The organism is Marinoscillum sp., from assembly GCF_040222955.1.
Lineage (GTDB): Bacteria > Bacteroidota > Bacteroidia > Cytophagales > Cyclobacteriaceae > Marinoscillum.
Genome location: NZ_JAVKCA010000020.1, coordinates 115,343 through 296,395 on the forward strand (window position 1 = coordinate 115,343; position 181,053 = coordinate 296,395).

Annotated in this window: 174 protein-coding genes and 1 other RNA gene (1 of these 175 running past the window's edge); 71 read left to right on the forward strand and 104 right to left on the reverse strand. The window is 46.2% G+C overall.

Going from position 1 to position 181,053, the window contains the following annotated elements:
* The 3 genes from RIH33_RS16950 to RIH33_RS16960 form a co-directional block, all read left to right on the forward strand.
* Window positions 1-209 carry the end of an ATP-binding protein gene (locus RIH33_RS16950; RefSeq protein WP_406655075.1) on the forward strand. 1,501 nt of this gene lie to the left of the window's left edge, so only the last 209 of its 1,710 coding nucleotides appear in the window; its start codon lies off the left edge, out of view; it ends in the stop codon at window positions 207-209.
* The gene (locus RIH33_RS16955; protein WP_406655076.1) at window positions 206-835 is read left to right on the forward strand and encodes a response regulator; all 630 of its coding nucleotides are present in this window, start codon (window positions 206-208) and stop codon (window positions 833-835) included. Before RIH33_RS16950 ends, RIH33_RS16955 begins: the two co-directional genes overlap by 4 nt.
* A 106-nt stretch (window positions 836-941) precedes the next feature.
* Window positions 942-1,238: a hypothetical protein gene (locus tag RIH33_RS16960; protein WP_406655077.1), complete on the forward strand. Its 297-nt coding sequence runs from the start codon at window positions 942-944 to the stop codon at window positions 1,236-1,238.
* A 687-nt stretch (window positions 1,239-1,925) separates the two neighbouring features.
* Here the strand turns inward: RIH33_RS16960 and RIH33_RS16965 are convergent.
* Together RIH33_RS16965 and RIH33_RS16970 are read right to left on the reverse strand one after the other, a co-directional pair.
* Entirely contained in the window at window positions 1,926-4,517 is a 2,592-nt protein-coding gene (locus RIH33_RS16965) for an ABC transporter permease (protein WP_406655078.1), read from the reverse strand.
* Window positions 4,514-4,840 (reverse strand): PadR family transcriptional regulator, encoded by a 327-nt coding sequence (locus RIH33_RS16970; RefSeq protein WP_406655079.1) that lies wholly within the window; start codon window positions 4,838-4,840, stop codon window positions 4,514-4,516. Before RIH33_RS16970 ends, RIH33_RS16965 begins: the two co-directional genes overlap by 4 nt.
* A 150-nt stretch (window positions 4,841-4,990) precedes the next feature.
* Here RIH33_RS16970 and RIH33_RS16975 point away from each other — a divergent pair, with 150 nt between their 5' ends.
* Window positions 4,991-5,860, forward strand: a complete 870-nt coding sequence (locus RIH33_RS16975; RefSeq protein ID WP_406655080.1) for a pirin family protein — start codon at window positions 4,991-4,993, stop codon at window positions 5,858-5,860.
* Here the strand turns inward: RIH33_RS16975 and RIH33_RS16980 are convergent.
* Genes RIH33_RS16980 through RIH33_RS16995 form a run of 4 tightly spaced genes read right to left on the reverse strand, consistent with a single transcriptional unit; the run spans window position 5,850 to window position 7,987 of the window.
* A complete protein-coding gene (locus RIH33_RS16980) occupies window positions 5,850-6,794 on the reverse strand; it encodes an EamA family transporter (RefSeq protein ID WP_406655081.1) in 945 nt (314 codons plus the stop codon). The genes RIH33_RS16975 and RIH33_RS16980 overlap by 11 nt on opposite strands.
* 4 nt (window positions 6,795-6,798) lie before the next feature.
* The gene (locus tag RIH33_RS16985; protein ID WP_406655082.1) at window positions 6,799-7,026 is read right to left on the reverse strand and encodes a hypothetical protein; all 228 of its coding nucleotides are present in this window, start codon (window positions 7,024-7,026) and stop codon (window positions 6,799-6,801) included.
* The gene (locus RIH33_RS16990; protein WP_406655083.1) at window positions 7,023-7,505 is read right to left on the reverse strand and encodes a GNAT family N-acetyltransferase; all 483 of its coding nucleotides are present in this window, start codon (window positions 7,503-7,505) and stop codon (window positions 7,023-7,025) included. Before RIH33_RS16990 ends, RIH33_RS16985 begins: the two co-directional genes overlap by 4 nt.
* Window positions 7,502-7,987, reverse strand: coding sequence for a MarR family winged helix-turn-helix transcriptional regulator (locus RIH33_RS16995; RefSeq protein WP_406655084.1), 486 nt, complete (start codon window positions 7,985-7,987; stop codon window positions 7,502-7,504). Before RIH33_RS16995 ends, RIH33_RS16990 begins: the two co-directional genes overlap by 4 nt.
* 165 nt (window positions 7,988-8,152) lie before the next feature.
* Here RIH33_RS16995 and RIH33_RS17000 point away from each other — a divergent pair, with 165 nt between their 5' ends.
* The 4 genes from RIH33_RS17000 to RIH33_RS17015 all read left to right on the forward strand — a co-directional run bounded on the left by RIH33_RS17000 (window position 8,153) and on the right by RIH33_RS17015 (window position 12,910).
* On the forward strand, window positions 8,153-10,249 hold the full coding sequence (locus tag RIH33_RS17000) for an OmpA family protein (RefSeq protein ID WP_406655085.1): 2,097 nt from the start codon (window positions 8,153-8,155) through the stop codon (window positions 10,247-10,249).
* 52 nt (window positions 10,250-10,301) lie between these two features.
* Entirely contained in the window at window positions 10,302-10,994 is a 693-nt protein-coding gene (locus RIH33_RS17005; RefSeq protein ID WP_406655086.1) for a class I SAM-dependent methyltransferase, read from the forward strand.
* Between the two features lie 180 nt (window positions 10,995-11,174).
* Complete coding sequence (locus tag RIH33_RS17010) at window positions 11,175-12,704, forward strand: SulP family inorganic anion transporter (protein ID WP_406655087.1); 1,530 nt, start codon at window positions 11,175-11,177, stop codon at window positions 12,702-12,704.
* Window positions 12,705-12,724: 20 nt separating this feature from the next.
* Window positions 12,725-12,910, forward strand: a complete 186-nt coding sequence (locus RIH33_RS17015) for a hypothetical protein (protein WP_406655088.1) — start codon at window positions 12,725-12,727, stop codon at window positions 12,908-12,910.
* A gap of 9 nt (window positions 12,911-12,919) precedes the next feature.
* On the opposite strand, the gene RIH33_RS17020 is transcribed toward RIH33_RS17015, so the two are convergent.
* The 13 genes from RIH33_RS17020 to RIH33_RS17080 all read right to left on the reverse strand — a co-directional run bounded on the left by RIH33_RS17020 (window position 12,920) and on the right by RIH33_RS17080 (window position 25,149).
* Window positions 12,920-13,261 (reverse strand): MmcQ/YjbR family DNA-binding protein, encoded by a 342-nt coding sequence (locus RIH33_RS17020; RefSeq protein ID WP_406655089.1) that lies wholly within the window; start codon window positions 13,259-13,261, stop codon window positions 12,920-12,922.
* A gap of 58 nt (window positions 13,262-13,319) precedes the next feature.
* Window positions 13,320-14,474 carry an MFS transporter gene (locus RIH33_RS17025; protein ID WP_406655090.1) on the reverse strand — a complete coding sequence of 385 codons (1,155 nt, stop codon included), beginning with the start codon at window positions 14,472-14,474 and terminating at the stop codon, window positions 13,320-13,322.
* Window positions 14,475-14,636: 162 nt separating this feature from the next.
* Window positions 14,637-15,356 (reverse strand): DUF3307 domain-containing protein, encoded by a 720-nt coding sequence (locus RIH33_RS17030; protein ID WP_406655091.1) that lies wholly within the window; start codon window positions 15,354-15,356, stop codon window positions 14,637-14,639.
* A complete protein-coding gene (locus RIH33_RS17035; RefSeq protein ID WP_406655092.1) occupies window positions 15,353-15,955 on the reverse strand; it encodes a winged helix-turn-helix transcriptional regulator in 603 nt (200 codons plus the stop codon). The genes RIH33_RS17030 and RIH33_RS17035 overlap by 4 nt, the downstream gene beginning before the upstream one ends.
* 113 nt (window positions 15,956-16,068) lie before the next feature.
* Window positions 16,069-16,545: a DUF1456 family protein gene (locus RIH33_RS17040; protein WP_406655093.1), complete on the reverse strand. Its 477-nt coding sequence runs from the start codon at window positions 16,543-16,545 to the stop codon at window positions 16,069-16,071.
* A gap of 33 nt (window positions 16,546-16,578) precedes the next feature.
* Window positions 16,579-17,583, reverse strand: a complete 1,005-nt coding sequence (locus RIH33_RS17045) for an LLM class flavin-dependent oxidoreductase (RefSeq protein WP_406655094.1) — start codon at window positions 17,581-17,583, stop codon at window positions 16,579-16,581.
* Window positions 17,584-17,655: 72 nt separating this feature from the next.
* The gene (locus RIH33_RS17050; protein ID WP_406655095.1) at window positions 17,656-18,498 is read right to left on the reverse strand and encodes an acyl-CoA thioester hydrolase/BAAT C-terminal domain-containing protein; all 843 of its coding nucleotides are present in this window, start codon (window positions 18,496-18,498) and stop codon (window positions 17,656-17,658) included.
* A gap of 73 nt (window positions 18,499-18,571) precedes the next feature.
* On the reverse strand, window positions 18,572-19,738 hold the full coding sequence (locus tag RIH33_RS17055; protein ID WP_406655096.1) for a helix-turn-helix domain-containing protein: 1,167 nt from the start codon (window positions 19,736-19,738) through the stop codon (window positions 18,572-18,574).
* 101 nt (window positions 19,739-19,839) lie between these two features.
* Window positions 19,840-21,429 carry an ABC-F family ATP-binding cassette domain-containing protein gene (locus RIH33_RS17060; RefSeq protein ID WP_406655097.1) on the reverse strand — a complete coding sequence of 530 codons (1,590 nt, stop codon included), beginning with the start codon at window positions 21,427-21,429 and terminating at the stop codon, window positions 19,840-19,842.
* Window positions 21,430-21,601: 172 nt separating this feature from the next.
* The gene (locus tag RIH33_RS17065; protein WP_406655098.1) at window positions 21,602-22,651 is read right to left on the reverse strand and encodes a hypothetical protein; all 1,050 of its coding nucleotides are present in this window, start codon (window positions 22,649-22,651) and stop codon (window positions 21,602-21,604) included.
* Window positions 22,652-22,792: 141 nt separating this feature from the next.
* On the reverse strand, window positions 22,793-23,833 hold the full coding sequence (locus RIH33_RS17070; RefSeq protein ID WP_406655099.1) for an agmatine/peptidylarginine deiminase: 1,041 nt from the start codon (window positions 23,831-23,833) through the stop codon (window positions 22,793-22,795).
* On the reverse strand, window positions 23,830-24,705 hold the full coding sequence (locus RIH33_RS17075; RefSeq protein ID WP_406655100.1) for a carbon-nitrogen hydrolase: 876 nt from the start codon (window positions 24,703-24,705) through the stop codon (window positions 23,830-23,832). Before RIH33_RS17075 ends, RIH33_RS17070 begins: the two co-directional genes overlap by 4 nt.
* Window positions 24,706-24,777: 72 nt before the next feature.
* Complete coding sequence (locus RIH33_RS17080; RefSeq protein ID WP_406655101.1) at window positions 24,778-25,149, reverse strand: hypothetical protein; 372 nt, start codon at window positions 25,147-25,149, stop codon at window positions 24,778-24,780.
* A 345-nt stretch (window positions 25,150-25,494) separates the two neighbouring features.
* Between RIH33_RS17080 and RIH33_RS17085 the strand changes: the two genes are divergently transcribed.
* Window positions 25,495-26,598 carry a glycoside hydrolase family 43 protein gene (locus RIH33_RS17085; RefSeq protein WP_406655102.1) on the forward strand — a complete coding sequence of 368 codons (1,104 nt, stop codon included), beginning with the start codon at window positions 25,495-25,497 and terminating at the stop codon, window positions 26,596-26,598.
* Window positions 26,599-26,658: 60 nt separating this feature from the next.
* Here RIH33_RS17085 and RIH33_RS17090 read toward each other — a convergent pair whose 3' ends face one another.
* The 3 genes from RIH33_RS17090 to RIH33_RS17100 form a co-directional block, all read right to left on the reverse strand.
* A complete protein-coding gene (locus RIH33_RS17090) occupies window positions 26,659-27,393 on the reverse strand; it encodes a class I SAM-dependent methyltransferase (protein ID WP_406655103.1) in 735 nt (244 codons plus the stop codon).
* On the reverse strand, window positions 27,393-27,773 hold the full coding sequence (locus RIH33_RS17095) for a DUF3703 domain-containing protein (protein WP_406655104.1): 381 nt from the start codon (window positions 27,771-27,773) through the stop codon (window positions 27,393-27,395). The genes RIH33_RS17090 and RIH33_RS17095 overlap by 1 nt, the downstream gene beginning before the upstream one ends.
* A gap of 91 nt (window positions 27,774-27,864) precedes the next feature.
* Entirely contained in the window at window positions 27,865-29,082 is a 1,218-nt protein-coding gene (locus tag RIH33_RS17100; protein WP_406655105.1) for a DEAD/DEAH box helicase, read from the reverse strand.
* A gap of 280 nt (window positions 29,083-29,362) precedes the next feature.
* Between RIH33_RS17100 and RIH33_RS17105 the strand changes: the two genes are divergently transcribed.
* Window positions 29,363-31,777 (forward strand): family 16 glycosylhydrolase, encoded by a 2,415-nt coding sequence (locus RIH33_RS17105; RefSeq protein WP_406655106.1) that lies wholly within the window; start codon window positions 29,363-29,365, stop codon window positions 31,775-31,777.
* Between the two features lie 83 nt (window positions 31,778-31,860).
* On the opposite strand, the gene RIH33_RS17110 is transcribed toward RIH33_RS17105, so the two are convergent.
* The 4 genes from RIH33_RS17110 to RIH33_RS17125 all read right to left on the reverse strand — a co-directional run bounded on the left by RIH33_RS17110 (window position 31,861) and on the right by RIH33_RS17125 (window position 35,881).
* Window positions 31,861-33,504, reverse strand: coding sequence for a dipeptidyl-peptidase 3 family protein (locus RIH33_RS17110; RefSeq protein WP_406655107.1), 1,644 nt, complete (start codon window positions 33,502-33,504; stop codon window positions 31,861-31,863).
* 203 nt (window positions 33,505-33,707) lie between these two features.
* Window positions 33,708-34,346, reverse strand: coding sequence for a hypothetical protein (locus RIH33_RS17115; RefSeq protein WP_406655108.1), 639 nt, complete (start codon window positions 34,344-34,346; stop codon window positions 33,708-33,710).
* Window positions 34,347-34,487: 141 nt separating this feature from the next.
* Window positions 34,488-35,330, reverse strand: coding sequence for a hypothetical protein (locus RIH33_RS17120; protein WP_406655109.1), 843 nt, complete (start codon window positions 35,328-35,330; stop codon window positions 34,488-34,490).
* Between the two features lie 158 nt (window positions 35,331-35,488).
* Window positions 35,489-35,881, reverse strand: a complete 393-nt coding sequence (locus RIH33_RS17125; RefSeq protein ID WP_406655110.1) for a DUF3592 domain-containing protein — start codon at window positions 35,879-35,881, stop codon at window positions 35,489-35,491.
* Window positions 35,882-35,901: 20 nt separating this feature from the next.
* On the opposite strand from RIH33_RS17125, the gene RIH33_RS17130 reads away from it, so the two are divergent.
* The 9 genes from RIH33_RS17130 (at window position 35,902) to RIH33_RS17170 (ending at window position 43,405) form a co-directional block, all read left to right on the forward strand.
* Complete coding sequence (locus RIH33_RS17130; protein WP_406655111.1) at window positions 35,902-36,132, forward strand: hypothetical protein; 231 nt, start codon at window positions 35,902-35,904, stop codon at window positions 36,130-36,132.
* Window positions 36,133-36,202: 70 nt separating this feature from the next.
* Window positions 36,203-37,105, forward strand: coding sequence for a sterol desaturase family protein (locus RIH33_RS17135; protein WP_406655112.1), 903 nt, complete (start codon window positions 36,203-36,205; stop codon window positions 37,103-37,105).
* Window positions 37,106-37,147: 42 nt separating this feature from the next.
* Window positions 37,148-37,309, forward strand: coding sequence for a hypothetical protein (locus RIH33_RS17140; protein WP_406655113.1), 162 nt, complete (start codon window positions 37,148-37,150; stop codon window positions 37,307-37,309).
* A 44-nt stretch (window positions 37,310-37,353) separates the two neighbouring features.
* Window positions 37,354-37,878, forward strand: a complete 525-nt coding sequence (locus tag RIH33_RS17145; RefSeq protein ID WP_406655114.1) for a DsrE family protein — start codon at window positions 37,354-37,356, stop codon at window positions 37,876-37,878.
* A 29-nt stretch (window positions 37,879-37,907) separates the two neighbouring features.
* Window positions 37,908-38,549 (forward strand): Crp/Fnr family transcriptional regulator, encoded by a 642-nt coding sequence (locus RIH33_RS17150; RefSeq protein WP_406655115.1) that lies wholly within the window; start codon window positions 37,908-37,910, stop codon window positions 38,547-38,549.
* Between the two features lie 69 nt (window positions 38,550-38,618).
* Complete coding sequence (locus RIH33_RS17155; protein WP_406655116.1) at window positions 38,619-40,346, forward strand: SulP family inorganic anion transporter; 1,728 nt, start codon at window positions 38,619-38,621, stop codon at window positions 40,344-40,346.
* A gap of 4 nt (window positions 40,347-40,350) precedes the next feature.
* Window positions 40,351-40,617 carry a DUF202 domain-containing protein gene (locus RIH33_RS17160; RefSeq protein ID WP_406655117.1) on the forward strand — a complete coding sequence of 89 codons (267 nt, stop codon included), beginning with the start codon at window positions 40,351-40,353 and terminating at the stop codon, window positions 40,615-40,617.
* A 100-nt stretch (window positions 40,618-40,717) separates the two neighbouring features.
* A complete protein-coding gene (locus RIH33_RS17165) occupies window positions 40,718-42,127 on the forward strand; it encodes a rhodanese-like domain-containing protein (RefSeq protein ID WP_406655118.1) in 1,410 nt (469 codons plus the stop codon).
* 72 nt (window positions 42,128-42,199) lie between these two features.
* The gene (locus RIH33_RS17170) at window positions 42,200-43,405 is read left to right on the forward strand and encodes an MFS transporter (RefSeq protein ID WP_406655119.1); all 1,206 of its coding nucleotides are present in this window, start codon (window positions 42,200-42,202) and stop codon (window positions 43,403-43,405) included.
* A 53-nt stretch (window positions 43,406-43,458) separates the two neighbouring features.
* Here RIH33_RS17170 and cydB read toward each other — a convergent pair whose 3' ends face one another.
* Window positions 43,459-44,493, reverse strand: a complete 1,035-nt coding sequence (gene cydB / locus RIH33_RS17175) for a cytochrome d ubiquinol oxidase subunit II (RefSeq protein WP_406655120.1) — start codon at window positions 44,491-44,493, stop codon at window positions 43,459-43,461.
* A gap of 11 nt (window positions 44,494-44,504) precedes the next feature.
* A complete protein-coding gene (locus RIH33_RS17180; RefSeq protein WP_406655121.1) occupies window positions 44,505-45,881 on the reverse strand; it encodes a cytochrome ubiquinol oxidase subunit I in 1,377 nt (458 codons plus the stop codon).
* A gap of 184 nt (window positions 45,882-46,065) precedes the next feature.
* On the opposite strand from RIH33_RS17180, the gene RIH33_RS17185 reads away from it, so the two are divergent.
* From RIH33_RS17185 to RIH33_RS17215, 7 genes are all read left to right on the forward strand, one after another.
* Window positions 46,066-46,641 carry a YeeE/YedE family protein gene (locus RIH33_RS17185; RefSeq protein WP_406655122.1) on the forward strand — a complete coding sequence of 192 codons (576 nt, stop codon included), beginning with the start codon at window positions 46,066-46,068 and terminating at the stop codon, window positions 46,639-46,641.
* Between the two features lie 10 nt (window positions 46,642-46,651).
* On the forward strand, window positions 46,652-47,065 hold the full coding sequence (locus RIH33_RS17190; protein ID WP_406655123.1) for a DUF6691 family protein: 414 nt from the start codon (window positions 46,652-46,654) through the stop codon (window positions 47,063-47,065).
* 7 nt (window positions 47,066-47,072) lie between these two features.
* Entirely contained in the window at window positions 47,073-48,101 is a 1,029-nt protein-coding gene (locus RIH33_RS17195) for a c-type cytochrome (RefSeq protein ID WP_406655124.1), read from the forward strand.
* The gene (locus RIH33_RS17200; protein WP_406655125.1) at window positions 48,102-49,436 is read left to right on the forward strand and encodes a hypothetical protein; all 1,335 of its coding nucleotides are present in this window, start codon (window positions 48,102-48,104) and stop codon (window positions 49,434-49,436) included. It abuts the gene before it with no gap.
* Between the two features lie 114 nt (window positions 49,437-49,550).
* A complete protein-coding gene (locus tag RIH33_RS17205; RefSeq protein ID WP_406655126.1) occupies window positions 49,551-49,988 on the forward strand; it encodes a rhodanese-like domain-containing protein in 438 nt (145 codons plus the stop codon).
* Window positions 49,989-50,160: 172 nt separating this feature from the next.
* Window positions 50,161-50,970, forward strand: coding sequence for a hypothetical protein (locus tag RIH33_RS17210; RefSeq protein WP_406655127.1), 810 nt, complete (start codon window positions 50,161-50,163; stop codon window positions 50,968-50,970).
* Between the two features lie 11 nt (window positions 50,971-50,981).
* Window positions 50,982-51,236 (forward strand): hypothetical protein, encoded by a 255-nt coding sequence (locus tag RIH33_RS17215; protein WP_406655129.1) that lies wholly within the window; start codon window positions 50,982-50,984, stop codon window positions 51,234-51,236.
* On the opposite strand, the gene RIH33_RS17220 is transcribed toward RIH33_RS17215, so the two are convergent.
* Window positions 51,233-51,721 (reverse strand): DUF4494 domain-containing protein, encoded by a 489-nt coding sequence (locus RIH33_RS17220; protein WP_406655130.1) that lies wholly within the window; start codon window positions 51,719-51,721, stop codon window positions 51,233-51,235. The two genes, RIH33_RS17215 and RIH33_RS17220, sit on opposite strands and share 4 nt — an antisense overlap.
* Before the next feature lie 213 nt (window positions 51,722-51,934).
* Between RIH33_RS17220 and RIH33_RS17225 the strand changes: the two genes are divergently transcribed.
* On the forward strand, window positions 51,935-53,902 hold the full coding sequence (locus RIH33_RS17225; protein WP_406655131.1) for an acetoacetate--CoA ligase: 1,968 nt from the start codon (window positions 51,935-51,937) through the stop codon (window positions 53,900-53,902).
* A gap of 104 nt (window positions 53,903-54,006) precedes the next feature.
* A complete protein-coding gene (locus RIH33_RS17230; protein WP_406655132.1) occupies window positions 54,007-56,829 on the forward strand; it encodes a response regulator in 2,823 nt (940 codons plus the stop codon).
* Window positions 56,830-57,189: 360 nt separating this feature from the next.
* On the opposite strand, the gene RIH33_RS17235 is transcribed toward RIH33_RS17230, so the two are convergent.
* Genes RIH33_RS17235 through RIH33_RS17260 form a run of 6 tightly spaced genes read right to left on the reverse strand, consistent with a single transcriptional unit; the run spans window position 57,190 to window position 63,910 of the window.
* Window positions 57,190-58,017 carry a DUF4249 domain-containing protein gene (locus RIH33_RS17235; protein WP_406655133.1) on the reverse strand — a complete coding sequence of 276 codons (828 nt, stop codon included), beginning with the start codon at window positions 58,015-58,017 and terminating at the stop codon, window positions 57,190-57,192.
* Window positions 58,014-60,623 (reverse strand): TonB-dependent receptor, encoded by a 2,610-nt coding sequence (locus RIH33_RS17240; RefSeq protein WP_406655135.1) that lies wholly within the window; start codon window positions 60,621-60,623, stop codon window positions 58,014-58,016. The genes RIH33_RS17235 and RIH33_RS17240 overlap by 4 nt, the downstream gene beginning before the upstream one ends.
* Before the next feature lie 59 nt (window positions 60,624-60,682).
* Window positions 60,683-61,576 (reverse strand): FecR family protein, encoded by an 894-nt coding sequence (locus RIH33_RS17245; RefSeq protein ID WP_406655136.1) that lies wholly within the window; start codon window positions 61,574-61,576, stop codon window positions 60,683-60,685.
* A 52-nt stretch (window positions 61,577-61,628) separates the two neighbouring features.
* A complete protein-coding gene (locus tag RIH33_RS17250; protein ID WP_406655137.1) occupies window positions 61,629-62,192 on the reverse strand; it encodes an RNA polymerase sigma-70 factor in 564 nt (187 codons plus the stop codon).
* Window positions 62,193-63,302 carry a serine hydrolase domain-containing protein gene (locus RIH33_RS17255; protein WP_406655138.1) on the reverse strand — a complete coding sequence of 370 codons (1,110 nt, stop codon included), beginning with the start codon at window positions 63,300-63,302 and terminating at the stop codon, window positions 62,193-62,195.
* Window positions 63,299-63,910, reverse strand: a complete 612-nt coding sequence (locus tag RIH33_RS17260) for a hypothetical protein (RefSeq protein ID WP_406655139.1) — start codon at window positions 63,908-63,910, stop codon at window positions 63,299-63,301. The genes RIH33_RS17255 and RIH33_RS17260 overlap by 4 nt, the downstream gene beginning before the upstream one ends.
* A gap of 112 nt (window positions 63,911-64,022) precedes the next feature.
* Between RIH33_RS17260 and RIH33_RS17265 the strand changes: the two genes are divergently transcribed.
* The 3 genes from RIH33_RS17265 to RIH33_RS17275 are packed head-to-tail and all read left to right on the forward strand — an operon-like array spanning window position 64,023 to window position 66,130.
* Window positions 64,023-64,586: an RNA polymerase sigma factor gene (locus tag RIH33_RS17265; RefSeq protein WP_406655140.1), complete on the forward strand. Its 564-nt coding sequence runs from the start codon at window positions 64,023-64,025 to the stop codon at window positions 64,584-64,586.
* On the forward strand, window positions 64,579-65,103 hold the full coding sequence (locus RIH33_RS17270) for a hypothetical protein (protein WP_406655141.1): 525 nt from the start codon (window positions 64,579-64,581) through the stop codon (window positions 65,101-65,103). Before RIH33_RS17265 ends, RIH33_RS17270 begins: the two co-directional genes overlap by 8 nt.
* Window positions 65,075-66,130: a hypothetical protein gene (locus RIH33_RS17275; RefSeq protein ID WP_406655142.1), complete on the forward strand. Its 1,056-nt coding sequence runs from the start codon at window positions 65,075-65,077 to the stop codon at window positions 66,128-66,130. Before RIH33_RS17270 ends, RIH33_RS17275 begins: the two co-directional genes overlap by 29 nt.
* Before the next feature lie 6 nt (window positions 66,131-66,136).
* Here RIH33_RS17275 and RIH33_RS17280 read toward each other — a convergent pair whose 3' ends face one another.
* From RIH33_RS17280 to RIH33_RS17300, 5 genes are all read right to left on the reverse strand, one after another.
* A complete protein-coding gene (locus tag RIH33_RS17280; protein ID WP_406655143.1) occupies window positions 66,137-66,847 on the reverse strand; it encodes a cell division ATP-binding protein FtsE in 711 nt (236 codons plus the stop codon).
* Window positions 66,848-66,850: 3 nt separating this feature from the next.
* Window positions 66,851-67,054, reverse strand: coding sequence for a fructose-6-phosphate aldolase (locus tag RIH33_RS17285; RefSeq protein WP_406655249.1), 204 nt, complete (start codon window positions 67,052-67,054; stop codon window positions 66,851-66,853).
* 41 nt (window positions 67,055-67,095) lie between these two features.
* Window positions 67,096-67,752 (reverse strand): fructose-6-phosphate aldolase, encoded by a 657-nt coding sequence (gene fsa / locus RIH33_RS17290; RefSeq protein ID WP_406655144.1) that lies wholly within the window; start codon window positions 67,750-67,752, stop codon window positions 67,096-67,098.
* 62 nt (window positions 67,753-67,814) lie between these two features.
* Window positions 67,815-67,912: signal recognition particle sRNA small type (ffs, locus tag RIH33_RS17295), an RNA gene on the reverse strand.
* Between the two features lie 37 nt (window positions 67,913-67,949).
* A complete protein-coding gene (locus tag RIH33_RS17300; RefSeq protein ID WP_406655145.1) occupies window positions 67,950-68,120 on the reverse strand; it encodes a hypothetical protein in 171 nt (56 codons plus the stop codon).
* Window positions 68,121-68,333: 213 nt separating this feature from the next.
* Between RIH33_RS17300 and RIH33_RS17305 the strand changes: the two genes are divergently transcribed.
* The 4 genes from RIH33_RS17305 to RIH33_RS17320 all read left to right on the forward strand — a co-directional run bounded on the left by RIH33_RS17305 (window position 68,334) and on the right by RIH33_RS17320 (window position 70,676).
* Window positions 68,334-68,453, forward strand: a complete 120-nt coding sequence (locus tag RIH33_RS17305; RefSeq protein ID WP_406655146.1) for a 30S ribosomal protein THX — start codon at window positions 68,334-68,336, stop codon at window positions 68,451-68,453.
* A 93-nt stretch (window positions 68,454-68,546) separates the two neighbouring features.
* A complete protein-coding gene (locus RIH33_RS17310; RefSeq protein ID WP_406655147.1) occupies window positions 68,547-69,242 on the forward strand; it encodes an outer membrane beta-barrel protein in 696 nt (231 codons plus the stop codon).
* Between the two features lie 34 nt (window positions 69,243-69,276).
* Window positions 69,277-70,317 carry an alkane 1-monooxygenase gene (locus RIH33_RS17315; RefSeq protein ID WP_406655148.1) on the forward strand — a complete coding sequence of 347 codons (1,041 nt, stop codon included), beginning with the start codon at window positions 69,277-69,279 and terminating at the stop codon, window positions 70,315-70,317.
* A gap of 107 nt (window positions 70,318-70,424) precedes the next feature.
* The gene (locus tag RIH33_RS17320; protein ID WP_406655149.1) at window positions 70,425-70,676 is read left to right on the forward strand and encodes a hypothetical protein; all 252 of its coding nucleotides are present in this window, start codon (window positions 70,425-70,427) and stop codon (window positions 70,674-70,676) included.
* 85 nt (window positions 70,677-70,761) lie between these two features.
* Here the strand turns inward: RIH33_RS17320 and RIH33_RS17325 are convergent, their stop codons facing one another.
* Both RIH33_RS17325 and RIH33_RS17330 read right to left on the reverse strand, forming a co-directional pair.
* Entirely contained in the window at window positions 70,762-71,169 is a 408-nt protein-coding gene (locus RIH33_RS17325; protein WP_406655150.1) for a TerB family tellurite resistance protein, read from the reverse strand.
* Between the two features lie 29 nt (window positions 71,170-71,198).
* Window positions 71,199-73,079 carry a lamin tail domain-containing protein gene (locus RIH33_RS17330; protein WP_406655151.1) on the reverse strand — a complete coding sequence of 627 codons (1,881 nt, stop codon included), beginning with the start codon at window positions 73,077-73,079 and terminating at the stop codon, window positions 71,199-71,201.
* Window positions 73,080-73,360: 281 nt separating this feature from the next.
* On the opposite strand from RIH33_RS17330, the gene RIH33_RS17335 reads away from it, so the two are divergent.
* Genes RIH33_RS17335 through aroF form a run of 8 tightly spaced genes read left to right on the forward strand, consistent with a single transcriptional unit; the run spans window position 73,361 to window position 80,771 of the window.
* On the forward strand, window positions 73,361-74,779 hold the full coding sequence (locus RIH33_RS17335; protein ID WP_406655152.1) for an anthranilate synthase component I family protein: 1,419 nt from the start codon (window positions 73,361-73,363) through the stop codon (window positions 74,777-74,779).
* A complete protein-coding gene (locus RIH33_RS17340; protein ID WP_406655153.1) occupies window positions 74,779-75,360 on the forward strand; it encodes an anthranilate synthase component II in 582 nt (193 codons plus the stop codon). Before RIH33_RS17335 ends, RIH33_RS17340 begins: the two co-directional genes overlap by 1 nt.
* Window positions 75,357-76,352: an anthranilate phosphoribosyltransferase gene (trpD, locus tag RIH33_RS17345; protein ID WP_406655154.1), complete on the forward strand. Its 996-nt coding sequence runs from the start codon at window positions 75,357-75,359 to the stop codon at window positions 76,350-76,352. Before RIH33_RS17340 ends, trpD begins: the two co-directional genes overlap by 4 nt.
* Window positions 76,349-77,146 carry an indole-3-glycerol phosphate synthase TrpC gene (trpC, locus tag RIH33_RS17350; RefSeq protein WP_406655155.1) on the forward strand — a complete coding sequence of 266 codons (798 nt, stop codon included), beginning with the start codon at window positions 76,349-76,351 and terminating at the stop codon, window positions 77,144-77,146. Before trpD ends, trpC begins: the two co-directional genes overlap by 4 nt.
* Window positions 77,147-77,149: 3 nt before the next feature.
* Window positions 77,150-77,752 (forward strand): phosphoribosylanthranilate isomerase, encoded by a 603-nt coding sequence (locus RIH33_RS17355; RefSeq protein WP_406655156.1) that lies wholly within the window; start codon window positions 77,150-77,152, stop codon window positions 77,750-77,752.
* Window positions 77,749-78,945, forward strand: a complete 1,197-nt coding sequence (trpB, locus tag RIH33_RS17360) for a tryptophan synthase subunit beta (RefSeq protein WP_406655157.1) — start codon at window positions 77,749-77,751, stop codon at window positions 78,943-78,945. Before RIH33_RS17355 ends, trpB begins: the two co-directional genes overlap by 4 nt.
* A 48-nt stretch (window positions 78,946-78,993) precedes the next feature.
* Window positions 78,994-79,773 carry a tryptophan synthase subunit alpha gene (gene trpA / locus RIH33_RS17365; protein ID WP_406655250.1) on the forward strand — a complete coding sequence of 260 codons (780 nt, stop codon included), beginning with the start codon at window positions 78,994-78,996 and terminating at the stop codon, window positions 79,771-79,773.
* Complete coding sequence (gene aroF, locus RIH33_RS17370; protein ID WP_406655158.1) at window positions 79,770-80,771, forward strand: 3-deoxy-7-phosphoheptulonate synthase; 1,002 nt, start codon at window positions 79,770-79,772, stop codon at window positions 80,769-80,771. Before trpA ends, aroF begins: the two co-directional genes overlap by 4 nt.
* Window positions 80,772-80,819: 48 nt before the next feature.
* Here the strand turns inward: aroF and RIH33_RS17375 are convergent, their stop codons facing one another.
* Entirely contained in the window at window positions 80,820-85,607 is a 4,788-nt protein-coding gene (locus RIH33_RS17375) for a PAS domain S-box protein (RefSeq protein ID WP_406655159.1), read from the reverse strand.
* A gap of 286 nt (window positions 85,608-85,893) precedes the next feature.
* Between RIH33_RS17375 and phhA the strand changes: the two genes are divergently transcribed.
* The 6 genes from phhA (at window position 85,894) to RIH33_RS17405 (ending at window position 90,907) form a co-directional block, all read left to right on the forward strand.
* Window positions 85,894-86,637, forward strand: a complete 744-nt coding sequence (phhA, locus tag RIH33_RS17380) for a phenylalanine 4-monooxygenase (RefSeq protein ID WP_406655160.1) — start codon at window positions 85,894-85,896, stop codon at window positions 86,635-86,637.
* An 85-nt stretch (window positions 86,638-86,722) separates the two neighbouring features.
* A complete protein-coding gene (gene hisH / locus RIH33_RS17385; protein WP_406655161.1) occupies window positions 86,723-87,307 on the forward strand; it encodes an imidazole glycerol phosphate synthase subunit HisH in 585 nt (194 codons plus the stop codon).
* Window positions 87,308-87,309: 2 nt separating this feature from the next.
* Window positions 87,310-88,023 carry a 1-(5-phosphoribosyl)-5-[(5-phosphoribosylamino)methylideneamino]imidazole-4-carboxamide isomerase gene (gene hisA / locus RIH33_RS17390; RefSeq protein WP_406655162.1) on the forward strand — a complete coding sequence of 238 codons (714 nt, stop codon included), beginning with the start codon at window positions 87,310-87,312 and terminating at the stop codon, window positions 88,021-88,023.
* Window positions 88,023-88,778, forward strand: coding sequence for an imidazole glycerol phosphate synthase subunit HisF (hisF, locus tag RIH33_RS17395; RefSeq protein ID WP_406655163.1), 756 nt, complete (start codon window positions 88,023-88,025; stop codon window positions 88,776-88,778). Before hisA ends, hisF begins: the two co-directional genes overlap by 1 nt.
* Window positions 88,778-89,377 (forward strand): bifunctional phosphoribosyl-AMP cyclohydrolase/phosphoribosyl-ATP diphosphatase HisIE, encoded by a 600-nt coding sequence (gene hisIE / locus RIH33_RS17400; RefSeq protein ID WP_406655164.1) that lies wholly within the window; start codon window positions 88,778-88,780, stop codon window positions 89,375-89,377. The genes hisF and hisIE overlap by 1 nt, the downstream gene beginning before the upstream one ends.
* A 45-nt stretch (window positions 89,378-89,422) precedes the next feature.
* On the forward strand, window positions 89,423-90,907 hold the full coding sequence (locus RIH33_RS17405) for a dihydrolipoyl dehydrogenase family protein (protein WP_406655165.1): 1,485 nt from the start codon (window positions 89,423-89,425) through the stop codon (window positions 90,905-90,907).
* Window positions 90,908-90,920: 13 nt separating this feature from the next.
* Here RIH33_RS17405 and RIH33_RS17410 read toward each other — a convergent pair whose 3' ends face one another.
* The 5 genes from RIH33_RS17410 to RIH33_RS17430 all read right to left on the reverse strand — a co-directional run bounded on the left by RIH33_RS17410 (window position 90,921) and on the right by RIH33_RS17430 (window position 96,577).
* Entirely contained in the window at window positions 90,921-91,535 is a 615-nt protein-coding gene (locus RIH33_RS17410; protein ID WP_406655166.1) for a hypothetical protein, read from the reverse strand.
* 241 nt (window positions 91,536-91,776) lie between these two features.
* Entirely contained in the window at window positions 91,777-92,457 is a 681-nt protein-coding gene (locus tag RIH33_RS17415; RefSeq protein WP_406655167.1) for a nitroreductase family protein, read from the reverse strand.
* A 9-nt stretch (window positions 92,458-92,466) separates the two neighbouring features.
* Window positions 92,467-93,279 carry a purine-nucleoside phosphorylase gene (locus RIH33_RS17420; protein ID WP_406655168.1) on the reverse strand — a complete coding sequence of 271 codons (813 nt, stop codon included), beginning with the start codon at window positions 93,277-93,279 and terminating at the stop codon, window positions 92,467-92,469.
* Window positions 93,276-95,609 carry an FG-GAP-like repeat-containing protein gene (locus RIH33_RS17425; RefSeq protein WP_406655169.1) on the reverse strand — a complete coding sequence of 778 codons (2,334 nt, stop codon included), beginning with the start codon at window positions 95,607-95,609 and terminating at the stop codon, window positions 93,276-93,278. Before RIH33_RS17425 ends, RIH33_RS17420 begins: the two co-directional genes overlap by 4 nt.
* On the reverse strand, window positions 95,561-96,577 hold the full coding sequence (locus RIH33_RS17430; protein WP_406655170.1) for an FG-GAP repeat domain-containing protein: 1,017 nt from the start codon (window positions 96,575-96,577) through the stop codon (window positions 95,561-95,563). The genes RIH33_RS17425 and RIH33_RS17430 overlap by 49 nt, the downstream gene beginning before the upstream one ends.
* A gap of 98 nt (window positions 96,578-96,675) precedes the next feature.
* Here RIH33_RS17430 and RIH33_RS17435 point away from each other — a divergent pair, with 98 nt between their 5' ends.
* Complete coding sequence (locus RIH33_RS17435) at window positions 96,676-97,854, forward strand: aspartyl protease family protein (RefSeq protein WP_406655171.1); 1,179 nt, start codon at window positions 96,676-96,678, stop codon at window positions 97,852-97,854.
* 15 nt (window positions 97,855-97,869) lie between these two features.
* Here the strand turns inward: RIH33_RS17435 and RIH33_RS17440 are convergent, their stop codons facing one another.
* The 8 genes from RIH33_RS17440 to RIH33_RS17475 all read right to left on the reverse strand — a co-directional run bounded on the left by RIH33_RS17440 (window position 97,870) and on the right by RIH33_RS17475 (window position 108,890).
* A complete protein-coding gene (locus tag RIH33_RS17440) occupies window positions 97,870-99,051 on the reverse strand; it encodes an aspartate aminotransferase family protein (RefSeq protein ID WP_406655251.1) in 1,182 nt (393 codons plus the stop codon).
* A gap of 47 nt (window positions 99,052-99,098) precedes the next feature.
* Window positions 99,099-101,390, reverse strand: coding sequence for a hypothetical protein (locus RIH33_RS17445; protein WP_406655172.1), 2,292 nt, complete (start codon window positions 101,388-101,390; stop codon window positions 99,099-99,101).
* Between the two features lie 26 nt (window positions 101,391-101,416).
* Window positions 101,417-102,472, reverse strand: coding sequence for a DUF4249 family protein (locus RIH33_RS17450; protein ID WP_406655173.1), 1,056 nt, complete (start codon window positions 102,470-102,472; stop codon window positions 101,417-101,419).
* Window positions 102,469-103,404, reverse strand: coding sequence for a DUF4249 family protein (locus RIH33_RS17455; protein ID WP_406655174.1), 936 nt, complete (start codon window positions 103,402-103,404; stop codon window positions 102,469-102,471). The genes RIH33_RS17450 and RIH33_RS17455 overlap by 4 nt, the downstream gene beginning before the upstream one ends.
* Before the next feature lie 108 nt (window positions 103,405-103,512).
* The gene (locus RIH33_RS17460) at window positions 103,513-103,707 is read right to left on the reverse strand and encodes a T9SS type A sorting domain-containing protein (RefSeq protein WP_406655252.1); all 195 of its coding nucleotides are present in this window, start codon (window positions 103,705-103,707) and stop codon (window positions 103,513-103,515) included.
* 33 nt (window positions 103,708-103,740) lie between these two features.
* Window positions 103,741-106,425: a TonB-dependent receptor gene (locus RIH33_RS17465; RefSeq protein WP_406655175.1), complete on the reverse strand. Its 2,685-nt coding sequence runs from the start codon at window positions 106,423-106,425 to the stop codon at window positions 103,741-103,743.
* 148 nt (window positions 106,426-106,573) lie between these two features.
* A complete protein-coding gene (gene bcp, locus RIH33_RS17470; protein ID WP_406655176.1) occupies window positions 106,574-107,023 on the reverse strand; it encodes a thioredoxin-dependent thiol peroxidase in 450 nt (149 codons plus the stop codon).
* Between the two features lie 4 nt (window positions 107,024-107,027).
* On the reverse strand, window positions 107,028-108,890 hold the full coding sequence (locus RIH33_RS17475) for a M23 family metallopeptidase (RefSeq protein ID WP_406655177.1): 1,863 nt from the start codon (window positions 108,888-108,890) through the stop codon (window positions 107,028-107,030).
* 158 nt (window positions 108,891-109,048) lie between these two features.
* Between RIH33_RS17475 and RIH33_RS17480 the strand changes: the two genes are divergently transcribed.
* Complete coding sequence (locus RIH33_RS17480; RefSeq protein WP_406655178.1) at window positions 109,049-110,473, forward strand: hypothetical protein; 1,425 nt, start codon at window positions 109,049-109,051, stop codon at window positions 110,471-110,473.
* Between the two features lie 52 nt (window positions 110,474-110,525).
* On the opposite strand, the gene RIH33_RS17485 is transcribed toward RIH33_RS17480, so the two are convergent.
* The 5 genes from RIH33_RS17485 to RIH33_RS17505 all read right to left on the reverse strand — a co-directional run bounded on the left by RIH33_RS17485 (window position 110,526) and on the right by RIH33_RS17505 (window position 117,690).
* Window positions 110,526-111,941, reverse strand: coding sequence for a hypothetical protein (locus tag RIH33_RS17485; RefSeq protein ID WP_406655179.1), 1,416 nt, complete (start codon window positions 111,939-111,941; stop codon window positions 110,526-110,528).
* Window positions 111,942-112,013: 72 nt separating this feature from the next.
* A complete protein-coding gene (locus tag RIH33_RS17490) occupies window positions 112,014-112,622 on the reverse strand; it encodes a fumarylacetoacetate hydrolase family protein (protein ID WP_406655180.1) in 609 nt (202 codons plus the stop codon).
* A 2-nt stretch (window positions 112,623-112,624) separates the two neighbouring features.
* On the reverse strand, window positions 112,625-113,941 hold the full coding sequence (gene mtaB / locus RIH33_RS17495; RefSeq protein ID WP_406655181.1) for a tRNA (N(6)-L-threonylcarbamoyladenosine(37)-C(2))-methylthiotransferase MtaB: 1,317 nt from the start codon (window positions 113,939-113,941) through the stop codon (window positions 112,625-112,627).
* Window positions 113,942-114,060: 119 nt separating this feature from the next.
* On the reverse strand, window positions 114,061-116,742 hold the full coding sequence (locus RIH33_RS17500) for a CHAT domain-containing protein (RefSeq protein ID WP_406655182.1): 2,682 nt from the start codon (window positions 116,740-116,742) through the stop codon (window positions 114,061-114,063).
* 3 nt (window positions 116,743-116,745) lie between these two features.
* Window positions 116,746-117,690: a hypothetical protein gene (locus tag RIH33_RS17505; RefSeq protein ID WP_406655183.1), complete on the reverse strand. Its 945-nt coding sequence runs from the start codon at window positions 117,688-117,690 to the stop codon at window positions 116,746-116,748.
* Between the two features lie 189 nt (window positions 117,691-117,879).
* On the opposite strand from RIH33_RS17505, the gene RIH33_RS17510 reads away from it, so the two are divergent.
* Window positions 117,880-118,746, forward strand: coding sequence for a hypothetical protein (locus tag RIH33_RS17510; protein WP_406655184.1), 867 nt, complete (start codon window positions 117,880-117,882; stop codon window positions 118,744-118,746).
* Between the two features lie 213 nt (window positions 118,747-118,959).
* Here the strand turns inward: RIH33_RS17510 and RIH33_RS17515 are convergent, their stop codons facing one another.
* The 11 genes from RIH33_RS17515 to RIH33_RS17565 all read right to left on the reverse strand — a co-directional run bounded on the left by RIH33_RS17515 (window position 118,960) and on the right by RIH33_RS17565 (window position 129,359).
* Window positions 118,960-119,571, reverse strand: a complete 612-nt coding sequence (locus RIH33_RS17515) for an RloB family protein (RefSeq protein ID WP_406655185.1) — start codon at window positions 119,569-119,571, stop codon at window positions 118,960-118,962.
* Window position 119,572: 1 nt separating this feature from the next.
* Window positions 119,573-120,844, reverse strand: coding sequence for an ATP/GTP-binding protein (locus RIH33_RS17520; protein WP_406655186.1), 1,272 nt, complete (start codon window positions 120,842-120,844; stop codon window positions 119,573-119,575).
* A gap of 142 nt (window positions 120,845-120,986) precedes the next feature.
* On the reverse strand, window positions 120,987-121,427 hold the full coding sequence (locus RIH33_RS17525; RefSeq protein WP_406655187.1) for a DinB family protein: 441 nt from the start codon (window positions 121,425-121,427) through the stop codon (window positions 120,987-120,989).
* A gap of 23 nt (window positions 121,428-121,450) precedes the next feature.
* Window positions 121,451-121,885: a glyoxalase gene (locus tag RIH33_RS17530; protein WP_406655188.1), complete on the reverse strand. Its 435-nt coding sequence runs from the start codon at window positions 121,883-121,885 to the stop codon at window positions 121,451-121,453.
* A 232-nt stretch (window positions 121,886-122,117) separates the two neighbouring features.
* A complete protein-coding gene (locus RIH33_RS17535; RefSeq protein WP_406655189.1) occupies window positions 122,118-122,429 on the reverse strand; it encodes a helix-turn-helix domain-containing protein in 312 nt (103 codons plus the stop codon).
* A complete protein-coding gene (locus RIH33_RS17540; protein WP_406655190.1) occupies window positions 122,416-122,772 on the reverse strand; it encodes a type II toxin-antitoxin system RelE/ParE family toxin in 357 nt (118 codons plus the stop codon). The genes RIH33_RS17535 and RIH33_RS17540 overlap by 14 nt, the downstream gene beginning before the upstream one ends.
* Before the next feature lie 300 nt (window positions 122,773-123,072).
* Window positions 123,073-123,561 (reverse strand): hypothetical protein, encoded by a 489-nt coding sequence (locus RIH33_RS17545; RefSeq protein ID WP_406655191.1) that lies wholly within the window; start codon window positions 123,559-123,561, stop codon window positions 123,073-123,075.
* A 38-nt stretch (window positions 123,562-123,599) separates the two neighbouring features.
* A complete protein-coding gene (locus tag RIH33_RS17550; protein WP_406655192.1) occupies window positions 123,600-124,283 on the reverse strand; it encodes a CPBP family intramembrane glutamic endopeptidase in 684 nt (227 codons plus the stop codon).
* Between the two features lie 237 nt (window positions 124,284-124,520).
* Window positions 124,521-125,138: a hypothetical protein gene (locus RIH33_RS17555; protein WP_406655193.1), complete on the reverse strand. Its 618-nt coding sequence runs from the start codon at window positions 125,136-125,138 to the stop codon at window positions 124,521-124,523.
* A gap of 120 nt (window positions 125,139-125,258) precedes the next feature.
* Window positions 125,259-126,983 (reverse strand): AIPR family protein, encoded by a 1,725-nt coding sequence (locus RIH33_RS17560; protein WP_406655194.1) that lies wholly within the window; start codon window positions 126,981-126,983, stop codon window positions 125,259-125,261.
* Window positions 126,984-127,172: 189 nt separating this feature from the next.
* Window positions 127,173-129,359 carry a B12-binding domain-containing radical SAM protein gene (locus tag RIH33_RS17565; protein WP_406655195.1) on the reverse strand — a complete coding sequence of 729 codons (2,187 nt, stop codon included), beginning with the start codon at window positions 129,357-129,359 and terminating at the stop codon, window positions 127,173-127,175.
* Between the two features lie 141 nt (window positions 129,360-129,500).
* Between RIH33_RS17565 and RIH33_RS17570 the strand changes: the two genes are divergently transcribed.
* Window positions 129,501-130,496 (forward strand): hypothetical protein, encoded by a 996-nt coding sequence (locus RIH33_RS17570; protein ID WP_406655196.1) that lies wholly within the window; start codon window positions 129,501-129,503, stop codon window positions 130,494-130,496.
* A 6-nt stretch (window positions 130,497-130,502) separates the two neighbouring features.
* Here the strand turns inward: RIH33_RS17570 and RIH33_RS17575 are convergent, their stop codons facing one another.
* The 3 genes from RIH33_RS17575 to RIH33_RS17585 all read right to left on the reverse strand — a co-directional run bounded on the left by RIH33_RS17575 (window position 130,503) and on the right by RIH33_RS17585 (window position 133,039).
* The gene (locus RIH33_RS17575) at window positions 130,503-131,366 is read right to left on the reverse strand and encodes a protein-glutamine glutaminase family protein (protein WP_406655197.1); all 864 of its coding nucleotides are present in this window, start codon (window positions 131,364-131,366) and stop codon (window positions 130,503-130,505) included.
* A gap of 109 nt (window positions 131,367-131,475) precedes the next feature.
* Window positions 131,476-131,931 carry a GNAT family N-acetyltransferase gene (locus RIH33_RS17580; RefSeq protein ID WP_406655198.1) on the reverse strand — a complete coding sequence of 152 codons (456 nt, stop codon included), beginning with the start codon at window positions 131,929-131,931 and terminating at the stop codon, window positions 131,476-131,478.
* A 157-nt stretch (window positions 131,932-132,088) separates the two neighbouring features.
* The gene (locus tag RIH33_RS17585; RefSeq protein WP_406655199.1) at window positions 132,089-133,039 is read right to left on the reverse strand and encodes a hypothetical protein; all 951 of its coding nucleotides are present in this window, start codon (window positions 133,037-133,039) and stop codon (window positions 132,089-132,091) included.
* Window positions 133,040-133,091: 52 nt separating this feature from the next.
* Between RIH33_RS17585 and RIH33_RS17590 the strand changes: the two genes are divergently transcribed.
* Window positions 133,092-133,415: a DUF2614 family zinc ribbon-containing protein gene (locus RIH33_RS17590; RefSeq protein ID WP_406655200.1), complete on the forward strand. Its 324-nt coding sequence runs from the start codon at window positions 133,092-133,094 to the stop codon at window positions 133,413-133,415.
* Here the strand turns inward: RIH33_RS17590 and RIH33_RS17595 are convergent, their stop codons facing one another.
* Together RIH33_RS17595 and RIH33_RS17600 are read right to left on the reverse strand one after the other, a co-directional pair.
* Window positions 133,416-135,851 (reverse strand): ABC transporter permease, encoded by a 2,436-nt coding sequence (locus tag RIH33_RS17595; RefSeq protein ID WP_406655204.1) that lies wholly within the window; start codon window positions 135,849-135,851, stop codon window positions 133,416-133,418.
* A gap of 6 nt (window positions 135,852-135,857) precedes the next feature.
* Complete coding sequence (locus tag RIH33_RS17600) at window positions 135,858-136,214, reverse strand: DUF6249 domain-containing protein (protein WP_406655205.1); 357 nt, start codon at window positions 136,212-136,214, stop codon at window positions 135,858-135,860.
* Window positions 136,215-136,354: 140 nt separating this feature from the next.
* On the opposite strand from RIH33_RS17600, the gene RIH33_RS17605 reads away from it, so the two are divergent.
* Both RIH33_RS17605 and RIH33_RS17610 read left to right on the forward strand, forming a co-directional pair.
* Window positions 136,355-136,906 carry an RNA polymerase sigma factor gene (locus RIH33_RS17605; RefSeq protein ID WP_406655206.1) on the forward strand — a complete coding sequence of 184 codons (552 nt, stop codon included), beginning with the start codon at window positions 136,355-136,357 and terminating at the stop codon, window positions 136,904-136,906.
* Window positions 136,903-137,229, forward strand: a complete 327-nt coding sequence (locus tag RIH33_RS17610; RefSeq protein WP_406655207.1) for a hypothetical protein — start codon at window positions 136,903-136,905, stop codon at window positions 137,227-137,229. Before RIH33_RS17605 ends, RIH33_RS17610 begins: the two co-directional genes overlap by 4 nt.
* Here RIH33_RS17610 and RIH33_RS17615 read toward each other — a convergent pair.
* The gene (locus RIH33_RS17615) at window positions 137,226-137,756 is read right to left on the reverse strand and encodes an inorganic diphosphatase (protein ID WP_406655208.1); all 531 of its coding nucleotides are present in this window, start codon (window positions 137,754-137,756) and stop codon (window positions 137,226-137,228) included. The genes RIH33_RS17610 and RIH33_RS17615 overlap by 4 nt on opposite strands.
* 45 nt (window positions 137,757-137,801) lie before the next feature.
* On the reverse strand, window positions 137,802-138,575 hold the full coding sequence (locus RIH33_RS17620) for a patatin-like phospholipase family protein (protein WP_406655209.1): 774 nt from the start codon (window positions 138,573-138,575) through the stop codon (window positions 137,802-137,804).
* A 21-nt stretch (window positions 138,576-138,596) separates the two neighbouring features.
* Here RIH33_RS17620 and RIH33_RS17625 point away from each other — a divergent pair, with 21 nt between their 5' ends.
* The gene (locus RIH33_RS17625) at window positions 138,597-140,654 is read left to right on the forward strand and encodes a penicillin acylase family protein (protein ID WP_406655210.1); all 2,058 of its coding nucleotides are present in this window, start codon (window positions 138,597-138,599) and stop codon (window positions 140,652-140,654) included.
* Here the strand turns inward: RIH33_RS17625 and trxA are convergent, their stop codons facing one another.
* From trxA to RIH33_RS17655, 6 genes are all read right to left on the reverse strand, one after another.
* Window positions 140,655-140,951, reverse strand: coding sequence for a thioredoxin (gene trxA, locus RIH33_RS17630; RefSeq protein ID WP_406655211.1), 297 nt, complete (start codon window positions 140,949-140,951; stop codon window positions 140,655-140,657).
* Window positions 140,952-140,993: 42 nt separating this feature from the next.
* Window positions 140,994-141,341: a hypothetical protein gene (locus RIH33_RS17635; protein ID WP_406655212.1), complete on the reverse strand. Its 348-nt coding sequence runs from the start codon at window positions 141,339-141,341 to the stop codon at window positions 140,994-140,996.
* A 69-nt stretch (window positions 141,342-141,410) separates the two neighbouring features.
* Window positions 141,411-141,836, reverse strand: a complete 426-nt coding sequence (locus RIH33_RS17640) for a VOC family protein (protein WP_406655213.1) — start codon at window positions 141,834-141,836, stop codon at window positions 141,411-141,413.
* A gap of 87 nt (window positions 141,837-141,923) precedes the next feature.
* A complete protein-coding gene (locus RIH33_RS17645; protein WP_406655214.1) occupies window positions 141,924-142,310 on the reverse strand; it encodes a gamma-glutamylcyclotransferase in 387 nt (128 codons plus the stop codon).
* Window positions 142,307-142,564 (reverse strand): hypothetical protein, encoded by a 258-nt coding sequence (locus RIH33_RS17650; RefSeq protein ID WP_406655215.1) that lies wholly within the window; start codon window positions 142,562-142,564, stop codon window positions 142,307-142,309. The genes RIH33_RS17645 and RIH33_RS17650 overlap by 4 nt, the downstream gene beginning before the upstream one ends.
* The gene (locus RIH33_RS17655) at window positions 142,561-142,815 is read right to left on the reverse strand and encodes a hypothetical protein (protein ID WP_406655216.1); all 255 of its coding nucleotides are present in this window, start codon (window positions 142,813-142,815) and stop codon (window positions 142,561-142,563) included. The genes RIH33_RS17650 and RIH33_RS17655 overlap by 4 nt, the downstream gene beginning before the upstream one ends.
* Before the next feature lie 172 nt (window positions 142,816-142,987).
* Between RIH33_RS17655 and RIH33_RS17660 the strand changes: the two genes are divergently transcribed.
* Window positions 142,988-143,950, forward strand: a complete 963-nt coding sequence (locus RIH33_RS17660) for an ROK family protein (RefSeq protein ID WP_406655217.1) — start codon at window positions 142,988-142,990, stop codon at window positions 143,948-143,950.
* 125 nt (window positions 143,951-144,075) lie between these two features.
* Here the strand turns inward: RIH33_RS17660 and can are convergent, their stop codons facing one another.
* Window positions 144,076-144,708, reverse strand: a complete 633-nt coding sequence (can, locus tag RIH33_RS17665) for a carbonate dehydratase (RefSeq protein WP_406655218.1) — start codon at window positions 144,706-144,708, stop codon at window positions 144,076-144,078.
* Window positions 144,709-145,072: 364 nt separating this feature from the next.
* On the opposite strand from can, the gene RIH33_RS17670 reads away from it, so the two are divergent.
* The 7 genes from RIH33_RS17670 to RIH33_RS17700 all read left to right on the forward strand — a co-directional run bounded on the left by RIH33_RS17670 (window position 145,073) and on the right by RIH33_RS17700 (window position 152,414).
* A complete protein-coding gene (locus RIH33_RS17670) occupies window positions 145,073-147,139 on the forward strand; it encodes a carboxy terminal-processing peptidase (RefSeq protein ID WP_406655219.1) in 2,067 nt (688 codons plus the stop codon).
* Window positions 147,140-147,189: 50 nt separating this feature from the next.
* Window positions 147,190-148,101, forward strand: a complete 912-nt coding sequence (locus RIH33_RS17675; RefSeq protein ID WP_406655220.1) for a DUF4097 family beta strand repeat-containing protein — start codon at window positions 147,190-147,192, stop codon at window positions 148,099-148,101.
* Window positions 148,102-148,249: 148 nt separating this feature from the next.
* Entirely contained in the window at window positions 148,250-150,226 is a 1,977-nt protein-coding gene (locus tag RIH33_RS17680; protein WP_406655221.1) for an OPT family oligopeptide transporter, read from the forward strand.
* Window positions 150,223-151,728: a sodium-dependent transporter gene (locus RIH33_RS17685; RefSeq protein WP_406655222.1), complete on the forward strand. Its 1,506-nt coding sequence runs from the start codon at window positions 150,223-150,225 to the stop codon at window positions 151,726-151,728. Before RIH33_RS17680 ends, RIH33_RS17685 begins: the two co-directional genes overlap by 4 nt.
* Window positions 151,729-151,748: 20 nt before the next feature.
* The gene (locus tag RIH33_RS17690) at window positions 151,749-151,829 is read left to right on the forward strand and encodes a hypothetical protein (protein WP_406655253.1); all 81 of its coding nucleotides are present in this window, start codon (window positions 151,749-151,751) and stop codon (window positions 151,827-151,829) included.
* A complete protein-coding gene (locus tag RIH33_RS17695) occupies window positions 151,829-152,302 on the forward strand; it encodes a hypothetical protein (RefSeq protein WP_406655223.1) in 474 nt (157 codons plus the stop codon). The genes RIH33_RS17690 and RIH33_RS17695 overlap by 1 nt, the downstream gene beginning before the upstream one ends.
* Window positions 152,292-152,414 carry a hypothetical protein gene (locus RIH33_RS17700; protein WP_406655224.1) on the forward strand — a complete coding sequence of 41 codons (123 nt, stop codon included), beginning with the start codon at window positions 152,292-152,294 and terminating at the stop codon, window positions 152,412-152,414. The genes RIH33_RS17695 and RIH33_RS17700 overlap by 11 nt, the downstream gene beginning before the upstream one ends.
* A gap of 137 nt (window positions 152,415-152,551) precedes the next feature.
* Here RIH33_RS17700 and RIH33_RS17705 read toward each other — a convergent pair whose 3' ends face one another.
* Window positions 152,552-153,031: a hypothetical protein gene (locus tag RIH33_RS17705; RefSeq protein WP_406655225.1), complete on the reverse strand. Its 480-nt coding sequence runs from the start codon at window positions 153,029-153,031 to the stop codon at window positions 152,552-152,554.
* Between the two features lie 121 nt (window positions 153,032-153,152).
* On the opposite strand from RIH33_RS17705, the gene ffh reads away from it, so the two are divergent.
* The gene (gene ffh, locus RIH33_RS17710) at window positions 153,153-154,472 is read left to right on the forward strand and encodes a signal recognition particle protein (protein WP_406655226.1); all 1,320 of its coding nucleotides are present in this window, start codon (window positions 153,153-153,155) and stop codon (window positions 154,470-154,472) included.
* 73 nt (window positions 154,473-154,545) lie between these two features.
* Here ffh and RIH33_RS17715 read toward each other — a convergent pair whose 3' ends face one another.
* Both RIH33_RS17715 and RIH33_RS17720 read right to left on the reverse strand, forming a co-directional pair.
* Entirely contained in the window at window positions 154,546-155,523 is a 978-nt protein-coding gene (locus tag RIH33_RS17715; protein ID WP_406655227.1) for a pyruvate dehydrogenase complex E1 component subunit beta, read from the reverse strand.
* A 105-nt stretch (window positions 155,524-155,628) separates the two neighbouring features.
* Window positions 155,629-157,419, reverse strand: coding sequence for a hypothetical protein (locus tag RIH33_RS17720; protein WP_406655228.1), 1,791 nt, complete (start codon window positions 157,417-157,419; stop codon window positions 155,629-155,631).
* Between the two features lie 150 nt (window positions 157,420-157,569).
* Between RIH33_RS17720 and RIH33_RS17725 the strand changes: the two genes are divergently transcribed.
* The gene (locus tag RIH33_RS17725; RefSeq protein ID WP_159579147.1) at window positions 157,570-157,779 is read left to right on the forward strand and encodes a PspC domain-containing protein; all 210 of its coding nucleotides are present in this window, start codon (window positions 157,570-157,572) and stop codon (window positions 157,777-157,779) included.
* On the opposite strand, the gene RIH33_RS17730 is transcribed toward RIH33_RS17725, so the two are convergent.
* The 4 genes from RIH33_RS17730 to hisS are packed head-to-tail and all read right to left on the reverse strand — an operon-like array spanning window position 157,763 to window position 162,130.
* Complete coding sequence (locus tag RIH33_RS17730) at window positions 157,763-158,767, reverse strand: glycosyltransferase family 2 protein (RefSeq protein WP_406655229.1); 1,005 nt, start codon at window positions 158,765-158,767, stop codon at window positions 157,763-157,765. The two genes, RIH33_RS17725 and RIH33_RS17730, sit on opposite strands and share 17 nt — an antisense overlap.
* Window positions 158,767-159,099, reverse strand: a complete 333-nt coding sequence (locus tag RIH33_RS17735) for a YbaB/EbfC family nucleoid-associated protein (protein WP_406655230.1) — start codon at window positions 159,097-159,099, stop codon at window positions 158,767-158,769. Before RIH33_RS17735 ends, RIH33_RS17730 begins: the two co-directional genes overlap by 1 nt.
* Window positions 159,100-159,111: 12 nt before the next feature.
* On the reverse strand, window positions 159,112-160,725 hold the full coding sequence (locus RIH33_RS17740) for a gliding motility-associated C-terminal domain-containing protein (RefSeq protein WP_406655231.1): 1,614 nt from the start codon (window positions 160,723-160,725) through the stop codon (window positions 159,112-159,114).
* Window positions 160,726-160,747: 22 nt separating this feature from the next.
* On the reverse strand, window positions 160,748-162,130 hold the full coding sequence (hisS, locus tag RIH33_RS17745; protein ID WP_406655232.1) for a histidine--tRNA ligase: 1,383 nt from the start codon (window positions 162,128-162,130) through the stop codon (window positions 160,748-160,750).
* 68 nt (window positions 162,131-162,198) lie between these two features.
* Between hisS and RIH33_RS17750 the strand changes: the two genes are divergently transcribed.
* Window positions 162,199-162,513, forward strand: a complete 315-nt coding sequence (locus RIH33_RS17750) for a hypothetical protein (RefSeq protein ID WP_406655233.1) — start codon at window positions 162,199-162,201, stop codon at window positions 162,511-162,513.
* Between the two features lie 62 nt (window positions 162,514-162,575).
* Here RIH33_RS17750 and RIH33_RS17755 read toward each other — a convergent pair whose 3' ends face one another.
* The 3 genes from RIH33_RS17755 to RIH33_RS17765 form a co-directional block, all read right to left on the reverse strand.
* Complete coding sequence (locus RIH33_RS17755) at window positions 162,576-163,343, reverse strand: YdcF family protein (RefSeq protein WP_406655234.1); 768 nt, start codon at window positions 163,341-163,343, stop codon at window positions 162,576-162,578.
* 5 nt (window positions 163,344-163,348) lie between these two features.
* Window positions 163,349-166,345 (reverse strand): ATP-binding cassette domain-containing protein, encoded by a 2,997-nt coding sequence (locus RIH33_RS17760; RefSeq protein WP_406655235.1) that lies wholly within the window; start codon window positions 166,343-166,345, stop codon window positions 163,349-163,351.
* Window positions 166,346-166,437: 92 nt separating this feature from the next.
* Window positions 166,438-167,343: a hypothetical protein gene (locus RIH33_RS17765; protein ID WP_406655236.1), complete on the reverse strand. Its 906-nt coding sequence runs from the start codon at window positions 167,341-167,343 to the stop codon at window positions 166,438-166,440.
* Window positions 167,344-167,454: 111 nt separating this feature from the next.
* Between RIH33_RS17765 and RIH33_RS17770 the strand changes: the two genes are divergently transcribed.
* Complete coding sequence (locus tag RIH33_RS17770; protein WP_406655237.1) at window positions 167,455-167,661, forward strand: hypothetical protein; 207 nt, start codon at window positions 167,455-167,457, stop codon at window positions 167,659-167,661.
* Here the strand turns inward: RIH33_RS17770 and RIH33_RS17775 are convergent.
* Together RIH33_RS17775 and gltB are read right to left on the reverse strand one after the other, a co-directional pair.
* Complete coding sequence (locus RIH33_RS17775) at window positions 167,653-169,128, reverse strand: glutamate synthase subunit beta (protein ID WP_406655238.1); 1,476 nt, start codon at window positions 169,126-169,128, stop codon at window positions 167,653-167,655. The two genes, RIH33_RS17770 and RIH33_RS17775, sit on opposite strands and share 9 nt — an antisense overlap.
* On the reverse strand, window positions 169,128-173,606 hold the full coding sequence (gltB, locus tag RIH33_RS17780) for a glutamate synthase large subunit (protein ID WP_406655239.1): 4,479 nt from the start codon (window positions 173,604-173,606) through the stop codon (window positions 169,128-169,130). Before gltB ends, RIH33_RS17775 begins: the two co-directional genes overlap by 1 nt.
* Before the next feature lie 359 nt (window positions 173,607-173,965).
* On the opposite strand from gltB, the gene RIH33_RS17785 reads away from it, so the two are divergent.
* Window positions 173,966-175,339: a redoxin domain-containing protein gene (locus RIH33_RS17785; RefSeq protein WP_406655240.1), complete on the forward strand. Its 1,374-nt coding sequence runs from the start codon at window positions 173,966-173,968 to the stop codon at window positions 175,337-175,339.
* Window positions 175,340-175,473: 134 nt separating this feature from the next.
* On the opposite strand, the gene RIH33_RS17790 is transcribed toward RIH33_RS17785, so the two are convergent.
* The 3 genes from RIH33_RS17790 to RIH33_RS17800 all read right to left on the reverse strand — a co-directional run bounded on the left by RIH33_RS17790 (window position 175,474) and on the right by RIH33_RS17800 (window position 177,398).
* Window positions 175,474-175,947, reverse strand: coding sequence for a hypothetical protein (locus tag RIH33_RS17790; RefSeq protein WP_406655241.1), 474 nt, complete (start codon window positions 175,945-175,947; stop codon window positions 175,474-175,476).
* A gap of 153 nt (window positions 175,948-176,100) precedes the next feature.
* On the reverse strand, window positions 176,101-176,658 hold the full coding sequence (locus RIH33_RS17795) for an NADPH-dependent FMN reductase (protein ID WP_406655242.1): 558 nt from the start codon (window positions 176,656-176,658) through the stop codon (window positions 176,101-176,103).
* A 128-nt stretch (window positions 176,659-176,786) separates the two neighbouring features.
* On the reverse strand, window positions 176,787-177,398 hold the full coding sequence (locus RIH33_RS17800; RefSeq protein ID WP_406655243.1) for a superoxide dismutase: 612 nt from the start codon (window positions 177,396-177,398) through the stop codon (window positions 176,787-176,789).
* Between the two features lie 118 nt (window positions 177,399-177,516).
* Between RIH33_RS17800 and RIH33_RS17805 the strand changes: the two genes are divergently transcribed.
* Window positions 177,517-178,176: a helix-turn-helix transcriptional regulator gene (locus tag RIH33_RS17805; protein ID WP_406655244.1), complete on the forward strand. Its 660-nt coding sequence runs from the start codon at window positions 177,517-177,519 to the stop codon at window positions 178,174-178,176.
* A 48-nt stretch (window positions 178,177-178,224) separates the two neighbouring features.
* Here RIH33_RS17805 and RIH33_RS17810 read toward each other — a convergent pair whose 3' ends face one another.
* The 3 genes from RIH33_RS17810 to RIH33_RS17820 all read right to left on the reverse strand — a co-directional run bounded on the left by RIH33_RS17810 (window position 178,225) and on the right by RIH33_RS17820 (window position 180,576).
* Window positions 178,225-179,208, reverse strand: coding sequence for an aldo/keto reductase (locus tag RIH33_RS17810; RefSeq protein WP_406655245.1), 984 nt, complete (start codon window positions 179,206-179,208; stop codon window positions 178,225-178,227).
* 169 nt (window positions 179,209-179,377) lie between these two features.
* On the reverse strand, window positions 179,378-179,755 hold the full coding sequence (locus RIH33_RS17815; RefSeq protein ID WP_406655246.1) for an Imm63 family immunity protein: 378 nt from the start codon (window positions 179,753-179,755) through the stop codon (window positions 179,378-179,380).
* 74 nt (window positions 179,756-179,829) lie between these two features.
* Window positions 179,830-180,576, reverse strand: a complete 747-nt coding sequence (locus RIH33_RS17820; protein WP_406655247.1) for an SDR family oxidoreductase — start codon at window positions 180,574-180,576, stop codon at window positions 179,830-179,832.
* Window positions 180,577-181,053 lie beyond the last annotated feature (477 nt).

Here is a 181,053-nt window from a genome sequence, read left to right on the forward strand (position 1 = left end):
CATCGGTTCTGAATATTTCTTTAACAGAATTTACCGATCGGGTGAGTCTCTACATTCAGGACAATGGGCAGGGTTTTGATCCCGAAAATGTCACCTTGGGCAATGGACTAAGAAACATGCGTGAGCGTATCAACGTAGAAAATGGTATTTTTGAGCTTACTTCGGACAGTAAAGGTTCGGTAATAGAAGTAGAAATCCCTCTTGTATGAGTAAAATTAGCGTTATCGTAGTTGATGATCATCAGCTTTTCAGAGAAGGAGTGAGGTCACTCTTTGCTGAGGATGATCTTATTTCTGTAGAAGGAGAAGCAGACTCAGCTGAGAGTATGTATGAGTTTTTCGAAAAAGCGCTTCCCGAAGTGGTCCTCATGGACATTACCATGCCAGGTGCTGATGGATTGTCTATCATCAGAGAGAGCCGAAAGCGATTTCCGGAGGTGAAGTTCATTGTACTCACCATGCACGCAGATGGCCAGTATGTAGTAAAGGCTGTGAGGAGTGGTGCTTTTGGATACTTGCTGAAAAACGCGGACAAAGAGGAACTCAGTGAGGCCATCCGCACGGTGAGCAAAGGGAAGAAATACTTCAATAGCGAGATCTCTCAACTCATGGTTGGGAATATCTCGTTGGAAGGGGACAATACACAGCGTCTATCAGAGCGTGAAACACAGGTATTGCAGCTGGTGTCCAATGGCAAGACTACCAAGGAAATAGCCGAGGAGCTTTTTGTAAGTTCCCGTACGGTAGAGACCCACCGGGTGAATATGATGAAGAAATTGGATGTACAGAATACTGCTGAATTGATCAAAAAGGCGGTAAAATTGAAGCTCATCTAAAAAACATCCGTATAAATACGGATGTCATTTTACCATTTTTTCAGGAAGTCCTTAGTGCCTTAGAGGACGTTTATTTGTGTAAACGAAACCTAAAAAGAGAGGAACCATGAAAAAACTAGCAGCATTGACCGTATTCTGTTTCTTATTTGTCATGAGCACGATGGCTCAGGGTTCCGGAGATTTGAAAGGACCTGAAGCTAAAAACAGAAAGCCATGGCTTGACCCTAAGCCAACCAGCACTGTATACCTTGTAAAAGGTGAAAACCTTCAAGGGCCAGCTGCAAAAAACGCCAGACCACTTGAGCGCAAGGGTGGGGAAATGGTAAAACTTGACTTGACAACAAAAGATAAACTGAAAGGACCGGCTTATAAAAATTACAAGCCGTGGAAAGATCATCAATAGGCATGGGTGAGCACACACTTCATGGAGACCCACACCGATCATCGGTGTGGGTTTTTTATTTTTAAAGGAGTTTGATTGTGGGTATCACTCTGTATTTCTGGAGGGTAAGTCCATAAGATTATATTTTTAACAATCGCATTAATACACTCGTAATTCGGAAGATTATTGGGCGCTTAGGAGGGCAGAGCATCCAAGGCAAGTGTGAATCATTTTGACTTGGAGATTTCCAAAAAAAAAGACGTCAACACTTATAAGTCAAAATGATTTTTTGCGTTGGTGCCCTTTCTTTTGCTTCGTTTTCTTTGGGCAAGCAAAGAAAATGAAGGGTTAGCGGCTCAGCCGTTAGGCTGAACTGTATGGTGATCAGATCACAAGTTCCAACATCCAACTTCAATGCAATTCCCCCACAGGTTTTCGGATTGATCCCTTTTTAATTTCAGTGAAACATCAACTCATCTTTCCCCCAATTTTACAGATTGATCCGTACCAATCTGTCCGGTCGTCATTTTTCACTCAACCTACTTAGGTCTTGATAGAAATTTTTCGAGTCAAAATCATTCACACTTGTCCAGTCCGGGCAAGACAGTTATGCCTTGCTGGCACCAGTGTTCTGTGCTATTCTGAATTTTGTGTATCCTAAGATAAAAATGCACTTTTTACAGCTTACAGGACTATGACAGGAACTTCTTATTCGTCCCTCAGAGCGTCGGCAGGGTTTCTTAATGCTGCCCGGATGGCATGATGGCCAATGGTCAGGAGCGTGAGCAAGAATCCACTTATGCCCGCCAATAAGAAAAGTGACACATCAAGATCAATTCTAAATGCAAACTGATCAAGCCAGTCTTGCATCACAAAATAGGCCAGCGGTGAAGCCATTACGAAAGCGATGATTATAAGCACTAAAAACTCTTGGCCAATAAGGGAAAGAATGCTTCCCATTGATGCCCCCATCACTTTTCTGATGCCTATTTCTTTAGTTTTGATCTCTGTATTGAATGAAACCAGACTCAGTAACCCCAGACAGGAAATGACAATGGCCACAATCGTAAAATAAAGGGTAAGTTGGCTGACCAGAAGTTCACTTTTATAGCGGTCGTTGTAGGCTTTGTCCATAAATGTAAAGTCAAAGGTTCTATCTGGCTGAAACTCCTTGTGAAGGGTTTCCATTGAGGCGATTGCTTCCTGCGTCATATTGGGTTTGGTCTTAATCAACATCAGGGAGGGCTGTGGGTCCATGCGAATGATCAGAGGCTTATATGGAGCATGCAGGGACTGAATATGGAAGTTTTTCGTCACCCCGATGATCTTTCCTTTTTGCCCCCAAAACTCCAGATCCTTTCCTATCGGATCATCAAAACCCATGATGCTTGCGGAGACTTCATTGATGATATAATTATTGGAGTCACTGGCAATGCTGCGGTCAAAGTTCCGACCCTCCTTTAGCTGGATGGACATGAGCGGGATGAAGTCGGAATTGACCGCCAGTATGCTGAAGTAAACCTCAGTCTTCTCATCTCTTCCCACCCAGTAAGGATCAGACGTGGAACTTCCAATATTGGTAGGATCACCATCTGAGGCCGCAACACCTAGTATGCCGGGCATTTTTAGAAGTTTCTCCCTGTAGATCTCAAATGTTTGTGGGGTGAGATCACCAAAGCCCATTTTGACGACATTCTCCCGATCCAGGCCCAGGTTTTTGCTGAAAACATATTGGAGTTGTTTATAGATGGTAATTGACCCAAAAATCATGACTATCGTAATGACGAATTGGAAGACTACCAGACCTTTTCTGAATAGCGCATTGGATCGATCTGCACGCATAATTCCCTTGAGGGAGAGAATGGGATGTAGTGAAGCCATATAAAAGGCTGGATACAAACCTGAAATAATTCCAATGGAAAGAATTAGTCCCAGTGAACCCAGGATGAACTGGGGCGTAAAGAAGTCGGAATCTATTTCCTTACCCGCCAGCACATTGAAGTAGGGCAGCAGGGTCATGGTAAAGAATGCCGAAAGGATAAAGGCCAATAGCGTCATGAGTATTGCTTCAGTAAGGAACTGAGCCCGCAGGGAAGATTTGACCGCTCCCATAACCTTTCTGATGCCTGTTTCCTTGGAGCGTTTGGCGGACTTGGCTGTGGTGAGGTTCATGAAGTTTACACCTGCTAAAATCAGGATTAGAATGGCGGAAATACTTAGCAGTCTTACATAATCTATTCGGCCCCCTGAGAGCTGGCCCTGCTCATACTTATTGTGAAGATACAGACTTGAAAAGGGTTGTAAAATAAGCGGAGCGGTTTCTTGCTGGTCTGGTCGGTTTTCGGAAATGGCATTCCGAATGTTGTCATTGGCAGAGGCCGTAGAATACTCTGGAGCTAGCTTCACATACATGTTATGATTATAGTTGCCCCAATGTTTCTGTGAGGGGTTTATGAGCACATAGTAATCGAAGGGAATAGTGAAGTCAAACTTGAGGGTAGAATGTTTTGGAATGTTTTCGAAAATTCCCGAAAGGGTAAAAGTGCGGCTATTCTTATCGGTGATGCTTTGTCCTATCAGGTTTTTTGAACGCCAGTCATCCCCGAAATAGCGGGTAGCAGCGCTCTCACTAATGACAATCGACTCTGGCTGCTTATACAGCAGCTGATGATCCCCCTGAATAAAGGGGATGGAGAAAATTTCAAAAAGTTCAGGTGAGCCGTAGTGACCAGAGAGGGTTACATGGTCGGGATCTTTTTTGAGAATGAGCGTGGCTCCCCAGTTGGTGATGGCCGCTTTTTCTATGGCCGGATATTTATCCTGCAACACTTCTCTCAGTGGCTGAGGGGTAGTTCTCCAGGTATGTATGGTGCCAGATGACTCAATCTGATTTACCAGCACATAGTGAATTCCATCCACCCCGGCAGGCCATTGGTTGTACTTTAGTTCGTCGTTTACCCAAAGATAAATGAACAGGCTGCAGGTGATTCCTAAGGCCAACCCGAATACATTGGTGAAGGTATAGGCCTTTTCTTTTTTGAAGACCCGAAAGGCGACTTTGATGTAGTTGGAGAGGATTTGAGTGTTCACGGTAAGTTTGGTTGATTTGAAGCTTGAGGGACGAAAAAACCGAATGACATCCAGGGTGAATTTTTGCCTGGCAGTGCGGCGTCCTTTGGTGGATAGGTTATTATGATATTGCTCATAGAGATCCCCCTGGATCTCATCCAGCAGATCTTCATGACAATACCACTTCAGAAAGCGGTCGGCCAGTTTAGGTGGTGGGGTGGGGTTGTTCATATGGTTTTAAATTGAGGGGCCATCTCCCATAGATCATCCCTGGTGGCCTTCAGATCCGCAAGGATTTTATAGCCTGCCTTGGTGATTTCAAAAATTCGTTTCTTGCGACCGCCACGTTCCGTGGTGGCGCCACCCATTTTAGAAGTCACCAATCCTTTCTGTTCCAACCGCTTCAGCACAGTATGAATGGCTGGAATGGAGATGGTTTTTCCGGTTCGACTTTGGTACTCTTCTACCACAGAGACTCCATACACATCCTCCTGCATCACCAATACAATCAAGAGAATGGTTTCTTCAAGGCTACCAATGCTGGTCTCATTCATTATACAGATATTTAATTAACTATTGTAGATCAAATAAACGTGATTCAATAAATAGGTTACAATTTGGGGCAAAAATTTTCACTTTTGTACACTAATGGCTGTCAGATTGGTTTCCTTCTAAGTTTTTGAAACGTAACTTTATCTAAAAAAATGTCGAACGCCGATTTGATTATTGAGGAAAGGAGCCGCGATATCGGTGATTTTCTGGTGGGGAGATTACTTCCATTTCGGAAAAAGCGGATGGTGGGTCCCTTTATCTTTATTGACCATATGGGGCCGAGCCAGATTGGACCGGGACATTACATGGATATAGATCAGCACCCCCATGCAGGACTTTCCACGCTCACCTTCCTGCTGGAAGGAGAGATTATGCATGCAGATAGCATAGGGAGTCAGCAGCGCATCCTTCCCGGGTCTGTCAACTGGATGGTGGGAGGCAAGGGCGTCACCCATACTGAACGTACACCCATGGATCTTCGCGATGGTAAGTCCCATATGCTCCACGGTTACCAGATATGGGTGGCCTTGCCAAAAGAATTAGAAGACATGGAGCCGGAGTTTCACCACCTGGACAAAGCAGACCTGCCAAAGTGGAAGGATGGCAGTACTCAGTTTACCCTGGTGGCAGGGACGGGCTATGGGCGAAAGTCTCCTTTGCCGGTTCATTCGGACCTTTTCATGGTAGAAGTGGTGGCAAAGGAGCCCTACCAACTGGAAATAGGAAATCAGCTGCAGGGTGAAATTGGCATCTGTGTTGTAGAAGGCGCTGTTCAGGCTTGTGAGCATAAGATCGAACGCGGGCATATGTTGGTGTCCAAAACCGATGGTGCGTGTTCACTGACCATGGAGGCAGGTACTCACATTTTCCTTTTTGGAGGGGCACCGTTTCCTGAGGAGCGTTATATCTACTGGAACTGGGTGTCTTCCAGCAAAGAGAAACTGGAGCAGTTCAAAGCTGACTGGAAGAACAAAAAATACCCGACAGTACCAGGTGATGATACCTACATCCCTATGCCTTAACTTTTGCAGTAGGTTTGACTTTTCCTCTATTCAGATTGATGAGTACAGCACTCACCAAAATGATCAGCATGCCTGCCATCTGTGGGGAGGTAATCACTTCACCAGCCAATAGCCAGCCCAGGAACACGGCCACCACGGGGTTAATGTAAGCATAGGTGCCTACAACGGCAGAGGGCATTTCGTTGAGCAGCCAGGTGTAGGCGATATACGCCATAATGGAGCCTGCTACAGACAGGTAGAGCACCGCGCTCCAGGCCGTCAGGTCTGTTTGCGACCAGGTGAAGGTAGTGAGCTCCTGCATCGACAGACTGATCAGCAGGCAGATCACTGCACCACAGAGCAGTTGCCAGCCCAGGTTCTGATACAGTGTGCCGGGAGCTGGTCTGGATCGGTGATACAAGGTGCCTACCACCCAGCACATTCCTCCAAACAATACCGCTATGGAAGCGATCAACTGAAGATGAATCTGAGCATCCGGTAAAGGTTCACTGAGCTTGTCCCTGAATAAAACCATGATGCCAGCAAACCCTAATGCCACTCCTAACAGGATGTAGGGGTTAGAAAAGTAGAGTTTCCAATGTTTTTTGTCCATCACGACAAACCAGATAGGGAGCGTAGCTACCAATACCGAGGCGTACCCTGAAGCAATGTGTTGCTCTGACCAGATGAGAAGACCCTGTCCTCCGGCCAGCACCACCAGTCCTATGAAAGCATTTTTTACCAGAGATGATTTTTTGGGAAGTCCCTCTCCTTTAAAAAGGCTGTAGCCCACCAACATCAGGCCTGCGATTACAAAACGAATAGAAGCCATCAGAAAGGGAGGAAATCCTTCCAGCCCAATGACAATCGCCAGATAAGTGGTGCCCCAGATAATATAGATGCATAAAAATGCCAGAATAATGAGGAAGCGATAGGAGAGTGCTTTTTGAGCCATGATATTATTGAGTTGCTTTTCTTGTGAGAAACATTCTGGTCAGGTGATAGCCATGAATGAAAAGAAATATCACACCTGCCACCACGATGGGATTGGCCGAGATCATAAGACCATAGCCTACATAAAAAGCGGCAGAAAGTCCGTGCGCCACACGCAACCAAAGCATGTGCTTATTGGCCATGGCAAAGATGCCCAGCCCAAGTGCGATGTAGCCTAGTATTTCAGCTGTCATAGTATCAGTTCCATTCGGATGTTGCAGCGTGCGTAGGGTGAACACTCATTGAGCGGTGCTACTTTAAAACCTGAATTGATGTACAAATTCAAAGCAGCCGTGAGCTTAGTGTTAGATTCCAGTACTAGTCGTTTCATTCCTGCTTTTCTGGCCTCCGCGATGGCATGTTGCATGAGCATTTTGCCAATTTTGAGGCCTTTGTACTTAGGGGTTACGCCCATTTTAGCCAGCTCAAAAGTATCTGGTGTTTCCACGATAAGAGCTACCGTACCGACAATCTCTCCATCTACCCTGGCGAAAAAAATACGCCCTCCAGGTTGAATGATGTATTCATAGGGAGCATCGAGCATCTCTCTGTCATGAGGCTCCACAGTGAAGTAAGTTTCCAGCCATTCATAATTGAGGCGGGCAAAATCAGATGCGTATTGCTCCTGGAAGTCCAGGAGCTGCACCGACGCGGTATTCGAAAGTGCATTCATAGGGTTGGTTTGTTTAGTTCATCTATTGTTCTGTCTTTAAATCCTTTTTCTCCGAATCGGGCCTCTATGAGCGAAAACATCTCCATAAAATCCGTTCCCTCCAGGGCCTTGATGACCCCACGCTCTCCGGCATTCCAGATTTGCTCCAGGCGGGGCAGCTGATCATGTGCTTTTTGTGTGAGTGTGAGCAGCCTGCGTCGGTTGTCATCCGTACACTGAGCTGAAGACAGATAGTCTGCCTTCATCATTTTATTGGTGAGGGTGATCACTGATGGGTGGGCCAGTTTGATCTTTTCTGCGATTTCCATCACCGACATCTCACCTTCTCTTTTCAGTAACCTGAAAACCACATACCAGTTAGGCTCAATATCCACCCCCAGTTCTTTGTACATTTTTCGCCCGTCGTGCATGAGGGCATCACTCAGCCTTTTCAGCCTCATGGTAAACCCTAAACACCCTAGTTCCAGTGCAAAATCTTTCATTGTCTTAGTTAGGTAGTTGTCTACATAAATCTATAAACAAAATATGTAGTTGTCTACGTATTAGGGAAAATTTTTGTTTCCTTTTTTTCAGAATACCGTGAACATGGTATACCTCTGGGCAATTAGAGGTGATAGCTTTACATTCAAAACCAAATTGATGAGACCATGAGAAAGCTCCTTTTTACCCTCGTTTACCTTGTGTTTTTCACTGCCCTGGCTCAAAAGACTGTATTCAGAGACGACTTTAGAGACAATAGAAACCAGTGGACCGTAGCCACTAAGACTGAGTATGTCAGCTATCTTCAGGATGGGAAGTATGTGATTTCCAAAAAGACGGAGAGTGGGGGGTGGCTTTTTTTTAAGGAGCTCTATACAGAGTATGAGCGGGATTTTGTGATTGAAGCAGAGGCCAAGCAGGTGAGTGGTGTGGACAACAATGGCTATGGGTTGTTGTTTGCTACCGCAGATGCCAACAATGCGAATTTCTTTATTGTAACCTCCAATGGGCACTTCCGGGTGGCAGGCTATGATGGAGGCAGCTATAAGGCAGTGACCGAATGGACCAAAACCGATAAGGTGAGCAAGATGAATGAAATCAACTCACTCAAAGTGGAGCGAAAGGGGAGTGCACTTTCTTTTTATGTAAATGGCTATCAGGTTTATACCATGTCTGCGGCCGATATGGTGATAAGGGGTCCCAAGTCTGGCTTTGTGCTGTATGATGAAATGAAGGTAGAGTTTGATTTCATTGAGATCAGGCAGGACTATCGAAACATCAATCTGGTGCCCGGCACAGACACCCTGCAAATAGTAAAGGAGCCTCTGGGTACTGAGGTGAACTCTCCCTACACGGAAAAATCACCTGTAATTTCGGCTGATGGACTCACGCTCTATTTCTCCCGTGACGATCATCCCGGTAACAATACCCGCAGAGATCGATCAGACGTGTGGTATTCCAAAATGGTAGATGGCAAGTGGCAAATGGCCCAAAATATGGGCACACCCATTAACAATGCCGGTCATAATTTTGTGATCAGTACAACGGCCGATAACAATGGGCTTTTGATTGGGAACACGTACCATTCTGACGGCAGCTCCAATACCAGTGGTTTTTCTTATACTAACCTTACCCCCTCCGGATGGGAAGTGCCTCGGGATGTGACCGTCGAAAATTACTATAATGACAATGACTATACAGAGAGCTGTTTGTCTTCTTCCAGAAAAGTCATGCTCTCTACTGTGGAGCGTAAAGACAGCAGGGGCTCAAAAGATATCTATGTGTCTTTTCTTCAGGAGGATAGTACCTGGTCTGAGCATGTCAATCTGGGCGATGTGATCAACACTCCTGCTAGTGAGGCCAGCCCTTTTCTGGCCGCAGATGATATCACCCTTTACTTTTCCACCAAGGGTCACCCGGGATTTGGGAGCAATGATATTTTCATGACCCGTCGTCTGGATGATACCTGGCTCAACTGGTCAGAGCCTCAGAATATGGGCCCTCAGATCAATACACCCAACTGGGATGCCTATTATACCATTCCCGCTAATGGGGCATTCGCCTATGTGGTTTCCGAATCTTATTATGAAGGTGATCTGGACATCTACAGGATCAAAATACCAGAGGCAGCCAAGCCCAAGGCCGTGACCCTGGTCTATGGTAAGGTGCTGAACGCCAAAACCAACGAGCCCCTGGCGGCAGAGATCCAGTATGGAGACCTGGGCACCAACAAAGAGATAGGTCGGGCAACTTCCCTGGCAGCGGATGGCTCGTATAAAATTGTACTGACTTCCGGCAAGTCCTACAGTTTTCTGGCTTCCAGACAAAACTTTGTCACCGTCAGTGATAACATCAACATCGAACAGTCGGAGGAGTATCAGGAGATAGAAAGAAACCTGTATCTGGCACCAATAGAGGTGGGACAGACGGTATTGATCAACAACATTTTCTTCGATTTTGGAAAAGCTACATTACGCGAAACTTCTTTTCCGGATCTCGACCGATTGGTGACACTGTTGGAGAAATATGACGGAATGAAGATTGAAATTTCAGGCCATACGGATAATGTAGGTTCTGATGCGGCCAATCAGGCACTTTCACAGAGTAGGGCTCAGGCGGTGCTAGATTACCTTAGCGGGAAAAGTATTGCTGGTGGTCGGTTGATCTCTAAAGGCTATGGTGAGGCGAAACCCCTGGCTACCAATGATACTGAGGAAGGACGCCAGCGAAACAGGCGGGTGGAGTTTACCATCACTGCCATGTAGGCATTTCAAAACAAGACTGTCTAACTTCGCGGGGTATATAAACCCACAAGACTTGAAAGACCTGCACGGAAAGGCCATTTTGGACTATTACAAAGGAAATGATGAAGCCACGCTCATTCTCCACAATTCATATGGAGATCCGGATGAAATGCCAGTGGAAGTGTTTTTCCGGGAAGAAGAGGACCTTACCACCCTTGAGCATCTGGCCCTGATCGAAAGCAAGGGACGTGTTCTGGATTTGGGAGCTGGGGCAGGTGCACATGCGCTGGTACTGCAATCACGGGGTTTTGAGGTTTTCGCAATGGAAAACTCACCGGGATGTGTGGACGTGATGCGTCGTTCCGGGGTGCGAAATGTTCTGTTCGAGGATTTTCGAAAACACCAGGGTCAATATGATACGGTGCTGATCCTTATGAATGGAATGGGGTTGGCTGGTACTTTGGCACAGGTGGAGGGTTTTCTGCAAACCTGTGAAAAACTGCTGAGTCCTGGAGGTCAAATCCTTGTAGACTCCTCTGATATCAGCTATTTGTACGAGGACGGCACCCCCAAGCCCAAGGGCTACTTTGGGGAAGTGCGCTACAGGTATGAATTTCAGGAAACGAAAGGAGAGTGGTTTGACTGGCTGTATGTGGATCAGCGGATGCTGGCTGAGAAGGTATCAGCGGTGGGAATGGAGCTGGAAATTCTGATGACTGATGAAAATGATCAATACCTGGCCTGCATTACCCGGAGCGGGACCTGATCGGTTTTAATCCCACGTTTGGTATGTTTTCATGAAAAAAAGCATTCTTTTTGCACCCGCAAAGACAGAAGCTTCTGTCTGCCAATCAGGCAAACACCCCACAGGAAGCTATTTTGCAATTACTTGTTTAAATTCCATAGGTAGCTGTGTCAGCTGTCACTAAACCACATCATTCAGACGATGAAAAAGTATTTCAACCTTTTTGACCTGAGCCAAAAGGTCAATTATCGAACGGAAATCTTATCCGGACTTACGGTAGCACTGGCCCTGGTGCCTGAAGCAGTGGCTTTTGCCCTGATCGCTGGGTTATCTCCGCTGACCGGGCTTTACGCGGCTTTTGTGATGGGGCTGATCACATCTATTTTGGGCGGACGGCCGGGTATGATCTCCGGAGCTACCGGTGCAGTGGCTGTGGTCATTGTGGCTTTGGTGCAATCACATGGGGTGGAGTACGTGTTTGCTACCGTGATATTGGCTGGGCTTATTCAGGTTACTGCAGGAGTACTCAGGCTTGGAAAACTCATGCGACTGGTGCCTCATCCCGTGATATTCGGGTTTGTCAATGGACTGGCAGTCATCATCTTCATGTCACAGTTGGATTCTTTTAAAGATACATCGGGTAGCTGGTTTGGTGGTGAGCAATTGTATGTGATGCTGGGGTTGGTGCTATTGACCATGGTGATCATCTGGGGTTTGCCTAAACTAAGCAAAGCCCTTCCTGCATCGCTTGTGGCCATTTTGAGTGTGTTTGGGATCGTAGTGGCTTTTGGTGTGGATACCAAAACCGTAGGGGATATCGCTTCCATTTCTGGTGGATTTCCACCGTTTCACTTACCGGCAGTTCCGTTTACCTGGGAGACTCTGGTGGTCATTTTTCCTTATGCCGCCATTGTAGCGGGAGTGGGGTTGATCGAGAGTTTGCTCACGCTGAATATCGTAGATGAAATCACTGATACTCGGGGTAGAGGCAATAAAGAAGCAGTGGCTCAGGGTACTGCCAACATCCTCTCAGGGGTATTTTCAGGGATGGGCGGATGTGCCATGATAGGTCAGAGTCTAATCAACATTTCCAATGGTGCAAGGGCCAGACTCTCTGGTATTGTGGCTTCAGTATTGCTGTTGGTGTTTATCATGTTTGGCGCTGGCCTTATCGAGCAGTTGCCTATTGCGGCGCTCACAGGATTGATGATCATGGTCTCTATTGGTACTTTTGAGTGGGCAAGTTTGCGCACATTCAATAAGATGCCCAGGTCGGATATTTTCGTCATGGTGATGGTCACTTTGGTGACTGTTTTCCTACATAATCTGGCTTTGGCGGTCATCGTTGGCGTGATTATTTCGGCGCTGGTTTTTGCCTGGGACAATGCCAAGCGCATCAGGGCCCGTAAAAGCATTGATGAAAATGGCGTCAAGCATTATGAGATTTATGGCCCACTCTTTTTTGGATCGGTCATCGCTTTCAATGAGAAATTTGACATTCAGAATGACCCGGATGAGGTTATTATTGATTTTCAGGAAAGCCGTGTGGTGGACATGTCGGCCATAGAAGCACTGAATAAGCTGACCGAACGATACCTGAAAGTAGGTAAAAAAGTCCATTTGAAGCACCTTAGCCCTGATTGCAGGCAGCTGTTACAAAATGCGGACGACCTCATAGATGTGAATGTGATGGAGGATCCTACTTACAAAGTGGCCCTTGATCGGTTTTAATCACCCATTATCTTAGAGAGATGAAAAAATTCCTACTTTCACTGATTGGCATTATCGTATTGACATTGTCCGCATGGGCACAGGAAGCGGCGGGTGCTGCAGAGCCTACGCTTTCACAAAAACTGATTTTTTACGGAATTACTATCGCTGGCGTAGCCTTTCTGGTGGCGGCATTGAGACGCAGTAAATGGGGTAGAAAGAAGTAATTCCACTGGTCATGGGCGGGTGATGCCTTTTGAAAGCCGTGCAGGAGCTACCTCGCAATAGGCCGATATCAAGACCGTCTGCAGGAGGGCTTTGTCTACTTTTTTGAGTATCACTCTGGTCCAGCCTTGTTTGCCCCACTTATTGGGCACAGGGTAAATGACCTCAGCCCGACCGAGTGAAAAAATGTCCTGTTCGGTAAAGGAGAGTTTGACTGTTGCTTCCAGGTTTGTAAGGTCCAGCGTCGCAAATATTTTCTTCTTGACCCGGAAGGAAGTTTTTTCGAAGTGCGGCAATTCTTCCACTTCAGGGAATCCGAGGGCTATTTTTTGAAAATCTTCAGGGGACACCATTTCTATCGATCGATTGTCGGTGTAAGATACTCATACATGAATTTATGGCAGAGCTGTTCTAATTTCCCCCTCCTGCAGATTTTGCTTTGATTTTAAAGAAAAATCGGGAGACGGGAATCATTCCCAGTCCCATGATGAGTAGGAAGAGAAAAGCATACCGCAGGGTGAAGGCATGGGCCAGGTAACCAATGATGGGTGGCCCTATGAGCATGCCGGAAGTGGAGTAGGTGGATATAATGGACACTGCAATGCCCGGGGAATATTTTTTGGATTCTCCGGCTTGCAACAGGGCCATAGGAATGATGGGCGCCGCCCCAAAGCCAATCAGTGAAAAACCAATGAGCGCCGGATGAAATGTGGGAAAGGCCACGGCCACCCCAATGCCACTGGCAATGAACATCGCGCATATTACAAACGTGTTTTTGATCCCAATCCGATGAATCACCCAGTCTGAGGTAAACCGTGATAAGGTCATACAAATCATAAAGAGGAGAAAACCAAAAGTGAAGACCTCCGCCTGTACTACCTCCCGAAAATAGATGCCACTCCAGTCAAACATACCCCCTTCGCAGATGGCCGCAAAAAGGATAAGCACACCCAAAGACATGATGTACGGATCAGGGTTTCGGAGAATGAACTTATTGCCGCTGGTGGCTCGGTCATTTCTGAGCACATAGCGAAACGCTGTGTATCCTGCAGGAATAGCGATGAGTAAGAAAACAAGAAAATGGAGAGGCATGCTCACATCACCATAAATCATCAGCGTGGTGAAACCCACACCCGTGATACCACCAAGGCTCCAGAGGGCGTGGAATGAACCATTGATTTTTTTGTCATAAGCCTTTTGCAAAGTAATGGCCTGAGTGTTCATGGAAATATTGACAATCCGCATGAAGAAAGCCACGAGGAAAATAGCCGTCACCAGATAGGCCGTACTGTCCACAAAGCTGATGGAGAACAACGATAACGCGTAGAAGAGAAATGCCGCAAACATGGGGCCTCTGGTGGCATATCTCGACACCAGAAAACCGGATAGGGGCAATCCCAGTAATGAACTTAAGGGCATTACCAGTAGAATGGAACCCAGCTCCGCTTCATTGAGCCCCAGGGTTTCTTTGATGGTAGGAATGCGGGAGGTCCAGGTGGCAAAGCCAAAACCAGAAAGAAAGAAGTATGTACTAAGGGCTATTCGTTGTTTTACTTTAGGCTCCATTTGATTGGAATTTCAGCAAAGGTATCTTAAGATTCCAGAGTATTTGTTAATGAATATAATGATTGGTTAAATTATTTGTTATTTGAGTGCGTATTGATGACCGATGGAAAAATTCCACTTTCATTGGCATTGGCAGGTACCAATATTCAGGATCATAAACACTTATCTGATGAGTGAAATCAGATGATTGTAGGCCAGTCCGGTGACAATGGCCAGCCCAAAACTCAGCAAGGTCCCGATGAGGATGTACTCGGTGAGCTTTCGGTCTTTTGATTTGGAAAGGTCGCCAAAGCGGAAGACCGATTTTGCGGCAAGCAAAAAGCCTATGACTTCCCACTGCTGAAGGATGATGAAACCAAACACAAACAGTCGCTCCAGCATGCCAATGTATTGGCCGGCGTGGGGTAGAGAGTCTTCATAGGCGTCTTCCTCCAGTGCCCACTTGGTAATGATTACCCGCATGATGATGGAGGAAACTACTGTGACCAGAAGTATCCCGGTGATTAGGAGGAGTGCTTTTGGCTGGAGAATCGCTCCGGCAGAAATATTGAGTGGTTCGTAATGATTGACTACTAACAGGATAATTGCCACGTGTGCCACCTGATCGCCAAAGAACAGGATTCGCTCATTGAAACGCTGACTTAGATGAAGCTTGATCAGATCAATGATTAAGTGTGAGAGGATGATAACGAGGAAGCCACCCAGGTAGTCATGGTCGAACCGGAGAAGTATGGCGAGAACCACAGCATGAATGAGCGTGTGCCAGTAGAGGTACGGGGAGCGGTGTTTCTTTTGTGTCTTATGGGCTACCCAACTGGCAGGTTGTAGTAGAAAGTCCCCAATGATGTGAGCCAGGAGGAGTTGTAGGGAGAGTGTAATCATCGGTGAGAGATCAGGTTTCGATATTGTTTTTCCATTTGCATAATTTCGTCATATCCGGCTCTTGTGAGACTCTCACTGATCGTACTCTGGCTTTTACCCAGTTTTTTGGCAAGTTCTGTTTGAGTGAGTTGCGGATTTTCCATAGCCGTTTTGATAATGGTGGAAGCATTGCTTGCCCAGCGTTCTATGGTGAGCAGGGCCAGACTGAGATAGCCATTTACTTCCTGATCCAGTTCCGGCCATTCACTTTTGATGGCCAGGGTATTTTTCTTGAGTGAATCAAAGCACTCACCTGAGTGGCGAAAAGCGCTGCCATTGGACTCTGTAATCCGACCCGCCGAATGCGTTTTTTCTCCCAGTCCGATCCCTATTCTGGCATCCAGATTTTTGTATTGCCTCATACATGCCTTGAGATACAATGCAGCATAGAGGGCTTTTTCAGCGGACACTTCCAGCTGAAAGCTATCTCCTCTGTAGATCTCCCACACTTTGGGAGTTGATCCGTATTGATTCAGGGCACCTTTGAGGGCCGGGAGCCATTCCGTGCTTTCGGCTTTTCGTGAGTTGATAATGTCCCCTGTGATGATGGCGGTGATCATGTCTAATGGATTGAAAATTAAATATCGTCAATAAACCCGATAATTACAAATATCGGATTATTGTTAGATAATGGACATTATCGGAGAATTGTCCAAAATGACCTGATCGGTTTTCAGCTAGCCTGGGTGTCCTGAGGCCGGTGCTTGAGCTGAAGCCCGTGGAGAAAATTTCTAAGAAATTGATCTTTACAGAGTCGGTATTGACTTTGCGTAGGTTTTCTGAAAATGGCACTGATTTCGTGCTTGCTGACTTTAAGCTGGGCCAGCGAAAAGACTTCCAAAATGTCATCATCTTTCAGGTTCAGCGCTATTTTCAGCTTTCTGAAGATGATGTTGTTGTTCAGACTTTTCTCAGGTTTTGGTTGCTCACCTTCTTTTTTACCACGTTTTTTATTGATCAGTCCATTCAGGAAAATGGCCAGTTCTTTGTCATAAAGCTGCTTGAAATCAGGATCGTCATCCTTTTTCAACCAATCACTGATCTGGGCGCGGGTCACTTCCGCATCTGCGGCAGCAAAAATGGAGATCATCTGCGAGTCGCTGAAATCGAACGTAAACCGGATCCTTCTTAAAATGTCGTTGTTGTCCATATAGGTGAGCAAATTTAACCCATTGTCAGGGTTTTACTCAGCTGTGGCCAGTTGTAATTCCTTTAGAAGCTCATAAGACCTGAGTTTGGCTTCCATATCGTAGATGTGGGAAACCACCATGAGCTCATCCACCTGTGTGTCAGCCACAAACTTGCTGACCGCCGCCCGGATTTCATCCGGCCCACCCACAAAAGAATAGGTGAGAAATTGCTTCATCACCTGGGCAATTTCCGGGCTGAGTACGAAGGACTCATCCGGAGGTTGAAGGGGCTTCCGGTCGTTGGTAAGGATGCCCAGGAAAATTTTCTGCATGGAAGTTGCCAGGAGTTGCGCTTCTGCCAGGGTGTCGGCGGCAGTCACATTCACACAGGCCATGGTGTACGGCGCGGACAGCTGAGCAGAAGGCACAAACTCCTGATGGTATATTCTAAAAGCATCGTGGAGCTGCTGTGGAGCAAAATGACTGGCAAAGGCATAGGGCAAACCGAGTTTCGCAGCGAGGTGCGCACTATCCGTACTCGACCCAAGGATCCAGATGGGAATGTCAATGCCTTCACCGGGAATGGCCCTGACAGCAGCGTTTCTATTATCCGCTGAAAGATACTGCTGCAACTCCTGCACGGTATCTGGAAACCGATATGGTGCGGTGGGGTCTCGCTGCAGTGCCCGGGCGGTGGCCTGGTCGGACCCCGGAGCCCTGCCCAGCCCGAGATCGATTCTGCCGGGGTAGAGTGAGGCCAGGGTGCCAAACTGCTCCGCGATGATCAGCGGGGCATGATTGGGCAGCATGATACCTCCGGATCCTACACGGATTGTGGAAGTGCCTCCGGCAATATGACCGATCAGTACGGAGGTGGCTGCACTGGCTATACTGGCCATATTATGGTGCTCCGCAAACCAATACCTGAGGTAGCCAAGGGCCTCGGCCTTTTGGGCCAGACGCGTGCTGTTGCGAAAAGAGTCTGCCGGGGTATTTCCTTCCAGAATCACAGCCAGATCCAGTACCGAAAGCGGAATATTGCCAAACGTATTTTTCATATCAGTCAAAACTACAAATAGCATATGCAGATAGTTCACTGAGCTATGAAACTTCTGGCTTTTCCGAAAGGATCAGTTTTGAGTATTGCCTGGAGGAAAGTGCTGATCCAGAAACTGATAGATTTCATTGAAGTGGTCGAAAACCTCAAAATGCCCACCATCAGTGGCAATGTGCTGATAGAAATGAGGAAATCCAGATTCTTTTAAACGTTCGGTGGCCGCTTTGCTCATGGCAGTAGAGGGCCATTGCTCGTCATTTTTGGCGGAGAGAAATAATATAGGGCCATTGATGTGCTCCACCTGGATGGCGGCATTTTCTACAGCCACAGTATCCTTCAGCATAATGTTGAAAGCGGATAAAAGATCATGCTGAATGGCCGCTGGAACGGCCTCCCACGTCATCGGGACATAGGGTACCTCAGTCCCCTGAAATTCCCAGGATGAAGTGGAAGCCATAAAAGTATGGGCGGGGAATACGCAATGGCTAGGTGCCATCGCCACCACGCAGGAGATATCCGGGAAATGGCTGGCTAAAAGAAGTGCTAATTCTGCACCCTTGGAGATACCCAATAGCGCAATTCTCTTTTGATCGATCCGGGGATTTTCAGTGGCCGATTTGATGGCATCATGGATCGCATCAATCGAAATCCGATCCAATGCACCCGGAGTGTTCTCAGTGCCGAAGTAGCCAATGGCCAAAAATGCGTATCCTTTTTCAATGAGCTGATCACGCTTATCCTTTACCCGGTCGCTTGTCCAGCCATTGCCACCGTCGCCTCCCCCGAAGGCTACGATAAGTGGTTGCTGATGGCCTTCCCCCAGGTAGAGTTGAGTGTCCACTCCCTTGCGGTTGATACTGCTGTCATCACAAGCAATTAGCAGAACCAGAAATAAATAAAGACTTGTTTTCATCATTGTTATTTGGTTTAAAACAGAGAATGATGCAAGCTTAATGGGAGAGGGGGTGGGTTGCGCCCGAGCCTAGAGGTTAGAACCTCTTTTTGTCTGCTTTCTGGATGTCAGAGGTAAGCGATTTGTAAAAGTCTGACGGGGTTTGATGTGTAACTTTCTTAAAAACGGTATTGAAAGAGGTTTTGGAGTTGAAGCCTGAATCCAGAGCCATTGCCAGTAAGGTGAGGTGGTGGTTTTTGGGGTTTTCCATTTTGCTGATGACTTCTTTTACTCTGTATCCATTCACAAAATCAAAGAAGTTTTGCCCCTGAATTTTGTTGAGCACCTGAGAAAGGTGATTGACTGAGATGTTTAATGACTGTGCGAGTTCGCCGGCTTTGAGTGCTCCATTCAGGTGTGGTTTTCTTTCTTCCATCATGGTCAGGAGTTGGGTGTGGTAGATTTCAGCTTGTGCCGCCGATAAGCCCGATCGCTGGTAGGGGTCAGTTTTTGAGTATCCTTCGGTTGCTGAGTCCGATGCAGGGTTTACAAAAACGGTGGTTTGCCGAAAACCATAATAACCCACGATAAAAAAGAACAGCACCGTGGCTCCCTGTATCATAATTGGCAGCAAGTCTGTGGAGAACCAGCCCCCGTCGATGGAAAGTATGCTGGTGGGGACAAGAATGATGGATATGATCAGACAAAGGAAGAAGAGCAGGTACAACCACCTGAACTGAATGCGGCGCAGGTCAGACTCTGTTTCCAGCAGTTTTTGTCTGTATTTTTTGAGCAAAAAGTAAAACCAGATGAGAAAGGCAGGTTCAATGAGTAAAAAAAGAATGACAAAAAACATCCACGATAAGGCAAGGTTCCCGTCGATGTACAAAAGGCCATTTTGGATGGACAGACTGGCTTCATCAAAGACGACTAAATAGAAATATAAGAAGTGGATGATGTAGGCGACAAAAGGGGTAAATAGTATGGTGATTAGCTTGGGTGATAGCTTTTTCGAAGTGGTGAGCACATAGATGTAAGCGAAAAAAAGCGGGGCATTGAGCAGGTAGAGCCCTTTGCCCAGTAGCATGAAAAGGCTGTTTTGGAGAAAACTCAAAGTTTCCAGGTAAAAATATGCCTGCCAGAAGGTGGCAAACCCAAGATAAAGTATCAGGAGCTTGTCAGGAGCCTGTTTGTTTTTCTTGCTCAGGGTTACGACCAGGAGAAGTGCTGAGAGCACAATTCCAGCTACAATGAGGTATTCCACGTATGGTTAAGTTTGAAGCCAGGTAAGTTATGTCAAAACTGCTGTGAATGTCAAAATGAAGAAACCTAGAGTTTAAATATTTTATGCTTTCCGCTTGAAACTTACAACTGGATGGTCCGCTCCACGTTGATCTGACTCAGGAAACTTTGATCATGGGAGACCACGATCAATGTGCCCTGATACATGTTGATGGCAGCCGTTAAAATTTCAATGTTTTGAATGTCCAGATTATTGGTGGGCTCATCCAGAATGATGAGATCCGGTGACTGGCTGCCAATGGTCAGACAGCAGAGCATAAGTCGCATGCGTTCTCCGCCACTGAGGGCTTTGCACGGCTTGTCCCAGGCTTCGCTGGTAAATAGGAACCTGTTGAGTCTGATTTTAATTTCGTGCTCCAGCAGGGCAGAAGTATTTGATTGCTGAGCCTGCTCGTACACACTCAGGGTATTGTCTATGAGTGAATAGTCCTGATCGATGTAGACAGAATGGCTTCCGGCTATACGAATCGTGCCTGTTTGCGGGGTAAGCCACCCCAAAATGAGTTTAATCAAAGTGGTTTTCCCGGAGCCATTCGTACCTTTCAGCGCTATTCGCTCACCGCTGGTGAGCTGTATACTCAGATTTTCTTTCCAAAGCCATTGGGGGGGCTGGTAACAGAAATTGATGTTTTCGGCGGTGAGTAGGATTTTCCCTTTGTGTAAGGCCGAATCATTCAAACCGAACTTCATCTGACCAATGTCAAACTGCTGCGCACGTAGTTCATGAAGTTGCTCGGCTATGCCACCAATTTTTTCCGCATGAATACCCTTTATTTTGGAGGTGCTTTTTTCAGCGTTATTTCTCATGGTATTCATCATGATTCGTGCTACTCCTGCTTTTTCCTGTTTCTTTTTTCCTCTGGCATCAGATCTTTGCTGTCGCTCCAGTGTTTCGCGCTCTTTCTCTTTGGCTTTACGCAAAGCCCGTTCTTTTCCATGAATGTCCTGGTCGAGGGCATCGCGTTCTACCTTTTTTTGTTCCTTATAGAAGTCATAATTCCCACCATAGACGGTTATTCCATGTGCATTCAGTTCGCATGTTGCGTGCACAAGGTTCAATAACGTTCTGTCGTGACTTACCACCACCAGTGTGCTCGTGGTAGATTCAATGAATTCGTATAACAATTTTCGCCCGGATACATCCAAATGATTGCTGGGCTCATCCAAAAGCACCAATTCTGGCTGATGAATGGAGATTCCGGCCAGTAGTACTTTGGTTTTTTGTCCACCACTTAATGTCTCCATTTTTTGTGTCAAACTCAGGGGAGGAAGTTGCCACTGACTGAGGGCTTCAAGGCATCGCTCTTCCAGGGTCCAGTCTTCCGCAAGTTTTTCGAAATTGGAATCCGCTGTATTGCCATTCAAAATTTCATGTAGCGCATTAAGTTTTTCATCTACCCGCAATGCCGCTGCGATGGTCAGATGATTGTATTGACCAAAAATTTGTGGAACATAGTAAGGCATTACCTCTGTTTTGAGCTGTCCTGCTGTTGGCTCCAGTTCACGAGCCATGAGTTTCAGAAGTGTGGATTTTCCCACACCATTGTTGCCGATTAAAGCTACTTTTTCACGCCTGTTGATGGCCAAATGGAGGTCCTCAAACAGCAGGTCCTTGTTGGGATGTGTATAGGATATATTCTGTAATACAAGCATGATTTCTTTCTGTGAAAATGAAAAATGAGCCAGGATCCACGTGGTGGCAGGCTGTTTTATATTGAAAGAAATTATTTAATCATACTTTCTGACCTTGATTATGGTGATGAGATCGCAAAGACAAATGTAAGAATGTCCTTTGAAATTTTGATTTCTGGAAAGGATGAAAGCATTATTTTTCCGAAGTTTTTTCTATCTCCTCCTTTATTAATTCGATGAGCGATGAAGGGTCGCCAGAGTAGAAACTGGTCCATGTTGGTCGCTCACTTATCTGTTCATAAAGTAAAGCAAGGGCCAGCCCCTGATCCTGCGACCACCAGGTTTTTTGCCTCCTGGTAGCTTTGATGGCCGTTTTCAGATCTACACTTCCTCCTTTGCATTGAGGATGTGTAAGCCAACTCACGATCAGGTACTGACCTGTACCCTCCATAGTGAGAAAAATATCGTCCAGGTCTACCAGTGTCGGATTCAATGAACGAATAACTTCCTGACGTTGGTCGTACATCGCCAGGGCCTGCTTTGATAATTCGATTCTATCCGCAGTATTCCCGGCGTTTGCTGCCTTGAAGAAAAGCTCCGCCTCATTTCTGAAAGTACTCACAAAGCTCGAGTCTCCGGAAAAGTATTCCTGAATCAGATCATCACTTACGTCATAACGAAAGGTGCTGGTTTGCTCCAGCAGGGACACCTGTTCGCCTAATCCTTGCATTTGCCTTGCGTGAGAAAATTCATGAAGAAATACTCCGGTCAGCATTTTTTCCAGTCCCACTTCTTCACTGTCTATGCCGGCGGTTTTCCAAAAATCAGGAGCGGCCATCACAAAAAAAGGCGCCGAGTCCGGTGATGCTGACGGAGCAGCAAAAGTCATGAGTTGCACAGGGACATGCTGGCCATCAGGAATGATGAGGGTATCACGATGCTCCTGCATCCGCCAGTCCAGCTCCAAACCAAAAAAGGAAGGCCCACTAAATGGAACCCCTTCAGGCGCACTTACCTGAGAAGTCGTGTAAACGTACTTTTGATCATAGAACAGCATGGCCGGCGGGTCAGCTTTTGGTAATTGGAGCACCTCTGTGGAGATCAGTTCCCATGCAGATAGCCAGTCTTCCAACCAGCTAATCGCTAAGGTGGTTTCTGTTTCAGAAGTTGGTAGTCCTGATTGTTTAGGGCTGCTGCAGGCCAGCAAGGTGGAGATGGTTAATAGCGCTATGATTAGCCTCATGGTTGTATCGTAGATAAAGTTAAGTTCTCCGCCCCGGTTTAGGGCGATGAGTGCCCTGTTAAACGACGATGATCCTCAGAGGTCAAAAAAAGGTGAAATACCTGGATGTAAAGCTGATAGACGGCCATTTAAAGTGATTTGTTACACCAGAGGTTCCTGCTGACTTAAGCAATGAAAACTTCCCAGCCCCCACACTATGTCTGTAGAATCGATACCAATCACTTCCCGGTCAGTGAAGACGGTCTTCAGGATCTCGAGTGCCAGAGGATCATTCTTTTTATCACGATAAGTGGGCACCACCACGGAGCTATTGGCAATATAGAAGTTGGCATAAGAAGCGGGCAAGCGCTGATCTTCATAAACCACGGCGTTGGGCATAGGTAGTTCCACCACATTGAGCGGTGATCCATCAGGCATTTTGAAGGTTTTGAGCAGCTCCAGATTCTCTTGTAAGGGGGCATGGTTGGCATCTGCCTTGTTAGGTTCTACCACGGTCACCACGGTATTATCATTCACAAAGCGCGTGATATCATCTATGTGACCATCTGTGTCATCACCTACGATACCATCGCCAATCCACCAGATTTCACGGGCTCCATAATAGTCCTTCAGATAGGTCTCTATTTGTCCCTGATTCAGGTGTGGATTTCTGTTTTCATTGAGCAGGCAGGCCGTTGTGGTGAGGAGGATCCCCTGATTGTTAAAATCTACCGAACCACCTTCCATCACAATGCCAGGATTAAACGTGTTGAGCCCAAGCTTACCAGCGACCAGTCCGGGTATTTGGTTGTCCAGGTCGTATGGAGGGTATTTTTCACCCCATGCGTTGTACCCCCAGTTGACCACTGCTTTTTCACCCCCTTTGATAACGAAAGCGGGACCATGGTCACGACACCAGGCATCGTTGGTAGGATGGTCGTAAAAAGTAATTTTACTCAGGTCAGCACCCACTTCTGTGAGGTATTTTCTGGCCTGCTGTTCCATTTTGGTATCAGCCACATTGATGCACACCTGCTCATCGGTAGCCACTGCCTTAATAAACTCACAGTAAGGTTTGTAGATCGTTTTGATCTTTCCGGGCCAGGAGTTTTCATTGTGAGGCCAGCTGAGCCAGGTAGCTCGGTGTGGATACCACTCTGCCGGAAAGCGGAATCCCAGTTCGCGGGGAGTTGCTACCATCATTCGTCTATAAATCGCTTTTCAATAGGAGAGTAAGCATCTATCCTGCGGTCTCTCAGGAATGGCCAGTGGATCCGGTAGCTGTCGGAGCGGTTCATGTCTATGGGGACTACTTCGGTAACCTCTTCCAGGTGTGGTGCCTTGTATTCCAGCCAGCCAAATGCATTGGTTACATAGGATCCACCCCAAAACTGCATGTCGCCCTCCACACCGGTTCGGTTCACCCCGATCACCGGGATGCCATTGGCCACAGCATGTGACTGCTGGATGGTCTGCCAGGCGTTATGCTGCTCCTGATTGGTACGTTCGTCCTGGCTATTGTGCCAGCCGATAGCAGTTGGATAGAAAAGCATCTCTGCGCCCATGAGTGCAGTGATGCGGGCGGCCTCAGGATACCACTGATCCCAGCAGATGAGTACACCTATTTTGGCATATTTGGTTTCAAATACCTTGAAGCCCAAATCACCAGGAGTAAAATAGAATTTTTCAAAGTACCCAGGATCATCCGGGATGTGCATTTTCCGATACTTACCCAGATAAGTGCCGTCTGCATCTATTACAGCAGCTGTATTGTGATAGAGGCCCTGGGCTCTTTTTTCAAAAAGGGAGGCTACAATGACCACTCCCAGACGCTCGGCCAGTTTACAAAAGATATCTGTGGTAGGGCCGGGAATGGCTTCTGCCAGGTTAAAGTTGTCATAGTCTTCCACATCGCAGAAATAGAGTGATCCGAAGAGCTCCTGCAGGCAAACGATCTGTGCACCTTTGGCAGCGGCGTCTTCTATTCCTCTGATGGCTTTTTGTAGATTTTGATCCCGATCTCCGCTACAGGCGTTTTGTACAAGCCCAATATTGACGATTCTTTCTTTTGGCATATTCTATGAACTGGTTAACCTGGGACGAAGTTCGGAAAATTTGTCCGTGACAAAAAACGATCGCTTCCCTTTTCATTCATTCCTGACCTCCAGTATCCATTTTTTTTGCAGTACAAATTTCCTTCTGAGCCCGCCTATGAGGTATCCCGTCACCCCCATGCCCATGCCCAGCGCCATCATGGCATAGCCAGAGGAGGGGGAAAGGTATTCTTTAAAGGTCACTGCAAAAGGAAGGTATACCAATCCGGCGGTTGCAGGCAGTGCTCCGGCTCCGGAAATGAGAATACCTGTCGCTTTTACTGGCCACGGCCTCTTCACCGAGGCGGTGATAAATAATATCGCATCGATCAAAATAGTATCCCCTTCTATGAGAAGCGTACTGTCATTGAGAATGAGCGGTGAGACTTCCCGGTATTTCTTTCCGGAGGAGAGGCCTACCTTCATTGACTTTGGACTTAAAACAAGTTGTTGCTGTCTCCCTTCGGTTTTAATTACAGAAAGTGATTGGCGGGGTGGTTGGTTTTCCTGAGCTTTTAACCAAAAAGAGAAACCAAAAGCTAAAAAGAACACCAGTAATTTGGGTGTTGTTAAAATCGACAATACATGAGTCATAATGCAGTCGTTTAATACCCTATAAGTTAAGAGTTAATTTCATTCATTGCCAGCGCCAGGGGTACGTTTTGTTCAGGATAAGGGACCTTTTGGCTATGAATACCTGGTGGTGATCGCTGGTATCGGGGTGATTGCCTAAACTTACCCCTTAAGCTTTACGAGTTAATTAGAAAGAATATGTTAAATAGTACCTTGAATTCTGTCATTTATGCCCTGGGTGGGGCCATTTTGATAATGGGATGTCAGCCGGCTAAGGAAAAGAATACTTCCGGTGATGCGACCACCTCTGAAACGCCTGCTTTACCAGTTGGCATTTCCGAACCCCTGGTGACGGATCTCTATACTGCAGATCCTTCTGCACATGTTTTTGATGGTAAAATCTACATATACCCGTCGCATGACATAGAATCCGGAATTCCGGAAGACGATTTGGGTAGCCACTTTGATATGAAAGATTATCATGTATACTCCATGGAGTCTGTGGGCGGTCCCGTAGTGGATCATGGTGTAGCGCTGGACATCAAGGATGTGCCCTGGGCTGGTCGTCAAATGTGGGCGCCGGACGCTGCCTACAAAGACGGCCGTTACTACCTGTATTTTCCTGTAAAGGATAAAAATGATGTTTTCGGGATAGGTGTTGCGGTGAGCGATTCCCCAACGGGACCATTCCAGGCAGAGCCCACCCCGATTGAGGGTAGCTTCAGCATAGATCCTGCGGTGTTTGAGGATGAAGACGGGGCGTTTTATATGTATTTCGGAGGGATCTGGGGTGGTCAGCTTCAGAAATGGCGTACTGGCACCTACGATCCTGATGGCGAACTTCCCGGCAAAGATGAGCCGGCGCTGTTGCCAAAGATTGCCAGACTCACTGAAGATATGAAAGGCTTTGCTGAGACACCCAAAGACATTCAGATTCTGGATGCCGATGGAAACTTGTTTTTGGAAGGCAATAACGAACAAAGATTTTTTGAAGCCGCCTGGGTACACACCTATAACGGAAAGTATTACTTTTCCTACTCTACCGGTGATACGCATAATATTGCCTATGCCATTGGTGATAACCCATACGGACCCTTCACCTATCAGGGTGTGGTGCTCAAGCCTGTGCTCGGCTGGACCAATCATCATTCCATCGTGGAGTTTCAGGGTAAATGGTACCTGTTTTATCACGACAGCAGCCTCTCCGGTGGCCGTACCTTCCTGAGAAGCATCAAAATGACCGAGCTTACTTACAATGAAGATGGCACCATACAGACCATCGATGCGTACGTGCAACAATGACCTCAAGCCTTTTCCTGAGTTGGAGATACTCCACTCAGGAAGGCATTAGCTAAGTAAAGCTTAGAGGATCTTACGGCCGAGCCGAAGGAATATAGGGAATGTGATTTTTTGCTCAGTCCCCCAGAGACCTTCAAGGGCTTTGTTGAGATTATCTACAGGGTCATGTCCATTTTGATCAATGAATTTTTTCACGGCGGACCAGGTACGGATGTATCCCAGAAAACGAGCCAATGTCCATGTGAAAGAGCACTCGAAATAAGGGGCAGGAACTTCTTTAAATGGAAATGGAATGCTCTCGTATTTTTCATCGAGGTATTTCCGTTCAGGATCCCAATAAGGTCCAATTACTTCATGATAAAAGTGGTGAATAATCGGATCTATCCTGGACGAAACCGAGTGCAATCCATACCCAATGACAGCCAGCAGACCATTGACTTTTAATGTTCTGTTCACCTCCGCATAGAAACGATCAAAGTGGAACCAGTGAATGGCCTGGCCCACAGTAATCAAGTCAAAATGCTGATCTGGGAAGGTCGTATGCTCCGCAGGTTGGAGGGAGTAATGAATGTGTGGATGCTGATAAGCTTCGGCGATCTGGGCAGCGCTGATGTCTGTGGCCTGTATGTCATCAAAATCATCAGCCAGCTGTCGAGCCACCTGGCCATTGCCGGTAGCACAGTCCCAGGCGCGATCATGGTGCGTCAACTGAGACCTGATGAAAGCATAAAGGGCATCTGGGTAAGTAGGACGATACTTTGCGTAACGATCTGAAGCCGATGAGAACAGGTCTTTCATCAGGAAGGTACGGAAAGACCGGACTGAGTAAAAATATCCTGAATTTCCTCCTCTATGGGAAGTGAGCGAAGGGGCGGGATATTTGATCCTCCTGTGTTGCCCACGGGTATTTTACCCACAAAAGATTTCACCCCACCTACGAGCAGCCTCGGGATTTGCCCTAATACTTCTTTGGCGCTCTTGATCTTGATCCCAAAGAGTAGCATTTTCCAGTGAACGAGACTATGCGCATAAGGATATGCCTGACCAATGACGTGAGCTCTTTCGAGGTGTCGCCAGGCATCCTCTAGATGACCGGCCTGGTATTGTTTGTGATAAGCATCCAGTTCAGTAACAAAATAAGGCCTTAAGGATGCTGGCATGACTGTGTGAAAGATCATTTGGGAGCACTGTTAGGTTCAACGAAAATTACCATTAAAAATAACAAAGCTCCGCTACAATCCACACAAAGTGAAGTCTGAAGACAGGTCACTATCTCTTTTTGCCTCCACCTTTTCGGCCACCGCCACCACGTCCACCGCCACCACGGTAAGGTTTGGGGCTGTAGGATGGCCCCTCACCAATGTGCGGTGGGATTTTGGCCTTCGGTACGGGTTTGCCCAGCAGCTGTTCGATGGATTGAAACTTGGACTGCTCCTTTTCATTCACGAAAGTGAAGGCAGCACCTGTAGAGGCCGCCCTGGCGGTACGCCCTATGCGGTGTATATAGTCTTCACCATCATTGGGAACGTCATAGTTGATCACTATGTCTATGTCCTCCACATCAATCCCACGAGAAAGGATGTCGGTAGCAACCAGGATTTTGAGCTTACGACTCTTGAACTGGTTAAGTACCTGCTCACGTGATTTTTGCTCCAGGTCCGAATGGATTTCTTCCACAGAAAGGTTGGCCTTTTTGAGTTCTTTGGTGAGTCTCTTGGTGTTGTCCTTGGTAGAGCAAAACACAATCACACTTCGGAGCCAGTCGGGCTTCAGGATGTGCTTGACCAGCTCTATTTTCTGACCATCGTACACGATGAATGCTGCTTGCACAATCTTTTCATTGGGCTTGGATATGGCAATGCTGATTTCTTCGGGATCTTTGAGGATGTTCTTGGCCAACTGCCTGATCTTGGTGGGCATGGTAGCTGAAAACAGCAGGGTTTGTCGCTCTTTGGGCAAGTAACCAATGATCTTGGTGATGTCTTCATTAAAGCCCATATCCAGCATGCGGTCGGCCTCATCCAAAATGAGGTAGTCCAACTGGCCTACTTTCACATAGTTCATATTGAGGTGAGCAATCAACCTGCCTGGAGTACCGATGATGATATCAGCACCTTCAGAGAGGGCCTTCTTTTCCCTGTCAAAAGACTGACCATCACCCCCACCGTACACGGCGAGTGAGCTCACAGAAGTGTAGTAGGAGAGTCCTTCCAGTTGCTGGTCTATCTGCACGGCAAGCTCACGCGTGGGCACGATCACGAGTGCTTTGATGTGTCCATCGTCTTTGGCCTCTGTAAGGATCTTGTGAATGATGGGCAGCAGGAATGCGGCGGTCTTACCGGTGCCGGTTTGCGCTGCGGCAATCAGGTCTTTTCCTTCTAATATTTTGGGGATGGTGGCCTCCTGAACAGGAGTGGTGTTTTCAAATCCAATGGCCTCAATTCCTTCGAGGAGTTTTGGATCCAGATTTAATTCTGAAAATTTCAAAATGATGTATTATTTAATTATTCGACGAAGATAAAGCAATTAAATGGTATTAACAGGCTCCTGTTTAGCCACATTTCGACTCGTTGTTTGATCGTGGGGCACTGATGTATATGAAAGGGCATCTAAGCGGCGATGACCATGATTGTAACAATGATTGTGAAGTTTATTTTAGTGCCAGGCGGAGCGGGTGATGTAGTATTGATGTGGTGCCAAAATTTTAAAAAGTGATCCAATATTCTAGCTTGTTCTTGAGAAACAACCTATTATGAACATGAAAATTATGAAAATTGCAAAATCAGCAATGCTGCTATTGCTGTTGAGTATTGCTGGAGTCACTATGGCTCAGTGCCCCAATGTTGTCTGGGGCGATGAGTTTTCCGGGAGTTCCCTGGACGTCACCAAGTGGAACTACCAGATCGGCGATGGCTGTGCCGAAGGAATTTGCGGATGGGGTAACAATGAGTTGCAGTCCTATCAGGAGGCGAACGTAAGCGTGAGCAATGGAACACTGAAGATTACTGCAAAGAAAGAACGGATCAGAGGCAGTCAATACACCTCTGGAAGAATTAACTCCAAAGGGAAAGGAGACTTTACCTATGGTCGTTTTGAAGCGTCGGTCAAGCTGCCATATGGTGATGGCTTGTGGCCTGCGTTTTGGATGCTTTCCACCAACGAGCCGTATGGGGGTTGGCCGCAGAGTGGAGAGATCGATATTATGGAGTTTACGGCCTCCAATCCGACGAATGTTTATGGTACCATACACTATGGAGATCCATATCCCAATAATCAATATCAGGGAAATGACTTTGATATTTTTGAAGGGGCCTTTCCGGATGCCTTTCACGAGTTTGCCATAGAGTGGGAGCCCTATGAGATCAGGTGGTATATAGACGGTGTTTTATACTCCACCAAAACTTCCGCTGACGTGTCTCCCTATAACTGGCCATTTGATCATGATTTTCACTTCTTACTGAATGTGGCAGTGGGTGGAAACCTGGGTGGACCCGTGAACAATGGAATGCTCCCTGCAACAATGGAGGTGGACTACGTAAGAGTGTATGATGGCTTCAGGCCTTCTATTGGCGGAAATCTGGTAGTGGCTAACCAGGCATCAGGAGAAGCCTACTCAATAACTAATGTCTCTAATGGTACCAGTGTCAGCTGGACGGTGCCCGCAGGGGCCACCATCGTGTCCGGACAGGGAACAAAAGATGTGATTGTCGATTTCGGAACGGCAAGTGGTTATGTGAGTGCCACATTCAATGCCGGATGTGGAAATCAGACCTTGTCTATGGGTGTGGAAGTAGAGCCACCCTATGTGCGAAGTTTCGCTTTTGAGAATTTCGATGAGGCTGCCAATGTCACTTTCTCACAAGCCACCGGCACCCTCACCGAGGTGGCTAATCCAGGGGCAGATGCAGTCAATCCGAGTGCGATATCCGGTAAGTACGTGCGAAACTCCGGAGAGCAATATGATGTACTGGTTTATAATACCTCGGCTATTTCCAATGCCGATTCGTATGCCAATAAGGATAAGAAGTTTTATATGGATGTCTATACTTCGGCCCCTATAGGAACCAAAATCATCTTACAGTTAGAAACGCCAAATGCAACCCCGACCAATTATCCTACCGGACGCCATAGCCGGTATGAGGCCACAGTGGCTCAGAATAATAGCTGGCAGCGGATGATTTTTTCTTTACTGGACAGACCAGATCCGTCTGCAGCAGGCACTGACGTGGGCACAATGATCCTTCTTTTCAGCTCAAACACCTTCACAGGACATACTTACTATTTTGACAACCTGGATAACTATGATGCCGATACCGGGGGAGGGTCTAATCAGTCACCGACGGTAAGTATCACTTCCCCTGTAAATGGTTCGTCTTATACTCAGGGTACTCAGGTGACTATTTCGGCTGATGCCAATGATGCAGACGGTACCATTGCCAGTGTGGAGTTTTTTGCCAATGGAAGTTCACTCGGGGTTGATAATAGTGCTCCGTTTTCACTCGGGTGGACGGTGGCTTCTGGTACGACAGATCTTACAGCGAGGGCTACAGACAATGATGGTGCAAGCGCCACTTCTGCGGTAGTGTCAGTTACGGGTAATGCCGGCGGGTCTCCCACTTCTGTACACGTGGAGGCTATCACCATAGGCAGTGCATCTGCCGGAAAAGGCAATAAGCATGGAACCGCCACCATCACGGTTCACGACAATGTGGATGGCCTGGTAGCCAACGCAAATGTCACAGCCACCTTTTCAGGCACTTTCAATGAAACAGTTAGTGGCACAACCAACGCTTCAGGTCAGGTAACGTTGCAAACAGCCGGATCTGCCAAAGGAGGTTTATCTATCAATGTATGCGTGGATGATGTCTCGGCATCATTGCCCTATGCTCCGGGAGATAACACCGTGACCTGTACCAGTGGCTCTGCAAGGCTGGCACCAGAGGGACAGTCAACCGGTTTGGAATTGCGCATTTATCCCAATCCGGCCACCGATGTACTTTTTGTCAATATGCCGGCAGTTGAAGGTCTGGTCTCTGTCAGCATTACAGATATGACCGGACGTCAATTGATCCATCAGGCTTCTTTTCAACAGTCGTTGGATATTAGCCAGCTTTCAGCGGGTATTTATCTGCTGGAGCTGAAGGCAAAGGATTTTTTGGTGAGGCATAAATTTGTGAAGTAGATTCTACTCTACCTCAATGAAAAGGGGTTGAAAAATAACGGAATTCTGTCATTTTTCAACCCCTGATTTTTACTTTTTAAGCCTTATAGTCCCAATACCTCCACGCCCTGCTCAAAGACAATATCCACAGGGATGTCCTGAGCTTCCAGTTTGGACAGGTCGGCCTGTAAGGCAGCACCGATGGTTCCTTTCTCGTTCACAAGGGCATCTACTCCGGCATAGTCACCATTACCCTGCAGGGTAAGAATTAGCTCGGAGAGGGCGTTCATGGCTTCTTTCATTTTGACGAAATCCACGCTATATGTCCCGTCTTCACTTTGAGCGAATGCGCCATACTCATTGAAGAAATTGAAGCGGATCATGTTGGCTTTGCCATGTGCACTGGCCGCTCCGAATCTCACTGAGCGGAAGATACCAGCCATGAAGGTGGTGTAATAATCTTCTATCTGACCCTCCAGCTCTCCTTTTTCATGTAGCTGGGTGATCATGTAGAGCCCAAGGATGTCGGCTTTACCTTCTTCCAATGCCGACCCGTGCTCCTGGAGTGCAGCACGTACCGTACCCATTCCATCGATGGTGTTTTTGATGCCCAGGCCGTGCGCCACTTCATGAAACATGGTGTTGGCAAAGAAGGCGTCAAACGTGATATACTGCTGCTGGCCGGGGGCGATCAGCACTTTGGAGATGGGGAGTAATATCTCATCAAATTTGGCACGCATGGCATTTTTGAGCTGGAGCCTTCTGGAGCCTTTGGCCAGTTGTACCTGTTCGTCATTAGGCAGGTTGATGGCAATGGTCTTGGATCCGGAGTTACAGTCTCCGGCGTAGTAAACCACGTCATAGGCATTGAGGTCTGCATCACTGCCAGGTTTTTCGGCTTTATAGGCATCAGGCACTGGAAGTCCGCGCTGAAGCTCAGGCAGAAAGGCTGCATATTTCGAGAGGCGATCGCTCCAGGTTTTGTCTTTGATGAGTACGTATGCCTCGTGTGCGGCTTTATAGTTGTACAGGGCATCCTCATAGTTTTCGATCGGTCCGATCACTATGTCAATGCCATTGGTTTTCATGTCCATCCAGGCCATATCAGAGGGCTGATAATCATCTGTGAGCAGTGCTTCGGCACGGTGCTTCAGGTAAGCTTTCAGGCCGGAATCTTCTGCCAGGTCAGCGCATTCTCTCAGTAGGGCAGATGCACGCTGTACTTCCTCACTAAACATTTCATAATATGGAATGGTAATGAGTTGTCCGTTTTCATCCCTGCGAATGAACGTATAGAGACTGGCTTTTCCTTCCAGGTCTGCGGCTTCAAACTCTTCTTTGGTCATGTCAGTAGGGTAGAAGTTGGCTCCTGCAGGCTTGGTGCCCACACCCTCTATGAAAGGTTGGTTGCCGTCCAGTCGATCCCAGGGGCCGTAGTTGATATTCACGTAAGCTCGTGTGGCTTCATCACTGATGGTACTCAGGAGGGAATCTTTCTGACCATAGGCTTCATACCAAAAGAGGCCATCCATGATTTGGGCAGCTTCTATCAGTTTGGGAATCATTTTTTTCTCTTTTTCACTCAGGGAGGAGAGGTCAGCAGTGAGTCGGACTTTCTTGTAGTCCTCTAATTTGGCTTTCATGGCGTTGTCAGGTGCTTCTTCGGTACTCTGCGCCTGTTTTTGGGGTCCACAGCCCAGGAGGCTGATCACAAAGGCAAAGACTAGAAATCGGAATAATTGCTTCATATTATTTATGGGTTGTTTATCTGAATGTGGAAAGTTATAAAACCTTGGCGAAATGTAGTGATTGTGGGGTTTATTCAGGATACTACTTGCCTGGGCCACTCGAAATGGAGGCTGGTAAGCCTGGTGGTTTCTGGTCTGATGGCCATGGATGAGCGCTCAGCAAAAGCCCCAGGACAGACGAGAATCGCATTTTTAAAAATGGGCTATTGAATTTTGAGCCATCCGGAGGTGTCAAATCTATAGCTGGATTCAGGATCTCCGCTCACCAGAGTGTGCGCCGCACAGTCACCCGCATCGTTCTTTGGGATACCGATGATATTTTCAGGGTCCTCCTCTGTCATTAAACCGATTGCCAGGGAAAGGCTCTGGTTGCCGAAGAGTTTCCGGTCGATTAAAAATTCAGTTTCTCCGTCATTTCCCATTGACATGGTGCTGCCTATCCACCCCCGGTCATCAAAATATTGCTTCCGCTTTTCAATGGTTTCAGGAGTCATGTCGTTCTCACGAACCGCCCAGACAAATTTATCATCGGTTACCCAATGTTTATTTTGTTGATAGGTGTAGGTCAGATCACCCAGGGCAGCAGAGGCATGCATCACCATAATTTTATTTTCGTCAATACAAACACATAGGCTTGCTACATACAGCTTTTCTGATTTCAGCGCTACTTTGATGAATTGCTGAGATGAAGTATCTATCATCAGGCTATTGGCCCCATGGCTGTCTATTGTGCTTAGTGATTGGATTTCAGCCTCAGTAATGTTTCCATCTAATTTCTGAAGCTGGGCTTGAATATGGGACGTCAACAAAAGGAAGGCAAGGAGGGTGATTACGGTTTTCATAAGTGAAGTTTACATGACGCTACTTCATAAGGGCAACGCGATTCAAGGCAATGAGGTTGCTAGTGACTCTGCTACACCCCTCATAATCAAACTGTCTTGATAGCGCTAATAAGTAAAAGACAGTGGCCATCCTTAAGTCATTTAATGAGCATACAGGTTGAAGAATTGTTCCACATCCCTGATGTCCTGCTGATCCAATATCCAACAAACTTCAGAGAGGTCGGAGAAATCCAAGCCATCGGCTGAAACTGCTTCATTATTGTACCTTCCATCTTTTCCATTGTATTGATTGGACAGGTCTATGGCCAGTTTCCATATTTCAAACAGGTCAGGATTCCTGATTTTTTCCTTCCAGTTGGTGAACTCCGGATCACGAAATCCCGGGGTACCATTGCCCTCTGCATTACCGTCAGGTATTTTTATGTAATCGACGTTTTCTTTTACGAATTGAAGACGCTCCGGGCTTGTGGAGTTTTCATTCCAATCGCTATGTTGGATCACATGGATACGCTTTGCGGTTTTTATTTCTGGTAAATCTTTTTGAATGGCCTCAATAAGCAGGGCGGTAAAATCAGATTGACCAGCCTCTGCAATCCAAATATCACCCTGGAGGTCAAGCGTTTCTTGAACAATGACCTTCACTTTGTCTGCTGCAGCTCCGCTTTGGTTATGTGCATCTGTCCAATTGCTTCCAAAGGCCAGCTGAAAGAGGTCGTTTGGTGGAACATACAACCCTTCCTGAATGCCATAGGTACCTGCAACTGCGTGATACTTTAAACTGGAAAAATTGGTATCTGTCAATAAAGTGGCGAATGCCGCCACAGTGTGAAGATCATCTACGTCTGTTTTACAGTCAAATTGGACTAAAAGTAGGTCTTTTTTTGGATTGAACTCTCCGGACAGTGAGTTCTTCTGGCTTAAATGGGTAGTAAAAGATAAAAAGGTAGCGGCTATTGCAAGGAGTATGAGTGTTTTTGAATTCATTTTTTTGTGAAAAATTTTGAGATAGCTTATTTAAATTTCTGAGTTGTAGTCAATTTAGGTGAAAGTTGATTCGGGATTACTCTCAAAATAGCAGAATAGCCATAAGAAGTCAAGTTTCACTGAACGCTTGAGGAGAATGAACAAGCAGAGTGTCTGCACTATTCCCGCATGGGCCAACCGAAATAGAGGCTGAGCAAACCTAGCGGCAAAAAAAGCATGACCAGATACTTTGCGTGATTGACGAGGGCATAGTCTGTGGGATTGGCAGGGTCGTAGTAGAGGCGGGCATGTTCAGCGTCGCGCCCTTCAGTGATGGTGTTTTCTACATCTACCTCGATATGGTAGGTAGTGCCCAGGGAATCGGAATAGTCCATTAGGTAATAATTGACCGGCGTAGTGGTAGTATCTAGTCGATACCCGGTGATGACCGCCTCTGTCTCCACCCAATATACCTGCTGATAAATGTAGCTGGCGGGTATGTAGTAGCTCAACCAGACCAGCCCCAGACCCGGTATGATAAACCAAAGCTGGTATAAATGAAATCGCCTCATGTGGTGGAAATTAGATGAATATGAGCGATTTAGCAACAGGAAGGTGGGTCATTCTCAGCCAGAGCCTGTGTGTTCCAAACTACCAATTCGCAGCTTCCCGCATGGTCGGGAATCACCTTTTGATCACCGGATTGTTACCCTTCAGTGGGGCTGAGGCTAACAAAGCGGCCGTGAACTACCAGGCACTCATTCCATCACCAGCCATGCCAGTTTGTGAAAAATACCACAAAGAGGGTACCTTTCCTATGTAACTTTTGTTACCATCCTCAGGCTGTGGGTTTTCGTATCTTTATCGATCAGTCAAGGAAGCTAAAAGAATCAATGGAATCAATCATCACAGAAATACGAAACGGCTATGTGGGCTATGCCAGCTATCTGTGGCAGGAACTCACGAACCCCACCTGGCACAATTACTTCTATTGGTTGCTGGGGGTGTCGGCATTCTTCTTTGCCCTGGAGTTGCTAAAACCCTGGCGTGTGGATCAGGCAAAGTTTCGCAAGGACTTCTGGCTGGACTTCTTCTACATGTTCTTCAATTTTTTTCTGTTTTCTCTGATCATCTACAATGCCGCCTCCAATGTGGTTGTCCACCTCTTCAACGACCTGCTGGGACTGCTGGGGATTACCAACCTGGTGGCTTTTGAAGTAATGAGCTGGCCGGTATGGGGCCACCTACTGCTGGGCTTCGTGGTACGGGATTTTGTGCAATGGTGGATTCACCGCCTGCTGCATGCCAGTCCGAGGCTGTGGGAGTTTCACAAAGTGCATCACAGCGTGGCGGAGATGGGCTTTGCGGCGCATCTGCGGTACCACTGGATGGAAAACGTGGTGTACCGTACCATTGAGTACATCCCACTGGCGCTTATCGGGATTGGTTTGCGTGATTTTTTCATCATCCACATCTTCACCCTGGCCGTGGGGCATTTCAATCATTCCAATTTCAAACTGAACCTGGGACCACTGAAGTACCTTTTCAACAACCCGCAGATGCACATCTGGCATCATGCCTACCACCTGCCCGCAGATCGTAGGTTGGGGGTTAATTTTGGACTAACGCTGAGCGTTTGGGATTATCTCTTTGGCACCAACTACATTCCCCACGATGGGCGTGATATTCAGCTGGGCTTTCCTGGTGTGGAGGATTTTCCTGCCAACTTTGTCGGTCAGAATACCCATGGCTTTACTGGTAAGACCAATAGCCCTCCCGTTAAAAAGCCTGACTGATCCGCGGTAGATTTTTTACCTTTAAGGGAAACACAAGAGACAATGGAGAACGAACTGATCCCGAAGAAGGCTTATGCTGAAATAGAGCAAATGATCACCAGTGCAGAGAGCGTGGTGGGCATAGATGCCAAGAAGACCCACATCATCATTATCCACAAACTGATGGAGATAGAGAAGCGCCTGAAAGCTCTGGAAAGCAAATGAAAAGAATTGGAGTATAACTGTGAAGTGATTAAACGACGATGAAGGTGAAACCTTTTTTACTTTTAATATTGTGGGGCTTTACCTGGTCTGCCTCCGGACAGACCACCTTTGAATACCCTCAAATAAAGGGTTATGGTGGTGCGGTGGACTTTGAGACCGCCATAAGTCCCACCAATGGTGCCAAAATTCTGGTAGACCTTACGGGGAGCGATACCGATAAACAGGGCATCAATAAGGGATTGGATAAGGTAGCCCGCCTGATCAACCTCTATGCCCTGGAAGATATCGGGCCTGAGTCGCTGGATATTGTCGTGATCATACATGGTCCGGCCACCAAAGTGGTCCTGACTGAAGAGGCTTATCAGCAGAAATTTGAAAGTACCAACCCCGATCTTGAGTTGATAGGGCTGCTTCGTGACCAGGGAGTGAAAATCATGGTTTGTGGGCAGGCCCTGGTGCGGAGGGGCTTTGGTACCGAGGGGATAATCCCCGGTGTAGACCTGGCGCTTTCTGCACTGACCATTTTGGTGGAGTATCAGCAAGAGGGGTACTCAGTACTTTATTTTTAAAACACATATAAACAAAGTAATCCAAAAGAATGAGCAACGACACAGAGGATCTGGTGCATCAGGTACTGGGCCGATCGGAGATAGAGCCTAAATTAGCAGAAGAGATCTTATCCATCGGTCGATTGAAAAAAGTGAAAGCCGGTGGGGTGGTGATCAGTCCTGATAGTACCGGTAATGAAATGCCTATTGTATTGGAAGGATTACTGAAGGTCATGCGTCAGGATCAGGCGGGTGGCGAAATCTTTCTGTACTTTCTGGAAGGCGGAGAGACATGTGCCATGTCCATTACCTGCTGTATCGAAGGTAAAAAGAAGGCTTTTCATGTGGTAGCTGAGGAGGATTCTATCCTTTGGATGATCCCCATGACGTACATAGACAGCTGGGTGGTTAAGTACAAGTCGTTCCGAAAGTTTGTTTTTGACGCCTATCAGACCCGTTTCGATGAGATGCTGAACACGATAGATAGTGTGGTTTTTCTAAAAATGGATCAACGACTCTATAAATACCTGCTGGACAAAAAACAGGCGTCCGGGACTTTTGTGATTAACAAAACACACGAGCAAATCGCTAACGAACTGAATACTTCCCGGGTGGTAGTTTCGCGGCTGCTGAAACAGCTGGAGCGCGAAGGAAAGATAGAGCAATACCGCAACCGTATCGAAATCATGTAACTTGGTGTGTGACAATTGTTACATTGGCGGGTTGGGTAGTGTGATACTTTTGGGGTCTAACATGTAAGTATGAAATTGATACACCAGATACTTCCCATCACCAGCTGGTTGCCTCAGTACAAAAAAAAGCAACTCAACGGCGATTTATTTGCCGGGCTTACCGTGGGGATTATGCTCATTCCCCAGGGTATGGCCTATGCGCTGATTGCCGGATTACCTCCGGTTTATGGTCTGTATGCCTCCATTGTTCCACAGCTGATCTATGCCGTGTTCGGTACTTCACGCCAGCTTTCTGTCGCTCCTGTGGCTATGGATTCACTCCTCGTAGCAGCCGGCGTATCCGTACTGGCCACTGAGGGTACGGATGCTTATATTGGGTTTGCTATCCTGCTGGCGTTTTTCATGGGTGCTTTCCAGCTGTTACTCGGCGTATTGCGTCTGGGCTTTATTACCAACCTCCTTTCAAAACCAGTGATCAGTGGCTTCACCTCCGCTGCAGCGCTTATCATCGGCCTCAACCAGCTGAAATACCTCATGGGAGTGGATCTGGTGAAGAGCAACAAAGTGCATGAGATCCTCTGGGATGCCATGCAAAGCATCAATCAGACCCATTTGATCACTTTGGTTATCGGGATCGTGGGGATTGTCATTATCAAAGGTGTCAAGCGAATTCATGCCAGTATTCCCGGAGCGTTGATCGCGGTGATATTCGGAACAGCATTGGTTTATTTCATGCAGCTTGAATCTGCCGGAGTGAGTATCGTGAAAACCATCCCTGAGGGGTTGCCCTCTTTCAAATGGCCGGACCTGTCTTTAGGTCAGTTGGGTGAGCTTATCCCATTGGCACTCACCATCTCTGTGGTGGCTTTTATGGAAGCTTTTTCTGTGGCCAAAGCCATAGAAGCCAAAAAACGAAATTATAAAGTGCAGCCCAATCAGGAGCTGGTTGCGCTGGGCGCTGCCAACCTGATAGGCTCACTGTTCCAGTCATTTCCGGTCACTGGCGGGTTTTCCCGTTCAGCGGTTAACTACCAGTCCGGGGCGCATACGCCGCTTTCGTCTATCATCAGTGCAGTCGTGGTTTCGCTCACGCTGATCTTTCTCACTCCACTATTTTATTTCCTTCCGAAGGCCATTCTGGCATCCGTGATCATGGTGGCAGTGGCCGGACTGATTGATTGGGCGTATGCACGGCGACTGTGGAAGGATAGTCGGATAGAATTCATGTTGCTGGTCGCTACTTTTTTAATCACCCTCAACTTCAGCATGGTGCCAGGTATTGTCAGCGGTATTGTACTGTCCATACTGGTGCTTCTGTATAGATCTGCCTATCCGCACATCGCCAGACTGGGCAGGGTGAAGGGACATCACGAGTTTAGGAATATCAAACGATTTAAGGACCTGGAGCAGTGGGAACACGTTCTCATTTTGCGGCTGGATGCACCGCTTACTTTCATCAATATTCAGTACTTTAAGGAATATATTGAGAATGCAGTGGATGATGCCGAAGGGAGGATCGAAACGCTTATTCTGGATGCCGGCCCGCTAAGCTATCTGGATGCAACGGCTACCAGCGGACTGAAGGATTTACTGGATTTTCTGCACGAAAAAGAGATTGAGTTTTTGATCTGTGACCTGATTGGGCCGGTGAGAGATACCATGAAAAGGACCGGCTTGAATGATGTTTTGCACAAAGAAAATGTGTTTTTTGATCTGAATGAAGCGGTGAAATTTGCCACCACTCATAAGCAGGGAGATTTCAAAGATTACGCTTTGCAGTCGGATTTAAAAGACTAAAGACATGACAGAAGATAGGGAAATGATACTGAGAGATCACCTGGCCCTGGACCGCACCAAACTGGCCAATCAACGTACGCTCTTGGCTTTCGTCAGGACCAGCCTTTATCTGGTCGTATCCGGAATTGCCGTTATTAAGGTTGATTTTTTAGATAAAATCAGTTTTTTAGGCTTTATCCTCGTGGGGATTAGCGTGATTGTATTGGCTCTGGGAATTTGGAATTACTTCCATTTCCGGCTAAAGATGATGAATCAATATCGGACGGATTAAGTTATATCGGGTAGTCTGGTAGTGTAACCATTGTTACACCAGGATCATTGGGTAGTTCGTAAGTTTGTATAAGAATTAAGATTTAAAATTTAAGTATAGTATGAAAGTAGAACAGATTTATACCGGATGCCTGGCTCAGGGCGCTTATTATATAGAAAGTGATGGAGAAGCGGCCATCATCGACCCACTGAGAGAGTCGGAGCCATATATTCTCAAAGCCGAGAAAGAAGGAGCCAAAATCAAATACATTTTTGAGACCCACTTTCATGCTGATTTTGTGTCTGGGCACGTGGATTTGGCAGCCAAAACAGGCGCTACCATCGTTTACGGACCCAATGCCAAAACAGAATATGACATTCATGAAGCGACTGACGGGGAGTTATTTGATATCGGGAAAATCAAGATAAAAGTATTGCATACGCCAGGACATACCATGGAGAGTACCACCTATCTGCTGATAGATGAAAGCGGCAGGGAACATGCCATTTTCAGTGGAGATACTCTTTTTATTGGTGATGTAGGGCGACCTGATTTGGCACAGAAAGGCACCCTGACTCAGGATGACCTGGCTGGCTATTTGTATGATAGTCTGAGGACCAAAATCATGACTTTGCCTGACGAAGTGATCGTATACCCGGCACATGGCGCAGGCTCGGCTTGTGGTAAAAACATGAGCAAGGAAACCACGGATCTTTTGGGTAACCAGAAGAAAACCAACTATGCGCTCAGGGCAGATATGACCAAAGAAGAGTTTATCAAAGAAGTGACGGATGGTCTACTGCCACCGCCGCAGTATTTCGCTCAAAATGTGGCCATGAATAAGTCCGGAGCTAAAGGCATGGACGAGATCCTGGAAAAGGGCAATGTGCCACTGGAGGTGGAGACCTTTGAGGCTATGGCCAATCACGAAGGGGCTTTGGTGTTGGATACCCGCTCTCCCGCAGAGTTTGCAGCCGATCATGTACCCAATTCTATCTTTATAGGTATTGATGGCAGCTTTGCACCGTGGGTAGGAGCGCTGATCCCGGACCTGGAACAGCCGATCGTATTCATAGCGGCGGAGGGCCGTGAGGAGGAGATCGTAACACGCCTCTCACGTGTGGGATATGACAATACCCTGGGATATCTGAGCGGAGGAATAGCCGCATGGAAAGCCGCCGGAAAGGATACAGACAAGGTAACCTCTATCCCGGCAGCTCAGTTTGCAGGAGCTCATAAAGGAGGTGGGCTGAATGTAATGGATGTGCGAAAGCCATCAGAGTTTGAAGCTGAGCATGTGGAAGATGCGATGAACCTGCCACTGGATTTCATCAGCGAAAATATGGATCAGGTCAGTAAGAAAAAGCAATACCACATTCACTGTGCAGGCGGTTATCGCTCTATGATTGCAGCCTCAATATTGAAATCTCGCGGATTTCATAATCTTGTGGATGTGGCCGGTGGCTTCAAGGCCATCTCCGAAACGGACATACCCACCACCAATTATGTATGTCCTTCCACTTTGAAATGATTGATAGTTCTAAATAAGTAGTTTGAGTAAAGGGTGCTGGCCGTTGAGGTTAGCACCTTTTTTTGTCTTTATATGAAGCAGGGGCTGAGAAAAAATTGGAGGCAGTTTACCATCCTTGTGATCATCAACGCATTTGTTGGTGGCATGGTAGGACTGGAACGTACCATTCTGCCTGGTCTCGCACAGGAGGTCTTTTTAATTAACTCTACTTCTGTTATTCTTTCCTTTATTGTAGTCTTCGGGGTATCTAAAGCCATCACTAATTACCTGACCGGGGCACTGGCCAATCGCATAGGTCGAAAAAACTTGCTGGTCATTGGATGGTTGGTTGCGCTGCCTGTCCCTGTTATCCTTATTTATGCTCCCTCATGGTCCTGGGTAGTGTTTGCAAACGTGCTGTTGGGGATCAGTCAGGGGCTCACCTGGTCGAGTACTGTGGTGATGAAAATTGATCTTGTTGGGCCGAAGAATCGCGGATTGGCCATGGGACTTAATGAGTCTGCCGGTTATCTGGCAGTAGGAGCGGTCGCTTATCTCACAGGCATGATAGCCGACGGATATGGTGTGAGGCCTTATCCTTTTTACATGGGCATTGGGTTTGGACTCATCGGGTTGCTACTTAGTTGGGTGCTGGTGAGTGATACCGGGCATCTGGTAGAGGAAGAGGGTGAAAATGACGAAACCCGGCAGTTAAGGAATGTTTTTGTAGACACCACCTGGAGAGACCGTAATCTGGGAGCTATTACTCAGGCTGGTCTGATTAATAACCTGAATGATGGAATGATGTGGGGTGTGCTGCCACTATTCTTAGCCCTAAAAGGGTTTGAACTGAGGTCCATAGGGCAAATAGTGGCGATTTATCCGGTGGTGTGGGGTCTTGGGCAGCTTTTTACCGGTAAGCTTGCGGATTTACTACCCAAAAAAGCAATGCTCTTTTATGGTATGGCTTTTCAGGGACTCGCCATCGTCCTTATTGCCTTTTCGGATTCATATACTGCTTTTGCCACCCTCTCAGTAGTTCTGGGAGTGGGTACCGCCGTGGTTTACCCCACATTTCTGGCATCTATTTCTGCCTACACACACCCTTCTCAGCGTGCAGCGAGCGTGGGAGTCTTCAGGCTGTGGCGGGATCTGGGTTATGCCGCGGGGGCCATTTTCACCGGGGTGGTAGCAGACCTTATGAGCCTGGATTGGGCAGTGATTTTCATTGGTGTACTCACACTGTCGTCAGCTGTTTTTATTGCCATCAGGATGGAAAATCGTGAGCGCTCAAAATAACAGGATGGCGGTGAGGTAACCATTTCTTCGCGCTACCATTTGGCCAGGTTTACTCAATAGCTCAACTCGTCCATTTTCACTTTTCCCCGAAAGGTCCAAAACACAAAAGTGGTGTAGGCTACCACCAAAGGGGTGCCTATGGCGGCAATGATTAGCAGCGTACTCAGTGATTGCTCTGAGGCACTGGCATTGTAAATGGTAAGACTATTGGCAGGGTCTTCATTGGAAAGGATGATAACCGGGAAAAGCTCAATGGCCACCACAATGAGCAGTGTGACAATGGATATGCATGAAAAAGCAAATGCATAACCGTAACGTTTTTTGCTGATTAGCCGTGGAATATTGGCAATACTCAGAAAGGCAATCAGTGGCACGACGAACAGTGCTGGTTCACTTTTAAACCGATCGGAAAGGTGCGGAAAGTAAATGAGCGTATAGAGGGTGGTGATACCAAAACTCACGAGAAAGAAAATAATGGCCTGCCTGACATGCAGGGTCATTTTGATAAACTGTTTGCCTTCAGTTTTCATGATAAGGTAAATGGCCCCGTGCATCATAAAAAGTGCAAGGGTGCATATGCCTACCATCACTGCATACGGATTGAAAAAAGCGATCCAGTCGCCATCAAACTCCAGGTCCGGGCCTATGGGCATCCCCTGGAGCACGTTGCCCAGTATCACACCCAATAACACAGCCAGCATGATACTGGAAAAGCTATAGGCACCATCCCACATACTTTGCCACCATTTCATGGGCTCCTTGCTTCTAAACTCTATGGAAATGGCCCGGAATATAATCAGTACCAAAAAGAGCATGAATGGGATATACATGGCCGAAAGCAGCGTGGCATAAACGATCGGAAATCCGGCAAACAAAGCACCACCCCCGATGACCAGCCAAACTTCGTTGCCATCCCATACCGGGCCAATGGCATTGAGGGCAATTCTTCGGCTTTTATCATCTTTGAAAAACAGGTGCCAGGCACCGGCCCCCAGGTCAAAACCATCGAGAATGGCATATCCGGAAAAAACAGCTCCGACTACCAGAAACCACCATGTTGTATATTCTATGCCTATGAAAGTTGCCATTTCCTATTATTTTATGATTGAATAGCGTCTACAATTTCACGCTGGTGCGGCCGCTGATCGATCATTTCTCCATCCTGGGGGCCATGTTGGATCTTTTTATTGAGCAGGTAAACAAAAAGCGCAAAGAGTAGTGAATAGACCAGGGAGAACAACACCAGTGAAAAGATGACCTGATTAGCCGTCACTACCTTGGATAGCGCATCAGAGGTGCGAAGCAAACCATAGACTACCCAGGGTTGGCGTCCCATCTCGGCCGCAAACCAACCCGCCTGATTGGCTATCTGAGGGAGCAGTACGGCCACCACAAAGGCTTTGAGTACCCATCGGTGATCAAATAGTTTTCCACGCCACCAGAGAAATCCGCCCAGTAGAGAAAGCCCGATGAGCACCATGCCGATCCCTACCATGAGGTGATAAAACTGGAATACGGCATTGATTTGTCCGGGCCTTTCATTCTCAGGAAAGGCGTTTAACCCCGTTACTTTTGCATTGAAATCCTGATGAATCAAAAATGAAAGTCCGTTGGGGATTTTAATGCCCGAAACCTCTTGTTTTTCCTTATCTACCCACCCCAGGAGGTACATATCTGCCGTGGCCAAACTATCAAAGTGCCCCTCCATGGCCGCCAGTTTCACAGGCTGGTTCACGGCCACTCCATCCGCAGAGCTGTGCCCGGTGAATAGCTGTGCCAGTGATGCCACAATGGCCACTGCCAGTGCGATTTTAAATGCCTTTTTGGAGACTTCTATGTGCCTGTTTTTCAGGAGATAATAGGCATGCACGCTCAGTACCAGAAATGCCCCTGCAAGAAAAGAGCCTATCCAGACATGAGACAGGCGGTCCACGCTGGATGGGTTGAAGACCATGGCCCAAAAGTCAGTGATCTCTGCCCTGGCTTCCATACCCTCACCCACAATGTGGTATCCCGCAGGAGTTTGTTGCCAGGAATTGGCCACCACAATCCATACTGCTGAGAACATAGAGCCCAGCCACACGCCAAGCGTGGCAGTGAAATGTACTGCGGAACTCACTCTGTTCCATCCGAAAAGTAGAATACCCAGAAAGCCACTTTCCAGGGCAAAGGCAAAGATGCCTTCAGCGGCCAGTGCACTCCCAAAAATATCACCCACATAGCGGGAGTAGGTAGCCCAGTTGGTACCAAACTCAAATTCCATCACGATGCCTGTGGCCACCCCGATGCCAAAAGTAAGCGCAAAGATCTTGGTCCAGAACCTGGCCAATTGTTCGTAAGCGGGATCTTTGGTGCGAAGGTAGAGACCCTCCATGATCACCATAATCAGGCCCAGCCCGATGCTCACTGGTGGATAGATGTAATGAAACGAAATGGTTAGCGCGAACTGAATGCGGGAGAGAATTTCTACATCCATTTTTTTATTCAAAGGTAGTGACCAGCTGCATAAACCTCCATGGAAAGGACTTAGAATATTGATTGGTTCAATGGATTAGTTGGGTGGGTAGCCTCCAGAAGTCCCTGTGTAACAAATGTTACCCTTGGGGGGGACTGGTTCCGATACTTTTGAAGGAATTTAAGTAATTGAAAATAGAATTTTTATGAAGGAAATAGTGGATTTCGTTAGTCAACCCTGGCCATGGTACGTGGCAGGTCCAGTGATAGCGTTGGTCATGTTTTCATTGATCATTTTTGGAAACAACTTTGGGATTTCGGCCAATCTGAGGACGGTGTGCTCTATCGTGGGGGCCGGGAAAAACTGCGAGTTTTTTGACTTTAACTGGAGAAGTCAGATGTGGAACCTGATTTTTGCATTTGGCTTGATCTTGGGTGGATTTATCACTCATGAATACCTCACCACTCCTGAGGAAGTTACACTCTCTGCATCGACCATCGCAGACCTGGCCGAGCTGGGCATAGAAGCCCCGGGAGACCAATTGGTTCCACTGAGTATATTTAGCTGGGAGTCACTGGCCACGGTGAGAGGCTTCATTATTTTGGTGGTGGGTGGTTTTCTCATCGGCTTTGGTACCAGATATGCAGGAGGCTGTACTTCGGGCCATGCCATTAGTGGGCTTAGTGACCTGCAGCTACCGTCTTTGATAGCAGTAGTGGGCTTTTTCATCGGCGGGCTCTTCATGACCTACCTGGTTCTTCCTTATCTGTTCACCCTGTAATCATATAAAAATGAAAATATTCAGATACATTATTGTAGGTATCATCTTTGGAATCACTCTGGCTAAGGCGGAAGTTATCTCCTGGTACAGAATTTATGAGATGTTCAAATTCCAGTCCTTTCACATGTATGGAGTGATTGGTTCGGCAGTTATTTTGGGGATTATCTCTGTCCAGATGATTAAACGATTCAAAATAAAAACCATTGATGGAGAGCCCATTGTGATCAACCCCAAGCAAATGAGCATCTCCAGGTATCTTTTTGGAGGGATCATATTTGGCCTGGGGTGGGCCATGACAGGAGCATGTCCCGGGCCTATGTTTATATTATTGGGCAATGGTGTGGGGGTCATTCTGGTGGTCATAGCTTCGGCACTTCTGGGCACCTATACCTATGGTTTGGTGAGAAATAAGTTACCACATTAGTGAAGCGATGGAGATAAGAGCCATATGGAAACTCCTTAGCGCGCTGATGACTGTGCTGGTGATATTGGTGATACTCACTTTTGGTGGAGTGTGTGTATACTGCTACAATCCATCACTTTTGAGTGCCACCAAGGTAGAACCGCGGCTTTGGTCTCCTCCTTCACTTGAGAAGGACCTACCCGAGGAACAAAAGGGGCGCATGGTCAGGTATGGTTATGCTTTAGTCACGGCATCCTCCAAATGGATGGGCCCTATGTTAAAAAATCCTGAGCTGCGTTTTGCAGGAAATAACCTTGCCTGTAAAAATTGTCATCTGGATATGGGCCGCAAGCCAGGTTCTGCATCATGGGTAGGGGTGACCAACAGGTTTCCCCAGTTTAGGGCCAGGGAAAATGCCATGGGTACCATTGAGGAGCGCATTAATGGCTGTATGGAACGCAGTATGAATGGAAGAAAGCTCCCTGAGGACTCCAGGCAAATGGAGGCCATAGTGGCCTATCTGAAGTGGCTCAGCGCCGATCTGCCTCAGGAACGTGAGGGAGAGTTCAAGGGATTTCCAAAACTAAAATTACCGGAGGTAGCGGCAGACCCGCTTATTGGAGAGAAAATCTACACCACAGAATGTCAGCTTTGCCATGGGGCGAATGGGGAAGGGACGTGGCTGGCAGATTCTACCAAAGGTTACCAGTATCCACCATTATGGGGCCCGGACAGCTACAACGATGGAGCCGGAATGCACCGGATAATTACTGCGGCTGAGTTTATCAAAGGCAATATGCCTTATGGAGAGGCGACCAGAGAAAGTCCAAAACTTACTGACGAGGAAGCTTATCACGTAGCAGCCTATATCAATAGTTTTGAGCGGCCGGTGAAGGCAGATCGTGAAAAAGACTTTCCCGATAGAAGACTGAAGCCAGTCTCTACTTCGTATGGGCCATGGCTGGATGATTTCTCGGCAGAACAGCATAAGTATGGGCCATTTCAGCCGATTATGGCTTATTACAAGGAAACCTACGGAATCACCAAGACCAAATAGATGATGAAAAACATGATAGCTGTTCTGCTTATGATGGCCTTTTGGACCGGTTATGCCCAGGATGAGGAAAAGGCTGGCACATGGTCTGGTCAATGGAGAACTTATTATCTCAGTACATTCAATCACCGGCAACTAAAAGACTTTCATGCTTTAGCCACCGGAGGCAAGGTTAAGTATGTGCATTCACTTGGTGAGCATTTTCAGCTGGGCGGGGCGCTCTATACCTCCTTCAATCTGGGAATACAAGACCTGACCGAACCAGACCAGACCACGGGTAAGCTGAGTCGGTACGAAGTAGGACTATTTGACGCCAATAACCCTGGTGACAGGCTTGTGGTGATTCCGGGAGAACTGTTTGTCAGGTATAAAAATGGAGCACATGAACTCACTCTGGGTAGGATGAAGATAGTATCTCCCTTCCTCAATCCGGAGGATGGTCGAATGATCCCTACACTGGAGCAGGGTCTGTGGTACAAATTTGCACCTAAGAGTAATTACAAAGTTCAGTTGGGGGCATTCAATGCCATTGCTCCCAGGTCTACGTCTGGATTTTACGGCATTGGTGAGAGCATTGGGAAATACCCTGTAGGGAGGTCGGTAGATGGGTCGGCAAGTGAATATGCTGGCCACACCCATTCAGCTTATATCCTACTGGGTAATGTGGCTTTTACACCGGTGAAAGCATTGGATATTGAGGTGTGGAATTACTATGCAGATAATGTTTTTAATACCTTTTACATCAAACCAGTACTTTCTCATCCGAATGAAAAGTTGAGTATAGCTTTGGAGTGGCTCCATCAGGATCGGGTGGGAGATGGAGGCAATAGCATTGATTCCCTTCGCTATTTTAGTCACTCTCAGGCCAACGTGCTGGGAGCGGAAACGACGATGGTTATGCCTAAAGGGAAAATCTCTCTTGGTTACGATCATATTTTGGATGGAGGGAGATTTCTTTTTCCACGAGAGTGGGGCCGTGAATTTCTGTTTAGCTTCCAGAAGCGGGAGCGAAGTGAGGGAACGGCCAATAACCATGCACTGCTGCTGACTTATGAGCGCATTTTTAAATTAAATACAGCTAAGTTAAAGACCATAACCAGCATGGGACATCACTGGAAACCCGACGTGACCAATGCTGAGGATAATAAATATGCCGTGCCAGACTACTCTCAACTGAATCTGGATCTGTTTTATTTGAGTGATAAATGGACTAATCTTAAGCCTGAATTATTGCTGGTTTACAAAAAGAGCAGTGGAGACTTTCCTGATAATCCTAACTTTATTTTGAACAAAGTAGACTTGTTTCAAGTCAATTTTATCGTCAATTATGATTTTTAACAGACTTATGGAGAGGATCTATTTTTATTCTGTTGAAATGGCCTTGCAAGCAAGTAATCAGCGGGCTGCGTATACTACCTTTGACGTGTTACCTTTTACCAGATGCATACAACAATGAGAAATTTAGCAATTAATTCAGCTTCACCAGAAACTTTCAGATTGGCGATTCATTTGGTGGCTACCTTGATGGTGGCCCTGCTTTTAAGTTCATGCCAGAGCTCTGCTCAAAGTCCGGAGTACCGTACGGTAACCAATGAGGAGCTTGTAACCCTTCTTGAAGACGAGAATGTGCAGCTTGTGGATGTGCGTACACCAGAGGAGGTGGCCCAGGGAATAATTGCGGGCGCAGACCACATTGATATCTACGATCAGGAGTTTGTAAACAAACTGAGCCAACTGGATAAGAACAGGCCGGTGGCGGTGTATTGCGCAGCTGGAGGTAGAAGTGCCAAAGCGAGCCTTAAACTCAAAGAATTAGGGTTTCAGCAAATATATGACCTAAAAGGTGGGTACAGAGGGTGGCAGCAGGCAGGTTTTCCTGTGTCACAATAGACCCTGAGCCGGGTAGACGAAGTATATTGATAGGGCAGAGCTGTCTGCAATCTCCTAAAAAAATGCATTGGGTTAACTTGTTGATTGTTAGAAGTTTAACTTTTATAAGATTTTATAGAATTAAACTAATTTCATTAACTTCAAGGCTGATTTCCAGACAAACAGATACAATATGATGAAGTTTCGGCTTTGCCTGATGATTATGGGTCTTTTCTTCTCAATATGCGCCACGGCCCAGAGGTTTGGGCAGTCTCAGGATGTGATAGAAGTGGGTGAGTCCATGGAAGATTATATCAAGGAGAACCACGTAGATGACATTGAAGATATTGTCCATAAGTTTACCGAATCAAGGGTCTTTTTGAAGTATTTGCTCGAGCAGGGGCATCATATCAATTCTGATTCCGTAAAACTTCGCCGCAAGGATATAAGCATTGGGCATGACATTGATGTCTATGTGAAGCATTTTTCTGACCATCAGAATTTTACCATGCTAATGGTGCCGGTGGATATCTATCCGCTGATGATCTATGATACCTTACTGTTTTCTGTTCTGGAGGTGAGCGACACATGGCTCAAAGAGAAATATTATTACCACGATATATCCGATGATTCTGTCAAAGCCAGTTTGTTGGCAACAGAAAATCATGATTTGCTGACCAGGCACATGTATGAGCAGGTAATGGCCGAACGAAAGCAGTCCAGCGCCGAGGTGGAGGTGAAACTTCATGAGAGTTACATCTCCACGAACAGTATCTTACTCAATACTCATGAAATGTCTAAGGAGGAGCGTGACAAGATCATGAAATCATGGGGCCTTTTTAAAAGACTCATGACCCATAATCTTGAACTCAGTGTGGAAATGAACATCTACATTTTTGGTCATGATGACATGAGTATTCTCCACTATACAGATAAAGGTACCACGGAGTACAGGATTACTCCGAGCAACGTTTTCACACGTCATCATTTTGAGGAAGAATAAATCATAGACCCATGGGGTGTGTTACAGGAAAAAGACAATATGACACCCAAAGTCAGGCAGAAGAAGCACTAATAGAAACCCGCGGCAGGTTCGTTTTCCGGGAAGGAAGCGGACCCATAGGTGTTTATCAATGCGATGATTGTGGATATTGGCATTTTACTTCCAAAGGACCAATGAGCGACTTGCTGAAAAAAACAGATACCAAAAAGCAGATCAGCGATCAGCAAGAAGCTCAGTTTTGGGAAAGAAAGTTCAGATCCCGCTAGTCTTCATCAGACTCCACCTCAGACAATGGCTTCAGGTTGGAAGGTATTTTCTCTTCGTCCGGGTCGTATGGATATACCTCCAGAATATTAGTTAAGGTAATAGAAGGGATGTCATAGGGTACCAGCATAGAGTTGAGGTGGTCTTCTATGCGCTCGTACGCTTGCTTGACATGGTCAGCGCTCACGAGCAAATAGGTATTGATTTTCACTTCTTTTTCACTGTCTCCATCTACTGTAGCATAGACTACTTTGCTCTTGAACCACTTTTCAGAGTCTTCATGGTGGATTACTTCGGCAATATTCGTTTTGGTGATCTGGGTCACGGTGAACTCTCCCGAGATGTCCCGCTCGCATATTTCGTACATACGACTTTCGGCATCCGTATAGGAAACGGCATCCATCAGGTAGGCATCAGTCACCTGTTTGAGCATGCCATCATCCAATTCCTTATTATGTTTCACTTTGCACGAGTACCAGATCTTCATTTTTTTTCGAGGTTATTTTTTAAATAGGGCTGCAAATATATGTCGATGATCAGGATCAGAAAACCTAATCAGTGATCAATTGAAATTCTTTTTTGTCAGATAAAATCAGACCGGAATTTTAAAAGAAAACCATCGGGTTAGGGACAGATAATTTGTGTGAGAGCTTTTTTAAAAGGTAAATTTGAGACTTCAGAACCCCAATAAACCCCAGGCATGACCCCAAAACACCCCAAAATCCTCTGGAACCCATCAGAAAGCATAAAAACCAATAGTAACCTGGCGACTTACATGAGCTGGCTGCGTGATCATCGCGGGTTAACCTTTTCAAACTATGATGCGCTTTGGGAGTGGTCTGTGTCAGATACAAGGGCTTTTTGGCAATCGATCTATGAGTATTTTGAGGTGATCAGTCACCACTCCTATACGGAGGTACAGTCTGATGATCCCATGCCAGATACCCGTTGGTTTGAGGGAGCCAAACTAAACTATGCAGAGCATATTTTCAGAAATAAAACTGAGCAACATCCCGCGATCATTTTCAAGGCCGAAGGCCGAAACACGGAAGAGATTTCCTGGAAGCAGCTACACGATCAGGTGGCCGCGATGGCCTCATTTATGAAGGGAAGCGGTGTGCAGAAGGGGGATCGGGTGGTGGCTTTTTTACCTAATTGCCCGAAGGCAACAATAGGATTTTTAGCAGCGTGCTCTATAGGGGCCGTCTGGTCCAGTTGCTCCCCTGATTTTGGGCCCAGCAGCGTGGTGGACAGGTTTCAACAGATTGCCCCCAAAATGCTGATTACCGTGGATGGCTACCGGTATGGCGGGAAAGAGTTTGACAAGCGCGAGGTGGTAAGTGAAATTGTGAGCAGATTAACCACCCTGCAGACCATTGTTGAAATTCCGTACCTCCAAAAGGAGAAAATATTGCCTCAGTCCGTGGACTGGGCCGAGGCTGTGCAGACTTCATTTGAAGCGTTAATTTTCACCCCTGTAGACTTTTCTGATCCCATTTGGGTACTTTATTCGTCAGGCACCACAGGTCAGCCCAAAGCAATTACCCATTCTCATGGGGGCACCTTACTGGAGCACCTGAAGTATGTGAGCTTTCACAATGACGTGAAGAGCGGTGAGCGTTATTTCTGGTTTACGACCACCGGATGGATGATGTGGAATTTTGTACAAGCGACTCTGCTCGTGGGGGCCACTATTGTGCTGTATGACGGTAGTCCCGGATATCCCGACCTTAACGTACTCTGGCAGATGGCGCAGGACCATCAAATTCATCATTTTGGCACCAGTGCACCTTATATCGTCGCCTGTATGAAGGCAGCCCTTGCTCCTGGTCGGGATTTTGACCTGAAAACGCTCCGCTCCATCAGCAGCACGGGTTCTCCGCTGCCTCCGGAGGGTTTCGATTGGGTTTATGAAGCTGTGAGTACTGACTTATGGCTGTGCTCTATGAGTGGTGGCACGGATGTGTGTTCAGCATTTGTGGGAGGCTGTCCACTGGAGCCTGTGTACGAAGGAGAGATTCAGCGTCGCGCGCTGGGCTGTGCCATGTATGCTTTTGATGATGCAGGTCAGCCGTTAGTGGGAGAGGTTGGTGAGATGGTCGTTACAAAGCCTATGCCCTCTATGCCTGTTTACTTTTGGAATGATCCGGGGAAGGCACGATATCGCGAAAGTTATTTTGAGATGTTCCCTGATATCTGGCGACATGGAGATTGGTTGTTAATAACAGCGCGAAATACCCTGGTGATTCAGGGTAGATCTGACGCCACGCTCAACAGACACGGCGTGCGGATTGGTACGGCAGAGATTTACCAGTCGGTGAGTAAGATTGAAACCATTGTGGACAGCCTGGTGGTTAATCTGGAGCTGGATGGGGGCCGGCATTTTATGCCATTATTTGTCGTATTGAAGGAAGGACAGGCGCTCGATGATCCATTGGTCAGGCAGATCGGTCATCAACTGAAAACAGATTTCTCACCCAGGCACATTCCTGATACGGTGGTTTTGGTACAAGACCTACCCTATACCATCAGTGGCAAGAAAATGGAGGCACCGGTCAAGAAGATACTCATGGGAAAGCCGGTGGAAAAGGCGGCGAATCTGGGGGCCATGCGTAATCCCGGATCGCTGGATTTCTTTGTGGCTTACGCAAAGGAAGTTCCGGTCTGATCCGGCGCTCACTCATTGGACCGGAAAGTTGCTTCATCGAAAATGTTCGGTAGATAAGGAAGCTGTCGCCTAGTTTACTTATTTTGGTGTAAATCCCCGGCCAGATGATGAAACACCGTTATTATTTATGCTTTTTCCTCCTGTCTCTTTTGATTCAGGAAAGTGCTTTTTCTCAGGAACGAGAGCAAGATAGTTTGAGACACTTGCTCCATCAGCTGGACGAAACAGAGCCGGAGAAACTAATAGAAGCTCACAATGCCCTGGCCTGGAGCTACAGAGACATCAGGCCCGATTCTGCTCTCTATCATGCCAACAGTGCACTTAAACTGGCTCGGAAAAATGGGTACACAGATCAGGAGATACAGTCGATCAACTACGTGGGGGTGGCTTACCGAAATTTGAGCAATTTCTCAAAGGCTTTTGAGAAGTACCTGGAGGCGCTCAAATTATCAGAAGAAGCTGGAAACGGTGAACAAAGGGGCTATTCCCTGATTAATTTGGGTAACCTTTACCTGTATCAAACCAACTTTCATGGTGCCATTAAATACTTCATTCAGGCACTGGATCAGGCCCAGAGCCTTGCAGATAAGCGCATGGTGGCTTATTGTTTTCTGAATTTGGGGAGGTCTTATAAAGGAATAGCAGAGTATGGACAGGCAGAGCTCTATTTTAAGCAGGCCATTGAAATCAGGAAGGAACAGGGAGACCTCTATGGACAGCTGGCATCGGAAATAGACCTGGCCGAGGTTTATCTGCTGCAGGGCGACCTGCGCAAGTCAGAGCAGTACCACCTGAGTCTCATCCAGCGACTGGAAGCCATGGACAATCCTCGGATGTTGGCAGTGGTGTATAATAACATAGCCAAGATCTACCTTTCTAGAAATGAGTTGAAGAAAGCTGAGGGATATGCCTATAAAGCCATAGAGAGTACCAGAGATGTTAACTCAAGGTTTGAAGAAAAGAATGTTTGGGAGAACCTCAGTAAGATTTATGCCAACGGAGACAACTTTGAGCGGGCTTTTGAGAGTCATGTGAAATATGCAGAGCTGAACCAGCAGCTGTTTAGTGAAGAAAACATTCGAAAGATTGAACAACTCAAAGGACAGTACGAAATGGAGCAGCAGGAGGTGGAGAATGAGTTTTTGAGGAAGCAAAGTGAACTCAACGAGCAGGTGATCAGTACTCAGCGCATCATGATTACCCTTTCGGTGATCGGTATTCTATTGTTCCTCATCATTACCATCCTTTCGGTAAGGGGATACCTGGTGAAAAAGAGGCTGTCCACGGAAATCAGTAAGCAGCGCGATGAGATTAGCCGGGATAAGGAGCTCATACAGCAGCAATCTGATAAACTGTTGGAATTGGATAAGGCCAAATCCCGGTTTTTTGCAAATGTGTCCCATGACTTGCGTTCGCCATTAAGTTTGATCATTGGCAATCTGGAAATGTTGCGCGAAGATGAGGATGTCATTCTAAGCTCAAGAGCCATCAAAAACCTTGAAACCGGATATAAGAACTGTAAGAGGCTCCTATACCTCACCGATGAGATCAATGACCTGACCAAGCTGGAGGAAGGTAAAATTAACCTGAAGAAAGAAGTGGTGCGATTTGGTTCGTACCTGGAGATGTTGACCGAAATGTTTGTGGGCACAGCCGAATACAAAGGAGTCAAACTCATCTGTAAAAACCATATCCGAAAGGAAGAGACGGTCTTCATTGACCCCCGACAATTTGAGAAGATCTTTTATAATCTGGTGTCGAATGCAGTGAGACATACCTCGCGGGGGGACAAGATTACCATTGAGACTTTTATGGAGCATGACAACGTACTACTTCATATCACCGATACGGGAGAGGGTATATCTCAGGAGAGCCTGCCTTATGTTTTTGATCGATTTTATCAGTCGAAGAACAACGAGTATCGGAGCAGAGAAGGACTGGGGATTGGCCTGGCACTTGTAAAAGAGCTTGTGGAGTTACACAATGGTAAAATAACAGTTGAGAGTACCCTGGGGTTGGGTACCTCTTTTAAACTGAGCTTCCCCAAAGTAGTTTCAGAGTCTGAGCACCTTACGGTTCCGCATACATTCACCTATGTATCTGAGCGAAAACACCTCTATGACGATCTGGATAGGGAAGAGCGCGCCGGAGCCAGCGTGCCCAAGACTGATGAAATGGAAACCATACTCATTGTGGATGATCACCCGGAGATCAGGTACCACATCAGACAAATTCTTGAGGACGATTATCACATCATAGAAGCAGCTCATGGTATCGAGGCACTTGAGCTGCTCAAACACAATGAAGTAGATCTGATGATCTCTGACCTGATGATGCCCTGGATGGATGGATTTGAATTGATAGAATCGATCAAATCCAACCCCGAGTTGAGTAAAATACCTATTCTGGTGGTTTCCGCACGTATTTCAGACTCAGATCAGGAGAAGGTCCTTTATCAGGGAATTAATGATTATCTGCAGAAACCTTTCCAAAAGAAGGAACTGATGCTCAGAATCAATAATCTGCTGCAGCAGAAGAAGAATTATCAGGACTCAGAAGGTGATGTTTTTGCCAAGCTGGCTGATAAACAAAATCTGGATACTGTAGAAAAAGACATTTTGTCCCGACTGGAGCAGATCGTGATGGAGAAAATTGATGACGAGAATCTGTCAGTCTACGATCTGGCGGATGCCATGGCTGCCAGTGAGCGACAGGTGTATCGGTTGGTGAAGAAGATCACAGGCCTTACGCCGTTTGAGTATGTCTCAGAAGTAAGGATGAAGTATGCAGAATACCTGATCAGAAAAGGGAAGGTGAAGAATGCTTCAGAAGCAGCGAGAAGTATAGGGCTGAAAAACGTTACTGCGTTTGGTCGGCAGTATGAAAAGAAATTCGGAGTGAAGCCCTCGGAAGTCATTAAAGGCTAGTCTTCAGTTAGAAGACTGGCCTGAATAAGCGATTTCGGTAAGTTGCGCCTCATAAAATGAGTCAAAATAACTGTTTCGCATGCTCGGATTACCCACGAATACATCATTATTTTGAAAAAATTCATTGCTTTTTTTGCTATTAAGGAGCTTGCTTAGTCCTCTTGAGATTTTATTTTTTCTATCGCCCATTGTTTCTCAGTAATAAATAAATTGATCATTGGAGGCTTCTTTGGCCTCATTTAAGAGTGTAATGCCCATTATCATGAGTATTAACGTTGCACAGAAAATGATCAATTTGTTGAACATATTACAGGAAAGGCAATGGTTTGATAGACCACCCCTAAAGAATATGTAAAAAAATTAATTAATTGTTAAGGAGTCTTGCCTGACCGATGCCACGCCATAGTACCCAAGTACCTGGGTGGTACTGCTCAGATAGTGTAAATTGCCTTTAACGGGCGCTGGAGATACTGAGGACACCGTTCCTAAAGTGGTGGTTTGAGACTTGAGAAGACTCAGGTATTCGTAGGCGTTTTGTGATATTTCCAGCTTTTCCACAGTGATTTTATCACCCAGCTTGTATTCAAAATTGGTAAAGTCATTTTGATAGGCATTGCCATCGAAGAACCGGTCACTCAGGAGGATCAAATGTTCCGGGTCAGCGAAAAGCGTGTCATTTTTATACAATTTCCATCTGTAATAATTTCTTAGACTACCATCATCTTTTGAGAAGGCAATGGGGTAGTACACCCTTTCGTCTATCTGAGGATCATCTTCTGACGGACGCAGGTAGAAGTCGAAGGTCAGGCTATCGATGGTAGTAGTGGTTGGCAGCATTTCAAGATCTGATTCAACGGTGCTGCCATTGGAGAGACTGATTCTTACCCAATAGGAGGTGTTGGGCCGACCAGCAAACGGGACATCAGAGAGATACAGTCCATTCGATTGATGGGAAAAGGTAAATTGCTCGCTACGGCTGCTCCTGACCTGAATTTCGGCATCCGAAACGAAATTATTGGCTTCAGTGCTGAGGAATTCCTGGGATCTGGTGAGCCTTACATACTGCGGTGTGTCCTGATCGGTAAGCCAGCCTTCCACCACCAGAAAAGAAGTAGAGGCAATAGGAGGATCATCTGTGCTGCATGCCAGTAGGATGATAGCGAGCGATATGGTGAGCAGATGCTTCAAAACTTAAAGTTGTAAGTAATGGCAGGTATTATGGAGTCGAAAATGGTGTAAGGTTCGATGGTCGTCACTCCCGACTGTTCATCTTCCTTGAAGAAGTAGGAGTACACATTGTTTCTGCCATAGGCATTGTAAACCACCAGGGTCCAGTAGTCTTCAAATCGTTTTGGGGTACCATCTGCTTTGAACTGTTTTCCCCGCCATTTCACAGATAGGTCCAGTCGATGATAGTCAGGAAGTCTACTTTGATTTCTGTTTCCGAAATGTGGAATAAGGTTGCCTTCGTAGATGTATTTACCGAGTGGCAGTGTAAAAGGCCGCCCTGAATTGTATTTGAAACTAAAAGATCCGCTAAGCCTGGGGAGAAACTTGTAGATACCCACTACCGAAACGTCGTGTTTTTTGTCATAGTTGGACGGAAAGTATCGTCCGTTGTTGATGGTTTCTTCATTAAATTCACCATCCACTTTGATTTCACTTCTTGAGAGGGTGTAGCTTAACCAGCCCGTAAATCTACCTTCATTCTTCTTGAGGAAAAATTCCAGACCATACGCCCTGCCCAGCCCGGAGAGTAGTTCGGTTTCAGGGTTGGGGTTGAAGAGAAGATCCGCGCCATCCTTGTATTGCACCATATTGACAAGGCGCTTGTAGTATCCATCTAAATAGGTTTCCCACTTGTTCTCTTTAAAGTTTTGATAGACACCCAGCGAGTAATGGTGTGAGGTAGTTGGTGAGATGTGAAAGTCACTCAGCTTCCAGATATCCGTAGGGGCGGGTGTGATGGTGCTGGAGATCAGATGAAGGTATTGACGGGATTTGGTGTAACTGGCCTTTACACTGGCTTGCTGGCTCAGAAGGTAAGATACCGAGGCCCGTGGCTCCCAGCCGTAATATGACTTCATGATTTCCAAAGATCTGAAGTGCAGGGTATCGGTAATACTCTCATTACTTCTGGGGCGTTCAGGGTTGTACTGGTACACGGTGCCAGCACCCAGATAATGCAGGGAGGATACCCTAAAACCATAGAGTGCCGAAACCTTTTTTCCCAGGGTGGCTTCATGACTTAGATAGACGGCACTTTCCACCCCGTGTTCTGAGTCCAGAAAGAGTGGGTTTGAGGAAGAAGTCTGTTCGTCAAACGGTATCCGGTCGCCGGGTTTTAATCTGTGAAATATCGTGCTGCCACCGAATTTTAGCTCGTGTTGAGGGTTGATTACATAACCCCAGTCAGATTTGGCCGTGTAGTCGATGATTCGGGACTTTCCTATAAAGCTGGCGGCTTCTCTGGGTTGAGTGATTTTGTAATTATACTCACTAAGAATGGCTGAAAAGTTAGCAAACACCCGGCGCCCGAAAAGATGATTCCATCTGAGGGAAAAGTTTCGGTTGCCCCAGTTTCTGACGGTCTCGAATGTGTTGGTATTTCTGTCATTGCCGAAATAGCCTGAAAAGTAAAAAGTATTCTTTTTATTGTATTTGAGGTTAACCTTGGCATTGAGGTCCTGAAAAGTGGTGCTCGTATTGTTATCCAGGGACAAATCAAAAATGGATTGCCTGCCTGACAGGATAAATGAACTTTGTTTTTTCTTAATGGGTCCTTCCGCGATAAAGCGAGCTGATACCAGTCCGATGCCTCCAGTGAAATGATAGTTTTGATCGTCTCCCTCTTTTTGATGCACGGAGATTACCGATGAGGCCCTGCCTCCGTAGGAAGGTGGGATAAATCCTTTCATAATCTCCACGTTATTCACTGCTTCCGGGTTGAAGACCGAGATGAGCCCATAGAGATGGTTTGGGTTGTATACCGTGGCTTCATCCAGCAGGATCAGGTTTTGATCTGTGCTGCCACCACGTATATTCAGACCATTGGCATCTTCTCCCAGTGTTTTGATGCCGGGAAGCAGCGTGGCTCCCTGTAAGACGTCCACCTCGCCCAGAAAATAGGGAATTTGCCCTTCTGTGCTTAGGTTGAGTGTGTTGATGCCCGGGATCAGGCTGGATACGTTAAAATCCGGTTCGAGAGCGGAGATGGTTATCTCATTGAGCTCATTCACTTTTTGGGCCAGCATGAAATTCCGGATATGACCTTTGTTCAAATCAATGGTGTCCTGAATGTCTTCATAGCCAATAAAGCTGACCCTGACGACATGGACACCCGTGGGAAGGGAAAGTGAAAAGTAGCCGTAGTTATTGGTGATCACGCCATTCAGGGTGCCTGGTTCGTATACTGCGGCTCCTATCAGGCTTTCTCCGCTCTCCAGGTCACGCACTGTTCCACGTATGGTTTGGAGTTCCACGGTAGGTTTTTCGTAGCTGATGGCCACAATGCTACCGTTCACGGAATATTGAATTCCCGTTTGTGTTTTCAACGTCTTCAGGAAGTCTTCAAAAAGAAGTTGGTGATGCTTGAAGTCACAGCGCGCATCTGGGAGTTTGCTGCTGCTATAAGCGATAGCAAACCCCTGGGCTTTTGCAGTTTGTAAAGCAGAATCAAGGGTGTAGCTGCTGGAGGTGAGCGTAATGGTCCTTTTCAGGATTTCCTGCGCATAGCCTGTTATGCAAAACAGGAAAAAAATCAAGGCGGAAAAGGAAGGTAAAAATTTTGGCATTAATTCCTGAAACGAATCTTTACGAAGATCGATTGACTTTAATGCCGCAAAAATAAAGCTTAATTACAACCCTTACCGGAAAATTTAATGTTATCTCCGGAGATATGACTTTTAGCGTTCAGGATGGTGGAAATGATGTCCACCACATTTTCGAGGGGAGTTTCATCAAACTCAGCAGTTATTTTGCATTGTCTGATAGATTTGCTGGTACTGATTTTTACCTGATAGTAGCGCTCCAGTAGGGGAAGTACCTGATCAAGTGGTTCATTCTCAAACTTAAACTGACCGGTTTTCCAACCTAAAGCATTGTTGTTAGGAGCGGTGACTACTTGTATGGTTCCCTGGTTTTGAACACTCGCTAGTTGCCCTTTGTATACCATTCTTTTGTCCTGCTGAGTTTCTACCCTTACAGTTCCGGACGTCACCAGGAGTTGAAGACCTTTTCGTGTGTTCAGATTAAAAGAAGTACCAAGCACTGTCACCTTACCGGAAGTAGAGGAGATGATAAAGGGAACACTCCCTTTGGAGACATTAAAATGGGCCTCTCCTTTTAGGTTAATAGCTCTTCTTTCAGGAAACCCGGATTCTTCATACTGAATTTGACTGTTTTTGGAGAGCGTAACCACAGATCCGTCAGGAAGGATCACTTCTTGTAGCTTATCAAGGGCAATAACTTCTGAAATTGTAGCAGGAGCCTTAGTGTCGATGTTTTGAGTAATTACATACCCCAAGCCGAAAATAACCACCAGAATCGCGGCGATCCTCAAGAGCATTGGTGTAACGGAACGTTGAGGAGCGAGCTTCGCATGTACCCTGGTCCAGGCTGCGTCTACATCCACTGGTTCCTGATCAAACTCACTCATCTCGAAGAACAGATCGAAATCATCCTGTTCGCCAGAATTCTGAGTTTTGGAAGGGGCTCCCTGATTATATTTTTGGATCCAGTTGGACATTTGGTTGTAAGGCAATGAATAGGGGGTACACCCCTAAGGTTGCAAAATATATTTATTTGATTCGATGATTTTTTAATTCGTCACTTAACGTTTCTTTTAATTTTTTCAGTGCTATGCTCATTTGATTTTCAACGGTTTTTACTGAAATCTCCAGATCCTCGGCTATTTCGGGGTAGGTGAGTCCGCCATACCGGCTCAGGACAAATATATTTCGGCATTTTTCCGGAAGTTGATCTATGGCATACTGGATTTTCTTTTTGAGCAATCGGGTGTCGTCAGCGAACATGACCGACTCGCTGGCTTCAGAAATGCCCGAGAGATCTGTCATCGCCTGCTGCCTGGGGAGCTCCAGTTTGATGTAATTCAAACACTTGTTTTTGACAGAAGAGAAGAGGTAAGATTTCAGCTCCCCCCTCAGCTCTATTTGGTTTCGTTTTTCCCAGATGTACATAAAGACCTCCTGCGCCATTTCTTCCCCAATGTCAGGGTTTCTAACCATGCTGGTTGCAAATCTGGCCAGTGGTGCATAATACCTCCTGAAGATTACCTCGTATGATTTGAGGTTACCGTCCTTTATTTCCAGAAACAGTTGATGATCGTTTGGTTCTGTGCTCATTTAGTTGATAGAGGAGTGTTGGGCAGCCTCCAGGGACTTGAGTAAAACCATAAGGGACGGATTGAAAATGGACCCGTAATAATAATTTTCCGCCATTACACAGACCACCATTTGCTGGTCAGGTATGATGTACAGGTTTTGGCCTCCTTCGCCGGAGAGGAAGTAGGTGTTTCTCACCTGGGACAGGTATCTGCTGAGAAATTCTTCAGTGAATATCCACCACCCATACCCTACACTGTAGTCCAGTGAGGTTTGGACTTTGGTGGAGGTGACCTCCAGTATCCAATCACGATCTATCAGCCGCTGTTTATTGATCCAGCGTCCTTCCTGAAGAATCAAATAGCCGATTTTCGCAAAATCCAGGGTGGTCATTTTCAGGCCGTTGGCACAGTTCAGTGTGCCGTCCGGCGAGGTTTCCCACTGATGGTTGGTGATGCCAAGAGGGCCTAAAAGGCGGGTATTTATGTACTCTTCCAGCTCGCCGGTGGGTAGCACATTCTGAATGATTCGGGCAAGTACCAGTCCCATGCCTGTATTGGTGACGAACCTCAGGCCAGGATCTGCCTCCAGGGATTTACCCAGAATGTAGCCAGGCCAGTCACTCGTATTGCGCATTTTCTGAAAATCGCTATCCCCTCTTTGCACATTCACGTGGGGTTCATTCCAGCTGATGCCGGACTTGTGAGTCAGGAGGTGTTTGAGTGTGATTTCACGCTTCTTGGGACTGTCGGAGAAAACTGCTTCGTATTCCGGTAGGTATCGGTCAATAGGATCGTCCAGACTTTGAATGTATCCATCTTTAAGTATTTGATCCAATATCAGCACGATGATAGAATAGGCCGATTTACCAATTGGTTTGAGCCGGTTGCGGGCAGAAAAATTGTAGTAATTTTCGAAAACCAACTGATCATTCTTCAGGATGATCAGCCCGGTGACCAGGTCATGATCGCCGGCTACCAGTGCATCATCCAGTGCATACAAAGCTTCGGTGTCCAGTCCTACCTCAGAGGGCTGGCTATACGTCCAGATGTTCTGATCCTTAGGTAGATCATCTCCCAGATAGCATCCGGAAAGCGTTAGAAAGACACCTAAGAAGTAGAATTTATTCATTTGAAATATCCTGCTTTTAAACCGAAACCAGCGGTGAACCCTGAAAATTCCCCTGAGTCTGTACCTGTCAGAGAAAGATTGTAGATTTTCCGGTACCCAGAAGTTATAAAAAGTTTGAGATACCTGAAAGGTACCCCACTTATCTGGATTTCGGGTTTGATCAAGTCAAACTCATCTCTGGAGAAATCGGCTCTGGAGTCTGTTCGCTCCCAGATCATGTCTCCATGTCCGTAGTTGAGGCGTAGATCCACTTCAAATTGGTTTATACGTAAAACCTGCATGCCGAGATAGCCTCCGCCAAACATATATTCAAGTTCAAATTTATTCGGAAAAACGAGGGTCTTTTCATAATGCCCCTTGAAGGTGCTCAGGAATACCCCTCCGGAAACTCGTCTATAGGAAAGGCCAAACCCGATTTGATCGCAGGCGTACGGGCCGTCAGGACCCGGGGTGACTTCTATCAGGGGTTCTAAATAGATGCCATATTGGTAAAGTACCTGATCAAGGTTGACCGTTGTGTCGGCAGTATTGAGTGTGTCAAGGCTTCCTTCCTGGGCAAAGAGCCTGGCCATGGTACAGATAAGCAGGATGATGAAGACTATTCGCATATACGCTTGAAGCTGGCGGCTTGGCTTACCGTAAACTTACCTTTTTGAATATTTTTTTTGTAGCGATGCAACCTTATTAATTTACTCAAGTCCTTTGTACGAAAATTGTTTAATGGGATTGGAAGCTTCTACCGTCAACCTACATTTTGAGATCATAGAGCGGTGCCGTCATGGTGATGAGGCAGCGCAGTATGAGCTATACAGACTTTATTCAAAGGCAATGTTCAATACGGCCCTTAGAATATGCGGGGCCAGAGAAGAAGCGGAGGATGTGCTGCAGGAGTCTTTTTTGAGTGCTTTCAAACATATTGCATCCTACAGGGCTGAAGCTTCATTTGGTGCCTGGCTGAAAAGAATAGTGGTGAACAAGGCGCTCTCGGCATTGAAGAAGAATGCGAAAGAAGCCTTGATGCTGGAAGAGGTGGCGGATGAGTATGATGACATGGATTATCACGACTCACCTGCAACCACCATTGATGTGGATCGGGTAAGAATGGCGGTAATGGACTTGCCCACGGGATTCAGAAGTGTCCTGTCCCTGTATTTATTTGAAGGATATGATCACAAGGAGATCAGCGGGATTTTGGGAATTTCCGAGTCCACATCCAAAACCCAGTATAAAAGAGCAAAAGATAAATTGAGATCACTATTAGAAAAGGAGGTAAGTCATGGATGACCAGTTAGAACGATTTGTGTTGGAGAACAGGGCTTCTTTTGATCAGGAGGAGCCCTCACCGGGTATTTGGAGTGAGATCTCCAAAAAACAACGGCAGACAAGCCCCTGGGTGGGGTGGTGGCGGGTTGCTGCCATTTGCTTCCTGATCTCTACGGTTTACCTGATTGTAGACAGGCATCAGTCAGATGCGGATATGACGCAGGAGCCGGGAGACGAGCTTGCGGAGTTTACCGTGGTGGAAGACTACTATACCACCCTGATTGCTCAGCGGAAATCTGAGCTGGCCGAATTATCCGATTCCGAACTTCGCCGAACTTTCCTGCTGGAGATAGAGCGGTTGGATGAAAGGTACGCTGAGTTGAAGGAGACTTATACAGATCAGAATGCGAGTGTGATGTTGTCAGACGCCATGATCAATAACCTGAAGCTGAGAATAGATATTCTGGATCAGCAACTTAGAATTTTGAGAGAATTAAAAAAACAAGAAGATGAAGATGTATCCCAAATTGAAATTTAAGCTGGTTGTATTGTTTCTGTTGGGCACTTATGGTGCGTTTGCCAGTGTGCTGGAGGAGAAGAAGCAAGTGATAGAGAAGTCTTATGACATCACCGAAAAGACCGTTTTTGAAGCGTCCAATCAATTCGGAGATGTGCATGTGAATACCTGGGATCAAAAGAAGCTCAAAGTGGTAGTGGAGATCATAGCCAATGGAAAAAGCGAGGAGCGTGCCCAGAAGATGCTGGATAAGATTAGTATTCAGATTGTGACCAAAGGGACCCTCATCTCTTTTGTTACGGCCATGGATGGCAATATGAACGCAAAAGGGGATGAGTCATTTAGGATAGACTATACTGTAAACCTTCCAGCCAACAACAAAGTGGCTGTGACCAACAAATTTGGAGACATCTACCTGGGTACCCGCACGGGAGATGTCAATCTCGATCTCAGCTACGGAAGTCTGAAAACCGAGGATATTGAAGGGTTTCTGGAGCTTGAGCTTTCGTTTGGAAAAGGGGTTCTTGGTAACACTGGCAAGTCTCATATAGAAGTAAAATATTCAGAACTGGATATGGGGAATGCCAATAGTATTGAGATGGAACAACAATTTTCGGATGTGGAGATCGGTGATGTGGATGAATTGGAGATAGAGAGCAAGTATGGTTCCGTGATGTTGGGCACCGTGGGGGTGGTGGATTCTGATGTGCAGTTTTCCGGATTTAAAATCGCGCGACTTCTGAACAGTCTGTATATGGAAGCCAACTACGTGTCGGAGTTTGAAATTAAGAGTTTGAGCAAGGATTTCACGAAGGTGTCCTTTTTCGGAAAGTTCAGTACCATCAATATCCGGCTGGAAGAGGGGCTAAAGGCGGATCTGGAGGCTGAGTTTAGTTTTTCCAATATGAATTCCAGCATATCCAATATGGAGACCTACTATAAAGTGAAAGAAGACCACAGAAGTGAATATAAAGCAAGAATAGGTGGGGGCGATCCTAATAAAAAGATCATTGTGAAATCGAGCTATGGGGACCTGAGGCTGCGGTAAATTCCTTTAGAAAAGGCCGGTGAGTTCGAAGTTTTCTTTGGTAGAGTCTTTGATTTTGCCACCCTCGCATTTGATGACACGTGCCGGAAATTTCTGAAGCAGGTGGTGGTTATGAGTGGCCATCACCACTGAGGTGCCGCTTTTATTGATTTCGAGAAAGAGCTTCATGATGCCATCAGACACTTCCGGATCGAGGTTTCCTGTGGGCTCATCAGCGAAGAGGATCTGAGGTTCATTGATCAGTGCACGAGCGATTACCACCCGCTGCTGTTCACCACCACTTAGTTGGTGGGGCATTTTAGCGGAAACAGAGCCCAGGCCTACACGCATGAGCACTTCAGCGAGCCGGCTCTTCATTTTGGATTTCTCTTTCCAGCCGGTAGCTTTCATCACAAAGTACAGGTTCTCTGCTACGCTCCGATCATAAAAGAGCTCAAAATCCTGAAAAATAATACCAATTTTCCTACGCAAATAGGGGACATCAGAGGATTTGATTCCTCTGATGTCGTATCCCACTACTTTGATGTCTCCCAATCTCAGTGGCAGATCGCCGTACAGCGTTTTCAGAAGTGACGATTTGCCGCTGCCTGTTCTCCCTACCAGATATAAAAACTCCCCTTTGCCAATGTCAAAAGAGACCTCACTCAGTACCGTGGCGTGATCCTGAAAGATGTTGGCATTCCTGATGGAAACAATGGGTTCGTCTGAGAAGGACATATGTTAGATTTCCAATTTTTGAAGCTTTCCGAAAGGGAGCTCATCAATTACCGCTTTGAGTTCCGATTCCTTCCCCTCCAGTCCGAATTTCTCCAGCTTCTGAAGGGGCCTGTCAGCCCTAAAATAGGCAATAAGTACAAATTTGTCATCTCTTAGTTGGATGTAGTCCGGAATCTTGGCCTTCCCCTTTACTTTAATGATATACATGGTAGCAGCACATACGTTCATCATCCAACTGTCAGAGGTGCTTACTTGTTGCCTTTTTTGTAATCTGCGAGGAATTTCTCCAGACCACTGTCAGTCAAAGGATGCTTCAATAAGCCAGTGATGACAGATAAAGGACAAGTGACCACATCTGCGCCAATTTCGGCACACTGGATCAAGTGCATATTATGTCTTACAGAGGCAGCAAGTACTTCTGTCTCAAATTCGTAGTTATCAAAAATCTGAACGATTTGCTCAATCAATGTGAGACCATCAAACCCAATATCATCTAGCCGACCAATGAAAGGGGAGATGTAGCTGGCGCCAGCTTTGGCTGCTAATATGGCCTGACCTGCACTGAAAATAAGGGTACAGTTGGTGCGGATGCCTTCATCCGTAAGGGCCTTGATCGCTTTCACACCGTCTTTGATCATTGGGATTTTCACCACGATCTTATCATCAATTTTGGCTAGCTCTTTACCTTCCTTGAGCATGGCTTCATACTCAGTAGAGATCACTTCAGCGCTCACATTGTCATCCACTATGTTGCAGATGTCTTTGTAGTGTTTCAGTATATTGGCCTTACCAGTGATTCCTTCTTTAGCCATCAAAGATGGATTGGTGGTCACCCCATCCAATACGCCCAGGTCATAGGCTTCCTGAATCTCATCAAGGTTTGCTGTGTCTATGAAAAATTTCATGTGTTCTTTTCTGTTTGTATGATTAAAAATATGACTTAAAATTAGGACAACGCGGGGAAACAAAAAAGGCAAACGAAATGTCGCACCGCTACAACCGCCTACCCTTGCTACCTTCCGGTCCTGGGGGATTCAGCAGGAGCTGGTCGCATCCGTTTGCCAGGCTGCAAAGGTAACAAAGAAATGTCCTTAAGATGAAATTATAATTCAGAAATAGGTCGATATTCTTCTGTGTGGTCATCACCACCTCCTTTATCGAGCTCATCGTCGCCATCCAGGTCTTCATTGTCCTCCTCTGAATCATCAAAGTAGCCGTCCAGCACGTCATCGTACTCCATATAGTCCTGGGTATCTATATCATTCTCCCTCATTTGAGTAGCGTTTGGTTCACCGGCTAAATTATCCTGAATTGCCCATAAAGAAATCACCGGATCCATTATGTCTTGTTTAGTAGTTTGTTATGTAATAACTATCCGAACCATACCCACCCACAAGCCCTTCTCCAAATGGAGCTGATAATGTTTGTATTCCTACGGATAAGCGGTGTATTTTTGCGAAGTTTTATACTTCAAAACTCTAAGAATATGGGAAAAGGAGATAGAAAAACGCGTAGAGGTAAAATAGCCAAAGGAACCTACGGTGTCAGAAGACCTAAAAACACAACGGGGAAAACTGAAACACCTAAAAAAGGCAAGAAAAAGTAATACGGGCCGTTTGAGTGTAATTGGGCATTAACCCCGGCATTTCCACGGATTATTTCAGAGCATAGTTGGAGCCCTGTGAGGTGCCATGTTTTTATGAGAAAAATTCTGATCATTCTGTTAATAGTAGCTGCCGGACAAGGGGCGTATGCCCAGGTGAAAGGATTCGTGGGGATGAAAGGTGGAGGACACCTTAGTACCGCGTATATAGAACACACGATATATAACACCTTTATGAATACCGGGTTCATTCCGGGATATCAGGGTGGATTGATGCTCAAACTATTTACCAATAAGTCCAGCACCTCATTTCTCAATGCCGGGCTACAGTCAGGGTTGGCTTATGAACAGAAAGGGTGGAAGCAGACTTTCGCAACTGACGAACCTGCCTATCACATTAAGATGTCATACCTCAATTTCCCCCTGGAGGCCATGGCCTATGCCGGAAGGGGTAATACCAAATTTTTCTTTACCCTGGGGATGTTTACAGAGTGGCTCCTCAATGTGGACACAGATCCTGATCCTAACCCTGACAATATGGGAACTGGCGTGGAGTTTTATACCTATGAGGAGGACAGGGACCGAACTTTTGGGTACGGAGTGAGACTGTCATTGGGTGTGCAGCACGAATTTCCTTTTGGTGCGATACACCTTGATGGGTTTATCTCCTATAGTGTAAGTAGTTTTATGAAGACACAGGATTTGGACAACCGCCTTCCGGACCTCAGTAACCATTATCTGGCCGGATTTACGGTTGCTTATATGATTCCTTTCGGGAAGATGGATTTTTAGGGTAACTTTCTATACCCAAAAACCCATCATTATAATGAACCTCCGAGCCCTCAAGTACCTCAGTGTGCTTTCTTTGCCAATTCTGGCTTATTTCTCCTTTCACAGTACCGGATGGCTGACCTATTTACCCATACTGGAGGCTTTTCTGATCATACCCATACTGGAGCTTTTCTTCAAACCGGATGCCGAGAATTTTTCGGAGGTGGAGGAGCAGAAGCGCTTGGAAAATCCTGTTTACGATGTTTTGGTTTACCTGATCGTGCCCATTCAGTTGGCCTGTGTGTGGTGGTTTCTTGTATCCATGACTCAGCCGATGGACCTTTTGACCAGGGTAGGGCGGATTACGGCCATGGGTATGCTCTGTGGGGTGATGGGGATCAATGTGGCTCATGAACTCGGACACCGAAAGCGGAAGTACGAGCAGCAAATGTCCAAAGTATTGCTCTTGACCTCTCTTTACATGCATTTTTTCATTGAGCACAACAGAGGCCATCACAAACATGTGTCTACCGCTGAAGACCCCTCCTCAGCTCGCCTGGGAGAGTCTTTATATGCCTTTTGGGTTCGGTCGGTGGTGCAGTCTTACTTGTCAGCCTGGAGATTGGAGGCGGCCAGATTGAGAAAAAAAGGGAAGAGCGCATACTCATTACGCAATGAGATGCTACAATTTCAGGTGATCCAGCTAACATTCCTGCTTGCGGTCGGTTATTTCTTTGGATGGGAGGTTATGCTCTATTACGTAATTGCAGCCGTCATGGGGTTTCTATTGTTGGAAACCGTTAATTACATTGAGCATTATGGGCTGACAAGAAACAAGACTGAGCGGGGCTACGAACGTGTGATGCCTGCTCATTCATGGAATTCTGACCACCTGGTGGGCCGAATTATGCTTTTTGAGCTTTCAAGGCACTCAGATCATCATTATATAGCCAGTAGAAAATATCAGGTACTGAGACACATGGATGAAAGTCCCCAAATGCCAACGGGTTATCCGGGAATGATGTTGATGGCTACTGTTCCTCCATTATGGTTTTATGTAATGAACAGGAAGATAGGTGTTGGTCGTAACGATTGAGTGAATTCATTGTTAAATTATTAAAAATAGTAAATATTACTTGAATTTAGTTTAATAATATTTCTATTTTTGTACGAAATTATTAAAACCGTTTAAAAGCAATCAAAATGGCAGTAGAAAAAATTGAAAAAGCACTGGTAGAAGCTAAGGACAAGCTTTCTCAACTAGGCATTGAGGAGCAGCTGGTTTCAGAAATCGAATGGTGTTTGGGAAGTTACGCACACGACCAAAATGCCGAGGGCCTTTATGTAAAAGGTGCCGAGGCTTACTCAGCTCTTGAGAAGTTTAAGAAAACAAATGCCCGAAAGGTATCGAAGAAATTATTGGATGATCTGGAGAAGGCGATCAAATCCAAATAAAAAGAAATTCAACTAACAAAAAAAGGCTTTCCTTGTCTCTAATAAGAGCAAAGGAAAGCCTTTTTTTATACTCCAAAGAGGGAGTTTATTTTTTAGGAATGAGGTGTTGATCTGCAATGGATCTCAGGTAGCTTTTCTTGGTGCTAATGCTTGGGTCTGAATAGATATAGGCCGAAAGATCAGCTACCACACCAGGCTTATAGCCTAATGCCAATGCAAGGCGCTCGCAAAACTGTATCTCACTCTGATAGATTTTTCCATCCACCTTCATCAGTTGAATGACATCAAACAGATAGGTGAACTTCTCATCAGGCGGTAAATTTTTGAGATTCGGAATGGGCCTGGGGTTGTCTATGATCAACTCCACTTCTTCCCGGGAAAGCCCACAACGCTCTCCTATTTTATGAATTAGTTTGCTCTCTTCTTCGGCCAAAAATTTATCAGCCATAGAAAGGTGAACCAGAATGCTCAGTTGTTCTTCATTGGGTAACATAGTGTGAAGATAATTCAAAAAATGAAAACCTATCTCAAAACTATTCTTGATTTATGCAGGAGGCCTGCGGGAGCGCTGATATTGATTAAATGGGTGCCATTAATGAGATACTGGGGAAGCTGAAGGTTGGTAGCCGTACTTTCCGGAATCAGATGGGTCTGGAAGGCCAATTTGCCCTCCGGGGTATACATTGTGATGCTTGTAGCGACACCCGGAAGCAGGTTTTCGATGCTCAGGGTCCGGTTTCCGTTTTCCAGCAGGGTGGGGTATATTTTGGTTCTGCTACTTTGGCTGGGTACTATGTGCCGTATTTCTGAATGCTCCCATTTGCCATCATAGTCTATTTGGCGTATGCGATAGTAGCAACTTCTGGTCAGTGGTAAATCTTCGTAAGTATAGCTGGATACCCCTTTATAAGTACCCTTTCCCGCCAGTTGGCCTATGACGCTCCAGTCTTCACCATTAAATGATTTTTCTACATGAAACCACTCATTGTTAATTTCCTGAGCTGTGGACCAGCTGATTTTTGGTCGCTGACTATCGGGCAGTACTACCTCGATGGAGAGCCAGGTTACAGGGAGTGCGCTTGCTCCGGCATAAGGAGACCCTATGTCACTACCTGAACCTACACCTTGTGCCGGGATACCGTAAGTATATCCGCTCGGAGTGTTCGCTCCGTCGCTGCTTTTTGCCCAACTAGAACCAGTGTTGTTGTCTGACTCCAATGAGGTGAGGTAGATGCTTTTGCCCTCTGAACTACTTACTGCGGGCCATGAGCCGGTTCCATTTTGGTACGATACCACATCCATAGCATTGGTGAGGTTGCCACTGTCATAATAGGCGCTATTGCCCCATAAGCCAAGTGACATTCCTGTATTGGAGAGGTCTGGTAGGTTGACGATGAGGGTGGGAACACTATTTCCGGTCCCCCAAGCCGCCTGAAAGTCAATATTTGTAATGTTTTGATCTATGAGAATGACTCCTTCGTTGGGTGCCAGAATGTAACTTCCGCTTATAGGGGTGTTACCAGCACTTCCCGAGTTGTCAAAAAGAACAAAGCCTTCCAGGTCTATGGGATTTGCTGTGTTATTATAGATTTCCACCCACTCGTAATCCGGCTCGGTGCTGTTGGGGTCATACATGATCTCAGTGATCAGAATCTCGGGATGAGTATTTCCTACATTTACTACTATGTTGTCAATGGCAAATTCATCTCTGGCTCCGATGCCAGACTCATCGTCAAATTGCCACGAAAGGTAGAAATGACTCCCGCTGGCCCATGACAGGCCATAGATCGTTTTAGTGACGGAGTACTTTACCCATTCGGGACTGACATCCGCTGTGGTAGGGGTTGAGACTTTTTTGAATCTAACTGTTTCATATGTGGTATTATCTGCACTGAAAGCTAAATTAATGGCACTGGATGCATTTTGATCATTGTATACATATACATCATAAGAGACCGTGACCGTACGTATGGTAGTGGCAGCTATGTCGTTTTGTAGTTTCAGCCTCAGACTTCCTGGTGTCATGTCCGTATCGTCGGCCTGAAAGCCGAGTGCGTAATCGGGAGATAAAATTGTGCCGGTATTGAAGGCATAAAGCCCACTCAAAAGAACTCCACCCTGAGAGATGCCTCCGGTAAAGTCACCAAGCACTCCGGTGCCATTGAAGTTCACATCACCATCACTCATGCCAAAGATGGCCCATGCACGTGAGTCCAGCTGCCCTAAAGTAACGGGGAGGCTCACCAATCCGATTCCTTGCAAAGGCCCCAGATTAACACCAAGCAGGGTATTGTCAAAGTCTATGGTATGGTCTGTATCGAGTGAGTTGATACTTAATTGAGCACTACTGGTGTAGAATGCCAGCAGCATTACGAGAATTATTTTGGTTTTGAGTAGAGTCATTTTATGCAGTAATTTGATCTCAACACAATGATAATTAGGGGGATAGGGCCTGGTTGGGTAAAAACGTTCAGTGATACCTTTTTCTCGTTGGAATTTTTTTAAACGAAGTGCTTGGAATTGATTTTATGCCTGTTGTACATTAGCGGCATGATTAGAACAAACACATACTACTGGTGGCACATACTCCTTTTAGGTTTATGAACAGAGGTGGTATGTAGAAGAAATATATCTTGTAAAACCCGCTGTTCACAGCGGGTTTTTTTTTGGACAATAAAAATCAGATGGAAAAAAAGTACCAACTCAAGATCAGACAGAAAAACCTCCTGGCAGACATGGTCACGCCAGTGGGGTTGTATCTAAAAATACGGGACAAGTTTGCCAAGTCTTTCTTATTGGAAAGTTCGGACTATCATGGATCTGAGAATAGCTTCAGCTATATCTGCTGTGATCCGATCGCTTCATTCAAAGTAGAGAATGATCGGGTGGAAATGGCCTTCCCGGATGGGTTGGTGGAGCATGCCACAGCTTCAGAGAAAAGTGAGGTACTTCCATTCCTGCGAGATTTCCTTGGTCGGTTTGATGTCCCCAGTCAGGGGGATAAATTCATTCGAACCGGACTTTTTGGTTATATGTCCTATGATGCCGTGCAGTATTTTGAGGACATTTCATTATCAAACCCAAGGACACCATCCTCTGAAATACCACAAATCCATTACAGCGTATTTCGATACATTATTGCGCTGGATCATTTCAAAAATGAGTGCTATCTCATGGAGTGCTACCTGGATGAGCCTCAGGATTCAGGTTTCGAAGATTTGCTCAATGTGATTTCTCAAAAAAATATTCCTTCTTATTCCTTCGAAAAGTCATCAGAAACAAGCTCCAATTTTGACGACAACACCTTTTTGGAGCGGGTGAACAAAGGGATCAAACATTGTGATCTGGGAGATGTCTTCCAGGTGGTATTCTCCCGTCAGTTCAGTACACACTTCAAGGGAGATGAGTTTCAGGTCTACAGAGCCTTGCGGTCTATCAATCCTTCCCCTTATCTCTTTTACTTTGACTATGGTGGATACAAGATTTTTGGGTCGTCCCCTGAAGCCCAGATTGTGGTCAACAGTGAGGAGGCAGTTATTTACCCGATCGCAGGCACCTTCAAGCGAACCGGTGATGATGCGGCAGATGCGGAATTGGCCAAAAAACTGCTGGAAGACCCCAAGGAAAATTCGGAACACATCATGCTGGTAGATCTGGCCAGAAATGACCTGAGTAAGAGTTCTGATGAAGTGAAAGTGGAGACCTACAAGGAAGTGCAATATTATTCGCATGTGATCCACTTGGTATCTAAAGTGACCGGAAAACTGCGAAAGGATGCTGATCCGCTTGACATTGTGGCCAGTACGTTTCCTGCAGGCACCCTGTCAGGAGCGCCCAAATACCGGGCGATGGAACTGATAGATGAAAACGAGAACATTGCCCGGGGCTTTTACGGTGGTGCCATTGGTTTCATGGACTTCAATGGGAATTTTAACCACGCCATTATGATTCGTACTTTTCTGAGCAGAGGCAGCCAGCTCTACTTCCAGGCAGGGGCAGGCATTGTTTCCAAATCTGATCCTCAAAGTGAGGTGCAGGAGGTATACAACAAACTGGCGGCATTAGAGTCGGCAATGAAAATGGCTGAAACGATCAACAACTGATGAAGAAGATATTAGTAATCGATAATTACGACTCATTCACCTACAATCTGGTGCACATCTTACGTGAACTGGGAGCAGATGATCGCATGGAGGTGCATAGAAATGACAAGATAGCTGTGGAATATGCAGAGGGTTTTGATCATATTTTGCTCTCACCGGGGCCGGGATTACCCAAAGATGCGGGGGTGATGCCTGAAGTCATTAGCAAATATGGTTCGTCCAAAAACATTCTTGGAGTCTGCCTTGGGCATCAGGGAATAGGAGAGGCCTTTGGTGCGGAGTTGTTTAACCTGCCCACTGTTTTTCATGGGGTGGCTACGGATGTGCAGCTCACAGATAAAAAGGATGAACTCTTTAGTGACCTTCCGAACGTATTCAAAGTGTGCCGATATCACAGTTGGGCAATCATGCCTGATACCATACCCAACGCCCTGGAGGTGACTGCAGTGGATGAGTCTGGCAACGTGATGGCCATCAGACATAAAGAATTCAACGTGAGAGGCGTTCAGTTTCATCCTGAATCCATCATGACAGAGCACGGAAAGAAAATGATGCAAAACTGGTTATCTGTAGAACTATGAAGCAAGTACTGGACAAACTGTTTAAATACCAATCCCTTTCGCGGGAGGAAGCTTTTCAAATCCTCTCCAATCTGACCACAGGTAAGTATAACAATAGTCAGATGGCGGCCTTTATGACCGTCTATCTGATGCGAAGCATCACTGTGGAGGAGCTGGAAGGCTTCAGGGATGCCATGCTGGAGCTTTGTGTGAAAGTGCCTGTGGACGAGTACAATGGCATTGACCTGTGTGGTACAGGAGGTGATGGCAAAAATACCTTCAATATCTCTACCATTTCATCCTTTGTGGTGGCAGGTGCCGGACAGAATGTAGTGAAGCACGGCAATTACGGAGTATCTTCTGTAAGCGGTTCTTCCAATGTATTGGAAAGCATGGGAGCTAAATTTACCAATGACATTGGCATCATCAGGAAAAGCCTGGATGAGGCCGGTATTTGCTTTTTGCATGCGCCGTTATTTCACCCTGCCATGAAAAATGTGGGGCCGGTCCGTAGGGAATTGGGGATCAAGACTTTTTTCAATATGCTGGGGCCCATGGTGAATCCTGCCATGCCCAGGAACCAATTGGTGGGTGTATTTAGTCTGGAACTGGCCCGTCTTTATGGTTATCTGTATCAGAAAACCGACAAACGTTTTGTCATCCTTCATGCCCTTGATGGGTATGATGAAGTTTCCCTCACTGGTGGGTTTAAGGCCATTATGAATGATCACGAGGAGGTCTTTCAGCCGGAAGACATCGGCCTCAAAAGGTTAAGAGCAGAAGATCTGTATGGTGGAGAAACTGTGGAGGAAGCCGTTGCTATTTTCAAAAGCATCCTTAATAATGAGGGTACCGAGCCACAGGTGGAGGCTATTCTGGCTAATGCCGGCCTGGCCATCTCGGTGGGAAAACAAATAAGTATAGGGGACGGAATAGCAGCCGCTCGCGAATCAATCCAATCAGGGAAGGCCCTGCAGTCTTTCAAAAACTTTTTAGCAGTGAACAACTCATGAATATACTCGATCAGATAGTAGCAGATAAAAAGGAAGAAGTAAGCCAAAAGAAAAGTCTTTATCCGGTGAAGCTCCTTGAGCAAAGTACCTACTTTGGAGCTCAGCCGGTTTCTTTGAAAAAATACATCCGGAGGCCGGATAAGGTAGGAATTATCGCTGAGTTTAAGCGAAAGTCTCCATCCAAAGGGATCATTAACGACGGAGCCAAGGTGGAAAGAACGTCCATTGGCTATATGCAGGCGGGTGCTTCGGGGCTGTCGATCCTCACAGATACCAAATATTTCGGGGGTAAAAATGAAGACCTCACCACGGCCAGAAGTTTTAATTTTTGCCCCATTCTGAGAAAGGACTTCATCATAGATGAGTATCAAATCATCGAGGCTAAGTCGATTGGAGCAGATGTGATCTTGCTGATCGCGGCCTGCCTCAAGCCTGAGGAAGTAAAGTCTTTAGGAGCTTTCGCCAGGTCATTGGGGCTGGAGGTGCTATTGGAGGTACATAATGAGGAAGAACTTAATAGTTCCATCAATGAGCACGTGGATCTGCTGGGGGTAAACAATCGGAATCTACAAACTTTTGTGACAGATGTGGATACCTCCAGAGAGCTGGCATCCAAAATTCCCGATGATTTTGTGAAAGTCTCGGAGAGTGGCCTCAATGACCCGGCAGTGGTGGTGGATTTGATGAGTCATGGGTATGAGGGATTCCTCATAGGTGAGTACTTCATGCAGAAAGGCAGCCCTGAAAAGGCGTGTAGTGATTTTGTGAAGCGCATTAAAGAACTCAAACACTAGCCGATGAAGCTGAAAGTCTGTGGCATGCGTGAGGTGGACAATATCCGGGATTTGCTGGCTTTGAAACCGGATTACATGGGGATGATCTTCTATGAGAAAAGCCCGCGACATGTGCTGCAAAGACCTGAGGTGGACCTTTCGGGGGTTCAGAAAGTGGGGGTGTTTGTGAATGCTTCTGATGAAGAAATGATAGAAAAGGCCCGGACTTACGGATTGAATTTGCTGCAACTGCATGGCGAAGAGCCTGTCGCACAGGTACAACGCCTAAAGAAACTTGGTTTTGAATTGATCAAGGTTTTTAGCGTGACAAATCATTTGCCCATTGCAGTAATGGAAGCGTATGCTCCTTATGTGGATTACTTTCTTTTTGACACCAAGACACCTGCTTATGGGGGTAGTGGAGAAAAATTTGACTGGAGGATTTTAAAGGATTATAATCTGGATAAGCCCTTCTTTCTGAGTGGAGGGATTGAATTGGAAGATATAGACACCATCCGGCAATTGGGGATAACCCAACTGTATGCCATCGATGTGAACAGCAGGTTTGAACTGGCACCAGCGGTAAAAGACATCAAAAAGATTGAAGCATTAAAAAGTAGATTATGAGTGAAGTGAGATCGAAATATTTAGTAGATGAGCGCGGCTATTTTGGCAAGTTCGGCGGAGCCTATATTCCCGAAATGTTATACCCCAATGTAGAGGAGCTCCGAATCCACTATTTGGAAATAATGAATTCCCCTTCGTTTCAAAAGGAATTTCAGCAGCTGCTGCGGGACTTTGTGGGACGACCAACTCCGCTCTATCATGCATCCAGGTTGTCGGAACTGTTCAACGCAAAGATTTACCTGAAGCGTGAAGACCTCTGCCACACAGGTGCTCACAAGGTGAACAACACGGTGGGGCAGATTCTGCTGGCCAAAGCCCTGGGTAAAAAGCGGATCATCGCCGAGACGGGTGCCGGTCAGCATGGGGTGGCTACGGCCACGGTATGTGCGCTGATGGGCATTGGGTGCATCGTCTACATGGGAGAGGTAGACATGGCTCGCCAGCGGCCCAATGTGGAGCGAATGAAAATCCTGGGAGCTGAGGTGCGACCAGCAAAAAGTGGCAGCAAAACGCTGAAGGATGCTACCAATGAGGCCATGCGTCACTGGATCAATAATCCGCAAGACACCCATTACATCATAGGCTCGGTAGTAGGGCCACATCCATATCCTGATTTGGTGGCTCGTTTCCAAAGTGTAATCAGTGAAGAAATTAAATGGCAGCTCTCGGAGAAAGAAGGGCGGGAAAACCCTGATTACGTTTTCGCATGTGTGGGTGGTGGCAGCAATGCGGCCGGAGCTTTTTATCATTACCTGGATATACCTGAGGTGAAGCTGGTAGCAGCGGAGGCCTCCGGATTGGGTGATCACACTGGTAAATCGGCGGCCACTACTGCGCTGGGTAGAGAAGGCGTGCTCCATGGCAGCAAGACCATCCTTATGCAGACAGATGACGGGCAGGTAATTGAGCCTTACAGCATCTCGGCAGGGTTGGATTATCCGGGCATTGGGCCATTCCATGCGCACCTGTTTGATTCAGGGCGGGCAAAGTTCTTTGGTATTACCGATGAAGAGGCCATGACGGCAGGCGTGTTACTAAGCCGCATGGAGGGGATCATTCCAGCCGTAGAGAGTGCCCATGCATTGGGGGCCCTTCATAAAATGACTTTTGAACCACAGGATGTGGTGGTGGTGAATCTTTCAGGTAGAGGAGATAAGGACCTGGAGACTTACATCAAATGGGGGAAATACTGATTAGCCATTTCAACACACCGACCAACAATTTTTAAAAACCAGTTAATGATGAATCGAATAGATCAGGCATTTATAGATAAAAAGGATCACCTGCTGAATGTGTATTTTACAGCGGGGTACCCAACACTGAATGATACCCTGGATATAGCCAGGAGTCTGAATGATGCAGGGGCAGATTTGATAGAAATAGGGTTGCCTTTTTCTGACCCGATAGCCGATGGCCCCACCATACAGGAGAGCTCGCATGTGGCCCTTGAAAATGGGATGACCCTTGCTTTGCTTTTCGAACAGCTCAAAGACCTCAGGAAAACCGTGCAGGTGCCTGTGCTGCTCATGGGCTATATCAACCCCATTCTCCAGTTTGGTTTTGAGGCTTTTTGTAAAAAATGTCAGGAAGTAGGAGTAGATGGTTTGATCCTGCCGGATCTGCCAATGTACGAGTATGAAGAAACCTATAAGGAAGTGCTTGATCAATATGGTCTCTACAATGTATTTCTGATCACCCCACAGACCTTGGGTGAAAGGATCACCAAAATAGACGAACTGAGTAGAGGGTTTATCTACATGGTTTCATCTTCCAGCACCACCGGAGCAAAATCCGGCATTAGTGAAGAACAGATCGCTTATTTTGAGCGCATCAAAGCATTGAACTTGAAAAACAGAAAATTGATTGGTTTTGGTATTTCTGATCATGCTTCCTTCAGCAAGGCATGCGCCTACGCTGACGGGGCCATTGTAGGGAGTGCTTTTATCAAATTGCTGGCAGAGGATAAATCCCCAGCCTCTATTAATCAGTACATTCAACAACTTAAAACCCCACAGTCATGATCATACAACTAGAACCCAACATCACCGCAGCCCAGAAGGAAGGACTTAAGGCCCAGATAGCTTCGTTGAAATACAAAACGAATGATGTGAAGACCCAAATGGGTGAGTACATTATCGGTATTGGTAAGGAAAAGTTTGATGTGAGGAATATTGGTCACCTGCCAGGGATTAAAGACATCCACATCGTTTCGGACGACTATAAACTGGTCTCCCGTAAATGGAAAGTAAATCGGACGGCTATAGACCTGGGAGATGGTGTGCTGATAGGGGACGGGCACTTTGCGATGATGGCCGGGCCCTGTAGTATTGAGGGGGAGGAGAATATTGAAAAGACCATTCAGCACCTGAAGGAAAACGACATCAAAATTATGCGTGGGGGGGTGTATAAGCCCCGTAGTTCACCTTATTCATTCAGGGGGATGGGTATCGATGGTCTGAAACTCTGGTACAAGGCTGCCAGAGAGAATGGGATCAAGATCGTAACCGAGGTGATGCAGGTTTCTCAGATTGCTGAGATGTACGATTATGTAGATATCTATCAGGTAGGAGCCAGAAACACCCAGAATTTTAACCTGCTGGATGAGCTGGGTAAAGTAGACAAGCCCGTGATGATCAAGAGAGGAATCTCGGGTACCATTGATGAGCTGTTGTACAGCGCAGAGTACGTTTTCGCGGGAGGCAATGAAAGACTTTTGCTTTGCGAACGAGGCATCAGAACTTATGAGAAAGCCTCCAGAAACACCTTTGACATTAATGCCATTCCAATATTGAAGGAAAAGACACACTTGCCGGTGATTGCAGATCCATCACATGGTGTGGGCATACGCGACTATGTGGAGCCGGTGGCGCTGGCTGCTACTGTGGCTGGTGCCGATGGGGTGATTTTCGAAATACACGAAAAACCAGAAAAGGCCTTCTCTGACGGGCAGCAGACGTTGGATTTTGAGGAGTCGGCCAGGCTCATCAGGAAAATGAAAGCTTTGAAAGAGCTGGAATAATAAAAAGGGATGTCTGCTGTACAGACATCCCTCTTGCTTTTATTTCGGTTATTGACTCATAGGAATTTCGATGATAATTTGACACCCTTCCCCGGGTTGGCTATTGATTTCCATGTTTCCATTAAACATCTCCACCCGACGCTTGATATTATTTAACCCAATGCCCTCGATAGCCTCTTTGGGTGAAAACCCTTTGCCATCATCCTGGATGATCATCTTCACTTTGAATTCGTTGGCCTGAAAGCAGAAGTCGAGCTTTGATGCCTGTGAGTGTTTGATGATGTTATTCAGTTGTTCCTGCAAAATGCGGTAAATATTGATTTTAAGTAATGAACTCAGTTCTACTTCCGGAGCCATTATGGCATCAAAGGAGATATGGTACTGATCATTGGAATTAATGCTTTGAAGTAGTTTATTCAGGGCGTCTTCCAGAGGGGTTTCCTCCATATTGGATGGAGCCAGGCGATGTGAAAGCTTCCTGATTTCATGGATGGCCGTGTCTGTATAATTATGCGCCTTGTCTATGCACTGGTGTTCAAACTCTGGCAAGGATTGCAGATGGTTCAGGTTCATGACTGAGGCTACCAGTAGCTGAATGATGTTGTCATGTAGCTCCTGACCCAGCTCGTAACGCTCTTCTTCCTGAGTATTGATGATGGCTTTGGCAATCTTCTGTTCGGCTGTGACGCTCTCCGTGATGTCTCTGCTCACTCCGATCATAGATACAGGCTCTCCATGATCATTCATAGTCACGATGGCGCTTGCTTCAATATGACGAATCTGGTGATTAGCCCATACCACCCTGAATTTTTCATTGAAGTGACCCGTTTTCATGGCCTCTTTTACACGCGCCTCGAAGCTGGCTACATCGCGTGGGTGAATGGATTTAGTCCAGTCATTGTAAGAGTGTTTAAAGTTGCCCAAAGGCACCTCGTACATGTCAAACATATATTCATTCCACACCATTTTGTTATTCACAATGTCCCAGTCAAAGATCCCCATGCCTGCAGATGTGGTGGCCAGGATCAATCGATTGGAAAGTTGCTGAAGTTCCTTTTCTGCCTTTTTCTGATCTGTGATATCCTGCATGGCGCCCAGCATTCGTACCGGTATTCCATGGTCATCAAACATCACATAAGACCGGTCCAGGATATACCTGTAAGTTCCATCCGGGTGGCGGAAACGGTATTCCTCAGTGATTGAATCCTTTCCATTTCGGAGGGCATTGCTCATGGATCTTTTCAGGCCATACACATCATCAGGATGCACTCTTGAAAAGAATGAGTCATCATTCAGGAAATCGGTCGTTCTGTTTTTTCCATAGAAGGTATAGAGCTGATCATTTCCGAGTAAGGTATTGTGTACAATGTCCCAATCCCAGACGGCATCATTTGTGACTTTGGAAATGAGTTCGTAGCGTTCATTGGACATTCTCACCATTTCTTCCGCCTTTTTGCTCTCTGTGAGATCCAGGAACGATCCCATAATCTTGAGTTGCTCATCGGGGGCAGCCATAAAGGCGAAGCACCTGATGAGAAGGATTCCGTATTCATTAGGGCCTACTTTGTACCGGATTTCATCAGTCCATCCGGTGGCCTTTTTGTTTTGAATCTGATCCAGTTTATCCATGACTTTCACCTGATCCTCAGGGTGAATCTTTACCAGCCACTCCTCAAAAGAGGGAACGCCATCTTTAGGGTCGAAACCGAATAAGAGGTAGTGACTCTCACTCCACCAGGCCTTATCGCAAGAAGGACACCATTCAAATAGTGCGTCGTTGGTTGCCTTGGCGATAAGATTGAACCGCTCATAGGAGTGTTGTAATTTCAATTCTCTTTTTTTGGATTCTGTAATATCCTGGAGTGTTCCCTCGGCTTTCGAAAACTTTCCATTTTCATCAGATGTACCGGCGCTCACCATTCTTAGGTGGTACAAGTCTCCTGTCGATCTATAGAATCTGAATTCTGTTTCTTTTGGGGTGTTATCCAAAGTAATAGTTTTCCGAGCGGTTTTTACCTTCTCAAGGTCATCCGGGTGGATCATCGCATATAAGTCATCTTCCGGAATGGGGCCATTCTCTTTTTCCCTCCCGCAGATTTTATACATTTCATCCGACCAGTAGGTTTCGTTGGTGTCCCAGTTCCACTCCCAATAGCCTAGCTTGGCTATTTCCTGGGCGGTGGTAAGCTGCTTGTGTGACTTGTGGAGGGATTTTTCAGCATTTACTTTTTCACTGATATCAATTCCCACACCTATCAGGCAGGTTTCACCATTGTATTGAACGGCTATTCCAGTGAAATAGTAGGGTACCCGTTGACCGTTTTTCAACAAGAGATCCGCTTCTACATTATCTTCTCCGGAGATGAAGACGTTACTGATTTTTTCGGTGAGCAGCGCACGCTGATCTTCATGGAAGAACTGGATGGGATGCATGGCGCTGATTTCAGCACCAGAGTAACCCGTTACGGCTTCTAAATTATTGTTCCATCGATAAAATTTACCTTCCTGATTGAACAAATAAAATACCCCGGGCAGGCTGTTGAGGATGTTGTCGGAGAGATCCTTTTCCTCAAGAATTTTTTTCTCCGCGAGCTTTTGAGCCGTGATGTCCTGAGTGGCTCCCTTAATCCCAACCACCTGATCATTCTCTATTTGAGGTTGCCCGATGACTCTGAGCCATTTTCCGGATCTCTGAAGCTGGACTTCCAGATCATAGGGAACCCGATCCTTAGTAGCTCCAAGGATGGCGTTGCGGAGATCTTCTTGCGAGGAGGCCGTGTACAGATCAAGCCAGGATTCATCGGTGAGCGGTATATCGTCAGTTAAGTCGTGTATTTGGAGAAACTCCGGGCTCCAGTCTCTTTTGGAATAGTTGTTAATCCCAAACTCCCAGGCACCTATTTTAGCTATTTCACCTACTTCTTTGAGTAATTGGTCCCTTTCCTTGAGCGCTTTTTCAGCTTCTTTTCTTTCGGTAATGTCTCTTACGATCGCCTGGATGTTGCCACCTTCTGCGAGCTTGGAACTGATCTCCACCAGAAACTTTTCCCCATTCTTTCTCGTGGCCACGCGTTCCACCATCCGATGGACTCCCGAAAGCAATTCTTGCATCATTTCGGGAAAGTCATTTGCTTCTATCAAATCAAGGATGCCAAGCTTTTTCATCTCTTCGGCGGTGTACCCTGTCATTTTTAAGCCACTCTGGTTAACATCTACGATCCGGGCCCTGGCATCGGCAATGAAAATCCCATCCGATGCATGATTGAATAGTGATTTGAATTTTTGTTCGCTTTTTTGAACCCGGTTGGATGCTTCACGCCTTTCGGTCACATCATGCTGCACCCCGAAGTGCCCGATGATTCGATCTTTTTCGTCATAGAGTACCGTATAGTCGCCTTCCACCCAGAAACTGGTACCATCAAATCTACGCTCGTCAGTATCTATTTTCAGTTTGCCCTGATCAAAGAAATCACGCCAGATGGTCTTACCATATTCCATGTCGTGTTCAAAAAAATCTTTCGGCGTAAGGCCAATATATTCTTCCTCCCTGGCGCCATACTGGTCCAGCATGGCCTGATTGACTTTAGTGATTCGCTGATGATTAAACACATAATCCAAAGCCGCATCTTTGTCGGTAGCTTCATTCCACTCGATGGGCTCATCCAGCATCATAAAGAAGAATCCGCTGAGTGAGTTGTTAAAAAAGAGATCCATTTCCTTCTTACTTTCCAGTAAGTGATTTTGAACCCTTTTATTCTCTGTGATGTCTTGTACCAGAGACATGATGGAGACCACTTCGCCAAGCTCATTTTTTAAGGTTGAATTATACCAGACACAGTCTATTACTTTACCAGACTTGGTGTAATTCCGGTTAAAGGAGACGTTTCTGCTTACCCTGCCAGATATTAAATCTTCTGCTACTTTGTTAGTTTTTTCAAGATCTTCCTCATAGATCAGATTAAAGCCTGTGATGTCGTTGCTTAGTATTTCCTTGCTCGACCATTCAAAAATCTCCTCGCACCTGGCTGACCATTGGGTCACTTTGAGTGATCTGTCGTATTCCACTACCCCCAAAGGACTGTTATTCAAATGGGCCGAAAGCTGAATGTAGGTTTGCCTGAGTTCCTCCTCTGTACTCCTGCTTTTTGTGAGGTCGTTGGCAGTGACTATTTTATAAGGCTTGCCACCGAGTTCAATGTTTTCAATGGATACGGATACCGTGATGAGCGTCCCATCTTTTGCTCTCACCTGTCTTTCCAGGTTGATAGTGCGCTCACTGGCGGCCAATTGCTTCAATACTTTTTCGCGATCACCCGTGAGGTCATCAGAGATGAGCCCACTCTCAATGGAAGTTTTTCCGATGAGTTCATTTTTTGAGTAACCCAAAAGCTTGCAGAGTGCTGGATTTACTTCGATAATTCTAAACTTGTCATCCAACATGGCTATTCCTAACACATTCGAATGAAAAGTCTTCTGAAACAAAGAGTCCTGAGCTACCTGATCCAGAAGGCTGGGGGTTTTATGAAAGATGATACAACCCAGGAAGTTATCAGATAAAAAGTCACCGTCATAGGTGTAAGTGTATTGGACGTGGTGTGAGTCTCCATTGCAGCCACTGAGATAGCATTCCCCTTCGCTGGGCTCCTGGATGCTGAGTTTCTGGAGATTGAAAACCGTGTCTAAGCTTTTACCTTCCAAAGAACTGTACCCTGTTATTTGAAGGGCTCTATCGTTTGCATGAGTAATACTACCGTAGGAGTTTATGAGCAGCACTGGAAAAACACCGTTTTCAAAAAATGGGTGACCTTTTATTTTATATTGAACTGTATTATTCATTTTGACAGATTTTGTACTAAAAAATGGTAATACAAACCAATCAATTATGGAGAGATCATTCTTGAAAACTCGTTGAATAAGAAGATTTGATCGGCGGAAAGCGGTTTTCCCAGGGAAATAGTGGTCATTAGTTGTTAGATCGTGCGCAAACCCTATTTTCAGTCATTATTGTTGTATTTACCTTTCATATAGAGAATCTGCGATCTGACAGTTCTGATTATCCGATCCCCATCCTTATTGTTATCTTTGCCGGGAACAATAACCCAAAACCCCAAGTTTGTATTGTATGAAACAGATCTATGGACATTACACTGACGAGGACTTCCAGGTATGGAAGATTTTATACGACCGCCAGATTAAAAACCTTCCGGAAGCGGCTTGTGATGCGCACATGGAAGGTTTGGATAAAGTAATCTTCGTGCCGTCAGAAATTCCCCATTTTGATGGTACTAATGAGATTTTGCAGAAGCTCACCGGTTGGAGACTTGCAGTAGTGCCGGGCATCGTCCCTGACTACACCTTCTTCGAGCTCATGTCTAACCGGCGGTTTCCGGCTACCACATGGCTCAGGAAGATGGAGGAACTGGATTACCTGGAGGAACCAGACATGTTTCACGATGTGTTTGCACATGTGCCCTTACTTACCAATCAGGCCTTTGTAGACTTCCTGCAGGAGTTAAGCAAGATTGGCCTTGGCTATGTCGGAAATGACTATGCCATCGAAATTCTGTCAAGAATCTACTGGTTTACCGTGGAGTTTGGCTTGATTCAGGAGCCTCAGGGGCTGAGAATCTATGGTGCGGGCATACTCTCCTCTGCAGGAGAGACTAAGTTTTGCCTGTCAGATAAGCCGCCAAAGCATGATTTTGATGTAAGAACCATCGCACAGACAGATTACAGAAAGGATGTGTTCCAGGAGCAATATTTTGTCATCAAATCCTTTGAACAACTGTACCAGAGTTTGCCGGAGATCAAAGAAGTTTTGGTAGAAATGGTGGAGAAAAGAAAGGAAGAAAGTGTGCTTGCTTAGCATTTAGGATATAAATTTGTTTTCATAAAAGACCGTCTCAATTGATCATGAAAATCTTTTGGGACGGTTTCTTTTTGTTCACAGCATGAAAGTAGCCATTGTAAAATACAACGCCGGAAACATCCAGTCACTGACCTTTGCCCTGAACCGGCTCGGGATTACTCCGGTGCTATCTGATAATCCTGAGGTACTTCTTACTGCGGATAAAGTGATTTTTCCAGGGCAGGGAGAGGCTAGCTCAGCCATGAGGAGTCTCAGGGCAGCCGGACTGGATAAAGTACTCAGGCAGCTCAGACAACCTTTTTTGGGCGTATGCCTGGGCATGCAGCTGATGTGTGCTGCTTCTGAGGAGAATGATACCGAAGGGCTGGGCATTATCCCCGAGAAGGTACTTCGGTTTGCTGATCCTTCGGTGAAGGTGCCCCATATGGGATGGAATGACATTACAGACCTGAAGTCACCGCTGACACGGGGGATACATGAGCATAGTTACCTCTATTTTGTGCACAGTTATTACGTGCCTCTGAGTGAGTATACTGTTGCTACTTGTGCTTATCCCCAACCCTTTAGCGCTGCGCTCAATAAAGATAATTATTATGCCATCCAGCCACACCCCGAAAAGAGCGCCGATGCAGGCATGAAACTATTGGATAACTTTTTGAAATTATAAGGATGCAAATTATTCCGGCTATTGACATCATTGATGGGCAGTGTGTCCGACTCACCAAAGGGGACTACGATCAGGTGACTACCTACTCCGATGATCCGGCGCAGGTTGCCCGTGATTTTGAATTGGCTGGGATTTCCAGACTTCATGTGGTGGACCTGGATGGAGCCAAGGCCAGGCACGTGGTGAACATCGATACACTGAGAAACATCACTTCGGCCACCGGACTTTCGGTAGATTTTGGTGGGGGAGTGAAAACCAGAGAAGATCTGGAGTTAGTACTGGCTGCGGGTGCCAGGCAAGTGACTGCCGGGAGCATTGCAGTGAGTGATAAAGCTGAAGTCAAAAAGTGGATTGTGGAATTTGGCCCTGAGAAAATTATCCTCGGTGCGGATGTGCTGAATGGGAAGGTAATGGTTTCCGGTTGGCAGGAATCATCTGGTGAGGAGCTCATGGACTTTCTCGACTTTTATGTGCAGTTGGGTATTCAATATGTCATCTGCACGGATATCAGTAAAGATGGGGTATTGGCCGGGCCGTCATTTGAACTCTATGAGGCCATACAAGAGCGATTTCCCACGCTGAAATTGATTGCCAGTGGCGGTGTCTCGGGCAAAGATGACCTTATCAGGCTAAAAAGTCAGGGACTCTATGGAGCCATAGTAGGGAAGGCTTTTTATGAAGGTAGATTAACTTTGGAAGAATTGACCACCATCTGATGCTCACAAAAAGAATCATACCTTGCCTGGATATCAAGGACGGACGAACTGTCAAGGGAGTCAACTTTGTTGACTTGCGGGATGCCGGTGATCCCGTGGAGCTTGCGGAGCGATATACGCGAGAGGGGGCAGATGAGCTTGTTTTTTTAGATATTTCTGCCACTTTGGAAAAGCGGAAAACGCTTCTGGAGCTGGTGCGTAAGGTGGCTGAGGCCATTCATATTCCTTTCACAGTAGGGGGGGGCATCAGTTCTGTAGCGGATGTAAGGGCCTTGCTCAGTGAAGGGGCAGATAAGATTTCGATCAACTCATCAGCGGTGAAGAACCCTGACCTGATCGATGAGCTGGCAGCTGAGTTTGGTAGCCAGTGCATAGTAGTGGCTATCGATAGCCGCAATGTAGATGGAGTTGATTTGGTGCACACCCATGGTGGTACTCAACCCACAGCGCTGGAGACCATAGCATGGGCGAAAGAAGTGGCGAGAAGAGGAGCAGGAGAGATCCTCCTGACGTCTATGGACCATGATGGCACCAAAGCCGGTTTTGCCGTGGATCTTACCAAAAGGGTGAGCAGGGCGGTGAGAATCCCGGTGATCGCTTCCGGCGGGGGCGGTGACGAATCGCATTTTGTGGAGATATTTGGAGCAGGGTCGGCAGATGCGGCTTTAGCCGCCAGCATATTTCACTACCAAGAGGTGGAAATTATGCATTTGAAGGATGAATTGATTAAAAATAACCTACCAATAAGAAAGTAATGGCATTGGATTTTCAAAAAGGAGACGGGCTCATTCCAGCAGTGATTCAGGATGATCAGACAGGCAAAGTGCTGATGCTTGGGTACATGAATGAAGAAGCCCTCACACAAACCAAACAATCTGGAAAGGTGACTTTTTTCAGCAGATCAAAAGGAAGGTTGTGGGTGAAGGGAGAAACTTCAGGCAATTTTCTATTGGTAAAAGAAGTTCTGGAGGACTGTGACGGGGACACCTTGCTGATCAAAGCATCGCCCAAAGGGCCAACATGCCATACCGGAAGTGATACCTGTTTTGATGAGGTGAACAGCAATCCGATCACTTTTTTAAATCAGCTACGTGATATCATAGAAGACAGGAAGAAGAACCCTTCTGACAAGTCATACACCGCCAGCCTGTTCAAAGAAGGGATCAATAAAGTAGCACAGAAAGTAGGAGAAGAGGCCGTAGAGGTTGTGATTGAGGCCAAAGATGACAATGCAGAACTTTTTCTGAATGAATCCGCTGACCTACTCTTTCACCTGATGGCTTTGCTTTCATATAAGGATTTTTCCTTAGACGATGTGGTGAAAATACTTAAATCAAGGCATCAGGCTTCCTGATTGCTTAATTTTTTCATAGATTAAGGTCGATCAAGCCGACCTGTAATGAAAAAATATGATGTTGTGATTATTGGCGCTGGCCCTGCAGGCTATGCAGCGGCCATGCGTGCAGTAGATTTCAAGAAGAAAGTAGCCCTCATAGAAAAGAAACAATTAGGTGGTGCAGGAATACACCACGGAGCCCTCTGGAGTAAAACCTGGTGGGAGTTGAGCCGAGAAGCCTTTTCTCTTCGCAAACATGGCGAAGCCCTCAATACTGGTGGTGTACAGTTTAACTATAAAAAGCTAAAGTCCGAAGTTCAGAAGGCAGTGCAGGAGCGCATGGATCAGTTGGAGCACCACATGCACAATATCAATGTGTCCATAGAGGAGGGACTGTTTGAATACATACAGGGCAATGCCAAAGTGAAAGACCCTCATACAGTAGAGATTCAAAATTTTGAAGAGACCACTCAAATATCCACTGACTATATCATCGTGGCTACGGGGAGCCGACCCAGGTTTTTACCTGAAATTCCCATCGATGAGGAGAGTGTTTTCACCAGCGACGGGCTGGATAAGCTGGAGGAGTTTCCCAAAAGCATGGTGATCGTGGGGGCCGGGGTAATCGGTTGTGAGTTTGCAACCATCTTCTCCAATTTTGGGCACACCAAGGTACATTTGATTGATAAGGGGGACCGGATACTGCCCTTCGAAGATGAGGACGTGGTGAAGGTGATAGAGAAAAACCTGGAGGCAAAGAATGTGCTCATTCACCGGAACTCCAGGTTAATAGATATGCGTAAAGAGGGCCAGATGGTGGCCTATACGCTCGAGTATACAGATGGCTCCAAGGAGGTCTTTCGGGTAGAAAAAGCATTGGTCTCTGTGGGAAGAGTGCCCCGGTATGAGAACCTTTTTGAAGAAGGGATGGACATCAAAATAGATGGCCGTGGGATCATTGACGAACTGACTCAAACGAGTATTCCCAACATATATGCAGTAGGGGATATCACTGCTGATATTTCACTGGTGAATGTAGGTGAGTTGGAGGGCAGATTTGCTGTAGAGCGAATCTTCGGTAAACCAGAGCGACCGCTGATCTATGAAAATATTTCGACCATTATGTTCTTGTCTCCAGAAGTGGCGGGAGTGGGAATGAATGAGATTCAGGCCCAGAATAATGGCCTAAACTACAAAGTGGTGAGTATCGATTACTCCTGCATACCCAGAGCGATTGCCATGCGTAACACCCAGGGTTTTATCAAAATCATGGTCACTGACGATGAACACCAGAAAATTCTTGGTATGCGTGTGGTTGGCGAGCATGCTTCCAGCGCCATTCAGGCCGTGGCATTGCTCATCTCTATGGATCGGGGTATAAGAGAACTGGCCGAATTGATTCACCCGCACCCGTCTATCATCGAGGGGATTCAGGAGTGTGGTCGTATGCTTCTTGGAAAGTCCATGCTGAAGCCGGCAGTATTACGGCAAGCCATGGTCTGCAAGACCTATGAAAAAGGTAAGTACACCGATTTGATAGTAGTTTAGGGGGCTATTCTCCTCATTTCCAGACAATCTCTTCGGGAAGCACAAATGTGGCTTCTTCAATTTCGGAACTTTCGGTGAAAGAAGTGGCCGTCTGCTCATAGGACAGCCCCGGCAGTTTTTTGATGATCTTCATGGGAATACCCTCCCATACCCATAAGTGAGTGACCGGACCTTTCTCAAACACCCATTTATTACAAGGTCTGCCCAGCAGGGTGTCTGTACCCACTTTATTTCCACCTCTGCTCACCATGATAGCTTCAAACGCCTGGGCATTGGTTTTATAAGTCATTAGACCACTCCATCGTTCATCCTTTGTCTTTTCGCCTGTTGCCGATGTAAGGTTGATTTTATAGATATAATCCCCATCAGTGAGTTCTTTCCGATCCTCAGTGCTCGTGGTACCATATCGATTGATTTGAATCGTACGGTGTTCGAGGGCCCTCCATCCATTTCTGTCAAAGTAGAGCGTGGCCGTACCACTGGCACCACCGCTGATGGTGTAAGCTATCACACCACTTTGAAGTGGGTATTTGGCCGGTGTCTTTTTATTGATGCTTTCTGAGTTGCCGGGCCATTGCGACCAGCAGATCAGCGGGGTAAAGAATATCACGTACATGAGGGGCTTCATGAATCAGGGCGTTGGTTAGGGTAAAGGTGGGAAGATTTATGAAAAAAGAAAACCCTGGAAATTTAATCTCCAGGGTTCCAACCAGCTATAGACAAGATCCTGTATAACAGGAGTTGTTTCGTGAATTATAATAATGCTAAGATCCTACCTTTTTTGTTCTGGATTCTGCCAAAAAGCTTTACCAGACTGCCAAAATATCATTTAATAGTAGGATGAAGTGCTTCAAACGCTGTTTGTTAATTTATGAATAGAACGCAGCCACTTCATTTAACGGTTTCCTTTTCAGGTCAGGCACATAGGCATTTTCCTCTGGGTAGCCCACTGGCAGTAGCAAAAAAGGACGTTCATTCGCAGGTCTTTGCAGCACCTGTGTGAGAAAGTTCATAGGTGAAGGGGTATGGGTAAGTGTGACCAGTCCGGCCTGATGGATGGCAGTGATGAGCATTCCACAGGCTATGCCCACAGATTCATTGACATAATAGTAGTTGGATTTTTCCCCATCGATCTCAGCATAGGCTTTTTTGAATACTGCAATCAGCCATGGGGCCTTTTCAAGAAAGGGCTTGTGCCAATCCGTTCCTATAGGCTCCAGGTCTTTCAACCACCGGTCGCTCATTCTGCCGTTGTAGCTTTCATATTCTTCTCGTTCCGCAGCTTTTCTGATTTCCGATTTCAGCTCTGGATTGGATATGACGCAGAAAGTCCATGGTTGCTTGTGCGCCCCGGAGGGAGCTGTGGAGGCTGTCATAATGATGTGCTCAATCAGTTCCTGGGGAACGGGCTTGTCGCTAATATCCCTTACACTCCTTCTCAGCTCCATGTATTGGTGAAATTCACTGGCTTTGCGGAGCATTTGCGATTCTTCCAGGCTGACACCATGATACTTGAGGTGGGTGTAGCCGTTGATTACTTTTGTTTCCATTGGGGGTGTTTATAGGTTTTTAACAACTTCTTTGAATAATGTTACCAGGTGTTTTTCAGCTTTTTGGGCGGTGCTAATGATGTCGTTGATATCAATCGGATGAAGATTGTCAGGGTCGCATTCATCTGTGAGTACGGATACAGCACTCACCGGGAGGCCCATTTGATTGGCTGCAATGACCTCCGGTACGGTGGACATGCCTACCACATCAGCTCCAATATTTCTCAGGTATCGGTACTCAGCCCTCGTTTCCAAATGCGGCCCGGATACTGCCACATACACTCCTTCGTGCAGGGGAATGTTTTCTTGAACGGCCATTTTTTTCATCAGTCTGTTCATAGAAGCGTCATATGGAGCACTGAGGTCTGTGAAAATGGGACCGAAATCAGCAGCCTGTTTTCCTCGAATTGGGTTGTCGGGCTGTAGATTGATGTGATCATCTATAAGCATGAGTTCGCCTTTTTTCCAGGAGAGATTCATGCATCCTGCGGCATTACTTACGAGCAACTTCTCAATACCCAGTAATTTCATTACCCGAACAGGGAAAACCACCTCTGCCATGCTGTATCCTTCATAGTAATGAAACCGGCCGTTCATGGCGATAACTAACTTGCCTTCCAGCTTACCATAGATCAGCTTCCCTTTGTGAAACTCTACCGTGGCAATGGGGAAGTGGGGGATTTCGTCATAGCTGAATTCTTTGATGACCTCAATGTGCGAGGTGAGTGCTCCGAGCCCGGTGCCCAGTATGATCCCCAATTCAGGGTTATCAAATCCATTTTTATGAAGGAAAGCAACCGCTTCTTTTACTTTTTCAATCATTTATTGATGAGGTTATAGCTTTTAAGTGGGCCATTGTTACGAGTGACCCAGAGCATCTGGTTTCCATTGGCAGTCTGAATACTCATCTTACGAATATCGCCTGTCCAGTTCAGGAATTGAAAGTTGTTTGCATCAAATGTCATAGCGCTGGCAGTACCCCACAAAATAAGCCCGCCTCCGGCATCATACGGCCCCTGCTCCACTTCAGAGTAGCTCATATTACCACCCAGAAGCAGGTCGTGGTGCTCATCTCCATTGAAGTCTGCGTACACCATGTCGTAGATGGGAAATGATTGGGCAATAGCAGGGAAGGCCGAAAAGATCATTGAATCTTCCCTGAGGGTAAAATACCCCGCTCTCAGTTCATAGAGTTCATAGGTGGTGGCCTGCGCCAGTTGGTCAGAGGAGAAAATATCTTCCAGCCTGGCCACTGCATAAGTCTGATGGTTCAGGAACTTCTTTTTGAGGTGAGGTAAAACCCCGGTAATGATTTCTTTTCTGGGGAGTGGCCATTTTTCACCATTCAGATAGTAGGTAATGATGGTTTCCTGCTGATCGTTCCGGTCAAAATCAGATTGATAAGCTGTGATGGGTTCAGTTGGAGATACTTCAAAAATGTGGTTGAGCCCAAGGTTTCCCGCCAGGAGCTCCTCTTGTCCATCTCCATCGAGATCTGACGTGACCAGCGAATTCCATAGCCCGTGGGTCAGTGACAGCCCCATTTTTTCAGTTAGGTTTTCAAAGGACTTGCCTTGTTGATTCGCAAGGACTGTTATGGGCATCCACTCTCCGGCCAGAATCAGGTCATCGTACCCGTCTTCATTGTAGTCCCACCAGAGGGCAGCGTTGACAATCCCTTCTACAGCAGGCAACAGGTTACTGAGCACCAATTGACCATTTTTGTTCTCGAGAATTACGGAGGGTTCATTGCTGGGATATTGCCCGGATATTGACCCACCCCCGACAAAGAAATCAGGATCACCGTCCTTATCAAAATCGGAAACTGTCACCACGGTACCGGAATAGAAGCTTTCAGGTAGGGCGCTCTTTTGAAAATGGCCGCTGCCATCATTCAGGTATAAACGATCCTGGTAGGCACGATCTCCCGGAGGGAAGGAAATCCCCCCGGAAACAACGTACAGATCCAAATCTCCATCCAGGTCCACGTCTGCCAGGGCCGCTCCCAGGTCTTCAGATTCCTGATCCAGTGCAAGAGCTTTTCCTTCTATTTTCTCAAATGTCCCTTCCTTTTTTTGGATCAATATTGTGCCGGACTGACCCCTTCCGCCCCCGACGAAAACGTCCTCAAGCCCATCTCCATTAAGGTCACCAAAGGCCATAGATGGACCTTTGTGGGATTGAGGTTTGAAAAGGAGTGGCTCCTGTTTGAAATCATTGAAGGTGCTTTCCCGATGGGTAACCTGGGGTATGTCGAACTCCTTCCATGAATTTTTCACCGCTGGAAATGGCTTTTCATTCGGGGAATACCTGACCTCTACGGTCTGGTCGAGGGCAAAATCATTTACAATCTGTGCTGTGTGGTCTGGCCAGATGATTTTAATGGATTTTAATTTTGGTTCGGCAGATAGTCCGAAATGGGCGATGGGCTCACTGCTGGAGAGGTAGCCTCGTGAGGATTGCAGAATCACCTTTTGCTGTACTTCGTCATGTCGCAATGTGATTTGAGCGCCGAGTCCAAATGGATTACCCTTCGGGCCATGTAACCTAACCTTCAGGAAATGACCGGAAGGCTGCTGTTGGAGGGTGTTGTTTTGATAAATGGAAGCGGGTAAATCCATGTTGTTGACGACCAGGTCCAGGTCCCCATCATTGTCCAGGTCTCCGTAGGCTGCGCCGTGGCTGAAGGTTGCCTCGGAAAGCCCGGCTGACTGAGCGATATCTGTGAATGTAAAATCCTGATTGTTCAGGTAGAGGTAATTGGGCAGGGGGGTGGATGGAATCAGGTCTATCCATTCCAGTACAGTTTCCCTGTTGAAGACATCTACTCCCTGTAGCCTGGCGCGCTGTATGGAGTCCGAATTGAAATCAATAAAGTCCTTGTTGGACATGTCACGCTTGATGCCATTGGTGATGAAGAGGTCCTGATGTCCGTCCAGGTTCAAATCAGCAAAAAGGGCCGACCAACTCCAGTCGGTCTTTTCGATTCCCGATAAACAGCCTATTTCTGAGAAGGCGTTCGGACCCGTTTTAAGTTGTAAAACATTGCGCATCAGTTGTTTTCCGTAACCCATTTCGGCCAGTCTTTCGTACCGGTTTTGGGTCATGTTGGTGGCGAATATTTTCTGTCGTTCGTTCGTAGCAGCCAGCATATCCAGCACCACCAGGTCGAGCGCCCCATCATTATTTTGTCACCCAGGTCAGAACCCATACTGTTTTGACTCATGTGATCAAATCCCCCCGAAGATTGCGTGAACGTCTGGTCTCCGTTGTTGAGGAAGAGCACATCGGGTTCTATGAAATCATTGGCAACAAACAGGTCGATCCACCCGTCATCGTTGAAATCCGCTGCCAGGGCACTGAGGCCGAATCCCTGATAAGCAAGTCCCGCCCGCACAGTGATGTCTTCAAAGTGTCCCTGATTGTTCAAGTAGAGGTGGTAAGACTGGTCTCTGCTTTCCGGAGCTGTGATGCGTTGGGATTCACCATTTTCATTGGAAACCCGCATCTGGATGGCCTTGTCGAAATCAGAAGGGTGGTTGACGAGGAACAAATCCAGGTCACCATCTTTGTCCATGTCAAAAAATACACTTTGGGTACTGTAGGCCTGATCCTGAAGCCCAAGATTCTTGCCTTGTTCAGTGAAGGTAAGGTCTTTGTTGTTAATAAAAACCAGGTTGTTTCTGATGTTTTCGTTGGGGTGGGCGTCCCTGCACACATAGATATCCAGCCACCCATCTGCATTGATGTCTACCATAGAAATGCCCGTTTTATAACCTTGCGCCGCTTTGGTTCCCGAGCTGAGTGTGATGTCTTCAAACCTGAAGTTCCCCTTATTGAGGTAGAGTTTGTTGGCATTGGCGTTGCCTGAAAAATAGAGATCGGGCAAACCATCATTGTTGATGTCACCAATGGCTACGCCCCCTCCGTTGTAGATGTATTTCCAGGTAAACAGGTTGAAGTCTTTGCGTTCATTCAGGTCATTGATGAAATCCACTCCAGATTCTGCCGGACTCACTTTGGTAAACAGGGTTGGTCTGGAGTCCTCCTGATTGGTACATCCAAAAAGTGCGATGACGAGTATTACAGCACAGAAGGCTCGTGTCTTGGTTGAGTTCATAGTAACCGTGTTTGGAGTTGAAAATTAAAGACTTTTTATAGCAAAGAAGGAAATCTGTTTTTAAATTGACCGACCAAATCAATCAATTTCTACTAAACATGAAAAGGGTATTTCTTCTACTTGTCATATTTTACTCCTATGGGCTTTCTGCTCAGAAACTGGTCACCTCCACACCGTTTGAGTTATTCGGTGATCATTTGTTTATTTCCCTGAGTGTGGATGATTCTGAGCCGGTAGATTTTATTTTCGATACCGGAGATGGACTGGCGGTGATTGATCTTGATTTGGCTAAAAAGCTGAACCTGAAAACCAACCATCAGAAGTCTAAAACGAGTGCTCAGGGCACGGTGAGTGGTGCGCTGATCGCACACAATAAGGTAGAGATTGGAGAGGTGAAGGTGAATGATATAGAGCTCTATACCACTAATTTGAGACATCTGGAGCGCACCATTGGCCGGAACATCGATGGAATCATCGGCTATGACCTACTTAGCAATTATGTGGTGGAGTTGGATTACGATGAGATGGTGATGAATCTTTATCAGCCTGAAGGGTTTACTTATGGAGGAGATGGAGAAGCATTTAAGTTTAAACTGGTCAACTTCATCCCGACGATAGAGGCCAGTGTAACACTGAATAACGGAGAGTCTTACAAAGACTATTTTTTCATCAATACCGGAGCCGGTACCAGCATGGATTTCAATACTTTCTTTGCGTCCAAGCACGATGTGATCTCCAAAACCGGAAACCATTACTCTTATCCGGTGGCTGGTCTGGCAGATGAGGAGACCATGCATTATGAGGGCCGGGTGAAGAAATTTGGTTTGGGAGGTTTTGAGTTTGATGAAATGCCGGTGGGCATTAGTCAGGCGCGACATGGTATCCAGCACAATAAAAAAGTGGCGGGAATATTAGGTAATAACCTGCTTCAGCGCTTTAATATCACTTTTAATTACAGTACCAGCACGGTGTATTTCCAGGCTAATGAGAAGAACAAGAAGCCATTTTTAGTAAATGCCAGCGGGCTGAATCTGCAATATGCCGATGACCTTCAAACGGTGCTTGTACACCGCATATTTGAGGGAAGTCCGGCTGAAGCTGCCGGGATACAGGAGAATGCTGAGATTACCTCTATCAATGGCAAGGAGGTAAGTACTTATACACTGCCTGAGATCAGGAACATGCTCAAAGACATAGACAATGAGATGGTTAAGTTGGAATACCGTCAGGATGGGGTCACCTCAGAGGCCGCCCTCAACCTGGAGCCACTCCTATAGTTTATTAAGAATTTTCTAAACAGAATCAAGGGCCTGCAAGATGATATTGCAGGCTTTTTTTATTTCCTCAAAGGTGATGATGAGTGGTGGTGCGATCCTCATGGAATTGTCGCAAAACAAAAACCAGTCAGTGATCACCCCCAGTTCGATGGCCCTGTCAATGACAGGTTTCAGGCGCTCAAATGAATCCAGTTCGACAGCCATCATCAGCCCTTTGTTTCGGATGTCCACAATCCTGGGATGGACCAGCAGTGACTTGAAGTAGTCAGCTTTGGCATCTACTTCGTCCAGCAGGTGTTCACTCAAAATGGTCTGAATGGTAGCCAAAGACGCAGCGGCACTCACAGGATGTCCGCCAAAAGTAGTGATGTGCCCCAGAATGGGGTTATCCTTGAGTACATCCATCATTTCCTTGCTACTGATGAAGGCCCCGATAGGCATGCCACCACCCATACCTTTGGCGCTGACAAGGATATCCGGCACAATGTTGTAGTGCTCAAAAGCCCAGAATTTACCCGTACGACCAAAGCCCGCCTGAATTTCGTCAAGAATCAACAAGGCGCCTACTTCCGTACACTTAGTCCTCAGCGCGGCAAAGTATTCGGTGGAGGCGATGCGCACGCCGGCTTCACCCTGGACGGTCTCCACCAGCACCGCAGCGGTCTGATGGTCTATCAGTTCCAGGTCTGGCAGGCTGTTGAAGGGTATGTGCAGATGGCCTGGAATTAAGGGACGATAATTCTGCTTGAAAAACTCATTGCCACCGGCAGACAAGGCTCCCTGCGACGATCCATGATAAGCGTCTTTACAGGATACAATGTGTGGCCTGCCTGTGTACCGTTTGGCCAGCTTCATGGCACCTTCTATGGCTTCACTTCCCGAGTTCACAAGGTATACCGACTCCAATGGTGCCGGAAGTGTCCGGACTAGCGCTTCTGCTAATTTGACCTGTGGGGTTTGTACATACTCTCCGTAGACCATCAGGTGCATGTATCGGTCTATCTGGTCTTTGGCGGCTTTCACCACGTTGGGGTGACTGTGTCCTACATTGCTCACGCCTATACCGGAAATCAAATCGATGTAGGCTTTGCCTTCAGGACTGTACATATAGACACCTTCGGCTTTTTCTATTTCTATGAGCAATGGAAAATCGGTGGTTTGGGCCAGGTGGCTGAGGAAGAGCTGTCGGTTGCTTATCATTCCGCAAAGGTAACAAAGGATTCAAAGCACGAGCGGCAGAAGGTTTATTTACCTGACTTAGCTGGAGGCAGTATTACCACGGTTTCTTTCTCCGCGATGGATACCGAGCCATCCGCGCCAAGGCATTGGATCCGTGCAATATATACCCCTGTTTCGTCAGAGGATTGAACCGTCCAAAGCGTGGCGCCATTTTGTTGACCTGCCGTATTGATAAGCTCACTTCTGAAATCAGGTATACCTTGGGCCTCAGCTCGTTTTTGCGCATGCAAAAAACCAGTCACTTCTAACTTTTGGTCTTCAATGTATCCGAGCAGCTCATCAGGAGCATCCTCCTGAAGTTTAATTCCCAGAATACCTCCATGTACGCCCAGTCCCTCAAAAACGCCCAGATTTTCTTTGCTGCTGATGACTTTGATTTCATCAATGTAGATGGGGGGAATGCTCCAGATAAGATGGTCATTGGCCACCTGATGATCGTTAATGATGATGGTAGGTTTGAAATCGAAAGTCTCACCTGAAACTGGATCGCTGATTCGCAGTTCCTTTCCACCCTTGGCAGATCGAATACCTATACCAACCAGGATGTCCACTACCACTTCTTGAAACGACTTCAGAATGACATAGTCAGTCATGTCGTATACCCGGTCGGCCTTCAATTGGTCATATAAACCTGGTTGGTTCAGGGTGGTCTCAGATCGATATTGAGCCATTACCCGCTTCAGTCCAACTGCCTTATTGATCAGCGAGTCCATGGACGACTCTTCCTGGAGCTCCAGCTCGGGGAGGTCAATGTAAACGCTTTCAAACGCTACCTTGGTTTTGATAGAACCTCCGGTGGAGTCCTTCACTGCATAGGTAAAGGTTTGCTGGTCGTAGAAGTCGGTCATGGGAAGATTGAACAGGCTATCTTTAATTTCAATCGAATAGCTCATTTGGTTTTTCCACTGATAGAAATGAATCCATGATCCTTTTGGTAAGCCGGAATCAGTCCTCCCTCTGAGGTCAATTCCCAATTCAGGAGGAGTAGTCATTGAAAAGGGCCCCGATTCTGAAAGGATGTTAGTCCACTTCTGCTCAAACAGGGAGGTAGTGTAAATCAGCAGATCATCGATGCTCAGGCTGTTGGTCATGGCAGACATTCTGGTACTCATCGGTGCAAATGCATAGTGCAGGGCCATGTCTGAGAGTAAATGGGGGGTAGAACTGAACGTATCCGGTATTCGCATGGAAAAAGTGGCTGCTACCCCGGACATTGCAGAAAATGCGTAGGTGGCATTAGAGTCCGTCTGCACGGTATCCGGCCCTGTGAGGGTCAGGGTAGTTGGAGGTGTGTGGAAGGGACGAATGGCCAGTACATTCCATTCATCATCCAGCAATGTGGCGGTATGAAAATGGCCCCGAAGAGCGGAGGCAGGCAGTACAAAGGTGGCAGTACCCTTGTCATTAAAGGTGACCGGAAGGATGGACTGGAGGCGGTTACCAGACTCAAGAACAACCGAAAGCGTCTGATCTGAAGCCTCTGTGGTGAGAACGTTCACGAAATACCTACTGCCAACTTTTGATACTTTGATGGTAGACCCTGCGGGGGCAATATCAATAGGATTTCGGTGGGTTTTTCCTGAGAGTGTGGATACCTGAATAAAGTAGCTTTCTCTTTCGTCAGGGGTAAAATAAGTTACTCCAAAGCCTCCTTTGAGTGTGAACTCACTGATTACTTTTCCTGATTTGCTTATAACCTTACCACTTGTGGCATCTGCCTGAGGTACTGAGATAAGCATTTTTTGATTGTGTCCGGGGATCAATCTACCACCTTCCGGATAAACCGAAAAAGTTCTTCCAGGCTGCGGACTTGTATATTTCCGGGTGGTTCCGGAATCCCAGATATTCTTAATATAGATAGGGGAGATGGCGCTCATTTCTTCCTCAAAGTTTTGCATATAGGCAGAATGAGCCACCAGGAAGTAGCTTCCTGTGGGGATCTCATGTGGAATGTACCAGGATCCGTGAAAAGTGCCTGCCTGGTTCTTAAAGTTCAATGTCCTCAAGCTATGTCCTGTGGTATCTACCAGCGAGACCTTCATCACCTGGCTGATGGCATCCGTAGGTCTAAAAAACAGATCGGTGACCATACCGGAAATTCGCAGGGTGTCTCCGGTAAAAATCACGCGAGCACCAACCTGCAGGACGGGCGTTTCAATGGGGTGATTCTCGATGAACCGCATAAACTTTTCCTCCAACCGCTCACTCATAGACTGAGCATTGGCGCCAATGAATACAAGCATGAGCACAAGGAAGGTCAGGCCCTTGATTCCGGAATGATTGATTTGGGAATACATGGATTTGAATTTAACCCCTTCTATTATCATTTGACTCTGTCCATTATGTAAAAAAGCTCGTATTCCCGCACTTCAACGTCTTCAGCGGAAAAATACCCCAATACCACTTCATTGGTGTTGGGTACGAAAAGATTCCCCTCAAACTCGGCGGGCAGTGCGTCGAAAATGGTGCCGGTATTTCTCTGTTGAGTAAGTATTTCGCTCCAGTAAGAGTAGGCTCTTTCGGACAGGGTAGACTGAATCACACTGAGTGTATATAAATACTGTTTGGCTGGGGTGGTATTATTGATCTCCGTGAGTGAGTCTATGATTTGCTGCTGATTTTCAGGTGTGAGTGTCCCAATGTAATCGTCTTCTTCCAGGTCTTCTACCTGAATGGAAAAATCCAAAGCCTCGGAGTAGGTACTGTTTTGGTTTCGAAACCAAAGGACATCAAAGCTGGAGATTTCAGCGGCATTGAGTTCGGATCCGGACATCAGGCTGAATTGGGAGCCGGTAACTTCATGATAATCCACGTAGGTATAGGGGTGCTCCCAATCCCCCTCGTACTTCCATTTCAAAAAAGCAGTTTCGGGAATGGACTGTACGAAAGAAGCAGTCACGTCATGTCCATATCTGATTTCAGCTTCATTGTTGGCAGTGAAGACGGTTCGTTCAGCATAGGTGGCGGTCAAATCATAGGGTAGTGCGGGTAGTAGCGTTTCAGGTCGGGAAAGGATAGTTTTGTCACCTATCCGGACAGTGAGCAGGTAGGTTTCTCCTACCACAGGCTCAAAGTCTTCCGGCGGCTCATATACATTGTTGAAGCGGCTTTCAAAGACATAGTACCCAGCGCTAAAAGTCTCCACTATCACAGTAGCGTCATTGATCGGTGTGAGAATGGTGCTGTCTGAGTTATAACCGCCTGAATAGCTCACAATCACCTGGGAACCATTTGTGGTAACCCGGCCATCGATGAGGATATATCGCGAATATTCCCTATCAAACTGAAACGGCTCCTCACAGCCGGTAGTGAAGATGCCTATGATCAATGAAACCAGGAGGAATAGGAGCGGTTTATGGTGGTTGATTAACAAACTCATGGCACCAGAATCATTACGTCATCAAGTACGATTTCCTTTCTGATAGAAGCTCCTGCCGTGAAGTATCCCAAAACCGGAAGGTCGGTGCCGGGAATGGATAAGTTGCCATCTATGGTTCCGGGTATCGCATCGAAGATGCCCCCCGTATTTTTCAGCTGGGTGTGAACCTGCTGCCAGTACTGATAAGCTCGCTTAGAGAGTGTGGTTTGCGTGACAAAGATGTGGTATTGAAAATTGGCCGAGGGCTCAAGGCCTGCTACACCTTCTGCAAAGTAATAGCGCTGAATGTCCTCCCAAAAAAGCACCAGAAAGGAAGAAGAACCACTTTTTTTCAGGTCTGCAGTTGACATCACTTCAAACTGGCTGGCTCCGGACTCCCGCATCAACTGGCCGGTATATGGATGTGTCCAAAGGACTAAGTAATCCCACTTTACATAGGTGTTGTCGGGTATGGCACTGTCTATTTGTGCAATCACCTGATGGCCATTTATGTTTTTAGTAAACTTGGAGGAGATAAAAACCTCCCGGGTTGCTTTTTCTGTTTCCAGCTGAAAGGAAAATCCAGGATGGATGGTCTCCGGCTCTGAAATAACACTTTGACCTGCCGCAAGTACTTTCAGTGTGTAGGTGGCATCCACTTTCGGTGAAAACCCTTGCGGTGGTGTGTATACATTGGCGTTTCCCTCAAAATGGTAGCTGCCGCCATTGTTGTCTTCTAATAAAACTTCAGCTCCGTTGAGGGGTCTCAGGGTAGTGTTTTTCGGATCAAACTTACCTGAGTAACTGAGGATGATTTCCGAACCGATGTTGGTGACTTTTCCGTCGACGATTAAATACTCCGTATACTCACTGTCAAAGTCATAGGGAGACACACACCCCGCTGAGAGCATGAGAGAAATAATCGAAAAGACCTGTAGAATATGCCGGCTCAAATCAAGGTGTTTTGTAACACGTAATTTAGGGTAATCAGGTGTATTAATTTCCTGTTTAAAGATGAACACCCCGTGAGGCAAATTCCACTATGTGAGGACCGGAAGTTTCTATTTTTTGATCACCTTTTGTGTAAACTCCTGACCGTTGTAAATTAATTTCATCAGATATACCCCATTTGGAAGTTGAGGATGGTCTATACTCAGTTTTCCATTCCTGGCATCCAATTTAAAGGAATCCATTTTTTTACCTGCCAGATTGTAAAAAATTAACTCAGCTTCACCTTCCAGATTACCCGCAAAAATAAAAAGTAAGGTCGTATAGAGGTGTTTAGAGCCTTAATTGAACTCATACTTGTAAGTAAGCGAAGGAATCATCCCGCCTGCAATGGTCAGCTTGTAAGGTTGGGCCGGAGCACCCGGGCTGTTCTTGAAAAAGATGGAATAGGCATTTTTGCGGGCGTAGAGATTATAGACGGAAACCACCCATTTACTTCGAAACTGTTGGTTCTTTTTCACTTTGTTCTCATGGGTCAGGGAGATGTCTGCCCTGTGATAATCAGGGATGCGCTCACTATTTCGTTCATTGAAATACGCCACCGTCACATTATCCACCACAAACCTGGCTGCCGGGGCACTTACTGGCCTTCCTGATGCATATTTGAAATTGAGGCCCATGGACCATCTGTTGGTGATTTTATGATCTAATGACAAGGAGATGTTGTGTGGTCTGTCTGAATAGTAAGGATACCAGTGGCCTTCATTGATGCGTTCCTCCTGGTGTCTGGATTGAGTCCTGATGAAGGTGCGGGAGTAAGCATAAGAAAACCAGCCCTGGGTTTTTCCTTTGTTTTTTGCCAGCAAAAACTCAAGCCCCCAGGCTTTTCCCTCGCCGCTGATGAGTACCTGTTCAAGGGATTCATTAAGCACAATGTTAGCACCGTTTTTATACTCGATGAGGTTTTGGTAGTGTTTCACATAACCCTCCACTGAGGCTTCGAGGGTATTCTCCTGAAAGTTTTTGAAGATACCAAGGGCCAGCTGGTCTGAAATAACGGGCTTAATGAATTGATCACTCAGTTTCCACTGATCCAATGGGGTGACTGAGATGGCGTTGGAAATGAGGTGTTGAAACTGATAGAGCCTGTTGTATCCCAGTTTCACAGTGGCCCAGGGCATCAGGTAGCTAAGACTGGCGCGGGGCTCCATTCCATGATAGTCCGCTATTTTTTCATTTTGATCATAGGAGATTTCACCGGTGGTAGTGTTCTCATTTCTGGGGCTATCGGGGGCATAGGTGTAGGTCGTTAGTGGGCCCAGGAGTTGGTAGTTGGTATAGCGCAGACCTACACGTGCGCGCAGACTCTCAGTAAGCTTCACTTCATCTTCCAGGTATCCTGACACGGTGATCGCATGTTCTTCACTCAGGGTGGTGGGCACCACGAGAGAGTTGGGACTGTTTGGGGACATAGAGCCCGGGCTGGTAAGGAACCTGTTGATATGCACGCCTGCCTCCAGCGAGTGCATCCCCCTCGAAAATGTGAGGTTGTTCTGAATGCCCGATTGCCGGATTCCATTTTTCAATAAAAACTGATAGTTCTGAGCTTCTCCTTCTGTTTCATACTGATAATCACTGTGGCTGACGGTGAGGTTGTACAGCAGATCATTGGAGAAAAGATGGTTCCATGCCAGGCTGAAGCCCATCTGATCATAACTATAGGTAGTGTCTTCACTAAACTGAAAACTGTCTTTTGCTTTATAAAAGGTGCCTTTTACGGAGTTTTTTGAGTTGACCTGATATTCTACCACGCTGTTGAAATCCCAAAAATTGGCGGCACTGGTTTTGGCATCCTGATCCGGTACGGCATTCAATACCCAATCTGAATAGGTGGCCCTGGAGCCCACCGTATAGGTGAGTTTGTCTTCCAGTACCTTACCTTTCACACCGAGCGAGCTGGTGAGAATACCGATGCCTCCATAGGCCATAAACGGACTGGTGGCCCTGGGTGAGAGTTTGACATCCAGCACAGAGGACGCACGACTCTCATACCTCGCGGGGATGCTGCCTTTGTAGAGGGATACTTTGCTCACCATGTCAGGGTTGAATACGGAGAAAAAACCCAGCAGGTGGGAGGGGTTGTAGATGGGAATGTCATTCATGAGAATGAGGTTTTGGTCGTAGTTGCCACCACGAACACTGATGTAGCTGCTACTTTCACCTGTTACACTCACACCGGGCAGGATGGTGATACTCTTGATCACGTCAGACTCTCCCATGAAGGCGGGCATTTTGTTGATGGCGTAAATGCTAAGGTCACTTTTGCCCAGGCTGGTGTTGGTGAGCCTGTCTCTGGCTCCGCCTTCCTCAACGGTGATCTCCTCCAGGACTGAAGTCTCCTCATACAGGTTGATGTTGAGCACTCCCTGGCTGTAGAGCTTAATTTTCTTTTCTTCCGACTCAAAGCCCAGGTAACTATAGGTAATGGAGTGGTTTCCGGGCAGCAGATCCAGTTGATAGTAGCCTAAAGGACTGGAGATGGTACCGCTGCTGCCATTGTCTACGCTGATGGTTACCCCGGGGATCACTTCTCCCGTGGCATCGCTAACGTACCCTGAAAGCCTGGTAAGGACCCCGGGCTGCATTTTTGACTGGTCGCCTATTTCAATCCATGTTTCTTTTACCTGAGCTTCTTCAAAAGGGTTAATACCAAGACCGGTGATGAGTTCCGCATCGGGATAGATAAAGAGGTAATAATCATCTTTGATGGTGATGCGAAATCCGGAATTACTCAAGCTGGCCTGTAGAATGCTAAGGAATTTATTGTCGGATACAGAGACCGCTCTGATGCTATCAATCCAGGCCTTTTTGTAAAATACCGTCACCGGAAAGTTGCTTTCTGCCTGATGGATAAGGGTGGGAAGCGACTGCCCAGCGGGATCATAGGAAAATCTGAAATCTGCAATTTTCTGCGCATGCAGTCCCAGAGAGAAGAGAAGTAGGCCTGATAGAAATATTCGTGGCATAGAATGGCTGGTACTTACAGAGAACAGAGTGGGTATCCGTTTACCTTATGTGTTGTGTCAAAATAATTCCAACAATTTAGAATAAACGGATTTAAACTTCTGCAGCTTCTGTCAAGAGTTTGCTGAGTACCAGCCCTTGATGTCAATGTTACTTCAGAATCTGAGCAGTATGGTCCTTGGTCTTCACTTTTTCGATCACTTCCTCGATCTTCCCTTTTTCATCGATCACAAATGTGGTGCGAAGTGTACCCATATAGGTTCTTCCATACATTTGTTTCTCTCCCCAGGTGCCAAAGGCCTCGTGTACAGACTTGTCTTCATCCGCAATCAGGGGAAATGGAAGGTCAAACTTCTCAATGAATTTCTTATGGGATTTGGCACTGTCGCCACTTACGCCCAGTACCACATAGCCTTGCTTTTGTAGGCTGGTGTAGTTATCCCTCAGGTTGCAGGATTCTGCCGTACACCCCGGGGTGTTGTCCTTTGGGTAGAAGTAAAGCACAATTTTTTTGCCTTTAAAGTCTGAGAGACTGATGGGATTACCATCTTGATCGATGCTGGTGAAATCTGGAGCTTGATCGCCGGCCTGTAGTTTCATGGTCTTAAAGGTTTCGTTGATAAATTTGTTTATTTCCAGTGTTGTCTTCCACTTCGAGTATAAACTCTCCCTTAAGCGGGATGTTTTCATCTTTTCTCTCCGCCCAGATCAGATCCTTTTTAGATTCATAGTTCATGAGCAGAAAAGAGCCATTTAAGGTAGCTCTGAAGCTTTTTATACCCGATCGTTCATCATTGATTTTGAAATAAAGTTCGCTGGAGTTGATAATGCGTGGCGTAATGACAGGCGGTATGGTGTCCTCTGCAATAGTGAAAGTGACCAGATCCCTGGTGTCAAAGGAGATCTGACCATCCTCCCAGGAGCCTCCCTGGTAGCTCAGGTTACGCCCATATACGGCGTAGACACGTGCGGTATTTTCAGGGTAACTGTATTCCGGTTTTAACCTGATGTTCACGGTGGACCGCAGCGGGGTGTCATTGTGTAGAAAGCGGAAAAGCTCCAGGCCGAGCAGTGAATCATAGTCTTTTTCAAACCTCAGATAAAGGGTATCGAAGAGGGAGTACTGTTTGAAAAACAGGTCGGAGTGGTGGTTGAAAAAACTGATTTCTGAACCCGAGGGGATTTCCGCATAGATGCCTGTATTCAGTATTTCACCTGCATAATCAATAGAGTCAGGGAGGCCATCGTGCAGGTTCCACAGGTAGTAGGCGGCCCTTCTGTCAGTGCGGTAGGGTTCCAGAGGCCTGCGGGTATTGCCAAAAAAGAGGGAGATCTTTCCCGGAGTCCCCTGATGAATATTTTTGAAGTGAAGTTGATCACGATAGATTTCAAACTGGTTGATGTATGGATCGGGGAGGTTTACCACTTTGCGGTTGTTTACCTCGGTTTCGAAAGTGGAAATATTCCCATAACTATCCTTCAGGTAGATCTGAATCAGATGGGTGGAGTCCGAGAAGTTAAATCCCTGAGAAGAGACACTGTAAAAATCATTGGTGTTTCCATCATCCACAAAAAGCTTGTTGTACTTTTTGCCTCCATTCCGGTAGGCTTCATAGTCCATATGCACCAGGATGTTTCGCTGCTTGCCAAATGACAAGCTTGATTTTGACTGGCTGAATATAGTGTCTCCATCTATGACCAGTGTGGTTTCCGGGATTCCGTTTCGGTTATACACTCCGTTCAGCAGGTCGTAGGCATAAATTTCAATCCCTATTTTTCCCTGCAGACTTATGGGCACCCGGGTATGGTAGAGATTATGCGTCTTGATGGCATCAAATTCGAACCTGCCGAAGGTTTCATTGACCCGCGCCGCACCGTCCAGGGTGACGAACGCTATGTTTTTCATCTGAGGAGTAATGTTGTCCTTGATTTCGGAGAAGTTGAATTTCAAGGGGTCCAGGATTCGCTGATTGGCATCCCGGATTTCGAAATGAAGGTGGGGCCCACTGGAGGAACCGGTATTTCCTGAGTAGGCAATGACTTCACCACGTTTGAATACAAACTGATTTTTATCCGGAAATAGCTGAACCTCAAAACTTTCCGCTTTGTACTGCTCTTCGAGTAAATACCTGGCTATACGCCCTTCAAACCGGCTGAGGTGGGCGTATACGGAGGTGGTTCCATTGGGATGGGTCATGTACAGGCAGTAGCCATAGCCCCCTGTGTTTACCCTTACCCGGCTGATATAACCATCGGCGGTGGCGTGGACTGGTAGTCCGGACTGGCCACCGGTTTTAATGTCTAACCCCGCATGGAAGTGACTCGAGCGAAGCTCACCCATGGTGCCAGCCAGGTAGTTTTGCTGACCGGGATTGATGGGGAAAAGGTAATAATTGTCAGAAGTGAAAGGTTGGGTGAATGCGTGAATACTTAAGAAAATGAATAAAACAGGAAATCCAAACCTCATCTAAATAGCGCCTTTGAAATGTTCTTTTTTAATCTACCGCAAAACTGATGAATTCCTTGAAATGTTGTGCGCTTTTAGCAATTAATTGCTAAAGAGGACGGATTTCTTTTTTGATCTAATAAAATGTAACTTAACGGAGTAACAACTAACGTACGCCAATGACAACTTTAAGAACCGCCTTCATCACTTTGCTTACTGGCATTGTGCTTTTTACTCTTGTTCACACCTCTTGTACCTCTTCAACAGGAAAGGGTATGGAGGCCCTTTTCCTCACGGATGAACTCTACACAGATCCTCCCAATTTCGGATCGTATCCGGCTACCAGGGACCAGATACAAAAAATGATTGACGATGTGGATTTGCGTAATATCCGGGCACATGCCTGGGATCTGTGGGGTTCCATGACTTCCCCGGGTCCGCAGGGACTGCCTGTTTGGGAGACCTGGTATTCTGGTTATGAAGTATTCACCCTGGCCGGGAAGCAGGAGGTAAAAGCCCGTAACATCATCAGAGATTTCCAATCACCTAAACAATTTCATCACTTTGAGAATGTAACTGATGGAGTAATCCCGCAGAACCTGCCCGAACAAATTACCTCCTTCAATCGCTATACCAAGAGTGTGGCTGATTTTATTGTTTCATCGGGATTGAATCGGGCACAGGTACTTGATTCGATCAATGATTCATTTGATCGGGCAGGAACGCCAATTTCCCTTCGTCAAATTCAAACCACACAGGATTCTATTGACACACGGGCCATTGTGCTCAAGCCGGTTTTTCAATTCATTGATGGTTTCAGGCCTACCGTCATTCCATTTTGGAATGGCATTTCTCCCAAGACTACCACAGACCTGAAGAACCCGGAACCTCATACGTGGCGACAGGGTGTGATCGTGGATCCTACCAGGACTTTGAAACCGGGAGATTCAGCCCTGATGTCGGTAAACAATGAACCAGCCAGGTGGCTGCAGGTGGTCGGTCTGGAGGATTTTTATGCCATTAAACTGACTGAAGAAGATGTGAAGGAATTTAGCGACTTTGCAGCCACGTCAGGCGACGATGTAGGCAAGGGGAATATGACTGACTCAATCAGCATCTATCAGAACGTGAAGGAGGGAAATTATGCCTTGCTGATGGCAGTGCATGTTACTTCCAAAGAGATCAACAACTGGACATGGCAGACCTTCTGGTGGTCTCCTTACAATAATCATCCTTTCTTTGGTGCTGATAGGCCCACGTCTATTTTGGCCCCATGGGATAACTACAATATGCGAACGGCTTATTGGATGGTAACGCCAGCGGGAAGTGCTGAAGGTGAGCCTTTTGTGTCTTTCAATCCTTACCTGGAAACCAACCTTTTTGGGAAAGTACCGGTGAAAACCAAAACAGGGGTGCTGGACAGTATCTCCTGGACAGGTGTCAATAGTAATTGCATGACTTGTCATCGATTAGCAGCCCGTGCTCCCGGAACATTCAACACCCCAGCCTATCAACCTGATGGGTTTATTGGTATAGGTGACAGTGTGTTTGCCGGTATGACCAAGGTTGATTTTTTATGGTCAGTGGCCATCAGACCTCAGTAGATTAATAAAGGTTTGGAAGCCTCGGCTTCCAAACCTTAACTTGTTTTGGTGACTATTGAATACCCAGAATATAGGCTTTGACCTTTGGACTTGGTTCGGTGGGAATCAAATCGATTACATCAGGATCTTTTACAGGCTTACCAGCAAAGTCAAGAAGGAAGCTAAAGTCTGTACCCTTTAGCTGAGTGGCGCCATGACAACCCATGCATCCACCCATGTTGTAGAAGGTTTTATTATACAGGGTGTTCTTCCCACCGTCAAAGGGTTTGCCAATAGAGCTTCCATGGAAATTGGCCAGTGTGGAATCTGATTCGATGACAAAGTTGGCCATGTAGTAATTGGGATCTTCTTCTATGGAATTGACCGGGCGTGACTGTACACCAATGAGTCGGTAGTACTGCCAGATGCTTTCCATATTGATCTTTTTCAGTAAGGCATGCACATTGTTATTCACTGTGTCGATCACCGGCGGAACACCATGCAGCCTTTCGACGGTTTGTGGAGCACCTGTAGGTTGGGCGCTCCCATTGAGTAAGATGAATTCCATGTTGGCCTTTGTGACATCCACCTGCTCCCATGAGGCGAAGATAAAGGTTGGATAATTTTCCGTTTTATGGATGATGTGTATCCCTATCAGACCAAAGACACCGTTTTTGTAATAGATTTCTCCGTTAGCTCCTTTTTCATAGTAGATCACTGAGTCTTTGTAAAAACGGGAGTGGTCATCCTGATCGGTGAGCATGCGCCAGGCGGTCTTCACTTCTATGCTACCTTCATTCTCGGCGCCACCGCATGGAAGGCAAATTACTCCCGCCTCCTGAGGGCAATCGCAGTTGGTGGGGCATTCCGGGCAGTAGGCACTCAGATTGCTAATGTTGTTTTGGGTTCTGGCAGCAGCTTCGGCAAGGGAGGTACTGTCACCATAGTATTGCTGAATGTAGTCATACTCATAGCGGTTTACCTTGGCCTGATAGAGCACCATCTGACTGGTGTCATAGGCGTACAGGTTACATGAACCAATCTCGTTTGACTCATCGAGGTTATTGAAAAGGTCAAAGCGGGCATTGGTACCTGGAAGTGGTGCGGGCTGATTGCCGAAGCTATAATGCGGTGGATTGTCAAAAGGCTGAATTTGACCATAATATGGACGGAGTTCAGATCGGTGGGCGTAGGTTTCCCAGACGAGCAAATCCGGGTATGCGCCTGATTGCCCGAAGTTCCAGGTGGTGTCTGGCTGGCCCCGACGTTGGGAACTATTGAAGGATGATTTCCAGTTGAGCGCAACAAGCTCTTCCCAGGCAAATTTCGCCAATGACTCGGGAGAGGCATCGGATGGCAGATCTTTAGGCACGGTGTAGCTTACATTAATGTAAGGCGGCAATGCTTCCTCTGCTGCAGGTTTCGACCCATTGCAGGCATAAAAGAGGGTAAGTACAAGTAGGGTAAGGTAGGTGAGTGATTTTTTCATAGTAAGCAGTTAGTTTAGTGTTAACTGTTTTAAGCTATGAATAAATATTTTTAGAAACAACTGAAAAGTGACCTACCTCACTTCAAAATCGAACATCTGCCTGCCCGCAAGCTTGCCTATCAGTCGGTCGCCTATTTTCACTGGACCTACACCTTTCGGGGTTCCGGTGAACAAAATGTCGCCCTTTTTCAAAGTGAAATACTTTGAGACATAGGCTATGAGCTCATCCACTGGCCAAAGCATCAGGGAGGTATTGGCATCCTGCACCACCTGCCCGTTGAGCTCCAGCTGAAAATGGGTGTTGGTGAGGTCGAAGCCTTCTTTAGAAATAAATGGCGAAGTGGGAGCTGATCCATTGAACCCTTTGGCCATTTCCCAGGGTAGTCCCTTTTCCTTGGCTTTAGCCTGAAGGTCCCGGGCCGTAAAGTCTATACCCAGACCTATCTGATCGTAGTATTTGTGTGCAAACCGGGGTTCTACGGATTTGCCTTCCTTGTTGATTCTGATCAGCAGTTCACACTCATAGTGAATGTCTTTGGAGAAATCCGGGTAATAGAAAGCATCATTGTTTCTGAGAATGGCCGTATCCGGCTTCATGAAAATGACCGGTGTCTCAGGTCTTTCGTTGCCCAGTTCGGTGATGTGGTCGGCATAATTGCGACCGATGCAGATGATTTTCATAATTAGTGAGCGAGAATTTCTTCAACTTCTTCTACCTCCATGAGTCCGCTGGCGTCTACCCGGGCCATTTTTACCACTTTCATTTCGTTGATCAGTACCGGGTCGTATTTGGCTTTGATCCGGATGTAGTTTTCGGTAAACCCGTGCATATGTCCATCTTCCACATCATCCTCAAAAAGGACCGTCTGCATCTGATCGATGTGCTGTTCGTAGAAGTATCTTTTCTTTTTCTCCGAAAGAGCCCTGAGCATTTTGGATCTTTTCTGTCTCTCTTTCAGAGACACCACTCCGTTCATCTCCAGTGCCTGGGTGTTGGCCCGCTCGGAGTAGGTGAACACATGCAGGTAGGATACGTCCAATTCATTCAAAAACTGATACGTTTCCAGAAAGTCTTCCTCTGTTTCGCCGGGAAACCCGGTGATCACATCCACCCCGATCCCGCAGTGTGGCATCAGCGACTTGATGGTGTGCACCCGCTCCCTGTACAGGTCGCTCAGGTAGCGGCGGTTCATTCTTTGGAGTATTTTATCACTGCCAGATTGCAGCGGCACATGAAAGTGCGGTACAAATCTTTTGGATTGGCTCACAAACGTGATGACTTCATTGGACAGGAGGTTGGGTTCAATGGATGAGATCCTGAATCGCTCTATGCCTTCCACTTCGTCAAGCGCTTTGATCAGGTCGATGAATTTCTCCTTGCGTTTTCCATCCTGAATGCCAAAATCACCAATGTTCACTCCGGTAAGTACTACTTCTTTCACCTCAGAAGCGGCTATTTCTTTGGCCTGCTCCACGATCTCCGCAATGCTCGCACTTCTGCTTTTGCCCCGGGCAAGGGGAATAGTGCAAAACGCGCAACCATAGTTGCAGCCGTCCTGCACCTTCAGAAAAGTACGTGTGCGGTCTCCGTAGGAGTAGGAGGCATTGTATCTTTTGGCTTCCTGGATTTCTGAGGCATAGACCTGGGGCTCATTGGTTGCAATGAACTCATCCAGGTATTCGAATAGCCTGAATTTCTCTGCGGCACCCAGCACAGCGTCCACACCTTTAATCTCGCTGATTTCCTTAGGCTTCAGCTGTGCGTAACAGCCTATGATGGTCACAAAACTTTTAGGGGAGATTTTCTTGGCCTCACGAACAATCTTCTTACACTTCTTGTCGGCATTCTCGGTCACCGAGCAGGTGTTGATAATGAAAATATCCGGTTGGTCTGTGAAATCCACTTTCTTAAATCCCCGATCCTCAAACATTCTCGAAATGGTGGAGGTCTCAGAAAAATTCAGCTTACATCCCAGTGTATAAAAGGCTACTCGCTTCATAGAGGCGCAAAGGTAATAAAATCCCGCTTTCAGTTCGCTGGTAAGGGATGAAGGAGCAGGGAAGTTCGCTCAATAGGGATTTTCGCGAAACGCACTTTGGTTTTTAAACTCCCTGACCTTTACAGCCCTATCAAAATGAAAGGCGCCCAATAGTATGGATCGCTGTAGTCTTTTGATCTCAGAAGGCTGAGCTTGGCTTTGCGCAGGTCATCCGCAAAAATCATGTTGCCGGAATGGTTGAGGTGCTGTTTGTAAAACTCTATCATTAGCTGAGCAGTGGAAGCATCGGAAACCTGCCACAGCGAAACGATCAGGTTTTTGGCACCGGCATACATGAGTGAACGACTCAACCCAATGATGCCCTCACCTTTTTCCACTTTCCCGAGGCCCGTTTCGCAGGCCGAAAGGGTCACCAGGTCTGCACCGATATTCAGACCATAGATTTCGCCGGAGTAGAGGCTGCCGTCTTCGTTTTCGGCAGGGGAGAGGAAAATTCTGGAGAGTGCCGGCTTTGACTCATTCACGATGCCATGGGTGGCAAAATGGAGGTACTTGTAACTTGATAGTTTTGAAGATTTGAGCACTGATTCTGAGGCTTCATCTTTCAGCAGGATTTCCGGGGTGTCCTCACCAGCGAGAAACAGGTACCTGATTTCCTTTACTTCCTGTTCGGACCCCGGTAAGCTGGCCATGGTCAGCTCGTTCTGTTCGAAGGAGACCGGAGCGGTCAACAATATGCCTTTGGCCATCCCTTCTGGCGCACCTAATTTTTCCACAAGGAGGGAGGCCGCATAGTCATAGGAGATGGCATAGCTTTCCAGGAGGTAGGTGTTGTTCGCTCCGTCTTTTGAATCACTCAGGAGTGATTCAAAAGGAATGGTACCTAGTAGTCCATCGGGTATGATGGTGAGGCTCTGAATGCCATCCGGAATACCCGGGATCAGCTGCCTGTACAAACTGATGCTCGAAGACCGGAAGGTGCCCGGAATGTGGTATTTGATGGAGTTGCGAAGCCCTTTGGTCAGTTGTGCCAGATTATCTGCTTTTGGGAGGCTGTATACCTCAAAGTCTTTTCTGGAAATGAAGAAAACGAAAATGGATTCTTCACCGATGAAATAAGATAGAATGCCGGAAGTGGGGGCCAGTTTTTGCTGAAGAGCGGCCACAGAAATATCTGCCTGGCGGTATTTGAGGTTGAAATAGCTCGGGTATTCCTGCTCCAGGCTGGTAATGAACGACCGGTAGGATTGTCGGGTTTGGAACAGTGAATTTTGCAGGGCGCCGAGTCTGGACTCATCCCTGGTATTGGCCAGGAGCTGTTCCAGCAGGCTGATTTCGGTTTTCAGACTATCTTCCAGTGCGAGCAGGTGGTTCGGAATCCCGGCAAATGCTTTGGCTTTGGTTTCGTTAATGGCTTCCAGCAGCACGGCAGATTTGCTGCGCTCACAAAAGGTGAAGGCAATCTCCCGAAAGTACTTTTTCTGAAAGGTCTTGTCACTCAGGTACAGCGCTGCCCGGATGCCGTCATCATACACATCTGCGGCAATGTTTCCTATTCTGATCTTATCCCCTTCGGTGAGTCGCTTCTGCCGGATTTGACTGATCAGGTCATCACATTTCAGGTAGGTGCTCAGCGCACTTTTAATGTCAGAAGGCTTAAGAGATTTTCCGAAATGGAGTGCCTCCAGCGCCTGTGCTTTGTACTGGAGAGAAGAGAGGAGTATGTCGGCATTGAAGTAGTCCTGCAGCTCAGGCAAATCGTATAGGGAGCTATACTCCTGGTTTTGCAGGTTGGCATAGATGGATTTCTGGAAGCTCTCTACTGCTTCTTTGTAATTTTCCTGTTTCAGCTGAACGGAACCAATCAGATAGAAGGTGTTGGCCACCTCTGGATGCTTGCCGCCGTAGAGCCGGATGTACTGCTGCAATGCTTCCTGCTGAGTCAGTAGTGCCTTGTTGTAATCCCCCTGAGCTTCCAGTATCCGACCCCTGTTGGACAATGTAAAGGCTTTGTTGGGATGGTCACCGGTGTAGTGACTGTCCCAGATGTTCATGGTGAGGTCCAGGTAGGTGAGGGCCTCACCGAAATTGTTTTGAGCGCTGTTGGCAAAGGCCAGGTTGCCATAGCAGAGGGCTACGCTGGGGTGATTTTTTCCAAATGCCGCCTGGTAGATTTTCAAGGCATTGTTAAAGTTGATGACGGCCTGCAGGAAGTCATCTTCCAGATAGATCAGGCCCAGGTTCAGGTATGAATCGGCCAGGAGTGGGTCTTCGCCCTTGAGTTTTGCTTTTCTGATTTTCAGGGCCCTTTCATGGTAACTTTTGGCTGTTTCCTTGTTCTTATTGTTCCAGTAGACCACTCCCAGGTCATTGTAGCACTCTGCGGCGGATAGGTTGGTAGGATCGGGCAGGGCTTGCTCAGCAGCGGTGAGGGTTTCCATGGCCAGGTCGTTGCGGCCTGCTTTGAGGTAGGCTTCGCCCAACAGCAGTTGTGCCTGAAGCTGAAGGGCTTTTTGCTGCGGCAATACATCGGCTATATAGTCCAGGGTATTTCGGGCCTGGCTCATGCATTGATTGAGGGCACCGGTTTCCATATGGCACTGGGCCATCTTGAGGTTGCACAGCGCATACTGATCCAGGGTTTGCTGCTGCTGAAAACCAACACTCGCGGCCTGGTAGCTTTCAAAAGCCCGGATGTATTGGCCTTGTTGGAAATAGTTTTCTCCTGACAAGAAAAGGTCCTGCTGAGCAGCAGTAATGAGGGTAGTCAGGAGGAAGGTAGCAGTTAGTATTCTTTTCATCATTTAAAATCGATACACGTAGCTGAAGCTGAGTACATTATGCCTGGTGAGGCCATCTGGGTTTACCTCGCGATCCATGAATTTCTGTCCGTAGATCAATTTTACACTGTTGTTGATGTTGAACTGGTAACCAAAATTGGCCAGCATATTGAAGGCCATACCGGTGGTGCCATCCAGTTTTTCACGCTTATCTTCATTGAAGTTGTAGACCTCATCTTTGGTGATCCGATAGATGGCCAGTGCCCCGATCCCAAAGTTGAAGTTAATAAATCGGAAATTTCTTTCTGCTCTCAGCATCACATCGGTGCCTCTTTTGAGGTCGTTGGCCAGGTTGTATTTTCGGATGTAATCCGGGTCCGGATAGTCCGTCCATTTTCCCCATCTGAAATCATTTTCGTTTTGGTGAATGAGCGGGCGCTGGATTCCGGTTGCGAAAAGCCACTTTTCATTGATGTATGAAGCACCGGCCACGGCATCATAAGAGCCGAGACTTACCTGATAGTACATGGGCAGGTGTCCACTGCCAAATTCGGAGTTACTGTTTTCTATGTCCGATTTACCGGAGGGGATTTTCCCGCCAAGGGTAATGCCCACGGTGCTGCCATTGCTCAGCCGGATGGACCTGGACGCGCTGATGGACAGGTCTCCCAGCCCCTGTGTTTCACCAAGGCTACCGCTCACCATCTGATAAGGCACCTTCACCTGGATGGCATAGTAGTCGTTGATCCCGAAGGTCATGTCTGAGGTAAGGACCGTGATGATGGGGGTGAGGAGGGAAGTACCCCGGTAGTAGTTGAGCTCCAGTGACCTCAGTTTGAAGTTTACCTTTTTGCTGTAGGCCTGGTCTGGCTTCATAGCCCCCATGGTGCAGAATCCCGCGTCGCTGCATCCCTGGGCATGGGAGAGGTAAGCGCTAAAGATGATGATGGCGGTGATAAAATGGCGCATAGTTTATCGTTTGGAAGAAAAACAACAGTTTGTTGCTAACCCCGTACGACGAATGTATGGAAAACGGGGCTTTAAAAAGTGCAAGCCAAAGTTAGAATTTTTTAATTTTTTTTCATAGCCCATTAAACCATCCACTCCATGTGCTGTCAAAGGGTGCGAAATCAATTTAGGAATCAAAAAAATAGTATCATGAAGAAGTTATCATTTTTAATGTCCGTTTTGACAGCCTTGTTTTTAGCCCTGCTTTTTACTGCTTGCCAGGACGACACAGGGGCGATGGAGAGTAGCTCCCTGTCTGAGACTGCCTCAGTAAGTGTGAGCTCTGAGGCTTCGGTGGCCTCCAGTATGGAGGATGTGGATTTGCTGGCAGATGCCGGGATGGAACTGTTTGCCAATTCGGGGCGCGGGTTAAGAGACCATTTGCTGGAATGCGCGGAGGTGGAGCACGATACGGCCAGCAACCTGATTACCATTGATTTTGGCGATGGCTGCGAGGACCGGTTTGGCACCTGGCGAAGTGGTAAGATCCTGATAGAATACAATGAGCGGAAGTATGTGCCGGGGGCTTACAGGATTGTCACTTTTGAGGATTTCTTCCTGGACAGTGTGCAGGTGGAGGGAACGCGTACCATCACCAACGTGACGAATACCTCAGAGGCGGGGATTGCTTTCGAAACCTCATTGGTGGGGGGTAAGCTGACCTTTCCGGATGGCAGCACCATCACCCGGGATGCGGAGCATCTGAGAACCCTCTATGTGGGTGAGGAGCGCGAGGACAACTATGCCTCACTGTCGGGCAGTGCCAGTGGTACACTGCAGAATGGAGATGCCTACAGCTCCACCATCATGGAAGACCTGATCTTTAAGAGAGGCTGCAAAACCACAGGTGTACACATCCCGGTGGCGGGTGTACTGGAGATCGTCTCTGGTGATCGCACGGTGGTGATTGACTATGGCGATGGGGAGTGTGATAACCTGGCAGAGGTGACCATCAATGGTGAGACTGAAACCATCGAGGTAGAACCCCGGGGCAGAAGACCCCACAGAAGAGGATAATTGTTAGCGTTGGGTTTTATATCAGGTAGGTGGGGTCGCGTCTGGGATGCGGCCCCTATTTTTTGTGGTTGATCCTGCTACCTTGGAAATTCATCGATTCTGGAATAGTAATAAACATTTCCATGTTCGTTGCTCGGTTTCATGATCAATAAACCCTTGCCGAAGGAGATCTCATACTTCTGGTTATCAATGGTTCGATTCAGTCTGTTCTTTTTATTTCAGTTCGATAAGAAATTTAACGAGTTCATGAATTGTTACATATGGATTTAATTCCCAAATCGGGATTCCAGCGTCAATGTCTACTTGTTTATTCCTTCTAAGCCTTTCTGCGTTACTGTCTGCTTCTTCAAATCGATTTCCCAATATTGGGAGCAACCTTGTTTTTCCGGGTTCATAGTCGTTGATGAAGTTTTGTCTTATAAAGTTCTTCACGTCATCTCCATTTGTAAATGGTCTTGCGGAATACTGAAAGTGTAGGATAAACCAAAATTCAATATTGAAGCTGGAGAATGCTATGTTAACAGTATTGGAATTAGCCTTCAAAAACGCTCTATCTCTGTTTGGTAGGTTGTCATGATCGAAGGCCACCCATACATGGTCGTATGGAGCACCTTCATATCTTGCTTTTTGCTTCCTCCTAATTGCTTCATTAACAAGGTTGAGAGGATCATGTCTTTTGAAATGTTCAACATCTATTTGAATCCCCCGCTGCTTTTCACGAGGTAGTTGATTTTTTATTTCTAACAAGTAATTCCTCTCAGTTTGCCCCTCACATAAGATCAAGATTTTTAGATTTAGCTTCCTTGATTTTCTTGATCTTGCCATTTTAAAACGTCATTTCCAATTCATTAATAATTGGAGTTGCACCGAATTTCCCACTATCATACCATTTGTCGTAAGGGACATTAGGACGGACGCCACTAATATCAGCCATGCTAAACAGATCGGTTTCACCTCTTTCATTCTTCTCTGCGAACCAAATCTGATCACGTCGAAAAACATCGCTATCAAGTTGTGAAAGATCATGGGTTGCAAAGATCAATTGGGCATTTTTTTCGTTAATTGAAGGGTTGTGAAAGAGTTTAATAAGTGATTTTGTAATATGAGGGTGTAGGTTTTTTTCAAATTCGTCAACTACGAGAATTGTACCATCTTCAAAAGCATCGAGAATGATTCCTGTAAGCATAAATAAGCTTTGAGTTCCTTTAGATTCCTCGTTCTTGTCAAATTCTGTTTCTCCTACAATAGTGTCGTTCTCATAGACATTATGGACTGCCTTAATTTTGTATTTGTAGTCATCTTTGATTCTTTCAACTACAGAATCGGGTATATCCTGGGGGAGGGGGCTCTTTTCCCAATCAATTACCTCTGACTTCACCTTTGAGATACCTGTATCCAGCGCACAAATGATTCGATTGAATTTCTCAATGAATTCAGTGTCATCGGGATCTGCTAGCCTTTTGGCGTATAGTTGTTGTATTCTGCTTTCGTGGAAATCTTCAAAGAACGGATAGGATGCTAATTTTTCCTTGAAGAAATTGAAGACAGGAATTAATACTTCTACATTATCGAGAACAGCCTTTGATAAGAAAAGTTGATTTGGAAGAAGCTTCCTTTCAATCGATTTACGGTCACCTTTATAGTGTTCACCAAAAGCAATTGGTGTGTCAATTACTCTGGAGTAAATAACCGATGGTTGCTTTTTTGGTCGGAATACTAACTCTTCTCGGACAATTGTATCTTTCCTGAATTCTAAGAAAAGAGTGTAAAGAATATTATCAATATAAAAGTCAAGCTCAAACTTGACCGATTGATTTTTATTTGATCTGTCAAGAAGGAAAGGTTCATATGGCCCTATTTCTTCGTTCGGTTCAAATTTTGCACTTCTAAGAACAAGAAAGTCAATTGCTGAAAAAGCCATAAGGATATTACTTTTCCCTGAGGCATTTGGACCATATATGACTGATGTTTTAAGAAGTTTTTTGTTGTGAACTTCAACAACGTTATTGTAATGCTCTTTGAATGTTGTTGCTTCAAAGGAGAATTCTACTCGATTCTTAATCGATCTAAAGTTCTCTATGGCAATTCTTGATAGCATTTCTTTATATTAGTGGGTTTTTGATGCTAATAACGTAAAAAAAATGCAAATAGTTTATTGATTCCTTGTTATTATTCTCGGTGCTGTTTCTTTCTGTAGATTTTCAATCCTGAACAAACCATTATTGACCACCACACCGGCATCACCGCTTATAAAAGATATAATCGGTCACGATGGGTTCTATGCCGTGCTGTCTGAGGTCAGAGATGATCTGCCCCCTGTGGTGGGTGGTGTGATTGCTTACATGAAACAGTATTTCCTGGATGGTATTCTCAAATTCAGCACCGCTGGAGGTACGGTATTGGATGGGTTGGCTCAGGTCCGAATCGGCGATAATCTCCATGGTGCGCAGATGATTAGACTGGTCATAGGCCTGGCAGGTTTCGAGGGTGTGGAGCTGATTCACCCCCAGTGCTTTTTCAGTCACTATTCTGGCATTCCAGATCTGGTGGGCGTTGATCACATGTGAAAACAGGGGGATGGTCCGCACACTGATCCGCTCCTGCTCCCGGATGAGCAGCGCCACCAGTTGTTGATTGAAATGGTGCTGATACTCGAATATGTCTTTGAAGAAGGCTTTCATGGCTCTTTTACGATCCGCAGGGATCAGGAGTTGGGTGCCTGCTTAAATTCTCCAAAGTGCCAGAGCACTCCTGAGGGATCATGCATGAAGAGCTCCCGGCCCCAGATTTCATTCCTGATTTCGGAAAACCGCACGGTGTTGAACCTGGCGGGCAGATTTTTCTTCAGGAGGTCCTCCTGGCAGCGATCCAGGTCGTCCACCTCCAGAAAGAGCATGGTGTTGTTGATCCATTCTTTGGCATAGTAGTCCTGCAGGTAAAATGCCAGGTGCTCGTTGACTTTGAACAGGCTCATTTTGCGGTCTATCACCACCTCCTCAAAGCCCAGGAGGGAGTAAAACTGTCTCGATTCTTCAAAGACCCGGGCTCCTATAAAAGCGCGAATGGATTTGGACTGATAGGTCATGGTGTTTGTAGGGGTTGCCGGATGCGATTCATTCTTTCTTAGCCTGTCCTCCATCAAAGCGAGTGTCCTTTTTTAAATGACACAGCAAGAGGATGGGTATCATCAGTTGGAGTGTTTTCAGGTGGTTTTTCACGGCAAAGGTCAGGTGATTCCTTAAAGATGCCCAAAATAGGTGAATTCAGCCATATGACCCACCCTGGATGTTAAATCCTAGGTGCCTGGCTGGCCAGTCTTGGCTTGCTTGTTGGAGGTAGGGCTCACAAGGGCAGATTTGTATGCCCACATCTTATGCGATATTTAGTTCGTTGTTCAGGAGCTCAACCTTAAAATTCACCTTGGCTTTCAATGCCTCAAAGACTTTCAATATCGTCTCGATAGTGACATTTTTGGCGTTGTTTTCAAGTTTGGAAATTTGAGATTTCCGAACACCAATGAGTTCACCGAGCTGTTCTTGTGTGAGGTGCCGTTCCTTACGAGCAACCTTTATCATATCACCAATGAGTTCGAGTTTCAGCTCAAATTCAAATTGGTCTCTTCGAGGGGTCCCACTTTTTCCGATTAATAAATCCTGAGCTTCATCTAAACTATATGTTTTCATCTTTCTTTATTTTCTGTTCAAAATATTCCACCCTCATCTGTTCGGCCTTTTCAATTTCTTGGGAGCTCACTTTGTCTGTTTTCTTGACAAACCCATGGGTGCCACAAACCAGTGTCATTTCGTTATTCTCCTTATCCCAAAAAGCAAGAATCCGATATTGAAGTCCAGCGTATTTGGTTCGGAATTCCCAAATGTTCTGATTTAGTTTCTTGAAAAGTTTGGGGTCATTTAAAATCTGCGCTTTCCTGATATTGTAGAATATCTTGTCTTGCACTTTATTATTTTGGCTTTTAATGAACGAGAAAGCCTCTTCTAACAACTTGATCTCAAACTTTTTTTCCACTAAATGTTCATTAGCTAATACATGACAAAGATAGATTAAGTTTCAATATAGGGAAACTTTATTTATCCATTGGTTGAAACAACCACAATCAGGTTTACTAAAGTAGCAAGCGATTCCAACGAAAGCACTTAGGAAGATCGTTCAAGAATGAGAAGCCATTCAGCTTGGATTTTCAAATAGGGAGATGCCTAACTCGCCAGCCTTATCTCGATTATTGAAGACAGGGCTCACAAGGGCAGCGGGCATCGTGGGCTTATGAGGCACGCCTGGGGCTCACGGCCGTTTGTTCGATTTTGTTTATTAGAGCACGATTTCTAGATATCTCGAACTTTTATCACGGTCGTTATCCCAAACCAATTCATTCTGATACAACACACTTACCACTTGCATGCTTCCATTTGAATATTTCTTGACTTCACAATCAAGTCTAATAGAATCCCTTCCCTCAATCTTCACTATTGTCGTTGCAATACCATCACTGTTTGTATGTTCACTTGTGAATAAGTCCATCACATATATTCCCGCGGATTGATCAAGTTCAATCACAAATCCTTTAGGGTAGTCTAGTAATGGTTCATTGAAAAGCATCTCATCCCCGTCAATTAAATAATAAACAAAAATGTCATTAAGTGAGATACTATTTTCGTTCGCTGGATTTAAAAGATCAGTATCGGAATTGTTTTTTATTGATAGAAAGACATTCATACTTACAAAAATCCCATCAGTATCATCTTCCTTACAACCAGTAAGGCAAGAAAGAGAAATCAATAAAATCATTAGTTGTTTCATAGCTTCAAGTTGCCGTCTACACCACTAGCGCTTCGCGTTTATGTTGTCTTTTGTTCGAGGACATTCATTCTATAGCCTAAAATACCGCCATTTATGTCAATCGCAATATGTAGGAGAACTGCTATCCAAATGTTTTCAGTATAATAGTAAATAGCAGAAAACAACAGACCTAAGATCAATGAGCCGATAACATTTCGCTTCCCCATACCGACATGTGTTATCGCGAAACTGATATTTACCAAAACAAATGCAATTAATAAACCGGCATTTTCTTTTAAAAACTCAAATAAAAAGACTCTGAAAATGAGCTCTTCACATATTCCGGCACTTATTGATAGCATGATAAACCAGTTAAATTCTCTTCTTGTTTTTGGCAGGTAGTGGTATATATCTTTCATTTTGCCCTTAATAATATCACGGTTGTCAGGGGTAACATTTGATGACTTGTATTGTATTACCGAAAACACCAGAACCAGGATTAAAAGTATAATGCCGGCCGTTGTAAAGTTTGGATACAGATTTAATGGGGGAAGTTGTGTGATGAGGTAATTAAGGAAAATCAATGTCGTCAAACCCCAAAATATCGCAATGGTTTCTTTATAATCAGTCAGTCTAAACTTGTCATCTCGGTTGATTCTGTTGTTCGTTTTTTGATAGGTTAACAAAAAGTATGTCGGATAAATGATCCCTATGAGTCCTGCCAAAATGGTTGTCCAAATCATGGTTGTGTTGCTGTTGTATCCTGACCGCCGACAATTGGCCATCAACCTCCGCTGCTGCTGGCCTTGTCAGCTCAATCTAATGGATTTTAACCCCTGAACAAACGATCGTTGGCGATAGAGGAGTGTCTTTCTGGTAAGGGCGGCATCCGGAACATGAAAGGTTTCCAATAAAGGGCTCAACTGGCTCGCCAGCCTGATCTCGCTTGTTGGAGACAACTCCAACAAGGGCAGAATGGTTTAATTGCAATGTTGATTGTAAAACTTAACGATGGCACTTACATCACTCTTGCGAAATTCTTTGCGTTCAATTTTCTGAGATAATTCCGGACAATCATAAAAGTACCGAATCATGTCATTCTTAAAGTTTAAATCTGCAGGTATTTTAAGTGTTCTTTCGCCCCTTTGAAGTACAAATTTTTCAACACTGTATGATGCACCAGGTGCCATGCCAGTTGAAGGGTTATACATTCCCGAATGAGTTAAATAGCAATAAAACAATTTCAGTTTTCCGTCAATCTCAATTCGCAGAAAAATATTTGAATTCGAAGAGAAAATATTGCCTATTCCGAGTGTATTTTCTCTTGACAACATTCTTATCTCATCGTGCCCAAATCTAAACCTGATTTCCTTCGCGTCATCTGGCTTCAGTACCCTCTTTACACCATTGGAATCATAGTATATGACTTTTTGCTGCAGTCTCTCATAGTTAGGCTCTTGTCCCAGAAATTTTACAGGGATATTGAAGATCACATCGACCGTGTCATTGAGATACAATATTTGGCCCTTAACCTTTTTTGCCTCTGTAACGAAAATAAAGCCTAAAAAGGCCAGTGAAAAAATGATGAGCTTATGCATTACTAATGTTTTAATTGACTTTCAGTTGGAATTTCATTTTCCTGGCGCCTTAGCTCGCCAGCCTTATCTCGCTTGTGGGAGACAACTCCAACAAGGGTGGAGCTACGTCTGTTATGTGCCTTAATGAGGAAAAAGATCTAAAGTTTGTCCAGGAATGATTCTACCCTCGTCACTATAAATCATTTCCTTCATTGATCTAACATAGTTAGCGTTCTTGAAAACAGTAGGCGGAAATTTTCCTGGGTATAGCTGTTGAAAGCTTTTGAGAACTTTATCTTTTTTACTAGAGACCTTATCATCAATAGTTTTGAGTTCTTCATCATTAATTACCCGCTTTGGATTATTGATTAAATTTTTGTCAAGCTCCTGAAATACCAAGTGAGCTATGAGATAAATTCCGTGTACTAAAATAAGAGATTGAATATCATTATTTCCCCACATTGATTCTTTCAGTTGAGTTTCAATCCTTCTAAATATTAGAACTGATTTATAAAGTTTACTAGCAGTTAGATTCTCATTAAATATTAGTCTGTATGGAGCTCTTTTTGTATCATCCCAGAGTCGAGATATTTCACGTTTTGCATAAATAGACAGATCTGCGTCTGTGTATAAGCATGCAAGAGAAATTGTGGCCTCTTCTAAGTCTAAATTGTGTTTATCTTTTTTAGTTGGAGAATTATCCCTTTTGAAAACATAGTTAATGTTATCTAGCAACAGATCTGTTTTTAATCGATGTTGTTCTGGGTCTAGAGACACAAAATCTTTCTTCTCAATTTTATTCTGAGTGTTAGTCGCGACTGTAACCTTTCGATCAAAGTCTTCTGGACAATTTTCAAGTGAAATGATTCTTGTGAATACAAAAGCCTTTGAAACCTGATCTGGATTTTTCCTATAGGCTTCATAAATACTACCCACGGTTTGTGCTCCATTGACAATAGTAATGTCTTCGCAGTTGAAATGGCCAGAAGTTCTTTCATTACCTCCATAGGCCGATTTTTGTAGCCTTTTTGTGAGGATCGTTATTCCGTTATTTAGGTATACAAAACTTGAAGGGTCATTGACAAGTGATTTAACAATCTCAATGTTGATGTCACTTTCCCCCATAAATCCTCGAATGTTTTGCGAGAATAATCTCAGTTTGTGATTCTTATAAGTTTCTGCATAGAACATGCAGTTCACCTGACCATAGATTGATTTTACTGGGTCTTCATTTTTACCCCATTGTAGAATGTCTATCTCTGCGGTTATTGGGTTGCCTTCTACACCTAGGGTTAATGATCTGTGAGCATCTTTGAGATTAACTTCCTCGAAATAAATAACATCATCAGCATCATTCAGCTCCTCAAGATTTTTGTCAATAGTTTTTTGGCAGTCAGGTGAAATATTTGTTCCAGTATGCGCAAGTATTAATTTGACCTTTACCTCACTGTTAAGGAATGCTTCATTTAGTTCTTCTTTTTTTGAATGTACTTTTTCATTAAAGTCAGTAAAATCAAATATTAGAAGTTTCCTGATTCCTTCAAAAAATTTTAAGATTTCACCTTTTTCAGGGCCGCCTTTTGTTGAGTTTATCAACTTAGACTGAATTATATAGAAAAAATTGTTTCGCCTGTCCCAATAAATAGCATCTATTCCTTGATCATGAAAACCATCTGTTATACTTCCTTTCAAAGATTCGTAATCCAAGCCTGTGAATGACTTTAAGGTATAAAGGGCGTAAGCACGTGAAAGGATCATGTTATTCCTTTCTTTTTCTGGGAACTTGTCAAGATCAGATTTATCGACTAGTTCAATAACTCTACGTTCGAGTTCGCCAACGATATGGTTTAAATGGACAATACTCATGGAAATAAAGTTAGGAAATGATTAGTTAAGTTGGCTCACAACTAATCTGCTCTATGCAGATATGCCACACAACAACCAACAACCCCCCTGGCTGCCACCGGCTTGTACCAAATCTACCAATTTTTAACCCCTAAACAAACCATTATTGGCGATGGGGGTTATGCAGAAAGTCCTGACGTTATTTTTTGGTCACAGCACCAGCAGGCCGTGCTGGCGCAGCAGGTCGATGGGCTTGGCGTACCAGAACTGCTCAAAGTCTCCAAACTGCACCTCAAACCCGGCCTTGAGCTGCGTAAAAGTTCGGGTAGGGCAGTCCGGGGTGAGCTGTGCCAGTTCATCCAGGAGCCACTGCCCTTTTTCTTTTTCCAGGTTCACCTGAAAGGCCGCTGTTCGGGTCTGGATCGCCAGGTGCATCATTTCTTTGGTCTTCCCCTTTTTAGTTCGTGAGGAGTAGGATACCGCCGGGGTGCCCCCCAGCCAGAGGATTCGGGCGGTGGGCCGGACGAGGTACTCTGTGTCGGTCTCCAGGCAGTTTTCTATGAAATCCCTTCGGATGGTCGTCCTGGGTATTTTAACATCAAACCACTCCTGCAGGGGCAACTCAAACCCAATGCCGTGCATGTAGTTGTACAGGGATTTTTTCAGCCCAAAGCTAAACTGTCCATGATCGATGCCTGTACGGTCCTGAAACTGGATGTCGTTGTTGGCAAAGGAGATGGCGGGGTAGGTGGGCAGGATGCCATAGGCATCCGGGTTGAGCCCCACGGGACTGTGAGCCGTGAGGGCAAACTGATGCCAGAAGCCCGACTGCATCACACCGAGTTCGAAAAGCTGGCGCACCATCTCCAGGCTGTTGATGGTTTCCTGCACGGTTTGGGTGGGGTAGCCATACATCAGGTAGGCATGCACCATCATGCCCGCATCGGTGAAGTGGCTGGTCACCCGGGCCACCTGCTTCACCGTCACCCCTTTGTCTATGAGTTGCAGCAGCCGGTCGGAGGCCACTTCCAGTCCGCCCGATACCGCGATGCAGCCGGAAGCTTTCAGCAGCACACACAGGTCGCGGGTAAAGCTTTTCTCAAACCGGATGTTGGTCCACCAGGTCACACTCAGCTTTCTCCGGATGATCTCCAGGGCCAGCTCACGCATCAGCGCAGGGGGAGCGGCCTCATCCACAAAGTGAAACCCCTTTTCGCCAGTCTGAGCGATCAGTGTCTCCATGCGGTCTACTAGGGTTCGGGCGGCTATGGGCTCATAGAGCCGGATGTAGTCCAGAGAAATGTCACAAAAGGTGCATTTGCCCCAGTAGCATCCGTGGGCCATGGTGAGTTTGTTCCAGCGGCCATCACTCCACAGGCTGTGCATCGGATTGGCCATCTCTATCACGGAAATGTATTCGGTGAGTGGCAGGTCTGAATAGTCGGGCGTGCCCACCGCTGTTTGTTTATAGTCGGGCCGGGGCGAGGTGTTTTGATACACCACTTCCCCGTTTTCCAGAAGGAAAGTTCTTTTGAGCAAAACACTCCGCTCGGGGTGGAGGGTTTGCTCAGCGATCAGCTCTATGGGCAGCTCTCCATCGTCCAGTGTGATGTAGTCAAAAAAGGCAAAAACCCGTGGGTCAGAAATGCTCCTGAGCTCGGTATTGGGAAAGCCCCCGCCCATGGCCGTTTTGGTCTTGGGGTAGTGTGTTTTAATCCACTGAGCGCAGCGGAAAGCACTGTACAGGTTTCCCGGAAAGGGTACCGAAAAACAAATGAGTTTAGGAGCGTACTGTTGTAAACGCGCTTCTAAAATCCCCAAAGTGAGTTGATCTATATAAGTAGGAGCCTGCTGCAGGTGGGCATGGAGTTCATCAAATGAATTGGCACTGCGCCCCAGGCGCTCGGCATAGCGGCTGAATCCAAAGTTTTCATCCACACACTCCACGATGAAGTCCGAAAGGTCCTCCAGGTATAAGGTAGCCAGATGTTTGGCTTTGTCCTGAAAGCCCATGGAGCCAAAGGCCCAGTCGAGCTCTTCCGGCTGATCGAACCTGCCAGCCTGTGGGAGGTACTGCTCGGAGCAGATCTGCCGGGCGAAGGATGTGTTTTTTCCCTGAAGGAAAGCCATGGTCTCTGCGATCGTCTGCACATAGTCTTCCTGCAGGGAAAATATCCGGTGGGCGTTTTCAGACCAGTTGGTCTGGTCCTGTCCGGCTTCAGCGAACAGGCTCCGCAGCCCATCCGGGGAGAAAAGGGCCAGAATGACTTCCATCCCCAGGTCCATCTGGTAGGCTTCTAATCCTATGGTATTGAGGAAGCCCTTGAGGTACGGAGTAGCCGGATAGGGGGTGTTGAGTTGAGTGAATGGGGGAGTAATGAGGAGAATGTCTTTCAAGGCCGTAGGGATCGCTTACAAAACTACTGGAAAGAGTTGGATCGGTAAGAAATACCGCGGATTCTTCCATTATCAACCGATTGCTTATGACTGATCCGGATATTTTTTTAACTTCGGTGTGCCTAAAATAATGATTCGCCTATGACCAGATTAATGGGGTCTGTCTGTCTGCTGTATGCCCTTTCCTTAGCAGCCAACGCCCAATTCCTGAATACCGACCAGAAAGATGTCGGGAAGATTAAGAACTCCACGCTCCTGCTGGTGCTGGAGGAGCCCGATCCTAAAATCGTCTCAAAGCTTAGTAAGAAGTATCCCAAAGCGTTGGAAGATTACCAGGCGCAGATAGCGGGCCGCAATTTTGCCCTCAGGTATGCCCTTGAAAACCATTGGGACTTTAGTGATAAGGTAGAATTTCACCCTGAAGCCACAGCTTTTGACCTCATAGAGAAAAAACCCGATGAATATGTGCTGATCAGCTTTGGGCAGTACCTGGAGTATGAGCGGATAGGGTTGGTGAATGGCTCGGATGGCCATCCGGCAGGATGGAGCGTGGCACCCAATGGAGAATTGACCTACAACCCCACCACTAAATACACGGTGCTCTCCAAGGAGATCACCACACTGGAGATTTCGGATACCAAACCCCTGGTGAGTGTGTTTCTGCCTTCGGCTTATCCTTCCTTACCAGGAGCCGTTTACGGGGTGCAGCAGCTCCAATACCTCTTGCAGTACCTGGCCGCTGATGAGGAAAACAAAATGAGCAAATTTCCCAAACAAATAGAGGAGGATAACCCGGAGCTAAAGGATAGGGTTCTCCTCATTGATCAGAATGATGTGGACCCCAGGGTAGTTGCTGAAGAACTTGCGGAGGTATACCCGTATCCTGTGCAGTTGGTAGATCCGGCTGTGATCCGCGAGGCTATTTTGACCCGGGATGCCAGGTATGCCTACCTGCAGATTGTGAGTACACCGGGTGAACGTGGGAGCATAGACACGCATGTCATCGTGGACGCAGCTGATGGCAAGATCTATTACTACGTTACCCCGGGTCTGGGGGTAGGGAGCTATAGTGCCCTCATTTCAGATTACAGGACACGGATCAAAGAGCGCCACTTCAAAAGTTATGCCGTTGATTAAACCGGACTAGTTCAGGCACGCCTGGGTATGTGCCACCCGATCGTTCCAATGCGCGTAGCGTTTGTCGTAGTACCTGATTAAGCTTCGATAGGTTTGAGGTGATAATTCATCTGGCCTGGGCACTTCGGTTAGCCGGATGACATCATCAATGTTTTTCAGGAGCTCATGGAGATAAGTTGCTTCATGCGCTGGCAACTGATTTTTGATGCTAAAGATCTCTATGGCCAGGTCATTGATCGACAGTCCTTTTTGCACATAATCGTCGCCAGGTGCGAGGTTCCAAAAATTACCGGTGATGATGGAAGGCAGAAACGCCGGCCACTCGCCCGCAGGGGCAGATTCATCAGGCATCAGGTAGTTATTGAGCGAAAAAAACAGATAACTGTCCGCATCGGTAAGCAGGTAGATGGATCGGGGGCAGTTCATCAGCGCCAGCCATTCGTCTATGGTTAGCAGTGTATTGGCACTCAGCGACTGATCGATCACCAGGGTCTCTACTTCACCTTCTTGATTGTAGGCTGTGAGAAATGGAGCCACGTGGTAGCCCCAGGTAGTGTTTTCAGAGATGCCCAGCGGGTCGGTCATATTGAAGAGCTCATCCGAGGAGAGGGAGTACCTGGCTGGGGCAAAATTCCAGATTTTACCGGCCGTCACCTGATGTTTTTTCAGAAGCAGCGAGATGTAATGCGCCCGGTCTTCACAAGAGCCGTTGATGTAGCGGTATTCTATGTTCTCAGCAATCACCAGGTCCAGAAGTTCTTCCCTTTCGGCAAAGGAAATGGGTATCAGCTCAGGTGTAGGCGGTTTGGCACCGAGCAGGAGATTGTAGTCCTCAGTACTGATGAGGGGTGCATGAGAGGAATGGCTCATGCGAAGAATGGGAAAGGTGTGTAGCTGCTCGTCATTGTATCCGCGAAGTTAGGCTTTCCTTCGGTCGGATACATCTTTTATTTTTTAACCGATGGTGATGATTTGAATCTTATTCTTTCAGCCGCTTTTCAAAGCAGACACTATTGGCTACCCCGGCATACTGGCCGTAATTGGGAATGATCTGATAACCACTTTTCTCGTAAAGGGAGATGGCCTCAGGCTGTTTATAGCCGGTTTCCAGTACGCAGCGGTCATAGCCCAGTTCCGCGGCCCATTGCTCCAGTTCGGTGAGGAGCTGAAAAGCCACTCTTTTTCCGCGGTGTTGTGGCTTCACAAACATGCGCTTGATTTCCATGGTTTTCGGATCAAATGCTTTGATGGCTCCGCATCCACAGGGTTGATCATCCAGGTAAGCCACCACGGCATATTTGATCAGGTCTAATTTATTGAACTGACTGTAAAAGGCATGGTCCCGACCGTCTCTGACGGCCAGGTCTGCATCCAGCTGACTGACAAGCTCTGTGAAATCAGCGTGCTGAGCATTGGTGCGAAAAAGTGTGGTCATGGTTTTGGCGGGACTTGGCGGGTTTTAGGGTTCAAAAAATAAATTCAGTTCATTGTAAAGTGATCACATGCCAAATCTGAAACCGAAACTCGATGTGGCTTAAAGGGCAGTGAATATTTTTGGTTTTTAACATCGTATTGAGTGGACTCAGTCTGGTTTAATGACCCGCTTTGTTATGCGCAGGGTTGGTATCCACGCCCAGGTGTTTCAGGATCCAGGTCATCAGGTCCTGTTCGTCCACGATGGACATGGAATGCGGGTGTCGTTCGCCATTGCTACGCACGCCCTTACCCACGGTCATCATCAGCTCGGCCTGGGTGTTGCCCATGAGCATGAGCTGGTTGATCATTTCAGAGGCAGGCGCTATGTTCATATCATAGAAACTCCTTCTTCGGTTTTTTAGTTGCCACTGAATGTCTGCATCGTGGTAGAGCCTGACAGGGAATGATTTCAGCACTTCCGCTTCTCCACCTTGTTTTGCCCCTTTAGTGAAAGGGCTCAATTCCTGATAGCGACCGGGTACTTCGTTGGGTGTGCCTCCCAGCTCACGCTCCATGATCGACTTCACCACATAGGCCTCACTTACTCCCGCTTCTGAGTATTGCCTGACGAGCTCCCGCTCCATGTAGTGGTAAATTTCTTCCAGGTCTACAGGGGAGTCCACTGCAAAGACTGCTTTTGGTTTGATCGGGTAGCTTTCGGGGTATTTCAGACAGTATTGGGTGTATTTCAATGCGATGGTGCCACCTGCTGAGAAACCGCCCATTACCACCTGATTCGGCGCTATTTTGTAGTCATTCAGCGTAGCTATAATCGCCTCGTTCAATAGCTTCGCCACCTGCCCATCGGCATACATCTTACGCCCGCAGGGGACCACGATGGTAGCGATTCCATACAGATAAGCCAACTTTTCAAACTCGGTTTCCTGGAGGAGCTGATCAGCAGTCTGCGCAAAGCCCGGGATGAAGACAATCAGCCCTTTGGCGGTACCTGGGGGAGTGATGACGGTATACCCAAGGGTGCTGTTTTGAAGGTTGGAGTGCAGGGGAGATTGTGCCAACACGGCACACCAAAGGAGGGATAGCCCAATGGATAATCTAAATTTCATTATTAGTTAGCTTTTAACGGAGAATTTGATTCTTCGAAGTAACTTGAAACCGATGGGAATTGAAAATATTTGGGTGATTGGTTTAATGATCGTGGTGATCCCGCTGTTTTTCTGGATGCGGGTATCTGCAATCAATAAGCGCAAGAAGGGTGTGACGGTGCGGTGCCCGCACTGCGAGAAGGATCAGCGGCTGGAGAAGCTGCGCAATTATGTATGTGAAAAGTGTGAGATCCCGGTGACTTTTTTTGATGAGCACGGGGATCCTCTGCCGGATGTGGCCTATTATGAGTGTATGGCCTGCCAGGAGAAAAACTTTATGGGGATACTCACCTGTACAGCCTGTGGCATGGCCAATAAGGCAGGTATCCCCAAATAATCATTCTGACCTCAATGCATTGACCGGATTTTCGGAGGTGTTTCTCCATACCTGAGTCAGGATAGTAGCCCCTGAGAGCAGCACGACGATGAGTATCGCAGGCCCCACGTTGAAAATGCTAATGGGAGAGTGTACAGCCATTTCGTTGATCCAGAGCCCGTTGGCAAACACCGCTACAGGCACCATGACCAGCGCTGTAGCAGCCAGCATGATCATGAATCCTCCCGTCATTGACAGGGTAATCTGCCCGAAACTGGCACCCAATACCTTTCGGATTCCGATCTCCTTAGTTCGCGTTTTCAGGTGAAAGCTTACCATGCCCAGAAACCCCAATGCCGTAATGGCGATGGCAATGAGTGAGATAAACGTAAGGATGCCGCCCAGGTCATAAAAGAACTGATAGAAAAGGTCCGTTTCTTCATTGAGGAATCCACCCTGAAAGGTTCTGGCCTCATCGTACTCATTCCACTTTTGCTCCATCTGCTTGCCAAAGGCCCCCGGATCATTTACGCCGATTTTGAAGTAAGCATACTGATAATCCTCAGGTTTGATGCGCAGGGCCAGCGGTTCGATAGACTTCATCAGGGGTTCCCAGTGATAGTCTTTGACCACTCCAATGATTTTCACCCTGGAGTCATCTTCTACGTAGATCAGGGCACCGACCGCCTCAGCGGCAGACTCAAAGCCGAGACGCCTGGTGGCCAGCTCATTCACCACGATAAACTTTTCTTGCTGGTGATTAGCCGTTTGGGGAAAATCCGTTCCGGCGATCAGCTCAAGGCCCATGACACTCACATACCGCTCTTCTACAGAAAAATGATAAATGGTCATGTACTCATCCGCTTCGTTTAGTTTCATATTCCCGCCATATGACCTTCCTACAGCGGGGTGGTGCGAGGTGAAGGTGACGTCTTCTATACCTGGGGTCCTGGCAAATTCGGTCTCTATGACTTTCGGGTCATGTCCCTGTAGGCGTACAAAGTAGATGTGCTCATCGTCGAATCCAAAGCTGCTCCTGGTCAGGTAATTGGCCTGATCCCTGATCAGGAATATGCTCACCAGCATGACAATTGAGAGCCCAAACTGGATACTCAGGAGGATTTTTTTACCGGATATTTTGGAAAGAAGCCCGCCCTTGTGGGTATTGGAAAAGGCGCCATTCCCTTTCAATGACCGGATGGTATCTAATCTTGATACAAAATACGACGGACCCACTCCTGAAATGAGCCCAAGGAGGAGACTGAACAGAAGAAAGAAACCATAAGCAAACACAGTGTCTTCCAGGGTGATGCCTACCTGATTGAAAATCCAGAGGGAGTTGAACTGATCAATCAGGAACCAGTAAATACCGATGGCTACCAACAGTGAGAGGGTGGAGATGAGTACCGATTCCACCAGGAATTGTGTGATGATCTGTGATTTAGAGGCGCCATTGGCCTTACGAATGCCTACTTCCCGGGTTCGTGTCAGCGATTTGGCAATGGACAGGTTGGCGTAGTTAATACTGGCAGTGATAATGACCACCAGCCCGAGGAGTGCGAAGAACAGCAGCACGATTTTAGGCAGGGTGAAGGAGATTTCGTTGCTGAGCAGCTTTCCAGGTACGACCTCAGTGAGCCCCTGAAGCTCAAACTCATAGCCGGGATGATCCTCCTTAAGTTTCATTTGTTCGGATGCGATCTGGTTGATCAGTGCCTCGGCTTCCACCCTGGAAGCTTTATCATTGAGCACTATGTAGTTGTAATTCATCCAGGTGGTTTCCCAATCCTTGTACTCATTGGTCATGTGGTTCTCTTTGGCCAGCAAGGGGATGGTGGAGAAGCTCGCCAGCAGGTTGAACCTGATGTGGCTTTTGGGTAAGTCCTCTGTCAGTATGCCAGTCACCCGGTATCGGCCCATGCCTTCCATGATCACCTCTTCACCCAGGGCATTTTTCTGTGGAAAAAGGAGGTTGGCCATTTTGGAGGTGAGTACCATAGAGTAAGGCTCATTCAGGGCCGTTAGCGGATCACCTTCTTTGAGCTCAAACCCAAACACCTTAAAGAAGTTATGATCAGCAAACAAGGAGCGTCCTTCAAATTCCGATTCCGGGTTGATCACTTTGTGCTCCGAGCGTATTTCGCCATGCAGGCCATGGTTAAGATTGGTGTAAGTATCAGCAATGGTATACCCATTGCTCAGTGCCTCTCCGATAGGCAGTGGTGAGGTTGCGTAGCCATTGGAGAAAATACCTCGCGCTCCTTTGTGATAAGTAAGTACCCTGAAGGTGCGGTCACCATATGGGTGGACTGTGTCATAGGAGTAATGATCATAGACGAGCAGGATCAATAGCAGACAAACGGACATGCTGAGCGAAAGGCCCACCACGTTGATAGCAGTGAAGGCCTTGTGTTTTTTGATGTTTCGCCAGCTGACGATGAAATAGTTTCTCCACATGGCAGATTAGTTTTCGTCCCGGTTCATTTTCTGCACCAGCCCAAAGTAGATCAGGAAGCCCAGACTGAGGCTGGTAGCCAAAACACCATAAGGGAGGGTGGAGGAGGCATCATAAGGAATCGCCTCGATGATCATAAGGCCTAAGCCGCCAAAGAGAATGATCAGGCCCCACTTGAGGGCTGCATATTTGTTCTCGGCCTGTTTTCTGAGGAGCTCGCCGGCATCATTGCCCACCAGACCTTTTTCTACCATTTTTTTCCTGAGAAAGTACTCAGTGAGGGTTTTGATGATAAGCACTATCCCTACTGAAAGTGTGCCGAGTATCGCGATGGGCATAAGCACTGATTCTAAATGATGATCCATGATTTTAGTTTTTAAGATTTGGAAGGTTAGACACCAGGGGGTGAGGTAAATGTTGCAGGGTAGGGAGAATTTTTTCAAAAAGAAATAAATTATGGATGGCTGCAACATCCACGCGGGTGGTGGTGTCTAATGGTTTCTGAATGGAGGATAAAGTACTGGTGTTAGAGGTCCTGAAGGGGGACCAATGGGCTTTCAGGCAGCTGATCGATAAGTATCAGCGGCTGGTAGTGCATATGGTGGCCAGGCTCGTAGATGATGATCGGGACAGGGAGGAGCTCTGTCAGGATGTGTTTGTAAAGGTTTACGAAAGCCTTGACACCTTTAAATTTGATGCTAAACTTTCCACCTGGATAGCGACCATTTCCTACCGCATGGCGGTGAATCACCTGAGGAAACGCAACAGGAAAATTGAGGAGCAGGATTTGGAGGCGGTTCATTTCAGTATTGGGCAGGAGGATCATTCGGTTGAAAGGACTGACTATGCTACCTTTATTCATTCATTGATTGCTCAGATGCCTGTGAACTACCGGACAGTGCTGACGCTTTATTATCTGGAGGGGTTTAGCTATCCTGAAATAGTGAAAGTGACGGAAATGCCCGAGGGCACGGTGAAAAATTACCTGTTCAGGGCTAAGCAGAAGCTAAGAGCACTATCGGAGCCTTATGTTGGGAAAGAAATACATGACTTATGAGACAAGATGAAATAGATCAGAAACTTGAAGAGGCCTTGAAAAGGCCCGTTGAGGTTTCCATGTCCGCAGAATTCTCTGATCGTGTGTTGGCCAAAATTGGGAAAAGGGAGGTGCTGATGGATAGGAGTGTGAAGTGGGTGTACGGACTGGCCATGTTCGGCTTCCTGGTTTCTGCATCGGTGTGCCTGCTCATTTTTGCGGACAGAGATACACTGGTATACCTGCCACAGATCGGTGTATGGGGGTTGCTGATCGGGGTGATGGTGATGGCCATTCAATGGCTCGATCACAAGCTTGTGAGGAAGAAAGCTCAGCTGATTTAGCCGAATTTTTTGGTGTAGTCCTCCACAGCCTTTTTAACGATTTCTACAGCCGTATCACGGTCCTGAAAGTCTTCGATGACAACTGTCTTCTTTTCCAGCTTCTTGTAGTCTTCAAAGAAGTTTCTGAGCTCTTTCACAAAGTGGGGTGGCAGGTCACCAATGTCATTCATATGGTTGACACTCATGTCTCCCTGAGCCACTGCGATGATTTTATCATCCTTCTCACCCTGATCCAGCATCTGCATTACCCCAATCACCTTGGCTGGCACAATACATAGCGGGTCTATCACGATCTGTGAGAGCACCAGGATATCCAATGGGTCACCATCGTCGCAGTAAGTACGCGGAATAAAACCATAATTGGCCGGATAGTACATGGAGGAGTAAATCACCCGATCCAGAATAAGGAGACCTGAGTCCTTGTCCAGTTCATACTTGGCCCGGCTGCCTTGCGGGATTTCGATGATTCCATTTACCACCTCAGGAGATTCCTTTCCTATTCGTACGTTATGCCATGGGTTCATCATGATGCTTGTTTTGTTAATTTGTGGCCACAAAATAGTCAGGTGCTCTCAGTCTTCCAAAGGGTTCTCTTCTAATTCTTTTTTAGTAGCCTCATAGCCGATTTGATAAACCTCATCCGCTGCACTGCTATCCAGTATGCTGTACTTAAAAAGTTTTTGCGGTTCTATCAGTAGGTCGCATTCTCTCAGGCTGTTATGGGCCGTGGCGTTCACACTTAGTTGAAATACACGTGCAGCAATCGCTGATAGTGATTTCAATTCTTCAATCTCATTCACCGGACTGATGTTGATGCCAATGATTTTCTCGCATTTATTGAGAATGGGTTTCACAGGGAAGTTGTCAAAAGTGCCCCCGTCGATGTACTGATAACCATTCATTTTGATCGGGCTGAAGAGTATGGGGATACAGGCCGAAGCAGCTACGACCTTACACAGGTTTCCTTTACTGAAGTACTCTACCTTTCCGGTGTTCAGGTTGGTAGCTGCAAAAAAAGCAGGCTTGGAGAGGTCACTCACATCTTCGCAAGGGATGTTGTCTTTGATTTCCCGAACCAGGCCATCCAGCGAAAGCAGTCCATTGATGGGGAATCCAAACTTGGAGTACTCCAGTACCCCTTTTTCTTTGAGCAGCTCAAAAATATCCTCAGGCGCCATTCCGTGGGCATAAAAGGCTCCGGCAATGGCTCCGGCACTTACACCTGAGATCACATCAGGGTAGATTTTGGCTTCATGAAGCGCCTGCAGTGCGCCCAAATGCGCAAAGCCCCGGGCACCGCCACCGCTCAGCACCAATCCTATGTTATATTTTTTATCTTGTGGCATTGTTAGTTTCCTGAATGCAATATGAAAATCTTTAGCTCAATTATTGGTGTCCTATGGGTCTTTTTTGCCAGCGGACAGGTACAGCCACAGGAGGTGGAAATCATACGGGACACCTATGGCGTACCACACATCTATGCACCTACGGACCCGGGGGTGGCCTATGGGCTGGCATGGGCACATGCTGAAGATGATTTTCAGACCATCCAGCTAACTATGCTGGCCGGAAAACAGATGCTCGGTCTGCACCTCGGGAAGGACGGAGCAGCGGCTGATTATGTAGTGGCCCTGTTGGGATGCAGGCAAGTAGTAGAGACCCAATGGGAGACTTTGTCGCCGGCTTATGTGGCCCTGATTACAGCCTATACCGAGGGGCTCAATGCCTTTGCTGCCAGGTATCCTGAGCGGGTTCTCGTAGAAGGCTCTTTTCCCCTTACAGTAAAGGAGGTCCTCTCTGCATATGTGCTCTCTCTGGCAGTGATCTCTGGAGCCGACCAGGTGATCGGAAATCTCGTCAAAGGGACGGTAGCCGGGGCTCCGGATTTGACCGGAAAAGGTTCGAACGCTTTTGCTTTTGCCAGAAAGAAAACAGCTGATGATTATGTCTACCTCAACATCAATTCGCACCAACCGCTGGAAGGACCCACGAGCTGGTATGAAGCCCACCTGGTAAGCGATGAGGGCTGGAATGCTCTGGGCGGGTTATTTCCGGGCGGGGCCACGATTTTTCATGGCACCAACGAAAATTTGGGATGGGCGCATACCGTCAACTATCCTGACAAGATCGATGTGTTTCAGTTGGAGATGAATCCGGAAAATGCATTAAAGTATAGATTTGATAATGAGTGGAAAACCCTTGATTCAGAAGAAATTAAATTATCAATCAAAATAATATTTGGTCTTAAAATCAACGTTAAAAAGGAGATTTTCAGGAGTGTTTATGGTCCTGTGGTGAAAAATGAAAAAGGCTATTTTGCCTTTAACCTGGGAGCCCTCCATGACCTGCGGGCACCGGAGCAATGGTACCGAATGAACAAAGCCACGGACTGGAAATCGTTTAAATCAGCGTTGGAGATGGTGGCTATCCCGGGGTTCAATATCGTGTATGCTGACCGGGAGGATAACATCTTTTACCTTGGAAATGCCAAAATTCCCAGACGTGATCCTCAATACGATTGGACCAAAACTTTACCTGGTAATACCAGTAAAACATTGACGGATCAGTTTCATCCTTTGGAAGATTTACCCCAGGTTCTGAACCCTGAATCGGGCTATGTTTTTAACACCAACAACTCGGCCTTTAGCTGTACCGCACCCGCAGATAATCCGAACCCTGAGGACTATGATTCCACCATGGGGTATCGCGAATTTGAGAACAACAGGAGCACCCGTTTCATGGAGTTAATGGAGCAATATGACGTACTCACCTGGGAGGATTTTTTGGCTGTGAAGTACGACGATACGCTGCCACAGCAGCTGGCATATCCGGCGGACCTGAGTGAGGTGTTTCGTTTGGATAGCATGAAGCACCGGAAGTATGCTCAGTTGATAAAGATCCTTCATGAGTGGGATCGCTCCGCTCATTTCAATAACCTTGGAGCAGCGCAGTTTATGATTCTTTATCGGCACCTGGTGGACAAGTACCGGTCGAAGTACACGGGGGTTCCATATCCGCTTACGGAGGCAGAGGCCTGGGAGGCGGTGGCCTACACCCATGCTTATCTGAAGAAATACTTCAAGAGGATCGACATCCGCCTTGGTGATTATCAACTGCTGGTGAGGGGGCCGTATGAAATGCCGGTAAATGGCATCCTGGATGTGATCACAGCCATGGATGCCAAACCCTACAAGGATGGGCGAGTCCGTGCATCGCAGGGGGAGTCACTGATCATGCTGGTGCGCTACCCTGAAGATGGATTGCCCATAGTAGAAACCATTAATGTATATGGCGCCAGCAACCAACGCGATAGTCCACACTATGCCGATCAGATGCTGAAGTTCATTAAGCAACAGCGAAAGCCCATGACGCTGGATATAGAGGAGGTGAGGAGAACTGCAAAGTCTGTCTATCACCCACAGTAATCAGGCGATTTTTCTTACCGCCTGCTGTATCTCAGCCACCTGGGCTACACCTGTTTTGCGCCAGAGGATTTTTCCATTCTTGAAAAGGATGAGCGTGGGTATACTCCTGATCCCGTACTTGTGAGCAGCTTTGTTGTTTTTGTCTACATCTACTTTAATAATGTTGACAGCACTACCCATGTTGGATTTGACCTCATTCAGGATGGGTGGCATTAGTTTGCACGGGCCACACCAGTCAGCGTAAAAGTCTACCAGGGTGGGGGTGTTTCGGTTGATTAACTCGTGGAAATTTGACATATCAGCACATAACAGACAATCGAGAGATTTGGTTGCCGGCTTTTATAAAATTTCCCAATAAAGTATGTAGGATGCGGTGCTGCCTTCTTCTTTGAGGGCCATGCTGGTACTGAAACTTCCCTCAGTATCTGATCCTATTTTCATGGTGAAGGTGCCTAGAAAGTCATTGGCGCTGAGAAAATCAAAGTCCCACAACTCCACTACCATGGGCTCTTCCTGGTTTTCAATCTCCAAAGTCACATTAACCTCAAAAGTTTCAGACGTATCTATTCCCTTATAGAGCCCGGATTCTGGCCAGATTTTTTCACCTTTATACTTGAGGAATACTTCGTCCTCGTCTATTTCATCATTGACGATGCATTGGAGTTTGGTGAGTAGAATCTTTGTCATGACTATCTTAAGAACGGTTCTACCCATCAAAATAGTCATATTTCATGATTTTTTATCAAAAGTCCATGATTACTTGGTGGTTTTGCCTTCAAGAATCTCTGTGAAAACATGATCCACCGGCTCCCACAGTTCCAGTTTGTTGCCATCCAGGTCCATGATGTGTACGAATTTTCCATATTCAAACTCCTCTACCTCATCGCAAATGGTGACTCCTGCAGCCTTGAGTTTGACAAGTAGTCCCTTCAGGTTCTGCACGCGGTAGTTGATCATAAACTCCTTGGGAGACGGCTGGAAATAGGTGGTGTCATCGGTGAAAGGGCTCCATTGGAGGTAATTGATTTCCTCTGGATTGTTAGTGTTTCTGAATTCGAAGGACGAACCGTATTGGTCGGTCACCAGGCCGAGGTTTTGTCGGTACCAGTCTTTGGTAGCGTTTGGGTCGGTGGTTTTGAAGAATATACCACCTATACCAGTTACTTTGGGCTCTTTTTCCATGTTAGTCTTTGTTTTGGATGAGGCCCAAAGAAGGATAAAATATTACTGGCTTTCAAATGTGACCTGACAAATCACCCAAAAGTATGACTAGAATTCACCTGCTTTGATTTCGGTTGCGGGATTAACTGCCTTGAGGTATTCATATACCCAGCAGTCAAGAGGTCCGGAGGGGGTTTCTATGGTACGCATGCGGCGCTCATAGTCAGGATCCAGGAGCACCAAAGGCAAGGCGTTTTCATAGCGATCGAGTACGTGCAGCATTTCCTCAGCATTCTCCAGTTTAAAAATTTCACCTTTGACCTTCTGGCCACATTCCGGGTCATATACTACCCCTGGGTACACGTTGACTCGAAACATCCTGCCTGGATAGAGCCCATTGGAGATTAATTCTGCCTTTATTTCCGGTGTTTCTGTTTTTCTGTTTCCGTGAAAACGGGTCTTGAGAAATCCGTATGCAAATAGGTATGTGGTCATTTACGTTGTTGACATTCTTCTAACATCTTTCGTGTCTGTTCTTCTGTTTCTTTTGCCCGTGAGGCTTCCATCCTGGCCAACTCTGCTTGTTTCAGGGCTTGCTCACTCGCTTCCCTGGCCAGGACGGCATTCTGCTCTGCGCTATCTCTTGCGCTGAGCAACTCTGCTTCCAAACTATTGGTTTTCACACGGCTGAGTACTGCCAATGCCACAATAATGAGGATGTAGACAATGTGAATACCGTATTTTTTCATTTTTTTCCTTTACACGCTTCCAGTTCATCTTTAAGCACCTGAGCGCTATAGAGCGCCCTGGTTTTTTCGGCTGCCAAGGACTCTGAAATTTCCGCTTGTTTTACCGCGTCGGCCTGGGACATTTCTGCCTGTGACATAGCCTTTTCGGCCATCTCCATCGATTTTTGAGCAACCCCGGCTTTGAAGTATGCATGGATCACAAAGAAGGCAATGATGACGATATAGATACCGTGCATTAAGGTTTTTTTCATGGCTAAGTGAATTTTTATATACCAATAATACAAAAAAATGAGATATACTGCTTGGTCTTCGCTTATTATTAATCCCTATCCGCTTCAATTTTTGGCAAATCCTTTTACCTGATCTGTATATATTTGGAGCTTATCAGGATTTAAAAAATTTTATAACACACATTTTCGGATAATGTTGAAGAAAGTAGCGATTGGAGTGGATATAGGGGGTACACTCACCAAACTGGGTATTGTAGACAGAGAGGGTAATCTGTATGCGCACATGGATTTTTCTACCACCATGCACAAGGGCTTTGGTGACTACCTGGATGAGTTGAAGAAGCAAATTGAAGGATTACGGAGCCAGATAGATTTTGAGCATGAGGTGATGGGAATAGGAGTGGGCGCTCCCAATGCCAACTATTATCGTGGGACCATAGAGCATGCGGCCAATCTGCTATGGAAGGGGATAGTACCCTTCACTGAAGAACTAAAGAACAGGTATGACCTGCCTATCTACATTACGAATGATGCCAATGCTGCGGCCATTGGTGAAATGATCTATGGTAATGCTGCGAACATGAAAGATTTCATGGTGATCACACTAGGCACGGGCCTCGGGAGTGGGATCGTGAGCAATGGTCAACTTATTTATGGATTTGATTCGCAGGCTGGTGAGCTTGGGCATGTCAAGATAGTAGACAATGGGCGCCTTACAGGATTGGGGATTCGTGGTGGACTGGAAGCTTATGTGTCCAGCACCGGAATCAAACGAACAGTCTTCTACCTGCTGTCAGATATGATGGATGATAGTGTATTGCGGGATTATTCATATAACGACCTGCATGGTGAAATCATCACTAAGGCGGCAGAGGATGGAGACCCCATAGCCCTGGCAGCTTTTGAAATGACCGGTAGAATACTGGGAGAGCAATTGGCTAATTTCACCGCCTTTTCTCATCCGGAAGCCTTTTTCCTTCTGGGCGGGCTGGCTAAGGCAGGGAAATGGATCTTTGATCCTACCCGAAAGCACCTGGAAGAAAACCTGTTGCCTTTTTACAAAGGGAAGGTAAAGCTACTTCCATCAGGCATGATGAATAAGAATGCGGCGGTCCTTGGAGCTGCGGCTTTGGTATGGAATCACCTCCAGGAGTAATTCATAACGAATCAGCAGTCCTTTATAACTAAAAAGCGCGGGGCAACGATGAATAATCGTTGCCCCGCGCTTTTTTTGATCATCTGCGCGAGATGGCTATGGTTCCCGATGAGTGGGACCCTTACTTAATCATATCTGAATACTTTGTCGAGGGTTTCCTGACTGTTGATCGTGACATTCAGGTCTCTGAGCAGACCATCCTTAAGACTATAGACCCAACCATGGATGTAAGGAAATTCCCCGGTTTTCCACTTTTCCTGGATGAATGAAACCTTCGAAAGATCATGGACCTGCTCCTGTACATTCACTTCCACAAATCGATCAAAGCGCTTGTGGGTGTCTTCAATGGCATCAAGTTCCTTTTGGTGCAGTCTGTATACATCTTTGATGTGCAGGAGCCAGTTGTTGAGGTAGCCAAAGTCTTCATTGCTCATGGCAGCTTTCACACCACCACATCCATAGTGACCACATACAATGATATGTTTTACTTTGAGGACCTCCACTGCGTAATTGACCACACTGAGCAGGTTGGAATCTGTATGCACCACTACATTGGCAATGTTTCTGTGTACAAAAATAGAACCCGGGAGGGTGTTGGTGATTTCTGTAGCCGGAACCCGGCTGTCTGAGCAACCGATCCAAAGAAATTGTGGGTTTTGTGCTTCCGCCAGGCTATCAAAAAAATCCGGGTTCAGCTTCAGGGTGTTCCTTACCCAATTTTGATTGCCTTCTAGTAGTTCTTTGTACAACTCTGACATCTTTCTTTTGAATTTTAGGTTTTTACCAAACTATGTATATCTCGAAAATAATGGATTTATTACATTTAAAGCAAACTTCCGATTTGGTTAAATTGTTGTATCTAAATTAAAATATCCAGATTCACGGACAAAACACTCATGACCAGCTGAGGAGGATTTTTACCATTGCAGGAAAATAATCGGGAACTGTGGGAGTTTTGGTACGGAATATGTCCTTAGGTAATCACTTTTCGTAAAATTAGTTATCATTGATTTAGCACTGTCGTTAGATTCGAACCATAAAGGAGTTCATTCGTTTTTGAAGAAGTCCATTGTGAAAAGGGTTTGACAATTCAAATCGATTCAAAAATCTTATCTTAAATATATGAACAATCTTCTGTTGATTCTTTTGCTGGTAGTGAGCCTGGGGTTTTCTGATGGATCTGAGCATACCATCCAGACTTCACACCAGGACCAATTGGTGTCCGATTCCCTGAAGGTGTTGGAACCTAAACCTGAGCATTCGAGCGAGACTTTTGTGATTATCAACTTGCTGAACAGATACCATTACCGCAAGGCCACACTGAATGATTCACTTTCTTCGGTGGTTTTCGATAACTACTTTGAATCCCTGGATCCCAATAAATCTTATTTTATGAAGGGTGATCTGGACTATTTTGAGAAATACAGATACAGAATAGATAATGACCTCCCGGAAGGAAATCTTGATTTTGCCTATCAGGTATTTAGTATTTATCGTGAGCGATCTCTTGATAGAATAGATTATGTGCATGAACTGCTGAAAACAGAACCTGATTTTGAGCAGAGGGAATATTTTGAAACAGACAGAGAGGCCCTTCCATGGCCTGAAGATAAGATAGAACAGAACGATGTGTGGGCCAAAATCATCAAGAACCAGGCGCTGAGTTACAAACTGGCAGGTAAAGAATGGAAAGACATAGCGGAAGCTTTGGGCAAAAGATATAAGCGGGTGGAGAAGGCGCTTTATCAGTACAATAGTGAAGATGTCTATCAGGCTTATATGAATGCTCTCACGAGTGCCTATGATCCGCATACGGATTATTTCTCGCCGATAGCCAAAGAAAACTTCCAGATAGACATGAGTCTCTCTTTGGAGGGAATCGGAGCGCAGCTCACCCAGCAGCTCGATTATACCAAAGTGGCAGATATTATCCCCGGAGGTCCGGCTTACAAGAGTCAGCGACTTCAGAAGGACGACAAGATTATAGGCGTGGCTCAGGGCGATGATGATGAGTTTGTGGATGTAGTGGGTTGGAGACTGGATGAAGTGGTGCAGAAAATCAGGGGGCCGAAAGGGTCGGTGGTGAGGCTGCAGGTGATCAAGAATGACAAGGACATCAATGCACTTCCAGACACGATCAGGCTGGTAAGAGATAAAATCAAGTTGGAGAAATCAGCAGCCAAAGCTGAGGTCATTCCAATCACAGAGGGCAATCAGACTTTTAGTCTGGGGGTTATCAACATCCCAAGTTTCTATTTGAATTTCGAGGAGATGAACAGTGGGGTCAAGGATTACCGCAGCACCACACGTGATGTAAAGAAATTGATTGACAGCCTCAATCAGATAGGCGTTGACGGATTGATGATTGATTTGAGATACAATGGCGGCGGCTCCCTACAGGAGGCCATAGAACTCACAGGCCTGTTTATCCCGAAAGGGCCGGTTGTTCAGGTGCGAAATACAGATAACAGCGTTGATATCATGGAAGATGAAGACAACGGAAAGGTATATTATGATGGACCGTTGGCCGTTTTGACCAATCGATACAGTGCCTCGGCTTCTGAGATTTTCTCCGGGGCCATTCAGGATTATAAGAGAGGTATAGTGGTAGGAGAGAATACGTTCGGTAAAGGCACTGTTCAGAATCTCATAGACATAGGCCGGTACATGCGCCAATCAGATGTGGAACTGGGGCAGCTCAAAATGACCCTTGCAAAATTTTATAGAGTGACAGGAAGCAGTACTCAGAAGTTGGGTGTGGCACCTGATATTGCTTTTCCATCTCCTTATGATGATGAAATTTTCGGGGAGAGCGGACGACCCAATGCCCTGCCATGGGACGAGATCTCCTCTTCCAATTTCAAAATGACCAATCAGATCTCACCTAAAATGATTAGTAAACTGGAGGCCCTCTATCAGAATCATTTGCAGGAGGATAAGGACCTACAGGATTTGGTGAAGGAAATTGAAAAAGCCAAAGAGTTGAGAAAACAGACCGCCGTTTCGCTGAATCTGGAGGAGCGCAGACTCATGCAGCAGGAAGATGAGGAGGTGGAAGATAACCTGTCCACTACGCTGGACCAGAGCGAGCTTTTTACCGATGAGAACGCGAAGAAACTTTCTGAGGATCCATACCTGAAGGAGGGATTAAGACTCCTGGCCGAACTTTCAAAAATTAAAGTAGGCTAAGTGCAACCTTTGTGAGCGGAGCGGCATCTACTGACTAAAACATTTTAGTTATGAAAAGAACCACTACGCTCATTTATTGCCTTCTTGTATCATTTGCTTCTTTAGCCCAGACCATACTGGCCGAACACCATTTTGAATCACCCGACATAAAACAAGTGGTGGTGGAAGGTGTATTTTGTGACGTATCCGTCCAGCCGGGTTCCAGTCTCATTTTTGATGGCATCATCAAAGGCAATGGATCCCCGGGAGACTACGTGATAGCCAGTATCAAGACAGGCACTACAGTTGTTTTCAAGGTGGAACGCAAGAAGGAAGGGAACAGGGGATGGTCCAATATAGAGGCCGGCAAGCTTACGCTTACTCTTCCGGCGTATGTTGAGCTCAAAGTCACTAATTCTTCAGGCGATATCGACATATCGGATTTTACTGGCGAGTTGGAGGCCTCCACCTCCAGTGGAGACATCGTGCTGAAGAATATCACCTCAGATTGCTGGCTAAAAACAACTTCAGGAGATCTTCGTGCAAGAAATGTCACCGGAAATATAGCCATGAGGTCTACCAGTGGAGGTCAGGAGTACTTCGAAATACGGGGAAACCTGGAAACTCAGGTGACCTCCGGTAACATCGAATGTGACAAGGTAACGGGTAATGTGAAGGCTTTTGCCACAAGCGGAGACCTGGATTTCGACGGAGTGGAGGGAGCGATTGAGGCAGGAACCACTTCTGGAAATATCACAGGTGACTATGTGCGCATTACGGGAGACTGTCGATTCAAATCTACTTCCGGAGACATTTATTTTGTGTTTGAAAATGAAATTGGATCACTCGGTTTTGATCTAAGGGCCACTTCCGGAAACCTGCGTGTGGGCAATTCGAGATCAGGAAACCGACTTTATATGGACCGCGGACAATATACCATAGCCGGAGAAAGCACCAGCGGCGATCAGGTATACAAAAATTGAGCAGGAAGAAAATGAACTGATCAGAGGCAGTTACAAAGTTTTTTCCTTTGGCGGTAGTAGGAGATAAAAAGATATCGTGTACTTTTTGGGTTTGCGACTTAAATAGGCATTTTTGTCGGCAGTCAAAATACCCCAAACCCAAAATTACATGCACAAACCTTACATTAGTCCTGAAACCAAGCTCAACGAGCTTACTTTCAGGTCAATTATCATAGGAGCACTCTTGTCCGTTGTTTTAGGAGCCGCCAATGCTTACTTTGGATTGTTCTCAGGACTCACAGTCTCGGCATCTATTCCGGCAGCAGTGATATCCATGGCCATCCTCAAGGCTTTCAAAAATTCAAATATCCTGGAGAATAATATGGTGCAGACAGCTGCATCAGCTGGTGAGTCCCTGGCCGCCGGGGTGATCTTCACCATCCCGGCTTTGGTGATCATGGGATACTGGGAGAAATTTAACTACATCGAAACCACCCTCATTTCTATTTGTGGCGGGGTATTGGGTGTTTTGTTCACCATCCCATTAAGAAATGCCCTCATCGTCAAGGAGAAACTAATGTTTCCGGAAGGCGTGGCTACTGCCGAGGTATTGAAAACCGGCGAAACTGGTGGCAAGTCTGTGAAATACCTGATTTACGGTAGTTTGATCGGCGGCCTTTTCAAATTGGGTACTGAAGCACTCAGGCTCTGGGGAGGGGTATATGAGAAAGCGACCCTCCTCAACCAAAAGGCCTATTTATATTTCAGTCTGAACCTTTCTCCGGCTCTTGTGGCGGTAGGCTATATTGTCGGGTTAAATATTGCAAGCCTGGTGTTCATGGGTGGTGTGATCACCTGGTGGATAGCCATGCCAGCTTATTTGAGCTTCAATGGATATGCTCAGGTAGCAGCCGAACTGGTAGAGGCTGGTAAGTTTGTGAGTGTGGAGGGCATTAGTCCTGAAGCCCTTGGTGGAGCCCTTTGGAGTGCTAAAATGAGATATCTGGGTGTGGGCGCAATGATCGTGGGTGGTTTATGGGCTTTAATAAGTCTCAAGAGTGCACTCACCACAGCATTCACATCCGGAGTGAAGGCCTTTAAGGCCGGAGCACAAAATGTCTCCGAGACCCTAAGAACTGAACTGGATACACCGATGTCCTGGGTGCTTATGGGTATTGGAATCATGATCGTACCTGTTTTCTTTATTTACCTCACCATTATACGGGACGTGCCTATTACCCTTTTCATGGCATTGCTTATGGTGCTTGCGGGCTTCCTTTTTTCAGCTGTTGCTGGTTATATGGCCGGACTTGTTGGGAGCTCCAATAACCCCATCTCCGGGGTCACCATTGCTACTATTCTGAGTACCGCCCTGCTGCTGCTCTTGCTGATGGGTTCTTCAGATCCTTCCCGCGGAGCTGCAGGAGCTATTTTGGTAGGAGCTGTGGTATGTTGTGCAGCAGCCATTGCCGGAGATAACATGCAGGACCTGAAAGCAGGATATGTACTGGGTGCCACACCCAGAAATCAGCAGGTTATGCAAATGATAGGTGTTGTAGCCGGGGCATTGCTGATAGCTCCTGTATTAAATCTGTTGCTGACTTCTAAGGGGATTGGAAACCCCACAGCAGAGCATCCTAATCCGCTGACGGCCCCACAGGCTACTCTGATGATGAGCGTGGCTACCGGAATTTTCGGTGGAAAACTCCCCTGGACGATCATCTCCGTAGGGGGTGGAATTGGTGCCCTCATTATCACCGCTGATCAATACCTTAAGAAAATTGGATCCAATTTCAGGATGCCTGTTTTAGCCGTGGCTGTGGGCCTTTACCTTCCTTTTGAGTTGGATTCTTCCATTTTCGTGGGCGGGGTGATCGCCTGGATGCTCGATAGAAGCTTTAAGAAGAATAAAGTATCTGCAGAGAATGCTGACAAGGCTTCCAATGCCGGTCTGCTGATTGCATCAGGTTTAATTACCGGTGAGGCACTGATGGGGATCATGATTGCTTTAATCGCCACATTCGGCCTTGATTTTGAACTGAGTGATGGCACGTTTGGTGGAAGTCTTCTTGGACCAGTATTGCTATTTCTCATTCTGGTTTATCTGTACAGATCTGTGGTTAGTGCTTCCAAAGACAAATTATGAGTAAGGGAGAGGAGTTTAGCAATCGTTGGGGGATCATTCTGGCCTCATTGGGAATGGCCATTGGTGCGGGTAACCTGTGGCGTTTCCCCCGGTTGGCAGGGCAGTATGGCGGTAGCTTTATACTGCTTTGGATCCTTTTTCTTTTTGTGTGGTCTATTCCCTTGCTGTTGGCGGAGTTTTCCATAGGCAAAAAATATAAAAGTGGTGTCATTGGGTCTTTTGGTAAACTGGCTGGTAAGAGGCTGACCTGGATGGGCTTTTTCATTACGGTATGTACGCTTGGGATCGCGTTTTACTACTCAGTGGTGACCGCCTGGTCCATAGAGTACCTGTCCATTTCGGTCATCAATTTATATGATGGCTTTATGGGGATTACCCTCACCGATAAATTGGCGACCAATCCTGATTACCTGCTGGATCAATGGAATTCGCTGTCCAACGGCAGTATGGTGACCATTGGCCTGTACATATTGGTGATCATACTGGGTGTGACTGTGGTGCGAAAAGGGGTGAAGAATGGATTGGAGAAAGCCAATCGAATCCTGATTCCCAGTTTATTCGTCCTACTGGTGATCGTGGCTGCCTCCGCGCTTACCATGGAAAACGGTACAAAGGGCCTGGAGTACATGTTTGCCATCAAATGGGATAATTTCAGCAACCCTACCATCTGGATAGAGGCCCTCTCACAGTCGGCCTGGTCTACCGGAGCGGGCTGGGGGTTGATGATTACCATCTCATCTTATACCCGGGCCAAAGAGGATGTGACGTTGAATACCTTCATCGGAGCCTTTGGGAACAATTCTGCTTCCATTCTTGCAGGTGTAGCGATACTGCCAGCCGTATTTGCGCTTTCTGCCAGTGATCAGGAAGCTACGGCTTTCCTGCAGTCAGGTAGTCAGGCACTCACCTTTACGATTATACCGAAACTCTTTGCCACCATTCCCGGCGGAGGCTTTATGACCTTGCTTTTCTTTTTAGCACTTACTTTGGCTGCTTTTAGCTCCTTCCTGCCAATGCTCGAACTCCTCAAGAGTAACCTCTCAACCATTGGCATCTCTGATGGTATGATTGCTGTGGTGCTACTGATTGCCTTTACAGTCTTTGGGTTGCCATCTGCCTACTCCCTGGACTTCTTTAGCAATCAGGATTGGGTGTGGGGGCTTGGATTGATCGTAAGTGGAATCTTTATATCCGTTGCCACAGCTTTGTATGATCCGGTCAAATTCAAGAAAGAACTGATAGACAAGGATTCGGACTTTACGATTTCAAACGCGTATTTTAAATACGCCATCTATGTGAATATACTGCTCGGGGTATTTTTAATTTACTGGTGGATGTCACAGGGCTATAGCACATTCCCATGGTTTGATGCCCAGGGTAGCTGGAATTGGATGGATGTTTACAGCAACGCTTCTATCGTTACGCAATGGGGGACTGTCATTTTGATGGGCATTCTAATCAATAAATTTTTGTATCACCGATTTTGTAAAGTCAGTTTATGAGTAGTTCTGCGATAGTAAGTATGGTTTTGATCGTTGGTGTGGTGGTAGGTGGCTTTGTGTACTTCTTGGTTAAAGCATTGAAAAACGAAAAAGATAAATAATGGATAAAATAGATTCTCTTAATCAGGTTTCAGAATTTCATAAAACATTTAAACACCCGGTGCTGGATACACCACAGATCCCCTCTGCTGAACGATGTGCCCTTAGGGTGTCACTGATTCAGGAAGAGCTCAATGAGCTCCAACAGGCTATCGAGGATAAGGATATCGTGGAGGTGGCAGATGCCCTTTGTGATATTCAGTATGTGCTTTCGGGAGCGGTGCTGGAGTTTGGTTTGGGTGATAAGTTCGTTACGCTATTTAATGAGGTGCAACGCTCCAATATGAGCAAGGCTTGCGTTTCTAAGGAAGAGGCGCAACAGACAGTGGATTACTACCAGAGTGAAAAAGGAACAGAGGCTTACTATGTAGAGAAGGAGGGTAAGTTTTTGGTTTATCGCAAAGAGGACAATAAAACCTTGAAATCCATTAACTATTCACCGGCCGATCTCAAAAAAATTATAGGTGAGGAATGACAAAGGAAATGGTAGAAACCAGGCTACTCTGAAGATCAAAGAAATTGCGGATGATCTTTTCATCGCAGCCAAGACCGAACATGAGGATCAAATAGGCTGTAATGGAGGATAGGAGTTTTATAGCTGTTTTGTTTTTCATAACAAATCCTGAGTTATTTTGTAAAATTAGTCCAAGAAACTTTAAAAACTAATAATAGTTTCAAAATAAAACAGAATTTGTTGGGGTTCCAATACCCTTTATGGGGTATTTTAAATGTCGTCCATATTCACTAAATACACGTTATCACTGCGCTCGTCATCATCTTCATACAGGATCAAAACGCCTTTCTCCATCAACCAGTAGTCAGAATCCCCTGTTGAGAAGTTCTCGGTATCAGAAATGTACAGGCGACCTTTTTTGTCTATTTGCCATTGTGAATATTCGATCTCCCGCTCGTCGAACGCTTCTACTATGACTTTCACTTCTCCTCCGGGTTTGAATTCCATGTAGATGTCAATTTCCTCCAGTATCCCGGAAACAATGCCTGAAACGGAATTGAGAATAATTTTCCCCAGGAATGAGTCCTCTTCATCTACTTCCTTTTTAGCTTCTTCAAACTCTTCATCCACATCGATGACCAGTTTCCATGACCCGATCAGGTCTTTAGCAGTTACTTTACTTTGTGCATCAACCTGGTAGGTGAGACCAAGCAACAGGAGGGTGAAAATGGTTAGGCTTAGCTTTTTCATGTTCATGTTTTTATTATTATGTATTACAAGGTACTACGTAAAGTATAATACTGAATATTGCCTCTATGGGTTACGATAAACAGATGTTTATTAGCTTTGCAGTAGATAAAATTGGAAGATAATGTTTGATAATCTTAGTGTTAAGTTAGATAGAGCCTTTAAAACACTTAAGGGGCAGGGTAATATTACCGAGATCAATGTTGCTGCCACCGTTAAGGAGATCAGAAGGGCGCTTATCGATGCTGACGTTAATTATAAGGTGGCCAAAGAGGTGACCGATTCCATAAAGGAAAAGGCGCTGGGGCGTGATGTGTTGATTGCCGTGTCTCCGGGTCAGTTATTAACCAAGATAGTGGCTGAGGAGCTTACTATACTGATGGGCGAGACCAATGTCCCCATCAACTTGAATGGCAATCCAAACATCATTCTGATTTCAGGTCTTCAGGGTTCAGGTAAGACCACCTTCAGTGGTAAACTGGCCAATCAGTTTAAGAAGCAGGGGAGAACAGTCTTGCTGGCGGCATGTGATGTGTACAGGCCTGCTGCCATTGATCAGCTGAAGGTACTGGGTGAGCAAATAGGAGTGGAAGTATACACGGAACCTGATGAGAAGAATCCGTTGAAGATTGCAAAGAATGCTGTGAAGTATGCCAGGGAGCATGGCAAGAAATCATTAATCATAGATACAGCCGGTCGATTGGCAGTGGATCAGGCAATGATGGACGAGATCGCAGGCATTAAGAAAGAAATACAGCCCTCTGAGACCCTTTTCGTGGTAGATGCTATGACTGGGCAGGATGCTGTTAACACGGCAGCAGCATTCAATCAGCGACTTGATTTTGATGGAGTGGTACTTACCAAGCTGGATGGAGATACACGAGGTGGAGCAGCCCTCTCGGTAAGAAAAGAGGTGAGTAAGCCAATTAAGTACATTAGTACTGGTGAGAAGATGGATGCCATCGACCTCTTTCACCCTGACCGTATGGCCAAGCGAATTCTGGGTATGGGTGATGTGCTCTCTCTGGTGGAAAAAGCGCAGCAGACTTTTGATGAGGAAGAGGCCCGACGAATCAATAAGAAAATCAAGAAGAACCAGTTTGGGTTTGACGATTTCCTTTCTCAGATGGAACAGATCAAGAAAATGGGTAATATCAAGGACCTCCTGGGAATGGTACCAGGTGTGGGCAAGGCGATCAAGGACATTGATATAGATGATGACTCCTTAAAACCTATAGAGGCCATTATTAGATCTATGACTCCACTGGAACGTGAGAATCCGAACCTGATCAATGGAAGCCGCAGGCAGCGAATTGCCAATGGAAGTGGGACTTCTGTGAATCAGGTGAATCAATTGCTGAAGCAATTTGAGCAGATGCGAAAGATGATGAAAACGATGAACAAGATGGGCGGCGCTAAGGCTTTGTCCAATTTGATGCCATAAGCCTGTCATCAGACAAGGATATAAAAAAGGGATCAAGTGTACACTTGATCCCTTTTTTGTTGCACGAGGGCAATTATCTGTATGAAACCGAATTGATGGCCTCTATAGTTCTTTTTACGTTCGGAAGTATCTCTTCAATCAGCGTAGGTGCATAGGGCAGCGGAAGGTCCATGCTATTCACCCGATGAATAGGCGCATCCAAATAGTCAAATGCATGTCGTTGAACATGATGACTAATGTCAGCGGATATAGAGGCCAGGGGCCATGCTTCTTCCACAATGACCAGTCTGTTGGTTTTCTTTACTGACTCCACAATGGCTTTGTAATCAATTGGCCTCACCGTTCTCAAGTCAATGACTTCTACGCTTACACCTTCTTTGGCCATCAAATCCGCAGCTTCTACGGCCACTTTCATCATTTTCCCAAAGGAGACCAATGTGACGTCTGTTCCTGATTTCACAATGTGCGCTTCACCCAGGTTGAGCAGATACTCTTCCTCAGGCACTTCACCCTTGTCTCCGTACATCAGCTCCGATTCCATGAAGATAATAGGATTATCGTCTCTAATGGATGCTTTAAGCAAGCCTTTGGCGTCATAAGGGTTAGAAGGAACGACCACTTTCAGACCGGGTGTATTGGCATACCAGTTTTCAAAGTTCTGAGAGTGTTGTGAACTGAGCTGCCCTGCGTTTCCGGTAGGACCCCTGAATACGATAGGAGAATCAAACTGCCCCCCGGACATAGATTTTATTTTGGCTGCCCCGTTGATGATCTGATCGATGGCTACCAAGGAGAAATTGAAAGTCATGAATTCAATGATTGGTCTGAGGCCGTTCATTGCTGCTCCAACACCAACGCCAGCAAAACCAAGCTCTGCGATGGGCGTATCAATCACGCGATCTGGTCCGAACTCATCGAGCATACCCTGGCTTACCTTATAAGCACCATTGTACTCTGCAACTTCTTCACCCATAAGGAAGACCTTGGGGTCCCTTCTCATTTCTTCACTCATTGCTTCGCCAAGCGCTTGTCTGAATTGTATTTCTCGCATGATTTGATTGTTGATTAAGAAAGCTGCTAAATTAAAATATTAGCTCGATATAAATAAAAAAAGCTCTCCAAAATGGAGAGCTTTCAAATATAAATTTCAGAATTCTTACTTCACTGCCTGAGCTACTGCATCAGCGTAATTGGTGAATTCAAGATCGTTAAGTGCTTTGTCTTTCAATGCAGGATCTTTAGACACTGCTGCTTTAAGACTGCTGGCCACATCAGCGGCATTGTTTTGTCTGGCAGATGCCACAGCGATCAGGTAATTAGCTTCTGCACCAAGTTTTTCGTTGGTAGCTACTTCACCCAATGTGCTTTTTGCGCCATCGTAGTTTCCACTAAGAAGTTGTGCAAGACCTGAATCGAAAGTAACAGTAGGGCTTTTTGCAGAAGAGGCGAATGAAGCATTAGCTTCTTCATACTGACCATTCATTACCTGAATAGCACCTTTCATGCCTTTAACATTGCTAGCTGTAGTATTAGAAGGAGAAGCAGCTTCTGCATCACCTATAGAGGTCAATGCCTGAGCATATTCGCCTTGCATTACGTAAGCAGCAGCCATGTTAGCTGATACTTTTGCAGACTTGCTTTTGTTTTTTGCGATTTCAAGCTGAGTGATGGCATCCTGTACCAATTTGGTTTTGTCAGCACCTTCGGCTTTTGCAGCCTGCTCCAGGTATACAGCACCCAGGTTGTTGTGTGCTTCCCATGCACCACTTTTGGTAGCAGCTTTGTAGATGCCAGCTTTCTCATCCAAAGAAGGAGTGAGGGTAGCAGCAAACAAGAGCTCTGAAGTAGTAAGGGTATCAGCAGAGATGCTACCATTGGCGATTTGCTTAGCCAAAACAGCAATCTGAGCATTGGATTTTTTAGGCTTCACTGTAAGGATTTCTGTCTTAGCAGTTCTCAAGCCAGGGTATACTTTATCAAGGAGTGTTTTGTATGCAGGAAGTTTCTGCAATTCCTTTTCTTTTTCTTCGAAAGATCCGTTTCCGTTGATGATTCTTGAGATGGCTGCTTTTTGATCGTCAGAGATACCTTCGTAAGATACCAATGCCACTTTCAAACCAGACCAGTCTTCAACAACAGGCTTAAGGATGAATTTGATTGAATCCGCCATGCCTTTGTAGTCATAACGCTTCATTTGCTTTCTGTAGAAGCTTTCGATGGCCTTAGCTCTGTTTTCAGAAAGACCACTGTTGATTCTTTCAGTACCTTCTGGAGAGTGAGTACCAGTGATTGTTACTGTTCTGGTAACGTTTTTCTCCGCAATGAAAGCAGCAAGGTCATTGCTCTTAGAGCGGTTAGAGTTACCGTCGAAACTCAAAGAAGGATTAAGTGTAGCTACACCCTGAGCGAAAAAGAAATCCACTTTTGTAGGAACAAGCTCTTCCTTGTCGTTGTAACCATGGTCAGCATAAGAGCTGAAAGTCACAGGTTTTGCGAAAGAACTGGTCATTACCAATCCCTGGGCTACGGCCATTCTTGGAGAAGTCTTAGACTTTCCAGATCTTGGATCTTTAGCCACACCTTCTACGTAGAGGGTTCCAGGGTTCATTCCATCCTGATAAGGGATAGAGAAATCACCGCTCTTGCGAGAAGTAGAAGAACTACTGTTAGGGAAGTCTTCAGCTTTGAACTCTATAGATCCAACAGCTATTTCCTGATCACCGTACTGATAGATAGTGTTTATAGTGTAAACTTTTCCTGTAGGGAGCATTTTTGGAGGTAAAACCGCCGATATCTGGAACGGAACCGCACCACCATGAACTTCAAGTGGATTAGGGGTTACCTGCAAATCCTGGTCTGCAGCTAGCTTGATCATCTTGCCGAGCGTACAACCAGAAAAAATGATTGCTCCGGCAACGAAAGCCATAGCAAAGTTAAATTTTCTCATGTGGATCATTTTTTTGAATTTTCAATTGTAATAATGGTCAATTCCGATTATTGAACTGCAATAATACGGAAATTTAAACTTTCTTAGTAACTCAATTTCAACAAATCTAAAGGCCTTTTGTTATCTTTGTTGCTATATTGAATATGATTTATGCAAGATTTTTTTGAAAAATACGCGTTTGGTGTTTGTACAAGGTTAGGGGAGAAGCTAAGAATCCCTACATCAGGCATAAGATTGTTCTTTATTTATGCTTCATTTTTGACTTTCGGATCACCAGTTATCCTTTACTTGGCGTTAGCATTTATCATGAACTTCCGCAAAATGCTGCGAAGAAGGGATAATTCTATTTGGTATTATTAATCTTTTTGAAATTTCTCTTTCTCAGGACATAGTAAGCAATGGGAAGTATCACATTTCCCTGATTCCTCAGGCGTGTTCCTGATCGAATGTTTAGCTTGATTTGGCGGAATACGACCTTTAAAGCATCCACGTGAGCTTTAAATACCGCTGTAAAATGTGAAAAGGACTCATTCTTCCAGAAGAGCAAAGCAGCCATCCAGTCAAGAACTAACCTGATAGGGAGTGCCACCATCAATGTGGGGAGGGGCAGGTTTTTGATTAACAGACTGATCCCGTTTCTGAAGTTAAGGTAGGTTTTGCGTGGACTCGTTTTGTTTAAAGTACCACCTCCTACGTGATAAATCACACTTTTCGGAACACACGCAATTTTTAATCCAAGACTTTTGACCCGCCAACAAAGGTCAATCTCTTCCATGTGTGCAAAAAAATCAGCGTCGAATCCGCCGGCCTGGTGAAAAACTTCCGATCGAATCATAAAACATGCACCGCTGGCCCAGAAGATGTCAATGCTTGTGTCATACTGACCCGTGTCTTGCTCTAATGTATCGAAAATACGACCTCTGCAATAAGGGTATCCCAGCAGATCGAGAAATCCTCCTGCGGCTCCTGCATATTCGAAAAACTCTTTTCTGTTGAAATCGAGGATTTTCGGTTGAACAGCAGCGTAATCTTTGTTTTCATCCAGAAAATGCTCCAGTGGTGTTATCCAGTTAGGGGTCACCTCCACATCTGAGTTGACCAGGAGGTAATACGCTGATTTGACCTGTTTCAGGGCTTCATTGTACCCTCCGGCATAGCCATGGTTTTGATCCAGAAGAATGGTTCTAACAGTGGGAAACTGCTTGAGCACACTCAGAGAGTCGTCAGTAGAGCAATTGTCGGCTACAATAATTTCAGCGTCAGATGAATGCGCGATGAGCGTAGGTAAAAACCGAAGCAGATGATCCCGACCATTGTAGTTCAGGATGACCACAGCAACCTTGCTCATTAAATCATGTTGTTTAGGTCAAATCCGGGAATGTTCGGCATCATTCCCTCAGTGGCTTTCTTCATATGTTCCTTTGATGCGGCATCCACTTCTACCATGGCTTTATTAATGGCGGCAATGACCAGGTCCTTCATCATGTCGGCATCTTCTTTGGAGATTATTGACTCATCGATCTCCAGAGCAGTGACCTCTTTATTTCCGTTTACCGTGGCCTTTACCATACCGGCACCAGATTCTGCGGACGCGGTGATGTTTTTTAATCCGGCCTGGGCTGCTTTCACGTTTTCCTGAACCTCCTTCAGTTTGCCCATCATTTTCATCATATCAAACATAGCACTGATGTATTAATTCCTTAAAAGTGTAAAAGTACCAACTTGCGTTTTAAGTTCACCGCTTTCCAGTCGGAAGGTGAGCCTGTAAAGGTAAGTTCCCTCATCAGCATCGTGTTTTCCTATTTCTCCCTGCCATACGGGATTAGCGTTGGATTGGTGAATGGGGGCGCCCCATCGGTCATAGATGATAATGTTAAAATCACTTGAGGGTAGCCCAAAAAGCTCCAGATGATCATTGAGGCCGTCGCCATTTGGAGTAAACCCTGAAGGGATAAACACAGTTATTTCATAATTCTCGGTTAATACATTGGACAGGATATGTATACCATTATCATAAGTATACAGAACCCGGAGATGAACGGGGGTTCCAAGGCCACCGGGTAAAAGGATGTCCGTGTCGAAATTGGTCTCCAGAACCTCGCTGCTGTCACTATTGTAAAAAAGGAGTGATTGGGTGTGACTACCCAGGGCATTTTGTGGGGGACTCAGGCTTATCTGAATGCGGTTTTCAGCGTAACTCCGGTCGGTGAGTTTGATGTGAGGGGGTGCTACCACAATGGAGTCTATGGCATTATGACAACTGTCTTGCTGAACCAGGCGGTATTGGAAAGGGCGCCCACCGGGAGGAATATTATCTGTATAGTCACTTTGCGTGGTAGCCACCACAGCGAAGGAGCCATTTCCGTATTTTCTTTTGATCTGAACTTCTTTGGAGGATGAAGAATCAATGTGGATCCAAATGTTACTACCACTGTAAGTAGCGTATGAGGCTAGTAGGTTTTTACTGAGAGGCCCGGTTGGAGCGCAGGTTTCCTGTGTAAACCAAATAGTATCTGCGCAGGGGTTCAGCACGTTTATGCGAACACAGAATTCATCAATTTGAAGGTCTGAGCCCAGGTGAAAAAACGGGTCTTGAGAAGTTAAATTACCTTGATGAATGGTTTCAAAAGCGGTTCCATTCATTTGCAATGCTACCGAGTACAGGGTGAATGGATCTGGACTCGTTGAGAGGGAGAGCTGAAGGTAGAGGTCGTCAATACAGGCCTCAGTGATCTCCGCATAGAGTATGTTGATGGGCTGGAGACTTTTGAGGTTAAAAGACTGGCTCACCTCAGGACAGGAAGCATATGCATTGTCAAAATAGCCTGTTGCCTGAACCATTCCATTCGATTGGCCATAATCATGGTAAGGCAGCTCATCTCCAGGCATATAGATGATAGAATCGGTTTCAGTGAACCACACAATGTAATAGTCGTAGTATGCGTCAGTGAATGCCACGGTTATTTCAGTTTCAGAACACTGGAAGATACTTAAGGCAGGAGGGATGGCTTCCAGGACTTCAAATACGAGCGTATCAGTCTTGGGCTGGATGTCCTCTCCCAGGAATTGAACCACTTCATACCGACCGGGTTCGATGTAGGTGTGAAAGGTATCCGTGGTTTCTATCAGCCCTTCTTCATAAAAATACTGCCGGCTGATCGTGCCCAGGTTATCATGCTCGCTGATGTGAATGGTGACAGGTGCGCACCCCTGTGGGTAAGCAATGGAAAACCTCCCAAAATTGCTCGTGTGTTGTGCTACGCTGGCAAAACAGATGAAGTTCAGTATGAATAGGAGTACTCTCAAATAGTCATTGCTAATATCTAATCTAACGAGGGAGTCCTGATTGAATTTTCGGATCAAGCCTGGTAACCACGCTTTCTATCGAAAGCATCTCCTGGTTGCCGTCCCTCATGTTTTTGAAGCTATATTCTTTTTTAGCGATCTCATCTGTACCTACCACCAGCACGTAGGGGATGGCATTTTTGTCGGCATAGTTGAACTGCTTTTTGATTTTCGCAGTATCGGGGAAGATTTCAGCCCTTATGCCGGCATATCTTAGCTGATTTAGTAACCCAATGCCATGCAGGAAGCATTCCTGGTCAAAGTGGGCAATGAGTACATCTGCTGATTTGGTCAGGCTCTCCGGGAAAAGATTCTTTTCTTCCAATACGTCATAGATCCTGTCCAAGCCAAAGGAAATACCCACTCCCGATATTCCCTCCAGACCAAAAACACCTGTAAGGTTGTCATACCGGCCACCACCAGTGATACTTCCGATCTGCACGTCGGTAGCTTTCACTTCAAAGATAATCCCGGTATAGTAGGTAAGGCCCCTGGCAAGGCTCAAATCGAGTTCTATTTGAAGATTTTTTGTGCCTGTTCGGTCGAGGTAGTCAAAGTAGGAAAGCAACTCAGTGGTGCCTTTGTTTTCACCTATGAGCTCCTTGAACAGCTCTATTTTGGTAGAGTTATTGGCACTCTGCTCAAACAGGTTAATCACAGCGCGAAGCTTTCCCTCATTTGCACCCAGGCTAAGGAGTTCTTCCTGTACTTTGTCGGCTCCTACTTTATCCAACTTGTCAATGGTGATACAAAAAGGCATTTCCTTGCCTGTCAGCCCCACATACCTGGCCAGTTCATTCAAAAGCTCCCTGTGATTGATTTTCAAGACAAACCCATCGTATTTCAGCGCTTTATATACATCATGGATGAGCAGGGTAAGTTCAGCTTCGTTCCAGAGAGAGTCTGAACCCACTATGTCGGCATCACACTGGTAAAACTCCCTGTATCGGCCCTTCTGTGGTCTGTCGGCGCGCCAAACAGGCTGTACCTGGAAGCGTTTGAATGGAAAAGTGATGTCATGCTGATTTTGTACCACGAATCTGGCGAAGGGAACAGTGAGGTCATACCTCAATCCCTTTTCGGAAATCAGATTGAGCATGTGCGCGCTGCCTTTAGCGTAATCCTCCGTGTTAGTTTTCTTAAGGTAGTCACCCGAGTTGAGGATCTTAAATAAGAGTTGATCACCCTCGTCTCCATACTTCCCAGTGAGCACAGAGAGTTGCTCCATCGCGGGTGTTTCTATCTGATTGAAGCCGTATTTCCCAAAGTTTTTCTTGATGATTTCTATGATATATGACCTTCTTGCTGATTGAAGTGGTCCGAAATCGCGCGTTCCTTTGGGTATGGATGGTTTTGAAGTTGCCATAGATTTATTTTGGACAAAACTAACTAATCCTCTAAATTTGCACCTCGTTAAAAAGAAATGATCAGACAATGGCCGTTACAAGATTAGAAAGAAAGGGTAAGAGAAATAAATCAAGAGCTAAAAATCGCGTTAGCAAAATCAAGCAACTTAATGCTATGCCTACCATCAAGAATGTGGACATAGAAGAAATTAAGAAAAGCTTTGAGGCAGCTCCTAAGCCTGCTAAAAAGGCAGAAGCGAAAAAAGAAGAGGCTCCTGAAGTGAAAGCTGAAGCTCCTGTAAAAGAGAAGAAAGCTGCTGCACCTAAGGCTGAAGCAAAAGAGGCTAAGCCTAAGAAAGCTCCAGCGAAGAAAAAAGATACTGAGGATAAGAAAGAAGACTAATCGTCTGAAATTATCTATGTGATAAAGAAATAGCCCGCTCCGATTTATCGGAGCGGGCTATTTTATATGTATCCCGTAAGGCGATAGGTCAAGAGCCCCACCCATTCCTTAATCAGGATATTCCAGTCTTCTAAGGACGCGTAGGAGGGCAGAATCCAAAACGGATTCCAATCACCCTGCTGACCCCTGAAATCTACCGCAAAAGGAATTACTAAGATTCCCTGCTTTTTGAAGCACCTGAGTGCCCGGGCCATGTGAGAAGCGGACGTGATCAAAAGCACTTTTTGCTCTTTCAGGTCGAGTGAGTCCAGTATTCTCGCGGTTTCTATTGCATTTTCATAAGTGTTTCTGGAGTTGGCTTCCAGAATTATTTCCTGCGAATATGCTCCTGTGAGTGTTTGACTGTAGGTACCAAGGAAGTGAGCCTCGCGGAGTGTCTGATCCATCAGGGAGCCTGATCCCCCTGATAGAATAAGCCTTTGCACAATGCCTTCCTTGTATAGAAGCAGAGCTTCATTGATCCGGTCAGCACTTCCATTGAAATGGTACTGGTCGGTAGGTTCCTTGCCCGTTTCCAGCATGCCACCAAGCACCACAGCCGTTTCCACATAGGGCAGCTGGTCTTTTGGAGTGGCAGCATATTCCCATTGCACCATCGCGTAGTTGCTGAGCATGGGATTCGTAAAGATCAGGAGCAGCAGGCAACTGGCCCAAAGTGCATATTTCTTCAGCTTATCTTTTCGAGAAAACACAGCAAAGATCAGGAGTGTGATGATCCAGCTAAGCGGACTGATCAGAAAGAAAAGTACTTTGGAGGCTATAAAAAACAAGGTTGTTATCTGCTTATGAACGCGATTATTCTCCTGAACCAATCAAAATACAAAGAGATAAACAGGCCTAAACTCATCATCCAAATGATAATGACATTGAAAGTGAGGGTATCTATCCACAATCCACCAAAGTGCTTGGTGGGTTGGTAAAACTGTGCTCTGAAATCGAGGGCATGGTCTGGGAAAGCAGGGTCATTATAAATGGGATATAGCTTTTGAACGTAATGGTTTTTATGCTCCAATATTCGATGCTCAGTGGTGATGTTTTTGACCATCACGCCTATGGCTACATTGGCATTTTCGTTTTTCATTTTTTCAAATAGTGCCTGCTTTTCAGGTGTAGAGTTGAGTGCTGCCAAAAGCTCCTGCTTGCTTGTATTGGCATTTTTGTATTGCAGGTTGTAGTATTTGACCAACTTCTCTACGAAAATCATGGTTTCGTGAAAAAGAGATTCGCTCCACTGATCTACTGTGAGCTGATCCACTTCAGGAAACTTGTCATAGCCTATTTGGGAGAGCTCTTTTTTAAGTTCGTTTTGTATGGTTTTGAGCTGATATGCATATTGCTGTTTGTCGTCATCACCGGCTGCCCCCAGGTTGTGGTGGATTTGCTTGAGATCTTCTTCTATCCTGGGAAATAGATAAGCGGTCTTGAATTCCGATTGTGCCATGACTTTGTCGTCCTCATAGAAATTCTTTTCGTACTCATTCTCTTTAAACTGGTATACGGCCAAGGCCTCAAAGGCCCATCTGGATGCCATGATTTCTCCGATCATGGGTACCTTATCTTCGGTGGTGATCGCAGGATTGAGTTTGTCGAAATTGACCACTACGCCACTCAGAATAAGCTGTGGAATGACCAGCAAAGGGATCAGAATATATACGGTAATGGCTGATTTGAAGGCTGATGAGACATTGAGTCCCATGACATTGGCAAAGCAGGAGATGGAAAAGAGTACCAGCCAAAAGGGGAAAAACATCCCCTGTATTCCTAAAATCAAGTTACCAATAAGGGTATAAGTCATTGTCTGAAAGGCGGAAATACCAAACAGAATGATGAGTTTAGAAACGAGATAGCTGGACCTGCTAAGGTTGAGGAAGGCTTCACGTTTCAGGATTTTCCGGTCTTTGATGATTTCTTCGGCACTGACCGTGAGTCCCATAAAAAGTGAGACTATCACGCTCATGAAGAAGAACACGGGAATGTTCAGGTTTTCTTTGAACTGATAATAGGAAGTGTCTTCGGGGAGATATCTCACAATAAAAGCAAGCAATAGGGCCAGTACGGGCGCTTCCAAAAGGTTGATGGCCAGGTACTGAGTGTTACTTAGCTTGGATTTAAAATCCCTGATGGAGAAAATTCTCAGTTGCTTGAATTTGTTAGGGATATCCAATGTTTTGTGTGGGATCACAGGGGTTTCCTCTACCGGCGGGATCTTAATTCGCTCTTTGAAGTGTTGATACCACTGGTAGGGAGTTACTTTTCTTTCTTTGGTGAAATTCCCAAACTCATTAACTACCTTGGTTTCAATAATGTTGAAGATTTGCTCAGGGTTGGCGGCCTTTGATTGATCCACCATTTTCACTATGTCCTTGAAATAGGCTATGCCATCAATGGGATTGCCATAGTAGACCTGGTATCCTCCAACATCCAACACAATCAGTTTGTCAAACATTTTGAAAATGTCCTCTGAAGGCTGGTGAATCACCACAAAGATCATTTTTCCTTTCAGGGAAAGCTCTTTCAGCAAATCCATGATGTTCTCAGAGTCCCGGGAGGATAGCCCACTGGTGGGTTCATCTACAAAGAGCACAGAAGGCTCTCTAAGTAGCTCCAGGCCTATGTTCAGGCGCTTTCGCTGCCCTCCGGAAATGGTTTTGTCCAGCGGAGAGCCCACCCTGAGCTTACGTGTTTCGTACAGTCCCAGCGACTCAAGGGTTTTGTTGACTAAATGCTGTAACTCTTCTTCGGTGAGTTTTTTGAAACAAAGTTTGGCTGCATAATAGAGGTTGTCAAAGACCGACAGTTCCTCAATCAAAAGATCGTCCTGTGGCACGTATCCGATCACGCCCTCTATCTTGCGCTTGTTTTTGTGAATGTCTACGCCATTAATCCTTACTGTTCCTTCAGCAGGATGTTCATTGCCATTGAGGACATTCAGCAGGGTAGACTTCCCTGCACCACTTCCTCCCATGAGGGCTATCAGTTTACCTGATTCTTCTTCAATATTTATATTGCGAAGACCCACTTTCCCATTTTTAAACTTAAAAGTGACTTCCCTTGCCGCAAAGGTGAGGTGATGGTCTGTGGCGATAGATCTGAAACTATTGACTACTTCGCTATGGTATACTGGTTCGGCGTTTTCAAATTTGATCGAACTCCCAGTAGCAAAATTATATATGTGGTTGATGCGCATGGGGCCTTCATTTAGGACCACAGGGCGCTCGCCGATGTACTTGGCCAGATAAATATCGATCTCTGGCACACTCAAAATCAGAATAAACCCATCCAGGCCAGGTCGAACCAGGCGCTTACATTTGTCAGGTATTTCATTGGTTCCATCATCTATGATCAATACATGTCTGGAACTGATCTTGCTTCGCTCCTGAAAAATCACAAAAGCTTTGATGAGATCGGTGATAGGTTTTGCAATATTAATGCTCTCAGAGATCAGGTACAGAAGCTCTCTTTCTCTGTTGGAAACTTTACCATCTGCCGCGATCAGAATAATTAAATCAAGGACGATGATGATCTTCTGCTGAGCCGTTTGTTCTTTATTGATTTTGGCACAGATCTCCGCTATTTGAGCTTCCTCACTGCCTGAGTAATGCTGCTTTTTGGTTAATTCATCAAAGAAGAGTAAGTATTTTTTCGCACGTTCAGCCGTTAGTTTACTTGTCAGGAAGTTTTCAACGGAGGCTTTCTCAGCTGAGGTTACATCATCTTCTTTAGCTACAATAGCAAGGAGTTGGAGTATGGCATTGAGAATCTCTTCACTCATAGGGCGTGTGATTTGAAGGAATGCCTAAAAATACAAAAAGCATTGGGATCCCAATGCTTTTTCTTCAGGTTAGGTAATGTTTTTAGCTATTTTTAGAAAGCGACAATCTCTCTTCTTACTCTTTTCACTTCGGTAGTAATATCAATCAACATATCTTGAGTGAGAACGAAATTACCTTCATTTGAAGCGATTTTGGCCTGAATGTCCGCCAAATCACCGTCATACAGGATACGTAGAATACTCAGTTCGGTGATCATTTTGGCAATGGCATCATTCTGAGGCAGGTCCTTGAGCATGGCGATCACGTCCAACAATGGTTTCTTCTGATCCAGCACTACTTTTACCAAAGGCTCGAGGATAAGATTTCTGTTGGTCTCATCGAGTACATCCGTAGGGTAGGTCTCAATCACTTTCACTGCAAGATAAAGACCTTCCAAAAAGCTACCAGTGAGGATGAGCGCGGCTACAGAGACTCTGTCAGAACTTTCAAGTCTGGTTTCTGCCTCTACAATCGCACGGGTTAAAATTTTATTAAGAGAATCGGGATTATTAAGATTACCCTGAAATTCTTCCATGGTTTTCACATCAAATACTGAGGCGACCCCTAAGGTTTCTGCCAGCTTCTGACAAGCTTCCATGTATTGTCTGGACTCTGACACCTTCTCGTAAGAGAGCAGGTACCCCATGTCGGTTGCGTACACACCCAAATTCAGACTGGCCTCATCTTCGTTCGTTTCATATTTGGAAAGGTTTTCCAGTCCATTGATAAGCGAACCATTAAAGTCTGAACCCGTGGCCTGTAGCATGTAAGGAACTTCAGTCGGGGAGGGTAGGTCATGAATGACCTTATCCAGGTCGGTGGATATTTTCTTCTCTGCTTCCTCAAAAGCGGCCTCCTTGGCAGATTTTTCGTTGGAACTGCCACCACAGCCTACCAGGGCCATAGTTAAAGCAAATCCGAAGAGTAAAGTGAAAGCGTATCGAATCGAAATTTTCATTTTTATGTCGGTTAGGTTATCAACATCCAATTTTAATGCTTTTTTGGCTTGGATTGAAATTTAGTGTAGATAATTTCGCCGAAGGATTTCACATCACCCTGGGATTACAATATGAAGGGACTAAGCTATAGTAGTTTAAGGGCAGGAAAGAAGTACTGGCTGGTGAATTACGGAGACAGGTATGAATTTGAAATCCTGGAGGTTTTATCCCCTCAGGATTTCAAACTTAAAGATGTCAACACCCTGGAATTATACCTGATGTCGGAGCTGACCAGGTATGGAATGGGTGACGACTTTGAGATCAGAGACCTAGGCTAGCTGATAGAATGATTTTGATTTTGAGGGCAGTTTAGATGCACCTTCCAGAAATTCATCCACCGCCCGGGCAGCTTCTCTGCCTTCAGAGATGGCCCAAACAACGAGAGACTGACCTCTGCGCATATCTCCAGCTGTAAATACACCGCTCTTACTGGTGGCATAGTTCTCAGCCTTTACATTTCCTCTTTCGTCTAGCTCAAGTCCCAATTGCTCGATCATGCCCTCTTTCTGTGGGTGAACAAAGCCTGCAGCCAGAAGCGCCAGCTCACAGGGAATGACCCTGTCGGTACCCGGAACTTCTTCCATTCCATTCTTACCCCAATTGATGTCTACCAGTCTCAGGCCGGTAAGTTCTCCTTTGTCATTCCCAATAAATTCCTTGGTGAGAATGGCCCATGCCCGCTCACACCCTTCGTCATGGGAAGATGAAGTCTTCAGGGTCATTGGCCATTCAGGCCACGGGTTGAGCTGAGTTCTTGATTCCGGTGGCTTGGACAATAGTTCTATCTGAGTCACAGATTTGGCCTTGTGTCGGTTAGAGGTACCTACACAGTCAGAGCCGGTGTCACCGCCACCAATAACGATAACATTCTTGCCTGTAGCGAAAATGTCTGCTTTAGTATCCACTCCCTGATGGTTGACCAGGACATTATCCCGCTTGGAAACCCGCTTATTTTGCTGGCTCAGGAAATCCATTGCAAAGTGAATGCCTTTCAGGCCGCGACCTGGGAGAGGTAAATCCCTGGGAACTGTAGAGCCTCCGCAAAGCACGATGGCATTGAATTTTTCTTCCAGTTCGTTCACCGGAATATTGACTCCAATATTGGCATTGGTTTTAAAAGTAATTCCTTCTTCTTCCATTACTTTCAACCGTCTGTCGATGGTCCATTTTTCCAGCTTGAAATCAGGAATGCCATATCGCAGGAGCCCTCCGATCTGATCTGCTCTTTCGAATACTGTCACATTGTGACCTGCCTGATTAAGCTGAGTGGCGGCCGCCAGTCCTGCTGGTCCGGAGCCTATTACCGCCACAGATTTCCCTGTTCTTGTTTTGGGAGGGTTGGCTTTTACCAGTCCTCTTTCAAAGGCCTCTTCCGCTATGGATTTCTCAATCAGCTCAATAGCCACAGGATCCTTGTTAATCCCCAAAACGCAGGAACCCTCGCATGGAGCAGGACAGATGCGTCCGGTGAATTCGGGAAAGTTATTTGTGGAAGAAAGAATCTTAAAGGCTGTTTCCCAATCTTTATTGAAAACAGCATCATTGAAGTCAGGGATATGATTGCCAAGGGGACAGCCATTGTGACAAAACGGAATCCCACAGTCCATACATCTGGCGGCCTGTTTATTGGTTTTTTCCTCTGCGAATGGTACGTAGATTTCTTCGTAATCTGCGACTCTGGCCTTAGGATCCCTTACTTCAGGAAGTTCTCTATTGTATTTTAAAAATCCGTCTACTGCTCCCATTATGCTACTTTTTCTTGTATTTTATTCTCTTCTAAAACTCTTTTCAAATCGTGTGGCATCACTTTCACGAAGTATTGCTGCATGTGATCCCAGTCGTCGAGGATATTCGCAGCATGCTGGCTGCCTGTGTTGGCGACATGTGCGGCTATTTCCTCTTTGAGGTAGTTGATATCATTACTGCCGGGCTGTTCCAGGCCTACCATTTCCATGTTGACCTTATCACGGAAAGATTCGTCAGTGTCCAAAACGTAGGCAATACCTCCGCTCATTCCGGCAGCAAAATTTTTACCCGTTTCCCCAAGGATAATCACTTTTCCTCCAGTCATGTACTCACAGCCATGGTCACCTACACCTTCCACTACAGCCTCTACTCCGGAGTTTCTTACACAAAAGCGCTCCCCGGCGTTGCCGTGGATGTAGGCTTTTCCTGAAGTGGCTCCATAGAATGCCACATTACCTATGATAATGTTCTTTTCTGGTTTGAATGTGGCTTTTTGGGGTACTTTCACGACGATTTTTCCACCTGAAAGTCCTTTTCCCAGGTAGTCATTAGACTCACCTTCCAGGCAAAACTCAATACCCGGAGCAAGGAATGCTCCGAAGCTTTGCCCCGCAGAGCCTGTGAATCCTATCTTAATAGGGCTCATTTTTAATCCGGCACTGCCATAGGCTTTGGACACCTCATGCGAAAGCATGGCCCCTACTGATCGATCGATGTTGATGATTTTGTAGGTTTTGTTGTTCTCGCCTTTGTTCAGGTAATCACGAATGAGTTTTCTGTCCAGTACTTTCTCCAGTCCGTGATCCTGGTCTATTTGGTGATGCTTGCCAAAGGAGGCAGGTACACTTTCCTGATGCAGGATAGGGGAGAAGTCTATGTTCTTCAATTTCCAATGGTCAAGATCGCTACGAACTTTGAGCACGTTGGATTGGCCAACCATTTCATTGATGGTACGGAATCCGAGCTCAGCCATCACTTCCCTGAGTTGTTCTGTGATGAACGTAAAGAAGTTTACCACATGATCCGGGTTACCGGTGAAAAGCTTTCGCAATTCAGGTTTCTGTGTAGCGATACCTACCGGACAGGTGTTGAGGTGGCATTTTCTCATCATGATACAACCCTCAACAATCAGTGCTGTGGTGCTGAATCCAAATTCTTCAGCTCCCAATAATGCAGCAATGGCTACATCTCGTCCGGTCATGAGCTTCCCATCTGTTTGCAAGACTACCCGACTTCTGAGGTTATTTCTCAGTAGTGTCTGATGTGCCTCTGCCAGGCCAATCTCCCAGGGGAGTCCGGCGTGTCGGATGGAGCTGAGTGGCGATGCACCTGTGCCACCATCAGCACCTGAGATCAAAATAACGTCCGCTTTGGCCTTGGCCACACCGGAGGCAATGGTTCCTACACCCGCTTCTGAGACCAGCTTCACATTGATTCGTGCGTGTCTGTTGGCATTTTTAAGGTCATAGATGAGCTGCTTCAGGTCTTCTATGGAGTAGATGTCGTGGTGCGGGGGAGGAGAGATAAGCCCTACGCCCGGTGTGGAGTGCCTTACTTTGGCAATCCATTCGTCCACTTTATGCCCTGGCAGCTGGCCGCCTTCACCCGGCTTGGCCCCCTGAGCGATTTTTATTTGAAGTTCAGTTGCTTCTTTGAGGTAGTTGCTGGTCACACCAAACCTACCGGAAGCTACCTGCTTGATCGAAGATCTCTCCCAATCACCGTTAGGTTTTTTTGCAAACCTAATTTCATCTTCTCCACCTTCTCCACTGTTACTTTTGCCACCAATTCTATTCATGGCAATGGCCAATGTGGAGTGGGCTTCGTGAGATATGGACCCGAAAGACATGGCGCCCGTCGCAAACCTCTTCATGATGCTACTGGCAGGTTCTACCTCCTCCAGAGGTACTGATGTTCGTTTTTTGAAATCAAACAAACTTCTCAGGGTGATGGTACTGTCCTGGTAGCTATGTACACTTTCCGCGTACTTCTTGAATAATTGATAATCACCAAGAGAGGTTGATTTCTGTAGTAAATGGATGGTTTCAGGGTTCAGCAGGTGAGCTTCACCATTTCTTTTCCATTGGAAAAATCCACCCACTTCCAGTAATTTATTATCTGTATCAAACCCAGAGGCGTGCTTGATCAGACATTCTTTTTCCAGGTCCTCAAAGGTGAGGCCATCTAATCTGCTGACAGTGCCTTTGAAGCATTTGTTGACGACTTCTGATCCCAATCCTACGCACTCAAAAATCTGCGCAGACTGATACGACTGGAGTGTGGAGATACCCATTTTAGAAAGGATCTTCAACAGGCCACTGCCTATGCCATGGGCAAAATTTTCGTAATAGGTATTCAGTGAGGTTCCCTGGTCCAGTTTACCATCTGCATAAAGGTCTGCTATGCAGTCATAGGCTTTGAACGGATACACAGCACTCACACCATAGCCTACTGCTGTGGCAAAATGATGGGTTTCCCAGATGTCACCAGACTCTGCGATTAGCCCCGTCTTTGTACGAATGTTTTCTTTCACCAGGTGCTGATGTACCGCTCCTATGGTCAGCAGCGAAGGAATGGGTACCCTGGTTTCGCTGATATTGCGATTGGAGAGTACAAGAATTTTCTTACCCTTTTCCACTTCAGCTTGCGCTTCTGCACAAACCCGATCCAGGGCGCCTTTGAGGTTGATCTCCGAAGGATCGTAGGTACCATCTATACTGCCATAGTCAAACCCGATTTCTTTTTGGCTGATCAGCTTTTGGAAGTCAGCTCTTGAAAGTACCGGTTGAGAAATGTGAATTTGCTTGGTATGCAAAGCGGACTCATCCAATATGTTCAGAGATTCACCTACCCGGGTATAAAGAGACATAACCAGTCTTTCTCTGATGGGATCGATTGGCGGGTTACTTACCTGAGCAAAGAACTGCTTGAAGTAATTGGAGATGTGCTGACTTTGTCTGGACAATACTGCCAAAGGCGCATCTGCTCCCATGGAACCCAGAGGTTCTTTCCCCAGCTCGGCCAGCGGACCGACAGTCAATTTTACATCTTCCTGAGTATAGCCGTAGGCTTTTAACTGCTTTCTGAGCAGCTCTTTTTCGATTTTCTCTTCTTTGATCTCAGGATCCGGCAGGAGTCTGAGCTTGACTCTTTCCTTCTTGATCCAATCAAAATAGGGCTTGTCTTTAACTACCTCGTTTTTGATTTCCTCATCATAGAAGAGTTTCTTGTTGGGAAGATCCAGCCAAAGCATTTTTCCTGGTTGCAAACGACCATTTTCCAATACATTTTCAGGCTTCACAGGAATGGCTCCTGTTTCTGAAGCCATAATGAGGCGATTGTCCTTGGTGACGCAGTAGCGCACGGGACGCAAGCCATTTCTATCCAGAGTAGCACCCAGTTGCTTTCCATTGGTGAAAAACAAGGCCGCAGGTCCATCCCAAGGCTCCATGATGGCTGCATGATACTTATAGAAGGCCTTTTTCATCACCTCCATTTGCGAGTTGTCCTGCCAGGCTTCGGGTACCAGCATCATCATGACATGTGGCAGGCTACGCCCCCCGAGCACAAGCAGTTCTATGAGTGCATCGAGATTCGCCGAATCTGAATTGGCAGGATCAGTGACAGGTAGCAGCCATTGCAGTTCCTTTTCGGTGAAAAGAGGCGAAGACATATTCGCTTCTTTTGATTTCATTTTATTCACATTGCCACGGATGGTGTTGATTTCACCATTATGCGCCAGGTACCTGAATGGCTGGGCAAGTTTCCAGTTGGGAAAGGTGTTGGTGGAAAAACGTGAATGCACGATGGCAAAAACACTTTTGAACTCCTTATTGGTCAGGTCATGGTAGTAGTCTTCCAGCTGGTCTGTCTTGAGCTGGCCTTTGTATATCACCGTATGAGCAGATAAGCTACATACATAGAAGTCACCATTCTGGCCTTCCACCTGGTTTTTGATCTCGTGGGTGGCGTAGTTGCTCAGTACAAAAAGTTTTCTTTCGAGCTCTTCTTCAGTGAGTTTCTCGTTGATCCCAATAAAAATTTGCTCTACATATGGTTCGGCTGCTTTGGATTCATGGCCGGGTACCTGAGAGTCCACGGGCACCAGTCTGTATCCTATGAGGTTGAGTCCAAGATCCTTAAGGCATTTATTGAATACCTGGCGACATTTTTCTCTTACCTGATAGTTTTTAGGGAAGAAGATCATGCCCACACCATAGGATCCTTTAGCCGGCAAGGTGATTCCGAAATTCTCAAGTTCCTTTTTGAAAAAGGTATGTGGAATCTGTGCTAAAATACCAGCTCCATCTCCTGTATTTTCATCACTACCGGTCGCACCCCTGTGCTCCATGTTCTTTAGCATGGTCAGCGCATCCTTCACATTTTTGTGTGATTCTTTGTTGTTGATGTCTGCCACACACCCCACACCACAAGAATCATGCTCCAACTCTTTGGTATACAGTCCTTTATTTACCATTTATAGAAATATGTTATTGTTAAACCAACCTTAAAAATACTGAATAAGTATCTTCAAATAAAATGAAAAACTAGAAAACACTTATTTCACCAAACATTATTTCAATATTAACAATTTATCCTATTAACCATTGAATAAATGCAAATAGCTAAAAAAATAGGCCATATAAATTGATGATTTTTCAAAGTAATTAAAATTCTATTGAAAAATCCACATTTAGGGGTATAAAATCAGAGCGTTTTCGCCTTTTTTGGCGTTCAAACTGACCGAAACAATTTCTAATTTTATAGCGAATATTGTGGTCATCTACTATCGAAAAAAACAGCTGTCTTTATTATTTCAAAATCAACATGTTTGACATGAGAAACATCGTCCTGATGATCCTTTGGATTGCTCCATATTTCAGTCAGAGCCAGTCCGCGGAGATCAATTTTAAAATAAAGGATTTCAAAGACTCAATTGCCTATATAGGTTATCACTTTGGTCATCAGAAATACCTGATGGATACCTTGCCAGTTATTGATGATCGGTTTTCGATGAAGGTGGATCAACCTAAACAGGGAATATACTTTATATATACACCGAGCTATTATTTTGAGTTCGTGATGGATGGAAGGTCTTTTGGGTTGGAAACCAGTGTATCCGGCGGCTATGACCAGCTGAAAGTGAGTGGTTCCAAAGAAAATGACCTTTTCAGGAGTTTTCAGGTGGAGATAGGGGGGCTACAGAAGAAGCAAAGGTCTATGATGGAGGGTCTCAGGGAAGCCAAAGGCGAAGATTCTGTACAGATTATGAAGGCCATTCGTGAAGTGAATGTGCAAATGGAGGATGTGAGAAAAAAGCTGATTAGTGAGAACAGCCAGTCGTTTGTCGCTGCTTTCCTGCGGTTGATGCGGGATCCCGAGGTACCACCTTTAGACAGTATTCAGGATGAGTCGCAAAGGAAGATGCAGCGTTACGCCTATTATAAGGACCATTTTTTTGAGGATGGTCAGCTGGAGGATGGCCGTCTGCTCCGAACGCCACTCCTTTACCCCAAGGTGACTAAATATTTTGATGAAGTGGTGATTCAGCAGCCGGATAGCCTCATCAATGCCCTGGATTGGTTTTTTGATCAGATCCGTGAGGACGAGGAGTCCTTCAGGTATTGGCTGGTGACGCTATTTAAGAAATATGCAGAGTCAAAAGTGATGGGGATGGATGCGGTGATGGTTCACATGATCGAAAGCTTTTACCTGAGTGGACAGGCCACGTGGATTTCGGAGGAGTATGAGAAAACCCTCAGGGAGGAGGTAGCCTATGTGAAGCCTAACCTGATCGGCAAGGTGGCACCACCGATCAACGCAGTGGATACACTGATGCAGGCCTTCTCTTTTTCAGACATTCAGACGAGGTACACGCTGCTATTTATCTATGATCCCGACTGTGGTCATTGCAAGAAATCAGTTAAAAAACTGGAGGAAGAGGATAGCAGAATGGCTGAGCTGGATATCACTGTGGTGGCACTTTGTACGACAACTGATGTGAGCCGTTGGAAGAAATTTGTAGATAGTCACAACCCAATGTGGGTTCACCTGATAGACCCCACAGGAAAGAGTTATTTCAGGGTTTCCTATGATGTGAGGAGTACACCCAGGATTTACTTACTGGATGCCAATAAAAGAATTCTGGCCAAGCGATTGGAAATAGATCAGTTTCTTGATGTGGTAGAGCGTGCACATGGGGGTCTTTGATCTGGTCTTTGCATTTTGATTGATCCCTTATTGGCATAAGTGGATGTTCAAAACCAAAATTTCTATTTTCTCAAGGCATAAAAAAAGCTGTCCATGATAGACAGCTTTTTATCGTTTTGATTTTCTAACTCTAATTAAGAACCGGCACTAAATACCAGTACGTACTGACCAATGCCACCAACTCTTGCACCTGCTTCTGTCACATTAATGTTAAGAGAAACAGAGGTTCTTGCTGCGTTTACCACAAAGCTGGTAACTGAAGCAGATAGCTCAGCCGAAGCTGAATTAACAAGGATGTTTGAGATGTCACCAGCTTCGCTCACAGAAAAAGTTCCGCCTGTGATGTAGCTGCTGATGTCACCACCTAATGTAAACGCCAGACCATCAGCTGTTTCAGTAAACTTCACAGTGAAGGTTCCAATGTCGAAAGTTCCATTGACTCCTGATACGTCAGTTACCGAAGCATCTGCTGTCCAGGTAGTGGATACAAGCGCTTCTGTCAATACTTCCTTCTCAGTCTTGTCGCCACCATCATCACCTCCACAGCTCATAAAAATGGACATGGACGCAACAGCGATCAATAGCAGGGATTGTTTTACTTTTTTCATTTCTTTGAAAAGATTAGTTAAAGAATTAAAGTGGCTTGTCGCGTTAAAGATAAGTGTTGAGAAGGATATTTTTCACACACTCGTGAAAAAACTACCATTCTACCCCTAAAAATCACCCTATTGAGGTATTAAAAAGTGCTCTGAGGGCTGGTGCTAAATGGGGAAGTTGCTCAACTGACGATCACTGAGCAGGGCAGACATTAACTGAATTTTCTCAAGATAGTCTGAGCTAATTTCCTGGTCATTATTTGCAAAAAGGTTGCCACGAACGATGGGAATGCTGTAAGGAAGCACCCACGCGCGCAATGCTTTTGCTACGGCATCCATCGCGTTAATACCCTGCATGGCCTGGGCGCCATCTGCCCAGCAGACCAGCCCGATTATCTTATTGGTCAGGTAAGGAACCTCTTCCCGGGCACTGATTTCTAACCAGTCCAGGCAGTTTTTCATCGCACCGGTCATGCTGCCATGGTACAGCGGTGTGAGCCATATGTGCATATCTGCATTTCTGAAAGTACTGACCATGTCGATAACCGCCGGTGGGGTTTCCTGAAAGCTAAAGTCAAAGAGAGGTATACCCGCCTCGGATAGGTGAAAGGTGGTGACGCTAACCCCACGCTGTTCCAGATGCTCTGTAAAGCTCCGGGCAATGCGGGTAGGAGTGGTATTGGATTGGCTTTCTAATGAACCGTTGAAAATGAGGATGTTCATTCTTATGCTTCTTTTTGGTCTCTTGGACAGTTTGGTTTTTTTATAAAAACGACAAAGGTACAGAATGGGAGGCGGATTTATCCAGCTTGCCCATCATGTACCTTCATGCAGTGATCTATTGATTAGGTCTATCCGACCACTTTTGCATAATTGGCTTCCACAGCTTTCCAGTCCAGTACATTCCAGAATGCACTGATGTAGTCTGGTCGCTTGTTTTGGTACTTCAGGTAATAGGCGTGCTCCCAAACATCCAATCCAAGAATTGGGGTGCCATTCTCAGGGTTCGCATCCATCAAAGGGCTGTCCTGATTGGGAGTAGAGGTAATGGCCACATCACCATCGGCAGTGACATAGAGCCATGCCCAACCAGAGCCAAATCGTGTAGCAGCGGCCTGTTCAAACTGTGTTTTGAAGTCCTCGAGACTTCCCCATTTCTTATCAATGGCCGCTTTGAGTGCTCCTTCTGGGGCTTTGGCAGGACTAGGTGAAAGGATGGTCCAGAAAAGCGAGTGGTTGTAATGACCACCACCATTGTTACGAACCCCAGCACCAAACTTGCTGATGTTTTTGATAATTTCCTCCAGGGATTTCCCTTCAGCCTCGGTGCCTTTGATAGCATCATTCAGCTTATTCACATAAGCCTGATGGTGCTTGGTGTGGTGAATCTCCATGGTAGCTGTATCGATGTGGGCATCCAGTGCATTGTATGCATAGGGCAATGCGGGTAGTTCGAAAGACATAATTTCTGTTTTTATGATTGTAAAATGATTCTAATGAAAGTTTTGTGACACTTTCTGACTGATCATTTGGTGTCACGTAGCAAAAGTATTTTATTTGCATAATAAAACAAGCAAAAACTTGGAAAAATATTCTACGCATGGTTTCGTCTCAATGAATCAGACACAGAAGCGAATGCTGATGTATTTGAAGATGCATGGCGCACAGTCTGCGTCTGCCTTGGCTGGTAAAATCGGACTGACCAATGAGGGAGCCAGACAGCACCTCATGCGAATGGCAGAAGAGGGATGGATATCGCCTGAAAGTCAATCCAAAGGAGTGGGCAGGCCAGTGATTTTGTATCAAATCACAGAATCTGGGAATGGCCTGTTTCCTGACACTCATGCTGAGCTCACTGTGCAGTTGCTCACTTCAGTGCAGGCATTGTTTGGACAGGCAGGTTTGGACAGGTTGATCCAGACAAGGGAGCAGGAAACTTTGCAGCAGTATCAATCCGGTATGGAGGGGATGGATCGGTTGGAGGATCGCCTGGACTATCTGGTGGGTATTCGCTCACAGGAGGGGTATATGGCTGAGTGGTATCAGGATGGTGATCTTTATTTTCTGGTAGAGAATCATTGCCCCATCTGTGCGGCAGCTATGCAATGTCAGGGACTATGTCGTGCTGAACTTCAAAATTTCAGACAAACGCTTGGTGACAGGGTGAGGGTGGAGCGGGTAGATCATATCGTACAGGGGGCGAGACGTTGTGCCTATCAGATCACACCATTGAATGACTAAAAAATCCGAGCGAGCCATCAGTCGATGGCTCGCTCGGATTTGCTGATTTTAGATTTCGTAAAGAGCTGTATTGATGAAAGCGATTTCATCAGAAGAAAGGCTGAGAGCGGCTGCACCTGCATTTTGCACAGACTGAGTAGCGTCCCTGGCTCCTGCCAGCGCAATGGTAACTCCCGGGCGTTCGATGGTCCACTTAAGTACCAACTGCGCAAGTGTGGCACCTTTCTCAGCGGCCAGTGGCTTGATTTTCTCCAGGAATGCATTGGTTTTTATAATGCTCTCTTCTGTGAAGAACCTATTGGTGGCGCGGTGATCACCCTCCTGAAACTTCTGACCTGGTTTTATTTTTCCCGTAAGCAGCCCTCGCTCCAGAGGACTGTAGGCCAGCACGGATTTGTTATGGCCTATGCAATAGGGGATGGTTTCATCTTCTACCTTTCTGTTAACCATGCTGAAGGGAATCTGATTGGAGACCAGTTTTACGGCCTTTTCTGCTTCCGCCATTTGATCGGCGGTGTAGTTGCATACTCCGGCATATCTTACTTTGCCCTGAGCTATCAGTTTAGCCACTGCTTCAAAGGTTTCCTGAATAGGGGTGGTGGAATCATTCCAATGGATCTGGTATAAATCGATGTAGTCTGTTTTTAATCGCTTCAGACTTTCTTCGCATTCCCTGATCACACTTTCTTTTCCGGCATATTTATAAATGTCAATGTCTTTGCCGCTGTTGTCTTTGCTGGCAAAAAAGAAGTCTCCTTTTGTGGTATCCCATCGCATTCCAAATTTGGTAAGGATCTGCACTTTATCCCTGGGCAGGTCTTTGATGGCTTCCCCTACAATTTCTTCACTGGTGCCCTGTCCGTAAATGGGGGCAGTGTCTATGGAGGTGACCCCCTGATCATATGCGGATCGTATGGCGTCTATGGCCTGGCCACGCTCTGTCTTGCCCCACATCCATCCACCGGCGGCCCAGGCACCAAAGGTGATTACCGATACGTTCAGGTCACTGTCTCCTAGCTTTCTGTATTGCATTCTGTTGAGTATTAAGAGTTATTAAAAATCGGATTTAAACTTATCTAGTTTGAACCAGCCCGTCATTCAAAGGTTTAAATATTCGTTGATTTGGATGCTGGTATTGATATCAAAGGGATGTAGTAATGTTACTCTAAGCCAAGTGCCGATCGGGCTAAAGGAACGACGGTCAGTAGGGAGCCTGGTTGTGTTCGTCTTCCACGCGCTTACCCCATTCAGGATTGATTTTGCTCATCAATTCAATTTTTTTGCTCAAAAAGTGCTTGTGAAAATCCTCACCAGTTGGATCCATTTCCATGGCATGGGCTGAGGCCATGGCTGGCACAACATTCTGGAAGGTATGGTGCATCAATTCAGCCAGGTCTGTGAAGGTATAGCAGAAGATCTGGATGCCACGCTCGTAGGCTTCATACGAGAGCATACCATCTTCAGCGAGATTGATGTTGGGGCGACCGCCACCTTGTAGTCGGCAAACAGTTGGGAGCTGATCAGATTTGGCGCCTATTAGTTGGGCCATACGTCTCATCTCATTCTGAACTTCTTCCATCGTCATAACTCCTAGGTATCGTTTGCTGAAATTTATTCATTTTGAATGTTTTCTTCCGAGATAATTATAACTAACTACCTTCCCCCGGTGACATCAATAAATGATCCCGTTGAAAAAGAGGCCTCATCAGATAACAACCAAAGGATGGCGTTGGCTACTTCTTCAGGTTGTCCACCCCGCTGCATGGGGAGGGTTGCTTTTATTCGATCCACTCTGTTGGGTTCACCACCCGCGGCGTGAATGTCTGTGTAGATAAACCCGGGCCTGACGCCATTCACCCTGATTCCCTCACCTGCCAGCTCTTTGGCCAGCCCGATGGTAAAGGTATCAATGGCACCTTTGGACATGGCATAATCCACGTACTCATTGGGTGAGCCCGTTCGGGATGCGATGGAGGAGACGTTCACAATGGCCCCGCCATCGCCACCATGGCGTGTGGACATTCGCCGGATGGCCTCCCGCGCACACAAAAAGCTGCTAACGACGTTCGCGTTTAATACCCGGTGCAGGCGCTCCAACTCCAGCTGGTCCACTCTTGACTGAGTTTCTAAAATGCCGGCATTGTTGACCAGTGCATGGATGGCGCCAAAGTCCTGATCGATTTTTTGAAACAGGTTGAGCACCTCAGGTTCTTTGGAAACATCCGCCTGATAGGCGATGGCATGCCCTCCGTCAGTCTTTATTTGGCTGACTACTTTGGACGCCGCTTCACTGTTGCTGAGGTAGTTTACACAAACGTTGTATCCTCGTTTTCCTGCGAGGAGCGCTGTAGCCGCACCGATTCCGCGACTTGCTCCTGTGATTAGTAGGGTTTTCTTCATGATGGACTGACTCGGAGGTGTTTAGCTCCCGGTTTAGTGGCTTCAAATTAATGTATCGGGTGGGTACAATCCAAGGTAAGTCGGGAAGAGGAATGATTTTATGAATATAAAAACCGTCAACTTATTTCAGGATGAGACAGTCTTTGAAAATGGTAGTGGCCAATCACACTGCTTTGCCTTACCCTTCGACGGAGCTCAGGCTGACAAAGCCAAAGCTCGTTCGCTTCCTGACTTGTTACCCTTAAGCAGGCGATCGCAAACTCCCGGGTCGATTGTCATTCTCAGCTGGCGGTTGCAAAACCACCGTGTCGATTGTCATCCTGAGCAGGCGGTCGTAGACTGCCGTGTCGAAGGATAGACAAGAAGGAAGATCGAAATCCAACAAATTAAAGCCTAATTAGAACCCCATAGATTCCGGTATTTGTCCATCGCTGCGCTCGTCCAAAACCGGAATGACGAGCCGGGAAAAGGAGGTCA

Coding starts and splice junctions, on each gene's coding strand:
- RIH33_RS16955 (WP_406655076.1), top strand. CDS start 206: ATGAGTAAAATTAGCGTTATCGTAGTTGATGATCATCAGCTTTTCAGA.
- RIH33_RS16960 (WP_406655077.1), top strand. CDS start 942: ATGAAAAAACTAGCAGCATTGACCGTATTCTGTTTCTTATTTGTCATG.
- RIH33_RS16965 (WP_406655078.1), bottom strand. CDS start 4,517: ATGAACAACCCCACCCCACCACCTAAACTGGCCGACCGCTTTCTGAAG.
- RIH33_RS16970 (WP_406655079.1), bottom strand. CDS start 4,840: ATGAATGAGACCAGCATTGGTAGCCTTGAAGAAACCATTCTCTTGATT.
- RIH33_RS16975 (WP_406655080.1), top strand. CDS start 4,991: ATGTCGAACGCCGATTTGATTATTGAGGAAAGGAGCCGCGATATCGGT.
- RIH33_RS16980 (WP_406655081.1), bottom strand. CDS start 6,794: ATGGCTCAAAAAGCACTCTCCTATCGCTTCCTCATTATTCTGGCATTT.
- RIH33_RS16985 (WP_406655082.1), bottom strand. CDS start 7,026: ATGACAGCTGAAATACTAGGCTACATCGCACTTGGGCTGGGCATCTTT.
- RIH33_RS16990 (WP_406655083.1), bottom strand. CDS start 7,505: ATGAATGCACTTTCGAATACCGCGTCGGTGCAGCTCCTGGACTTCCAG.
- RIH33_RS16995 (WP_406655084.1), bottom strand. CDS start 7,987: ATGAAAGATTTTGCACTGGAACTAGGGTGTTTAGGGTTTACCATGAGG.
- RIH33_RS17000 (WP_406655085.1), top strand. CDS start 8,153: ATGAGAAAGCTCCTTTTTACCCTCGTTTACCTTGTGTTTTTCACTGCC.
- RIH33_RS17010 (WP_406655087.1), top strand. CDS start 11,175: ATGAAAAAGTATTTCAACCTTTTTGACCTGAGCCAAAAGGTCAATTAT.
- RIH33_RS17015 (WP_406655088.1), top strand. CDS start 12,725: ATGAAAAAATTCCTACTTTCACTGATTGGCATTATCGTATTGACATTG.
- RIH33_RS17020 (WP_406655089.1), bottom strand. CDS start 13,261: ATGGTGTCCCCTGAAGATTTTCAAAAAATAGCCCTCGGATTCCCTGAA.
- RIH33_RS17025 (WP_406655090.1), bottom strand. CDS start 14,474: ATGGAGCCTAAAGTAAAACAACGAATAGCCCTTAGTACATACTTCTTT.
- RIH33_RS17030 (WP_406655091.1), bottom strand. CDS start 15,356: ATGATTACACTCTCCCTACAACTCCTCCTGGCTCACATCATTGGGGAC.
- RIH33_RS17035 (WP_406655092.1), bottom strand. CDS start 15,955: ATGATCACCGCCATCATCACAGGGGACATTATCAACTCACGAAAAGCC.
- RIH33_RS17040 (WP_406655093.1), bottom strand. CDS start 16,545: ATGGACAACAACGACATTTTAAGAAGGATCCGGTTTACGTTCGATTTC.
- RIH33_RS17045 (WP_406655094.1), bottom strand. CDS start 17,583: ATGAAAAATACGTTTGGCAATATTCCGCTTTCGGTACTGGATCTGGCT.
- RIH33_RS17050 (WP_406655095.1), bottom strand. CDS start 18,498: ATGATGAAAACAAGTCTTTATTTATTTCTGGTTCTGCTAATTGCTTGT.
- RIH33_RS17060 (WP_406655097.1), bottom strand. CDS start 21,429: ATGCTTGTATTACAGAATATATCCTATACACATCCCAACAAGGACCTG.
- RIH33_RS17065 (WP_406655098.1), bottom strand. CDS start 22,651: ATGAGGCTAATCATAGCGCTATTAACCATCTCCACCTTGCTGGCCTGC.
- RIH33_RS17070 (WP_406655099.1), bottom strand. CDS start 23,833: ATGATGGTAGCAACTCCCCGCGAACTGGGATTCCGCTTTCCGGCAGAG.
- RIH33_RS17075 (WP_406655100.1), bottom strand. CDS start 24,705: ATGCCAAAAGAAAGAATCGTCAATATTGGGCTTGTACAAAACGCCTGT.
- RIH33_RS17080 (WP_406655101.1), bottom strand. CDS start 25,149: ATGAAGGTAGGCCTCTCCTCCGGAAAGAAATACCGGGAAGTCTCACCG.
- RIH33_RS17085 (WP_406655102.1), top strand. CDS start 25,495: ATGTTAAATAGTACCTTGAATTCTGTCATTTATGCCCTGGGTGGGGCC.
- RIH33_RS17090 (WP_406655103.1), bottom strand. CDS start 27,393: ATGAAAGACCTGTTCTCATCGGCTTCAGATCGTTACGCAAAGTATCGT.
- RIH33_RS17095 (WP_406655104.1), bottom strand. CDS start 27,773: ATGATCTTTCACACAGTCATGCCAGCATCCTTAAGGCCTTATTTTGTT.
- RIH33_RS17105 (WP_406655106.1), top strand. CDS start 29,363: ATGAAAATTGCAAAATCAGCAATGCTGCTATTGCTGTTGAGTATTGCT.
- RIH33_RS17110 (WP_406655107.1), bottom strand. CDS start 33,504: ATGAAGCAATTATTCCGATTTCTAGTCTTTGCCTTTGTGATCAGCCTC.
- RIH33_RS17115 (WP_406655108.1), bottom strand. CDS start 34,346: ATGAAAACCGTAATCACCCTCCTTGCCTTCCTTTTGTTGACGTCCCAT.
- RIH33_RS17120 (WP_406655109.1), bottom strand. CDS start 35,330: ATGAATTCAAAAACACTCATACTCCTTGCAATAGCCGCTACCTTTTTA.
- RIH33_RS17125 (WP_406655110.1), bottom strand. CDS start 35,881: ATGAGGCGATTTCATTTATACCAGCTTTGGTTTATCATACCGGGTCTG.
- RIH33_RS17130 (WP_406655111.1), top strand. CDS start 35,902: ATGAGCGATTTAGCAACAGGAAGGTGGGTCATTCTCAGCCAGAGCCTG.
- RIH33_RS17135 (WP_406655112.1), top strand. CDS start 36,203: ATGGAATCAATCATCACAGAAATACGAAACGGCTATGTGGGCTATGCC.
- RIH33_RS17140 (WP_406655113.1), top strand. CDS start 37,148: ATGGAGAACGAACTGATCCCGAAGAAGGCTTATGCTGAAATAGAGCAA.
- RIH33_RS17150 (WP_406655115.1), top strand. CDS start 37,908: ATGAGCAACGACACAGAGGATCTGGTGCATCAGGTACTGGGCCGATCG.
- RIH33_RS17155 (WP_406655116.1), top strand. CDS start 38,619: ATGAAATTGATACACCAGATACTTCCCATCACCAGCTGGTTGCCTCAG.
- RIH33_RS17160 (WP_406655117.1), top strand. CDS start 40,351: ATGACAGAAGATAGGGAAATGATACTGAGAGATCACCTGGCCCTGGAC.
- RIH33_RS17165 (WP_406655118.1), top strand. CDS start 40,718: ATGAAAGTAGAACAGATTTATACCGGATGCCTGGCTCAGGGCGCTTAT.
- RIH33_RS17170 (WP_406655119.1), top strand. CDS start 42,200: ATGAAGCAGGGGCTGAGAAAAAATTGGAGGCAGTTTACCATCCTTGTG.
- cydB (WP_406655120.1), bottom strand. CDS start 44,493: ATGGCAACTTTCATAGGCATAGAATATACAACATGGTGGTTTCTGGTA.
- RIH33_RS17180 (WP_406655121.1), bottom strand. CDS start 45,881: ATGGATGTAGAAATTCTCTCCCGCATTCAGTTCGCGCTAACCATTTCG.
- RIH33_RS17185 (WP_406655122.1), top strand. CDS start 46,066: ATGAAGGAAATAGTGGATTTCGTTAGTCAACCCTGGCCATGGTACGTG.
- RIH33_RS17190 (WP_406655123.1), top strand. CDS start 46,652: ATGAAAATATTCAGATACATTATTGTAGGTATCATCTTTGGAATCACT.
- RIH33_RS17195 (WP_406655124.1), top strand. CDS start 47,073: ATGGAGATAAGAGCCATATGGAAACTCCTTAGCGCGCTGATGACTGTG.
- RIH33_RS17200 (WP_406655125.1), top strand. CDS start 48,102: ATGATGAAAAACATGATAGCTGTTCTGCTTATGATGGCCTTTTGGACC.
- RIH33_RS17205 (WP_406655126.1), top strand. CDS start 49,551: ATGAGAAATTTAGCAATTAATTCAGCTTCACCAGAAACTTTCAGATTG.
- RIH33_RS17210 (WP_406655127.1), top strand. CDS start 50,161: ATGATGAAGTTTCGGCTTTGCCTGATGATTATGGGTCTTTTCTTCTCA.
- RIH33_RS17215 (WP_406655129.1), top strand. CDS start 50,982: ATGGGGTGTGTTACAGGAAAAAGACAATATGACACCCAAAGTCAGGCA.
- RIH33_RS17220 (WP_406655130.1), bottom strand. CDS start 51,721: ATGAAGATCTGGTACTCGTGCAAAGTGAAACATAATAAGGAATTGGAT.
- RIH33_RS17225 (WP_406655131.1), top strand. CDS start 51,935: ATGACCCCAAAACACCCCAAAATCCTCTGGAACCCATCAGAAAGCATA.
- RIH33_RS17230 (WP_406655132.1), top strand. CDS start 54,007: ATGATGAAACACCGTTATTATTTATGCTTTTTCCTCCTGTCTCTTTTG.
- RIH33_RS17240 (WP_406655135.1), bottom strand. CDS start 60,623: ATGCCAAAATTTTTACCTTCCTTTTCCGCCTTGATTTTTTTCCTGTTT.
- RIH33_RS17245 (WP_406655136.1), bottom strand. CDS start 61,576: ATGTCCAACTGGATCCAAAAATATAATCAGGGAGCCCCTTCCAAAACT.
- RIH33_RS17250 (WP_406655137.1), bottom strand. CDS start 62,192: ATGAGCACAGAACCAAACGATCATCAACTGTTTCTGGAAATAAAGGAC.
- RIH33_RS17255 (WP_406655138.1), bottom strand. CDS start 63,302: ATGAATAAATTCTACTTCTTAGGTGTCTTTCTAACGCTTTCCGGATGC.
- RIH33_RS17260 (WP_406655139.1), bottom strand. CDS start 63,910: ATGCGAATAGTCTTCATCATCCTGCTTATCTGTACCATGGCCAGGCTC.
- RIH33_RS17265 (WP_406655140.1), top strand. CDS start 64,023: ATGGGATTGGAAGCTTCTACCGTCAACCTACATTTTGAGATCATAGAG.
- RIH33_RS17270 (WP_406655141.1), top strand. CDS start 64,579: ATGGATGACCAGTTAGAACGATTTGTGTTGGAGAACAGGGCTTCTTTT.
- RIH33_RS17275 (WP_406655142.1), top strand. CDS start 65,075: ATGAAGATGTATCCCAAATTGAAATTTAAGCTGGTTGTATTGTTTCTG.
- RIH33_RS17280 (WP_406655143.1), bottom strand. CDS start 66,847: ATGTCCTTCTCAGACGAACCCATTGTTTCCATCAGGAATGCCAACATC.
- RIH33_RS17285 (WP_406655249.1), bottom strand. CDS start 67,054: ATGTATATCATTAAAGTAAAGGGGAAGGCCAAGATTCCGGACTACATC.
- fsa (WP_406655144.1), bottom strand. CDS start 67,752: ATGAAATTTTTCATAGACACAGCAAACCTTGATGAGATTCAGGAAGCC.
- RIH33_RS17300 (WP_406655145.1), bottom strand. CDS start 68,120: ATGAGGGAGAATGATATAGATACCCAGGACTATATGGAGTACGATGAC.
- RIH33_RS17305 (WP_406655146.1), top strand. CDS start 68,334: ATGGGAAAAGGAGATAGAAAAACGCGTAGAGGTAAAATAGCCAAAGGA.
- RIH33_RS17310 (WP_406655147.1), top strand. CDS start 68,547: ATGAGAAAAATTCTGATCATTCTGTTAATAGTAGCTGCCGGACAAGGG.
- RIH33_RS17315 (WP_406655148.1), top strand. CDS start 69,277: ATGAACCTCCGAGCCCTCAAGTACCTCAGTGTGCTTTCTTTGCCAATT.
- RIH33_RS17320 (WP_406655149.1), top strand. CDS start 70,425: ATGGCAGTAGAAAAAATTGAAAAAGCACTGGTAGAAGCTAAGGACAAG.
- RIH33_RS17325 (WP_406655150.1), bottom strand. CDS start 71,169: ATGTTACCCAATGAAGAACAACTGAGCATTCTGGTTCACCTTTCTATG.
- RIH33_RS17330 (WP_406655151.1), bottom strand. CDS start 73,079: ATGACTCTACTCAAAACCAAAATAATTCTCGTAATGCTGCTGGCATTC.
- RIH33_RS17335 (WP_406655152.1), top strand. CDS start 73,361: ATGGAAAAAAAGTACCAACTCAAGATCAGACAGAAAAACCTCCTGGCA.
- RIH33_RS17340 (WP_406655153.1), top strand. CDS start 74,779: ATGAAGAAGATATTAGTAATCGATAATTACGACTCATTCACCTACAAT.
- trpD (WP_406655154.1), top strand. CDS start 75,357: ATGAAGCAAGTACTGGACAAACTGTTTAAATACCAATCCCTTTCGCGG.
- trpC (WP_406655155.1), top strand. CDS start 76,349: ATGAATATACTCGATCAGATAGTAGCAGATAAAAAGGAAGAAGTAAGC.
- RIH33_RS17355 (WP_406655156.1), top strand. CDS start 77,150: ATGAAGCTGAAAGTCTGTGGCATGCGTGAGGTGGACAATATCCGGGAT.
- trpB (WP_406655157.1), top strand. CDS start 77,749: ATGAGTGAAGTGAGATCGAAATATTTAGTAGATGAGCGCGGCTATTTT.
- trpA (WP_406655250.1), top strand. CDS start 78,994: ATGAATCGAATAGATCAGGCATTTATAGATAAAAAGGATCACCTGCTG.
- aroF (WP_406655158.1), top strand. CDS start 79,770: ATGATCATACAACTAGAACCCAACATCACCGCAGCCCAGAAGGAAGGA.
- RIH33_RS17375 (WP_406655159.1), bottom strand. CDS start 85,607: ATGAATAATACAGTTCAATATAAAATAAAAGGTCACCCATTTTTTGAA.
- phhA (WP_406655160.1), top strand. CDS start 85,894: ATGAAACAGATCTATGGACATTACACTGACGAGGACTTCCAGGTATGG.
- hisH (WP_406655161.1), top strand. CDS start 86,723: ATGAAAGTAGCCATTGTAAAATACAACGCCGGAAACATCCAGTCACTG.
- hisA (WP_406655162.1), top strand. CDS start 87,310: ATGCAAATTATTCCGGCTATTGACATCATTGATGGGCAGTGTGTCCGA.
- hisF (WP_406655163.1), top strand. CDS start 88,023: ATGCTCACAAAAAGAATCATACCTTGCCTGGATATCAAGGACGGACGA.
- hisIE (WP_406655164.1), top strand. CDS start 88,778: ATGGCATTGGATTTTCAAAAAGGAGACGGGCTCATTCCAGCAGTGATT.
- RIH33_RS17405 (WP_406655165.1), top strand. CDS start 89,423: ATGAAAAAATATGATGTTGTGATTATTGGCGCTGGCCCTGCAGGCTAT.
- RIH33_RS17410 (WP_406655166.1), bottom strand. CDS start 91,535: ATGAAGCCCCTCATGTACGTGATATTCTTTACCCCGCTGATCTGCTGG.
- RIH33_RS17415 (WP_406655167.1), bottom strand. CDS start 92,457: ATGGAAACAAAAGTAATCAACGGCTACACCCACCTCAAGTATCATGGT.
- RIH33_RS17420 (WP_406655168.1), bottom strand. CDS start 93,279: ATGATTGAAAAAGTAAAAGAAGCGGTTGCTTTCCTTCATAAAAATGGA.
- RIH33_RS17425 (WP_406655169.1), bottom strand. CDS start 95,609: ATGCTGGCTGCTACGAACGAACGACAGAAAATATTCGCCACCAACATG.
- RIH33_RS17430 (WP_406655170.1), bottom strand. CDS start 96,577: ATGAACTCAACCAAGACACGAGCCTTCTGTGCTGTAATACTCGTCATC.
- RIH33_RS17435 (WP_406655171.1), top strand. CDS start 96,676: ATGAAAAGGGTATTTCTTCTACTTGTCATATTTTACTCCTATGGGCTT.
- RIH33_RS17445 (WP_406655172.1), bottom strand. CDS start 101,390: ATGTATTCCCAAATCAATCATTCCGGAATCAAGGGCCTGACCTTCCTT.
- RIH33_RS17450 (WP_406655173.1), bottom strand. CDS start 102,472: ATGAGTTTGTTAATCAACCACCATAAACCGCTCCTATTCCTCCTGGTT.
- RIH33_RS17465 (WP_406655175.1), bottom strand. CDS start 106,425: ATGCCACGAATATTTCTATCAGGCCTACTTCTCTTCTCTCTGGGACTG.
- bcp (WP_406655176.1), bottom strand. CDS start 107,023: ATGAAACTACAGGCCGGCGATCAAGCTCCAGATTTCACCAGCATCGAT.
- RIH33_RS17475 (WP_406655177.1), bottom strand. CDS start 108,890: ATGAGGTTTGGATTTCCTGTTTTATTCATTTTCTTAAGTATTCACGCA.
- RIH33_RS17480 (WP_406655178.1), top strand. CDS start 109,049: ATGACAACTTTAAGAACCGCCTTCATCACTTTGCTTACTGGCATTGTG.
- RIH33_RS17485 (WP_406655179.1), bottom strand. CDS start 111,941: ATGAAAAAATCACTCACCTACCTTACCCTACTTGTACTTACCCTCTTT.
- RIH33_RS17490 (WP_406655180.1), bottom strand. CDS start 112,622: ATGAAAATCATCTGCATCGGTCGCAATTATGCCGACCACATCACCGAA.
- mtaB (WP_406655181.1), bottom strand. CDS start 113,941: ATGAAGCGAGTAGCCTTTTATACACTGGGATGTAAGCTGAATTTTTCT.
- RIH33_RS17500 (WP_406655182.1), bottom strand. CDS start 116,742: ATGAAAAGAATACTAACTGCTACCTTCCTCCTGACTACCCTCATTACT.
- RIH33_RS17505 (WP_406655183.1), bottom strand. CDS start 117,690: ATGCGCCATTTTATCACCGCCATCATCATCTTTAGCGCTTACCTCTCC.
- RIH33_RS17510 (WP_406655184.1), top strand. CDS start 117,880: ATGAAGAAGTTATCATTTTTAATGTCCGTTTTGACAGCCTTGTTTTTA.
- RIH33_RS17515 (WP_406655185.1), bottom strand. CDS start 119,571: ATGGCAAGATCAAGAAAATCAAGGAAGCTAAATCTAAAAATCTTGATC.
- RIH33_RS17520 (WP_406655186.1), bottom strand. CDS start 120,844: ATGCTATCAAGAATTGCCATAGAGAACTTTAGATCGATTAAGAATCGA.
- RIH33_RS17525 (WP_406655187.1), bottom strand. CDS start 121,427: ATGAAAGCCTTCTTCAAAGACATATTCGAGTATCAGCACCATTTCAAT.
- RIH33_RS17530 (WP_406655188.1), bottom strand. CDS start 121,885: ATGGAGGACAGGCTAAGAAAGAATGAATCGCATCCGGCAACCCCTACA.
- RIH33_RS17535 (WP_406655189.1), bottom strand. CDS start 122,429: ATGAAAACATATAGTTTAGATGAAGCTCAGGATTTATTAATCGGAAAA.
- RIH33_RS17545 (WP_406655191.1), bottom strand. CDS start 123,561: ATGAAACAACTAATGATTTTATTGATTTCTCTTTCTTGCCTTACTGGT.
- RIH33_RS17550 (WP_406655192.1), bottom strand. CDS start 124,283: ATGATTTGGACAACCATTTTGGCAGGACTCATAGGGATCATTTATCCG.
- RIH33_RS17555 (WP_406655193.1), bottom strand. CDS start 125,138: ATGCATAAGCTCATCATTTTTTCACTGGCCTTTTTAGGCTTTATTTTC.
- RIH33_RS17560 (WP_406655194.1), bottom strand. CDS start 126,983: ATGAGTATTGTCCATTTAAACCATATCGTTGGCGAACTCGAACGTAGA.
- RIH33_RS17570 (WP_406655196.1), top strand. CDS start 129,501: ATGACCAGATTAATGGGGTCTGTCTGTCTGCTGTATGCCCTTTCCTTA.
- RIH33_RS17575 (WP_406655197.1), bottom strand. CDS start 131,366: ATGAGCCATTCCTCTCATGCACCCCTCATCAGTACTGAGGACTACAAT.
- RIH33_RS17580 (WP_406655198.1), bottom strand. CDS start 131,931: ATGACCACACTTTTTCGCACCAATGCTCAGCACGCTGATTTCACAGAG.
- RIH33_RS17585 (WP_406655199.1), bottom strand. CDS start 133,039: ATGAAATTTAGATTATCCATTGGGCTATCCCTCCTTTGGTGTGCCGTG.
- RIH33_RS17590 (WP_406655200.1), top strand. CDS start 133,092: ATGGGAATTGAAAATATTTGGGTGATTGGTTTAATGATCGTGGTGATC.
- RIH33_RS17595 (WP_406655204.1), bottom strand. CDS start 135,851: ATGTGGAGAAACTATTTCATCGTCAGCTGGCGAAACATCAAAAAACAC.
- RIH33_RS17600 (WP_406655205.1), bottom strand. CDS start 136,214: ATGGATCATCATTTAGAATCAGTGCTTATGCCCATCGCGATACTCGGC.
- RIH33_RS17605 (WP_406655206.1), top strand. CDS start 136,355: ATGGAGGATAAAGTACTGGTGTTAGAGGTCCTGAAGGGGGACCAATGG.
- RIH33_RS17610 (WP_406655207.1), top strand. CDS start 136,903: ATGAGACAAGATGAAATAGATCAGAAACTTGAAGAGGCCTTGAAAAGG.
- RIH33_RS17615 (WP_406655208.1), bottom strand. CDS start 137,756: ATGATGAACCCATGGCATAACGTACGAATAGGAAAGGAATCTCCTGAG.
- RIH33_RS17620 (WP_406655209.1), bottom strand. CDS start 138,575: ATGCCACAAGATAAAAAATATAACATAGGATTGGTGCTGAGCGGTGGC.
- RIH33_RS17625 (WP_406655210.1), top strand. CDS start 138,597: ATGAAAATCTTTAGCTCAATTATTGGTGTCCTATGGGTCTTTTTTGCC.
- trxA (WP_406655211.1), bottom strand. CDS start 140,951: ATGTCAAATTTCCACGAGTTAATCAACCGAAACACCCCCACCCTGGTA.
- RIH33_RS17635 (WP_406655212.1), bottom strand. CDS start 141,341: ATGACAAAGATTCTACTCACCAAACTCCAATGCATCGTCAATGATGAA.
- RIH33_RS17640 (WP_406655213.1), bottom strand. CDS start 141,836: ATGGAAAAAGAGCCCAAAGTAACTGGTATAGGTGGTATATTCTTCAAA.
- RIH33_RS17645 (WP_406655214.1), bottom strand. CDS start 142,310: ATGACCACATACCTATTTGCATACGGATTTCTCAAGACCCGTTTTCAC.
- RIH33_RS17650 (WP_406655215.1), bottom strand. CDS start 142,564: ATGAAAAAATACGGTATTCACATTGTCTACATCCTCATTATTGTGGCA.
- RIH33_RS17655 (WP_406655216.1), bottom strand. CDS start 142,815: ATGAAAAAAACCTTAATGCACGGTATCTATATCGTCATCATTGCCTTC.
- RIH33_RS17660 (WP_406655217.1), top strand. CDS start 142,988: ATGTTGAAGAAAGTAGCGATTGGAGTGGATATAGGGGGTACACTCACC.
- can (WP_406655218.1), bottom strand. CDS start 144,708: ATGTCAGAGTTGTACAAAGAACTACTAGAAGGCAATCAAAATTGGGTA.
- RIH33_RS17670 (WP_406655219.1), top strand. CDS start 145,073: ATGAACAATCTTCTGTTGATTCTTTTGCTGGTAGTGAGCCTGGGGTTT.
- RIH33_RS17675 (WP_406655220.1), top strand. CDS start 147,190: ATGAAAAGAACCACTACGCTCATTTATTGCCTTCTTGTATCATTTGCT.
- RIH33_RS17680 (WP_406655221.1), top strand. CDS start 148,250: ATGCACAAACCTTACATTAGTCCTGAAACCAAGCTCAACGAGCTTACT.
- RIH33_RS17685 (WP_406655222.1), top strand. CDS start 150,223: ATGAGTAAGGGAGAGGAGTTTAGCAATCGTTGGGGGATCATTCTGGCC.
- RIH33_RS17690 (WP_406655253.1), top strand. CDS start 151,749: ATGGTTTTGATCGTTGGTGTGGTGGTAGGTGGCTTTGTGTACTTCTTG.
- RIH33_RS17695 (WP_406655223.1), top strand. CDS start 151,829: ATGGATAAAATAGATTCTCTTAATCAGGTTTCAGAATTTCATAAAACA.
- RIH33_RS17705 (WP_406655225.1), bottom strand. CDS start 153,031: ATGAAAAAGCTAAGCCTAACCATTTTCACCCTCCTGTTGCTTGGTCTC.
- ffh (WP_406655226.1), top strand. CDS start 153,153: ATGTTTGATAATCTTAGTGTTAAGTTAGATAGAGCCTTTAAAACACTT.
- RIH33_RS17715 (WP_406655227.1), bottom strand. CDS start 155,523: ATGCGAGAAATACAATTCAGACAAGCGCTTGGCGAAGCAATGAGTGAA.
- RIH33_RS17720 (WP_406655228.1), bottom strand. CDS start 157,419: ATGAGAAAATTTAACTTTGCTATGGCTTTCGTTGCCGGAGCAATCATT.
- RIH33_RS17725 (WP_159579147.1), top strand. CDS start 157,570: ATGCAAGATTTTTTTGAAAAATACGCGTTTGGTGTTTGTACAAGGTTA.
- RIH33_RS17730 (WP_406655229.1), bottom strand. CDS start 158,767: ATGAGCAAGGTTGCTGTGGTCATCCTGAACTACAATGGTCGGGATCAT.
- RIH33_RS17735 (WP_406655230.1), bottom strand. CDS start 159,099: ATGTTTGATATGATGAAAATGATGGGCAAACTGAAGGAGGTTCAGGAA.
- hisS (WP_406655232.1), bottom strand. CDS start 162,130: ATGGCAACTTCAAAACCATCCATACCCAAAGGAACGCGCGATTTCGGA.
- RIH33_RS17750 (WP_406655233.1), top strand. CDS start 162,199: ATGGCCGTTACAAGATTAGAAAGAAAGGGTAAGAGAAATAAATCAAGA.
- RIH33_RS17760 (WP_406655235.1), bottom strand. CDS start 166,345: ATGAGTGAAGAGATTCTCAATGCCATACTCCAACTCCTTGCTATTGTA.
- RIH33_RS17765 (WP_406655236.1), bottom strand. CDS start 167,343: ATGAAAATTTCGATTCGATACGCTTTCACTTTACTCTTCGGATTTGCT.
- RIH33_RS17770 (WP_406655237.1), top strand. CDS start 167,455: ATGAAGGGACTAAGCTATAGTAGTTTAAGGGCAGGAAAGAAGTACTGG.
- RIH33_RS17775 (WP_406655238.1), bottom strand. CDS start 169,128: ATGGGAGCAGTAGACGGATTTTTAAAATACAATAGAGAACTTCCTGAA.
- gltB (WP_406655239.1), bottom strand. CDS start 173,606: ATGGTAAATAAAGGACTGTATACCAAAGAGTTGGAGCATGATTCTTGT.
- RIH33_RS17785 (WP_406655240.1), top strand. CDS start 173,966: ATGAGAAACATCGTCCTGATGATCCTTTGGATTGCTCCATATTTCAGT.
- RIH33_RS17790 (WP_406655241.1), bottom strand. CDS start 175,947: ATGAAAAAAGTAAAACAATCCCTGCTATTGATCGCTGTTGCGTCCATG.
- RIH33_RS17795 (WP_406655242.1), bottom strand. CDS start 176,658: ATGAACATCCTCATTTTCAACGGTTCATTAGAAAGCCAATCCAATACC.
- RIH33_RS17800 (WP_406655243.1), bottom strand. CDS start 177,398: ATGTCTTTCGAACTACCCGCATTGCCCTATGCATACAATGCACTGGAT.
- RIH33_RS17810 (WP_406655245.1), bottom strand. CDS start 179,208: ATGCAATACAGAAAGCTAGGAGACAGTGACCTGAACGTATCGGTAATC.
- RIH33_RS17815 (WP_406655246.1), bottom strand. CDS start 179,755: ATGGAAGAAGTTCAGAATGAGATGAGACGTATGGCCCAACTAATAGGC.
- RIH33_RS17820 (WP_406655247.1), bottom strand. CDS start 180,576: ATGAAGAAAACCCTACTAATCACAGGAGCAAGTCGCGGAATCGGTGCG.